Raw genomic sequence first — 230,001 nt, 5'->3', positions numbered from 1 at the left:
TTCGGATCTGCCAAGTTTCACGATAACGCGGAGCACGCAAAGATTGGCTGAGTTCGATCATTTCAGGCGGTGTTTCCAACATGCCCGTCGTGGTTGATACCACAAGAGGGAAGAAGGTGATTAAACAAGTAATCAGCACGCGAGAGGGATCGTCTGTGCCAAGCAAGACAATGATCAAAGGCGCAACCGCAACCACAGGTGTAGACTGAATCACGATCAAAGCTGGATACAACACGCGGTTCATCAGTTCAGAACGCATCATGCTAATCGACAAGGGAATCGCAATAACGATAGACAAGGCAAAACCCATTAAAGCCACACGTAGTGTCGCCCAAAGGTGGGTTAACCAGCGAGAAAATTCCACATCAAAAAAGGCGGTAAAAATCGCTGATGGCGACGGCAGAATGTAGTTTGGCACATTGCCAAAACGACAGATTAATTCCCATAACAGCACAAGGCCGATAAAGAACAAGCCAGGCGCGAAGCGATTTGCCTGCTGGCCGAGCCAGGATTTAGGCTGGTACGTTGGGTTCATAGATATAGCCTCTAATTAAATCGGTTAGCTCAGCAAAACGAGGGGAGTTGATGGTTTTCGACGAGCGCGGGCGAGGTAAATCCACCTCAATCAAATCCAGAACCGTGCCGGGGCGCTTGCTCATTACCAAAATGCGATCAGATAACAGCACGGCTTCACTAATGGAGTGGGTGATAAACAACACGGTTTTTGGATTCTTCTTCCAAATATCCAGTAGATCAAAACCGATTTGCTCACGAGTTAACGCATCCAAAGCCGAGAAAGGTTCATCCATCAAAAGAATGTCTGGGTTAAGCAACAGTGCGCGAATAATACCCACACGTTGTTGCATACCGCCTGACAGCTCGTCTGGCATCTTGTCAGCAAACTGGGTTAGCCCCGCCATTTCTAATAGCTCGTTTGCGCGCTTTTCATCGCTGGCGGAATAGCTGCCGTATTTGTGTTTGAGTGGAAACAACACATTTTTACGCACGGTTAACCAAGGTAATAAATTGGCCTTTTGAAACACTATGCCCACATCATCACGAGGTTCTGTTACGGGCAGATTGAATACCGATACTTCACCATGAGAAGGAATCAGTAGCCCTGCCACCATGCGTAACAGGGTGGATTTACCACACCCAGAAGGTCCTACTACCGCCACGAACTCGTGACGGTGGATGTCGAGATCAATACCTTGCACTACCATTGGTGTTTCTGGACGTGGATCGTATTTATGACCCACGCTTTTCATGCTAACGTAGGCCGCTTTAGCATTGTCATCTGTCGTGTTTTTGTCTTCCATTTGGCTACTCCGGTTTAAAGCTATTGTTCACGGCAGTTTTTGGATCAATAGCGTCCGCTGTTAGACCGTTGGCTTCGGCTACGTATTCCCAGGTTTTTTGAATACGTTCGTCGGTGAAATTACCGAAGCCATCTTTTGTGGTGACATCGTTGTACACCAAGTTATAAATGCTCTTTATTTGTGCGGAGACAATGTTGGCGTCTACTTCTGGCACCATTTTGTGTAGGTCTGCACCGGCTTGGTCTGGGTTGGCATAAGTAAATTCAATAGACTTCGCAAAGGCTTTTATGAAGCGTTTCGCCACATCTGGGCGTTCTTCTAAAAAGCGTTCAGAGGCTAAAACAGAGGAACTATAAAGTGACAAGCCAGAGTTTGACCAAGGCATTTCGATCAGTTCTTTGCCTGCGCCTTTTGCTTGTGCTTCATAAAGCGCTGTGTTGGTAACCCAAGCAATAATGGCGTCGGTACTACCAGTAATCATCATTGGTGCTAATGCACCCGGATCAGATTTCACTAATTTAATATCGCTTTCGCTCAAACCGTTTTGCTTCAATACCAAAGGCAAGAAAGCATTTGATGAAGTGAAAGGCGAAGTCGCGACTTTTTTACCTTTCAAATCTTTAATGGACTTAATGCCGCTGCTTTTCAGCACAAAGAACGCATGAGGAGCTTGGGTGAAGTATGGGAAGACAGCGACTACAGGTACATCTGCTTGTGCTTTTGCTGCCATCAATGCACCAATATCAGAACTACCAATATCAGATTGGCCTGTTGCCATTTTAGTCAACGCATCGGTAGAGCCGCGACCGCTGGCGATCTTGATTTCCAAGTCTTCATCAGCAAAAAAACCTTGTTGAATACCCACATAAACGGGCGCTTTATCACCGCCTGGTAGCCAATCTAATTGAAACGTCACCTGATCTGCCGCCATGGCAGAGGTGGTTGAGATGAGACTGGCTAAAAGTGTTAATCGGATTGCTGTTTTCTTTGCCGCTTTCATAAGCATACTCCATACAATTAATAGGGGTTAAAGACCCGCTTGTTTCATATTGATTATGGATAGCAACATTTGTTCCATGTTTGTGGAGAGGGCGTATTTAATTTTTTAAGTGATTGAATTTAATATTAAAAAGTAAAGTGGAAGACTTTTGGTGATAAGACAGGAAAGGATTCGAAAAGAGAAAATGAAACATAATGGTGCGATATCAACCAGCCCGAGAAGCGAGTTTCTTATACACCGCGTCTTTGTCTCGTTTGCCAATTGCCAGTATATAGATGACGATTTCATCATCAATGACTTCATAAGCTAGGCGGTAGCCTGAGGTTCTTAGTTTTATTTTATAGACAGAATCATAGCCGCGCAGCTTTGAGGCAGGGACATGTGGGTTTTCTAGTCGCTCCGCTAGCTTTTTTTTAAATTGTGTTTGAATTTGTGGTGCTAATTTGCGCCATTCTTTTAGAGCAGCAGGAAGAAATTTTAATTTATAAGTCACCTAAACTCACTTCGATTGCTTTGGATAAATCAGTACGGCGAGCCTCAACCAATTTTGCTAGTTCAATATCATCGGCCATCTCCATTAAAAGCTCATAGGACTCAGCAGGGACGAGGTAAGCCGCTGGCTTATTGTGGTTTAAAATGGCGATAGCAGAGCCACCAGATTCGTTAAGTAAAGCCGTTGGGTTTTTCTTTAATTCAGAAATACTGGCTGTGTAATTGGCTAAGACTTGTCTCATAGGAACCTCAATTAAGTACTAAATTTAAGTCTTATTTTAGACCTAAATTTTTAACAGTGCTATATCTTTATCGCTCTGGTTTTATATTTGATGCTCACCTTGGAGAGCAGACTAAGATGGCTCTATCATCATGAAGTGCGTGTCAGCTTGCGCGACAGGGCAGTGATCAACCCCTTTTGGCATGACATACATATCGCCTGCATCAAGGACTATGTCACTAGATGATTTGAGCTTTAAGGTCAGTTGGCCTTTGAATACCATGATTATTTTCTCTTCGTCTTCATGTTTGTGCCAGCCTAACTCTCCTGTCCCTTTTAGGATTCGTACCGATTGCCCATTGGACTCGGCAATGATTTTTGGTGCCCATTCTTCGTTTAGAGATACAAATTCTTCATTAATGTTAATCTTGTCCATATTGGTAACCTTATGTCCTTTATCAAACTGCATTAATGATAATAAAACTCATTTGTCTTTGTGGCTAGAGAAAACCGTGCTCTTTACATATTCAATTTATTTTTGAGTGGGATGGTGGATATTTTTGATTACAAAATTAATTGTTCAAGTGGAAAAATTCGTTTTAAACTAAAAGTTTGTACGATTGGTCAGATTTTTGCATTTAAGCTATCATTGCTTACATCATTTTAAATAAGGAGAGCGCTTTGCAATTTATACTAAACGATGAGCTCATCGACGATAACACGCTCCCTAGCGACTTTACGGCTTTGCGTTACCTAAGAGAAAAGCGTGGATTAACCGGAACGAAGGAGGGATGTGCATCGGGAGATTGTGGTGCATGCACGCTTCTTGTTGGTGCGTTAGAGAACGGCGAATTGACCTATTCAACGCTCAATTCATGTATTACGCCAGTACAATCCTTGTCGGGCAAGCATGTTGTCTCGGTTGAGTATTTGTCTAAAGTTAATGAATTGCATCCAGCTCAACAAGCCATGGTGGAATCTCATGGTTCTCAGTGTGGTTTTTGTACACCAGGTTTTGTGTTGTCTTTGGCAGGGTTATACGAAAACAAACAGAACGCTGATCAGACCATTGATCGTGAAGCGGTTTGCGATGCCATCTCTGGTAATTTGTGTCGTTGCACTGGCTATCGTCCAATCATCGAAGCTGGTTTATCTATGATTAAGGTGCAAGAAGCAAAAGAGACACCTTTTATTGAGCTGATGAGTAAAAACGAAGGCATTAAAGGTCTGCTTGAAAACCTACAAGCCGAGACGAGTGCCAAAAGCAATTATCTGCAACCAATCAATTTAGAGCAACTTGCTCAGGCATTAACCTCGAATCCAGGCGCCACCTTGATCGCTGGTGGTACGGATTTGATGCTAGAAAATACTCAGCGCTATCGTGATTTTGATACCTTAATTGACGTATCTAGCGTGGTTGAACTTAAAGCGCTGGACATTGGTGCCATCACTCTAACCATTGGCGCATCGGTGACTTACAGTGAGTTGGAAGATTTCAGTAAGTTGCTCTATCCGCAGATCCATGGCTTGCTGAGCCGAATTGCTTCTCGACAAATTCGTAATCGCGGCACGATCGGCGGCAATGTAGCGAACGCATCCCCAATTGCCGATTTACCCCCTTTGTTATTGGCGTTTGATACTGATATTCAATTGCTGAAAACAGATGGCAGTACCAGAACGGTTAACATCAATGACTTTTACCAAGGCTACAAACAAACCCAATTAGCGAAGGATGAGATGATCGCGTCTTTTGATGTACCGCTTGATAAACTGTCGCAATTTCATCGTTTCTATAAAGTCTCGAAACGCATGGAAGACGATATTTCCAGCGTCATGTTAGCGGTTCGCGTTGAAGTCGATAACGGCAAGTTAAGCGATGTACGCTTTGCATTTGGTGGCATGGCGGCCACACCGATTCGTGGTTTAAAAGCAGAAGCAGCGCTGACTGGCAAAGCCATTAACGACGAACAAGCCTTAAACCAAGCCATCGACGCATTACGCAGCGAGTTAACACCCATGAGCGACATGCGTGCCAGCGCGAAATACCGTTTGGATATGGCCTGTAACCTGATTCGTAAAGCATGGCTGGAACTAAACGGCACCGAGGTGGTGACTTTCTCTGGTCACGCTGTCAGCGATTCCATTTTATCGACCGGTTCGGAGGGCAGCACTCATGCGTAAACTTCCACAAGATTTCACTCTTGACACAAAAGCTTTTAAAAAGGGGCTTTTGCCCGTTCATGAATCGGCTATTAAGCACGTAACAGGTCAAGCTGTTTACATCGACGACATGCCAGAATGGCCAAATGAACTGCATGTGGCAACGGGATTATCGACCGAAGCCCATGCGGATATTGTGTCGATCAATTTAGACAAAGTACGTGCTTATCCAGGCGTGGTCGATGTGATTGTACAGGCCGATATTCCCGGAGAAGTGGATGTGTCGCCTGTGTTAAGTGGCGATTTACTACTCGCTGGCGATTTTGTGCATTTCATCGGCCAATCAATTTTTGCCGTCGCGGCCACCAGTTTACGTGCGGCGAAACAAGCCGTTGCCTTGGCTGAGATAGAGTACAAAGCGCGAGAAGCGACCTTGCATCCTCGCCAATCGTTAGAGCGCCAAGAGTTCGTCTTGCCAACTCACACCATCAGCTGTGGCGATGCCAAAGGGGCACTGGAAAGCGCGCCGAATAAACTCAAATCCGATTTGTACATCAAGGGCCAAGAGCACTTCTATTTGGAAGGGCAAATCAGTGTGGCAACGCCTAATGAAGGTGGCGGCGTGCAAGTATTTGCGTCCTCTCAGCATCCTGCTGAAGTGCAAAAGCTGGTGGCGCGTGTGCTGGGTTTACCTGTAGCACAAGTTCTTGTTGAAGTACGACGCATGGGCGGTGGCTTTGGCGGTAAAGAATCCCAGGCGGCCGTACTGGGTTGCATGGCGGCGGTACTCGCCGTGCGCAATCGTCGTCCGGTGAAATATCGCATGCCACGCCAAGATGACATGGTACAAACCGGTAAACGTCATGACTTCTGGAACAGCTATCAAGTTGGCTTTTCCAATGAGGGTGAAATTCTCGCAGCAGAATACGATATGGTTGGTAAATGCGGCTGTACCGCCGATTTGTCGGACGGCGTTGTCGATCGCGCCATGTTCCATGCGGACAATGCTTACTTTCTACCGAATGCTCGTATCAGTGGTTATCGCGGTAAAACCCACACGGTTTCCAATACCGCGTTTCGTGGTTTTGGTGGGCCAAAAGGCGTGATCTTAGCCGAAAACGTCATTGAAGAAATTGCCTGCGCTGTGGGCAAAGATGCTTTAGATATTCGCAAGCTGAACTGTTATCAAGCGAATAAAGACACCACGCCATATGGGCAAAAAGTAGACGACGATGTCTTGCTAACCTTGATTGAAGAACTGGAAACCAGCTCAGATTATCGAGCTCGTCGTGAAGCGATTAACGCCTTCAATAAGCAGAACCCTTTCCTTAAAAAAGGACTCGCGCTCACGCCTGTTAAGTTCGGTATTTCCTTTACCTCGAAACACCTAAACCAAGGTGGTGCCTTACTGCACATCTACACGGACGGCAGCGTGCATGTGAGCCACGGCGGAACGGAAATGGGGCAGGGGCTTTATACCAAGGTAGCGCAGATTGTCGCCAAAGCCTTTGGCATTGATTACCAACGCGTCAACGTTGGCTCTACTCGTACGGATAAAGTGCCAAACGCATCACCAACTGCAGCATCAGCAGGAACGGATTTGAACGGCATGGCGGCATTGGATGCAGCGCTGACGATCAAAAGCCGCTTGCAAGAATTCGCTATGGAACACTTCGGCATCGCCGCCGATGCCTTTGCTATTGAAGACGATCAAGTCATTCTAGGCAGCGAGACAATGAGCTTTCCTGAATTCATTAAATTGGCGTACATGAACCGCGTGTCTTTATCGTCTACCGGGTTTTATAAAACCCCGAAGATAGGTTATGACCGCAAAGCCGCCAAAGGCCGACCTTTCCTATACTTTGCCAATGGCGCGGCCGTGTCTGAAGTGATAGTCGATACTTTTACCGGCGAATACAAAGTTACCCAAGTGGATATCTTGCATGACGTAGGGGATTCGATAAACGCAGATTTGGATATAGGACAAATCGAAGGTGCGTTTGTACAGGGCATGGGCTGGCTCACCTCAGAAGAATTAAGCTGGGATGATAAAGGTCGCATCATCACCAACAGCCCTGCTAATTACAAAATTCCAACCTCGGCGGATATTCCAGAAAAATTCAATGTTAAATTGTTCGACCGTCCTAACAGTGAAGAATCTGTGTATCGTTCTAAAGCTGTGGGCGAACCGCCACTCATGCTGGGGATTTCCGTTTGGTGCGCATTAAAAGACGCCTGCGCTGCTGTGGCAGATCACAAAATCTCGCCACCACTGGCAGTACCAGCCACGCCAGAAGCGGTGTTTTACGCAATGCAAGCGGCGCAAAATCACAAAACAGGTGGGGAAGCCAGCCTATGATGTCTTCTATGAGCTGGGTTCAGGCGTTACAGGAAGTGGAAAAAGCAGGGCAAGCTTGGGTGATCGCCACCGTGATCGGCACCCAAGGTTCTGCGCCTCGGGAATCATCCAGCAAGATGATCATTACCGAGGAACACAGCTTCGACACCATCGGCGGCGGACAGCTGGAATACGCTGTCTGTCAAAAAGCCCGTGCCATGTTGCAAGATGTATCTTCGCCTTCTCATGTGTTGGAAAACTTTCCACTCGCCGCCAAAACCAACCAATGTTGCGGCGGTACGGTTAGCGTGCTGCTGGAATATTTCCCAGAGCCCGCTACAAAGGTCACTATCTTTGGAATGGGACACGTCGCAACGACCTTGGTGAATGTATTGGGGAGCATGCAGGCGAAAATCTCATGGGTCGACAGCCGCGAAAACCTTGCTCAAGACCACAACATCCAAGGCCTACCAAGCAACGTTACACCGTTTTTGTATGAATCCATGTTGGAACACATCGACCACATGAGCCATAACGAAATCGCCTTGGTCATGACTCACGACCACGCCTTGGATTACCAACTGGTGGAAGCTTTGCTGGATCGCAAAGACTGCCGATTCATCGGCTTAATCGGCTCGAAAACCAAAGCCCTGCGCTTCAAAAAACGCCTCGTCAGCGCCTCCTTCAGCCAAGCAGAAATCGACTCTGTTCACTGCCCTGTGGGGTTAAACGAAATCGCAGGTAAGAAACCCTTCGAAATCGCCATCTCCATCGCCGGGCAAATCATCCAAATCACCCAAACCAAAACAGAAGCGAAAAAGGGCAGCGGACTGACTTGGAAAGAAATCAACAACGTCCTAAGTGAAGAGAAGGCTCACATCTAGGTCGTTTGGTAGCAGGAGCAAGGCAAACACCACCGCACGACACTGTCGTTTGAGCACGCTCTTGGTGTTAGTCTTGCCCCTAGAAAATCATACAGTCCTAGGCGACTATTAACGTCATCCCTGCGAAGGCGGGGGGCCATTGTCTTAAAAAAGGGTCGAACCCTTTTTCCTCCAACGCACTATCAGAAACAACAAGCCTCCATGGAAAAGGGTTTTGACCCTGACGCCTGCGAGAATAGACGTAATTCAAATGCTAGTCCTTCGAGAATCTTATTATTGCGTTGCTATGCCCCAGTTCTCGTGGCAAATCGTCTGAGTTTTCTATGTGCCCAATACGAGTATAGGAATATGGAGTATCAAAGGTTTTATAGAAGACCACCAAAGTGCGAGAACCCCACAGCATGATATCTCCATTATGAATGATGCCAGGTTGATAGGTATTCTTCGTCAGTGCATTTGATAAATCAAATTTCTTCTCGTTACTGTTCAGATCATCCATGTCTAGGATCAGCGGTAACATAGCCGCAAATTCACGTGCCGCATCCGTGTCGGCTAAGGTCGCTGCGAAACGACGTTCACCAATGGTTATCCACATACGTGATTCCTCCGAGTTTATGGATGCTTGTTGAGTAGAAGTAGGCTTCGTTGTTGACTGCGCTGCATAGCTGTTAGCGAGCGTTAGTAAAAGCAGTAACGAAAGGAAAGTTTGCTTCAGGACTTGTGCTTTCTGATGGCCTGCTATTAAGAGTAAGGTGTTTACGTTATCTGTGTTGATATGAAAAAATTTATTCATAATAGGGACCTCATTATTTTATTTTGCATATGGATAGATACTTTACTTTGTCTGCATACGATAAGCTTGAAGCGTCAGAAAGGCACTAATGAGCAAGACTGCTGCACTAGCAATAAAGGTGCTTTGATAGCCGTCTGCATCGAAGAGTATGCCTCCTATTGTTGAGCCTAACGCTATGGATAATTGAACCACGGCAACCATCAGACCGCCGCCTGCTTCAGCATTATCTGGCATCGCTTCCGCTAACCAAGTCCACCAAGCGACAGGTGCAGCAGTTGCGACCAGTCCCCACATTGCTAGCAGTAACGCGACAGGTACTACATAGTTTCCAGCTGGTATCAGTATTAGAGCAATGGCAGCCATAAAAACTGGGATGCCAATAAGTAGGCCGTATAGCGTGCGTTTTAGAATTGAGCTAATTATTAGCGTACCGATAAATCCTGAAAAACCAATGGTGAGCAATAGAAGAGATAGTGTTGATACGCTAGTCTGCGTAACGGTTTCAAGGAAAGGGCGTAGATAGGTAAATAGGGCAAACTGGCCCATAAAGAAGGTGCCACATCCAGCCATACCATAGGCAACGGCACGGCTTTTTAGCGCCTTGAGAATATTACCTGAACCTGGTTCGTGTGCCTTTCCCTTCATAGAGGGTAGTGCGATCCACTGCCAAATTAAGGTGATTAGTGCGATAGGAATGATGGCTAAAAATGCACCTCGCCACCCTACAATAGAACCTAAATAACTTCCTAATGGCGCGGCAACTACCGTTGCTAGTGCGTTACCGCCATTAAAAATAGCCAAAGCTTTAGGCACTTTGTTAGATGGAACTAACCGAATCGCCATGGCGGCTGACATTGACCAAAATCCGCCGATAACCACACCGATGAGCGCACGGCCAAGCATATAAGCTGTGTAGTTTGGAGCCAGCGCGACAATGCTTCCAGAGATCCCCATCAAGATTGTCAGTATTAGCATTAACTTTTTACGATCCATAGTGCCAATTAGCATAGGTAATAAAAGGCTAGTGAATACGGCAAAGGCGCCAGAAATTGCAATACCTTGCCCTGCCATTCCCTCCGTAATTTGTAAGTCGCTGGCAATGGGCGTTAGCAGACTAACAGGCATAAACTCGGACGCTATCAGCGTAAATACACATAGCGACATGGCAAAAACGCCACTCCAATGAGCCGTGTTATCTGCCTTGCTTGTTGATGTTCCATCATGAGTATCAGATGTGGTGAGTGCCATAGATTTTTGTTACGCCTCGATTTCTATAAAAAAAGCACCACGCGAGCCCAAAGAGCCGCATGGTGCAGAAGTTACTTCAACAATTTCGATGTCGATTAGGCTAGGTGTTGCTTAAAGAAGCTAGTTAGCTTGTCGAATGGGATGACATCCACTTGATCATATAAATCAACATGGCTTGCGCCAGGAATAATCATCATCTCTTTTGGTTCAGCCGCATTTTCATAGGCTGTTTTACCCATATAAAGTGAGTGAGCCTTTTCACCATGAATGAACAAAACTGGACGAGGAGAAATCTCTGAAATATAAGTCAGTAAAGGCATATTCATAAAGGATAATGGTGTCGTCTGTGACCATGCGTTACCAGAATTGACCGCGCGAGGGTGATAGCCACGAGGAGTCATGTAGTAATCATGATAGTCGACCATGAATTGCGGCTCGCCGCCTTTTAATACATTGTACGGGGCTTGGTAAGCAGGAGCCGCTTTACCTGCATCTTCCCAACGTTGCTGGCTGAGCTGTTCTAGTCCCTGTGTGCGTTGCTCAAGGGTGACACTGTCGTTATAGCCTTTTGACATGACACGAGTCATATCATACATAGTGCTTGCTACTACGGCTTTGACACGTTTATCGACCGCGACAGCATTTAATGCCATACCGCCCCAACCACAAATGCCGATCATCCCGATACGTTCACGATCCACATTGGCTTGCATGCCAATACAATCTACCGCAGCGCTAAAATCTTCCGTGTTGATGTCTGGGGAAGCAATGTTGCGAGGTTCACCACCACTTTCACCTGTGTAAGATGGATCAAAAGCCAGCGTCACGAAGCCACGCTCTGCCATTATTTGAGCATACAGACCAGAAGATTGCTCTTTCACCGCACCGAAAGGACCACCAACGACAATGGCTGGTAATTTGCCAGATGCATTTTTGGGTTGGTAAAGATCAGCGGCAAGAGTAATGCCGTAGCGGTTTTTGAAGGTGACTTTTTTATGATCAACCTTGTCACTTTTGGCGAATTTTTTGTCCCAGTCATTATTTAGTTTTATGGACGATGCAAAGGCTTTGCCTGTGGTTAGCGAGGCAACGCCTAGTGCCACCATGCCTGCCCCTGTTAATTTCATCATATTGCGACGGCCTTCATCAGGAACATCTTGTTGAGTCATATTATTTGTAATTTCAGTATGTTTATCCATGGTCATTCTCCAGATAAGTAAGTTAGGCAAACCTGTTGTCGATCACAAAGCGTTATTAAGCATCGTCTTTCTGAAAGCAGTCATTAGCATCTAGTTTTACAGCTCTGGGTATTTGGGGGTTAGCAGGATTCTGCTTGATTCTTGCCTGATAGTCCTGAAGAGCAGAATTTCACGTGACCTAGGATAGTGCTACAACTATTATGAAAAGATAATTTCTCGAAGTAACTCCTTACAACTCAAAGCATTTCCATCATTAGAAGCAAAGACATGAATAGAGATATCAGCAGCATACAAAGCGATTTAGCTAAGGTGATCGAAGAAAAAACAGTAGGGCAGGAAGATTGCGCTACATTAATCGAAAACCTATCTTTTTTTCGACGAGAAGTGATAACAGAACCTTGTCCTTGCACGATTGAAGCAAGTGTTCTTTTTGTCGTTCAAGGTACTAAACAGCTGTTAGTAGGGGAGCAAGGCTTTATTTATGATACTCAGCACTTTTTATTAAACTCACTGGATTTGCCAGCGAGTTCACAAGTGCTAGACGCCAGTACAGAGAGTCCTTGTTTAGGGTTAATGCTCAAGCTCGATATGCTACTTATGGCGGATATTATCTCTCAAAATGGCATGCCTCCTCCCTATGAAGGTTCTATTAGTGGAAGCTCGGCAATAGGAACGGTTACAACATCTTTACTGGAGCCTTTTACTCGCTTGTTGGCTTTGCTTGATGAGCCAGATGCTATTGCAACGCTGTCGCCACTCATTATCAGAGAAATTCATTATCGTCTTTTGAATAGCGACCTAGCGGGTCGACTTTGGCAGATTGCTTCGACCGGGAGTCAGGCCCATAGAATTTCAAGAGCGATTGGCTGGTTGAGAAAGCATTACTCTAAACCTTTGCATATTGAAGAACTGGCTTCTTATGTGCAAATGAGTAGTACTACTCTGTACCATCACTTTCGCGAGCATACCGCGATGAGTCCGTTGCAGTATCAGAAATGGTTGCGATTAAATGAAGCACAGCGCTTGATGCTGAATGATAGTCTTGATGCTTCAAGCGCTGCATTCAAAGTCGGTTATGAAAGCCCTTCTCACTTCAGCCGCGAATATGCTCGCCTCTTTGGTCAATCGCCCAAGCGACACATTGAGGAACTAAGAAAAGGAAGCGCAGCGCTTATCTAATCAAAAAAATGTCGTTAAAAGCGACGTTTTTTATGGGTGCAAACCAAAGATCTTTGATCCTGCTTTTATTTAGCTTACTTAAACAATTTTATCTTGCTCTTGGCGTTCGTCTTGCTCCACATTAACCTTGTAAGTTATTGATTTAACAATTTTTGTAGATCGCGGTTTTAGCCCGACAACGTAATTATTCTCTTATGCTTTATAAGATTTGGTCGAGGGGGCTATTTGTTCCTGCAAAATGTTCACCGATAACATGGGTATAAATTTGTGTGGTTGATACGTCATTGTGACCTAACAACTCTTGAACCGTTCTTATGTCTCTACCAGCCATTAATAAATGCGTTGCGAAAGAATGGCGAAAAGTGTGGCAATTTACTCTTTGCTCATTAACTCTAGCGTCATTGACGGCTTTTTTTAATGACTTACGAGGCACTGACTCATGTAAATGATGCCTGCATAATTCACCCGTTAAAGGGTGCGGGCAAATTGATGTAGAGGGAAATAAAAACATCCAACTTAATTGACGAAATGCATTTGGGTACTTTCTAGATAGCGCAAATGGCAATGAAGGGCCATAACCCTTAGCGTTGTCATCATGTTGGATTTTCTGAGCAAAGGCTTTTGGTTTGTTTAAAGGTTCGGCTAACTTGCGACTTAGGATAGTAGTTCTGTCTTTATTGCCCTTGCTACAACGAACAACCAAACTACCTTGATCCAAATTAATATCTTGAATTCGAATGCGTAAGCATTCGCTAATTCTAAGGCCAGAACCATACAGCAACGAAAATATTAAGTGGTCTCGTTCATTCATACAGCCTAGTATATTTTGAATTTCATTGGCAGCTAAAACAATAGGTAAACGCCGTCCTTGTTTAGCATGCTGGAACCCTAAATCACCCAATGGTTGATTTAGCAATTTGTTATATAAAAAGGCGAGGGCATTGAGGGCCGATTTTTGTGTATTAATTGCAACATTTTTCTCAACCGCCAAAAACGATAAAAACGCTCTTACTTCTTCCGCGCCCATGTTTTGAGGATGCTGTAGCTTATGGAATCGAATAAAATATTTGATCCAATATAGATATGATTTTTCTGTTTTTAAGCTATAGCCACGAAGACGCATTTCATGGCGGATAAAATTGAGAAAAGGGCTGGAAGACATCGCACATTCCTTGTGGATAATTGATAAAAACTGTACAAATATACAGTTTATTTTTTGGATTGCCAATTTCTGGCTTGTTTTGTCTGAAAAATAATCAAAAAAGTGCGTGTTTTTACTGGTGGCTGGTTAGAAAGTCTTTTAGTATCAATGAATAAGAATCCACAGAGCAGAAATAACGCGCTGTGGATAAAAGGAATAACACGCATGCTCGTTTTTCCAGTTTTCACTTTTGTGAATAGTTTTATAAAACTTTTATTATTCAATTGTTTATAAGGTTTTTTGGACAGTTTTGAAATTGTCTAAACGAGCATGCGCACTATTAAAATGTTATAACTCAGGAGAGTCATGAGTAATTTTTCAAAATTAGATGAAAATGATTTCCTAATATCTGTTTTTAAGGATGGTGAGCTTGCTTTTTCCGACATTAACGTTGAAAGGTTAGCTATTGAGATACCTGAAGATGTTGAATTGACTGAATTTCAATATTACATCCAGAAAGTAGGGTTTTACTTAGTCAACACTATCTCTTGGTGTAAGCAGCTCGACTTAGCAATTGAATTATTATCTAACTTTGATTACTCGAGAAAAGAGACAACAAGGGCAGAGCATCTCATTTACAATATTGAGAACTATTTAATTCGTATCAAGTCAGTACATGATCGTGTACTTCAGCTTGTAAATGCTGTATTTCATTTGTGCATTAATGAAGCGAATGTAAATCATGGCGTTATTGTAAGTAACTACAAGGTTCAACACCGTCCAGAAATACTTAAGGTAATCAAAGCAGTTAGCAAGTACTTAAGCGAGCATGAACAAATCAGGCATACACTTATTCACAGGCATTCTTTACTTGATAAAGACCTGAAGAAAATTGAGCTTTTCTATATGAGTAATTTCGAGCACATAGATGATGAAGCTCAGGTTAAAGCTTACAAATATGTTAGAACTGAACATTTAAAAAGATTTCTGACTGATAAAAAGTCTGAGTTCAGGCAGATAAATAGCGAATTATACAAACTCGTTGATATTCTTTTCATAGAGTTGAAGCCAGAATACGATAGGCAAAAAAAGATTGTCAGCTAAAAGTTATAACAAATGCAGTCACAGCGATGGCTTTTCCGTTGCGGCTTCGCCTTCACTACAAAGCCACGCGTGCTGCGGGCGTTAGGTTTACAAAAGGAGTTGCCAAATGAAGATGATTTCATACTGGAAGAATCATAAAGAAATTCATATTGATGATGGCTTAGTACTTATTTTAGGCTGGTATGATCATAAAAATGAAAACAACGGTGGAGATAAATCTCTTGGCGTTCATTGGGTGGATTATCCTCAATCTAGAGGAATTTTAAGCCCATGTGTTATTCCTGAAGCAACTCGAAATGCAATGCTATCTGGATTATTGCATCAAGCCGTTACTCAGGGCAATCAAGTTCAAATAAAGTCAATTACTGAAGCAATCGAATTCTTCAATAAGTAAAGTAAACCTAACAAGCGTTTTCAAATCGGACAAATTACAGTTGGTTTTTTGTTCGTGCGTCATTTACTTTAGCCAACAGTAATTTTCCGCTTAAAACAGCGTTAAGCCTATTGGGGGCATTAATGAGTAAGTATGAATTGAAAGATGCTATTGATGAACATATGCCGCTTATTGATGAAATTCTCCAAGAGTCAAAAGTAGCTATATTTGATCGGTTTATGCGAGCTGCTTCAATTTTTGTTGATATTGCAATAACTGATTCTAGTTTTGGAAGCAAGGAAGAGCTTCTTAAAAGTGAAGCTTTTTTTAAGGGAATAATTCCATTGGTAAACGACTGGTATTGGGAGAAATATGGCGAGCTCGCGAAAAATCCAAAGGATATAATTTATTCGGGAATTGTTAATCCCTATGGGCAACCTGTACTAGTAAAAATCCCATCTACAACTAGTAGAGTTGAAGTACCAAATGAAACAGCATGGCTTACTTTTCCAGATTGCCTGCAAGAAAGCGAGTCGTTACCCGATATGATTCAAACTCCATTGATACTGGATAAGCTACCCACAAATGAAAAAGAGGTACTACTTTCTGAGTTCGATGAAGTTGTATCTATGACGCGATCGATAAACCTAAATATAATGTCTGCTAGCGAACTTGATGCAGAAACTACTCATATGGCACAGGGAATATGGAGTCATTTTGAAAAAGCTATTACGGATATCCTTTCATTTAAAAATCATCAAGCGTCTATTGGGTGTTGGGAGTTACATCTAGCAATAGAAAAAACGCTAAAAGTGTATCTAAAGCAGGCCGATGGAAAGAAATACTTTGGACACAATTTGAACACGCTCGGGGATAAAGCAAGGGACTATATTCCAGAAATTGACTTATCAATGATAAAATCGTTGCCAAGTGACAAAGATGCTATCCAACTTCGATACTCCGAATTAGTTCATAATGTTGATGAAGCTGTGGATTATTATAAAAAAGCATTGGCATTGGTTTTCTTTATAACTAGCAAATTATCCCGAAAGTATAAGTTCAATAACGCGTCTTTCTTAATAAAAATGGCACCTTGGGCAAAGTAAGGCCTAACAAGTTGCTGCACTCGGAAAAATTAATCGCTGCGCTCCATTGCCGCCGGTGAGCTTTGCGTTAAATACAACCCAAATCTGTCTATAGAAACAACAACCCTGCAACAAGGGCACTCCACCAAGCCCCCTTGCTCCTCCCCTCCAAAAAAATTCACTTCCAAACCGGTTTTCTCACTTCCTGATCCACATCCGCAGCCGTTAAACCAATGTCTTTCAATTGTGCTTCGTTTAGATGGTTCAGTCTGCTTCTAGTACGCCAGTTGTGGACTATCTTGGCGAGGCCTTGTTTCCATGTGTTTGCTTTTAGTTTAGCTAATGCGTTTTTGCAGTTAGAAGTTATGTCTAGTTGGTTGTTTTCGAGGTTGTTCATTTCTTCTGATGTGCAGTTTTTCATGGCGCTATCCTTTTCTCTGTTAATTAGTTTGTTTGCTTTATGTTCAAATAATCGGTTATTAATTACACAGTGACAAACGAGAAAATACGCCCTATAGTTAAGAAAAACTTACTTATAATTGGAGTTACCAATGTCTTCTCATCGAGCCTTGCCCCCGCTTAAATCCTTGCAGGCGTTTCGTTATGCAGCACAGACGTTGAGTTTTAAGGCGGCGGCGGAGTCGCTTTTTGTGACGCAGGCGGCGGTGAGTCAGCAGATCAAAACTTTGGAGCAGGCGTTAAGTGTGGAGTTGTTTGAACGACACACTCGCCAAGTGGTGCTGACGTCAGAAGGGCAGTATTTGTTTGACTACGTTGAGAAGGCGTTTGCTTTATTAGAAGAGGGTGTGAAGGGTATTACGGAAGATCCGAACCCCAATACTTTGGTGATTAGTTCGGTGCCGTCGTTTTCGAGTCGTTGGTTGGTGTCGCGTTTGGGTGGGTTTCAAACGCAGGAGCCGGAGATTAACCTTCGTTTGAGTCCGAGTATTGAGTTGTCGACGTTTGCGGACAGTGATTTGGATTTGTGTATTCGCTTGGGGCGAGGTGAATACGCAGGGCTAACGTCGCAATTATTATTTCAAGAGCATTTAGTATTGGTGTGTCATCCGTCGATGATTCATATGGATGAACCGATTAAAGAGCAGTTGATTAATATTCCGATTATTACTGATACTGGGCCAGACGTTCGGCATGTTTGGCCTGTGATGCAGCGATTTTTGGACCTTTACGATATGCCGATGAGGTCGCATTTGCATGTGGCGGATTCGACTTCTTTGGTGGAGGCGTTGTTGTCTTGTCAGGGGCTGGCTATGATGCGTTATGGCTTGGTGTATGAGCTGATCGAGAAAGGGCAGTTGATTTGTCCGCTGCCCATTTATATGAAGTCGCAATATGATTTTTATTTTGTCGCGCCAGCGCCGCATTTTAAGTATCAGAAAGTGATGAAGTTCAGGCGTTGGCTTGAAGACGAGGTGAAGGTGATTGATTTGTCTTGGAAGGCGTATTTAAAGAACAACCCAGATATGGATGAGGTTAGGCTTTAGTAGGTATTGAATACGACATTTGCTCTATTTTTATGGCTCTTTTTGAGTTGAAGCGATTATTTTTAAGAAAAAAATCAGTGAATTTGTTACAGTTTGACGTTAGTTAAAAATAAGGTAGCACTTCTGTATTATGCCCATTAGAAACTTATTCGGTTCACTGCCTACATTTGCAGTTGAACCTGACCAATTCCATGTTCTGCAATCTGCCCTTAGTTTTCGAGAATATTTATTAGAAGCGATCCAGAACGCCACGTCTAGGATCTATCTTGTTGCGCTTTATCTTGAAGATGATGAAGCGGGCAGGGAAGTTTTGACGGCGGCATATGAAGCCAAACAGCGTAACCCAAGTTTAGATATTGCAATTTGTGTCGATTGGCACCGTGCTCAGCGTGGTTTGATCGGTGCGGAAAAGGCCAAAGGTAATGCGGCTATGTATCAGGCGTTCGCTGAAAAATATGAGCATGCGATTCCTGTTTATGGTGTGCCTGTTCGTAATCGTGAAGTGTTTGGTGTGTTGCATTTAAAAGGGTTTGTTATTGACGATACGGTCATTTACAGCGGTGCCAGTATTAATAATGTCTATCTTCACCGACAAGATCGTTATAGGTTTGATCGTTACCATGTTATTCAGAATCAAGCATTAGCAAACAGTATGGTGGATTTTATTTGCATTAAGATGATCCAGCATTCTGCTGTGAATAATCTTGCTGAAACCAACTTGCCTTCGACGAAAGAGCTCAAGCCGGTGATTCGACAGTTTAGAATCTCTTTGGGTAAGTCATTTTATGGTGGCGAGAAACAGGCGGTAAGCGATCAGCAGGTGGCGGTAACGCCTATGGTGGGTGTTGGTAAACGTCACAATGTATTGAATCAGAAAATCGTGTCTATATTGTCTGGTGCGAAACAAGAAATTGTTCTTTGTACGCCGTATTTTAACCTTCCTAAAGTGGTCTTGAGAGAGGTTAAACGCGCTATTAAGCGTGGTGTGAAGGTGCATGTTGTTGTGGGGGATAAAACCGCCAACGATTTTTACATCGCGCCAGATCAGCCTTTTAAAGCCATTGGTGGTTTGCCGTATTTGTATGAGATGAATTTGCGTAAGTTTGCTCGTGCTAATGAAAGCCATATTGCGTCGGGCGGTTTATCGATTCATTTATGGAAGCATGACAATAATAGCTTTCATTTAAAAGGGCTTTGGGTTGATGCTCGTACCATGTTGTTAACTGGTAATAATGTGAATCCTAGGGCGTGGGCGCTTGATTTGGAAAATGGTTTGTTGATTGAAGATCCAAAGCAGAATTTGTTAGCGAAGTTTACCGCTGAGTTTGACAACATTCATCGGCATACTCAGCGAATTAGTTCGTTTGAGCAGCTGGAGGTTTTGGCGGATTATCCTTTGAAAATTCAAAGGTTACTGAAAAAAGTCATTCGCACACGAGCTGATAGGTTGTTGAAGCGAATTTTGTAGTTTTCGGTTTGATGGTTAAGGAAGGGTTGTGGCATAAGCTGCAGCCCTTTTTTATTGCTCATGATGCAGGGTAATAGATGGTGTGTTTAATGGGCAAAAAAAAGCGAATCCGAAGATTCGCTTTTGGTGTTTTTTGGTGTTTTTTTGGTTTGTGTTGCTGAGCAATCTTAAGGCTATGTTATTTCGCTTTAAGATTCTTTTGAACAGTATTTGCGTACCATTCTAAGAAATTAATTACGCCAAACTCGAAGGTCTCAGAGTAAGGTCCAGGCTGGTAACCAATAGAGTTAATGCCTAGCTGGTTGCGCTCGCCAAGTACTTTGTCTTGCTCGTTGGTAGCATCCCAAACTCTGCGAAGTTTTTCAGTGTCGTAATCAACACCTTCTACTGCGTCTTTGTGGACGAACCATTTTGTAGTGACAATAGATTCTTGTGCAGAAACAGGCAATACACGGAATACGATAAAGTGGTCGGATTGCATGTGGTTCCAAGAGTTCGGCAAATGCAAGATACGCATTGAGCCTAGTTCGCGGTTTTGAATGCGTCCTAATGGTTTTGTACAAGCGGCAGAGCCATCCATTGTCATAACCTGTGTGCCTTTCTTCAAAGGCATACGTACGATTCGGTTACGTTGTACTTCACCAAAGCTTTTACTCTTGTGCGGAATGCCTTCTGCGTCCCATTTCGCTGCTTGAGCGTTGTAATGGTCGTGGAAGTCTTGTGGTGCGCGTGGGTCTTCCGTGTCATCCCATTCTAACAATGTGTTAAGCAGCTCTGGGTGGCTGCCTGAACAGTGGTAACACTCACGGTTGTTTTCTAGCACTAGCTTCCAGTTTGCACGTTCGTACATGGTGGATTCAACAGCCAGTTTGGTGTTTTCAACATCATACGGTTCCATGTAGGCGTCTAGTGTTGCTAGGTATTCATCGAAACCATCATCAGGTGCGGTTTCTCCTAGGCAAACATAGATAAAGCCGCCACCGGTTTTGCAAAATGCCTTTTTAAGACCATGTTGCTTGGTGTCGAAATCTTTACTCATTTCCGTTCCAGCAAACAGCAAGTTGCCTTTCAGGTCGTAAGTCCACTGGTGATAAGGGCAAACTAAGTTAGCCACTTTGCCTCTGTGTTCCGTACAAAGTACTGAACCACGGTGTCTACAGGTGTTGTGAAAGGCGTTCACGTTGCCTTCACCATCACGCAGGATAAGAACGGGGTTTTGCCCAATTTCGACGGTTATATAATCGCCTTTCTTTGGGATTTCACTGGTCATACCCACAAATAACCACTCTTTCTGAAAGACCTCTTCCATGTCGATTCTGAACATGTGTGGGTCATTATAAAGCTGTGCGTCAAGTGAATAGTTGCTAGGACGTTTTTCTAGCAAATCTGACATAGTTGTTTTAGCTTCATCTAAGGAAGCATGGCGTACATTAAGTAGGTCGTGTTGATTCATCTTTCTGGGCCTTAATGACAAAAAGAGTGATGGAATGCGTCTTTTGACTACGATGCTATAGTCGCTTAATCAATGTAGAAGGAAATGACCATTAGCGACAGGTGTTGATACATAAATCGACTCGCAATCGCCTGAATCCTCTGGTGTGACTGCCATGAGCAACTTATTGTCGCGCAGAGTTAACTTGCATTGATCAACAGGATCCAAAATGGCTCGAAATGGTGTCACACAACTTTAAGCAATTGAATTTAATTAAGAGATTTCAATATGAGCAACTCTTCCTCTGTAAATGCGATGAATGCTGATTATTTAGCGCCGGTAAATACTCAGACATGGGTGAATGGACGTCATAATGTTCGTTGTGTGAAGGTGATTCATGAAACGTGGGATGTGAAGACATTCTGTTTTATGGCTCAGCAGCCAGTGATGTTCTTTTTCAAGCCAGGACAATTTGTCACTTTAGAGCTGGAAATTGAAGGCAAGCAAGTGATGCGCTCATACACGATTTCGAGCTCACCTTCTGTTCCATACAGCTTTTCTATCACGGTAAAACGTGTACCGGGCGGACAAGTGTCGAATTGGTTGCATGACAATATGGTCATGGGTTCCGAATTGGCTGTGCATGGTCCTGTTGGTCAATTTAACTGTATCGACTTCCCTAATGAGAAGGTGCTTTTGCTATCTGGCGGTGTTGGTATTACGCCGGTGATGTCTATGGCGCGTTGGTGGTTTGATACCAATGCGGAAGTAGATGTTACTTTTATACACAGTGCACGCTCTCCGCGCGATGTTATCTATACTCGTGAACTCGACCATATGGCTGCTCGCCTAGATAATTTTGGTTTGTATTTGATTGTTGAGCGCATGGAAAATGGATTGCCTTGGCAAGGATATCGAGGCTATTTAGATGCCGCAAAATTAGACATGATCTCCCCTGATTTTATGGAACGAGAGATTTTTTGTTGTGGTCCTGTGCCCTACATGAAAGCAGTGAAGAGTCTTCTTCAATCAAGAGGTTTCGACATGAGTCGTTACCACGAGGAGTCTTTTGGTGCGACACCTGCAGATGTGGTCGAAGATGCCATTGAACTTGCGGAAGTTGCGCAAGCTGAAGCGGATGCTGTTAATCAAGCGGATTTGCTAAAAGTTGAGTTTGCAAACAGTGGTAAAAGTATTCAGATTGGCGCTGGCGAAACATTGCACAATGCGGCTGCTAGACTGGATTTGATGATACCAAAAGCCTGCGGTATGGGGATTTGTGGTACTTGTAAAGTCCTTGTTAAAGAAGGCCAAACTAAGATGGAACATAACGGCGGGATCACTGATGACGACGTTGAGGCAGGGTATGTTTTATCGTGCTGTACAATTCCTCAATCTGATGTCGTTATTGAGTACTAAATTTCATGAAATAAAGTGTTCCTTCAAAGGGCTGTTATGGTCTATATTGGTGCATGACACAGTATTGATGTCAGTAAAAAACACAGGGCTATAGTTTCCATACGTTAGTCCTAGTGTGTTTACTTATACGGTGTTGGTTGAGAACTTTGTGTTTCCTTAGAAAAATAAAAAAAATATGTGTAATTGATGTTATTTAAGGTTATCTAGGCAAAGTGGTCTGGATTTTGCCTAATGATAAAGATGCACATATATGAGGACATTAATATGGCAAATCCCCCCCTAGCTTTTGATGGAAGAAGCACAACGAAAGTAGGTTTTCTATTGCTCGATCACTTTACGATGATCGCGCTGGCTTCCTCTATAGAACCTTTGCGTATGGCGAATCAGCTGTCTGCAGAAGAGCTGTATAGTTGGAGTTTGATTTCCGAAAACGGTCAGCCTGTCACAGCCAGTGACGGTTTAGTTTTGACCCCAGACTTGTCAATGGAAGACAGTGGTGAGTTTGATTTGATTATCGTCGCCGGTGGCGTTGATATAACTCGCACTTTTAGCGCTAAGCAGGTTTCTTGGCTGATGAAACAGTCACGCAAAGGCGTTCAGCTTGGCGGTATTTGTACTGGTGCTTATGTGCTTGCTTATGCAGGACTCCTAAATGGCTATCAGTGTAGTGTGCATTGGGAATGTTTAACTGCTCTTCAAGAAGCGTTTCCAAAGGTAAACTGCAATAACAAGCTTTTCTCCATTGATAAAGATCGAATGACATCATCTGGTGGCAGTGCGCCGATGGACATGTTTTTAAACATGATGACCAAGCAACATGGTCCGAAATTGTCTAATGCTATTTCCGATATGTTTATTTGTGACCGCATTCGTAATGAGTCTGATCAACAACGCATGCCAATGCGCCAATTTAACAGTGCTGGTGTCTGTACGCCAAAACTGGTAGATGTGATTGAGTTGATGGAAAACAACTTAGAAGAGCCAATCGAGCTCGATGAATTAGCGACTTTTGTTGACGTGTCTCGTCGTCAGATTGAGCGTATGTTTCATCGTCATTTAGATTGTTCTCCGTCGCGTTTTTATTTGCGATTAAGATTGGAGCGAGCGCGTAAATTGTTGAAGCAATCGAATATGTCGATTGTAGAAATTTCCATGGCGTGTGGCTTTATATCTACACCGCATTTTAGTCGCTGTTACCGTAAGCATATTGGTGTATCTCCTCGTGATGAACGTAAAATTGCTTGGAAAGGTGAAGTGCCTGATCTTGCAGTGAACCCAGAGTCTGGCGAAGCCATTGTTTACATACCTCATGCTCATGATGCATTAAATCAATCCCATACTGAACCGAGTTATGGGTCAGTGGCTATCTAAGTTTGTTAACTTAAATATATTAAAAAAAGGAGCCTTGATAGGCTCCTTTTTTATGTCTTATGCTGAAGGCACTCTTCAGTAAAAATGAAAAGTTATAGTGTGCTTTTGCAATACATTAAGTCTTCTTTTCCTGTTGTATTTCTTTTCTCGCATGACCAGTTTGGGTAATCGGTATGGTCATTCGCTGCTTGAATAATAAAAAATGCTTTGTCCTGCGCCGGTAACCAAGAGTTTACGTCGGTTGAGCGCTGCTTCGCTTTTCCAGAAGAATAGTACTGACCAGAGAATGGGCGTTTATGCAGATAGAATAAATCGCTTTGTGTGGCTTCTGGTTGCTGTTTCCAAACGGCAAGTATCTTGTCTTCTGAGCGTTTGGCTATCAAATCAAAATGCAAGGTGCTGATTAGAATGATAAGCAAAATTGGCGTGATGAATCCGGCTTTATAGAGCCAGTTTTGTAATGGTTTTTGGCTGTGAAGGTGCACCAATAATAGAGCCATGGCTGGTAGTGCTGGCATCACATAGCTGGCCAAAATATTGCCGGAAAAGCTGAATAGAATCATGGGCGATAACATCCAGAATAATAAGTAGGAGCCAAAACCATCTGAACTTTCTTCAACGTCTTTGTCGTCTTTTATCATGCGAATCCATTGCCATATGATAAGTGGGCTCCAAGGTAGCATAGAGATTAAGGCATATACCCAAATCGTGCCCCGTGTCCTTTCATGTGCGGTGCCATATAAGTCGCCTTGCCAACCACTGACTATGAAGCGTTTGATGTGTTCTCCTACGATGAAATAGTCTAAAAAGCCGGGGGTTTTATATTCGGCAATGGCATACCAAGGCACAGAAATAACTAAGAAAAGTAGCGTGCCGTATCCCCAAGGCAGAATACGCCATAGTCTTTTCCAACGGCCATTCGGAATGAGCCAAATGGTTAAACTTATACCAATCAAAACGATCGCTAACGGGCCTTTTGATAACATGCCTAGTGCCAAGCCTATGAAGAATAAATAACCCCAAATCTTGCCTTTGTTGCTCCATGCTTGCCAGAAGCTGGTCATGCTTAGAGCGATAGAAAAGGAGAGGGCTGTGTCAGTCATTACAGCGCCACTTAAGACAATGAAGGAAATTGTAGACGCCAAAATGCTCGCAGAAAAAATTCCCATTGCTGACGATTGGAAGTGGTCTTTTGCTAGCTTGTAAACCAGCCAAATAGCGCCTAAACCGACAATGAGATGTGGTACACGTGCGGCGAATTCATTGATGCCAAATAAGCTAAATCCAAGGCTGCTTAACCAGGTGAAAATGGGCGGCTTTCCCCAAAATGGCACATTGTAGTCGAACATTGGCGTGACCCAGTTGCCGGTTTCGAACATGATTCGCGCCATTTCTCCATAGCGAGCTTCTGTGGTATCCATTAATGGATAAAGTGATAAGGAAATAAAGCGTATGACCAAGCAGCTGATCAATAGGATAAGCAGGAGTTTGGCAGAGGGTAGCGAAGTGGTCGGCTTTTGCATTATTCAGAGTCCGAGTATTTGAAAGTGGGTTTTGTCATGGCGTCTTCCATGAGTACATACAAAGGTCGTTGTTTGGATTCAATGAACAATCGACCAACGTATTCGCCTAGTACTCCAATCGATAAGAGCTGGATGCCCCCTAAAAATAGTACGACGAGTATTGTCGATGGATAACCTGCAACAGGATCGCCCCAAACGATGGTCTTGGTGAAAATGACCAAGGCCATAACAAAGGCAATAGCCGATGTGGTGAGTCCTGCCATGGTGGCCCAGCGTAGTGGTTTGGTGCTGAATGAGGTGATGCCTTCTAGGGCCAAATGGATAAGCTTTGGATAGTTCCATTTGGTGTCGCCAGCCAAGCGAGGATCTCGATCAAAAGTGAGTATTTTGCGAGTAAAGCCAGGCCAGGCCAATAAGCCTTTCATAAAGCGGGTTCTTTCTGGCAGGGTGTTAATCACATCGACGACTTTTTGGTCCATTAAGCGAAAGTCTCCGACATTTTCGGTAATCGGGTGATCGCTTATTGTGGACATGAAACGATAGAAACAATGTGCCGTGGTGCGTTTTAGCCAGCTTTCACCGTGACGTTCGCGGCGTTGCATTTCGACAACTTGTGCGCCATCTTGCCATGCTTGTACCATGTCAGGAATATATTCTGGTGGATCTTGTAAATCCGCATCAAGTAGAATGACACAACGTCCTGTGGCGGCTTTCATGCCTGCGCTCATGGCGGCTTCTTTGCCAAAATTGCGGCTTAATCGTAAGCTGCGTATTTGGTGTAAAGGGTGTTTGAAATGACTGACCAACTCCCAGCTATTGTCATTGCTGCCATCGTCAATGTAGATGACTTCACAATGCTGTTTGAGCATTGATAGCGCTTCACATACACGTAGATGACAAACCGCCAATACATCGGCTTCGTTTAGGAAGGGGATGATCACGGATACTAAAGGTTGTGCCTTGGCGGTTGGTTCTTTTGCCGCGGATTCGAGGTTTGCGTATTGTCTGTATGGAATGGCGCTCATTGCTGTTCTCCTGAATACGGAAAAGGATAGGTTGTGTACATCCTAATAACAGCTCTGTCGCAAAAAGGTGATTCACTTTTTTTTCATGCATTTATGTGACAATTCATCCTAATTGACCCACTCTTTTTACAGCCCCTTTTTGATAATTGAGAAAAATATGAAATTACTCTTAGTAGAAGACCATAAAGATATTGCCGGTGTGATTTTTGATTATTTTGAGATCAAAAACTATGTGCTGGATTATGCGAGTAATGGTCTGCAAGGATATGAGTTGGCTAAAACTGAACATTACGATGCCATTATTTTAGATATTATGCTGCCTAAAATGGATGGTTTAACCGTCTGTAAATCCTTGCGAGAAGCGGGTATTGATACACCGATCCTTATGTTGACGGCTCGCGATACCAAAGACGATATTCTTACTGGGTTTGACCATTTAGCGGATGATTATTTGGTAAAGCCTTTTGATTTGGAAATTCTAGGTTCTCGATTGCAAGCGCTAGTAAGAAGACGAAAGGGCAGTGTGGCGAATCGGACGTTAACGTTCGGTAATCTATCTTTGGATATGAATACGCGAGTGCTTCAGCGTGAAGGTGGCCGTTACTCTTTAAACCCTTCTCAGTACACGATTTTAAAGTGTCTAATTCAAAAAGCACCTGATGTGGTGTCGAAAGATGAAATTTGCGATGCCTTGTGGGGCGATGAAGAGCCCGATAGCAAAGTCTTACGCAGTCATATTTATCAATTGCGCAGTTTGATTGATCGACCTTTCGAACATGCTTATTTAAGAACCGTGTCTAAGGTGGGGTACCGTCTTGTTGTTGAAGGTGATGAATGAAACAAATTAAAACAGCGAAACAGCTAACCTTCACGTATTTTTCGATTGTTGCGTTCGCGATTATTGCGTTTCATTTTTCAATGTTTACATCAATGATAGAAAACATAGAAATGATTTACGCAGAAAATCGCATGTTAAAAGATAAAGATACAGGAATAGCTTTGTTAAATGGCACACAGTTAACTCATGTTTCTGTGCCGCCATTCTCTGACGTTTATGTGGGTAAAGAAAACTTGCCGTCTGGTGTTGTCCTTGCAGAAAATGCCAAAGACGATAAGCCTTATGAATTGGACAAAGAGTCTGACACGACCCTAGAAATGTTTTCTATGCACTCTAAAGTGATGCTGAATGGTGAGTTGAAAGACATTTATGTGATTCATTACGATGAGATTTACGAGATCTCTGAAGAGCAGATGTTTGAAACGCAAAGTACGCAGTTGGTGTTGTCTTTGTTGTTATTGATCGTCAGTTTGTGGGTGGTCATGCGAATTTCTGACCGTTTAACCAAGCCTCTTGCTCAGCTTTCTAAAAGCCTTGGTGACAGAAAAACTGCCAACTTGTCTGCTATTGAACTGCCTGAAGGGGCGGCAACACGAGAAATCCGTCATCTGGTGGATCGCTTAAACAGTTATCAAAATCAAATTAGTGAGTTGATTCAGCGCGAGCGAGCCTTTAACCGCTATGCGAGCCATGAGTTACGCACGCCTCTTATGGTAATGAAGGGTTCGATAACCTTGCTAGGTAAATCGGATTCAAAAGAATTTTTACAGCGTCAACGAGTGCGTATGGTTCAGGCTTGCCAAGAAATGGAAGATTACATCACGACATTACTGTCTTTAACCAGAGATGAAGACTTGGCTGCGATTGCTTCACGTGTTGTACAAAATAGTGAGTTTGAAGATATTAGGCAAACGCATTTGGGATATTTAACGGGTAAGTCTGTTGTTGTAGATATTATAGAAAATGGTCAAATAATTACCAAGCTGCCTATCCCTACTTTTCATATTTTGGTTGGTAATTTATTGAAGAATGCCATGGCCTGTACCGAGGAAGGCTGCGTGAATATTGTCGTATCGGAAAATGAGTTGTCTATTAAGGATACGGGTTGTGGTCTTAGTGGCAAACCGGGTGGTGAGAGTTATGGTTTGGGCTTAATGATAGTGCGTGATATTTGTGCCAAGTATGAATGTTCATTTTCTTTGTATGACAACTCTTCGATAGACAGTGGTGCGCCAGGGTGTACTGCAAAAGTGGTTTTTCCGAGTTGCACATAATGTCTTTTGATCGTGTTCGTATTGAAAAAATGAATAGATTGGAACTAATAACAGCATAAAACAATCAAGTTTATAGATGTTATGATGCGCTTATCAGATACACTATTTCTTGATGGAGAAACATAATGAGCTCATCAATTTTAAAACGAATTCCCCTACAAATGTTCTGGCCGACTTTTGATCCTTTTTTGTTTTGTGCCTTTCACAACGACACCTACCCAAAAGCGAATGCTTCTATGGGACCTGATGCCCCTTTGCATAATCGTCCTTTGGGACAGGATTTTGGTGGCATTGACGGCTGGCGTATGTATCACGGTAAGAATATTCCAGGCTTTCCAGCGCACCCACATCGTGGCTTTGAGACAGTTACTATCGTAAACAAGGGCTTTGTGGATCACGCTGATTCCATCGGTGCGGCAGGTCGTTATGGTGAAGGTGATACTCAGTGGATGACTGCAGGCTCTGGCGTTCAGCATTCTGAAATGTTTCCTTTACTAAATGAGGACGGTCCAAATCCACTGGAGCTGTTTCAGATTTGGTTGAACTTACCAAGCAAAAATAAGATGGTGTCACCGCATTTTGCGATGCTTTGGGATGAAGATACACCTGTAGTAAGTGTGGCGGATGCGAACGGTTTAGACACTCAAGTCAAAGTGGTTGCTGGTACGTTTCAGAATGTCGATCCTTCGCCATGTCCTCCAAACTCATGGGCAGCGGATAGTAAAAATGATGTGGCTATTTGGTTGGTTGACTTGCCAGAAAATGGTGAATGGACGTTACCAGCGGCAGCGGCTGGTTTGAGCCGTACTTTATACTTCTTTGAAGGTGAAAAGGTGACATTGGATGAAACGAACGCCTCTATCAATGAAGCCTTTGTCCTAAAAAGCGATGCGTCACTTGTGCTGAAAAACAAGGGTAAGAAAGCGCGCTTCTTATTATTGCAAGGTCGTCCAATTGGTGAGCATGTGGAGCAACATGGTCCATTTGTGATGAATACGCGAGCAGAGCTGCAGCAGGCTTTCCATGATTATCAGCGTACGGAATTTGGTGGTTGGCCTTGGCCGCGCCATGATCAGGTGCATGATAAATCCAAAGGTCGCTTTGCTGAGCATGGTGATGAAAAGGCTTAAGTGGATTTAATCAATACGAATATAAGTCCATCAACAAAAATCTAGCGGCTTAAAGCTTGGCGGGAGAAAATACCCAAAAGCGTGAGAACACATAATTGAGTACCATGCCAATTAATATGCCGGGTACCATGGCTAAATAAGGCCATAAAAGAGCCAGTGTCATATTGGCTGGTGGTTGAGACACGAGTATTAGATAGCAGCCCCAGTTTGGTATAAAAGCCACTACAGAGCCGCCGAGAAATTGCATGAACTGCAATGCGGCGGCTTTTTTGTTGGTGTGGCTTTGCTTGGCTTCCCTAAAAGTAATACTGCGGTTCCACCACCAGTTTGAGCTCGCGGCGACCCAAAAGGCGATGCCTCTGGCAGCAAGGTGGGGTAACCAGATAGAAAGCAGCGCCATGCTGGTAAGGTCGACTAAGAAGCCAAAGCCACCCACAATAGCAAAGCGTAAAAATGTATGTTTAAAAATGCGTCTCATGATGGCATTCTAAATATAGGTACATCAAAAAAATATGAAACTCTTGTTATCATCGTTTTTTACATTCCCGAAATAGAAGGATCGAAAATGAAAATACTTGCATTTGGTGCTAGCTCAAGCCGTCAGTCAATTAACAAGGCCTTGGCTGGTTATACTGCGAATCTCGTTGAAGGTGCTGACGTAACGCTTCTTGATTTAAATGATTTCGATATGCCGCTTTTTAGTGAAGACTTTGAGAAAGAATCTGGTGTGCCTGCTCAAGCACAAGCGTTTGTAGATGCTATTGCTCAAGCTGATGCTATTGTTGCTTCATTTGCTGAACATAATGGTTCTTATTCTGCGGCCTACAAAAATATCTTCGATTGGGCATCTCGTATTGAAAAAGCGGTTTATCAGGATAAGCCAATTATTGTGCTTTCAACATCGCCTGGCCCTGGTGGTGCGAGCAGTGTGCTGGCTCAAACGGTAAACAGCATGCCGTTTTTCAAAGGTAATGTTGTTGGTAGTCTGAGTGTGCCTAACTTTTATGGTGTGATGAAAGACGGCGAGATGGTTGACGAGTCTGTTAAACAGGCGCTGTCGGGCATCGTTGCTAAATTTTAGACTTTCGTTTTAAGTTTATCGGTTAAATACAAGGAAACCAGATGAAGCAATCTCGTATATGTGAATGGTTGGGAGTAGATTATCCAATCATTCAGGCGCCTATGGCGGGCGTTCAAGACAGCGCTTTAGCGATTGCTGTATCGAAAGCCGGTGGTTTGGGCTCTTTGCCATGCGCTATGTTGAGTGTGGATGATATTGCTCATCAGGTTTCCTTAATTAAAACGGCTACGAATAAACCCTATAACCTGAATTTTTTCTGTCATCAGACAACAGAATACGACGAGAAAAAACATCAGCAGTGGCGTGGCTTGTTAAAGCCTTATTTTGATGAATTCTCTGGTCACTATGATGAGACAGTAAAAGCGGTTTCGCGAATGCCTTTTAGTCATGATGTTGCAGATGTGATAGAGGGTTTTGCTCCACCAGTTATTAGCTTTCACTTTGGCTTGCCTGAACCGGACCTGCTAGCTCGAGTTAAGCGCTGGGGAACTAAGGTGTTGTCTTCGGCGACGACGTTGGAGGAGGCTATTTGGCTGGAAGAGAATGGTGCTGATGGTATTATTGCGCAAGGTCTTGAGGCTGGCGGACATCGTGGTATGTTTCTTTCGAAAGATGTTTCTACGCAAGTTGGGTTGTTTTCGTTAGTGCCTCAGATAGTTGATCGAGTTGATATCCCTGTTATTGCGGCTGGCGGAGTTTGTGATAGCCGTAGCATTGGCGGCGCATTGTTTCTTGGGGCTGATGCAGTACAAATAGGTACGTCTTATTTGTTGTGTGATGAAGCTAAAACATCGGCGTTGCATCGCGCAGCATTAAAAAGCCAAAAAGCTAACCATACTGCTTTAACCAATGTGTTTACGGGGCGACCAGCAAGAGGAATAGCTAACCGAGTTATGAAAGACCTTGGTTATATGAATGATAATGTTCCAGAGTTTCCACATGCCTCAATGGAAATGGCGCAATTGAAAGCTTTGGCAGAGAAGCATGGCTCGGATGACTTTTCTTCTTTGTGGAGTGGTCAGAATGTGTCAGGTTGCAAAGAAATATCGGCTTTTGAATTAACCAAGCAATTTGCCGACGTTTGTCGAGTTACAACCTAAAGCATTCCTTTATGGAATCCAAAATATAAGATTTATTCCTTTTACAAATACTTCTCTTAACCTCATGCTAGCGCTTTAAATCCAATATAAGGCATTGGTATGTGGATCTTTATTACTTTGTTTGCAGCAGGTTGTCAGTCAGTTCGAACGGCGTATCAAAATACGTTGGCTCGTGAAACGGGCTTCCTGCATGCCACCATGTCTCGATCTTTGTTTGGTTTGCCATTAGTTAGTGTCTATCTTGTGGCCTGTTGGCAATTATTTGGCTGGGTATCAGTCGACAATAATCTGCGCTTTTGGGTTGCTGCTAGTATTTGCGCTATAGCCCAAATCATGGCGACGTATTTTATGTTACGTGCATTTCAGTCTGGTAGCTTTGCGCTAGGAACCTTGTTGGCGAAAACGGAAGCGGTGTTGGCTGCATTAATTGGTTTACCTCTGTTGCATTATACTTTGACGATTGGCTCGTGGATTGGGATTTTTTTAGGGGTATTAGGCGCTGTTGTTATGAGCGTGAAATGGAAGAATATTAAACAGGCTCATAAAGATATTTCTTTGTTACTTGGATTGGCGAGTGGTTTTTGTTTTGCTGTTACTTCCGTTACCGCGTCGATGGCCAGCCATTCTTTATCTGGCTCTTTGATAACCAGTGCAGGGGTTACACTTTGGTATGTTTTGGCTTTACAGTCTATTATTTTGTGCGGTGTTCAAATCTATAGAAGTAAGGATTTGTTGGCGCCATTTAAAAATGAGTTGGCGTTAAGTTGTAAAGTTGGTGTACTAAGTTCGTTAGGTTCCATTGGTTGGTTTACCGGTTTTGCTTTGGTGAATCCTGCTTTAGTGAAAACCTTAGGACAGATTGAAATCATCGGAACCTTGTATTATTCGAAAGTGCGCTTTGCTGAGAAGATGACGAAACAGCAGTGGATTGGCGGTGCGCTTATTGTGATGAGTGTTATTTTGGTCGTGACATCGACGATTAAGTGAGGGGCATATGGAGTCTAATAAAATCAATTATGTTGAATTGCCGGCGCGTGATTTAGCGTTAAATAAAGCTTTTTTTACTCAGGTGTTTGGTTGGGGCTTTAAAGATTATGGTTCTGAGTATTCAGCTTTTGAAAATGCTGGGTTAGATGGAGGCTTTTTTCAGGCAAATTTTTGCTCTAGACCACAAAATGGTGCGGCGCTGATTATTTTGTACAGCAATGAATTGGAAACCGTGTTTGAAAAAGTTCAGGCGGCTGGTGGTACGATAGAACAAGTGATTTTTGATTTTCCTGGTGGTCGTCGTTTTCACTTTCTTGATCCGTGCGGTAATGAATGGGCAGTATGGAGCGAACCTAGCGAGTAAAAAAATGGCCTTTGTACTGTCTCGTGCAAAGGCCATTAAGTATGTCGAGTATTACTGGTGGGTAAACTCACCACAATAATTTGTGTTCCATTTCTCTAGAATACCGTAATAGTTTTCCCCTGTGGCAATTAGCCAATGGAGCTTGCAGAAGGCCGCTTCTAAAGTCATATCTTTACCGCTTAATACATTCATTGACGATAGGATAGATCCCGCCGCATAGGCGCCCTGAGAGACGCCGCCGTGTAGGCATTGGGTTAAATTTATGACGTTTTTCTTGCGCAACATGGCTTCTGTTAAGAAAGACAAAAATGCAGGGTTTTGGTCGGGTACATTGCCTGCGCCATAGGTTAGCAGAACAATGGCTTTGCAATTTTCGTCATCGAGTAGACTTTGTAAAACTGCAATGGGTTGACTTGGGTGAAGAGTGATGACTCCAACAGCGCCCGTTATAAAGCAAACGATGCGGTTTTCAACCAGGGGCGCCGAGTTCTCTTTGTTACTTTTAATCATGCGATCTGGGTAAAGTTTAATATCAATTGCCAGCTCGCCAAGTAAATCATCATTGGGGGCTTGGAAGGCTTCAATACGATTGCTACTGACTTTTTGAATGCGGTTGCCACGCATTAGCTTGCCATCAAAAACTAAGCTCACATCGGGTATTTTGTGGGAGACCGCTAGCGATAATGCGGCTTGTAAATTGGAAGTCGCATCGCTTCGATTCATACCTAAAGGAATTTGCGAACCGGTTAGGATGATGTTCTTAGTGCAAGCGCCAAGCATGAAAGACAAAGCAGAGGCTGTATAAGCCATGGTGTCCGTGCCATGGAGAATGACAAAGCCAGCGTAATCTTTCCAATGGGTTGCAAGAATTGCGACTAACTTTGTCCAGTGCTTTGGAGTTATGTTGGCGCTGTCTATTAAAGGTGAAATTTCCAATACTTCAAAAGAGGGAAGCGTGTTTACGCTCATCCCTAATGCCATCTCGATGCGCTCCTGCAGGCCAGAAGCAGGGGCTAATCCCTGCTCTGTTTGAATCATGCCAATGGTGCCGCCCGTGTATAAGATGAGAACTTGTGCACTCATAATACCACCTTGCTAGGTGACAGCATGGATTGTGGGCTGAGCAAAATATTCACTTGCTCTTCTGTGAGCAGATTTTCTTCAATGACCAAAGCTTTTACGGTATTGCCAGTATGTAGTGCGGTGTTGGCAATGCGAGATGCATTGGCATAACCAATGTGCGGAACTAATGCAGTGATGATGCCGATGCTGTTTTCAACGTGGCCAGCACAAATGGCTTCGTTTGCTGTAATACCACGTATGCAGCGAGTTTCTAACATATGACAAGCCTCTTTGAGCATTTTTAACGAATTGAGTACGTTATAAATGATCATCGGCTCCATGGCATTGAGTTGTAGTTGGCCTGCTTCCGCTGCCAATGTCACCGCAAGGTCGGATGCGATGACTTGGTAGGCCGTTTGGTTCATTGCTTCAGGAATAACGGGGTTTACCTTACCCGGCATAATGGAAGATCCTGGTTGCATTGCAGGTAAGTTGATCTCACCTAAACCAGTACGAGGGCCACTTGATAATAGGCGCAAGTCATTGCTCATCTTGCTTAGTTTGATCGCAAGGCGTTTTAAAATGCCAGAGAAAAAAACGAACGCACCCATGTCAGAGGTTGCTTCCACTAGGTTGCTTGCTGGTACGAGTGGTTTGGTTGAGATGGTTGCTAGTTTTTCTACCACCAGTTTTGCGTAACCCTCGGGTGTATTGATGCCAGTGCCGATTGCGGTGCCGCCAAGGTTGACTTCACAAAGCAGTGCACAGGCTTCACTGATGCGATCAATGTCTTCGCCAAGGGTAACGGCAAAGGCATCAAATTCTTGTCCTAGTGTCATTGGTACGGCGTCTTGCAGTTGCGTACGGCCCATCTTTACGATGTGGGCGAATTCACGAGCTTTGGCTTCTAGCGCTTCTTTTAGTGAAGCAAGACTTGGAACAAAGTTATCCGCTGCAAATTGGATGCTCAAACAAGCGGCCGTTGGGTAGGCGTCGTTGGTGGATTGTGAGCGGTTAACGTCGTCATTTGGATGCAGGTATTTGTAATCGCCTTTTTCATGGCCTAGTTTCGTTAATGCTATGTTGGCGATGACTTCGTTAGCGTTCATATTTGTTGATGTGCCTGCGCCGCCTTGGATTACATCGACAATAAATTGGTCGTGATATTGACCTTGAATTAAGTCTTGGCAGGCAAATACGATGGCGTCTGCTTTTTCAGTCGTAAGTAGTTTCATTTCTTGGTTGGTTCGAGCGGCAGCGGCTTTCACCATGGCCAACGCTTTGATCAGCTCAGGAAAGTGGGAAATTGGAACGCCAGTGATGGAAAAATTCTGAGCTGCACGCAATGTTTGTATGCCGTATAACGCGTCAGCGGGAACGTTCATATTGCCAAGTAAATCGTATTCAGAGCGAGTGTTCATGATGGCTTCCTGACGCCTCACCGGATAGGGTGAGGCGTAATCTAAGTTGAATTGTTAGCGGTGAGAGTCGTTAGTTGGCCAAGATTCTTGGTCAAGTTCTAAGTCTTGAAAACGGGCGGCTTCAAATGTCGGCGTTTTCTTGCCTTCTTTGCGCTGATCGTCAAAGTCTTTCATGACGCGCTTTGCAATTTTAAATAGCAAGGCAAGAGCAAATAAGTTAACCAGAGCTAATAGCCCCATACTTAGATCCGCAAAGGCGAACACAGTGCCCAAATCAAGAATAGCGCCTGTACAGCAAAGGCAAATTATGATGACGCGGAAGGCATTCATGTAGAAACCATGATTATCAGATTTGGTTAGGTAGCTAACGCTATTTTCACCTAGGTAGTAGTTGTAGAGAATGGTACTAAAGCCAAATAGTAACAAAGCAATACTGACAAACATACGACCGTAATCACCCATGTGTGTGGCTAAAGAAGCTTGAGTCAGTGCGACGCCTTGAACTGTATCTGTGCTGCTTGGGTCGTAAGCGCTGCCAAGAAGAATGATCAGAGCAGTACAAGTACACAATACAATGGTGTCGATAAAGACAGAAAAGGCTTGAACGATACCTTGGTTTGCAGGGTGTGGAATGTGAGCTACCGCAGCCACGTTTGGTGCACTTCCAAGACCAGCCTCATTAGAGAACAGGCCACGTTTTACGCCCATTAGAATGGCTGCACCTATGCCACCACCAAATGCAGGCTCTAAACCAAAGGCGCTTTTTACAATCATCACTAGCGTGTCAGGAATGGCACTTAGGTTCATCGCAAGTACGATGAGAGCGATGAGTAAATAACCGCCTGCCATGATAGGCACTAATATTTCAGCAACTTGAGCGATACGTTTCACTCCGCCGAAAATAATCAGTCCAACAATAAGTGCCATACCAATTCCGCTGTAGTAAGGCTGAATGCCAAACGCATCTTCTAGGGATGTCGCAACTGAGTATGACTGAAGCGTCGTGAAGGCAATGCCAAATGTGGCTAATAGTAATATTGAGTAGAGAACAGATAGCCATTTCCAGTTTTTGCCTAGGCCTCGTTCAATATAAAATGCTGGGCCGCCACGATAAGAGCCGTCACTTTCTGCTGATTTATAGGTTTGCGCTAACAAGCACTCTACAAAGCTGGTTGCCATGCCCATTAGGCCAACAACCCACATCCAGAAAATTGCACCTGGACCGCCAATGGTGATGGCTACGGCTACACCGGCAATGTTGCCGCCACCGACGCGACCAGCAACCGATAATATTAGTGCTTGGAATGAGCTTAAGTGTTTGCTGTTAGCTTCATGGTGTTTGGCTGTTAGTATGCTAAACATATTACCAAAGTAGCGAAACTGTACGAAGCGGGTTGCAACGGTAAACCAAATACCAAGACCGACTAATACAGCAATAAGAACCTTGCTCCAAAGCAAGTCAGTGAGAAGGGATAGCATGGATAATAACTCCTAGTGTTTTTAGATTTATTAAGGGGGTATTGAAGCGGTTATTGGAACGAAAAATGAGTAGGAAGGGGAGTTCGTAAATAGGTGCGGTCTGATGCTAGTTGGTGCTATGGTAGCGTCAACTAGCACTATTTTATGCGTGTTTTATATTCTATGATTTATTACACTAGCGACGGGTTTATGTTGGTATGCAAAATAAGATTTAATAGGGCTTATCATGGTTCAGCATTTTGCGGATAACTTGCAATTGTTATGCAGTTACTACAAATCGGTTGCGGATGTATGTCGTCGACTTAATATTAATCGTGCGCAATTTAACCGTTACCTCAATGGTACCACCATGCCGAGTAACAGTACGCAGCGACGTATTTGTGAGTTTTTTGGTGTAGAGCCTGATGAAATGATGCTCTCCCATGAGCAGTTTGTTAAGTTGGTGCAAGTGCGTCCGATTCGTCAGAGTGAAGAAGCCAAAAGTCTGACACCTGAGCAGTTGCAATTCAATCGGCTTAATCAATCTGGTCAGTTGGGCGTAGCAAAATATAATGGCTACTATTTCGAGTATTATTACTCCATGGCGTGCCCGGGGAAAATATTGCGTACCTTGGTGCATATAGAGTCGCAAGATGGCAAGACCTATTATCAGCGTACCGAACGACTAAACCCGCGCAATGTCAAAAAGTCTTTCCATGGTGTTTATAATGGTTTCGTGCAATTGCTTTCGGATCGGTTGTTTTTGATTGATTATGAAAGTCAGACGCATGTAGAAATGACACAGACCATACTTTATCCCTCTTTTCGAAATCGCGTTGAGCGCTTGACTGGGTTGCGTCTAGGGGTGTCAGGTAGTGGCGAAAGGGCGCCATGTTGTGTGCGAGTTGTGTATGAATACTTGGGCAAAAATATAAACAAAAAGCATGCGGTTGCTCAGTGTGGTTTATATGACCCAAAGAGTGATGAGATAGATGAGGATATTCGCCAGTCAATCCATAATGATATAAATGAAGGTGACTGGCATTTTAGAGCGCGATTTTAAACGTCTGTTGTTTCGTTTGTGTCTGCTGTTTCTGTGGTGATTTCCGCGCTTGGGTTAGCTGCCGCTTCGGCTTCCATTTTTGCGCGTTCCGCTTTGGAAATGTATTTTGGCTTGGATTTTTTAGGGTTAACTTTTAAGTTAGCCTGCTTCATGCGTTTGTCGTATATATCTTTGATTTTTTTGCGGCGATTCATGTGTTGTTCCTAAAATGATGCATTTATGTAATTTCATAACCCAAGAATGACATTCAAGGAACGAAAAAAAGCCCTGATCAATGATCAGGGCTTTTTATGTTGGTACCAGTAGGCGGACTCGAACCGCCACACCCGAAGGCAACGGATTTTGAATCCGTCGTGTCTACCAATTCCACCACACTGGCCTTGAAAAAGGTGAGGCGTATTTTAGGGTATTTAGAAGATAAGTCAACGGCTATTAGTATTATTTTTTATCTTTTTCACAACTGGTGGCTAGGAAGTACCTTTTTGAGAGGTTTTTCGCTAGAATACTGGGTCGTTTTTCCTAGGTAGCTTTCTTTTCATGCTCGTTTCCGATTATCACTTTGATTTACCCGATTCATTGATCGCTAATTACCCCATGCCAGATAGAACCGCCAGTCGCTTGCTGCATCTTGATGGCCCCAGTGGTGAGGTTGTACATCGTCAATTTCCTGATGTGTTGGACTTGGTTCAACCTGGAGATTTGATGGTGTTCAATAATACTCGAGTCATTCCTGCGCGCGTCTTCGGGCAAAAGGAGTCTGGCGGAAAAGTTGAAATACTGGTTGAGCGAGTCATTAATACGAATGAAGCGCTGGCTCATGTGCGTGCGAGTAAATCGCCAAAAGAAAACAGTAAGCTGATTTTAGGGCAAGATAAGGGTGAGCAAATAGAAGCGACTATGATTGGTCGTTCCGGTGCTTTATTTCACCTTGCTTTTAATGAGCCCGTTTTGGATGTGTTAACACGTGCGGGGCATATGCCGCTGCCGCCTTATATTGAACGTCCTGATGAAGACAGTGATCAAGAGCGTTATCAAACCGTTTATAATCAAAAGCCCGGTGCTGTTGCGGCGCCGACTGCGGGTTTGCATTTTGATGATGCGTTATTGGAAAAGCTAAAAGCAAAAGGCGTAGAAACGGCATTTGTTACCTTGCACGTTGGTGCAGGAACGTTTCAGCCTATGAAGGTTGAAAATGTAAAAGACCACATTATGCACGCTGAATACGTAGAGGTTGAGCCTAGTGTTGTTGAGCAAGTAAAAGCGACCAAGGCGCGAGGTGGTCGAGTTATTGCGGTAGGTACGACAAGTGTTCGCAGTCTTGAATCGGCAAGCCAAAGTGGTGAGATAGCGCCGATGCAGGATGACACCAGTATTTTTATTTACCCAGGTTATGAATTTAAAACCGTGGATGCTTTGGTGACGAATTTTCATTTGCCAGAGTCCACGTTGATTATGCTGATTAGTGCTTTTGCGGGTTATGATCATGTTATGGCCGCCTATAAAAAAGCAGTAGAACAGAAATATCGATTTTTTAGTTATGGTGATGCCATGTTTATTACACGAAATGCGCAGGCTAAAGGCCCGCAAGGTGAGGAATAAGACGTATGTCTGATAAGCGTCCAGAATGTTTTATGGATTTTGAACTTCACACTACGTCAGGAAAAGCGCGCCGCGCTACCTTGACGTTCCCACGTGGGAAGGTTGAAACACCTGCTTTTATGCCTGTTGGTACTTACGGTACAGTGAAGGGCATGCTAACCAAAGATATCGAAGAAATTGGTGCTGATATTATTTTGGGTAATACCTTCCATCTTTGGTTACGTCCGGGAACGGATGTTGTGAAGGCGCATGGCGATTTGCATGACTTTACTCAATGGAAGAAGCCAATTTTGACTGACTCTGGTGGTTTTCAGGTGTTTTCTCTTGGGGAAATGCGCAAAATCACCGAGGAAGGTGTTAGCTTTCGCTCACCAATTAATGGCTCGAAAGTCTTCTTGAGCCCTGAAATATCCATGCAAGTTCAGCGTGATCTTGGTTCGGATATTGTGATGATTTTCGACGAGTGTACACCGTATCCGGCAACGCCAGAAGTGGCAGCGAAGTCTATGCGTATGAGTTTACGTTGGGCTAAGCGTTCAAAAGACGAGCACGGTGATAGCCCTTCAGCGTTGTTTGGTATTATCCAAGGCAGTATGTATGAAAACCTTCGAGACGAATCGTTAGAAGGCTTGGTAGATATTGGTTTTGATGGCTACGCAATTGGTGGCTTGTCAGTGGGTGAGCCAAAAGACGAAATGATGAAGGTATTGGATCACACGACACCAAAAATGCCTGCCGATAAGCCGCGCTATTTGATGGGCGTAGGCAAGCCAGAAGATTTGGTGGAAGGTGTGCGTCGCGGTGTCGACATGTTTGATTGTGTGATGCCAACACGTAATGCTCGAAACGGTCATTTGTTTACATCAGATGGTGTGGTTCGTATTCGTAACGCTCAATATCGTCATGATGTTGGCCCGTTAGACAAAGAATGTGATTGTTACACTTGTAAAAACTTTTCTCGGTCTTATTTACATCACTTAGATAAGTGTCAAGAAATGGTAGGGGCGCAATTGAATACGATTCATAACCTACGATATTACCAAACACTCATGGCGGGATTGCGTCTAGCGCTCGATGAAGGTAGATTTGACGCCTTTGTTGATGAGTTTTATGCAAAGCGAGGCTTAGAAACGCCAGCTTTGAGTGAATAATAAACAAAATCATGCGAATTTCTTTACAAAAGAGTTTGCAACAGTTTCATAAACCATTGGAGAGTTAACACCATGATCGCATTGATCTCACCAGCTTACGCTGAAGGCGGCGCAGCAGCAGATACGGGTATTTTTAATCTAGTACTTCTTGCTGGTTTCGTTGTCATTTTTTACTTCCTTATGTGGCGCCCACAAGCGAAACGTGCAAAAGAGCATAAAAACTTGATTGCATCTCTAGCAAAAGGTACTGAGGTAGTAACTGGCGGTGGTGTACTAGGTAAAGTGTCTAAAGTAGACGATAACTATGTAGTACTTGAAGTGTCTGAAGGCATTGAAATGAAATTTCAAAAATCTTCAGTTGCTGCTGTTTTGCCTAAGGGAACGTTAAAGTCAATTTAACCTTCTATGAAAAGCGCCTACCCAGGCGCTTTTCTTCTTTATCGATCCATTTAATTTTTTAGGTGTAAAGGAATTTTCATGCTTAACAAGTATCCCTTGTGGAAGTATTTGCTAATTCTTCTTGTTTTGGCTTTGGGGCTACTGTATGCCTTCCCAAACCTTTATCCGGATGATCCAGCGCTACAACTATCTACCCAAAAAGCAACGGCTGTTGTTGATGAGCAAGCTTTGCAAAAAGCGAAAAATGCGCTCTCAAAAGCGAATATAGATTTAAAACAAGCAGAGCTTACCTCTGCTGGCGGTACCTTGCGCTTTAATAGCGGTGAGGACCAACTTGCTGCTAAGCCAGTTGTGGCGGCAGCACTGGGTGATGATTATGTAACCGCACTTAACCTTGTTCCTACGACGCCAGACTGGTTGTCTTCGTTGGGGGCAGGTCCTGCTAAGTTGGGCCTTGATTTACGTGGTGGTGTGCACTTCTTGTTGGAAGTGGATACGCCAGCAGCGCTAAAGCAAAAGCTTGAGGTTAGTTCAAGTGAAATGAAAGCGGCGTTGCGAAAAGATCGTGTTCGCTACCGCAGTGTAGATATTGAAGACGGTGTGCTTTCTATTCGCTTTTTACAGCAATCAGATTTGGCTTCTGCTGAAACTTTGTTGGAGAAAGATTTTTCTGAATACCGTTACGCTACGCGTCAGGATGGAAGTGATTTCTTTTTGGATGTGAGTTTTACAGAGCCTGCTAAGAAAGAAATCGAGTCTTATGCGCTACAGCAAAACTTAACAACATTGCGAAATCGTGTAAATGAACTGGGTGTTGCTGAGCCTTTGGTGCAGCGTCAAGGTAGCAATCGTATCGTTGTGGAATTACCAGGTGTACAGGATACTGCAGCGGCTAAACGTATTATCGGTGCTACGGCCAACCTTGAGTTCCATTTGGAAGCGGGTCTGGATGATAAGGGTGCGGATATTGAAACCTTGTCTTTCCGTGATGGTAGTGGTCGTACAGCGCGTTTAGAGCGTGACCTTATTATTACGGGTGACAGTGTTTCTGATGCGAGCTCTTCTTTCGATGAAAATGGACGCCCACAGGTAAACATTAGTTTGGATTCCAAAGGCGGCAAGCAAATGAGTAAAGTTACTCGTTCTGCTGTAGGCCGTAACATGGCGGTTGTTTTCATTGAGCATAAGTCCCGCAGTCGTTTTGTTGAAAAAGACGGCAAAATGGAAGAAGTGCGCAGAAGTTACAGTGAAAAAGGCATTATTTCTTTAGCGACTATTCAAACGACACTAGGGAATTCATTCCGTATTACAGGGTTGGATAGTCCTCGTGAATCTTCTGAGTTGGCTCTGTTGCTTCGTGCTGGTGCTTTGGCTGCGCCAATTTACTTTGTGGAAGAGCGTACAATTGGACCAAGTTTGGGGGCGGAAAACATCAAGTTAGGTGTTAATTCGGCGCAAATTGGTTTGTTGGTTGTTATGTTATTCATGCTGGTTTACTACAAGGTATTTGGTATTTTTGCCAACATATCGCTGGGCTTGAATATCATACTGTTGATGGCTTGTATGTCTATTCTGGGGGCAACGCTTACGCTGCCAGGTATTGCAGGTATCGTATTGACGATGGGGATGGCGGTGGACGCCAACGTGCTGATTTTCTCGCGAATAAAAGAGGAATTGGCCAGTGGGGTGCCGAATCAGCAAGCTATCCATTCTGGCTTTAATCGCGCCTTTACAACTATTTTCGACGCTAACATTACTACTTTGCTAGTCGCTGTGATTCTGTTTGCGGTCGGTACGGGTCCTGTTAAAGGTTTTGCGGTGACATTGTCACTGGGTATTCTTACTTCTATGTTTACGGCAATTGTTGTAACTCGTGCACAAGTTAATCTTGTGTATGGTGGTCGTAAAAATAAGAAATTGTACATTTAGGAGAGCGCCATGAAAGTGACAAATATTCCGTTTATGGCAATGCGTAAAATCGTAGCTGTCTTTTCACTTGTGCTGATACTCATCTCTCTTGTTTCTTTGGCGACAAAGGGTTTGCAGTTCGGGTTGGATTTTACCGGCGGTACATTGATTGAGGTGGCTTATGAAGAAGCGCCTAATCTAGATGATGTGCGTACTTTGTTGGGTGAAAACGGCTATGAAGATATTGTTGTGCAAAACTTTGGTTCGCCGACAGATGTTGTGGTTCGTATGGCTAATGCCTACACAGCAACCCTTGGCGATGAAGTGCTAGCGACGCTTCAGAATCATGGTGAGACAGATGTGTCCCTTCAGCGCTCTGAGTTTGTTGGTGCGCAAGTGGGTGAGGAGTTGCGAGAGCAAGGTGGCTTAGGTATGTTGCTTGCCTTGGCAATTGTGATGATTTACGTCGCAGTGCGCTTCCAGTTCAAATTCTCTGTTGCGTCTGTTGTAGCTTTGGTTCACGACGTCATTATCACGTTAGGCTTCTTTTCCATATTTGAGGTAGAGTTTGATCTGACTGTGTTGGCAGCATTGCTTGCTGTGGTTGGTTACTCACTCAACGATACGATAGTGGTGTGTGATCGGATTCGTGAAAACTTCCGTATTATGCGTGACACAACGCCATATGATCTGGTTAATGAGTCGATTAATCAGACGCTTGGTCGTACTTTGATTACGTCTTTAACGACCTTGTTTGTGTTGGTTGTCTTGTTCGTTGCAGGTGGCGAAGCCATTCATAACTTCTCTATGGCATTGTTAGTAGGTATTATAATTGGTACTTATTCTTCTATTTTTGTTGCGGCAAATTTATTGCTGGCGATGAATGTAACACGCGAAGATTTGATTCCTGTGCCGAAAGAAGAGTTGGAAGACGATTTACCTTAAGTAGATTTTTCTCTTCTCGTTATTAAAAGCCTGCTTCGTGCAGGCTTTTTTTATGCGCTAGCTAGATTTTGTTCGTTAGTGCTCTTTGTGTCTGTTATGTTTTTCTCTTACTTAAAGTCGAGGTGAATCGCTGAATATGTATTTTTTATTGCTTAGCTCATTACTTTTGTTGGCTAGTGTTCAGGTAAATGCTAATGCCTTGGATTTAAGTGCAATGGATAAAACAGCGCAGAGCTTTTCTAATATCAAGACGATTCAGATCGCTTATAAGGGGGAGCTTGTATGGTCAAAGGCTTATAACAAGGCGGATATTAATGCTGTTACCAATATTAAGTCGGCTTCGAAGTCTCTCATGTCAGCTATTGTTGGTATTGCTATTGAACGTGGTGTAGTTGATGGGGTTGATCAGTCTGTTGCGTCTCTGCTGTCGGATCAACTGCCAGCTAATCCTGATCCTCGTTTAAGTGATATTACGATTGGGCATTTGCTTTCTATGCAGGCGGGCTTGGAGCGAACCTCTGGGCGTTATTATGGTCGTTGGGTGGCAAGTGATAATTGGGTTCAAGCTGTTTTGTCGCGACCTTTTGTTGATGATGTCGGTGGTGATATGCAGTATTCAACCGGCAATACGCATCTTTTGTCTGCGATCATCATGTACCAGACAGGAGAGAATACTTATCAGTTGGCGAATAAGTGGTTACAAGGAAGTGGTATTCGAATTCAGAGTTGGGAGATCGATCCGCAAGGTATTCCAATGGGTGGAAATCAAGTGGGCATGACACCAGCGTCGCTATTGGCTTTTGGTGAATTGTATCGACGTGGAGGGGTGACTGCAAAAGGTCGTCGTTTACTTTCTGAAAAATGGATAGCCGAAAGTTGGGAGCCAAAAACACAATCTCGTTTTCATCGAGGGCTGTATGGGTATGGATGGTTTATTCAAAATTTTGAAGGTGTGCAGGGTTACTATGGTTGGGGTTATGGCGGGCAAATGATTTATGTTTTTCCGGAGCTGGATTTAACTGTAGCAATCACATCGGATGAGTTTTTGCCTTCTGGAAAGACTGGCTATCGTGACTCACTTCATGAAATGGTCGGTCAAGATATTATCCCTGCCATTCAGTCAGTTATGTAGTTTGAGTATTGGTTTGTAGTAGTAAAAAGCCTGCGATGATGGGCAGGCTTTTTTTGGTATGATTTTCTGGTGATAATTACATGTTGGTGATTTTGCCGAAATGCATGCCCATTTTGGTTGGGGTTTCTGCTTGTAGAGATTCTTCCCAATTTACCGCATCTTTGCCAAAAAGAACGATGGCGGTTGATCCGAGTTTAAATCGTCCCATTTCTTCACCTTTCTTAATCTCAATGTTATTGAGCTCTTTGTAGTCCCAAGTGACAACATTTTTGTTGAATGGTGTCACTTGCCCTGCCCATACCGTTTCTATGCTAGCTACGATCATAGCGCCAACCAAAATGACTGCCATCGGACCGGCTTCTGTATCGAATAGGCAAACGGTGCGCTCGTTACGAGCGAATACGTTGGGAATTTGCTCAGCGGTTACTTTGTTTACTGAAAAGAGCTTGCCAGGGATGTGGATCATCTTGGTGAGCTTGCCTGTTAATGGCATATGGACACGGTGGTAGTCTTTAGGGGATAAATACACAGTAGCGAAAGAGCCGCCAAGGAATTGATTAGATAAAGAAGCATCGCCGCCCAATAGTGTTGTGAGGCTGTAGTGATGTCCTTTCGCTTGGAACAATGTGCCATGTTCTATTTTGCCAAGCTGGCTGACTGCTCCATCAGCAGGGCAGGCAATACCGTTTTCTTCATTGCAAATAGGGCGTAGTTCTGGGCGAATGGCGCGGGTGAAAAAATCGTTAAAGTTGCGGTATGACAATTCATCGCTGTTGATTGCTTCAGACATATCTACTTGGTATTTTTTGACGAATTGACTGATAAAGGTGTTTTTTACCCATTTATTTTCGCATTCCGCTATTTTTCCGATAGCTCTAGATAATGTTTTCTGCGGGGTGATATGTTGTGCAAAGGCAAAAAGTTGATCTTTAGTCACGTTGATTGTCCTGATATAAGTGAATTTATAGTGTGCTGTGGCTGATTAAAGACACGATCTGTTTTAGGTTCTTGTAATCTGTTTCATTAAATTCGGTACGAGTTTCTAGCCAAAATATAGCCGTTTCTTTTTCTGATATTTTTGTGGATGCCAAAATAAGGTGGCTGTTGGTGTCAATTATTTGGTCCGACGTGTGCGGAAAATCTTTCAGTAGATTATCAAGTTTTTGCCCGTATATGTGAATGGCTGAGCGTTTGTTAGATAACTTTTTAAATACGCTTGATGGGGCGCTCCATTGGATCGATTTAATGACGTCTATGTTATAGCCAAATTGAAACATGGGAGATATTTTGTCGTTCGCATGTTTAAAAATAATGCTGTGTTGTGTGTTTGGTATGGCTTGCTTGATGGTTTTTAGGGCAAGTCCTGTTTTATGCTTTGCGTCATATTCTTTGTTTTGGCTGAGCGCTTTTTTGAGTGCCGCAATAGGCGTCAAAGATACTTTAGGTTTTGAATTCCCTGTATACAGATCGGGGTCAAGCAATTGTTGTGCTAATGGAATTTTTCCTCCGGTGTTGTAGAGCTTGGCGGCTTCAGTGCTTGCGAAATGGGCAGTTTGAATGATTTCGCCAAGTCGACGATGCATGACTGTCGCAACTACGCGGTAGAAAAATGGCAGGTTTTTGGAGTCCCATCGCATTAAATTTGCTTCATGAGCGACCTTGTTGGCGCAATACGAGAAAATAAGTGGGTTGTTTACTAAGATGGTTAATCTTTTGTCTTCGGTGAAGCCCGGTAGTTCATCGGGGTGGTGTGCTAGATGAGCCAGTTCTTGTAGCTCTTTTTTATTTGGTATGTGTTTGGTCAAAAAAGATTCGATGACTTTGTTTGGCGTATTCCAATAGGTGCATAAATGAACCGTTAGTTCATCTATGCGACAGCCTAAAATATTTAATTCAGCTTGGCTGGATTTTTCGCCTTGTTGGATTTTTTGGTTGATTTCTAACATGGTTGGATAAGCGTAGAACCATAATAGCCATCTTGCGGCATCTCGAAACAAGGTTATCCAGAAAATATCATCTTCGTTGTTGGTCAGTTTTTCAATTGACCAGTGTCTGGCGATAGTGGCAGCTTCGTAGCTGGTCTGAAGTTCTCTTAAAAATGCCATTAAATGAGGTTGTTTGTGTCTGTCTTTGGTTTCATAGGCAGCAAAGTGGGAAAACAGTCTTGCGATGCCATTCATACCAACCATGGCGGCAGCGTGAAAAGGTGTTTTTATTTCACTGTTTTTATTCGGCATGATGCGATTGGCTTCGTTGAGAATAGCAAAAGCCAATAATGGGTCGGAGGCTATATTTGCTTGCATGCCATCAAGAGTGTCTTCTGTTCTTTTTATTTGAGTCTTTAGACGCGATAAATTGACTGCTCTAACAGGAAATTTTTTATTTTTCAGAAAATGTAGCCATTCATTTAGGCCAGAAGGTGACTTGTCTTTCATAGCTGGTTACATTAGTGGCTCGGTTGTTGAATTTATAAAGGCTCTTATATTTTAGATCTCATTAATCATACTGTATATTGATATGAGAGCATACTTTGTCGGTATTAAGGAAGTGAATATGTTTGCATTAGCTGGCTTGCTAGTTGTAATTGTTAGTGTTGTGTCTGGCTATTTGGCATCTCATGGGAATATGTTAGCCCTGTGGCAACCTTTTGAGGTACTCATTATTTGTGGTGCGGCTCTAGGGGCTTTTATGGTAGCAAACCCATTTGTGATACAGAAAAAAGTGCTGACTATGTTGCCTCAGGTTATTACTGGCAGTCGACACAATAAAAAATTTTATTTGCAATTGTTAGGTTTGATGTACAGCTTGTTTCAGAAAAGTCGCCAAGATGGTTTTTTGTCTATTGAAGAGGATATTGAATCGCCTTTTACCAGTGAGTTGTTTAGTCGCTTTCCGGATGTGGTGCGTGATCATGAGGTGGTGAACTTTCTGACTGATAATTATCGAATATTTACATTAACAGGTCTGCCAGCTTATGAAATAGAAGCCATTATGGATAATGAGATTGAGCAGATACAGGAAGAATTAGTTGCGCCAAGTCATGCGCTAACGCGAGTGGCCGAAGGCTTGCCAGGTTTTGGTATTGTTGCAGCGGTATTGGGCATTGTTATTACTATGGGGTCTATTGGTGGGCCACTAGAAGAGATTGGTGCGCACGTTGCGGCGGCTTTGGTTGGGACATTTTTAGGTATCTTTTTCGGTTATGGTTTTGTTGGGCCTGCCGCTTCTCATCTGGAAAGTTTGGGTACTCACGAGTTGAAAGCGTACTTATGTGTTAAGGCATGCTTGAATTCTATTGTGTCTGGCTATGCGCCACCTGTTGCCGTTGAAACGGGGCGGAAGTTGTTGCCACCAGAAATGCGTCCGAGTTTTATTGAATTGTCAGATGGTCTTAAGCAGTATCGTTAGTATGGGTGCATCGTACCAAGTTAAGGAGAGTGTTGGATGGCCCTAGGTTCTAATGGGTTAGTAATTCGCCGAGTTAAGAAAATCAAAAAAGGCGGTCATCATGGTGGGGCTTGGAAGATAGCACTTGCTGATTTTGCTTTAGCTATGATGGCGTTTTTCTTGGTTTTATGGATTATGAGTGTGGCTTCTCCAGAGGAGTTGAAAAGTATTGAAGGATACTTTCAGGACCCAATGGGGCCTTCTACAGCAGGTTATAGCGCTAATCCTATCGATTTGGGTGGAAGTCCAGCGAAAAGTACAGAAAAAAAATTAGATTTGCAGTTACCTGAAGCTGGTAGTGCTGATATTCAATCCAGAGATAAGCTTCAAGGTAATGGTCCGGATTCTGCTGAATCTAAGAGTATTAGCAATATGCTGCAGGAAGAAATGAGTAAGATGAACGTTTTGCTTTCGCAGCAAAAAAATATGCGCATTGAAATTACGCCGCTGGGTGTACGTATTACGTTATTAGATGATCCAGATAAGCCTATGTTTGAGCGCGGAAGTGCTCGGATGATGCCGGATATTGAAAATACTTTGCTGAGTATGTCGCCGATATTTAATAAAGTGACTAACCCTATTGTTATTACGGGCCATACTGATTCATCTAAATTTGGTGCTTCGGGTCGGATTGATAATTGGGATTTGTCGACTTTGCGAGCAAATGCGGCGCGCCATATCTTGGAAGAGGGTGGTGTTGAGGATAGACGTATTGCTCAGGTGATTGGTCTGTCTGATACCATTCCTTACAATCGATTTGATACGGATAGCGCAGAGAATAGGCGCATTAGTATTACATTGTTAACCGATGATGCTTATAAGAAATTGCTGGACCAGAATCGTAGTAATTTTGGTAATCCTGGTCAGCAATCTGATTTGAAAATAACGCCTCAAACGGTTTTTTAGAAGGCTTGGTTTTCTCGTATTGAGTGTTTGATTCTTAGGAAGCTTTGGAAGCGGTGCTCCGTGATTTCACCTTTTTCTAGAGCTTCTAAGATTGCGCATCCTGGTTCTTTTTCATGGGCGCAATCGCGGAATCGACAATAGCCAATATGTGGTCGAAATTCGATAAAGCCGTTTAGTAATTCGTCTTCCGAAATATGCCATAAGCCAAACTCTCGAATCCCAGGGGAGTCGATGAGATCACCGCCTTTCGGCATATGGAATAATCGAGCGGTAGTGGTGGTGTGTACACCCTTTTTGCGTTTCTGTGAAAGTTCACCCACGCTAATGTCAATATCAGGAAGCAAGGTGCCAATGAGAGAAGATTTGCCTACGCCTGATTGTCCCACAAAAACACTTGTTTTATCCTGCAAGAAATCATAAAGCGATTCCATACCAGCTTGGTTTTTGATGGAGGTTCTGATGATTTTGTAATTCAGATCTTCATAGGTTTTTAGTAGCTGATCCAAGTCTGCTTTATTGCTGTCGTCGATTAAATCGCATTTGTTTAGCAAAATAACGGGTGGTATGCCAACGGTCTCTGCAGCCACTAAATAGCGATCTATTAGGTTGGCATGCGCAACTGGCTCGGCGGCAATGACGACGATTATATGGTCGATGTTGGCGGCAACTGGCTTTATTCTGCCGTGCATGTCTGGACGAGACAGGGAGGTGTGTCTTGGTGTTGTGGCAACAACAACACCACCTTCATTTTGTTTTGGGCGCCAGACAACTTTGTCGCCAGTCACAAGTTGACCTAGGTTGGCGCGCAAATTACAGCGCGTGGAGATGCCAATAAAAGGTTCTTGAGTGCCTTCAACTTCTACTTGCGTACCGAAGTGGGAGATAATAATGCCTTCAGTTTCAGGTCCGAGATCGGATGACTGAAGGAGTTCTTCGGCGGCATCACCTCGCTTTTGAGTGCGTTCTACGCGCTCTTTGTGAATTCTTTCGATTCGCCAAGTTTGTTGTTTAGTAAGTTTTCGCTTCGACATTAGATTCGTCTGGTCATAAAGTAAGGCGCATAGAGTATAATGCCTAGCATTGATAATAAAGGACTTGGAAGATTATGAGCTTAAATGAAGAGAATTTAGTGTGGATCGATCTTGAAATGACAGGATTGGACCCAGAAACCGATACCATTATTGAAATTGCTACTGTGGTTACGGATAAGCATTTGAATGTATTGGCGAAAGGTCCAAGCCTTGCTGTCCATCAAGAAAAAGCAGTAATGGATGCGATGGATGAATGGTGTACACAGCATCATGGTGACTCTGGGTTAACGGCTAGAGTGTTGTCTTCGACTATTAGTATGGCACAAGCAGAAGAAGAGACTGTTAAGTTTTTAGCTCAGTATGTTCCGGCTGGAAAGTCGCCTATTTGTGGTAACAGTGTTGGGCAGGATCGTCGTTTTTTGTATCGCTACATGCCTAAGTTGGAAGCCTTTTTTCATTACCGTTATTTGGACGTTAGTACGGTTAAAGAGCTGGCTAAACGTTGGAAGCCAGAGGCGCTTGATGGCTTTTCTAAATCTGGTTCCCATTTGGCGATGGACGATATTCTAGAATCTATTGGTGAGTTGAAGCATTACCGTAAAACTATGTTTGGTTTGGAAGATAAGGCTTAATTAGTCGGTTCTTGTTTGTGTGAATTGGCGGGCTGCATTTCGTTTGTTGCTCGCTAGTTTCTTTATTAAGGTTCTCTTTTTAGCTCGCGAGTCCTGATACTCCGTCCCATATTAGCTTTAATCCTGTTAGGAAGAGAAAACTGTACATGATTTTGAAAAACAGCGCCGTGGACAGTTTGTAGTGTAGCCATGCGCCGAGTTGGACCCCCAAGAAAGCGACTGGCGTAAAGCACAGCGACAAAAGTACGTTGGAACTATTTAGCTGGCCCAGCATCCCGTATGGGATGAGTTTTACGTAGTTGACCGCGGTAAAAATAACGGCAGCAGTGGCCACGTATTGAGTTTTGTCTAGGTTTGCCCTTAGCAAATAGACACTCATTGGTGGTCCGCCAGCGTGGGCGATAAAGCTTGTGAAGCCGCCAAGCGTGCACCAGAGCCTTCCAGCAATCGTACTAAGCGGCTTTTGTTGATTGGTTTGGTTTTTCTTGGGCCATGAATTTAATGTAAAGCCTACCGCAATAATCCCAACCATTATTTTTAGCCATTCTGCTGAAAACCATGATGCTGTGAGTCCGCCGATGATGACGCCAATAATCGCAGCGGGTATGCATTTTATAAGTTGTTCTGTGTTCCATTTCTTCCAGAATTTTTGCACGGTAAATATGTCCATTATGCAGAGAATTGGAAGCATTATGGCGGCTGCAAGTGTTGGGGAGGTTTGTAGTGAAATCAGCGGAACCGCGAGAATGCCAAATGCGCCAGAAAAGCCGCCTTTTGATACGCCAGTGATAAAAACGGCAACGGCAATGATTGAAAGAAAAAGCCAATCCATGTGCATCCTTTATTGGGTGTTTGTTTTTGTGGGTAGTAGGTTGGTTTATTATGAGTGATTGATGCTTGTTTCAAAAGGCTTCTGTATTAGAATTGTCGGAAATAAAATGATCGTGCACTTGGTGTTTTCTCAAGATTGAGTAGTAAAAGGGTTGATTGGTAATGCGAATAGAAAAAGATGTTTATGGTGAGGAGGCGATGGAAAAGCTGGGTGAGGTTTTTTCATCGGTGCTGAAGTCTGGTGCGGTGGTGTATTTGGAAGGTGATCTAGGTATGGGTAAAACCACGCTGGTGAGAGGTGTTTTGCGTGGTTTGGGATATCAAGGGCCAGTGAAAAGTCCTACCTATACGATTGTTGAGCCTTATGAAATGTCTGGCTTTGAGGCGTTTCATTTTGATTTATATCGAGTTGCGGATGCTGAAGAGCTAGAGTTTATGGGGATTCGCGACTATTTTAATGATGGTAGTTTGTGTTTGATTGAGTGGGCAGAAATGGGGCGAGGGATTTTGCCAGAGGCGGATTTAGTTGTCTCGCTGAGTTTAATTCGTCAAGGGCGCCATGTGTGTGTAGAGGCGAACACAGATAAGGGTGGTGAGGCGTTAAGCGTCTTGAAAGGAACGATAACTTCTTGATGTATAGAAGACTTTACTATAAGTAAGATTGAGATCCATTTAATCAGCAGTTATAGTGTGTCAGATATACTAGCTAGCTGTCTGATATGCATACTAAATTTCGTAATTATCTATTTATTTTTATTTGTTCAATCCTGTCTTTGGCGACTTGTAGTGTTTTGGCTGCAGAGGTTCGAGATATTCGTGTTGCTCAGCAAGAGGGGGTGACACGTTTGGTGTTTGAGCTTTCTGAGGCTGCAGAGCACCGTATTTTTCCTCTTTCTAATCCTGATCGTATTGTTTTAGATATTAGCGGAGTGGTTTTAAGTCCCTCAGTGGTAAATGGCTTGTCTGCGCTGTCTTCAGATGTTTTGATGCGAGTAAGATATGCGCGCCGAGATTCAGGTGTTCGGTTTGTACTTGATTTGGGGCAGGCGGCTAAGGCAAAAAGCACTGTTTTGGCTGCCAATGGTACTTATGGCCCTAGGATATTGGTTGAGCTTGAGTACGGGGTAAGAAAGCCTGCGACTATTGTTAAAAGTTTAGCGAACCTCTCTAAAGAGAAGCGCGATATTGTGATTGCAATTGATCCAGGCCATGGCGGTAAAGACCCTGGTGCATTGGGGCAATATAATGTGCGAGAGAAAGATATCGTGCTTTCTATTGGTAAAGAGCTAGCGCGCCGTATCAATGCGGTTGACGGCTTTAAAGCGGTGTTAACTCGCTCAACAGACAAATACCTTCAGCTGAGAGATCGTTCCCGCGTAGCGCGTGAGGCTAACGCTGATTTGATGATATCCATTCATGCGGATGCGTTTACCAAATCCAGTGCTAGAGGGGCTTCTGTTTGGGCGTTGTCATTAAGTGGCAAAAGTTCTGAAATGGGTCGCTGGTTGGCTCAACAGGAAAACTCGGCTGATTTGGTGGGCGGAATTTCGTTGGATGATAAAGATCAGTTACTTGCTGAAGTTTTATTGGATATGTCGATGAATTCGACTATCCAAATGAGCCTTAATATCGGTAAGAGTGTTCTGGGGGAGATGAAGGGGGTTGCAGTATTGCATAAAGACAGTGTTCAGCAGGCTGGCTTTGTGGTGCTGAAGTCGCCAGATATTCCTTCTATATTGATCGAAACTGGCTTTGTGTCCAATAAAACCGAAGCCAAGAATTTATCGAGCAGAACGTATCGTGTGAAATTAGCCGATTCTATTTCAAAAGGTGTGGTTGAGTATTTCACCAAAAATGCCCCTGATGGAACCTTGGTTGCTTGGAAGCAAAAGAAACATTCTGATTATGTTTACACGGTTAGTAAGGGTGATACTCTATCCGAAATCGCGCGTCGAAATCAGGTGTCCTTGTCTGTTTTGCGTCAAGCTAACAATCTAAGTAATGACGTTATTTGGATTGGTCAGAAGCTTGTTATTCCTGCTGGTTAAAAGTCTTATTAAAGCCTCTTTATTTCTCAAAGAGGCTGTTCTCAAATTAAAGGTCGTTCATGCAAAGAATTAATCTTTTATCTCCACGTCTAGCCAACCAAATCGCCGCGGGAGAGGTGGTTGAACGTCCTGCTTCCGTTGTTAAAGAATTGCTTGAAAATAGTCTTGATGCTGGCGCATCGCAGCTTGATATTGATGTGGAGCAAGGTGGCGTAAGACGTATCAAGATTCGCGATAACGGCACAGGCATCATGAAAGATGACCTGTCGTTAGCGTTAAGTCGTCATGCTACCAGTAAAATCATTACCTTGGACGATTTAGAGGCTGTTTGTACTCTTGGTTTTCGTGGTGAGGCGTTAGCCAGTATTAGTTCTGTATCGCGAATGCACCTAACCTCTCAGGCTGAAAATGAAGTAGAAGCTTGGAGAGTTGAGGCGGAAGGCAAGGATATGGCGACGGCAATTCGTCCAGCCTCCCATCCCCAGGGTACAACTATCGACGTGCGTGATTTGTTTTTTAATACGCCTGCTCGTCGTAAGTTTCTTCGTACTGAAAAAACGGAATTCGCGCACCTTGAAGAAGTCGTTAAGCGGCTGGCGTTGAGTCGTTATGAAACTGGCTTTCGACTGAGTCATAACGGTAAACAAGTTTATGACCTTCGTCCTGTCACCGATCAGCTTCATGCTGAGCATCGGTTGGCAACTTTGCTGGGCAAAAAATTCATCGAGAATTCATTGACGCTAGATGTTGAGGCGGCTGGTTTGCGTTTGTGGGGGTGGATTGGTTTGCCGACGTTTTCTCGTTCTCAGGCGGATCTGCAGTATTTCTTTGTAAACGGCCGTGTGGTCAAAGATAAACTGGTGGCTCACGCAGTGCGTCAGGCTTATCGTGATGTTTTGTATAATGGTCGTCATCCTACTTTTGTTTTATATCTTGAGTTGGACCCCTCGACGGTTGATGTGAACGTACATCCGACAAAGCATGAAGTGCGCTTTCGTGATGGTCGTTTAGTGCATGACTTCTTGTTTAGTCGTATTCATAAGGCTATCGCGGATGTTCGCCCAGAATCAGATGCCGCCCCTACTGGGATGAATGATTCGGTGCAGACTGATGAGCAGGCAAGTTATGGTGCGAATATAACAGAGCAATCTGCTTTGCCCTTGTCTAATCGTTCTGCGTCTTCTTCGATGGACTGGATGCGCTCTACTTCAAATTCGTTGGGAGCGTCAGAGGTTCGAGGTCAACTTGATGGCATGAGTCGCCTGTCTGGTTATGCTCAGGAGTATGCTTCTAAAACAGAAGAGGTTGATCCTGAAACCGGTGAAGTTAGAGAGGTTTCTCCTACAAATGTTGTGGGGCTGGGTGAAAGTCCGTTTGTTAGATCTGAAGGTGATTACCAAGCGGTTCCACCTTTGGGTTTTGCTGTGGCTCAGTTGCACGGTGTTTATATTCTTTCTGAAAGTGAGCAGGGTCTTATTTTAGTGGATATGCATGCGGCTCATGAACGAATTGTCTATGAGCGTATGAAGACCGCGTTTTATCAAAAAAATATTTCATCTCAGCCTTTACTAGTACCGATAAATATCGCTGTGTCGCAAAGTGAAGCGGATCTTGTTGAGGAAAGTGGTGAGGTTTTTGAAGCATTTGGCTTTCGAGTAGAAAGAACTGGGCTAGAAAGTGCTATGGTTCGCGAAGTTCCCGTTATACTGATACGTGGCGATGTGGAAGGTCTTGTGCGTGATGTGATTAGTGACTTGTCTGCGAATGGTGTGTCCGATCTGATGGAGTCGCGGGCTAACGAGTTGATGGCTTCAATGGCGTGTCACGGTGCTGTGCGTGCAAATCGTAAGTTGACTATTGCCGAGATGAATAGTCTTCTTCGTGATATGGAGGTCACTGAGCGAAGTGGGCAGTGTAATCACGGCCGACCAACTTGGGCACACTTAAGTATGTCTGATTTAGATAAACTCTTTTTGAGAGGACGTTGATATGACAAAACCGCATGTTGTGTGTTTGATGGGGCCGACGGCATCAGGGAAAACAGGTTTGGCAGTTGAGCTGGCTGAGCAGCATAATTTTGAAATTATCAGTGTCGATTCTGCTCTTGTTTACAAAGGAATGGATATTGGTACGGCTAAGCCGGATGCACAGTTGCTTGCTAGAGCACCTCATAGATTGATTGATATTATCGATCCTCTTGAATCTTACTCGGCCGCTGATTTTGTTTTGGATGCGGTCGAGCATTCGCAAGAGATTATTGCCAAGGGAAAAACGCCACTTTTAGTGGGTGGTACTATGATGTATTTCAATGCTTTGCAAAAGGGGCTGGCAGAAATGCCGCAGGCGGATGCAGAGTTACGTGCATTGATTGAGGCTGAAGCGGCAGAAAAGGGCTGGGTGGCTTTGCATGAAGAGCTACAGAAGTTTGATCCGGAGGCAGCGTCTCGGATTCATCCTAATGACCCTCAGCGTTTGCAGCGTGCTATTGAAGTGTATCGGCTGACCGGCAAAACGATGAGCCATTTCTGGGCGCAGCAGGAAGCGGTGTCTTTGCCGTTTGAGATGATCAATATGGCAGTGATGCCGAAAGAGCGCAGTGTGTTGCACGAACGTATTGAGCAGCGTTTTTATGACATGATGGATCAGGGGTTCTTAGCAGAGGTTGAAGGCTTCTACAAGCGTGGTGATCTAACGATTGATATGCCTTCTATGCGTTGCGTTGGCTACCGGCAGTTATGGCAATATTTAGACGGTGTTGATTTGCTAGATGATGCTATCTTTAAAGGGGTGGTTGCTTCTCGTCAATTGGCAAAAAGGCAGCTTACTTGGTTGAGGGGATGGGAGGATCTGATGATTTTTGATAGTTTGTCGAAAGATCTTGTGCCTGAAGCCTTGAATTATATAGAAAGCAGGATTATATAGGGAAATAAATAAAGATTTGGTGTACTATCTATAGTATTGTTTTATCAATAATTAATTTAATTTTTTTGCTTGTTTAAGGAGATCACAATGTCAAAAGGGCAATCATTACAAGACCCTTATCTAAATATTCTACGTAAAGAAAGAGTGCCAGTATCCATCTTTCTTGTAAATGGAATTAAACTTCAAGGTCAAATCGAATCATTCGATCAGTTTGTGATTCTATTGAAAAATACTGTTAGTCAAATGGTTTACAAACACGCCATTTCTACAGTTGTGCCTTCCCGTACAATTCGCATCCCGTCTCCTGATCAGCCGGAAGATGACGCTGAATAGTTTGTCTGTAATAAGACAAGCAGAGGAATAATAGATTGTTTTTTGAACGTCCAGATAGTGGTGATATAGCTGTATTGGTTCATATAGATTTTCATGATCAAAATGAGTCTTATGGTCCAGAAGAGTTTGTTGAACTTGCTATTTCTGCTGGTGCCGACCCTGTGGCTGTTGTCACGGGATCTCGTCAGCGACCTGATGCTAGATATTTTATCGGTACTGGCAAACTAGCAGAAATTAAAGATATTGTTGATCGAGAGGAAGCCCAAATTGTTCTTTTTGATCATGCATTATCTCCTTCCCAAGAGCGTAACTTAGAAAGTGTCTTACAATGTCGTGTGCTTGATCGTACAGGGCTTATACTTGATATTTTTGCTCAGCGAGCACGTACCCATGAGGGTAAATTGCAAGTTGAGTTGGCTCAATTACAACACATGTCGACTCGTCTTATTCGTGGTTGGACGCATTTAGAACGCCAAAAAGGCGGTATAGGTATGCGTGGGCCCGGTGAAACCCAGCTTGAGACTGACCGTCGATTGCTTAGAGAGCGTATCAAAGCCATTCAGAAAAGACTGGCAAAAGTAGGTTCTCAGCGGGATCAGAATCGCCGATCGCGTGATCGTTCCTCTGTTCCAACGGTGTCGCTGGTGGGCTATACCAACGCAGGCAAATCTACTTTATTTAATAGAGCAACAGGTGCTGAAGTTTTTGCGGCCGACCAATTGTTTGCCACCCTAGATCCAACTTTGAGGCGTTTAGATTTAGAGCAAATAGGCTCTATAGTATTGGCTGATACGGTGGGATTTATTCGTCAATTACCTCACCGATTGATCAAGGCATTCCAGGCGACCTTAAAAGAGTCGTCTGAGGCGGATTTGTTATTGCATGTAGTGGACGCAGCGGATATTTCTCGTGATGAGAATATGAAGCATGTTGATTCTGTGCTGGAAGAAATTGGCGCTAATGAAGTGCCAACTTTGACTGTATTTAACAAAATTGATGCCTTGCCGACAGCAGAACCTAGAATTGATAGGGATGCTAACGGGAACCCTTTCCGAGTTTGGTTGTCTGCTCGTGATGGTCAAGGTGTTGACTTACTTAAGCAAGCTATTGCTGAACTGTTAGCAGAAGATGTTTTTAGTGAAACACTTTATTTGTCGAGTCAGTATGGTCGTTTAAGGGCTATGTTGTTCGAGCATGGAGCGGTGAAATCGGAGCGCTTTGATGAAGCGGGTCGTTTTGTTCTTGATGTAAAGTTGCCTAAAAAAGATTATTTGCAGATTTTGGCTCGCGCAGGCATGTCTGAGGATCAGATAGAAGCGGTGTGAGCTGTACAGGATTATCATTAAAATAAAGTGGAGACGTAGTATGGCCTGGAATGAACCGGGTAATAACGACAATGACCCATGGAATCCAGATAAAAACCGTAATAATGGTGCTGGGCGCCCAGATGGAGATCGTGAAAAAGAGACCAACAATGACCCTTGGGGTCGTAAGCCTGGAGGCAATGAACAAGGGCCTCCAGACTTGGATGAGGCTTTTCAGAAGTTAATGGGGATGCTTGGCGTTAAAAAAACGCGCAAATCCGGTGGCTCTGATGGTGGTGGCTCTGGTGGTATGTCTAGCAAATTTGGCGGTGGTTTGATTGCCATTGTGTTGATTGCTTTGCTTGCCTTGTGGGCAGCTACTGGTGTTTACCAGGTAGATCAGCAGGAGCGAGGGGTTGTGCTTCGTTTAGGTAAGTATCACTCCACGGTTATGCCAGGTCTTCATTGGAATCCACCTATGATCGACTCTGTGAGTAAAGTGAATGTAACGAAAGTTCGTTCTCATGATCATAAAGCGCTGATGTTGACGGTTGATGATGCCATTGTTGAGGTGGGTGTTTCTGTCCAATACTCTGTTCAGGATCCAAAGGATTTCTTGCTTAATGTTCGAAATCCAGAAGAATCTCTTGCTCAGGTGACAGAAAGTGCACTTCGTCATGTTGTTGGTAGTTCTGAAATGGATCAGATTTTAACGGAAGGTCGTGAGTTATTGGCGTCAGAAGTTAAGGCACGTATTCAGGATTACAGTAGTGCATACGGTACCGGTTTATTGATTTCGAAAGTCAACGTTGAAAATACTCAAGCGCCGACTCAGGTGCAAGAGGCTTTTGATGATGTTATCAAAGCGAAAGAAGATGAGTTACGTGTACGTAACGAAGCTGAATCTTATGCGAATGGTATTATTCCAGAAGCTCGTGGTCGTGCTCAGCGTATCAGAGAAGAGGCTGAGGCTTATCGATCTGAAATAGTAGCTCGAGCGAGCGGTCAAGCGGATCGTTTTGATCGATTGTATCGTGAGTATACTAAGGCGCCAGACGTTACACGTCGTCGTTTGTATATTGAGACGATGGAGTCTGTTTATAAAGACGCAAATAAAGTTGTTGTTGACACTAAAGGTGGAAATAACATGATGTATTTGCCTCTGGATCAATTGATGAAACAGCGTGCTGAGTCTTCTAAAGGTGCTGGATCTTTGAATTCAAACAACATTGGGGCGTTAACTGATCAGGTTCTTGATGAGATTCGCAAGCGCCAAAGTGCAACCATTCGTAGAGAGGGCAGAAACTAATGAGAGGCTTTTCTTTTTTCATTTTATTTATTGCCCTTCTTGGTGTGTTGGTCGCATCTCAGACGTTATTTGTTGTTAAAGAGACAGAGCGTGCTGTAGTGCTTAAGTTTGGTGAAATTGTTCAGGATGATGTTAAACCTGGTATTCACTTTAAACTTCCAATCATGAATGAGGTTAAGACATTTGACGCTCGAATTCTAACAATGGACTCACGCCCTCAGCGTTACTTGACGCTAGAGAAAAAGGCTGTTGTGGTTGATTCTTATGTTAAGTGGAAAATCGATTCTGTTGCCAAGTTTTATCAGGCTACGTCTGGTGATGAGTTTGTTGCCAATCGAGTTCTATCTTCTCGTGTAGATACTGGCCTTCGTAATAAGTTCGGTGAGCGAACTATGCATGAAGTGGTTTCTGGCGAGCGTGATCAGCTAATGACTGAGTTACGTGATGACTTGAATCAAGTTGCTCAGAATGAATTGGGTATCTCGATTGTGGATATTCGAGTTAAGCGAATCGACTTGCCGCCTGATGTTAGTGAGTCTGTTTATCAGCGTATGAGAACTGAGCGTGAGCGTGAAGCTCGTGAGCACAGATCGAAAGGTTTGGAGTTGGCTGAAGGTATTCGTGCTGATGCAGATCGTCAGCAAGTAGTATTGGAAGCTGAAGCTCAACGTGATGCTGAAATGATTCGCGGTGACGGTGACGCTAAAGCAGCGGCTATTTACTCGAAAGTTTACAAGCAAGATCCTGAGTTTTACGAATTTTATCGTAGTCTTCAGGCATACCGTGAAAGCTTTAACGGTAACAATGATTTGTTCGTTCTTGAGCCAGATAGCGAATTCTTTAAGTATCTGAATAGCTCCACTAGTCGTAGTGCTAAATAGAGTGGATATTCGTCAATAATCGTACATGAGGCCTATTTGTTAAAATGGGAAACATGGTACTATTACACAAACCGGGCCCAGCCCGGTTTTTTAATGGTCAAAATAAAGAGAATCTATGCAGGAATTGTTGCAGTCGCTGCTGGTTGGCGTCAGCCTTTTATTGATCGCCGAGGGCATTTTGCCGTTTCTCGCACCTAATGTGTGGAGAGAAATAATGGTAAAAGCTATCGCGAGCTCAGATTGGAATTTGCGTATTCTGGGCGCGGTTAGTATGTTTCTTGGATTAATGCTTCTTTTGCTGACTCGAAGCTAAGAGGATAATTTAATGACATTAGCAGATCGCTGGTTACTTCCAGAGGGCGTTGACGAGGCGTTGCCTGAACAGGCCGCTAAGATCGAGCACCTTAGAAGAACTCTGCTTAATCTCCATGAAAGTTGGGGATATCACTTAGTAATACCTCCTCTTTTAGAGTATCTAGATTCCCTTCTTACGGGTGCTGGCTCAGACCTAGAAATTGAAACATTTAAAGTAATCGACCAATTATCAGGTCGACTTTTAGGTATTCGTGCCGATTTCACATCCCAGGTGGCTCGTATTGATGCTCATTGCCTTAAAGATGATGGTGTGCAGCGTTTGAGTTATTGTGGCAGTGTTCTACGAACAATGCCGGCTGGCTTAGATGGTACTCGTAGTCCCATTCAGTTGGGCGCAGAAATTTATGGGCATGGCGGCGTAGAAAGCGATGTTGAAGTTTTGTCTTTGATGTTGCAAACCTTGTCTACGGCCGGTTTGTCTAACCTTGTTCTTGATCTTGGGCATGTTGATGTCGTGAGTGGTGTTCTTGCTGCTTGCGATTTGACTGCGGATCAAGAAGGTAAATTGATTGAGCTTTATAAGGCTAAAGATTTGCCGGAGCTTGATAGATATGTTGATGGGCTTGAATGTCTGCGTGATATTCAGAAGCAATGGTTGGTTGGTCTGCCACGTTTATGTGGCGGTAAAGAAGTATTAAAACATGCGGCAGATTTGCTTGGTGATGTAAGCGAGTCAATCCGAGATGCGATTGTTTTGCTGCAGAAAGTGAGTGAATCAATTTGCCAACGTTTCCCTGCGGTGGGTCTACATTTCGACCTGAGTGATTTGGTTTCTTATAGTTACCACACAGGTGTTGTTTTTGCGGCTTACGTGCCTGGGCATGGTAATGCAATTGCTCGTGGTGGACGATATAACAATATTGGTCAAGTGTTTGGGCGGTCCCGTCCTGCTACAGGTTTTAGTACGGATGTAAAAGCCTTGGTTGCTTTGACAGAGATTGTGGTCAATAAGCCAAAAACTGTTCTTTCGCCAATTTGCTCAAGTGATGCGCTTTGGCATAAAGCGAATTCCTTGCGGGCTGAGGGATATCGAGTGGTAGAGGTCTTGGATGATGTTTACCCTGGAGATGCTGATTTTAAGCTGGAATTTGTTGATGAAGCTTGGCAGTTGATGCCAGTTCAGAGCTAGACTTTTCTTTAAGAACTATCTAAATGAGACCTGAAATTATGGGTAAAAATGTTGTTATTCTAGGCACTCAATGGGGCGACGAAGGTAAAGGTAAGGTTGTAGACCTACTTACTGAAGATGTTGCTGCGGTTGTACGTTTTCAAGGTGGTCACAATGCTGGCCATACATTGGTTATTGATGGCAAGAAAACAGTCTTGCATTTGATTCCTTCTGGTATTTTGCGTGAAGGCGTTCAATGTATTATCGGTAACGGTGTTGTGTTGTCTCCTGCAGCATTGAAAACTGAAGTGCTTGAGTTGTTGGAGCAAGGTGTTCCAGCGGTTGAGCGCTTGAAAATCAGTGCGGCTTGTCCACTTATTCTTCCTTATCATATTGCTATTGATCAGGCTCGTGAGCTTGCTAAAGGTGAGAAAAAGATAGGTACAACGGGTCGTGGTATAGGGCCTGCTTATGAGGATAAAGTGGCACGACGTGCTATTCGTGTTGGTGATTTGCTGGATTCTGAGCGCTTTGCTGCCAAACTTAAGGAAGTCCTTGAGTATTACAATTTTGTCCTCACTCAATATCATAAAGTTGAGCCTATTTCCTTTGACGAAGTGTATGCTGCTGGTTTGGAAATGGCGGATTTCTTGCGCCCAATGGTGGCTGACACTATTACCTTGCTGCATGACTTGCGTAAAGCGGGTGCGAACATTATGTTCGAAGGTGCTCAAGGCTCATTATTAGATGTCGATCACGGTACTTACCCTTATGTGACATCTTCAAATACAACGGCAGGTGGTGCTCCAGCGGGTACTGGTTTTGGTCCTTTGTATTTAGACTACGTGCTTGGTATTACAAAAGCTTATACCACTCGTGTTGGTTCTGGTCCTTTCCCGACTGAACTTTTTGACGAGGATGGCGAGCGTTTGGGTCGTCGTGGTCATGAGTTTGGTGCAACTACGGGTCGCTCTCGTCGTTGTGGTTGGTTCGATGCTGTTGCTTTGCGTCATGCCGTTCAGATTAACTCTGTTTCTGGTATTTGTCTGACTAAATTGGACGTTCTTGACGGTTCTTCTGTCATCAAAGTTTGTGTTTCTTACGCAGACGAAAATGGTAACCCTGTCGCCGGCTCTTTGGTTGATAGTGAAGGTTATGAGAAGGCTAAGCCTGTTTATGTTGAGTTGCCTGGTTGGGCTGAATCAACAGTAGGTGCTGCAAATTTTGAAGCGCTACCAAAAAATGCTCAAGATTATATTCGCTTCCTTGAAGAGCAGGTTGGTGTGCCAATTGATATTATTTCTACTGGCCCAGATCGTAACGAGACAATTGTTATTCGCGACCCTTTTAAACAATAAGTTTTAAATAATGGGTTTGTTGTTAAAAAAAGCCGCTTAGTTGCGGCTTTTTTTGTTTTAATGGGTTGCTAAGTTCAGCATATTAGCATTCTTTGTAAATAGAGTGAAAAGAGGGGGAGGAGTTTGTCTGGGGCTAAGGTAATATTTACAATTGAATTTAAGGCAATTTAAATGCCTGCTAAATAATGAAAAAATGAGAGGGAATATTTATGGTTAAGTTATTGCTTGCTGATGATGATGCTCGTTTATCGGATTTGATTAAAGAATATTTTGATGGCGAGGGTTACGAGGTAGCGCATGCTTGGAATGGTCGTGAAGCGTTAGAGTTCATGGCTGCGGAGATGCCTGATATTGTTATTCTCGATGTTATGATGCCTGAGTTGGATGGCTTTGAAACGTTAAAGCAGATACGTAATAAGAGTTCGGTGCCTGTTATTATGCTGACGGCAAAAGGCGATGATATAGATCGTATTCTTGGCTTAGAGATGGGGGCGGATGATTATTTGTCTAAACCATTTAATCCGCGAGAGTTGTTGGCTAGAATTAAGGCTATTTTGCGTCGAGCAAGTCAGGAGCGAGAAGACGACCCAACTGCTGATATAGATCTTTCTGGTGTATTATTGCGCCGCAAAGATCGGACTGTATATTTGGAAGGTGAATTGGTCGAGTTAACAACTTCAGAATATACCTTGTTGGAATGCATGCTAATGGCACCCGGCCAGGTATTAACAAAGCAAGAGCTTTCTGAAAAAGCTTTGGGTCGTAAGTTGACTATGTATGATCGTAGCTTGGATATGCATATTAGTAACCTGCGCAAAAAAATTGGTAATTTAGAAAATGGTGATCCTCGAATCAAAACCGTCCGTGGTGTAGGCTATATTTTTGTGTCAAATGAACTAGGTGCTTAGCTTTTTATGAAAAATACTTTTCTGCGTGTGTTTCTGGTAGTGCTTCTTTCCAATATTGTTGTGGTGAGTATTGGTTTGGGGATGGTCCAGTTTATCCAGAAGCGCAATCAGGTGTCAGCTGATTTACTGGGGGATGTCGGTGTTCAGTTGGTGGCTGGGTATGAAAAGTTCGGTATTACTTCTTTGCAAGAGGAGACGGAAAAAGCTGAAAAGCGTTTGTCTGGAACGATTTATCTTTATCAGGAAAACGGTCGTCCTCTTTTAAAAGCTTTGCCTCGTAACTTTAGAGAGCAAAATACGCCAAGTGCTACAAGTAGGCCCTCGGCGGATTTTTTACATAGTCAATTTATTCAGGTTATTGGTGGGGATAATGTTCAGTATTTGCTTATTTTTAAACCAAATCCTGAAATTAGCTCTCTAGCGCCGGAAGCGGTTGTCGGGTTTTCTTTATTAGGCTTGCTCGTTTCGAGTGGTGTTTTGGCTTATTGGCTATTGGGGCCACTGCTTAAGTTGCAGCGTGTTGCTCGCTCTTTTGGTCAAGGTGATATGACGGCTAGGGTTGAAAATAAGCTGGCTCGAAGAAGCGATGCTGTTGGTAAATTAGCCCGTGAGTTCAATGAGATGGCCGTTAGAATAGACACTCTGCTGTCATCGAAAGAGCGGTTAATGCGTGATGTTTCGCATGAGTTAAGAACGCCACTTGCCAGGATAGAGGTGGCGTTAACGATTGCAGAAGACAAATATGGTACAGAGGCGCAAAGAGGCTATTTGAACCGAATTCGAACAGAGCTTCATGAGCTTGATGAGCTAATAGGTCAGGTGCTTACTTTGAGTCGTTTAGAGGCGGCCTCTCTCATAAAAGAGGAGGTGGATCTTCAAGATTTCTTGGGTGATATCGTCGAGGACGTGAGTTTTGAAAGTCAGTTGAAAGGCATTTCAGTCACTAAAATCGGTCGTGCGCCAAAAACTATATTGGGTGATCCGCTTCAGTTGCGGCATGCTATTGAAAATGTACTTCGCAATGCATGTTTCTATGCAGGTTGTAATGGTGTGATTGAGGTTGAAACTCAAGAGAAGGCGGGTACTGCTTTTATCTACGTGCGAGATAATGGCCCTGGTGTTTCTGATGACAAATTAGAGAAGATTTTCCACGCTTTCTACCGTTCGTCTGAAGCTCGGGAGGCTAACAGTGGTGGTTTTGGTGTTGGTCTTACTATCTCTCAGCGTATTATTAGTGCTCACAAAGGGCAGATAAGTGCTAAGAATCGTCAGGAGGGTGGTTTAGAGGTGTGTTTTCAACTGCCTGTTGCTTAAACTTAGATTTTAAGTTCAAGAAAAACTTCTGTTTTTGATAAAGCGCTTGTTATTGTCTTTATAGATAAGTAATATGCGCCTCGCAAGTTGGCTAGGCAGTCGCCGCTCAATTTATTGGGGGGAGGAAAGTCCGGGCTTCGCAGGGTAAAGTGCCAGGTAACGCCTGGGGGGCGTGAGCCTACGGAAAGTGCAGCAGAAAATACACCGCCTAAGCAGTTTACTGCCGGTAAGGTTGAAATGGTGCGGTAAGAGCGCACCGCGCGACTGGCAACAGTTCGTGGCAAGGTAAACCCCACTTGAAGCAAGACCAAATAGGAACTCTTTGGCGTGACCCGCGCTGAGTTCGGGTAGGTTGCTAAAGACGTGCAGTGATGTACGTATTAGATGAATGACTGTCCACGACAGAACCCGGCTTATCGGCCAACTTGCAATTTTTCTCTTCCTGCGTTATTTCCTTTTTTATTCAGCTGGCGTCATGCCTAATGTCGCATTCTATACTTTTGCTTTTCTATATCTTTTAGTTCTTCTGCTTCTCGTTTGTTTCTATTTCTTAGAATGGCTCTATTTTGTCTAAAAAGTGTCATTTTTGGGCTTTTCTTCTGTTTTTGTCTCTGTATTTCTCTCTTTTTTACGTCTTTACAAAATCATTGCATCTATTTTTGCCTATTTGGTTGGTTTTTTTTTACTCTTTTTCATAAATAGTGTTAAATTGTGGGATAAAGTGTCGATAAGTGGGATATGACAATGTTTCGTGGGATTCATCAAGTGAGTGTAGATGTGAAGGGGCGAATGTCTCTTCCGGCACGCTTACGCGACGATCTTGCCCAATATGATGAAGATGGTGTGGTTGTGACCATTGATCCTGTTTCTCGATGTTTGTTGCTTTATCCCTTATCTGAGTGGGAAGTAATTCAACAAAAATTAGATAAGTTGCCCACATTTCAGCCACAGGCAAGGCGTTTGCAGCGTCTTTTGGTGGGGCACGCAACGGATTTAGAGGTGGATAAAGCGGGGCGTATTTTATTGCCCGCGCCACTGCGTGAATTTGCTCGATTAGATAAAAAGCTAACGATTCTTGGTCAAGGCAAAAAATTAGAAATTTGGAGCCAAGAAGAGTGGGAAGCGCAACGTGAAGATTATTTATCTCAAGACGCTCTTGAGGATTTACAAACTGAAACCATGATGGATATTTCTTTATGACAAAGACGATGGCAGAACACATAAGCGTCATGCTTAATGAGTCCGTCGATATGCTTGTAACTGACGCTAATGGTCTTTATGTCGATGGGACATTTGGCCGTGGTGGGCATACTCGTTTGGTTTTAGATCGATTAGACAAAGGTCGTTTGCTTGGTTTTGATAAGGATCCAGTGGCGATAGGGTATGGCAAGGCATTGGAGCAAGAAGATTCACGCTTTTCGATTGTGCAAGATAGCTTTGCGAACATGGCTGAGCACATTAATGCTGTATTTGGTGTTGATAGAATTGATGGTGTGATGATGGATCTTGGCGTCTCTTCACCTCAGATTGATGATGCCGAACGCGGTTTTAGTTTTATGAACGATGGTCCGTTAGATATGCGGATGAACCCAGGCAAAGGTCAGAGTGCGGCAGAGTGGATTGCTACTGTTAGCGAAAAGGATATGGCGGATGTTATGTATCAGTATGGCGAAGAGCGATTTTCTCGCCGTATAGCAAAAGCAATCTGTGAATACCGTTCACATACTCCAATTCTAAGTACGCTTCAGCTTTCTAAAATTGTTGCGGAGGCAAACCCAGCTTGGGAGAAAGGTAAGAATCCTGCAACTCGTGCATTTCAGGGTATTCGAATTCACATCAACAATGAGTTAGGTGACTTGGAGGTTGGTCTGGATGCCGCAGCCGAAGCGCTAAAGGTTGGTGGTCGACTAGCGGTTATTAGTTTTCATTCCCTTGAAGATCGAATTGTTAAGCGCTTTATGAAGTTAAAAGCTAAGGGGCCTGAGCTACCAAGGCACTTGCCAATTCGAAACGCACATCTTGATATTAAGTTTAAAACAATCGGTAAGGCAATTAAGCCATCTCAATCTGAAGTGAGCGAGAATGTTCGCTCTCGTAGTGCTGTCTTGCGCGTTTTGGAGCGGGTCAGTGATTAAGGCGCGCTTTGCACCGCTAGTCTTTGTTGTCGGTGTTGTGTTTTTAGCAATGATTTCCATTGCTGTTGTTATTCAGGTTTACGATTTTAGGAAAGACTTCTCCTACCTTCAGACGTTGAAGCAGGATGAAGTGGATTATGAAGTGAAATGGGGGCAGTTGCTACTTGAACAAAGTGCGCTCACCCAGCCTAGTCGCCTAGAGCAGGCGGCTATTAAAGATTTAAATATGCACGCACCTTCTCAGGATGAATTGATAATAGTGAAACCATGAGCATTCATAATAGTGATCACACACCAGGAAAATGGCGCTTTAGATTTGTCTACGGCGTTGCATTGTTGCTGTTTCTTATTGCTGGCGGCCGACTCTTTTATTTGACTGTCGTCGATAAAGATTTTTTGCAGAATCAGGGCGAGATCCGTGCAGTGCGAACGGAGGCTATACCTGCGACTCGCGGTATGATCTTGGATCGTCGCGGCGAGCCTTTGGCTGTGAGTACGCCAACTTGGACGATAATTGCCAACCCAAAAGCTTTGTGGAAAATTCCTCGAGATCCTTCTTTAAATATTGGTCCTGAGCAAGAAATTAAGCGTTTGGCTGAGGTTATGGGGGTTGGTCGAGCGTGGTTGCAAGAGCGATTTGAAGCCAATAAAGCTCGCTCTTTCATGTATTTGCGTCGTCAAATTCCACCTAATGAAGCGGATGCTATTATGGCGGCTCATGTGGTTGGTGTTAGCAAGACGAAAGAATACAAACGCTTTTATCCTGCTGGTGAAGTGGCATCTCATGTTGTTGGCTTTACTAACATCGATGATAAAGGGCAAGAAGGTATTGAGCTTGCCTATGATCAAGCTTTAGAAGGACAGCCTGGTCGTCGTAGTTACGTGAAGGATCTTTCTGGTAATATTATTCGTGGTGTTGGTGTCGAAGAGGCTGAGCATCCGGGTGAAAATATTGAACTTAGTATTGATCTTAGGTTGCAATATTTGGCTTATCGAGAGCTTAAAGCTGCCGTTACAGAACATCGCGCAACTTCTGCGTCAGCGGTAATTTTAGATGTGAAAACAGGCGAAATCTTGGCGATGGTAAATCAGCCATCTTATAACCCAAATGATCGTTCCAAATTGGAATATGAAGAGTTGCGTAATCGTGCAGTGATTGATTTGTTTGAGCCTGGTTCGACAATGAAGCCGTTTACTATTTCGGCAGCTCTAATGTCTGGTCAATATACGACAGAAACAACCATTGATACGTCTCCAGGTTATTTGCGTTTTGGTCGTTTTACTATTCGTGACGCTGCTAATTATGGCGTAATTGATTTTGAAAAGTTATTGATTAAGTCAAGTAACGTAGGGGCGTCAAAAATTGCCTTGTCACTCCCTCAGGATGCCGTTTGGAATATGGATTATGAGCTGGGTATCGGCTCACCTGTTGGAATAGGTTTCCCTGGCGAAGCTTCTGGTGTCTTGCCTTCACATCCTAAATGGCATCCTTCAGAAATAGCTACTTTGTCATATGGCTATGGTTTGTCTGTATCAACTTTGCAATTGGCTCAAGCTTATATGACCTTGGCGAATGGCGGTTATCGAGTTCCGGTTACTATCTTTAAACAAGATGTGCCTGCGGATGGTAAACAGGTTATCCCGCCAAAAGTGGCTCATGATGTTGTGAAAATGATGGAATCTGTTGTGACGCGAGGTTCAGGTAAGGCGGCACAGATCCCAGGTTATCGCGTTGCTGGTAAAACAGGTACTGTTCATAAAGTTGGTTCGAAAGGGTACGAGTACGATCAGTACATTGCCTTGTTTGCAGGCGTTGCGCCAGCTTCGAATCCTAGGCTCGCAATGGTTGTAATGATTAATGACCCTAAAGGTCGAGAATACTATGGTGGTGAGGTCGCGGCTCCTGTGTTTTCTCGAGTAATGGAAGGTGCGTTGACGACTCTGAATATTTATCCAGACTTGCCTGAAGGGCTCAGAGAGGTTCGCTTGGAGCCTAAAAAAGTTCCTTATCAAGTTGTACAGGGTGGTTAAATGGGGCAATTAACGCATGCTCAACTTCTTAATTTGGCGGGTTACTCTTTAGAGGGTAATCCGCATTCTGCTTTATATAACCACCTAGAAACAGACAGTCGTAAAGCCGATTCTGAGTGTGTGTTTTTTGCATTGCCAGGTGTAAGCTCAAATGGTTGGGATTATTTGGATAAGGTGGTTGAATTAGGCTGCAAAGTGGCGGTTGTCCCTTCGCAGTTAAATTTGCATCGTGACGATATTGAACTGGTTTCGGTTGCCAATCCGGCAAAATTATTGGTTGATTGTCTGCATGGTTTTTTTGGACGTATGCCGCAGAATATGGTGGCGGTAACTGGGACTAATGGCAAATCTTCTATCTGCTTCTATATTGCCCAGCTTGCTAAATACCTAGGTTTTTCAAGTGGTTTGGTCGGGACTTTTGGTATTGGCCCTTTAGACTCTTTGTCTGAGGCGAAACAAACTACGCCTGATCTTCTTTCGCTACACCTTACTTTGATGCATATGGCTGAATCAGGTGTGGATTTTGTAGCTTTTGAGGCATCGTCTCATGCGCTGGATCAAGGGCGTATTGAAGGTGTTCCATTTCAAACGGCTGTATTTTCAAATCTGTCTCGTGATCATCTTGATTATCATGGTGATATGAATTCCTATGCTTTGGCAAAGCGACGTTTGTTTGCCTTTGAAAGCTTATCTCACTCTATATTATGTCTTGATGACAGTTATGCGGGTTTTATGGCGGAAGGTGCTAGTGGCTCTGCTTGTCATACCTATAGTTCGCAAAATCCGAATGCCGATTTTTATGCTAAACAGTTAGTGCTTGAGCCGACTGGTTGTCGGTTTGTTTTGTGTCATCCGGAAGGGGAGTCATCTGTCTTCTTACCTCTTTTGGGGCGTTTTAATGTGCAGAATGCTTTGGCTGCATTGGCGAGCCTTTGGTACGGAGTGGGTGATAAGGCGACTCTAGTTAGTGGGTTATCTACTTTGAGTGGTGCACCCGGTCGCATGGATAAAGTACTGTTACCCAATGCACCGCTTGTGGTGGTGGATTTTGCTCATACGTCAGATGCTTTAGAAGTGGCCTTACAGGCACTGAAAGAGCATACAAATGGTCGATTAATTTGCGTGTTTGGTTGTGGTGGCGATAGAGATAGAGGTAAGCGACCTTTAATGATGGCGGCGGCTATGAAGAATGCCGACTATGTATGGTTGACCTCTGACAATCCTCGCACCGAGTCTATAGAACAAATATTTTCCGATGTTTTAGTGCAAACGAATGATGATGAGGCGTTTAGTTTTGAGCCCGATCGTCGGGTGGCTATTCGTCAGGCTATTTTGTCTTCTGGTCCTAATGATGTGGTGTTGATTGCAGGTAAAGGGCATGAAACTTATCAGGATATTCAAGGTGTTAAGCATCATTTTAATGACAAAGAAGAGGCGCTGAGGGCGTTGGAGGCTTATGTTAATTAATCTTACTCTTTTAGATGTTGCGAATGCCTGTGGTGGTGAGCTTGTTGGTGAAAATTGCGTATTAAGTGCGGTAGTAACTGATACACGAAAAATTTTGTCAGGTTGTCTTTTTGTTGCCTTAAAAGGTGAGCGCTACGATGGGCATGATTACATTGATCAGGCTGTTCAAAATGGCGCTGTTGCTGTTTTATCAGATCGCAATATTAATGTGCCTAGTTATGTCAAAGTTACAGACACCACATTGGCCTACGGAGCCGTCGCTAGGTTGATTCGAGATGCTTTTCAAGGCGCTGTTGTATGCATTACAGGCAGTAATGGTAAAACAACCGTAAAAGATTGGTTGGCACAGTCCCTCAGTGACAAAAATGTGTTAAAAACACGCGCCAATTTAAACAATCAAATCGGTGTACCGCAGACTCTTCTTGAGTTGGGCGCAAATCATGATGTTGCTGTTATTGAGGCGGGAACCAGCTTTACTGGTGAAATTCCACGGCTGGCGAGCATTGCCTTCCCCGACATAGTTATACTGACAAATGCCAGTGGAAGTCATTTTGAAGGGTTGGGTGGCCTTGAAAGTATTGCCAAAGAAAAGGGTGCATTAATTTCTGGCTCTTCAGCTAATGCTAGTGTCGTTTTGAACGCCGATGATGAATATTTTGATTATTGGTGTGACTTGGCGGGTGATCGCAAAGTGTATTCTTTCGGCTTTAGTGAGTCTGCCGTTCTTTATGCTTCAGATATTAAGCTGGGAGCTGAGTCTAGTTCGGCAATATTTCATTTCAATGGTGATTCGTTACCGTTGAATATTGCGGGTGCTGGAAAGCATCAAATTGCGAATGGTATGGCTGTTGTTTTAGCTATGTTGATTCTAGGGATTGATTTTAAGCAAGCGACTGATAAATTAGCCACCCCAGTATTGGTTTCGGGTCGTTTAGAGCGCTTAACCGCGAAAAATGGCGCTCTATTGATTAATGATTGTTACAATGCCAGCCCGTCATCGGTTGAAGCGGCTATTGATGTTCTAGCGACGCAATCAGCAGAAGAAACATGGTTGATTCTGGGGGCTTTGGGAGAGCTTGGTGCTCAACGAGATGCAATTCATCATGGTTTAGGGATATATGCTAAAGACAAAGGGATTTCGTGTTTGATTTGTGTTGGTCCCGTAGCGGGTGTTGCTGGTGCCGCTTTTAGAAGTAAAGGTGGCAACGCTATATTTTGTAATACTCATAATGAGGCGGCGACAGTTGTTCGTCCGCTAGATAAAAAACACGCCATTTTAGTGAAAGGTTCTCGTTCCGCTAAAATGGAAAATGTCATTGAAGCATTAATTAATTAGGATATTCCTTACCAATGTTACTTCTGTTAACGGCTTATTTAAGTAAATACCATACATTTTTTACGGTATTTAATTACTTGTCTCTACGTGCCATCTTGGGTGTTCTTACTGCATTGGCTATTTCACTATTGATTGGCAACAAGGTTATTGTTTTGTTGCAGCGTCTGCAAATTGGGCAGGCGGTTCGCAGTGATGGGCCTCAAACGCATTTGTCAAAAGCGGGTACGCCTACGATGGGTGGTGCACTCATTATTTTCTCGATTTCTGTCAGTACGCTTTTATGGGGTGACTTGCGTAACCAATATGTATGGGTTGTTTTGTTGGTTATGTTGGCATTTGGTGTTGTTGGTTGGGTAGATGATTATCGAAAAGTGGTTGAGAAAAACCCTCGAGGTCTTCCTGGTCGATGGAAATATTTTTGGCAAAGTATTTTTGGTTTGGCCGCGGCGTTTTATTTGTACTATACGGCGAGTACGCCTGCTGAAACGGCCTTAATTGTGCCTCTCTTTAAAGACGTCGCTATTCCTTTAGGTGTGTTTTTTATTGTGCTGACGTATTTCGTTATTGTCGGCACAAGTAATGCGGTGAATTTAACCGATGGCTTAGACGGGTTGGCGATTCTTCCGACGGTGTTAGTGGGGGGGGCGCTTGGTGTGTTTGCCTACCTGACCGGTAACATCCGATTTGCAGATTATTTGCTCATCCCCTATGTACATGGTTCCGGGGAGTTGCTGGTGTTTTGTGCTGCTCTTGCTGGTGCGGGTTTGGGCTTTCTATGGTTTAACACTTACCCTGCGCAGATTTTTATGGGTGACGTAGGTTCTTTGGCATTAGGTGCGGCGCTGGGGACGATTGCTGTTATCGTTCGCCAAGAACTCGTGTTGTTCATCATGGGTGGTGTTTTTGTGATGGAAACAGTGTCGGTTATTTTGCAAGTCGCCTCCTATAAGTTGACCAAGCGAAGAATATTTAGGATGGCACCCATACATCACCACTTTGAACTAAAAGGCTGGGCTGAGCCTAAGGTTATTGTGCGTTTTTGGATTATCACTGTTTGTCTTGTTTTAGTGGGTTTTGCCACCTTAAAAGTACGTTAGGAGTTTTGCATGTCGTTGATCGGGTCAGATCGGGTAAGAGCCGTTGTCGGCTTGGGTGCGACAGGCTTGTCTTGCGTACGTTTTTTAGCGAGCAAGGGAATTGAGTTTTATGTGGTGGACTCTCGTGAGAATCCACCAGGCTTGGAACAGGCAAAAGAGTTTTGTTCCGAAGAGCGAATATTCACCGGTAGTCTCGATGTGCTGGAAACGCTCGGTGTGACTGAGTTGTTCGTGAGTCCCGGAATTGCATTGCGCACACCTATTTTGGCTCGTTTGGCCGAGCGTGGCGTTGTGATGCGTGGCGATATTGATTTGTTTTGTGATTATGCGGATGCTCCTTTTGTTGCCATAACTGGCTCTAATGCGAAAAGTACCGTCACGACGTTAGTGGCTTTGTTGCTCCAGGCGAGCGGGAAAAATGCCAAAGCTGGCGGTAACTTGGGATTGCCAGCGTTAGATTTATTATCTCCTGATACCGATTTCTACGTGCTTGAGTTGTCTAGTTTTCAGCTTGAAACAACGCACGCATTACAGGCTGATCTGGCTTGTCTTCTCAATGTCTCCGAAGATCATATGGACCGTTATCAGGATCTTTATGAGTATCAACGTGCTAAGCAAAAAGTCTATCGTGGCTGCAAGGCGGCTGTCTGTAATAAGCAGGATATCTTAACGGCTCCACTGTTGGCTGAAGGTGTGCCTGTTCGTGCCTTTACGACCAAAAGTCCTGATTTAAAAGAATATGGCATGCTTAAAGATGGTGATGGGGCTTGGTTGTGTAAAGGCGTTGAACGTCTTTACCATACGTCCGATATTGCGCTAAAGGGCTCTCATAATCACGCCAATGTTCTGGCTGCCTTGGCAATGCTGGAGTTGCTTGGCGTAGAGGTGATGTCTGAGGCCGTTGGGAATGTATTGAAAGAGTTTGGAGGTCTGCCGCATCGATGTGAAACGGTTCGAACTCTTAATGGTGTGACCTATATTAATGATTCAAAAGGCACCAATGTTGGAGCGACGTTGGCGGCGCTTCAAGGACTTGGTTCAGTGGCAAATAAAAATATTGTGCTGATTGCTGGAGGGGAAGGGAAAGGCGCAGACTTTAGCGCTCTTACGAAACCTGTTAAGGATCTGGTACGCACTGTGTATTTGTTTGGTAAAGATGCCAATCGTATTGCGGAAGCCTTGTCACCGGATTCAATGATTAAGCGCTTTGAAACCTTAGATGAGATAGTGGTTGATATTGGACAGAGCAGTAAAGAAGGTGAAATAGTTTTGTTTTCGCCTGCTTGTGCAAGCTTGGATATGTATAAAAACTACGAAATGCGCGGAGCGCACTTTGCTCGTTTGGTAGCTGAGTTATGACATGGTTAAAAGTATTTGACCGAGTCTCTCTTCGTGAGTTTGCTCAGATTGATGCTGTTTTTGTTGCCGCTGTTGTATCAATCTTGGCTCTAGGGATGGTGATGGTTTCTAGCGCATCCATTTCTATTTCTGAAACGATTCATGGTCACCCTTATTTCTTTATGGGAAGACAAGGTTTGTATCTTGCTATCGGTTTGGTGTTTGGTTGGGTTTTATTGTCTTTGCCCACGCATCAGCTGCAGAAGTGGGGGATTTTGATGATGGGGTTGTCTCTCATCTTACTCATTCTTGTTCTTATGCCTGGAATTGGAAAAAGCGTTAATGGCAGTCGTCGTTGGATCAATTTGGTGGTTTTTAACCTTCAAGCATCAGAAGTCGCAAAAGTGTGTATGGTGGTTTATGTCTCTGGCTATCTAGTGCGAAGAGCTGACCGGGTACGAGAAGGTTGGGTTGGCTTCGTTCTTCCGCTTTGCCTATGCAGTATTTTTCTTTTGTTTTTGCTTTTTGAGCCGGATTTCGGTGCCTCTGTCGTGTTATTGGGTACTGTAATGGTGTTGTTGTTTTTGGGTGGAGCACCCTTGTATCAGTTTTTGCTATTGATGGTTGGTGCTGTTTCCATGCTAGGCGTTGTTGCAATTTCTGAAAGTTATCGCTTAAAGCGCTTGATGAATTTTATAGATCCATGGGCGGATCCTTTTAATGAGGGCTATCAGCTTAGTCAGGCTTTAATCGCTTACGGTCGTGGTGAATGGTTTGGTTTAGGTTTGGGGAATAGCGTTCAGAAGTTGTCCTATTTACCTGAAGCTCACACGGATTTTGTATTTTCTATTTGGGTTGAAGAAACGGGCATGTTTGGTGGGTTGTTGTTGATATGCTTGTTTGCACTTATGGTCGCCCGTGCTTTTAAAATTGGTCGTCAGGCTATGACGCTATCTCGTCCGTTTGCTGCCTATATGTGTTTTGGTTTTTCAATTCTAATTTTGGCTCAAGTTATTATCAATATAGGTGTGAATACAGGCTTTTTACCAACCAAGGGGCTGACTTTGCCGTTGATTAGTTATGGCGGCAGTAGCTTGATAATTACTTTAGGTAGCTTGTTTGTTGTGGCGCGTGTTGATATTGAGAACAAACGGGCACAGAGGGATGGTGGTTCTGGTGAGTTGGCGGAAATGAAAGAGAAGACGAAATGAGCGATGTGAAAAGAGTCGTTATAATGGCTGGCGGAACCGGTGGTCATATTTATCCAGCATTGGCTTGTGCTCATAGTTTTAAGGATAAAGGTGTCGAGGTTCAATGGCTTGGTTCCAAAGGTGGGATGGAAGAGTCTCTTGTGCCTAAGCATGATATTTCTTTGCATTCTCTCTCCATTAAAGGGGTCAGAGGTAAGGGGATATTAGGTCTGTTAGTCGCTCCTTTCAGAATCTTGCATGCAATCGGTCAAGCTGTGGCTGTGTTACAAAAAGTGAAGCCCGATGTTGTATTAGGCATGGGTGGGTTTGTAGCCGGTCCGGGCGGTGTGGCAGCTAAGCTTTTAGGTATTCCATTGGCTGTGCATGAGCAAAATGCCATTGCTGGGACAACAAATACTCTTCTGTCAAAGGTGGCGAGTCTAAGATTACAGGCTTTTGATGGTGCTTTGCCAAATGCTATTAGTGTGGGTAACCCTATTCGAAGCGATATTCTGGATCAGCGTGTTCGTGTATCTAGAAATGGGGTAGCAAGACCGCTGAGACTACTTGTTGTTGGTGGCAGTTTGGGTGCTAAGGCGATTAATGACGTCATTCCACAAGTCTTAGCTAAATGGTCTTTCTCGCAGCGTTTGGATGTTTGGCATCAAACGGGTGTTCGAAATTTTGACGAAGTATCGATGCTTTACAAAGAAGCCGGTGTAGATGCCCGTGTTGAAGCCTATTTAGATAATATGGATCAGGCATATTATTGGGCTGATATTGTTTTGTGCCGTGCAGGCGCTATGACGGTAAGTGAGCTGGCAGTGGCAGGTTTACCTTCTATTTTGGTTCCTTATCCGTATGCAATAGATGATCACCAGACGGCGAATGCGCGCTATTTAGAAAACGTTGGGGCGGCTTATTTGCTACCTCAGCCGCAATTAAATTGTGACAAAATCATTTCTTTGCTTGCTAGTTTTGTAGAAGGTGAAGAGACATTATTGAAAATGGGGGAGCAGGCCAAATTGGTTGCTCATCCAAATGCAACGCAAGATGTTGTTGCACATTGTTTAAGGTTAATAAAATCATGATTGATATTAAAGCTCAGTACGATATCCCTACGATGCGTCGTATTCAGAATATTCATTTTATTGGGATTGGCGGTGTTGGTATGTGCGGCATTGCAGAGGTGTTGCATAACCAAGGTTATAGGGTTTCTGGCTCTGACCTTAAGTCATCATCAACTACTGAGCGTCTTGAAGGCCTTGGTATCAAAATTTATCTTGGACATTTAGAAGAAAATGTCTATGACGCTCACGTGATTGTGGTATCTACCGCTGTAAATGAGCAGAACCCAGAGATTATTTGGGGTAAAGAGCATCGGGTTCCTATTGTTCGTAGAGCGGAAATGTTGGCTGAGTTGATGCGTTATCGCCATGGTATTGCGGTCGCTGGGACTCATGGTAAAACGACAACCACGAGCTTGATGGCATCTGTATTGGCGGCAACTGGTGAAGCGCCGACTTTTGTTATTGGGGGGCGTTTGACCAGTGCCGGGGCGAATGCGCAATTAGGTAGCAGTGCTTACCTTGTGGCAGAGGCCGATGAGAGTGATGCGTCATTCCTGCATTTGCAGCCACAAACTGTGATCATAACCAATATTGATGAAGATCATATGGATACTTATGGCGGTGACTTTGAAAAGGTGAAGCATACCTTTATTGAGTTTGTGCATAATCTGCCTTTCTATGGTTTAGCGGTTTTGTGTGTTGATGATGAAAATGTGCGTGAAATTCTGCCATATTTAAGTCGTCCAGTTTTAACTTACGCTATTGATGAAGAGGCGGATTTTTACGCAACCGATATCGTGCAGACGGGTCGCTATTGTGAGTTTTTGGCGCATCGTCCTGAGGGAGAACCGCTGAAAATTCGCTTGCCTATGCCGGGTCGTCACAACGTACTCAATGCGCTTGCGACTATAGCTGTTGCTACGGATTTGGGTGTTGAGGCGACGGCTATTCAAGCTGGGCTAATGGGCTTTGAAGGTGTGGGGCGTCGCTTCCAAGAGCAAAAACCATTGGCGCTTCCTAATGGTTCAGATGTTATGTTTGTTGATGATTATGGCCATCATCCAAGTGAAGTGTTGGCGACGATCAAAGCCATTCGAGCGGGGTGGCCTGAGAAGCGTTTAGTAATGGTTTATCAGCCGCATCGCTATACCCGAACTCGTGATCTGTACGAGGATTTTGTTAGAGTTCTCTCTCAGGTCGATGTTTTGCTTTTGTTGGATGTTTACTCGGCTGGTGAAACCGCTATCAATGGTGCTGATAGTCGTTCTTTGTGTGGCAGTATTCGTCAGCGCGGTAATGTTGACCCTATTCATGTAGGGAGTGAGGCGGATCTGCGTTCTATCTTGAGTAATGTCTTACGTGAAGGCGATTTGTTGATTACGCAAGGTGCTGGCGACATCGGTATGGTTTCGAAGAATTTATCAGTGAGCGGTATTTAATATGTCAAAAGCACTTAAAGAATCTGTTATCGCTGTAATTTATGGTGGTCGTTCTGCAGAGCGGGATGTTTCCATGCAGAGTGGGCCTCTTGTCGCTGAAGGATTGCGTTCAAAAGGTTTTCAGGTAGTAGAGCTGGATCTCTATGGTCCAAATGCTGAGTTAGATCCTATTGTGCAGTTACAGTCTATTGAATTTGATCTTGCCTTTATTGCGTTACATGGTGGAGAAGGTGAGGATGGTCGAGTTCAGGCTTTGCTTGAAATGTTTGGCAAACCTTATACCGGTAGTTCGCCTTTGGCTTGTGGTTTGGCAATGGATAAAGTGCTAACTAAGCGCTTTTGGAATGGTATTGGGATTCCGACGCCTGCGTATTTGTCTTTTGTTGGGCATGCTGATGCAGGTTTGATTGAAGATCAAATGTCCTATCCAGTGATCGTTAAACCTTCTAGGGAAGGGTCGACCATTGGTATCAATAAAGCAATGAATCGTGCAGAGCTTGATGATGCGCTTTTACAGGCGCTTGAATATGATTCAGATGTATTGGTTGAAGAGTTTGTCGATGGTCCTGAGTTTACCATTACGGTAATCGATGATATTGCGTACCCTGCAATAGGTCTAAAGCCTGCTCCAGACCATAAGCTTTATGATTACGAGGCTAAATACATAGCGGATGATACCGAATATTTGCTGCCTTGTGGTTTAGATGAAGATGATGAGAATGAATTGCAAATGCTGGCGCTTGATGCTTATCGCTCTTTGGGTTGTACTGGATGGGGGCGCGTTGACATAATGCGCGATCAGGCTGGTGTATTTTGGGTGTTGGAAGTAAACACTGCGCCAGGTATGACCTCTCATAGCTTAGTGCCAATGGCAGCTAGCTATGTAGGTATCGATTACGCTTCACTTGTGGAGAAAATTGCGCTGAATGCTTGGGATAGAGTAGGGCGTAATTAATTTATGAGGGTAGCGGCACTAATCGGGGCGGTTTTATTGATATTGGTGGCTGTTTTTCAGGGGAATGATTCTCCTGAAACTTGGTTTGCTATTCAGAAAATAGAGATTAAAGGTGACTTGAAATACGCCACGGAAGAAGAATTGCAGTCTGATTATTCTTCTTTGCTGGGGCAGAGTCTTTTAAGTGTTTCTTTATCTGATGCTCTAGCCACGGTTTTGTCATCGGAGTGGGTTGCAAGTGCAGAGATTCGTAAAGTTTGGCCAAATACATTGCAGGTGCTTGTTCATGAGCATACGCCTCTAGCATACTGGGGGGATGGGCAATTGATATCCACCTCTGCGGTCGTTATTACCCCACCTAAGGTGCCTAATTTGCCGCTTACTAGATTATATGGCCCTGAAGACTCAAGCGATGTTGTGCTAGAGCAATTTGGTTTAGTGAGTCAGGTGTTGGCTTCAACCTCTCTTCGTGTCTCGACACTTACTTTAGAGCCAAGAGGGGCGTGGAGTATTATTTTCACCAATGGTATAGCGGTTAAGCTTGGTAGGAATGAGATTTTAGAAAGGTTGCAGCGCTTTATAGCGGTGTATAAAAGTGATTTATCGGGTAGAATAGATCAAATAACGTCAGTCGACGCTCGCTATCCCCATGGGGTAGCTGTAGGTTGGAAAAAAAATAATTGATATTGGCCTGTTTGTTGCTTTTTTGAACAGTAACGATTTGGTTTTTGTCAAAACAACACGTAATGCCGGGAAGGTGAAATGATAGTCGGTTTGGATGTAGGCACATCGAAAGTTATCTGTTTGGTTGGCGAAGTTCTAGCTGATGGTAGTTTGGAAATTGTCGGTATTGGCTCTCATAGTTCAAAGGGTATGAAGCGTGGTGTGGTAATCAACATTGAGTCAACGGTTCAGTCAATTCAGCGTGCGGTTGAAGAGGCAGAATTAATGGCGGGGTGTAATATTCATTCTGTCTTTGTCAGTGTTGCTGGTAGCCACATTCGCAGCTTAAACTCTCATGGTATTGTTGCTGTTAAAAATGGCGAAGTGCAGCAAGAAGATATTGATCGAGTTATTGATGCGGCTCAAGCGGTGCCAATTTCTTCAGATCAACGAGTGCTTCATATATTGCCGCAGGAGTATCACATAGATTCTCAAGAAGGTATTAAAGACCCTCTTGGAATGTCTGGTGTTCGGCTTGAGGCGAATGTGCATTTGATTTCGGGTGCTGTTAACGCTGTGATGAATGTTGAGAAGTGTATTAAGCGATGTGGCCTAGGTGTTGATGGTGTCATCTTGTCCCAGCTGGCTTCTAGTGAATCGTCGCTTAGTGAAGATGAAAAAGATTTAGGTGTTTGCTTGATTGATATCGGTGCGGGAACATCTGATATTGCTGTTTGGCTTGATGGTGCATTGCATCATACCGCAGTGGTTCCTGTTGCTGGTGATCAGGTAACAAATGATATTTCGATGGCTTTACGCACGCCAACTCAGCATGCGGAAGAAATCAAAGTGAAATATGCGTGTGCCATGTCTTCTATGGCATCTGCTGATCAGGTTCTTCAAGTGCCAAGTGTTGGTGATCGTCAGCCAAGATCAATCACTCGTCATGCTTTGACGGAGGTTGTAGAGGCAAGATATGAAGAAATTTATAATTTAATTCTGGATGAATTAAGACGCAGCGGATATGCCGAGCGAATCCCTGCAGGTATTGTAATTACTGGTGGTACGTCGCTTATGGAAGGTGCGGCGGAGTTGGCTGAGAAGGTTTTTCAGATGCCAATTCGATTATCTTTACCAGATTGTACTAAAGGAATGTCTGACATTGTCGATAACCCTATATATTCAACAAGTGTTGGATTATTGGCTTATGGTAGTAAAGAGGCTGAAGTAACCGAGATCTCGAAGCGGATGATGTCTAAGACGCAAACTAAACGAGAAACATCTGTTCTGGCTCCTAAAAAAGAAATCGGGCCGTCCTTCAGTGCAACGAAGGCATGGCAGAAATTAAAACACTGGTTTCAAAGTTATATTTAGTCAGAATTGATTGTGAATTTATTGAGGAGCGATAAGCCCATGAATGTCTTTGATTTAGCCGAAGATAATTTATCAGATAATGCTGTAATTAAAGTAATCGGTGTTGGCGGCGGCGGCGGTAATGCCGTGCGTCATATGCTTGAAAACCGATTGGAAGGTGTTGAGTTTATTTGTGCTAACACTGACTCTAAAGCGCTGATAGGTTTTGAAACAGGAGTTTCTTTACAGCTTGGTTCAACCATTACTAAAGGTTTGGGTGCTGGGGCAAATCCAGAAGTGGGTAGAGATTCAGCCTTAGAAGATCAAGAGAAAATTACTCAGTTGTTGACAGGCGCTGATATGGTTTTTATCACCGCGGGTATGGGTGGTGGAACCGGTACAGGTGCCGCGCCAGTTATTGCTAAAGTGGCGCGGGAATTGGGGATTTTGACGGTAGCTGTTGTTACTAAGCCTTTTCCTTTTGAAGGTCGTCGTCGTGCAAAAGTTGCCGAGGAAGGTGTGAAGGAGCTACGCGAAAATGTCGACTCTTTGATTACTGTTCCAAATGAGCGTCTTTTGCCAGTTTTAGGTAAGAACATTTCATTACTGAAAGCGTTTGGCGAAGCAAATAATGTTTTGTTTAATGCGGTTCAGGGTATTACAGATTTGATTATGCGACCTGGTTTAATCAACGTCGACTTTGCAGATGTAAGAACGGTTATGTCTGAAATGGGTATGGCGATGATGGGTACGGGGTCTGCATCTGGCGAGGATAGAGCTAGGGTGGCTGCTGAGGCTGCAATACATAATCCTCTACTGGAAGATATTAATCTCAGAGGTGCGCGTGGCGTGCTGGTAAACATTACAGCAAACGAAGAAGTTGGTTTGTCTGAGTTTACCGAGGTTGGTGGCATTATTGAAGAATATGCATCGGAAGATGCTACTGTCGTGATTGGTTGTGCAATTGATCCTAGTGTAGGTGATGAAATGCGAGTCACGGTGGTTGCAACTGGTTTAGAGGGTCGCTCCGCAGTCGAAATGAAGTCTGCTGTTGGTGAATCTGTTGTCTCTCAACCAGTTATGGCGAAGGTTGAACAAGTTGTTGATGGCGAAAGCGCAAAAGCAACTGTGGCTCAATCTGTGCCGAAGCCTGAACAGTATGTGAAGGCGGAAGTGGTAGAGAAAAACTTGGATGAGAAAAAAGAATCTACGGATTCTGGCTCTATTTCAAGTGGCGATAAATTATCGTATTTGGACATTCCGGCATTTTTGCGTCGTCAAGCTGATTAGTTTGAGCAAAAACGATGCAATATCAAGGTGTTGGATTGTATAAAAAATGTGTAATTGATACTATTTCTCAAACAATAGTATCTAGTCATAAAAATGTAGGAATATAATGGTACGCCAACACACACTTAAAAACATTATTCGAGCAACTGGGGTGGGTTTACACTCTGGCGAGAAAGTGTATTTGACACTAAAGCCTGCGCCTGTGAATACAGGTATTGTTTTTGTTCGTACAGACTTGGATCCAGTCGTAGAGATTCATGGTGATGCGCGAGCTGTAGGTTCAACAAATTTTGCTACTGCTTTATGTCGGGGTGATGTGAAGGTAAGTACTGTAGAGCATTTGTTGTCTGCAATGGCTGGTTTGGGTGTAGATAATGCTTACGTAGAAGTAAGTGCTAGTGAAATTCCTCTTATGGATGGAAGTGCTAGTCCTTTTGTGTTTCTTCTGCAATCGGCAGGGCTAGAGGCTCAAAATGCTCCAAAAAGATTTATTCGAGTGAAGAAACCCATACGAGTAGATGAAGGTGATAAATACGCATCTCTTGAACCTCACTCTGGTTTTCGCTTGTCTTTCACTATTGACTTTCAACATCCGGCTATTGGCGAAGATGTTCAAAGTACATCATTTGATTTTTCAACGACCACTTTTGTTAAAGAAATTAGTCGTGCGAGAACATTTGGTTTTATGAAAGATCTTGAATACTTTAAAAACAATAACCTTGCTCGTGGTGCAAACATGGAGAATGCCATCGTACTTGATGACTACCGTGTGCTAAATGATGAAGGTCTACGTTACCGTGATGAATTGGTTCGTCATAAAGTATTGGATGCGATTGGTGATTTATATCTTCTAGGTCATAGCTTGATTGGTGAGTATAAAGCTTACAAATCTGGCCATGCTTTGAATAATAAGTTATTGCTTGCTTTGCTTGAACATCAAGATGCTTGGGAATATGTTGTTTTCGAAGATGACGCGCAAACGACTCCAATTTCTTATGTGGAGCCTGCTTTTGTCGGTGCTTAGTAAGTGATTATTTCTTGATCGCATTTTAAAAAACCAGACTATATGTCTGGTTTTTTTGTATTTAGGTCCTTGATATTTCATGTTTTGTCACACATTACCATGATAGACTGTCCTTATTACTAATTGGCTACGATGAGTTCAAGATGTTAGGAACCGTAATTAAAAAAATTGTCGGCACAAAGAATGACCGAGAAGTTAAACGATATAGAAAAGTCGTTGCACAAATAAACCAACTTGAAGAATCTTTTCACAAATTATCAGATGATGATTTGTCGGGTAAAACTGGTGAGTTTCGTGATCGTCTCGCAAACGGTGCGTCACTAGAATCTATTCTGCCTGAGGCTTTTGCTGTTGTCCGCGAGGGTAGTAGTCGAGTGATGGGAATGCGTCATTTTGATGTGCAGCTCATTGGTGGCATGGTTCTAAATGAAGGTAAGATCGCTGAAATGCGTACAGGTGAAGGTAAAACGCTTGTAGCAACCTTAGCAGTTTACTTAAACGCTTTGTCATCTAAAGGCGTACATGTTGTGACTGTGAACGACTATCTGGCTAAGCGTGATGCTAACTGGATGCGTCCTTTATATGAATTTTTAGACATGAGTGTTGGAGTTGTTTTTTCTGGTCAAGATCGTGACGAGAAGAAAGCGGCATACTTGTGTGATATTACCTACGGTACAAATAACGAATTTGGTTTCGATTACCTCCGCGATAATATGGTATTCCGTTTGGAAGACCGTGTTCAACGTGATCTTAACTTCTCAGTCGTTGATGAAGTGGACTCCATCTTGATTGATGAGGCTAGAACGCCTCTGATTATCTCTGGTGCCGTTGAGGACAGTTCTGAGCAATACCGTAAGATCAACAATTTGGCTCCTTTGTTGGTGAAGCAAGAAGAGACTGAAGATGAAGAGCCAAGTGGTCATTATGTCTTTGATGAATCGCAACGCAGTATTGAGTTAACAGAAGAAGGCCATTCTTTTGTTGAAAATTGGCTAGTAGAGCAAGAATTGTTGGGAGAAGGTGAGAGCCTATATGCGGCTGGGAACCTTTCTTTATTGCATCATGTTCATGCTTGTTTGAAAGCACACGTCATTTTCAAAAAGAACGTTGATTATGTGGTCCAGGGCGATCAAATCGTCATTGTTGATGAGCATACAGGTCGAACGATGGCTGGTCGACGTTGGTCTGAGGGGATTCATCAGGCTGTAGAGGCTAAAGAAGGTGTCACTATTCAAGCCGAAAGTCAGACTTTGGCATCCACCACTTTCCAAAATTATTTCCGTTTGTACGACAAACTGTCTGGTATGACAGGTACGGCTGATACTGAAGCGTTTGAGTTTCAGCAGATATACGGCTTATCCGTTATTGTGATCCCTACAAACCGTCAGGTTCAGCGTAAAGACTTCAATGACTTGATTTATATGTCTACTGAAGACAAATTCGAAGCCATTGTATTGGATATTGAAGAGATCGTTAAGCAAGGCCGTCCTGTGTTGGTTGGTACGGCGTCTATTGAGTACTCTGAGCTTTTATCTAATTATCTACTTAAGAAAAATGTTAAGCATAATGTTCTTAATGCTAAGCAGCACGAGCGTGAAGCTGAAATTGTTGCCGATGCAGGTCGTCCAGGAGCAGTGACTATTGCGACTAATATGGCAGGTCGTGGTACGGATATTGTGCTCGGAGGTAACTTGCAAGTTGAGTTAGCTCAGCTAGGTGAGAGCGCTAGTCAAGAGGCTATTGATGCGCTGAAAGCGGATTGGAAATCTCGTAATGAGTCTGTGTTGGCGGCAGGTGGCTTGCATATTATTGGTACTGAGCGCCATGAATCTCGCCGTATTGATAACCAGTTGCGAGGCCGTGCTGGTCGTCAGGGTGATGTTGGTTCTTCGCGTTTCTACTTGTCTCTAGAAGATAATTTAATGCGCATCTTTATGTCTGATCGTATCAAGAAAATGATGATGGCGCTTGGAATGGAGAAGGGTGAGGCCATTGAGCATAAAATGGTTTCAAACGCGATTGAAAAGGCTCAGCGTAAAGTAGAAGGTCGTAACTTCGATATTCGTAAGCAGTTGCTAGAATACGATGATGTGGCAAATGATCAGCGCCAAGTAATTTATCGTCAGCGTTTTGACATGATGGTGTCTGAAGATCTTTCTGAAGCTATTTCCGCAATGCGAGAAGAAGTTGTTACTGGTCTGATTGATGAATTTATTCCACCGCAAAGCATCTTCGATATGTGGGACCTTGAGGGATTGGAAGAGAAGGCGCGTAATGAATTTGGTTTAGAGCTTCCAGTTGCAAAATGGGTTGAAGAAGATAAGAAATTATATGAAGAGCCTTTGCGTCAGAAGATTCTGGATGCCTTTGTAAGTGACTATAAAGCAAAAGAAGATATTGCTGGCGAGCAGCCTTTTCGGTCTTTTGAGAAGCAGGTGTTGTTGCAGGTCCTTGACACCTTATGGAAAGAGCATCTTCAGACTATGGATATGCTTAGACAAGGTATTCACTTGCGAGGTTACGCTCAGAAAAACCCTAAGCAAGAATATAAACGTGAATCGTTTGAGTTGTTCCAAGGGCTGCTAGAGCAAATTAAATACGAAGTGATTCAAATTATTACTCGTGTGAAAGTTCAGTCTGCTGAAGAAGCTGAGAAGATTGAAGAGGCTCGTAAAAAGCAAGAAGAAAAAACAACCGTTAACATGATTCACGATTCTCTGAACTCTTTAGCTGAAGGGGATTCGGGCTCTGCTGATGCTCAAGAGTATCCTAAAGTAGGTCGTAATGAGCCGTGTCCGTGTGGTTCAGGTAAAAAATACAAACAGTGTCACGGTAGTCTTATTTAATTGGAGAAAGCTTAAATGGCTGTAGGGTTGCATGATTTTCCTCATATTCCTGAAATAAAAGGAATTAGAATTGGTGTCGCAGAAGCTGGCATTAAAAAGCCCAACAAAAAAGATGTTGTGATTTTTGAGTTATGCGAAGGTGCCTCTGTTGCTGGGGTTTTTACTCAAAATGCTTTTTGCGCTGCTCCTGTGCGTATTTGTCAGAAACATTTAGGTTTGTCTGGCAGCCGCTATTTGTTAATCAATACAGGTAATGCGAACGCAGGCACGGGGAAATCAGGGCTGGATACTGCTTTAAAGACTTGTGAGGTTTTGGCCCACGAGACTAACGTGAGTGTTGAATCTATTTTGCCTTTTTCAACAGGTGTCATTGGCGAGCCATTGCCGGTAGCTAAAATTGTTGCGGCTATTCCTCAGGCACTTGCGAATTTATCTGCTGATAACTGGCGCTCTGCGGGTGTTGGTATTATGACCACCGACACTTTGCCTAAGGGTTCGGTTCGTACTTTCGAGTTTGATGGTCAAAGCTTTTCCATTGCGGGTATATCAAAAGGTGCCGGCATGATCCGTCCTAACATGGCGACCATGTTGGGTTATGTTTGCAGTGATATCGCAATGGATGTTGATGTTCTTCACGCGATATTGAAGGACGTGGTTAATAAAAGCTTTAACCGAATTACTGTTGATAGCGATACTTCTACCAATGATTCCTGTGTGGCTGTTGCAACAGGTATGGCTGGTAATGCTAAAGTCACTTCTGTAAATGAGCCATTGGCACAAGCCTTTATTGTTGCCTTTACTGAGGTTATGCAGGAGTTGGCTCATGCCATTGTTCGCGATGGAGAGGGGGCGACTAAATTCGTTACCGTAGAGGTTGTTGGTGCTGCTGTTGAGTCTGATGCGACGAAAGTTGCATTTGAAATTGCACATTCGCCTCTCGTTAAAACGGCGCTATTTGCTTCTGACCCTAATTGGGGGCGAATTTTGGCGGTAGTTGGTCGTGCTGGCGTTGATGGTTTAGATGTTGATCGTGTTCAGCTTCACATCAACGGTTTTGAAGTGGCTCGTGATGGTGGTCGATCTCCAGATTATTTGGAAGAGCATGGCAAGCAGGCAATGGCACCTGAAGAAATACATATAGTGCTCGACTTAGGTATGGGATCTGAATCTGATACTGTTTGGACGACGGATTTTTCTCACGAATATGTGACTATTAATGCAGAGTACCGCACCTAATGTTAGTTAGAGTGGCTGTTGGTGTCATCCTTCGTGCTGATACGGTTTTTATTGCTCTACGTAACTCCAGTCAACATCAAGGTGGTTTGTGGGAGTTTCCTGGAGGTAAGTGTGAGCCTTCCGAGTCGGCTGAGACTGCTTTGGTGCGAGAGTTAAAAGAGGAGTGTGGTATTGTTGTCACGGAGTGCTCTTTTTTTAAAACCATTGCCCATGATTATGGAGATAAGCAAGTTGAGCTTTGTTTCTATAAGGTCACGGCTTTTGATGGTGAGCCAGAAGGAAGAGAGGGGCAGCAAGTGAGTTGGGTGGCTATTTCTGATTTATCGGCCTACCAGTTCCCAGAAGCTAATCAGAAAATCGTATCGGATTTAATGAGCATGGTCTAACACTGATTGTCTTGATTTATCTGCAAAAAAAAGAGCTTAGGCTCTTTTTTTTGCTTTCGTGAAAGTGTTCAGGAGTACTAATTTAATATTTGGGCGAGCAGTTTTCGTACCACGCTTGGTTCAAAAGGTTTCCCGCAGATCGCGTCAACGCCCTCTTGAGCTATATTTGACAATTGGCTGTCTTCCGAGTTTGAACTTACCATTAGTATTGGTATATGAGCCAGGGCGGGATCCTTTCGAACGGCATCGGTTAGCTCTTTGCCATCCATTTCAGGCATATTGTAATCAGTGACAATAAGGTCAAATTCCATTTCGTTAAGAAGGGCGATAGCTTCTTTGCCATTCTCTGCAAATTCTATTTCTTCAATGCCCATGGTGTTGAGTGTTTTGCTGACATGTTTTCGTGCCATGCGGCTATCATCAGTAACTAATACTCTCAGGGTTTTGGGGTCAAATAGCTCAAGGTCAATTTCTTCTTCAACAATTAGGTCTAAGGTGGCGTGAATGGCTCGGGTTAGATCTCTTTGGTTGAATGGTTTAGGGAGAATGGCGAGTACCCCAGATTGTCTTAAATGTTCTAGGTGGTCTCTGTTTCTTTCACTTGAGATCAACATAAAGCACTGGTTTTCAGAGTCTTTGTTTGTTCTGATGCGGTCAATGAGGTCATTGGCTGAGCCGTCAGGAAGGTACATTGAAGATATAACTAGATCGGGAGGGAAAGAGGCTAATGATTTTATGGTTTCTTCGATGCTATTGGCATACTCTATTTGTTTGATGCCAGCGTCTTCCAGCGCTTTTGTTATTACTTTCTTTTGCATGTCTGAAGGTTCGACCAGTAAAAAAGAAAGATCGCTTATCGCCGCATAAGTACTCATATTGTAAGGCCGCCTATATTTTAATGTTTATACTGCTTTTTACCGAGAATATTTTAAGGATAATGATTGCATCTAGTTAATTCCTTTATAATAAATAGGTTAACATGTTTTATCTAGTTTATTTGAATGGTTGGGGTGTGAATGTCGACAGCGAGTGCGTGTCATATTTTGGTTAAGACGAAAGCGGAAGCTGAATCTTTAAAGTTGAAGCTGGATAAAGGGGCTGACTTTCATAAATTGGCTAAGCAGTTTTCTACCTGCCCGTCAGGAAAAAAGGGGGGTGACCTTGGCGAGTTTCGTAAGGGGGATATGGTGCCAGCGTTTGATAAGGCTGTTTTTGGTGGGCCTTTGTATAAAATACAAGGGCCAATTAAAACGCAATTTGGTTTTCACCTTATAAAAGTATTGTATCGTTCTTAAGTTGATTGAAGAGAGGAAATCATGACTAATGTTATTCAGCTTGATGAGTCTTATTTTGTGGCGCCACAATTAATTGAGGCGGATCTTGCTATGCTTAAATCACAGGGTTTTGAGCGAATTATTAATAATCGCCCTGATGCTGAGTCTGATGATCAGCCGTCTGGGCAAAGTATTCGTGCTGCAGCTGAGTTGTTAGGAATGGAGTATGTTAGTAATCCAATGGATCTATCTTCATTATCTGAAGAGCATGTAGATCTTCAGGGAGGGGCTTTGCTTGATGATAAGAAAACGCTGGCTTTTTGTCGTACGGGTACTCGATCCTCTGTGTTGTGGTTGTTGTTAGAAAATGGGAAGGGGGCTGATTCTACAGATCTGATGTCTTTTGTATCAGGTAAAGGGTTTGATCTTACTCGTTGTACCGCAGCAATGTCCCCTTTGTTAAAGGCATAGAGGCGATTTGGTTTCTTATATAAAAGTAGCATTGGTAAATTATGGTTAGTCGTCCATCACTAGAAACTGCAACTGCATCAGATCCAGATCAGTTTGTCGAGCCGTTAGAGCTTGGTAAGCGTGTGAAAGAAATTCGTTTGGCAAAAGGCTGGACGCTTGAAGAGGTTGGCAAAAGAACGGGCATTGCTCGGTCAACGTTATCGAAAATTGAGAATGATCAAGTATCGCCTAGTTTCACTATTGTGCAAAAACTGATTAATGGTCTGGAGATGGACTTGCCGCAACTTTTTGTTGAGGCGAGTGAGCATTCTATTGCAGGGCGTCGTGATGTAACCCGCAAAGGTAAAGGTGAGCCGCACCCTACGGCTACCTATGAGCATGAGCTGCTAAATTACTCCATCAGTCGAAAAAAAATGGTGCCTTTTAAAACGACGGTTAGGGCTCGATCTTTTGCAGAGTTTAAGGAGTGGGTTCGCCATGATGGAGAAGAGTTTCTATTAGTTTTACGAGGTAAAATTAATTTTTTCTCTGAGCTCTATGAACCGATTGAATTAAAAGAAGGCGACAGTGTGTATTATGATGCCACTATGGGGCATGCGGTGGTTTCCCTGTCGGAGAGAGATGCTGAGATCCTCTGGGTTGTTGCCCGTTAATATCATCAAAAAATAATGAAAGAATAAGGTTGTAGAAAATTATGTCACAATGGAACTTAACAAGTTGGAGAGGTAAAACAGCTCTTCAGCAGCCTGCTTACCCAGATGCGGAGCATTTGGCTCAGGTTGAAAATACATTGGGAAAAATGCCTCCTCTTGTTTTTGCGGGTGAGGCGCGTCAACTTAAAAAAGCCTTAGCGCAAGTGGCTAATCGTCAGTCATTTTTGCTGCAAGGTGGTGACTGTGCTGAAAGTTTTGCTGAATTTCACGCTAATAATATTCGTGATACGTTTAAAGTTATGCTGCAAATGGCAGTTGTGCTGACTTATGCAGGCAAATGTCCTGTCGTAAAAGTTGGCCGTATGGCTGGTCAGTTTGCAAAGCCGAGATCGGCTGATACTGAGACAATTGGCGGTATTGAATTGCCTAGCTATCGCGGTGACATTATTAATGGTATTGATTTCACTGAGCAGGCAAGAGTTCCAGACCCTGAGCGATTGGTTCAGGTTTATAATCAAAGTGCGTCAAGCATGAACTTGCTTCGAGCTTTTGCTCAAGGTGGCTTTGCGGATTTACATCAAGTACACCAATGGAATTTAGACTTTTTGAATGCCAGCCCAGCAGGTGGTCGTTTCCAAGGGGTGGCTGATAAAATAGATGATGCGCTTCAGTTTATGGAGGCATGTGGTATTGGTCCTGGTTTAGCTCAGTTAAAAGAAACAGAATTTTATACTTCCCATGAGGCGTTGTTGTTGCCTTATGAGCAAGCGTTAACTCGTAAAGATAGCTTGACGGGTGAATGGTACGATTGTTCTGCGCACATGTTGTGGATCGGAGATCGTACTCGTCAACTGGATGGTGCGCATGTGGAGTTTTTACGTGGTGTGCAAAACCCAATTGGTGTGAAAGCTGGTCCGTCAATGGATCCAGAAGATTTGTTAAGGCTGTGTGATGTCTTAAACCCAAATAATGAAGCGGGTCGTTTGAATATAATTGTTCGAATGGGTGCGGATAAGGTTGAAGATGGTATGCCTAAGTTGATTCAAGCTATTCAACGCGAAGGTAAAAATGTTGTATGGAGTAGCGATCCAATGCACGGTAATACTGTTAAGGCTTCTACTGGCTATAAAACACGTCGTGTAGATGATGTACTAAAAGAGGTTCAGCAATTTTTCCAAGTGCACAGTGCTGAGGGTAGTTATGCTGGCGGTGTTCACTTTGAGATGACGGGTCAGAACGTAACGGAATGTGTTGGTGGTGCTTTTGAAGTAACAGAAGCTGATTTGGCAGATCGATACCATACTCATTGCGACCCGCGTCTAAATGCGGACCAGTCTTTAGAGTTGGCGTTTATGATTTCGGAAACGCTTAAAAAGGCGAGATCTTAGCTTTCTGTTTGCTTATCTATTTGGATGGGCGGTATTTGGTTAATAAAAAAGCTCAGTTAGATTAATAACTGAGCTTTTTTTGTGTCTCATTTTTTGAGCTTAGCTTTTTCGACGGCGGAACGCTGATGTAGCAGATTTTGATGTTACATCAATTTTTGCCATGATGAGGGCCATTTCATCTGCTTCAGCTTGTTGCTGTGATTTTAGCTTTTCTTCTCGCTCTTTTTTTGAAGCTTTTTCAGCTTCGCTGAGCATTTTCTGTATGCTGGCTTTGCTTTTGGTTCGGGTTGGTGCTTTTTTCTTTTCCGATTCTTTAGCAATAGCTGCACCACTTAGTCTTTCTTCTCCGATAAGCTCTCCGAAGAAGGACTTGGCAGTTGGTGTTGGTTCAATTGTTTTTTTTGGAAGCTCGACAGTTTTTTTTGTGGCCGCTTTTCTTGTTTTTTTCGGCTGTTCTGCAGTCGATACACCATTGGCATCAAACAGAGCTTTTTTACCAAAGCTTAAGCTTGTAGCTTTTTCTGCGGATTGAGCAATTTTATAACCGCGTAAACTTTCGCCGTTATAAATAGAGATGTAGTCCGTTTCTAGCTCATAAAGCTCTTCTTTGTCGCTTGTTTCAAATAGTTCTTCAACTGTGAAAGCTTCAACGCCATTCTCCCTAATGTCGTTGTATAAAGGAAAGTCTAAACCTTCGCTAGTTGCTTCCACGTATTGTTCAAAACGCTGAAAGCCACTATTGAAAGACGTTCCAATGTAGTGTTTGCCGGAGATGTTATTTGTGATTTTAAAAACGACCAAAATCGCTGCCTCTTACGTAATATCTTTTTAATAGCACATAAACCCCATTCACCTGAGGTAACCCAAAGGTGAATGGGGTTTATAAGAAATAGGGTTAGTGTTTTACGACGATGTTAAGACCGTCACGCACGTTCAGATGAACGTTTTCAACTCGATTGTCTTGCGCGATTAGGCGGTTGACTTGGTTGACAGCGAAATCGCTGTTTTCTTTTGGGTCTAGTACTCGTCCTTGCCATAGGGAGTTATCGATAATGATAAGTCCACCTGATCTCACAAGCGGTATTACTGCTTCGTAATAATTAAGGTAGTTGCGTTTATCTGCATCGATAAAGACAAGGTCAAATTGCCCGTCAAGGGATTTGATGGTGTCGAGGGCTGGGCCAAAAATCGCTTTGATTTTCTTACCGTGTTCGCTACGATCAAAAAAAGTTTGAGCAAATTCAATCGCTCGAGGGTTCGTTTCACAGCAAATAAGCTCACCATCTGAAGGCATGCCTTCTGCGATGGATAAAGCGGAATAGCCAGTAAACATGCCAATTTCAAGAGCACGCTTTGGCTGAGCTATTTTTGTTAATAGCTTCAGTGTGCGGCCAATGGTTTTTCCTGATAACTTATTCGGGTAGCCCATATCTGAGTAGGTTTTTTCAACCAGCTCAATTAAAAGCTCAGGTTCTGATTGAGTAGTCTCAATGCAGTAGTCGTCAAGATTATTGAGATCCATAGTACCTTTTAATAAATGAAGTCTGTGTGAAACGGATGCTAATTTTACTCTGCGTGCAGAGAATGTCTATGGCTTAATGATAGAAAAAAGGCTTGATTTTTGTTGATGGCCGCTACATGCAGAAAAAAAGGGTATTTAAATTAGATTCGCATGAATAATAGAAAAATGATAATTTATGCGCTGAAATTTACATGTGCTCTTTGGTATGGAGCACCACTGACTCCGATAGGGGAATAAAATGCCTGTAATTACTTTGCCTGATGGCAGCCAACGTTCTTTCTCAAACCCAGTAACTGTTATGCAAGTCGCCGAGGATATTGGTCCTGGTTTAGCAAAAGCAACAGTGGCGGGTCGCATAGATGGTCAACTTGTTGATGCGTGCGAACTTATTTCTGATGACGCCAAGTTGAGCATCATTACGGGTAAAGACCCTGAAGGTGTAGAGATTATTCGACACTCGTTTGCTCACCTAGTTGGGCATGCGGTTAAGCAGTTGTATCCGACAGCCGAAATGGCAATCGGTCCTGTTATTGATGAAGGTTTTTATTACGACATTTCATATGAGCGTCCTTTTACACCGGATGATTTAGTGGCAATCGAGAAGCGCATGGGTGAATTGGTTAAAGCCGATTACGATGTCGTGAAAAAAATGACGCCTATTGCTGATGCTCGTCAACAGTTTGTTGATCGTGGTGAATCTTATAAAGTCGCCTTGATTGATGATATGGATGAGTCAGTCAAAGAGGTTGGGTTGTACAATCATGAAGAATACATGGATATGTGTCGTGGTCCTCACGTGCCAAACACTCGTGTATTGCGTCATTTCAAATTAATGAAGTTGGCCGGCGCTTATTGGCGTGGCGACTCCAATAATGAAATGTTGCAGCGAATTTATGGTACCGCTTGGAACGACAAGAAAGAATTGAAAGGCTACTTAACGCGAATCGAAGAGGCTGAAAAACGCGATCATCGTAAGTTGGGTAAGAAATTAGACCTTTTCCATGTGCAGGAAGAAGCGCCTGGTATGGTGTTTTGGCATCCTAAAGGTTGGAGATTGTATCAAGCTGTTGAGCAATATATGCGTCAGAAGCAGATTGATAACAACTATCAAGAGGTGAAAACACCTCAGATCGTTGACCGCGTGCTTTGGGAAAAGTCAGGGCATTGGGGTAAGTATCACGAGAATATGTTTACAACACATTCTGAGAATCGTGATTATGCTGTTAAGCCGATGAACTGCCCATGTCATATTCAGGTTTATAATCAAGGTCTGAAAAGTTACCGTGATCTGCCATTTCGCATGGCCGAATTTGGTTCCTGTCACCGTAACGAGCCTTCAGGTGCATTGCATGGCATTATGCGTGTACGTAACTTCGTTCAGGATGATGGCCATATCTTTGTAACAGAAGGTCAAATTCAGTCGGAAGTGTCTGAGTTCATCGATTTGTTGCATGAAGTTTATGCTGACTTCGGCTTCGATAATATCGTATATCGCTTATCGACTCGTCCTGAGCAACGTGTTGGTTCTGATGAAGTTTGGGATAAAGCTGAAAAAGCGCTGTCCGAAGCATTGGATTCTGCAGGGCTTGATTGGGAAGAGTTGCCAGGTGAAGGTGCCTTTTATGGGCCTAAAATAGAGTTTTCTCTGAAAGATGCCATTGGCCGAGTGTGGCAGTGTGGTACAATTCAGGTTGATTTCTCGATGCCAACTCGCTTGGGAGCGCAGTACGTATCGGAAGATGGCTCTCGTCAAACACCAGTTATGTTGCATCGTGCGATTGTTGGATCGCTTGAGCGTTTCATTGGTATTTTGATCGAAGATACAGAAGGTGCCTTTCCGGTCTGGCTTGCGCCTGAACAAGTTGTTATCATGAACATTACTGATCGCCAAGCAGACTATTGTGCTGATTTGGAAAAAAGATTGAATTCAAATGGCTTTAGAGCAAAACTTGACTTGAGAAACGAGAAGATCGGGTTTAAAATCCGCGAGCATACTCTACAACGAGTGCCGTACATGATCGTCGTCGGTGATAAAGAAGTTGAGCAACAGCAGGTTGCTGTTCGAACTCGTACCGGTGATGACCTTGGAGTGATGAGTATTTCCGATTTTGAAGACTTGCTTCAAAAAGAAGTTGCTCGCCGTAGCCGTAAACAAGAAATGGAGATAGTACTATAAAAGGTAATATGAATCGTGGACGTGCCGCTAGTAAGCAGCGTCCTCTAATCAACGAAAACATTCGAGCTACCGAAGTGCGTTTGATCGCTGCTGATGGTGAACAAGTTGGCGTTGTCTCTCTAGAAGAGGCACTAAAAGCAGCTCAAGAGGCTACTTTAGACTTAGTGCAAATTGCTGATTCAGATCCGATTGTTTGCAAAATCATGGACTACGGTAAGCATATTTTTGAAGCGAAAAAAGCGAAAGCTGCTCAAAAGAAAAATGCTAAGCAGATCCAAGTAAAAGAAATGAAATTCCGTCCAGGGACGGAGGAAGGGGATTATCAGGTAAAACTCCGCAACCTGATACGTTTCCTTGAAGGCGGGGATAAGGCCAAAGTATCACTACGATACCGCGGTCGTGAAATGGCCCATCAGGAGCTTGGCATGCAACTTATGAATCGAGTCGCAGCAGACTTAGAGGAATATGGTGCAGTTGAACAAGCCGCGAAAATGGAAGGTCGTCAATTGACGATGGTGCTAGGCCCCAAAAAGAAGAAGTAACTTTAAATAGATTGGCTTTAAGGGCTTCGGCTCTTAAAGACCGAATTATTAAGAAATTACACTAACATTAACGAATGCGAGAGTGGTTTTATCATGTCCAAAATTAAGTCACACAGTGGCGCAGCTAAGCGCTTCAAACGTACCGCGAATGGTTTTAAGCATAAGCAGTCTCATACTAGTCACATTTTGACTAAGAAATCGACTAAGCGTAAGCGTCATCTTCGTTCTATGAACCAGATTGCGCAAAGCGACAAAGCGTTAATTGTACGCATGTTGCCATACATCTAAGTCTAGATTTTTTTAGTTCATTAATTTATTAGTATAAGGTTTATATTATGCCTCGCGTAAAACGTGGTGTTCAGGCTCGTCGCCGTCACAAGAAGATTTTAAAGCAAGCTAAAGGTTACTACGGTGCACGTAGCCGTGTATTTCGTGTAGCAAAACAAGCTGTTATCAAAGCTGGTCAATACCAATACCGTGACCGTCGTCAGCGTAAACGTCAATTCCGCGCATTGTGGATTGCTCGTATTAACGCTGCTGCACGTATCAATGGTCTATCTTACAGCCGTTTCATTGCTGGCTTGAAAAAAGCGGCAATTGAAATCGACCGTAAGGTTTTGGCTGACCTAGCTGTGTACGAGAAAGAGGTTTTTGCTGCTATCGTTGAAAAAGCGAAAGCAAGCTTGGCTTAATTTCTGACGTAGCCTTAGGGTGATTCGATCTTGATAGATTTCATCTTAATAGAAAGAGTCACTCAATGCAGTCTTTGATAGGGGAAGAGCCAATGGTTCTTCCCCTATTTTATTTTTTGGAGTGTGTAAATGGAGAACCTAAAGCAGATTCTTGCTGATGCGTTAAGCGCAGTGGCTGCGTCTGAGAGTGAGTCCGCGCTGGATGATGTACGTGTGCATTATTTGGGTAAGAAGGGCGCTCTGACTGCTTTGTTGAAACAGCTTGGTAATGTTTCCGCAGAGGATCGACCAAAATTTGGTCAAATGGTCAACGAAGCAAAAGACCAAGTTCAGGAAAAGATTACTGAACGAAAAGCATCACTTGCTAAAGCAGCATTAGATGCCAAACTTGCAACAGAAACGATCGATATCTCCTTATCTGGTAAGGGTCAGGAAGTGGGTGGCTTGCATCCAGTGACTCGTACAATGGATCGTATTGAAACTTTTTTCCGTGGAATTGGCTTTGATGTGGCTGCAGGGCCTGAAATTGAAGACGATTATCACAACTTTGAAGCTCTAAACATTCCTGCGCATCACCCTGCGCGTGCAATGCAAGATACCTTCTATTTTAATCCAACAACCGTACTAAGAACGCATACATCTCCAGTTCAAGTGCGCACAATGGAAACGACTCAGCCGCCAATTCGAATTATTTGTCCTGGTCGTGTATATCGTTGCGACTCTGATCAAACTCACACACCTATGTTTCATCAGGTTGAAGGTCTATTGATCGACGAAAATATTTCGTTTGCAGATTTGAAGGGGATATTGCAGCAATTTTTGAATGTCTTCTTTGAGGATGATTTGAAAGTTCGCTTCCGTCCAAGTTACTTTCCATTTACTGAACCTTCAATAGAAGTGGATATCATGCGAACCAATAGCAAAGGCGAAGAGTCTTGGCTGGAAGTGTTAGGTTGCGGCATGGTGCACCCGAAAGTGCTTGAGATGTCAGGAATTGATTCTGAGAAATACACGGGGTTTGCTTTTGGTATGGGCGTTGAGCGTTTTGCTATGCTTCGCTACAAAGTAGATGACCTTCGTATGTTTTTCGAAAACGATTTGCGCTTCCTTAAACAATTCAAGTAACCAGTCGATCTAGGATGTTTTTATGAAAATTAGTGAGAATTGGCTAAGAGAGTGGGTCAATCCAGACATCAGTAGCGATGATTTGGTTGCTCAGATTACGTTAGCTGGCCTTGAAGTAGATGAAGTGTTGCCTGTTGCCTCTGAGTTTTCAGGCGTGGTAGTGGGTGAGATTGTCGGAGCTGAGCCTCATCCGAATGCTGATAAACTGCAAGTTTGTCAGGTGTCTGATGGTGCGGAGATCTTTCAGGTTGTTTGTGGTGCGCCAAATGCGCGTCCAGGTATCAAAATTCCTTTTGCTAAAATTGGCGCTGTTCTAGGGGCTGATTTTAAAATCAAAAAAGCCAAACTTCGCCAAGTAGAGTCTTTTGGTATGTTGTGCTCAGCCTCTGAATTGGGATTGAGTGATGATCATGATGGCATTATGGAATTACCAGCTATTGCGAAAGCAGGTGAAGACTTCCGCGCTTTTTTGAATCTTGATGATCAGATTATTGATGTAGATTTAACCCCTAACCGTAGCGACTGTTTAAGTGTTGCTGGTTTGGCTCGCGAAGTCGGAGTTTTGAATAAGACTGATGTGACGCCTGTTGAAATCACACCAACTGACGTTGTTGTTGGTGATGCTTTCCCTGTGAAAGTCGATGCAACAGACGCTTGCCCTCGTTACTTGGGCCGTGTTGTGCGTGGCGTCAATGTTGCTGCTCAGACGCCTTTGTGGATGGTTGAAAAGCTTCGTCGCAGTGGTATTCGCTCTATCGACCCAATTGTAGATATCACAAACTATGTGATGTTGGAGTTGGGGCAGCCAATGCATGCATTCGATCTAGCGAATCTATCCGGCTCGATTGTTGTGCGAATGGCTGATAAAGATGAAAAAATCGTCTTGCTTGACGGTCAGGAAGTAGCACTTCGTTCAGATACTTTGGTAATCGCTGATGAAAAATCACCTCTAGCCATTGCCGGTGTAATGGGTGGCGAAGGATCGGGTGTTAACGAAGCAACAAAAGATATTTTCCTTGAAAGTGCTTTCTTTGCGCCATTGGCTTTGGCTGGTAAGGCGCGTTCTTATGGATTGCATACTGATTCCTCTCATCGATTTGAGCGCGGTGTCGATGCAACGCTTCAGGAGCGAGCTTTAGAGCGAGCGACTGCGTTAGTTGTCGAAATTGCTGGCGGTCAAGTAGGTCCTATAACTCATGCTGTGAGTGAGTCGTCTTTACCTGAAGCCGCTGTTGTTACTTTGCGTCGCAAAAAACTTGATCAGTATTTGGCTATGTCTATCGATAAAGACTTGGTGACGGATATTTTAACTCGTCTTGGTCTAGATATGATTGAAGTGACAGATGAGGCTTGGACGACAAAAGCGCCATCACATCGTTTTGATATCGCAATAGAAGCGGATTTGATCGAAGAGGTTGCTCGTATCTACGGTTATGACAATCTTCCGTCTTCAATGCCTCAGGCGGCAGTGAATTTTACGCCTCTGTCTGAAACAAAAACTCAGATTCAAGTGATGCGTTCTATTTTAGTGTCGCAGGGTTATCAAGAAGCAGTAACTTATAGCTTTATTGATCCTGTCTTGAGTAAGCAGTTTTTGCCTAAGATCGAGCCAGTGCCTTTGGCAAACCCAATATCAGCAGATATGGGTGTAATGCGTCCAAGTTTGGTTCCAGGGTTGGTTAAAGCCTATCTTTACAATCAAAATCGTCAACAGTCCCGTGTTCGCTTGTTTGAAACAGGTCGTCGCTTTATTGGTACGGTTGATGCATTAGCGGATTTGGATCAGCAGCAGCAAGTAGCTGGCTTAATCGCAGGCACTCGTCATGCTGAAGCTTGGTATCATGGTAGCGAGAAGGTCGATTTTTATGATCTGAAGGCGCATGTAGAGGCTCTGTTTGAATTAAATGATGGTGGTAAGCCAACTTACGAGCGTTCAGCTTGCGAGTTTTTGCACCCAGGACGCTCAGCAGACATCTTTTTAGATGGTAAGTTTGTTGGTTTGATGGGGGAGTTACATCCACTGTTGTCTAAGACATTAGGTGCCAATCAGCCAGTCTATGTATTTGATATTGCGTTAGATGCTGTACTGAATGCGAGGTTGCCTGAATATGAAGCCGTCTCTCGTTTCCCTGAGGTTCGTCGTGACCTAGCGTTATTGGTTGATCGTTCTGTGCCTGTTAGTGAGTTGGAGAGGGTGATTTCTGCAACGGCGGGTGAGGCACTCAAAAATGTGTTGGTTTTTGATGTATATCAGGGCCAAGGTATTGATGAAACGAAAAAAAGTGTCGCTTTGGGCTTGACGTGGCAGCATCCTTCACACACTCTTAGTGATGAAGAAGTGAACAACTCAGTTGAACAAACTGTTGCAGCTTTGTCTGAGCAGTTGGGAGCCGTTGTAAGGGGGTAGGTTTATGGGATCGTTGACAAAAGCGGACCTTGCTGAAAATTTAGTGGATTCAATTGGCCTAAGTAAAAAAGATGCCAAAGATCTTGTTGAAGGTTTTTTTGATGTAGTTCGTAGTTCACTAATCGAAAGGCAGCAAGTTAAGTTGTCGGGCTTTGGTAATTTTGAAGTGCGTGAAAAGAGTCAGCGCCCAGGTCGAAATCCTAAGACGGGAGAAGAAATCCCAATTACCGCACGTACTGTCGTTACATTTAGACCTGGGCAGAAGCTCAAGTCTAAAGTAGAAGACTATATGCAAGAGTAGCTTGAAATGTTTCTAAAAAAGCCATCCGTTAGGGTGGCTTTTTTGTATCTGGCTGTTTGGTATGCCTATTTATTTAGTGTTGAGCCTTAATAAGACGAGACTTTGCTTTATATGCTTAATGTGAAAAGCAGAATCATATTTAGATCAATGTTTAAGCTATCAACTCTTAAAATTCTAGTTGCATGATTAAATTGAAAAAAAGTTTATAAAAGTCTTCCCTTTTCAATTCGTTATAGTAATATACGCACCCGCTGACAGGGACAGAGTTTAACTCTTCAGCTGTTAGTTTTCGGGGCGTAGCGCAGCCTGGTAGCGCACTAGCATGGGGTGCTAGTGGTCGCAGGTTCAAATCCTGCCGTCCCGACCAAAATTTGAGAAATGCCGCTATAGCTCAGTTGGTAGAGCATCTGACTTGTAATCAGAGGGTCCCGAGTTCGACTCTTGGTGGCGGCACCATAATTTGGTCAAAGTTTCTTTCTTTAGAAATAAAGTGTAGAGATAAAAAAAGATTTTGCTTTTATTAAAGCCGCTATAGCTCAGTTGGTAGAGCATCTGACTTGTAATCAGAGGGTCCCGAGTTCGACTCTTGGTGGCGGCACCACTTCTTAGGAAGTTATTTAAAAGTAAACTGCGTCATGTAATGCCGCTATAGCTCAGTTGGTAGAGCATCTGACTTGTAATCAGAGGGTCCCGAGTTCGACTCTTGGTGGCGGCACCATTTACTTGCTTATGTAAGTAAATTAAAAATTTGATTTAGCGTTAAGCCGCTATAGCTCAGTTGGTAGAGCATCTGACTTGTAATCAGAGGGTCCCGAGTTCGACTCTTGGTGGCGGCACCATTTACTTGCTTATGTAAGTAAATTAAAAATTTGATTTAGCGTTAAGCCGCTATAGCTCAGTTGGTAGAGCATCTGACTTGTAATCAGAGGGTCCCGAGTTCGACTCTTGGTGGCGGCACCACTTATTTGATAAAGTAAGTTGGAATAAAACGTTAAACAATGATTGGGTGTGTAGCTCAGTTGGGAGAGCGTCGCCCTTACAAGGCGAATGTCGGGAGTTCGAACCTCTCCACACCCACCACTTACTAAGCAGTGGTACTTATGAATAATAAGTAAAGAGCTAGATTGTGTTGGAGTGGTAGTTCAGTTGGTTAGAATACCTGCCTGTCACGCAGGGGGTCGCGGGTTCGAGTCCCGTCCATTCCGCCATTACTTATTAAAGTGTGGCAAAGAGTCAAAGATAGCTTAATAGTTATCTAGAAATGGGTGTGTAGCTCAGTTGGGAGAGCGTCGCCCTTACAAGGCGAATGTCGGGAGTTCGAACCTCTCCACACCCACCACTTACTAAGCAGTGGTACTTATGAATAATAAGTAAAGAGCTATATTGTGTTGGAGTGGTAGTTCAGTTGGTTAGAATACCTGCCTGTCACGCAGGGGGTCGCGGGTTCGAGTCCCGTCCATTCCGCCATTACTTATTAAAGTGTGGCAAAGAGTCAAAGATAGCTTAATAGTTATCTAGAAATGGGTGTGTAGCTCAGTTGGGAGAGCGTCGCCCTTACAAGGCGAATGTCGGGAGTTCGAACCTCTCCACACCCACCACTTACTAAGCAGTGGTACTTATGAATAATAAGTAAAGAGCTAGATTGTGTTGGAGTGGTAGTTCAGTTGGTTAGAATACCTGCCTGTCACGCAGGGGGTCGCGGGTTCGAGTCCCGTCCATTCCGCCATTACTTATTAAAGTGTGGCAAAGAGTCAAAGATAGCTTAATAGTTATCTAGAAATGGGTGTGTAGCTCAGTTGGGAGAGCGTCGCCCTTACAAGGCGAATGTCGGGAGTTCGAACCTCTCCACACCCACCACTTACTAAGCAGTGGTACTTATGAATAATAAGTAAAGAGCTAGATTGTGTTGGAGTGGTAGTTCAGTTGGTTAGAATACCTGCCTGTCACGCAGGGGGTCGCGGGTTCGAGTCCCGTCCATTCCGCCATTACTTATTAAAGTGTGGCAAAGAGTCAAAGATAGCTTAATAGTTATCTAGAAATGGGTGTGTAGCTCAGTTGGGAGAGCGTCGCCCTTACAAGGCGAATGTCGGGAGTTCGAACCTCTCCACACCCACCACTTACTAAGCAGTGGTACTTATGAATAATAAGTAAAGAGCTATATTGTGTTGGAGTGGTAGTTCAGTTGGTTAGAATACCTGCCTGTCACGCAGGGGGGCGCGGGTTCGAGTCCCGTCCATTCCGCCATTACTTATTAAAGTGTGGCAAAGAGTCAAAGATAGCTTAATAGTTATCTAGAAATGGGTGTGTAGCTCAGTTGGGAGAGCGTCGCCCTTACAAGGCGAATGTCGGGAGTTCGAACCTCTCCACACCCACCACTTACTAAGCAGTGGTACTTATGAATAATAAGTAAAGAGCTATATTGTGTTGGAGTGGTAGTTCAGTTGGTTAGAATACCTGCCTGTCACGCAGGGGGTCGCGGGTTCGAGTCCCGTCCATTCCGCCATTTTCCTCGGTTCTAATATATAAATCTATTAACTCAGGAAAAGGCAACTCTCAGGATTGCGAGCCTATTCACACCCACCATCATATTTTCTAAATATTTTTTTTGTAAATTCCTACCTAATTTTTCTCTTATTTTTTCACTCTATAAAATATACTTCTCAACGATTTCCTTACAAATTAAATCTCTTATAGTTATTTTTTAGAGAACTTTCATCTGTTGCGCATCACCTTTTGTCCTTTTTAGACTACTATTGTGTAAATATTGTATTGCTTAAGAAATACTTACTGGTAATATCAGGATATGTGCTTCTATACTTGAAGCGTATAAGTGACTTAATGATTAAAATAAAATTTCCAATAAAAATAACAATGGAGCTTATTTATGACTACCTCCTCAAAATTCTTGTTTAAAGCAAGTCTTGTTGCTGCTTCTGTGGCAGCGGCGTCATCTGCGTATTCAGCTGGTTTTGCTTTAAATGATCACAGTGCTACAGCCTCAGGTAAAGCCTTGGGTGGTGTAGCGGCGTCTAACGAAGATATATCAGCTAGCTTCTGGAACCCTGCGTTATTTGTAAATGCTAAAGAAACGACGGTTTATGTATCAGGCGCTTATGTCATGCCGAATATGGATGTAAAGCTTAATTCAGCCGAAGATGCTACACCAGCCTTAGCTGGGGGAGCGAAAGATTTATCTGCTGATGGCGCTACAAACGATTCTGTTGATAATACCTTAGTCCCTGCATTCTACTTTGCTAAACCTATTTCTGATAAAACCGTGGCAGGTATTTCTCTAAATGTTCCATTTGGTTTGTCTGGTGACTATGGAAAAGATTGGGCGGGTCGTTTTCATGCTACAGAGACGGCGATTCAAGATATTGCTCTGAGCTTTTCACTAGCGCATAGGGTTAATAGTTGGGCGTCAGTAGGGGCAAGTGTACAGATCCATCGTGCAGAAGTTGTATTAGAGTCGGCTGTTGGTACATCTACTGCTGCTGCGGGCGGAGAGGGGATTGGTCGTATTGAGGCAGATGATACTAGTTATGGCTATAGTCTGGGTGTGGCATTAGAGCCAAGAAAGGGGACTCGTGTAGGTTTGGGCTATCGTAGCGAAGTTAGTTTTGATTTTAAAGGTGATGTTAAATATAACAATGTTACGGGGGTTAATGCTGGGCTTTCCGGTCTTGGTGCTGGCTATCAGTTGATTAATGCTGATGTTAGCGACTCAATTGACTTTCCTTCAGTGCTGACGTTAGGTGTTGAGCAGGATTTAACACCTAAGTTGATTTTAGGTCTTAGTGCTATACGCACTGGTTGGGGCTCAATGGATGGTATTAATATTGATTTTGATAGTAATCAGCCTAATTCAGTACTCACTTTTGGGTTTGAAGATCAGTGGATGTATTCTGCAGGCTTAACGTATGCATACTCTGACAAGCTGACGTTACGTACTGGTTTTGCCATGGATGATTCCCCTGTAACAGATGAATATCGCTCTGCTCGTACGCCTGATGGCGATCGTAAGTGGATTTCTATTGGTGGGACGTATGACTTTAATGATATGGCATCAGCTACTTTTGCGTTTACCCATGTGATGATCGAAGATGTGTCTGTTAATCGTACTGGTTTGACTGAAGATGCTGCTCGTGGAACTTTGAAGGCCGATTATGAGTCTTCAGCCAATGTTATCTCTGTCGCGATGAATATGGCGTTCTAATTTATCATTGCATAAATTGTTATTGCGTTTAAAAAAGCCAGAGTTCAATTTGAACTCTGGCTTTTTAGTGTCTGGGGTCCGGTGTTCTTTGAAATGTTGATATCTTATTGGTTCGATCTTAATAGACCATCCGTAGCTCTTTGGCTTTGGCGTTATTGCTTTCTGTCCAGTCTGACATAGGGGACGGTTTGCCAAAATAATACCCTTGTAGTGTTTGGCAGCCTAAAGCGGTTAGTAGAGTGGCTTGTTCTTTCGTCTCTATGCCTTCAGCGATAACCTTCATGCCAAGAGACTCAGCGAGCTGTATGGTAGATTTAACAATATCCACATGGCGTTGGTCGCCAGGCAGTGGTGAAACAAAGCGACGATCGATTTTAAGGATGTTTGCAGGGATGTCTACAAGTTGTCCTAGAGAGGCTTGTCCTGTGCCAAAGTCATCAATGGCAATGGAGTAGCCATATTGCGATAAGCTTCTTAAACGCTTATGTATGAGCGGGTGAGTCATTACAGGGCTAGTTTCTGTGATCTCAAGCTCAAGCATGTCCCCAAGCCATGAGTTATCAGCAATTAACGTCATCAACAAAGCAAAGAAAGAATCATTCATTAGCTCTTGGCCAGCTAAATTGAATGCGATAGGCGTGTGAATGTGCTCTTTATGCCACTCAGTTAGAGTAGTGACGAGTTCCAGTACTAGGTTTTCGGCAAGAAGTGGAAGTAGCCCTAATTTCTCGGCAATTTTAATGAAGGTTGTGGGTGGAACAAACTTTCCATCACATTGCCATCTGGCGAGGGCTTCAAAGGAGCGTATCTGTCCATTTGGTGATACTTGGGGTTGTAGCCAAAGCGCGACTTTTTTATTTTTTATTGCTGTGCTGAGTTTTAAGCCAAGCTTGTGTTCTTCAATGAGTTTGTGTTCAAGATCATGGTTGTAGTACGAGAAGCGATCTGTGCTGGTCGAATATTCCAAAGCCATTTCACAGTGCTCTAACAGTTCTTCTGCTGTTCTGCCATCCGTGTGGTAATAGGCGATCCCAACTTGATAATCCATATTGAGTTTATTTCCATCAACCGTTATCTGGCTCGGCAGAACGGAGTGAATGAGAGTTGAGAGGTTTTTTTGGATTAAGTAGGTTTGTCCTAATGGAACAAAGCAAGAAAATTTCACTCCGCGTAAACGACCTATAATAGCTTGTTTTGAAAGTTTCTTTTGCATAGTCTTTGAAAAATTGAGAATAACCTTGTTGGCGCTGTCTTTGCCATATTGCTTATTGAGCAATTTGAATTGGCTAATACGGATAATAAACATCGCGCCTGTTAAATGCTTGTCTTGCTCATTTATGCGTTGATTAACCTGTCTACAAAAGTGTCTGTGGTTTGGAAGCAGAGTCAGTAAATCGAAATGTGCTAAGCGACTATTGGTTTGTTGCGTGTTTTCTAGTTCTTGCTGTATTGCCCGTAACTGCGTCGTATTTTGCAGATGAAGAACATAGTAACCGTGTTGGGTTAATGAGGCCCGACGAATTTCAATGTGTACGTTAGTTTTTTGTTTTAACGTACATTCGGCTACGTTTGATTGCCAAAAAAAGCGTCCTGTATCACCGAGAGGGGCTAGCCAGTCAGTAATAGTAGAATCAGAAATATGGGTTTTAGGGGAATCTGTTAGTAGCTCTCGAACCAATTGATTGGCCTTAAGGATTCGCCCTCGTTGATCGCATAATAGGGTTGGTGTCCCTGTGTTCTCAAAAAACTCTTCGTACATTGCGTAATTGTCATTCAGCTTTTGATAAAGCAGCTTCATGTGAGAGGCATTGTTTTCGAGTGTCTGAATGATTCTAGAGACTGCTAGCGGTAAGCCTAGATTGAGCGTTGCAAAGGTCAGTAACTGAAAGTAAAAAGACGAGGCGATATCGTTTTGGCCGTTATCTAGCCCGTTGCTTGTCATTAAGTAAAAAGGATATATATTGGCAACCATTGCTAGTAAAGAGGCTCTGAAGCTGAACAATAGGCGAGTAATGAGAGGCAGCGAATACAAAGACACTAATGCGTATTTTTCTGCATGAAATTCTTCGCTTAACGTTAGTAGAAGAAAGCTGGTTGTGATTAGGGTAATAAGAAATAGAATCGCTGTGATCTTGGTGTATTTTCTACTGAAATAAAGAAGTCCACCAAGGAGGCAAAGGTACGTACTATTGATGCCTAAAAAAGTGACGTCTTGATAAGTAATTAGATAATGAACTTCTGAAACCGAAAAAATACAGATTGTCAGCGCAAGCAAAATGCGTAGGGCACTTTGTTGAAATGCTTTTTCATCGCCCTCTATTGAGGAGTCTGAATCTACTAAAAAATAATTCTTAAGAAAATTGATAAACATTAATAAACTTCATAATGCGAAAAAATAAGCCGCAGTTATTTGCGGCTTTCAATAGACAGTACCTAAAATTCAAGAACTTGACTACGCTAGTTTATAATTTAAATTAAAAATTAGGCGTTAATTTGCCTTAAATGATTGTCCCAGTGTACGTTAGGATGTTTTTTGATCATTTTGCTGACGTTTTGGACAGGATTGCTTTTTAGCTGAGAGCCTATGCCGCTTGTTAATAAAAACTCATGGGCGTTATCTGTCGCAACAAGACCACAAACATCTCGGCAATTTTCAACGCCAAGAAAGGTTTTTGAACTCACGTGCCAGTAGGCAACTAAGCCGCCTCTTGGGGTACTGATGGCAAGTATTTCACCTGAACTATCGAAGCAAACGCTGCCGCAATATTGCTTAAAGCGGACTCGCACTTCTTCCGGAATCGGCAGATATTCAAGCTCTGCTTGATCAAGACGAGATATAGCAACCAATGGCACTTGGTCCCACATCTCACCTTGATATTGAAAACCTAAAGCAACGGTTCCTTGTTGGTTAACGTCAAGATGTCGAATGCTCAATTGATGTAAATCAGCGCTATTGGCGGACTGATTTAAAACAGTACCATCTTGCAGATTTAGATAAGTGACATTAGGTTTCATGGTATCTAGATTTAAGATTTTTCGATCTTCATCTGGGTGCGTCATTAGTCCGCCATTGGCAATAATCAGCACTTGGTCATTTAAAAGTACGGACTCGTGAGGGCCAATTCCGTTACTGCTAAAAGAATGAAGTACCTGACCGCTTGGCCAATCGCGCACAAATATTTTGCCTTGTCCTGTCGGATAATGGTTTTCTTGGGTAATTAAGCGCTTACCATCAGAAGTAAATAGGGCATGACCATAAAAATGATGGTCTTTACTTGGCTTGATGCGAGTAATTTTTTGATGAGTGGATACATCAAAGAAATCCATAAAGAAGCCAGGTCTTCGCGCAACAATACCAACAATGCTCTGGCTCGGGTGGATAACAGGAGCATGGGCTCTATCTAGCAGCTGAGTACTCCAAGCAATATCGCCATTTTCTTTGAACAGGCCAAAAAAATGTTCTTTCTTATTTACAGAATACGCAGAGGCATAGAGCTTCTTGCCGGAATGTTGTTGGGTTAATGTTGCCCATGATGGCGTACTAACGACTGCACCGCTCAAGGCACTCATCGCAAGGAAAGACCGTCTTGTCAGCATCTTAGGCTAGTCTCCGTCTCTGCTGTTAAAACCAATCTGGAAACCTAGTTGAGTGACCATGCTTGATAAATAAGATTGGCTGTTAGAGATAGATTTCACGAGTGGTTTTGCCAGTGAGATGCGTTCTTCTTGCGTATGATTTGCATGGAAGAAGTCTTTTGGCAATTGAAGCGCCAACTTTATATTCTCTGTAAGCTGTTCATCAAACTGATTTGCTAGGGTTGGGTTGGCTCGTTTTGCCAGCTCATATAAAGATGGTGAGCCTGCGTGATAAATTTCACGGTAAGACTGCAAGTTTTTTTGAATGGCTCTTAAGGAAAGGTCGCTACGATAAAACTCGGCAAGTTTTAGGTTTTCGCGACTGTTATAACCAATAGGCGTTTCGAGCTTGGCGTCTTTGACGGCCGACATATGCTCGATCCATTGCTGCAAAAATAACTCCAAGGCGACTTTTTCAGAATCAAAGCCAGTGCCTTCTTCATCGAATACCCAGTCTTGTGCCTTTCCATCTTGCCATTGTTTAGCAACCGCAGCGGCGCTTTCTAGATGATGAGTGGTCACTTTTTCAAGTAATCGGCAATGCTCAACAGAGTGTGTCGGCTCAAAATCAGGGTGATATAACAAGCTTTCAATCGCCGTTAAACCTCGTACTGCAATACTGGCTGATGTCCAAAACTTCGGTGCATCCATGGCGGCGGGATCACCTTGAGCTAAAGCTCTAAGCTGGCGTTGTGTAACGCCTTTTTTATCGGGCCAGTATTCAAAAGCGTAATAGCGCATAAAGTATGTGACGGGGCCAAAATTAAGCCATTGTACCTGTTGCCAATCCAAAGCATTGGCCCGAAAAGCCTCTTGCGCGTCATGAAGCCTTGCTTTAGATGGTGAAGCGCAGAGTTCTTCTGTGCGCATTTGTAGTGTCTTTGACGATTCTGTGTAGGTCTCGTAGCCTTGCTTGACGACATTGGTAACGATGCCATCAAGTGGGCCTTGCCACTGACCAGCAGACGCTAGTAACGGTGTGGACGCGCTAATGGCTATGGCAATTAGTTTTGGAAAATATTTCATTACAGCGACTCCAAAAAATAGATGAGTTTTTCACGTTGTTCTTTATTTAGATTTTTGTAATATTCTTTGCTCTGATTGGCTTCTCCGCCATGCCAAAGAATGGCCTCTTCGATGGTTTGAGCTCGGCCATCATGTAGAAAACTTACACGGCCAGACACTTTTTTCGATAACCCAATACCCCATAAAGGCGCGGTTCGCCACTCGCTTGGGCTTGCGGAAAAGTTCGGAAACCCTCCAGCGAGCTCAGGCCCCATATCGTGCAGCAACATGTCGGTAAAAGGATAGAAAGTGCGATTGTTTAAAACGGCAAATTCTGAGCTATTTCCTGTTTCCATCTTTGGGGTATGACAGCTTGCACAGCGGCCATCATCAAACAAGCGTTTGCCCTCTAGAAATGTTTTATTGGTTAGATTGCGCATTGCAGGAGGGGAAGATAAGGATACAAAAAGATCAACCAGTCTAGTTTGTTGTTTATCAACTTCTAAATTGTCTAAATGTGAGCTATTGCCATTTGGGCTTTGCATGCAATCGCGTTGGAATTCAGTGCAATCACCTGATGGCTTTGGATTGAGAGGGGTAGATAATCCCAAATCCGTATTAAACGCTGACTGATTTTGGGCACTAACGCTTGTGGCTGTTGCTTTGTAGCCAAAACGGCCAATAACTTTTTCTTTGTCACTCAGCACCCAGCTTACGCGGCCACTAATGCCGTCGTTGTTTTTATCATCGGGATCAGCGCCAGATATAATGAGCTCGTCAGGAATATTATCTAACAACCCCATACCAACTAAGGCGGGTGATACCAACATGGTAAAGCCAGTGCTGTCTTCGAAGTGGCCATAATTCAGCGTGTTCCAATGAAGGTTGGGCTTTCTAAGAGTAACTTCTGTTCCATCGCTTAGTGTTTCAATGTACGTGCTGTAAGTGAGGTAATAATCGCCTTCAGGCAAAATGCCAGGCGAACTTTGGCCTTGAAATTGATGTCCGTAGCGTTTGTCGCCAATAGGAGGGTAGATCTTATTCGTTTGAATGTTGGAAGTAGGGTAAGACTTTCCAAGTTTAACTAAAAAAGACGGTATGGATGCCCCGTTGACGTTTGCTTCTGGAGCATGACCACGACCACCATTTAAGTGGCAGTTGTTACAGGATCGGGTGTTGAACAGTGGGCCTAAGCCATCACTAGCAGTAGTAGAAGAGGGAGCCGGTACCCACAATTTTTGAAAAACATTTTTACCAATATGGAAGTCTAGCTTGTCTTCAACCTTAATGCCGACAAGAGGTGTGGAATAATCACTGGCAATAGCTGTGTTCTGGAAACAAAAAAAGCTGGCGTAAACGCCAGCTACAATAAAAATACCATTATTAAAATTTGCAGTCATAAATAGACAAATACCATTAACTGACTAAATGACACATCTTCCATGGCATCTCATTCGTTTATTTTATAGTGGAACAGTTAATTCTGCTCTCTATTGAAATACTGCGCTTGGGTTGTCCAAACTATCAGACCCTTCTAGTGCAATACCTTCAAGGTTTAGTTCATGAATAACGTCTTCCGTAGAGCGGGTTTCATTAACCAAGGAATCAACAAAAGTTTGTACTAACTGATTACCTTTAGTGTTGTTCATGGCAATTAAGACATCAAACGTTTGGCCTTTTGCTGCCGCATCGACCATCGCTTGAGCAGCGGCTTCTGTTTGATTAAGGTTTTGCTTCATTTCTTTATCTAGCTGTGGGTTTTGTTTAGCCACCAAGTCAGATAAAGATGCCCCTTTAACCCAGCTACCATCGACACGTTTGTATTCACCTAGGTAAGCATTCTTGATGCCTTTAGCGTCATAGTAATGTGACCAATGTGTATTGTCAGAGAAACAGTCATGCTCTTCTTCTGGATCATGCAGCATTAAACCAAGTTTAGTTCGCTCACCACCCAATTCACCGTATGCCAAACTGCCCATGCCAGTCAGAATAGTAGAAAGGCCCTGCTCTGGGGATTGCTCTAATAATGCAACGCGAGCTGCGCCGCCTTGTTTCCAGTTGTTCGCCATTTCTTCTAAATCAGAAATAAGCAAGTCGGTAGCTGCTACTAAGTAGTCACGTCGACGATCGCAGTTACCATTTGTGCAGTTGTTAAGGTCGAAATCAGTAGCAGGACGTTCGCCAGCACCAGGGTTTGTACCGTTTAGATCTTGACCCCATAGCAAAAATTCAATGGCGTGATAACCACTGGCAACGTTTGCTTCTACGCCATCCGCTTCTTGAAGGCTTTCGGCAATCAATTCAGGGGTAATATTAGTGGTATCTACCTTTACACCACCAATTGTTAAGCTTGTAGAAGCGATAACATTTGCAGCATAAAGAGGGTTTAGATCAGACTCTGTACCATAGCTGTCTACCGCTACATAATCGATCAAGCCTTCGTCTAGTGGCCAAGCGTTAACTTTACCTTCCCATTCATCCACAATTGGATTACCGAAGCGATAGACTTCGCTTTGCTGATAAGGAACGCGAGCCGCAATCCAAGCGGTTCGAGCGGCTTTCAAGTTGGCTTCTGTAGGGTTAGCTAAAAAAGTATCAATAGAGGAGCGAAGCGCTTTTGCTGTTTGTAGAGAGTCACCGTAAACGGCTTCTGCAATATCAGCATAATGAACGACAACGGAATTCGCTGTGATAGCAGTAGTTTCTTGTTTTACGTTTGCTGGTCCGCAAGCGGTAAGCATCGCACCGGTAACGCAAATGGCGATGGGGGTTAACAATCGTTTCATGTCTGAAGCTCCAATATTATTTTGTGCAAGTATAATATTGGAAATGAAAACGATTATCAATGAGTAAGTTTGCACATTTTTTACATGAATAGTGCGGAGGTGTTAATTGCCGCACTGGTATTGAAAAGTATTGCCTGCCGTTTTTTGTAGATCGTATTCACAGGCTTTGTCTCTTAAAAGGCTCTGCCCCTCCCAAGAAACACTCATGCTAATAGGTGATTTGTTCTTATAGCTAGGAATAAATCGATAAGCCGCCACCACATCAATACTACTATTTGCTCCCAACTGAACAGATTGCCCAATGAGTCGCTGACGAGTTTCTGTGTTGTACAAAGTGTAATCTGTTGTGTATTCCTGATCACCATTCTCGTGAGAGAAGTTTAACCAAATTTTACGGTAAGTTTGCGGCTCAGATGTCGGGTTAGTAAAGCGTAATTTAGTATAGATAATTTGAGAGCGAGATAAGCTCGTCTGTGCATTTTGACTTACTTTTAGATACGAAGTGTTTGATTCCTGCCAAGGCATGTTCGTACCAAAAGAAGCATCAACAATCTGAATCGTTTCTCTTGCAAAGTGCGCTTCTGCAAATTGAAGCAGATCCTTTGCTGGCGCGTACAAAGCCAAGGCAATAACACCCAGAAGTGCCACTTTATGAATTGTATGAGTAGGGCTTAATAGCTTGATCATATCCACATCCTTAAAATATCTTTACTGTTTATTTATACAGTACTGTATATCCAAACAGTAAATTTGTATAGCGTCTTTTTCAAAAATAGTTTGCAATTCTCAAAAAAAATTCTTGATTTTGATCTAGATGGGATTTTTTGAATATTTAAAAAATAATGTTTGATTTTATTTACTTGATTGAATTTAAAGGAGATTTTAATGATTCCCACAGCCTTCTTAACGGTTTCTGTGGACAAGATTTCTTTGTTCTTTTTTTGTCGGCAGATGATAGAAAACTCACCGTATTCGATGGTAATAAATGTGTCAGACACTATAATGCAGCCACAAATGAGTAATGAGGTTGGTTGTGGATAACGTTGATGTGATCGTAATTGGTGCCGGAGCGTCTGGTTTAATGTGTGCAGCAACAGCTGGCTACCGTGGGAAAAAAGTAGTGGTGTTGGATCACGCCAACAAAGCGGGCAAAAAAATTCTGATGTCCGGTGGTGGGCGTTGTAACTTCACCAACATGGATGCGGCCCCCAAGCATTTTTTATCTGACAACACACATTTTTGCATTTCTGCGCTACGTCGTTATTCATCGCAAGACTTTGTTGATCTCGTGGATCGCCATGGTCTGGACTATGTAGAGAAAACGCCAGGGCAATTATTCTGCGAGCACTCTGCAAAAGACCTGCTTGATATATTACTAACAGAGCTTGAATGGTCCGGTGCAGAACTAAAGTTAAACACCAAAATTCATAATATTGATTTTCAAGACGGACAGACCGTTGTCAAAACTAATCAAGGAGAGTTTGCTTGTGAATCTCTTGTGGTTGCCACAGGTGGTTTATCCATTCCTACAATGGGCGCGACAGGGTTTGGGTATGATATAGCTAAACAAGTTGGACACGATATTTTATCGACACGTGCTAGCTTGGTACCCATTACTATACAGCCAGATCGCAAAACACAACTGGCTGAGTTATCAGGTATTGCCTGTGAAATATCCGCAACGGCAAAGGGCGTAACTTTCCAAGAGCCAATGCTGTTTACTCATCGTGGTGTTAGCGGGCCATCCATTTTGCAAATTACCAATTTCTGGCAACCAGGTGAAGCCCTTAGCATTAATATCGCTCCGACCTTGTCGTTAGTCGACTTACTTGATGTTCGCCAAAGTACTCCGAAAAAGAGCTACGAGGGTTTCTTGTCTAATGTTTTGCCAAAGCGATTGGTAGAGCTAATAAAAGCCGAATTCCCTTGGTTGACTGAACGCAGCGCACAAACCTCGAACGAACAGGTCGACAGTTTGTTCAATTATCTCGCGAACTTTGACATCGCACCGAATGGAACAGAAGGCTATCGCACCGCGGAAGTTACCCTTGGTGGTGTTAACACCAACGAAGTGTCTTCGAAAACTTTTGAATCACAAAAACAAAAAGGTCTCTACTTTATAGGTGAAGTCCTAGACGTGACTGGCTGGCTTGGCGGCTATAATTTCCAATGGGCCTGGGCGAGTGGCTTTTGTGCTGGGCAGTATGTTTGATGGTTTACCGATATATAACTTAATTTATTGAACTTATTGTTGTGCCATTGCGTACAGTTAAGAAAGGCTGTGAGGGTGGTTATGATGCGATGGTTTATGTTGTTGATGTTATGTGTTTGGCCGTTAGTCAGCTGGGCAGATGCGACCGCTTGGCAGGCATGGCGTGATGGTAAGGCGGTTTTTATCATGCGACATGCTTTAGCTCCTGGTGGCGGTGATCCCAGTGGGTTTGCTTTAGAGGATTGCAGTACTCAACGCAACCTCAATGATATAGGACGAAAACAGTCCGTCGCTTGGGGGGAATATATTCGAAGCCAACATAGCGGCCCGGTTCAGGTTTATAGCAGTCAATGGTGTCGTTGCTTAGAAACGGCGCAGCTGATGTCGCTGGGTGAGGTGGAATCATTGCCAATACTGAACTCATTTTTTGCAGGCCAAGGAGATAGGGTTGCTCAAACAGAAGGTGTACTGCGGATGTTTTCCCATGAGTCTGTGGGTAAACCCACTATATTGGTCACGCACCAAGTGAATTTCACCGCCTTAACACAAATCTACCCAAGTTCTGGTGAAGCCGCCATTCTTGCACTGCCTCTCACGATGCCAGTGAAAATTTTGGCTCGCATTGAGCCAAGATAAATGTGATGGACGACTGTGGCAGCGGGCGCTACTTTATGATTTTATAAACCGCGGCAATGTCTTCTTCCGCAAAGCCAGCTTTTATGGCTTGTTTGAACGCTTCATTGGCAATCGTGGCGGTTGGCACAGGTTGCTCAAGTTGATCGTCTAGGGCGACAGCAAGGTGCGTGTCCTTTTGCATATGCTTAAGCTGATTGAAAACTGCTGACCACTGCAAGAAACCAACTCTGCTCGTTATATTACGATAGCTGCTTGGTCGACTTTGTTGTTTTTAATTCATCTAGTCCTGCTTGAAATGTCATCATTGGACGATAGCTTAAGTCTTGTTTAGCTTTGGTAATATCTAGGGTAACCTCTACAGCGCTTGTGGCGTATTCTTGGAAAGTAACAGGAAGTGGACTGCTTTTTGGGGCTAGACGACGGCGTAAGCTGTCTAACTTTGCAATTACGAGAGGAATAAAAGCAGGGATGTTTTTATCTGGCACAGTTAGCCCGTGCGCTTCGATTATGCCGGAAATGGTCTCTCGGAATGGTCTATCATCGCCATCGCTAATGAAATAGATTGCCTTAGGGGCGCCGTAATAGAGAGAGGCTTCAATTGCATTGCATAAGTTAGCAATGTGTGTCGTTGACGAGAGATAGTGTCCGCCGCCGATCCAGGCAAAAGTTTGATTTTCAATAGCCTTTAGTATTTGTGGCATGGCTGTTGTATCGTCGCGACCCCAGACAAAGCGAGGTCTCAGCACAATAACAGTGAAAGTGTCACAATTCGCATTCAACACTATCTTTTCTGCTAGTTGCTTGGTGTGTGAGTAGTCTCCTACACTTTTTTTGGGATATGAGGCGTCTTCCGATACATTTTTTATAGGCTTGCCTGTCAGTAGTACTGAATCAGTGCTGATATGAATGAACCGCTTCACTCCAGCTGCCTTTGCGGCTTTGAGCAGTTGGGCTGTACCATCGACATTAGTTTTAAATTGGTTTTTGGAAAGGTTCTTGTGGTCTGTATCCGCGGCTGTATGAATTACGATGTCGCAGTCTTTTAGGTCGTTCCTTAGTGTGTGACTAAGTAAATCCCCATATACGAATGTTAATTGGGTGTCTTTAAGGATTTTGGTTTTTTCTTTGTCTCGTGAAAGACCAACGATCTCATGAGACTGAGCTAAGTGCCTAGCAACATTCCGTCCAACATAACCTGTAACGCCTGATATAAAAATTTTCATAGAGAACCTATATTAACTTGTAGTTTAACATGTGAACATATTTTGTGATTTTGTTCACAAGAGGTAACTTAACAGGTTAACGCTTGATGTCAATGTGTTTTTCAGGCATGCTTTCGTGTCTACAGAAGATGGATAGAATTTAACGTAATGATTCTCAGAGAAGCGCAAAAACTCATTTTGAAATATGGGTACCCTAAAGTGACCATGACAGACATTGCCAATGCCTGTCAGATCTCTCGAACCACTCTTTATAAATCATACCCAAATAAAGAGTCGATTGTCGTAGGGCTAATTAATGAATCACTAGAGCATAATATTCGTGAGACAGAAGGGTTAGCTTTGTCTGATCTATCGTTTCGTGGAAAGCTTGAACGTTTTTTTGATGTTTGGACGCTTCAGCCAGCAGCTTCAGTGATAGAGTTGGATACAGGGCGAGATATTTTACAAAATGTATCTTCTTATGCGCCTGACGCAGTTAATAATCACTATGAAATTTTTCAGGCTATGCTTGCTGAGTTAATCAGGGGTGTTCTGCCAACGGATTCTAGTTTGGATGCTCAAGATTTAGCTTACATTTTTTCAGTTACTTCTCGTGGAATTAAGGCTGATGCACAAACTTTAGAAACATTAACAAATCAAATTGACCTATTAATCGATATTATAATTAAAACGGTCAAACCTGTTTTTTTAAATATGACTTGAAGCGAAGGTAAATGCCGAACGGCTTAATTTAATAACTCTCTTAATGGAATGTTGTTTTGTATGGTGTTGTCGATTGCTGCTGAATTTTAAGATTTCATTTTTCTCAAAAAATGCTCACGTAAGGACGCGGCTTATAGGCCAAGAAAGCTCATATTCCTATTTTATGGAGCGATGAATTTAGATAGCACACTGAGAAGAGAGAAAAGGAAAGAAGGTAGAGGAGCACTCCATTACCTTCTTAAATGTTACTGCAATCACTACTTTATCACTTTATAAACTGCGGCAATGTCTTCCTCCGAAAAGCCAGCTTTTATGGCTTGTTTAAAGGCTTCATTGGCAATAGCGGCGGTTGGCAAAGGTTGCTCAAGCTGGTCGCCTAGTGCGACGGCAAGGCGCATGTCCTTTTGCATGTGCTTAAGCGGAAAGCTGGTGGTGTAGTCTTCCTTTAGCAGCATGGCGCCTTTGCCTTTAAACATAGGGTTTGCCATGGCACCCGCATCGACAATATCTAAAATTTGCTGACCGTCTAAACCGGCTTTTTGTCCTAAAGACATGCCTTCACTGAAAATGCTTAGCATGCCGCCCATCATCATATTCACGACGAGCTTCATGTTCGCGCCTTGGCCGACTTCACCAAGGTAGGGCGACATCTTGCCCATTACCTCAAACGCACTTTTTGCGTCTTCATAAAGAGATTGATCGCCAGCGGCAAGAATGATTAACGTGCCGTCTTCAGCGGGTTTTTTCGTACCAGAAACCGGTGCTTCTAAAAATCGTCCTCCTGCTTGAGTAATTAAATCGGCAATGGCTTTTGAGGTTGTGTCATCCACGGTAGACATATCAACATAACCGCGACCTGCGCCAATTCCTGCTGCTACGCAATCTGGGCCTTGGCAAAGCGCTAATGCCGCTTCAGGATCAGACACCATAGCGAAGGTAATATCGCAACTTGCAGCTACGTCTTTTGGTGTCACGCCATGTCGAGCGCCTAGTGATACTAACTCAGCACATTTTTCTGGGTTACGATTCCAAACAGTTACTTCAAATCCCGCTTTTACTAAATTTGCAGCCATGGCTTTCCCCATGATGCCTAAACCTAAAAATCCAACACTGTTCATAAAATGCTCTCTTATTTGGTGTTATTTCCATCAGTGTAACAAATAGAAAAAGTTATCGTCTGCAAATAATGGTGATACGTAAATCACGGTATTGTTGTGATTGGCGTGAGCGAAGGCGACCGCTAGATCATTGTGGCTTGCCTATGATCCGCTACCAGTTCCATAACCCAGTCAATAAAGCATTCGGCACTGTATTGGTTGGCGTTTTTGGTTCGAGTTAAGAAGAAGGCGTTGTTTTTACATTCAATAGGAGGTGTGAGGGCGATCAAACTACCGTCAGCGATTAAATCCTCCACATGCCAATCCCAAGCAAGGGCAATGCCTAGGCCATTTTGTGCGGCATGAACGACGGCGATTTGGTCTTCCATCTGAATTTCGTTTAATGGCTCTTGATAGTCTATTGCTGAGTGAGCTGCCCATGTTTGCCAGTTTTCCCAGAAGTCGGGGGCGTCTTTGAGGCCCAGTAAGGGTTGTTTCCAGATATTTTTCAAATCGTGACACTCGGGACGCTTTTCTAGAAAACCTGGGCTGCACACTAACAGCATTCTTTCGTTAAACAGCAAAAAATTGTTTTTATAAGACGTTTTTAATGAGGAGTAATAAAACGCCACATCGTAGGTATCGCTATTCACGTCACTGATATTGCGTTCATTATTGATGCTTATGTTGAGCATGATGTCTGGGTATTTATCACGAAAATCATCTAAGTGAGGGATGAGCCAGAAATGGCTAAAACACGCACCAATTTCTAAATTGAGCGGCAGAGGTGAGACTTTATCATCCATTTTTTGCGATTCTTCTGCCAAGACCGCCAGCGTTTTTCGTACTGTTTCTAAATAATTTTGTCCCTTTTTTGTCAGTTCCAAACCAGTTTTTTTACGAATAAATAGTTTGGTATTCAGAAAACTTTCAAGCTGTTTGATTTGTTTGCTGACTGCCGTCGGAGAAACGCACAGCTCATTAGCTGCACTGGTTAGCGTGCCAAGGCGAGCCGATGCTTCAAACAAAATAAGGCTGTTTAGAGAGGGAATTGTTCGGTTATTGATCGGCATGTAACTATCTATCCTGAACTTTTAGTTCATATGAGGCTAACAAAATAGCGTTTTACTTACAATTTCAGCTTCCTAAGATAAATAGACACTACAAATAGAACGAAAGGACGTTATGCAAAACATCAAACACATTCATCACGCCATGTTGCCATTACCAGATGGTACTAAGCTCGCCTATCGCGCGTGGCTACCAAGCGATGCTGATGATAAACCGGTTCCCGCGATTTTGGAGTTCTTGCCGTATCGTAAAAATGACGGCACGATTGTCCGCGACGAAATCACTATGGCGCAAACGGCCGCACAAGGTTATGCCTGTATTCGAGTTGACCTTCGAGGTTGCGGCGAATCAGAAGGTCACACAAGCGACGAATATACCGAGCAAGAGCTACAAGACGGTTTCGATATTATCGCTTGGCTGGCAGAGCAGCCTTGGTGCAGTGGCATTGTTGGCATGGTAGGAATTTCGTGGGGTGGATTTAACTCACTGCAAGTCGCCGCACTGAATCCGCCAGCATTAAAAGCCATCATTACCCAATGTTCTACCGACGACCGTTACGCCACAGATGTGCACTACATGGGTGGCTGTTTATTGAACGATAATCTCGATTGGGCATCATTTTTTTGGGCCTACGCTCAAGGCCGCGCGCCAGATGCTAAGTTGGTTGGCGATGGTTGGAAAGAGCAATGGCTGGATCGTTTAAACCAAATGCCATTTTTAGCGAAGCCTTGGTTAACTGAACAAGTACGAAATGACTACTGGAAGCATGGTTCTGTATGTGAAAACTACAGCGATATTAAGATTCCCGTTTATGCCATGAGTGGTTGGGCAGACAATTATCGCAATACGGTTTTTAGCTTACTCGAAAACTTAGACGTACCTCGAAAAGGTTTAGTGGGTCCTTGGGCGCATAAATACCCCAATATAGCCTATCCAAATCCTAAAATGGATTACGTAAAAGAGTCTGTTCGCTGGTGGGATCGTTGGTTAAAAGGCATTAAAAATGGCATCGACGATGAGCCAGAATTAACCTACTACATGCAAGACAGTGTGCGCCCTCAATCAGATTATGAGCACCGTGCTGGGCAATGGATTTCGGAGCCTGTTTGGCCATCACCGCAAACCGAATGGAAAACCTTGTTTCCATCGAATGGGCAGTTACTCGATACAAAACACGATAATGCCGTAACTCAGCAGATTTGCTCGCCACAAACAGTGGGGTTAAATGGTGGTCGTTTGTGTGTCGGGATTCGTTTAGAAATGGAGCAACCAGCCGATCAACGTGCTGATGATGCGGGTTCATTATGTTTCGATACTTTACCTCTTGAAGAAGATTTGGCGATTGCAGGCCAAGTGATGGCGAATTTAGCGATTCGTAGTGACAAGCCAACAGCAAACCTTGCTGTACGAGTCTGTGATGTGCATCCCGATGGCGCAGTCACACGTATCAGTGTGGGCGTGTTAAACCTAACGCATCGCGATAGCCACGAGTTTGTCGAGCCGTTGAATCCAGGTGAGCTTTACCATGTCGCCATTCCGGTTAACCATGTGGCCTACAAGGTTCCAGCAGGGCACAGATTGCGTATCTCCGTTTCGACAGCCTGTTGGCCGTTAATTTGGCCATCTCCAGATCATGCCACGATTACACTTGAGTCTGCTTTAAGTCGTATTGAAGTGCCTTATAGAACGAGCTTGGTGACAGAAGTCGAGCCGCCTGCGCTGGACACGCCTGTAGCAATTGATGGTGAAACACTTCGCCCAACGAAGAGTGAGCGAGTGGTGCATCACGATTACAAAACAGGTCTGGTTACGTTAGAAACCTATGATGACTTCGGCCGCCAATATTACAACTCTTGTGAAAGCATGATTGATATGGCGATGAGTCAGTGGCAGACCATCCATCCTGACGATCCGCTCACGGCAGAATCCAAGCTGATATTTGACTTAACTATGGGGAGAGAAGGCTGGTGGACAGGCTTAAAGGGCGTCTATCACATGCGCTGTGATCATGATTATTTTTATGTCACCAGTACGTGGCAAGCCTTCCATGATGATGAGCTGATTTTCAGCAAAGAGTTTGAGGAAACCATCAAACGAACGGGTGTTTAACCGATTATTTCTGTGAGGATGTTACATGTTTAAATCATTACGACCTTTGGTCTTTTTTCCAACCTTTATCATTTTGGTCGGTGCGTTAATATTCAGTTTGGTGGACTTGGCACTTTTCACGCAATATACCAAAGTAGCCAATAACTTCGTGTTGTCGCATTTTTCTTGGCTGTTTAGCTTGGGGAGTTTCTATCTGCTGGTGTTGATCGCTATTACTTACTTTTCAAAATTGGGCAATATCAGAATTGGTGGTGAGAATGCCACACCAAAGCTCAAAAAGTCTCGTTGGTTTATGATTGTGCTCTGTACAACTCTAGCCGTAGGTGTGTTGTTTTGGACAACGGCTGAGCCTTTGTATCACTTGTATTCGCCACCAGAAAGCTGGGGTATTGAAGGCAATAGCCCGAACGCTGTGCTATTTGCTTTCTCGGCGATGTTTTTGCATTGGGGGCCAACGCCTTATGCTATTTATGCCGTTCCAGCGTTAATCTTTGCCTTGGTGTTTCACAACCTAAAACTGCCTTACTCCATAAGTAGTTCATTGCGTCCAGTATTTGGCAAATATGTGACTGGCCGTATGGGCGATGTGATTGATGCGTTGGCGCTGTATTCCTTGGTAGTAGGGATGGCGTCATCATTAGGTACCGGTGCGCTTACCTTGCTTGGCGGTGCAAGTCAGTTTTTACCTATGGAGAAAAACGCCGTTACGCTAGGCATTATTATCGCCATCATTGTTATTACCTTTGTATTGTCTGCAGCCCGTGGGTTGATCAAAGGTATTGCGCGCCTTTCTATGGTTAACTTCTGGCTGTTGATTGCGTTATTTGTGTTTACTTTGATCTTTGGGCCAACACTTTATATGTTGGGTATTGGTGTGGAAGGCTTAGGTGCATTTTTACAGAACTTCTTTCGTCTTAGCTTGTTTACTGGACAAGCAGCTAGTGACCCATGGCCACAATGGTGGAGTGTATTCTATTGGGCTGTTTGGTTTGCTTGGGCGCCAATCACCGCGATGTTCTTAGGTAAAATTGCCCGTGGCTACACAGTGCGTGAGTTTATTCAAGTAAACGTTATTTTTCCTAGCTTGTTTGTGCTGTTATGGATCTCTGTATTCTCGGGTACCGCTATATTTATGGACCAAAAAAGCGGTGGTGAACTATATGAAATCTTGAATAGCGGCGGCATTGAACTACTGCTTTACCATATTTTTGGTGAATTACCGCTGGGCACGTTGACGTCTTTGATCCTCGTCTTCATTGCTTTTATCTCTTACGTAACGGCGGCCGATTCCAGTACTGACGCCATTGGTGATTTGTGTGTGAAAAACTTCAATGCTGAATCCCAAGAAGGCACTGGCATGCCGATCAAAATTCTATGGGGAACCATAATAGGTTTGGTCGCTTGGATTATGGTCAGCACCGTCGGCGTGGCTGGTGTTAAGTCCTTATCGAACCTTGGCGGCTTACCCGCCACATTGATTATCCTATGTTGTAGTTTTACCTTGGTTAAATGGATCAAGAATCCCGCGTTATTAAAAGGTTAACTAGATAACTTCACTTCAGTAAACAAAATGGCTTAGCCCTTTCGCTAGGCCATTTTTAGTTCGCGTCTTGTTAGCTACTTAATTTGCATCATATTTAATTTTGTGTAGAGTAAAGACATGCGTTTCTTAAACGCCCCTGGATCAGCAGACAGGGCATAACTGAGCTGGCAAATTGACGATACTCAACATCAAGGAGCCTGCTATGTCTGCGACACAGCCAAATAACATTTCTCAACAAGACCTTAAAAAGCCACTTCACTCTTCATCTAAACGTATTTGGATTAAACAACCCCTTGCGTGCTTTACGGCCAATGAGCTTGATGCGCGTGGTGGTATTGTTATTGAAAATACCCAAATTAAAGAAGTGCTGGCATTGGGTCAGTTACCCGCGTATCCAGTGGATGAGGTGATCGACGCCAGTGAGCTGGTTATCTTGCCCGGGCTAATTAATACCCACCATCATTTTTATCAGACTCTCACTCGTGCTTGGGGACCGGTTGTTAGCGAACCTTTATTTCCTTGGCTCAAAACGCTTTATCCAGTATGGGCCCGACTTACGCCAGAGGCGCTGTCATTGGCATCACAAGTTGCCATGGCCGAGTTACTGTTGTCGGGTTGTACCACTGCGGCAGATCATCATTACCTTTTCCCAACGGGCATGGAAGACGCGATAGATGTGCAAGTTGATGTGGTTAAACAACTTGGCATGCGGGCCATGTTGACCCGAGGATCAATGAGCTTAGGGGAAAAAGAAGGCGGCTTACCACCGCAGCACACAGTGCAAAGCGGTGATGTCATATTGGCCGACAGCCAGCGTTTAATTAAGCAATACCATGAGCGAGGCGAGGGCGCGCAGATTCAAATCGCACTGTCACCGTGTTCTCCTTTTTCCGTTACTCGAGAGATAATGGCGGACAGCGCATTATTAGCGCAACAGGAAGACGTGCGTTTACACACTCATTTAGCCGAAACATTGGACGAAGAAGACTTTTGCCTAAAGACCTTTGGGTTACGTACCGTGGATTATTTGGACAGCGTTGGCTGGTTGACTAACAGAACTTGGTTGGCCCATGGCATTCATTTTAACGCGCAAGAGATCCAACGACTGGGAGCAGCAGGCGTAGGGATTTGTCATTGTCCGGTTTCTAATATGCGCTTGGCCTCTGGAATATGCCCTACGTTAGACCTCAGTGAAGAAGGTGCTCATATTGGCCTTGGCGTGGATGGCTCTGCGTCCAATGACGCTTCCAATATGATGTACGAAGCCAGACAAGCGCTGTATCTCCAACGTCTTAAATACGGTGCTGAAAAAATTACCCCAGAGCGAGTGCTTGGCTGGGCGACGAAAGGTTCTGCGACATTATTAGGGCGTAATGACATTGGCGAAATAGCCCCAGGAAAACAGGCGGATCTGGCATTTTATAAACTGGACGAACTAAGGTTCTCAGGGAGCCACGATCCAATCGCCGCATTACTACTATGCGGTGCCGAAAAAGCCGAGCATGTCATGATTGGTGGTCAATGGAGGGTTAAAGAGGGGCAAATCATCGGCTTAGACATCCAAGCATTAATGGAAAAACATAAAGCCTGCGCCAAACAATTGGTTGCGGGTTAACGATCTTGATCGAAATTAGCCTCCTATGACATCAAGCTGAAAGCATTGTCATTCAGCTTGATGTTATTAATACTGACCAATCCGAAATCGGTCAGTATTTTTTCTTCTGATCATGACATAGTCACGAGCTCAAACGCTGTTATCTGTCCCAGTGATCAGTTCATCCAACATTTATTAATAGGTGATAGCTTATTATGTGATCACTCGTTTTTTACGTTCCGACAGCCAGATTCCCGCCAGTACCATAGCCAAGGCGATCGCATGGTAAACATGGAATGTTTCGTGCAGCAGTAGCACGGCTAAAATGGGCGCGAAAATCGGTACAAAATTAATAAACACCCCGGCTCTGGCAGGGCCGATTAACTCTACCCCGCGCATAAAAAACACCTGAGAGATCAGCGAGGGAAAGAAGGAAATATACAGCACAATCAGCCAGCCTTTCGGGGTGGGCCAGTAGGCCGCGCCAGTGGCTATTTCATAGGCCAGGGCGGGCAGGGCCGTGATGGCACCAATACAGGACAAAACAGTAAAGAACACCATGGCGGAGACGTTTGGTTTACTGCGTAGGGCCAAGGTGTAGATGGCATAGCAAACACAGGCTATCAATATATAGCCGTCCCCCGGATTAATAGACAGTTCTAGAAGCTTATTCAAATGGCCCCGAGTGGCTACCAAAGTCACCCCCAGTAGGGTGAGGATAATGCCAATGGCCTGTAAAAGACGGACTTTTTCTCGATACAGCGACATGGCTCCAATCAGGACCAGTACTGGCACACTGCCTTGGATGATGCCGATATTAATGGCGGTGGTTTGATAAGCGGCAATATAAAACAGGGAGTTAAAACAAGTGAAGCCCAAAGTCGCCATCAGCACCATTTTTAGCAAATGGGGACGCAGCAGATGCCATTCCTGACGTACCTGGCGGCCATAAAAGAACAGCATCACGCTACTCACAATCAACCAGCGTAGAGACACCACGGATAAGGGTGAGACCTGAGCAATCGCCAGACGGCCAGCAATAGTATTGCCGCCCCAAAACAGGGTACATAAAATCAGTAAGGCATAGGCATTAGAGTGAATACGATTAGTGAAGAAGCTCAACAAAGCGTTCATTATCAATCCTTAAAGCGGTAGAGCGGATCCCAGATTATCTTGGTTTACAAGCATACTCATGCAGGCCTAGGGAAGAAAGCGGAAACTGAAAATTCAATTCTCAGCTAACTTTCCAAATACGCTCGGCTTTACACAAAACTTTCGTTATATTAGGAAGTTAAATGGAGTTGCAGCGGATAGGTGGCATGGCCTCAGGTATTAATAAAGCAAAATTATCAGAAACCGACATCATCACGAAATTTATTCTGCCCGCTGTTAAAAATGCTGGTTGGGATGATCGTACACAGATACGACAAGAGTTCCCAGTTACAGATGGTAAGGTGGTGGTGCGAGGTCAAGTGGCAGCGCGTCAAAAGGCGAGAAGAGCCGATATTGCACTTTTTTATAAAGACGGTATGCCGCTGGCGGTGATAGAAGCCAAGTCCAATCAATATTCTGTTGGTCATGGTATTCAACAATCCTTGGACTATGCCGAACGATTGGGTGTGCCTTTTGCTTTTGCCAGTAACGGTAATGGCTTTTTATTTCATGATAAAACCAATTCAAACCAAGTTGAAAGCGAGATAGCGCTGGATGATTTCCCTAGTTGCGAGCAGCTTTGGGCAAAATTTTGTGAATGGAAAGGCTATCGTAACGACCAGCTTCCCTTAGTGACACAAAGTTACCACAACGATGGCGAGGGCAAAGCGCCCCGTTATTACCAGATGCAAGCCATTAACCGTTCCATAGAGGCGGTTGCCAAAGGTCAAAATCGCCTGTTATTGGTCATGGCCACAGGAACAGGGAAAACCTACACAGCCTTTCAAATTATTTGGCGTTTATGGAAAGCCAAGCAAAAAAAACGCATCTTATTCTTGGCTGACCGTAATGCCTTAATCGATCAAACTTTTATCAACGACTTTCAGCCATTTGGTACGGCCATGACCAAAATTAAAGGCCATAAAATTGACCCTGCTTATGAAATTCACCTTGGTCTGTATCAGGGTATGACAGGCACGGAAGAGATACAAAAAGTCTATAAAAAGGTTTCTCCTGATTTTTTTGATTTGATTGTGATTGATGAGTGCCATCGAGGCAGCGCCGCAGAAGACAGCAACTGGCGTGACATTCTCGACCACTTTAGCAGCGCGACACAAATTGGTTTAACAGCCACTCCGAAAGAAACCGAAGACGTATCGAATATCGAATACTTTGGCGAGCCGATTTATACCTATTCCCTTAAACAAGGTATCGAAGATGGCTTCCTTGCACCCTATAAAGTGATGCGTGTCGACATTGATGTGGATGTACAAGGCTGGCGACCAGAGAAGGGGCGGCTAGATAAAGATGGCTATTTGGTAGATGACCGAATCTATAACCAAAAAGACTTTGACCGTAACCTTATAATCGACGAGCGCACCCAGTTGGTGGCACAAACTGTGACCAACTATTTAAAACGCACTGATCCTATGGCGAAGACCATCGTGTTTTGTAACAACATCGATCATGCCGAACGCATGCGCCGAGCTTTGGTTAACCTTAATCCTGAACAGGTGGCGAAAAATGACAAGTATGTGATGCGCATTACCGGGGACGAAAAAGAGGGCAAAGATCAGCTAAGTTATTTTACTAACCGAAAAGAATCTTATCCCGTGATTGCTACCACCTCGGAACTAATGACCACAGGTGTCGATGCTAAAACCTGTAAGTTGATCGTGCTCGATCAAGGCATACAGTCTATGACCAAGTTCAAACAAATTATTGGTCGTGGTACACGTATTGATCAGGAATACAATAAGCTTTGGTTTACCATATTGGACTTTAAAAAGGCCACTGAGCTGTTTGCTGATCCGCGCTTTGATGGAGATCCAGAGCAAATTAAAGTCAGTAAGCCAGAAGATTTTGCTGATGACGCTCTTCTTGATGAAATGATCCACGATGGTGAAGAGGTCGACCTGAGTCAAGATGACAGCATAGACCCAGATAGCATTCAAGAGCCCCAAGGTGATTACCAAAACGGTCATCGTGAAGATTACCAACTGGGTGATGCCGACTGGACTGATGATAAACCACGCAAATTTCATGTGAACGGTGTGCAAGTGAAAGCCCTCGCAGAGCGGGTACAATATTATGATACCGACGGCAAACTGGTGACCGAATCCTTCAAAGACTACACTCGCAAAACGTTAGCGAAGCGTTTTGCTTCTCTCGATGAGTTTGTCAGAACATGGCAAGCGGCAGAACGTAAACAAGCCATTATTGATGAGCTGGAAGAGTGCGGAGTGATTTGGGAATTACTCGAACAGGAAGTAGGAAAAGAAATAGATCCATTCGATATGATTTGCCATATCGTATATGATCAGCCGCCGCTGACTCGAAAAGAGCGCGCTAACCAAGTGAAAAAGCGTAACTACTTCACGCGCTATGATGGCGTGGCACAAGAAGTGCTTAGTCGTTTGCTCGATAAATACGCCGATGCCGGTGTAGCGGAAATAGAAAATATACAAGTACTTAAAGTCGCGCCGTTCGACCAGTTCGGGCGTGTGCAGGAAATTATTAAAAAAGGCTTCGATGGCAAAAAAGAAACCTATTATGACGCGGTGAAAGCATTAGAAGACGAGCTTTATCAAGATCAAAGCGCATAACACCAACCCCAATTCATATTGCACTCAAGCCAGTATTTGGCTTGAGTGCAATCATTTCGAACAAATGCAATAGAGAAAATTATGTCCATCACGACTGTCATCAAATCCATCCAAGACATTATGCGCAAAGACGCCGGTGTAGACGGCGACGCCCAACGCCTTGGTCAAATGTCATGGTTACTATTTCTAAAGATTTTTGATGCCCAAGAAGAAGAACTAGCCTTTGAACAGGACGATGCTTATCAAGCACCCATTCCAGAAAATTACCTATGGCGTAACTGGGCGACCAACCCCGAAGGCATTACTGGCGACGATCTGCTCGATTTCATCAATGATGATCTGTTCCCTGACATGAAAAACCTTGATGCCACCCGAGACCGTAATCCTCGTGGTTTTGTGGTTAAAGAAGCCTTTAGTGATGCTTACAATTACATGAAAAACGGCACCTTGCTGCGTCAGGTGATCAACAAACTTAACGAAATCGATTTTACCGATTCCCAAGAACGCCATCTGTTTGGTGATATCTACGAGCAAATTCTGCGCGATTTGCAAAGTGCGGGCAACGCAGGGGAATTTTATACACCTCGTGCCGTGACTCAATTCATCGTCAACCGCCTCGACCCCAAACTAGGGGAAAGTATCATGGACCCTGCCGCAGGCACGGGCGGCTTTCTTGCTTGCAGTTTTGATCATGTAAAAGACCGTTATGTGCAGACCACGGAAGATCATCAAACCTTACAAAAGCAGATACACGGCGTAGAAAAAAAGCAGCTGCCGCATTTATTGTGCATCACCAATATGATGTTGCATGGTATTGAAGTGCCCGTGCAAATTCGTCATGGCAATACCCTGAGCCAGCCGCTGGCGAACTGGGACAGTAATATTGATGTGATCGCCACCAATCCTCCTACTAGCTCGTTATTGATTTGTGGACTTAGCTAACACCTTGTAATTCAAGGGGGGGTGGCTTTTTTACTAGTCCGTATTTTTTATAATTTAATGGACTTTTTGAGTGAGAGTTTGTCCATATATAGTTGGCTTTTATTGTTCATCAATTTCTCGAAAAGTAGATCTATTATTAATCAACATAAATTACAAATCTTTGATATCCATATCCATTTCAGATGACTCTTTACGTTGCTCAACAATATTTTCTAGATCTAGGCTTTCTAGCTTCTCCAGTTCGGTGATTAATGCTTTCTTGGTTGTATCGTCCAAGCGGGAGATTAAGCAGGCCAGTTCTGCACTTAGGTCGTCTTCACACAAAAAGTAGTTCAGCGGGACGTTGAGTTCTTGAGCAATTTTTCTCAGCGTTTCGAGATCAGGCGAATGCCGTCCTTTCTCATAGTGATTCATACGGCCACTAGCAGAACTTGCGTCCATACCTATTTTGATCCCAAGGTCTTTTTGGGATATGCCGATGTTCTTACGAGCTTGTTTAAGCCGAAGTGGTATTGGGTTCTCTGACAAAGTAGTTTCATCTTTAAAGTCTCATGTACTTAGATTGTCTAAGTTTTACTTATTTCTGTATACTTAGCAATCCTAAGTTTTATAGTTTTTTGAGACATAAACATGATATCTAAACCATTTTCTTTGAATAAACAGTTCAAAGAACTCTTACAGCGCGTGGAAGGAACCAGCATCAGACGAAAAGAACTCATTCAATTAGCATCAAATACAACAGGCCTAGATACAGTCCAATCCACTAGACTAGTAGCAAGGAACGTTAACAGACTGACGTCTAAAAGCCTCCTAAGCGCTAGTGGAGAGCGGAATGCTCGAACCTATCACCTTACTTCTGAATTGATTTTAATGCTAAACAGAAGCCCTCGTGAGCTGTCAGACGAAGAAACTATAGATACAAGTCAAAGTTCAAATGAGGTGCATCTTCTAGATGAAGAAAAGAAAGCCAATGCTGAATTAAAACTACTGTTGGGAGAGATTGATGCTTATCAGGAATATTTAGGACTATTCCCACATAAGCGACCAGCTATTTTGAAATTGCTAGATGAGTCTAGAGAGAAAGCGACAAGGTTCTACGGTCGATTAAACGCCATCAAAAAGATTATTCAAACGACTCAACCTGAGGGGAATATGTAATGCTTAGGGCATGGCAAGAACAGTGTCTCTCTCAAGCAGTAACATCATATAAGAAGCAATCTCAATTCTTAGTATTGGCTTCCCCTGGTGCGGGTAAAACCCTGCTTGCAGCGCATATAGCAAAAGCTCTTATCAACAATGGCTATATCGACTATGTAGTATGCTTTTCCCCTTCTCGAATCGTTTCACAGAGCATTCAAGAAACATTTGAGAAAGCATTGAAGCGAAAGTTTAATGGCAGACTTGGGGCAATCGGAGCATCACGAACTTATCATTCTCTTAGCAATGCAGCTGAGTTAATCAATGATCTTGCTGCTACTAGAGTCTTGGTCATTTTTGATGAAATACACCATTGCGCCGGTAATGGTGAGTCTCCAGCAAATGCATGGGGATTACAGCTTCTCTCCACGATACAGCATTTAGCGACTTATACGTTGTCACTTACTGGCACACCCTGGCGTACTGACACTCTTCCAATTTCATTCGCTAAATACTCAGATCCAGAAGGCAACATTATTTGTGACTACTCGTACGATCTTGTTGATGCAATAAAAGACAAGGTCTGTAGGATGCCTCAAATTACTGCAATTGATATTGAAAAAGTGACAGTAAAAGGATTGGGGAAACTTGAAACCTACACCAGCTTGCAGTCATTGCTAAGCGAAGGTGAAGTAAGCTATCAAACTGTGATCAGACATCCTGAAGTTATCAAGCACTTACTTTCATTAAGCGTTCATCGGCTGAATATTTTTAGAAAGAGCTCACCTAATGCGGGCGGCTTAATAGTCGCATCTTCATACGAACATGCTTTACAGATTCAATCGATTCTATTGGACCACTTCAATAAAGAGTCTACTTTAGTATCTTGTAGGCATGATGACTCACCAGAACTCATTAACCATTTCCGCAAAGACAACAGCGAATGGATAATCAGTATTGCTATGATCAGCGAAGGGACAGACATACCAAGGCTGCAAGTTTGCTGTAGTCTTACCGATGTCACAACTGAACTTTACTTCCGTCAGATCCTTGGGCGAATCATACGAATGACTAAAGATCAGTCACCTGTCGCCAATATGTACATGTTGGCGGAACCAAATTTAGTGGAGTTCGCAGAACGGCTGAACAAAGCAATTCCAGGCACTTACAACTACCAAAAAACAGAAGAGCTGCTGAATAGTATAGAAACTCCAAGCTCAACAAATGATGGTAGTCGAGACTCTTACAAAGACGACGTGTTGACACCAGAAACTAACCTTGGTGAATTTATCTTGAGTAACGATCATGATCTATTGAAGTTGACAGTTCTAAACGAGCTTACGATGACCTCATTCAAATCGAAAATCATTTCTTACTATTTATAGGAGTCCGCCACTCTTAAAATTCCGCCTCATTTTTAGTCGAACAACCGAAAGTCCTTCTTCTTACAAAAATTCACTTGGTCATTCGCACCGCCTAAAACTATACTGTATATCCATACAGTATTTTGGTGTTGATCATGCGTGTGACTTATCTTGGTGTGTCTGAGTCGGCGGCGTTTATCGCGGCCAATAGTGTGCGAATCCCTTTGTATGTGGATTCGGTATCGGCGGGTTTTCCTTCGCCCGCTCAGGACTTTGTTGAAAAATCCTTGGACTTAAATGAGTTTTGTGTCGCTCACCCTAATGCGACGTTTTACGTGCGTGCTCAGGGGGATTCGATGATCGATGTGGGTATTTATTCGGGTGATGTGTTGGTGGTGGATCGGTCGTTAACCGCGCGTCATGGGGATATCATCATTGCCTGTATTCATGGGGAAATGACGGTGAAGACGTTGGAACTGAAGCCAAATGTGTTGCTTCGCCCAAAGAATAAAGCCTATAAGGCGATCCAGATTACGGAAGAGTCTGAATTGGAAATCTTCGGCGTAGTGACGGGTGTGGTTCGCAAGTACGAGCGCGGTTGATGAAGACGGTCTTTGCCTTGGTCGATTGCAATAACTTTTATGCCAGTTGCGAGAAACTGTTCCGTCCAGATTTAAAGCACACGCCTGTTGCGGTGTTGTCGAATAATGATGGCTGTATTGTCGCGCGCTCTAAAGAAGTGAAGGCGCTGGGCATTAAAATGGGCGTGCCGATGTTTCAGGTTCAGGACGAGATAAGAAAGCACGGCATTGTGTGCTTTTCCTCGAACTATGCACTGTATGCGGATCTGTCAAATCGGGTGATGACCATCTTGGAAGAGGAAGCGCCACGGCTGGAAGTCTATTCCATCGATGAGGCGTTTATGGACTTAACTGGTGTTGATCATGTGACGGATTTGCTAGCGTTTGGCAAACGAGTTAAGGCCAAGGTCGATCAATGGACAGGCATTACGGTAGGCGTGGGCATCGCGCCAACCAAGACGCTGGCGAAGTTGGCCAACCACGCGGCGAAGAAATACCCAGCAACCGGTTCGGTGGTGGATTTGATGGACCCAGACAGACAAAAGCGTTTATTGGCAATTGTTGAAGTAAGTGATGTGTGGGGCGTTGGTCGTCGCACCACAGCAAAGCTAAAGGCGAGGGGAATTCATACCGCGTTGGATCTGGCGAATGCCGACCCTAAATCGATTCGAAGTGAGTTTTCTGTGGTGTTGGAGCGAACCATTCGAGAGTTGAATGGGGTGTCTTGTTTGGATTTGGAATTGGTCAGGCCAACAAAGCAGCAAATCATTTGCAGTCGGTCATTTGGTCATAAAGTCACAGATAATCGCGAACTACGGGAAGCGATCGCCAAGTACACTACCAGAGCCGCCGAGAAACTACGCGGAGAAAAACGCCTTTGTCGTGTGGTGAGCGTGTTTATTCGTACCAGTCCATTTATTCCAAACGAACCGCAGTACTCAAAAACTCTGTCAGCAGAACTCCCCAACCCAACTGACGACACGCGAGACTTATTAGAAGTCGCCGACGTGTTGTTTCGTCGCATCTATCGTGCAGGTTATCGCTACGCCAAAGGCGGCGTAATGCTCGCCGACTTCTACGAACATGGTTCCTTTCAACAAGATTTATTTCGAGCAGACAACACGAAAATCAACTCAAAAGCCTTAATGAACGTCGTGGACAAAATCAACCACAGCGGCCTCGGCAACGTCTTCTTCGCATCGCAAGGTGTGTCGCCTCAGTGGGCAATGAAACGAGAGCATCTGTCGCCAGCCTACACTACTAGATGGGATGAGTTACCAAAGGTTTTTTGAACCAAAATGTAGAAAAGAGAAATGGGCTATTAGTTAAAAAATTCAAACTATAATAATTGATTGGGAGGTGTTCCATGAACAATAAAAGTACTAAAGAAAATGCCAGTAATCTGCCAGCAGACAAGATAATAGCAACAGTTGTCATATGGCTAGAGGAACAATGTCCACAGGAGCGTTGGGACTTATCTGATGAACAGATATGTGTTCTTCTAGGTGGTATTACGGTTTCAACTTGGAATCAATGGAAAGAGACCGCACGGATTAATGACAGTCTTCAAGTAGACCAAGAAACTATTGATACACTGGCGATACTGGTAAGTATATACAAGATGATTCACCTAAGTTCACCAACTGGATTTAAGTATGATTTTTTCAAAAAGCCAATAAATCATCCGACATTTAATGGCAAATCAGCTAGAGAGTTTATGTTAGAGAACCCTTCACTTGACGATTTCCTCAAGGTAAGAAATTATTTTCAAAGTAGAGTGTTGTTATAAAAATCACCTTAGCCTCATTTGGCTTTAAATTGTTGATCATCATTGTACTTATCAGTCATGTTAGGGGAGAGATATGAGCACTAAACAAAAAAATTATGCCGAAAAATGCATTGATATTCATGATATTGAGAGCAGTCTTGATCTTGTTATGAATGAATCAAAAGGCAGCCCAGTTGCTGTAATGAAGGACGGTAGCCCCGTATTTTACTGTGTTCCCGCTGACACCTATGCCGTTATTTTAGAAGCAGTTGAAGCATCTGAAATGAGAGCGCTGAATGAAAGGGTTCATCAATTGGGTCTAGAGCTGTTTGGTGACGAAGACAAATGGAAATCATGGATTAAAACACCTGCACTGGCATTAGGTGGTAAGTTACCAGAGTCGATTATGGTTACTAAAGAAGGAATAAATAGAGTAAGAGATCTTTTAGGGCAGATTAGCCACGGGGTTGTTGTTTAAATGGGCGGTTTAGCGATCTTGGTTCTTACCTAACCAATATTTTTTAGCGTGCGCTCTTAACCCCCCTTATCTCCCAAAGAGCCTCAATAGTAGTATTTCCTTACAGCAGCAATGGTGCTGCTCAGTAAGCAAAGGAAAAATACTATGTCTCAATTCGAAAGTGACTACGAGCAAACACAAGATGATATTGATAATCGCGCTGGCCAATTAAACCCAAACAATGATTCATATTGGCAGTCTCGTGGAGAAGAAGAAAGACCTGAAGACTGGGAGGATCAGTAATGGCTGCAAACAACTCGAACTGGCCGACTAAAAAATGGTAGTGGCAACCCTTCAGGCAAAGGGCGAGGAAATAACCCACCTAAGAAATAGACTGATATACGGCCGCTTAAGCGGCCGTCTCTTTTTCTCTCAAATAGTAGGTCAGGTAGTTATCTGCTGAGTAAATTTCTTTAAGCATCCTCTGCTCATCAGTTTTATATTTGACGAGCAGACGGTCTATTGCTTGGCAAATCAAGCAATAAATAAATAAAAGAAGTTGGTCTTCAAAAGCAAAATTTTCCAGCGTTGCAAAGCTAGGTTTAGTTTTTCCTTTACGCCATTCTTTTAGGCGTTCAACTTGTACTTCTAACAAAGTCCGACCTGTTTCCGTACTTTCTTGCTGAATGGGTACATACTGAGCTAATGTTCGAAATGAAACGCCAGTGTCTTCTTTGATAAACGACATGAGTTTACCAAAGTAGCATTTACCATCTGATGCTAGAATTTTAACCAGAAAACTATTGTGTTGTTTTATACCTTCTTGATGACGATGCTTCCAATTAATAGCAACTAGATCAAAGGCAGCGAATAAAGACAAATTGAAGTCTTGCGTAAAAAGTCCCATAGCTTCTATTTCGTCTTGGTTCGCTTGAATATTCTGTTCTAAAGGAAGCCTCTCCAATAATTGGATGACTATATTTTGTTGTTCTGAATTCAAAGCAGTTTTATCGATAACTGGATGATAAAATTCGGCAATTAGAGTAAGAAGCTTTTGCTCATCTACACCTTGATGGTTAGAGCCCCATTCACGCTGAGCTTCATACTAAGTACATCGCCTTCGATAAAAGCAATGAGAGGCTGAAGAAAACTCGTGTCCTGAGCAGCTGACTCAAGCCCCGCTGCAAAGCTTTTAATAGCTGCACGCCATAATGTCTTAAGATCGTCTGTGCTAGTCCCTATCGGAATGAAGTTATCAAGATTGAGGTTGAGCTGATCTAACAGTGTAAGCATAGGAGCGAGTGCCTCATCTGCTTTTTGTTCAGACACTCCCTTTCCCGACAAGTTATCAAGGCTACGATCACTAACTTTCACCTCTTGACCAAATTTGGCAGCAATAAACTTTATCTGGCTTCGAATAGAGGTAGGAAAGCCAAATAATTCTGCGACCTCATCAGGGGTCTTTATAAAAGGGTTTTTCTTTATGATTGGTTTGATAACTACTTTTTCACTACTCATTAGCTTAATCACAAGATGGTATTTGAAAAGGGTGGACTACCAGAGCCTTACTGGATACTTCATGATATTAAAATCTGGTAATACAATAAGCGTTTATGAGGTCATGCCTCAGGTTCTAAAAATTGCTCAGCGTAATTAAAATATTCTTCTTTCGGTGTACGAGCTACATTCCATATATTGTTATGGCCTGCGGGCCTTTCTCTTTCATCAGCATAGGTAAGAACAAGCCTACTCTTAGCTCGAGAGACTCCCACAAAAAAAGCGCATCGATTAGCATCTTGATCACCAAAGAATATTTCGTTCTCTACTGCCATGATTATTACTGAGTCAAACTCCAATCCTTTGCTCTTATGGATAGTCAAAATACGTACAGCTTGGTCATCAGAAAAACGAGTCAGAGCTTGCGGCAAATCAGAAACAAGTCCAAGCAGTTCGTCAATGCGAGCTTTTGTATCACTCAAGACTTCACCTAACCTAACATGAGACTCATAGTCAGGTGATAGAGCTACAAGGGTCTCTATGCCAATTTTTTTTAAAAAGCGCCGCACAGCATCCCACCATCCCGAAAACGGTTCATCCAAACCGGCCATAATGACTATTTTTCGCTGTTGTTTGAAGAAGCTTTGAAAGTTTTGCCTAGCACTAGACTGAACCTCATCATCAGCGAAGGGTGTCAATTGATTCATAAGTCGAATCCAGGCTTTGGGCTCTCGCTGGCCATAGAGGCAGGACAAATAGTCAACAACGAGTCTTGCAACTGGCTCGACAGTAATATCCTGCATCTGATGTTCGTTTCTGTATTGTATTCCCCTAACTTCCAAAGCCGCCATGAGGTGGTTGCAGTAAAGCTCGGGTTGCTTAGACACTAATACAGCAATTTCGGATAATGGCACTTGTTCGTTTATCCAGTCAGCAATCAAATCAGCCAAGTAGTTAGCCTCTTCCTGAGCATCCTCGAATTGCCATGCGAAGACCTCTCCGTCTTCACCAGCAAGTTGGCCTTCTGGCATTACAGAAGTGGGATCGAGTACACGAATTATTTCATTCTGCATCCGAAGCAAGCGTGGTTTTGAGCGAAAGTTTCGATACATATTGAGTGGAACAGCAGCAAAGTCATCTGCGAATGTTTGAAAAATACCATCCAGAGCTCCCGCCCAACTCATGATTTTTTGTTTGGTATCACCCACAGCCGTGAGGCGAATACTAGTACCTTGGAAGGCAACCCTCACAAGTTTATACTGTTGATCAGTGCAGTCTTGGAACTCATCCAAAAAAACATCGCTGTAAGTTTGTCGTACGGCATTTCTTGCGACGTTAGAGTTCTGAAGAATTTGAATTGCTAACGGAACAAGATCTTGAAATGTAATTTGCGTTCTTGCAATTTTTTTGCCGCCAATTTTGAAATCCACATCAAGAGCATCATCACCAGTAAGCACAACTCGGAAACGATCAATAATACGCTTTGCAAAAGCATGAAATGTGTAGCTATCAAAACGAGAAGCTGATTCTTGACCACTACGACGACGAATTCTTTCTTTTAAATTTTTACTTGCGTCTACCTTGAAAGAAATAGCTAGTATCCTCTTCGGATAACGGCAGGTTCCAGTCCGTAATAGGAAATCAGCTCGCTGCGCGAGCATTTCTGTCTTACCTGCACCTGGGCCGGCCGTAAGAGCAAGACAAGCTTCTTGCTCTTTAACAGCCCTTAGCGCATTTGGCTCAAGCGTCAGTCCATCGGCAGGCAGCCAAGCTTCTCTTGATATCACTCTTGCAACTCCTCAAGCTTAGAAATTACAGCATCCGCGAGTCGTTTGAATGATTTAGGCATGTTCGCTAATAAATCCTTGTCACTAATTTGAGCCAAGGCATCTATATGTGCAGCGGGCTTACTGCCCAATTTGAATCGTTTATGATAAGTGTTAAAGAACTTTCTTTCTTTTAGAGAATACTGCTTTGAATTATGATAAGAGTTTCCAAGAACCGCTCTCACAGTTGAAATCGTAGGAGCTTTGTAGTTTAGCTTAGAGTACTGCTCAGGAAAGGCTAAGAGCATTGAAAAGTCTAAATCTAATGGCGCTGAAAAATATATATTTTTCTTTTCAAGTTCTTTAAATAGATCACTTTGTTCTTTTCCGTTTTCAAAAAAGTGCTGAGTTCGGATAGGTGTAGCGTCATCATTCCAAACTGAAATTATCCAATCAGCAGGTAAAGCTTGATCAGGTATCAATTTTTTCAGTTGGTCGTTTACATATTTAATTCGACCCCAACCACCGCTATGTCTTGATACATCGAGGTCAAGAAGCGTTAGATAGGGAATTTCCAATCCAGATAACAAACGCCAAAAATGGTTAACATGCCGACCGCCTAAAGGAGCAATCGTGACCGCAAACTCATCTACAGCCACACCTTTTGCACTGAGAATACGTGGAAGCACTAGCTCTTCGCTATCTCCTTCACCTAAAACAACCAAACGAGAGAAGAAAACCTCTGGGAACGCCTGAACGGCTTCACGAACAAATTTGTGCGCTTCATCAGATTTTTCGGGTAATTGGATATTCTTAACTATTGTTTGTCGAACTTCGGTTAGTCGAAGGTAGCGAATTTTTTCCGGATCGACACGTCGCAACATTGAAGGTGCATGGGTAGCAATTAAAGCTTGAGCGTCTTCATTGCAAGTCATGGAATTCAGAGCAGTAACAATCCGGCCCAGGTAATGAGGTGACAGGCTGTTCTCAGGTTCCTCAAGAGCAATTAAAGTAAAGACAGGTGGGCGTAACTTCTCTAGATCAAATGAGTCGTCTTCACCAGAAAGAACGGCACGTCCAATTGCTTGAGAAGAAAGTACTAATGACAAGTAGAGCATCGACTTCTGGCCGTCACTCAGTCGTGAAAAATCAACAACTTTCTCATTATGACCAGGTGAAAAAGACACAGATAGATGACGAAGTAGCATCTCTATTTCTGATGCCACAAAAGTAATCTTTGGATCCGTGAAATAACTACCTTTATGAAGAGTCCCCCATACTTTTTTTAATCGGGAACTAAAAGCATTAACTGATGGATTGGCCGCCAAACTTTCACTAATCTGATCAGTTAACCCTTTGACCTCTTCACGCTCCTGTTCCCAATTTACAGCCCGCAGCAGGCGACCAAGCAAGGCGTTTGTTCCATATTTAATATGGTCTGTGGGATCTCTACGGGCTGGCAGATAGTGAACCTGTATGTGATTTCTCTCAGGCCTAGGTACAGTTTGAGGGTTTAAAGGGATACCATCCGAATCTACCTCAAGAACATATACAAAAGTCTCTTCAATATCCCCGTCCAACCCCATAGTAGCTGTTAAACGATATCGAACTCTAGGAACACCATCAGGATGATCAAGGCGCATGTGGTTAAAATGAGGAGCTACAGTCGAGTTATCACCTTCGTCATCTAACTCGGGGAACTCGAAGTCTGCCTCAATCCACAGCAGCCTTTCTTCTGGTAATTCCTGTTCATTATGCGGAACATTAAAATCTGATCGCTGAATACGGCGCAATGATGGATCAAAAGCAAATAGTCTGCACAAAGCTTGAAGTACAGCTGTTTTTCCTGAGCCATTGGGGCCAATCAAATAAGTAATATCTTCCAATGTAAGCTGTGTGGGCTTTGAACCAAAACTTTGAAAGTTTGAAATCCGAATGCTGTGCAGGTTCATCCATCTACCCCGAAGAATTAAATTTAATTAATATAACTTTAATTCAGAGGGAGCTTTATATCTACAAAACCTATTAACTTAGGTCATTAATTAATTATAAAATTTACTTTGTGCGCAAAAGCTCGAACTGATTTCTCTCAGTGTTAGCAATTGAAGGTCCTGCTGTCGTAAAGTGCTATCATTTTTAAGTAACGTAAGTGTGCATTTTTTGTGCTGTTTTAGTTCATTAAATTCACCCTATTATTTTAGCGGCCTACAAGAATAAGCCGTAGAAGGAGCTAATGCATGGCGATAAGTCAGGCACGTATTATTGAGTCATTGGAGCAATTTTGTTCAAATATCAATCTAAAAGAGTTTATTTTTTCTTTTTTAGACGCCTATGGCTTTCCTAAAAGTACCATTACTCGGTTAAGAAATAGTGGCGATACTCGTAATGTCGGTGAAGGTAGCGACATAGGATTGAAGAAGAAGCTTTATTTTCGAGCTACATCAGAAAACACTGATTTAGACCGCGAGGCGGAATTACTTAAAAACAGTAATGCAATTAGAAAAAATGACATTCGTTTTGTCATGGTGACTGATTTTAAACGCCTAGTAGCTTTGGACCTATCTGCTGAAGAGCGCCTTGATATCTCCCTAAGCGAGCTAGATAAGAATTATGCGTTCTTTCTTCCGCTTGCCGGTTATGAAAAAGCAGTCATGTATTCAGAGCACCCAGCAGACGTCAAAGCCTCCGAGAAAATGGGACAGCTGTTCGACCTTATACGTGAACGTAATGACCTTTCTAAAGCTGAAGATATTCATGCATTAAATGTCTTTCTAACCCGCTTGCTTTTTTGTTTTTATGCCGAAGACACCGGTATCTTTGAAAAAAACCAGCTAACAACTGCCATACAATCTGCTACTAAAGATGACGGCTCTGACGTTGATCAGTTTTTTACTGATTTATTTACTGTTTTGAACTTAAATGACAAAGATCCAGAACGTCTAAAGTTACCGATTCACCTTAAAGCATTTCCTTACGTAAATGGTGGGCTATTTCGTGATGATGAGCCTATTCCTGAATTTGGACGTAAGGCTCGTCGCCTGTTGATTGATTGTGGCTCTTTAAATTGGTCTGAGATTAACCCTGATATTTTCGGATCGATGTTTCAAGCAGTTATTGACGAAGAGCAACGTGGGAATTTAGGACAGCATTACACTTCTGTTTCCAACATCATGAAAGTCATACAGCCTCTATTTCTCGACAAACTTTATGCCGAGCTGGAAAGGTCACGTAAAAGTGAGAACAAACTAAAAGAATTACTTCTTCGTCTCCAAAATTTTCGAATTTTTGATCCTGCGTGTGGCTCAGGCAACTTCTTAATCATTGCATATAAAGAGTTACGAAAATTTGAGATGGCAGTGATGAATTCACTAAATGAAGCATCAAAACAAGTGGTGATGTATTCTTCAGAAATTCGACTATCTCAGTTTTACGGCATAGAAATTGATGACTTTGCTCATGAAGTTGCAGTTTTGTCTTTATGGCTTGCCGAGCATCAAATGAATATGGAGTTCAAAGACATATTTGGATATGCAGAGCCCACTTTGCCACTTCGTGATTCAGGTAATATTATCTGTGGGAATGCGCTGCGACTGGATTGGGAGAGCGTATGCCCTCCAGAAGAGCAAAATGGAAGCTTATATGAGGTCTATATTTGTGGTAACCCACCATTTTTAGGGAGTGGTGGGCGTAGTGATGCACAAAATGAAGATATGGCTTATGTCTTTTCTGATTTTAAATCATTTGGCATGCTTGACTTAGTGGCTTGTTGGTTTTGGAAAAGTGCTCAATACATATCAGGTGTTAATGCTGAATTTGCATTGGTTTCGACGAATTCAATCTGCCAAGGAGATCAAGTATCTACTTTATGGAAACCTATTTTAGACAAAGAACTAAAAATCCGATTTGCTCATCAGACTTTTACTTGGAAAAATCACGCTAAACAAAATGCTGCAGTCCATGTTGTGGTAATTGGGGTTGCTAATACTTTAGAGATAAATAACAAAACTATATTTAAGGCGGTTGAAGAGGATTCTGTTCATAAGGTCGCTGTAAAAAACATAAATCCGTATCTAGTGGATGCAAAGGATATTATTGTTTCTAGCAGAACTAAGCCGATATCAGAAATCCCATTAATGATTTATGGAAATAAGCCCGTAGATGGCGGTCACCTTTTACTTACAACTGACGAAAAGAACCATCTATTGACATCAGAGCCAGAAGCTGGGATGTGGATAAAAAAACTTTTAGGTGCTCAAGAATTCATCCAATCCAAAGAGCGTTGGTGTTTATGGTTTATTGGAGCAACTACTGAAGATATAAACAAACTACCTTTGACGAACGCAAGAATACAGCTAGTGCAAGAAATGCGCGAAAATAGTAGAAAAGCCGCCACAAAAAAAATAGCAAGAACACCTCATTTGTTTGGCGAAGTACGGCACCCCAAAGAAGGTTCGTATATATTAGTACCTCGTGTATCGTCCGAGCGTAGGCCATATATACCTATAGGCTTTTTTGATGCATCAGTAATTTCAACTGATTCAAATCAAATGATCCCAAACGCAACTCTTTATGAGTTCGGCGTCCTTACATCTGAAATGCATAATGATTGGATGCGAACAGTCGCTGGTCGTTTAAAAAGTGATTATCGTTATTCTGCCACATTAGTCTATAACACCTTCCCTTGGCCTAAAATCAACGAAAAACAACGTGCTGAGATTGAGACTTTAGCAGAAGAGATCCTACTAATCCGTGAAGACTTCCCTGATAAATCATTGGCTGATCTCTACGACCCCATTAAAATACCTGAGCCTTTGCTTAATGCTCATAGAGCCTTGGATAAAGCTATTGAGGTGCTTTACCGTGATAAGCCGTTCAGAGATGCCTCAGAGCGCCTAGAGCATCTTTTTAACCGTTATGATGCACTCATAGCTGAAGAAAAAGTAAAAAAACCCGTAAAAAAGAAAACCACACGGAGTAAGTGATAATGGCAGATTTATTAACAGTCCAGTACAAGCAAACAGGCAAGAGCTCTAATTTAAACTCGATGGGAATGCGTGAAATGCAGGCCCGTGCATTCGAAGCGCGTGATGCTCAATATCTACTATTAAAAGCGCCACCGGCATCTGGTAAGTCTCGTGCTTTAATGTTTTTAGGGCTGGATAAGCTAAACAAGCAAGGATTGAAAAAAGTTATTGTGGCTGTGCCAGAAATGTCAATTGGCGGCTCTTTTAAAGATACCGATTTGATGAGCTATGGATTCTTTGCTGATTGGAAAGTACAAGCGAGCTATAACCTCTGTATACCAGGCGGCGAAGACAATAAGGTTAAAGCGTTCATTCGGTTCATGAGTGATCCTGATGCCGGTATTATGGTTTGTACGCATGCTACGCTACGCTTTGCTTATCAAGAAATGAGCCCCATAGACTTCTCTGACACGGTCGTTGCCATTGACGAGTTTCATCACACTTCAGTAGATGGAGAAAACCGTTTGGGTGGATTAATTGATGGCATAATGAACCACTCAAACGCACATATCATTGCAATGACAGGGTCATATTTTCGTGGTGATGCAGTCCCTATTTTACTTCCTGAAGATGAAGAAAAATTCACTCAGGTCACTTATTCTTACTACGAGCAATTAAATGGCTATCGGTATCTTAAATCGCTAGGTATTGGTTATCACTTCTATAAGGGTCGCTACACAGAAGCTCTATCCGGTGTTCTAGATACCTCCAAAAAGACTATCGTTCATATCCCTAATGTCAATGCAGTAGAGTCCACCAAAGATAAATTGGCTGAAGTTGATTACATTCTTCAAGCGATTGGTACAGTCATTGAAAAAGACCCGATGACTGGCATTATCACCGTGAAAGATGACGCAGGCCGCTTGTTTAAAGTCGCGGACTTAGTTGATGATGGACCAACACGCATTGAAGTACAAAACTATCTCCGAAATGTAACAAAAGCTGATGATGTTGATATTATTATTGCTTTAGGCATGGCAAAAGAAGGCTTTGATTGGCCTTGGTGCGAGCATGTTTTAACTATAGGATACCGATCATCTTTAACAGAAATAATTCAGATTATTGGGCGATCAACAAGGGACTGCGAAGGTAAATCACATGCTCAATTTACGAATTTAATTTCTCAGCCAGATGCGGAAGATGATGATGTTAGAGTGTCTGTTAACAACATGCTCAAAGCCATCACGGTATCTTTGTTGATGGAGCAAGTTTTAGCTCCCTCGGTTACATTCAAGCCACGGTCAAAGCTTTTACTTGATGAAGATGTCGCACCTGGCACAGTAATCATTGAGGATACTACGTCACCCGTTTCAGATAAGGTGATTAAAGCATTGGAGAACATGGATAACATCAAGGCAGCCATCCTTCACAAACCTGAAATTATAGCTCCTGTTGTAACTGGCGACGCGGATCTAGAAGTATTCGAACAAGTCGAAATACCTAAGGTTATAGAAAAACTGTACCCAGATATGGATGCTGATGAGATTCAAACGTTAGCTGAGGCCGCTTACACTTCTATGGTTATTCAATCTACCGGTGGCCTTTTTGATGAGTCTGATTTGCCAGAAGGTGCCATAATCATGACACCTGAGGGTGTAGAGGCTGATAAAGCATCATATTCCGTGGATTCGGAGGCAGTGTTGAAGCCTAATCAGACTCAACCTACTCCAGATGCAAAGCCTAATCGTAAGTTTGTCATGATAGGTAACAAGTTCATTAATATCGAAAATCTAAACATTGACCTCATTAAGCAAGTAAATCCATTCCAGGGAGCCTACGAAGTCCTTTCGAAAACAGTGACATCCTCTGTGTTGAAAACTATCCAAGATACCGTGGTAGGAATGCGCTCTAACATGTCTGAAGAAGAAGTTGTTATTTTATGGCCACGTATTCAGGAATTTAGAAAAGAAAATGGGAAAGAGCCTTCGATAACAGCCAGCGACCCATATGAACGTCGTTTAGCGGACGCCTTAGCTTATTTAAAGCGTAAGGCACAAGAACGTAAAGCATCACAACCAAAAAGCGCTTAGGGAGCTGCAGGATGCCACCAATCGATCATGATAAGAGGAAGAGGACATTACGCCCTTCTTTGGATGATATTTTTGAAGGGTTAGATGAATTTGGACTTTTAGATGTTCAAGCCAAACGATCCAGTGTTAGTGCACCACTGGAGGTATCCAAGTTTGAAAATATTAACGAGTTCATAGATCAACATGGAAGACCCCCATCCAACGAAGGAGATCTAGCTGAAAAGCTATTGGCTCGTAGTTTAAAGGGATACTTGGAGAACCATGACTTCCGCGTAAGTTTAAAATCATACGATCGGCATGGCCTGCTTGCAGAAGTAAATAATATTAAAGGTATCGATGATACTTCATGTCCAGGTTTGGTCGACGAAACCATCATAGAGCAGCCTAAAAAAGCCATGATGGCGGACAAAACCTCGTTAGCTGAAGAGGTAACCTCATTAGACGATATTTTTGCTAGTGCGGAATTTGCAGATATTGATTTAGGTGACTCCTCTCTCTTTGATCCTGTCCATATTCAGTTTGATTCAAATAGAGAAGCTCCTGATGAGATTGCTCAACGCCGTACTTGCGAAGACTTCTATCAATTTGAAAATATTTTCAATGGTATACATGACGGGTTGAGAGCAGAAAGAATCAAAACTGCCCGCTTTACTCAAGCAACCAAAATCAATGAAGGTGATTCCTTTATTCTTAAAGGGGTAGTTTGCCTAATAGACAGTATTGGTGAATATAGAACAAATAATGAAGGCCGGTATGATCCAAGATTAAGAGTCATTTTTGAGAACGGAACAGAATCCAACCTTCTACTACACTCTCTTAGTAAAAGACTTTATGAAGATGAAAGTGGCAGAAGAATTGTTCGAGAAGCTGAATCTGTGGAGGATGCCTTTAACAATATATCCCACAAAGACAAACGAGCAGGCCAGATTTATTTCGTCACCACAAAAAGTGAAAAAACTGAACTAAAAGGAATCCCTAATCTAGTCAAAATAGGCTATACAGAACTTACCGTTGAAGAGAGAACAAAAAATGCTGAACGGGACACTGCCTTTTTAGAAGGCCCTATAAGGATATTGGCTTCGATGGAATGTTATAATCTGAACCCTCACAAGTTTGAAAGCCTGATTCATGGCTTTCTCCATGCTCAACGTCTAAAAATGACTCTGGTTGGTAAAGACGGAAAAGCTTATCACCCTAAAGAATGGTTTTCTGTCCCTTTAGACACTGCTAGAGAGGTCGTTAGACGGATCATCGATGGAAGCATCACTCAGTATCGAATAAACAACACTACGGGAAGGCTTATAAAGAAACATGAATAGTCAGCTTAACCACGTTCTGCAATCTTTGGTGCTTTGAGCTGATGTTAAATATTCAATCGCTGAATTCCATAGTTCGTAGTTAAAGAATCCAATATAACTACAAACTATGGTTTCTACCGATTGGTTAGTCAGGTCATTTGGATATTCCGCTTTTAAATGTAAGCGTCGGCTCTAAAGCCCGCATAGCACTCTTTCCTAAAAAACATATAGTCTTTTGTTTTCTTTTGCAGGAACAAGAGGTTTATGTTTGCAGCGTCATCTCAACTTTATGTCACTCTTATTTTCGGCCCAGCATTTATGTAGAAAACAATTAATGGGGAATGCAATATTGTCTCTTTTAATTTTGGAGCTAAGTAAAGAGAGTGCTAACCAATGGTCAGGTATTATTTAACGACCCTAATATTAAACTTCTTCATTTCTGAGAGTTCTGTTCGCAATATGTCAATTTGACGAAGCATTGAAAGCTCTCTGCCCAGGCTTTCTTCGTAAAGCTTTTTGTATCTATTTTTCTCCGTTTTAACTTTTTCAAGTTGGGCTTGGTTGGTGTTTGTTTTAGTTTTTTTTTCTTGCGTGGCTGTTGTGATATCCGTTATCAAGTGAGAAAAAATTGCTCTCGAATTCTTGATAGAGCCTCTTTTTCGTCCAGCCTCTAAAGCCACCGAATCTTTTGAAATCTTTGTACCTGTGGGTACTCTAATAGTCTTGTTCGTCTTCAGCCGATCCAGAGCTTCGTAGTATTCATTTAAAACGTTCGACATATTTTACACCTCTAGGTTTTTCATTTTGATTCGTTCCCTAACGACTATCAGTTTGTCCAGATCATCTTTTTCCGTCCTGTAGACAATAGAATCATGCTGTAATGAACTTACAACAGACTCTTGTGAGCTGATTACCTTATCTAGCTTAGAAGAAACAATTATACCTCCTGCACACTCAACACATGCGACAATAGACCTAGTAGCTCTTTCAATACATTGGCTAGTTCCTGTACATCCACCAATAACAGTTTCTTGATAATGAAGCTGTCCGTTCTCAAATTTCTTTTTGGTTTCGTCTCGGTCCTGGAAAAAAATGCTGCTACTTTTATCTTTATTGACTGACAGCCAGGCTCCGTGTGCACCAAATAACTTCTCATCAGATAAAAGAATATTCTTGATATATGACAAAGCCTCTGATTCTGGAATGGTTTTTTGATATTCACTAACAAAATCAGAATCGCATCCAAGGATATCTTTTGCAAAGCTGCTTCCCTTGGAATAGTAGGCGCTCATTTCGTTGGTAATGTGTTGTAGTTGTCTTCTTAGCGAAGGCAGCGAGACAAGGCCACTATTTGTTGCATATAAGGCTAAAGATCTTCGGAATTGGTGTGCTGTAATTGTCCATTCTTTCCCAATCACAAACTTCTTTTCAGAGCGCCAATCCCTATGTGCATCAATTTGTTCAAGCTCTCTAATATCCTCTTCGGTTATGTAAGAAATTAGATTAGCAAGAATAGGGGAACTAGGAGAATCCTTTATTACTGAGCTTAACGCCATTGGTTTGGAAATATATTTCACGTTTTCAGGCTTAAGAGAGGTAATAATATCGCGTGCGTTGAGTGCTCTAAGGCCTGGAAACAACAACAGGTTATTGATTGATTCCTCGGTACCATTATACAGCTTTAGCTTTTTATATGTGAATTTGGCTATTTTCTTGGCAATCTTGATAGCGCTTACAGCTTCGGTTGAGATCACCCATTTCGCTTGTTTAACGATTCCGTGATTTAGCTTGGTAGTTTCTCCTCTAACCAAATAATGTTCTTTATTGTGTTGGAAAAATATTTCTAGACAATCGTATTTTACGTTTGCAGCCTCCATATGCCGCATACCGCTATACGCTAATACATTGATCTTTGCCAGGAATAGTATGTCTCCTAGATGTTTCAACAACTGTTTTTTTGAGTTAATGTTATTTTTTAATAGATACTCACTAATAGATGTTTCACTGATGATATCTTTAAATATTGGACGGTAATGTTTGTGAAACTCTTTTTTAATACCCTCTTTTTTAAAAATCTCGGATTGAGAGCTTCTGTTTATACCCAGTTGGTTGTTGTCTAAAATACGACCAGTAAGATTGAGATATTCTTCTGAATATTTATCAAATTCAGTAAGCGCTATATCTATTTGACCAAGCAATCTAGTGAGTATTTTTGTCGGAATTGGAGGGTGCTGATTGTGGCTGGTATAATACTTTTGTGATCTTATGCTGATTGCGTTTAGTGATTTCGAGGGAAGGCTTCTAATACTAGTCACCGACTCTGTTTCAGTTTTAATGATATTGAGCAGTGAATATAGTGTGGTTGAGTAAAAATCGCCGTATTTATCTAGAAACTTTGATGCCATTTTTGGCTCTTGAAGGATTGTGGCGACTTTTACATTTTCGCTTGTTGCGTATACAGCTAGTTTATTAAATAGTCTCATGTAAATATAAATAGTTGATGCCGCTTTACTTCTGCCATTGGATATCCAAAAGACTATAAACATTAACCATTTCAGTTCATTTACGATTTCAAAAGCGTGTTGAGTAAGATTCCCACCATGCCAGGTAGTGAAATCTAAAATGAAATTATTTGAATAAGGATGATAGGCTGTCCAATCCCATTTGTTGTCTTTGTACACAGAAATTGGCTTTTGATTTGAGTCCCTTGCTACCACGAAATTGGGATGAGGTCTTTCATTTTGGTGAAAGAATGAATCTGGAAGTACAGCATTGTTTTCGACTTCAGAATTCAGTCTAAATTGATATGTAATGCCCTTCAATGTGTTGTTTTTCATACTCACTAAATCACTCCTAAATTAAGCAGTTGTTCATATTTGGTTTCCCAGTAAGGATCCAAATCACCATCGTTATAGACTTCATTCTCTACCCGCACAACAAGCTCATTATGGTTGTCCGACAGGCCTTTAAATGATTTTAGCAAGGCGTCAATTCGCTCAAGTACTGCCCCAAATACTTTAAGGTAGTAATCAACTGACTCGCTGAGGTGGGAAGTTGATTCTATGCAAAACTTGAAGCTATATAGTTTCCTAATATCAATCTCATCAGCATGAACACCATAGTGACTGCAAAATAGGCAACCTTCTCCTTTTTTGCAGTCCGGAATGATTGGGGGGGCATTTTCCGGTGACGGATTACCAGGGTTGTCGCATTTTCCAAGGGCTGCTTCTACTGCTATTAAATTATCTTTATTTTGTTGTTTGACTTTAGAAACTACGCGCTCCAGAAAATTGCTTATCTCACTAATTCCCTTAGTCCTAGACCCTTTTGTATAATGATCTAGGACTGTTCTTTCATCAGACTGCAATAGAACAGACGCAGTTTGCAGGTCTGTATTTCTTACAAGATAGTCACTCTTTGTGGCGCGCCACTCTTTTGCTGAAATGATCGGCAGGGATGGATCAAATAATTGGAAAGACTTACATATGCTTGTCAGCCTAGTTTCAGCAAGCTTGTGGGGTTTAAATGCTGATTTTTTATTTAAAGTAAAAAATAATAAATCGATTTTTCCTGTATGGCGTTGAGCGTAATCTCTTAGCTTCAAATATTTTTTAAAATGGGGAAGGAAAGACGAGGTTATTATAAAAGTAACAGTTCTATCAAAAGCTCTATATTTTATCTCCCGAAACCCTTGGGATTCTACGTCGACTTCATATGAGTCCCGCCATGTTAATTTACAAACTTCAGACCAATTCATACCAGTATTTGCAACAAACAAAATCAGAAAAGCATTCATCGCGATTGAGGCATGCGATAATCTATTTGACGTTCCTTCTGTTTCATTTTTTTCTAAAATTTGTTGAGCAATCCTAATAGAATTTACGGCTAACTGTTTCGATGCGAAGTGGTGTTGTATCTCATTCACAGAATTAAGGCGGCCCTCTTTATAATTATATGCCTTATATTTTTTTTCCAAAGGATCCCTTCGAGAAGGGTGCTGGGCGTAGCTAATGATAGGAAAGACCCATGCTTGATTGTTTTCAAATCCGGTGTCTTTTGGCAATGAGATTAAAAAAGGATACTTTCCATTATTTAATATTTCTTTACAAAAACCGTTGAAAAGTGAAAGTGATATTGCCAGGACTTTACCTTGGTCTCTTTCGTCAGGTGAGGCCGTATTGGTTGTTGCTCTGTTAGATTTTTTAAGAAGGTTTAAGCCTTGTTCAAGACTCTCATAGCCAAAGCAATCCCGAAAAACAATTATTACATCGTATTGATAACGTGCAGCCGTGTTGTTATGAAGTTTTTGTGTTTTTACTAGCTCTAGAAGATAACTGATAAAACTAGCTAGAGCATCTCTGGCTTCTTCAAAAGATTTTAGGGCATTGTGTCGTGAATTTTTATCGCACCAATCTACAAAAAAAGCAAAGTTATTGAATCTCAATTTTATGCTTACAATACTCATACTTGTTTCAGAAAGATCGCTAATGAAATGAATCAATTTCCTAACATCACTGAATCTTTCTTTTGAAATTGATGACTCATTTACTATATAACCAGTATTGTTTTTTTGTCGCTTAAGATAACAAAGAGCGCCTATATTAATATGTTTTCCGTGTACCTTAAGGACGCACTGACTAGGATTGATAATGGTTACATTGACGTCAATTGGTGCCGTTAAAAAAGTTTTCTGTTTGTTAATCATGTATCTGTTTGAACCCTCTGTGAGCAACCGTTGTCAGTTCGGCTAAATGTTGTTGATATTGCTCTTGAGTAAGCTTTGCTGTTTTGGTTTTATCTCGATAACCAAGATATTCATCTGTCGTAGTAAATGATGAGTGCCCCATTAATTCTCTGACTCTATTCCTAGCTTTTGTTAGAGTCATTTCCCCTTTTGCGACAGATGAATCGCCACTAGTTCAGTAGACACTTCTCAGTCATCTTTTCGAACAGTTTCTCATACTCAACAGGTGACAACATATCATTAGCGCTATGGCGTCTGACAGGGTTATAAAACATTTCTATATAATTAAAAATGTCTTGTTTGGCTTCGCCCCTTGTCGAGTAAATCTTTCGCTTCACTCGCTCTCTCTTTAAAAGCTGGAAAAAGCTTTCAGCAACAGCATTATCATGACAGTTCCCACGTCGACTCATGCTGGCTTGTAAATTGTGATCGTCCAAAAATCTATGCCACTCATAGCTCGTAAACTGACTGCCTTGGTCTGAATGGATTATTACCCTTTGCTTTGATTTTCTTCTCCACACAGCCATCATCAGTGCATCAAGAACAAGTTCCTTCACCATTCTTGGTCCCATGCTCCAGCCTATTATTCGACGGGAATAGAGATCAAGCACGACAGATAAATATAGCCAGCCTTCGTGAGTTCGGATATAGGTGATATCTGTAACCCACGCTGTATTCGGGCTTTCTGGATTAAACTGTCTTTCAAGCACATTGTTGGCTATTGTATGTGTTTCTCCTGACCGAGCTCTAGGCTTTCGGTAACCCACCTGAGCCTTAAGGCCTGCTCTTCGCATCAGATAATGCACTCGATTAATACCACAAGATTCATTCAAGGATCTCAGGTCTTGATAGATCTTTCGATAACCGTAGACACAACCCGATTCCAGCCAAAGTTGTTTAACAAGACCTGTTAGCCGTTCATTTTCCTTAGCAAGTTTTGATTTTGGCTCTTTCAACCAAACGTAATAGCCACTGGGATGAACATCGAAGAGATTACACAGTCGCCTTACTGAAAAATCGGCACAGTGGTCCCTGATAAAGGCGTATCTTAGTCTGGGTGGCTTGCGAAGTACGCCGCGGCTTTTTTTAACAGGTCGCGCTCTTCCGTCACTCGCTTGAGTTCTTTCCGAAGACGAAGGATCTCGCTCGACTCAGCAGAAGCCTCTGCAAACGATTCTGCCTCAGGGCCATATCGTTTAATCCAAGCGTATAAACTGTGAGTGGTGGTGCCTAAGCGATTAGCGACTTCAGCAACACTAAAGCCTGCTTCAGTCACTTGCTTAACCGCTTCAATTTTGAATTGTTCTGGGTAACGTGTTTTGCTCATAAATACCTCTCAATTAGATCATTTTATCTAACTAAAAGGTGTCTAGCTAATTAGTGGCGATTCAAGACTCAGTGAAAGAATCACTTAAATTCATTCCAAATGATGCTCTAAGGTCATGAAATTGGTAGCTGAAATTATTTCCATACGTCCTTTTTAGTTCAGGTAATACTCGTTCCGCAATAAATGTCCGAACAGTTCCTGCAGATGCTCTATACTTTTTCGTTTGGTAGGGGTCAAATGTATTGCGATCTATTGAGTCTTCATAGAAAGGTGATCCTCTATTGCTTAGGAAGACGTAGTTTGCATCAGTGTCACCCCGATCAGATTTTAGGCGGCGTTTTACTGCTCTTTCGCTGTTAACATAGATAGACAAACGGTCATGTAGCCATCTAGGAATGAAAATAGTTAACTTTTTATCATGTTTGGTATCTATTCCAGTTCCTGGCCCACAAGGCAAGCGGATTTCAGGTAGGTCATCAGGTAACTCAACTCTAAAATGTCTTACTTTAAGCGTTAGAACTGTTTGAATCCTCGCCCCAGTAAACAGAGCTAATAGATGAATCATCGTCATCTCAAAGTTACCTAACTTGAAGAGAGCTTTGGTCAAGTCTAACTGTTCATCCATGGTTAATGGTTTTAGTTTACCACCATCGTTGATTGTAAAATCATCAGGTGCTGTTTCTCTATACGAAGGTATGGAAAGGTTTGTAGACTTCACATGCTTTACTTTGGAAAAGCCATAACTGTCTTTGAAGTCAATATATTTATCCTGTTCTTTCCACATCTGATTTTCTGGAGAAAAGCCTCTTTCTGTTGAAAGCCACTTATAAAAGCTAATAACAGATTGCATAAATCTTTGTCCGGTCGACTTAGCAATTTGACCTGATCGAATAAGGTCCTTTAAATAGCTTCTATATCGATATGTTGGTCTTTGTTGTTTATTGCGAGGGAACTTTAAATAATCAACACCGTAATCAATTAAAAACTGTCTGAACACTGTTAGGCCTGAAGCAATATTACTAGCCGAAATCACTCCTTTGTAATCATATGAATCTTCTACTCTGCTTAATATGTATAAGCATGCTTCAGCCCAAGGGGAGCCATCAGGGTCTAAGACCATCTCCATTTGATTGACACTAAAACTTTCTGTTTTCGATAGTTTTAATGTTCGAAAGTAGTACTCGGTGTTAGAGGCGCTTTTAATAGGAATTAGTCGTTTAACTGCATTTTGATCATCTCTGTTGCAAATTTCGGTTAAAGTGTAAACCGGAATAACTTGTCTAGTTATCTTTTGCTCTCTCATATAATGCCTCTGATTTTTGATTATTTGCTTGAGGTTTTGTCCATATTATCGAAACTAACTAATACTATCTACAATCATAAAACTAGCGCATATCCACCGTTTGGCGGCACCGAAGAAGACGGCATTGAAAAGAATTTTCCTGCGGACATGCAAACCCGTGAAACCGCCGACTTATTCTTGCAATTGATCATAGAAGTACTGAGCAACCAAGGCCGAGCTGGGGTGGTATTGCCTGATGGCACCTTGTTTGGCGAAGGTGTGAAAACCAAGATCAAAAAAATGCTCACGGAAAAATGCAACCTGCACACCATTGTGCGTTTACCGAACGGTGTGTTTAACCCTTACACTGGCATTAAAACCAATATCCTGTTTTTCACCAAAGGCCAGCCGACAAAAGACGTGTGGTTCTACGAGCATCCGTATCCAGAAGGTGTGAAAAGCTACAACAAAACCAAGCCAATGAAGTTTGAAGAATTTCAGACGGAAATCGACTGGTGGGGCGACGAAGCGGACGGCTTTGCCAGCCGAGTCGAAACCAACAACGCTTGGAAAGTCTCTATTGATGACATCATCGCGCGGAACTTTAACTTAGACATTAAAAACCCCTACCAAGAAGCGGTAGAAAACCACGATCCAGAAGAGCTACTGGCAACTTACCAAGCACAACAGGACGACATTGCCGCTTTGCGCAACCAGCTAAAAGACATACTGGGCGCGGCGTTAAGTTCGTCTGGCTCTACTGCGGCTGGAGATAAGTAATGTCGGTGGACTCTCAAACAACAAATTCTAGCCCGATAGAAAACCTGATCACCGAGCACATCAATATCTGGAGCAGCGCCATCAAGCGCAAATCCAGCTCTGGTCGTGGCTCAAGTAAAAAAATAGAACTGTACGGCATCAAAAAACTGCGCGAACTGATTCTAGAGCTAGCCGTGCGTGGCAAGCTGGTTCCTCAAGATCCCAATGATGAACCTGCGTCGGTTTTGCTAGAGCGTATTGCCCATGAAAAAGCCCAGCTAGTCAAAGATGGTAAAATCAAAAAGCCGAAAAAACTGCCAGACATTACCGAAGATGAAAAAACGTTTGAATTGCCGAAGGGTTGGGAGTGGGCTCGTTTGGGTGATGTTTGTAGCTTTATAAATGGGTTCGCATTCAAAAGTAATACTTTTCAAGATAGTGGTGTAGGAATTGTAAAAATTGGCGATATTTCCTTTTCAGGTGAGATAACACCAGAAACAATGTCTAGAGTGAGTAACACCGTCGTTGCAGATTTAGATGATTCTTTTAAAGTTGAAATCGATGATTTAGTTATCGCAATGTCTGGAGCAACTACAGGTAAGTTAGGATTTAATCGGACTAATGAAGTTTTCTATTTGAATCAGCGTGTCGGTAAGTTTATTCCTTATCAAATTGATTTAAATTATCTTTACTTGCCATTGACTACAAAAATATCAGAGAACCTCGCTAAGTCAATTGGTAGTGCAATACCAAATTTGAGTACTGTACAGATCAATGAAATTATATTTGCTTTACCACCAACTGAAGAACAACGCCGCATTGTCGCGAAAGTTGACGAGTTGACGGCGCTTTACGACCAGCTCGAAGCGCAAACCGAATCCAGTCTTGATGCGCACCAAACCTTAGTGACTGTCTTGTTAGACACCTTAGTGAATAGCCAGAATGCCGAAGAGTTAGCAGAAAACTGGACGCGAATCAGCGGCAACTTTGACACCTTATTCACTACAGAACAAAGCATTGACCAGTTTAAACAAACCATCTTGCAATTAGCGGTCATGGGCAAACTTGTCCCCCAAGACCCTAACGACGAACCTGCCTCGGCTCTACTTGAACGCATCGCCGCCGAGAAAGCCGAGCTAATTAAACAAGGTAAAATCAAAAAACAAAAGCCACTGCCACCGATTTCAGAGGATGAAAAACCGTTTGAACTGCCGGAAGGATGGGAGTGTGAAAGAGTTGGTACATTTTGTTTAGTTGGGACAGGTGCAACACCTTCAAGATCAAATAGTGCTTATTGGTCTTCTGCTCAATATAACTGGGTATCAAGTGGAGAAACCTCTAAGTTATATATTTCTGATACAAATGAAAAAATTTCAGAGCTAGCGGTGAAAGAAACAAACGTGACCGTTTACCCTACTGGAACATTAATCGTTGCTATGTATGGACAAGGTAAAACTCGTGGACAAGTTTCTGAATTGCTCCATCCAGCGGGTACAAATCAAGCTTGTGCAGCAATCCAATTAGTTGAAAAAGATATTTTTCATAAAGACTATGTGAAACTGTTTTTCTTGAAATCCTATAATGAATTACGGGAATTTGCAGCTGGTGGAGCTCAACCTAACCTTAATGTTGCAAAAGTAGCTAATACAATTGTTCCAATTCCACCTTTACCAGAACAACATCGTATCGTTGCCAAAGTTGATCAAATAATGGCTATCTGCGACCAGCTGAAAGCCCAACTCAGTGAAGCGCAAACCACGCAATTGAACCTTGCTGATGCGTTAGTCGAGCAAGCGTTGTAGTGTTTTAATGGTAGCATGAGGACAAAAAAGAGCTCAGGTCTCTTTTTTGTATTAACTAAGGAAAGAATGAATATTACTGGATATAGTTACCATTATGGTAAATAATGCATCAAATATTAGCGCTTATGATGGGGTGCCGCCTAAGGAGGTTGGCAATGGAAGATCTCGAATAAGAAGTGGTCCTCTTTATGAGGTTGCTGATGTTCTTGCGCTTCTAGCTCAGGGCGACAATAAAACCAACTTATGGACTCGCAAGTGCGTACAAGACGTTGGGCGATTGGCCTTTGATATTGCCGATGTGCGTGAGCTGTTGAAGCAGGCATTAACCAAAGGCGAATACATCAATTCTGAATGGTGTGTACAAAAACCAACAGGTCCTTGGGCAGCGTGTGATAGTTACCGCTTGTTACGTGATGAGTGGAATGACAATGCTTATAAGCATCTGCGTTACGAATATTATGTGAAATTTGCGATTGCTAAGACAGGGAAGTTATTGCTACTTGTCTCTTGTCATTTATCGCAGTAGGGGAGTGTTATGAAACAAAGAATGTGTCCGATTTGTGAAGCTGGGCAATTACATACTCATACTGAATGGATTGATGTTGAGTATTTAGGTCAACAAGGCCGAGTTGAAAGTCATTATGCAGAGTGTGATGCCTGTGGCAGCGAGCAAGCTGGTGCAACTGAAGCGCGTTTTAATAAGCGTGCCATGGTGGCTTTTAAAAAACAGGTGCAAGGTTTATTAACGGGTAAGCAGGTGCGAGACCTTCGTAAGGCTTGGGGTTTGAGCCAAGACGAAGCGGCAAAGGTTTTTGGTGGCGGTCCTGTTGCTTTTTCTAAATATGAAGCCGACGATGTCATGCAATCTGACGCAATGGATAGATTGCTACGAATGGCCGATGAAGTGCCTACGGTATTGGATAAGTTAATGACCAATGCGGGTGTTCATATTAAGCGAGATGTTCTGTGGAATGATGTCACCGTTGTTAATCTTGCAAACTATAGGGCTAAAGCAAAGGCTGTGATGATTACTTCCCATTCCACTGGATATGAGGCGTGTTATGGCAGCTAAAGTTAGTAAGAAATTACAGCAAGCCATCGAGAACCTTAAGATTCAGGATGTTTACTTAAAATCAACACAAGCGCAATGCGAAGACGATTTTGATCCTAAATCAACTGAGTTAGATGAGTTGCTTGTTCAGCAAATGCATACAGTACGAAAAAGTGAAGTGCTTAAAGTGAATGATGCTGAATTGCTGGTAAGGATTTATGTTCGTTTAGGAACTCGCTGGTTGTCCTCAAGTGAGAGTGAAGGCGGCAATATTAAAGCGTTTATTGAGGCGGACTTTATCGCTGAATATCAAATGGCAGAGTTATTAGAGCAAGACGTTATCGATGAATTCGCACTGCAAAATGCCAGCTTTCATGTTTGGCCTTATTGGCGTGAATTTTTAAGTGCTCAGTGTGAACGTTTGCGCTTACCCCGCGTTGTGTTACCTACTGTACAGTTTAGTAAATAAGCGCATTTGTATCTGGTATGAGCAAGAAAGGGATTTAGTTGTGCTAGATGAGGTGCGCGAGTCCTAGTTATTTGCAAGTAATTCGTTTTAAGCAGATTAAGCTTTGTTTCTAAAAGCCTAGACCTAATGCTCTTTTACCAGGGAATGTGAGATGTACAACAAGCAATACGCTAAAACGATCAAGCTTTTTTTGATGGATGCCGATCCAGAAGGGCGCATGATGTGCGAGCTATCCAATTGGAATGGTAAGGCTTATCGTATTCCACGGGGCAAGGTGAAAGATTGCGCCGACAGAGCGGATTTACAAAGCACCTCTGTGTATTTGTTGTTTGGCAAAACGGAATCTTCTACCTCAAAACCCAAGGTCTATATTGGTGAAGCGGAAAACGCGTTTAAGCGCCTTGCTCAGCATGTGTCTAAAAAAGATTTCTGGAATGAGGCGGTGGTCTTTATTAGTAAAGACGACAATCTAAATAAAGCTCATATCAAATACCTTGAGTCCAGATTGTTTGAAATCGCCAATCAAGCAGGGCGCTATGATTTGGTAAACGATAATACGCCTACACGTAGTGCTATTTCTGAGTCCGACCAAGCGGAAATGGAAGAGTTTATCGAGTACGTTCAGATTCTTGTGAATACCATGGGCTTTCGTGTGTTTGAGCCGTTGGTTCGGCACACGGATGACATTTTTCATGCCGACGATGGTTTGTATATCAAAGGTGCTCGTGGTGCCAATGGTCGAGGCAAACGAGTAGCGGATGGTTTTGTGGTGTTTACAGGCTCTGAAGTGACGAAAGATACCGTGCCGTCTTTCCCCAAATGGGCGCAATTGATTCGCGATGAATTGATCGAAGGTGGTGTTATTGTTGCTAAAGGCGAGTCCTTGGTTTTCCAGCAGGATTATTTATTTAGCAGTCCATCCAGTGCCGCTGCGGTGATTATGGGGCGCAGTGCCAATGGTTTAAAGGAATGGAAAGACAGTACTGGAAGAGACTTAGCGTCGGTCGAAGAGGTTGAGATAAAAGAAGATTAAAAAAACTAATTGATGACTCCTACCTCCAAACCAAAAAAAGCCAGTCATTTATCATGACTGGCTTAGAGGGGATTCTGTTTACTAAATACTTAGTTTCTGTTGTTTAGCGCGGTGCTGCTGTTTTCGTCTACGCTGTAGATTGTCCAGCGGTCGTTGGCAAACTGTTCCTTAGCAAAGACTTCCGCTACGACTCGACGGTTTAGCTTTCGGCCATCATCTGTATTGTTGTCTGCGATAGGACGATTTTCACCGTAGCCAATGGCTTTCATTCTAGCCTGTTGGATTCTGAAGTTGTCGACTAATACATTGATAATCGCGGACGCTCTGCGTTGGGATAGATCTAGGTTCATTTCAGCAGAGCCAACGCTATCCGTATGGCCTTCAATAACGACTGTGCTCGCAGGGTGTTTTTGTAAGAAGTCGGCAAGATCTTTTAGCTCAGGATAGAAGCGCGACTTAATGTCAGCTTTACCAGTGTCGAACAAAACATTTAGTTCTATAGACAGTAATTTAGTTGTTTGATCGGGACAGCCATAGGTGTCTACAGCAGCATCTTTTGAGGTGTTTGGGCAAAAGTCACGGGCATCGATTACACCATCACGATCAGAATCGGCAAGTCGCGACAGTACATTTGAAGTGTACAGGTTTTCCGCAACAGCTGCTTGGCTAAAAAAAAGTAGAGCGCCAAGGGTTAGGCCTATGGTTGTCTTGAAGATTGTCATTTCTATTCTACCTAGTTAGTTTGACTACAGGGTTAGATTAAGAGATGAAAGCCAATATGGATATTGGCTTTTTGTATCTTTGTTTAATTTATTCGAGTTTTTGTAAACTTATGTAACTACCAGCTGCCTGTGTTTTCCATAGAAGCCCATGGTTCCGCGCTTTCAAGGGCCCCATCTTTCTGTAATAGTTCGATTGAAATACCGTTTGGATCTTTAATAAAAGCCATATGACCATCGCGCGGTGGTCGTAAAATAGTCACGCCCAAGGATTGTAGCTTTTCACACACTTGGTAAATATTGTCGACTTCAAAGGCTAGGTGGCCGAATTGGTCGCCGCCAGTGTAAGCGCGATCGCTCCAGTTATGGGTCAGTTCAACTTCTGGTGCGCCTTTTTCTGTGGCGTAGTAGATAAGTGAGAATTGTCCTTTCTCACTGTCCATACGTCTGGTCTGGATTAGTCCTAGACCTTCTGTGTAGAAGGCATGACTTTCTTCTGGCTTATCTGTTCTTATCATGGCGTGTAGGTATTTAATGGACATGATAACTCCCTAATTTTGTTAAAAATGTGGGAGCATTATTGCAGCATCAGCTTAGTAATTCAAAGCCATAGAGAGAAGACTCTTTTTATCTTCTTATTCTTCCCAAACCCAACGAAGGGGGTCACCAAAGTCATCGTAGATGATTTTTTTCTTAGGTCGCTTCTTAGGAGGTGTTACTGGTGGGGATTTGCTGTGTTTTCGTTGTTGAATAGCAGCAACAACGTGATTTAATGGCGTGCGATCTTGTTTTGGCTCGTTAAAGCCTATGTGGCTCGTGTTATACTTGCCATCAACTAAACCGGATTCACCCATGTCGACTTGCTGGATCGTTCCGTTTTTCTTGATAAATTGATCTACCAGAGACTCAAGTTCTTCGCGTGTGTCTCTTTTGGTGGTTTTGGGTTTTATCATGGCGTTTTGGTTTCGGGATGTCCTTTAGTGAGTCGATGGGTTAAAAAATGATCGTAATCATCCATATTAAACGTAAGAGGTAGCTGGTGTCTATTAGCAACTTAATTGTGCATGAGATTCAAAAGCATGAAGGCGAGCGTAAGGCGATACTTATTGCACGTCCCAATGAAAACCCTGTTGATGGGCAAGCCGAAGCATTGTCTGCTCAGGTGACGAATCTATTTAATCGTTCTGGTATGAATACTGGACGTTTTGTAAATCCTCAGGGAAGTGAAGAGGGCGCACAATTACCCGCTTTGCTGTTTAAGCATTTTAAGAACGATACTTTTGTCGATTTTGCAGGATTTACCAAAGATTGTGCGGCAGAATACTTAAAGTATTTAGAGCCTGTTGAAGAAGCGGAAGGTGGCTTGTTGTGGTTTAACCATTACGAACTTCACGATACGCATTTCTTGTACATAGTGATGCTGAAACGCAAAAAAGGCATTGGCCTTGGTGCGGATCTGAGTTTGTCGCAAATCGAACAAATTGAGATGGAAAAACTTCATATGTCGCTGCGTATCAATTTGACCGCGTGGCAAGCGGGCGATGAAGGTCGCTATATTTCTTTCCGTTTTGGTCGAGCGCCTAAATTTGAGAGTGAATACTTTACTCAGTTTATTGGTTGTGATGAACCGAAAGTCGCGGCAAAAGAAACGCGCAAGCTGGTGGATTTGACTGCGGCGTTTTGTCAGTCTGAAGGTTTGCCTTCTAAGCAGGCGAATGAATTTAAGAAAGTGGTTTCTGAGCATTGTCAGGCGAAAGCGCAAGACCGCGAGCCGTTGGCGATTAAAGAGATTGCTTCTCAGGTTGAATCTCGATTCTCTGTTGAGCAGGCAAATAAGTTCTTAGAAATTGCCGATTCTGATAGCTTCAAGATGGAGAAGGAAATTTTCGTTGAAAAAGCCGCGCTGAAAAAATTGACTCGCTTATCAGGTAGTTCTCGTGCATTGACCATTAGTTTTGATAGTGAGCTGTTGGCTGAGTCTGTTGTGTTTGATGCAGACTCCGGCACATTGACGATTAAAGACTTGCCGAAGAGCCTGCTGAAACAGTTGCAGTCTATGTCTAACTAAGTTGGTTGGATAAAGCGGCCTGTTTGATATGAATGGGTAGAAGGTTTGTTATAGACCTAACAGACCTTCTAGTTCTTTCATTGATTTAAAACACTCAGTCGCGCCTGCGGCTGTTTGCATTTTCTCATCAAGCGTTTCACTGAAGGCGAGTACTCGCATTCCGGCAGCTCGTCCTGCGGTGATTCCTGCGACTGAATCTTCTATTACCAAGCAATCTTCTGGTTCCACATTGAGTGCTTGCGCGGCTTTTAAGTAAAGATCTGGTGCTGGTTTGCCGTTTTCCACGTCTTCGACACAGAAACGGGTAGAAAAGCGTTCAGATAATTGAATTTTGTCTAGTTTGAAGTTCATTTCTTTGCGGCGTGCATTGGTTGCCATGGCAATTGGTGTGGTGATCTTACTAAGTAAGTCACGTACGCCTTTAATAGGTTCTAGATCAGCTTCGATGATGGCATGAAAGCGCTGTCTGTAATCGTCGTCAAAATTTGCTGGTAGTGGCTTGCCCAGTAGTTTTTCAGCATTGATTAGGTTTTCTTGGTTGGTGAATCCTGTGAATTTTGCGTGTAAGGTCTCGTCATCGAGTTCTAGGCCGCACTCGCTTAACATGGATTTTAAGATGGTATTGGATATGTTTTCTGTGTCGACAATGACGCCATCGCAATCAAAGATTATTGCTTTGTAAGAGTAAGTCATAAAGAAAAAATTTTGTTGTGAATGAGTATTGATGATAACGAATTTGGAGGGGAATTAGGAAGGGAGGGGGTTTTATTATTTTTCTCCCCTTAAAAAGATCTATTTACGATACACTAACACCCAATTATTATGGGCTTATTCTTGTGAAGCTTAGTTGCTTGCTTGACCAAGTTGCTGAGGACGAGCGCTTACTTTTTTGATTGCTTTAAAAGTGTTCTTGAAAAAAGTAACAACAGCTTTAACGCGGCGAGCGCGTCTTTGACGTCGAGCGTGGCCTTCAACTGTAGTGTCTGCGTAGCCCCATTTTGCTAAAAGTGCTTCGTATTGTTGTTGAGAGTCCATAGTATTCTCCTGTTCTGCTAATTAAGAAATGTTGTTTTATTACAACAATGCTAATACTAGTTAAGCTTGACCGATTGAACAAACGATCCTTTTTCACTTGTTAGGTTAGTTTTTTTCATCATACTAAAGTCTACTAAACCAGAACACATTTAAGGAAATCTCCTTGTACCAATCGTTAGAACAGTTTTCAAAGAGTTGGATTTTTAAACGTAATGATCCAAAAGTCGAAACGGAAGATCTACAAGACATTCGCTTGTTGAGTGAGTTGCGTGCCAGTCAAATTTGGCGAGACTATATTAGTGATGAGCAAATACACCCAGATCACTTTACTGATCGTGATTGGTTGAAGAAAATCAGCGCTCAAGCCCCTGACGGTAAGCTACAATGGGAAAAAGCATGGGATAGCGAACAGCCATCATTGCCAGATGATGTGTTAGCGCATTTTTCTGCTTGGGGAGAAGATACGACGGTGTTTTTCTGCTGCCATAATGAGCTGGTTTTTGAACTTAGCTGGGGTGTGTTTAAGCGCACTTGGAAAGCGTTTTTGTTTTTAGATAATGGACCTGTTCTAGTGGGAAAGAAGAAAAAACAAGCGGCGCAGTTTCATTCCAACGGTTGGGTGAATTTGTTGTTTAGAGAGTCTTAATAGACGAAGTAATGGTATTTCGTTGTTTTAGTTAGCTTTCTATTTTTGTAACTTTCTTTCACAAGGTGTCGTTGTTACCGCGCTTTCGGCTTATCAAGCAATGTTTGTTGAACGCTTGGTAATAGCTTAGCAACTCTTGGCTTTGTTCGGGGTAACCAAGCGTCTCTAGTAGCATGGCGGTCACTTCAGCAGTGGCGAACTGCATTTGATGGCTTGAATGTCTAACAAGAAAAGAGCGCTGGGCTTCACTGTTAATTTCAAAGTGAGGGATATCTTTAAGCCACTCACTTTGGTGAAACATTTTACTTGCCTGTTTCCATGTCCCATCTAAGATAATAAAGGTGTGTTTTTCATTGCCTTTATCGCTTGGTGGGGCGGCCATTCTTAGTTGTCTATTCTTGGCTTGTGCGGTTTCTGTGTTTGGGAACAATATCGTGCAGTTTCCTTGTCTGCTATTTATATGATCCAGTAAGGATTTATGTGGTTCGGTTCTGCTCCATAGGTAGGCTTGGGTGTCGTTTGGGAATAAGTCAGCGATGAGTCGGCCGCTATTGGTTGGTTTATGAATTTCATCGCGATGAAAAAGCAGAATAAACTCGATTGGCGAGGCAATATTCTTTCTTAGATGGCAAAAGCAGGCGAATTCAGCCATTAGGCAACTTGCGCATCGAACAGCATTAGATCCCCTTGCTATGAAGGGCCTCATTGAGTTTGTTTTGCATTGCTCTCGTAATATATCGACACAATGTCTGTTCGGTATCGCCTTCATTATATTTGTGCTCTATTTATAATCGCGCAATTATCGACTTTTTGTTTTAAATGTCTAGAAGTGAAAAGGTTTTTGTAATGGGGGGGATAACTTTTTGAATTTTGATGGGGTTACTATTTGCCAGCTTGAGTTATGTGGTAATGATATAAATAAGATTGTCAGTCGTATTAAATGTCGACATAGTTTCTATTCAAGCCCATCAAAAGGATGGGCCTTTTTTTAATTTCCTTTACACTGTAGGGCGTTCTTCATATTGTGGAATCTCGTCGCAGATGTCATGCCATTCCGCTTTGGATCCGACAAATATATGTGAAGACGGCTTTCCTTCAATTTTAGTGTCGAGTGTGCCGATACGAAGTCGAAGCAGTTCAGGCATGCTTGGGCGTCTGCTATAAAGTGGCGAGGCGCATTGCTTGCAAAATACACGAAAAACACCCGGAGTTGATTCGTACTCTGCCAGTAGCTCTTCACCTTTTAGTAGAGAAAAAGCGGTTGTCGGAATGGCCGCATTAGCGGCAAACGCCGAGCCGTTAGCCTTGCGACATTTTTGGCAATGACACTGCATGATGTCTCCGAGGTCGTCTTTAATTTCGTATTGAACACCATTGCATAAACAACTCCCAAATAACATGTCCTTCTCCTCAATCTTAGTCAATGTCGTCCGTTAATTTACAGTTATTTCAGGTTAATCCTTTTGTCGTAGGCAAACAACTTTTCTGACTTAAGAGGCGAGCTTACTTGGCAGCAGCTGAGTACTGTTTAATTTTCGTTTTTATTTCTTGCGCTTCCTCCTCTAGTGCGGCAAGGAAGTCATCTAAAAAAGGGTTAAAAGGACGATGTAAAGGCAAAAGTATATTGATGGTAAAGGGGTATGAAACACTTAAAGGGCGAATATGTAAGCCATGTCCAATAAAGTCTAAAGCGGTTAACGGGTTGATGATGGCAATACCTGCGCCCTTGCTAACCAACTGGCAGACTGACGCAGCGGTTGGCGTTTCTATGTGGTTTTTACGATTAATCCCAAGCCGATACAGTTCTTCGTCTAGCTTTATTCGATAGGGATCGGTAGGTGATAAGTTCACAAAAGGCTGACCTTCAAAGTCGCGTATATCAATAGTGTCTTTTGCTAATAACGGATGGCCGCTTGGCAATATGCAGACTTCATCAATGCTTAGTAATGGCCTGAGTGTTGTTCCAGATGGCGTGTTATTGTTTTCTGTCAGACCAAGGTCATATTGTTGGTAAGTTAAGCTTTGCTCTAAAAATGGTGACTCTTGTACAGAAATTGATATACCAACGTTTTGTCGAGAGCCTAAAAATTTAAGGCAGGCTCCTGGGAGCAACGACTGTGAAAAAGCCGGTAATGTTAGCAATGATAGTCTGCCTACTTGATCGGTACGTAAATCCTCAACGGTTGACCAAATTCGTTCTAAGCCAATGTATGAGCGTTTTACTTCTTCAAACAATGTGAAGGCAGCGTTGCTGGGCTTGAGTCGGCCGCGTATGCGTTCAAATAAGCTAAACCCTAGTACTTGTTCAAGTCTTGCCAATTCACGGCTAATTGTCGGCTGTGATGTGTGCAGCATGTCCGCGGCGCTGGTCACGCTCTCTGCGGTCATTAGGGCATTAAATATTTCTACCTGTCGGAATGTCAGTTTCATAAGCCATATCAAAAATGAATAGAATTCGAATAAATAGATATTATTTGTATTTTTTCCTTAGCGCTATGATTTCTTTCACATGATTAGAATAATCGCTAGGAGTATAGCTAAATGAGTATTTTTAATTCCAATACATTAAGAGAGGTAGCGCAGCAGTTTGGTACGCCTGCATGGGTTTATGATGCGGCCACTATTCGGCATCAGATTAGACAGCTACGCGACTTTGACGTTATTCGTTTTGCACAAAAAGCCTGCTCGAATACACACATTCTACGATTGATGCGTGAGGAAGGTGTCATGGTTGACGCTGTTTCTGCGGGAGAAATCGAACGCAGTTTGGCGGCGGGTTACAGCAATATAGAGCAGTCAGAAAGCATTGTTTTCACCGCCGATATCATTGATCGAGAAACGGTTGAATTGGTTGTTCAGCATCATATCCCTGTCAATATTGGCTCTATAGATATGTTGCATCGAATTGCAGAAAAGGCGCCGAGGCATCCAATTTGGATTCGAGTGAATCCAGGATTTGGTCATGGTCATAGTGAAAAAACCAATACAGGTGGAGCCAATAGTAAGCATGGCATTACTTTAGATGATCTGCCGCAGGCCATTACTTTGATTCAACAATATGGTTTGGATCTAATTGGTATTCACATGCACATAGGCTCTGGATCAGATTTGGAGCATTTATCGCAAGCCTGTAACGCTATGGTTGAGATTGTTAAATTCGCCAATGTGGACATTCGAGCTATTTCTACTGGCGGTGGATTGCCTGCGCCTTATTTGATTAACGATGAAAAGCTAGATACCAGTATATTCTTTCGTTTATGGGATGAGGCACGCAGGGATATTGAAAATCATTTAGGGCATGCCATTAAGCTTGAAGTAGAACCAGGGCGCTTTTTAGTCGCAAACGCGGGTGTGTTGCTATCGGAAATTCACTGTTTGAAATCAACGCAGCAGCATCATTTTGTCTTGGTTGATGCTGGCTTTAATGATTTGTTGCGACCCAGTATGTATGGAAGCTACCACAAAATTGAGGTGATTCATCAAGACGTTAATTATAAGCCAGTAAGGTCAATGGCAGCCCCCCTTAACTATGCTGTGGCTGGCCCTTTGTGTGAGTCCGGTGATGTGTTCACGCAAGACGCTAATGGCGTGATTTGCCATCAAACACTGGATAACCCAAGAGTCGGTGATTTATTGGTGTTTAATGACGCTGGTGGATACGGTGCTTCTATGTCTTCAAATTATAACAGTCGACCGCTTGCTCCCGAGATTTTGATGGATGATGGACATTATCGTCTTATCAGGAAAAGACAACAAATAAGCGATCTCTTGGCGTTGGAGGTACTATAAGGAAGGTGCGAAAGGTTGAATCAACTAGGAATCTGTCGGGCCGTAGATTGATTTTATTCTATTTTGCTGGTTACACTGAATGAACGTTACTAATAATTCTTTAAGGGGTTGCCAGTGAGCCAAACATTTGAGTCGATATTTAAAGACAAGGTCAAACGCATGCATTACCAAGTTGATGGTTTGAGCTCGGAAAAAAGTCATATTCAGGTGGTTATTTGGCCAACTTTTTCTGGATTGACAGATTTTGAAAAAAGCATTGCAGACCATATTGCTTCATTGGGTTTTTCAGCAACGGCGCTTGATTTGTATGGTATTGACCAAAATCCAGTCGAATTAGATGCGAAAATGGCCAAGATGGGTGCTCTGCTTGCTGAATCAGACCCTTTACATGATTTGCAGAACGAGCTGACACAATCGGCTTGTGATGTTATTCACGGTAAAACCATTGTTCATGTTGGTTTTTGTTTAGGTGGTCGTTTGGCTTTAGAAGCAGGTTTGCATCTTGCTGATAGTGCCGGTGCTGTGAGTTTTCATGGCCTGATGAGTTTTTTCCGTGCTCAATCGGAAGAGAAGGCCAACACCAAGACAAAAATCTTGGTATTAAATGGTCATCAGGACGCTATGGTAACGGAAGAAGATGCTCAAGATGCTAAGCGTTATTGGACAGGTTTAGGGATAGATTTTCAGTTTGTTGATTTTAGCCATGCTGTCCACTCTTTTATGCTGCCAACGGCCAATAATCCAGAGCATAACAGCCAATACAATCCACTTGTAGCCAAGCGAGCATATGGCTATTTAGCGAATTTTTTAGAGGAATTCATTTAAAAAAGGTATTTGAATGAACGGTTGTAAATAGGCTTCCGTTCATTCTTTGTACTATCTTATTGTGATGGAGTCATCATCAGCGTTCACCCGCCAGAAATACTATTCGTGATATAGCCCCCTTATTTTTTTTAGCGTTTTAAATTGATCAGTACAGCAATAAATATCTTTAGAAACTGTGTGTTTTTTCTAATTTGCAATAGGATGTATTCGTCAATATGTCGATGTTTGCACAATTTCTAGGTAAATAATAAGGAAAATTCATATCTCATTCTTTGTCCTGTATATAGGATGATAAGTCCCATTTTTTGATATTGTTCTTGTTATTCTATCGTCTTATTCTTGCCCGATTAAAATCCCAATCAGATTGTTTTTTGAGAGTATAGGTAAGTGATGACAGAGATAGATAAGCATTCCCTGAAGAAGAAAAAAACCATTATTCTGTTGGCACTAGGCGTCATTGTTGTTTTTGTCTGTTTTTACATTTGGTGGTTAAAAATAGGACAATTCAACGAAACAACAGAAGACGCTTATGTATCCGGCAACATTGTTAATGTGATGTCTCAGGTGTCTGGAACTGTGACAGATATTATGGTCGACAATACTAGCTTGGTTGGTGAATCGGACATCTTGGTAAAAATAAACCCTGTGGATGCTCAGTTAGCTTTGCAGGAAGCGGAGGCGAGTTTTGCGAGCACTATTCGATCCGTGCGCAACAGTTTTGCGTCACTGGAAGAGCAAAAAGCCAATGTGGATTTGGCTAAAGTTTCATTAGATAAAGCAGAGGCAGACTATAAGCGTCGAGTGAATTTGAAGAAAAATAACCTTATTTCAAATGAAGACCTAAGTCACTATGAAAGCACATTAACCAGCGCTCAAGCCTCTTATAATCTGGCACTAAAATCGTACGATACCAATAAAACCAAGGTGGACAACACCACGGTCTTGACTCATCCGGATGTATTGAAAGCGCAGTCTGCTTTGAAGGCGGCCTGGCTGACACTAAATCGCACCACGATTCTTTCTCCTGCAAGTGGTTATATCGCCCAGCGTAGCGTTCAAGTTGGGCAGCATGTCTCAGCAGGTAGCACTTTGATGTCTGTTATTCCATTAAAAGGTGTTTGGGTGACGGCCAACTTTAAAGAAACACAGCTTGGCGATATTCGAGCTGGGCAGCAAGTGAGCTTGATTTCAGACGTCTATGGTTCGAGTGTTACTTATCATGGCAAGGTCAAAGGTATTGAGCCTGGAACGGGCAGTGCGTTTTCTTTACTACCTGCTTCCAATGCCACAGGCAACTGGATTAAAACGGTTCAACGGGTGCCAGTACGTATTTTGTTGAACCCAACAGAGTTGGAAGAACATCCTTTGCGTCCAGGTTTGTCTATGAGCGTTAGTGTCGACACCTCTAATGCTGGTGCGCCAGTATTGACCTCTCTTGCAGAAAGCCAACCCCCTTGGAGGACGAATGTTTTTGATCATAATGACGATGGTGTCAATGTGATTATCCAAAAGATCATTAAAGAAAGTATGTAAGTGATGATAAGTCGAATTAGTCGTCACAAATATGTTCCCGCGCCTTCCCATGAATGGTTGATGCTGGCGACCATTTTTTTTCTCATGTTGCTGAACTTTTTGCAGACCGGCATGATTGTATTTGCAGCCGCGCCTTTGATGGGGGAGCTTGGTGTTTCTCCACAAGAGTACAGTTTGGCAACGGCTGCGTATGCTTGTGTTGCTGTGGTGACTATTTCTAAACAGCGTTGGTTGGTTGAACGAATGGGCTGGAAGTACTACATACTTGCGTCTTTATTTATCTTCTTTATCGGCTGTGTTGTTGGGTTTAATTGCCGCAGTTTTGATGGTTTTTTGACCGGCTATGTCATCATGGGGTTTGGCGGAGCCGCATTTATGACAGGTGCTCGCGTCATTATTAACTTATTTCCCCCAGGACTGATTCGTTTAACGGGCATCAAATCGTACGCTTATGGGCTGACAATAGGATCGGCGCTTGCGCCTTTTTTAGCGGCACATTTGTTCATGACCGCTTCTTGGCACTATCTGTTTGTTATATTAATGGTTGTGAGTTTGTTGAGTGCGATTACGGCTTCATTTTGTTTGCCGGGTATACCTGCTAAAGAGGAAGTGCGTAGCCAAAGTCATCCCTATATATTAATGGCTTTGGCGGCGGGTTCTTTTTTAATCTTGTATGGTTTTCAGTATGGTAACTATGCTTTTTTCAGTAACACGGTTTTGGTTTGCGTATTCTTATTATTAGGTCTAAGTAGTCTTTACTATTTTTTACGTAGCATGGTTCGTCACCATGAAAACCGGCCTTTACTCTCGATGAGGTCTCTGTTTAGCAGCAAGTTGTATCGTAATGGCGTGACTGTATTTTTTGTCTGTTATTTGATCATGGGATCAAACAGTTATTTGATACCGCAGATTTTGCAGAAAGGCCTTGGTTATGGCTGGAGCACGATTGGTAACTGGTATGCTTTTGGACAAGTAGGGGGTGTGGTTGGCCTGTTCGTTAGTATGCTTATTATGCCGAAAAAGCCACACGGAAAAAAATTCTATGTGACGGGTTTTTTGTGCTTGATGGCATACGGTTTCTTTATGATGAGATTAACGCCTACGACAAATTTACAAACCTATATAGTGCCAGCGTTATTTCTTTTTGTGTTTTTTACGGTGTGCGTACAAGGTACGGTGGCTGCGAAAGCGTTTACCGAACTGCAGCATGATGAAACGGTCTTTTCTCACGCCCAGCAAGTGAAAAACATGGTGTCACAAATGAGTGTGGCGTTAGGGATATCTTTAGCTAGCATTGGGCTGCAGTGGCGTACGACAGTGCATTATGGGGTGCTAAATCAGCATGTTGCAACGAACGATCCTATATTTGTAAAAGTGCTGAGTCAGATTACCAGTGTGTATGGCACTCACATGAGTTCCGATATGGCAAATAAGGCAGGTTTTGCGTGGATTGCGGATCAAGTGCATCGTAATGCCGTTATATTGGCGGGAATTGATTATTTCTCTTTGTTGTTTGCGGTCGGGATTATTGGTGTGATTGTTATGGGTTGTCAAAAACGCCTAAACTAGCGTTTTATAATGTCATTTTTTGGTCTTTTTTGCAGGGTAATAAAGCGATTGATGGATTTTAACGATATCTACTATTTTTACCTGACCGCCGAAAATGGTGGTTTCACCGCTGCCGAGCGTGTGTCAGGGATCACAAAGTCTTTATTGAGTCGCCGAGTTGCTCAGCTAGAAGACAAGCTGGGAATCCAATTGATTCAGCGTAATAGCCGAAAATTCACCTTAACCGATGCAGGGCTGCAGTTGTACGAAGGCGCTGCAAATATGGTGGCGGAAGGGCAATCTGCTTACGAGTCTGTTGCATTATTACAGTCAGTGCCTTCGGGTGTGGTTCGAGTGAGTTGCCCTGTGCTATTGGCACAGCATCACTTTTCTGTTTTCCTGCCTGAATTCATGAAAAAGTATCCCAAGGTATCTGTTTATCTGGATGCAACAGATAGGGATGTTCAGGTACTAGAGGAGCGGATTGATATTGCCTTACGAACACGCGGCGCAATTGTAAACGAAGCCGGTGTTGTCGCTAAAAAACTGGCCACAAGTAAGATGATTTTGGTGGCCAGCCCTCAGTTTATTAATGAATTTGGCATGCCTAATCATCCAAGTCAGCTGTCTAAAATGCCGACATTGACAGAGACTTTTGGTAAGCAGGAGTCTTTACATCAGTGGGATTTACTTGGCCCAGATAGCTCTATCTGTTTGGTTCAGCATCACCCAAGGCTGGTGTGTCTGAATCGAGGCTTGTTACTTAGTTCTGCTTTACAGGGCGTTGGGGTTGGCTTGGTTCCGGAGATCGTGGCGAGTGAGGATTTAGAATCGGGGGATTTAGTGCGCGTTCTACCTGACTGGACGACAAAGGTAAGTATTGTTCAGGCCGTGTATTCCAGCAGAAAGAGCATGACACCTGCGGTTAGAGTATTTTTAGACAGCTTGATGCACTACTTTTCAGAGGTCGTAAAAGTCAGTCGTTTTCATTGATTTTTATTGCTGAGCCTTTTTTCTTTGCTTTTAATTTGGACAAAAAAATAGCCCTTGCATGGGCTATTTTTTTGTCTGTAATACAGACGCTATCTAGCTGGTACAGGGCGATCAACCAGTGCGTCACCATCACGGTTAAATAAATAACAGTCTTCTTTTTTGATACCTACGGTGACTTTCTCGCCATTGCGGGTAAGGTTAGAGCCGCTCACTTCAATGGTAAGTTTGCTGCCTTCAAATTGGCCGTAAAGATAGGTTAAGCCGCCAAGATGTTCTGCCACATCAATGTCTAGACTAATAGTAATATCGGCGTCTTGGGTGTTTTCTTTGACATGTTCTGGGCGGATGCCAAGCTTGACGGTTTCGTTGACAGAAATCTTGGTGCCATCGACTTCAAGCTCTATTTTCTGACCTGCTAGATCAATGACTGCGACATCTTTATTGTCAATGCTCACCACTTTGCCTTCGAGGAAGTTCATTCTTGGCGAACCGATAAAACCGGCGACAAATTCATTGGCAGGGTTGTGGTAAAGTTCAAGCGGTGAGCCAACTTGCTCTACGTTGCCTGCGCGCAACACGACGATTTTATCCGCCAATGTCATGGCTTCGACCTGATCGTGTGTTACATAAATCATGGTCGCTTGAAGACGATTGTGTAATTGGGCAATCTGAATGCGCATGTCGACACGTAGTTCTGCGTCTAGATTAGAAAGTGGCTCATCAAATAGGAATACTTCTGGTTGACGAACAATGGCACGACCAATAGCCACACGCTGGCGTTGACCACCGGAAAGTTGTTTAGGTTTGCGATCCAGTAGTTCGTTGAGTTGCAGAATGTTGGCGGCATTACTGACTTGCGCTTTGATTTTTTCGGGTGCTACGCCATTCATACGTAAGCCAAAGCTCATGTTTTCTTCTACTGTCATGTGCGGATATAAGGCATAGGATTGGAATACCATGGCAACACCGCGGTCGGCTGGCGCCACGTTATTCATATTGGTGCCGTTGATCTCTAGTTTGCCATCGGTAATGTCTTCTAGTCCCGCGATTAAGCGCAATAGTGTGGACTTACCACAACCAGATGGACCTACAAAGACCACAAATTCACCGTCTTCTAGATCTAAATTGACGCCATGAATAGTTTCAATGTCGTGAAACCGTTTGATGACGTTTGTTAGTTTTATCGTCGCCATAATGGACTTTCCTATGCTAGTTAGAGGCCATAGCCCCCATTCGGGTGGATACTTTCTTACAGGCGTCTTTGACCAATGTTTGAAAGTGTTGGAAACGCGCATCGTCTACACGAAATTTGGGTGCGGTAATACTGAGCGCGGCAATGGGTTCGTTTCTATGGTTTAAAATCACCGAAGCGGCACATTGAATGCCTTCTTCATGCTCTTCTAAATCCAAGGAAATTTTACTTTCACGAATCTTGCGAAGATCTTCTCTTAACATGTCTTCGTTAATTAACGTGGAATCTGTGTGCTTAATAAAGCTTTGTTCTTTGATGGCGGCAGCCAATTGATCTTCACTGAGAAAGGCCATCATGGCTTTACCTACACCGGTGCAATAGGCTGGGCCTTTTTTGCCGACGGCTGAAAATAAACGCAAGCTTTTCTGGCTTTCCAGTTTGTCTATATAAATGACGTCGCCACGGTCTAAAACCGCAAGGTGAATGGTCTCGCCCGTTTCATCCCAAATGTGTTTCATCTGGTCCGCAGCGATATCGCGCACATCAATTTTTGACCACGCTTGGTGTGCTAATTCTAGTAATCCATAACCAGGATGATAAAGCTGGGTTACTTCGTCAAAGCGAATTAAGCCTTTGTCAGTTAATGACGTTAAGGTGCGATGCGCGGTGGCTTTTGGTAAATCAGTTTTTTCAACCAGTTCGGCAAAGCGAAGTGGTACAGGTGTCATGCAGACTTCCTGCAGTAAGCTAAGCGCTTTATCTAACGATGAGCCTCCGCTCTTAGTGTCTTGTTCCGACATGGTTAGGTTTCCTTAATCTCTGTTTTTATAATTTTTTAAGGTCAATTTGGTCTCAAAAAAGAGACCTGAAAAAATGTTCTAAATTCAGTATTGCAAAAAATGGAACTTTATTCCATTATTTTGTTAGGCAAGTTATTCGTTGATTGAAAACGGGTAGCAAGTGGGACAATTTATAAACTAATAAAAATAAGAGGTATGTGCGCCATGCAAAAGTTGCATAGCAAGCAACAGCAATGGATGCCGGTTTTATTCTTAGCGCCAGCAGTCATTTTGTTTGTGGTCTACGTTATCTTTCCTATTCTGCAGAGTATCTGGTTGAGTTTTTATGAATGGGATGGAATTGGTGAAAAGACCTTCGTAGGCTTTAGTAATTATTTAGAACTGTTTGATGATTATCAGTTCTGGGTGGCGTTAAAAAACAACCTATATTGGATGGTTTTTTTCATGCTAGCCCCGCCAATCGGTTTGGGGATTGCGTTATTTCTTAATCAAAAAATCATGGGCATACGTTTAGTTAAGTCTATGTTTTTCTTTCCTTTTGTTATTTCTCAGGTGGTTGTCGGTTTAGTCTTCTCTTGGTTTTACGACCCTTCATTCGGTCTGTTTAATAAGGCGATTGGCTTATTTGGCATAGAGCCCGTTGCTATCTTATCTGATGAGAACTGGGTGACTTTCGGTATTATCGTTGCTGGACTTTGGCCGCAAATTGCTTACTGCATGATCTTGTACCTCACAGGCTTAAATAATCTTAATCCAGATCAAATAGAGGCGGCGCGTTTAGATGGTGCTCACGGCTGGAAAATGTTGCGTCATGTCATTTTACCTCAACTACGTCCTGCTACATTCATTGCGGTTGTGGTGACAGTGATCGGTGCATTACGCAGTTTCGACCTTATTGCCACCATGACCAGTGGCGGGCCATTTGGGTCTTCTAGTGTTCTAGCTTACTTCATGTATGAACAATCCATCTTTAACTATCGTGCTGGTTACGGTGCAGCGATTGCGACTGTGTTGTTCTTGATTATGGATATTTATATCGCCTACTTCTTGTGGCGTATGCTGAAGAGTGAGAAAGCCTAATGTTTCCAACTCCTATAGAAAAAAGATCGTTACCTTTTAATTTAAGCTATCGCGTTGCGGTTTGGATTGCTTTGTTGCTTTGGCTGTTGCCTCTAATCGCCGTTATGATGACATCGGCTCGCTCCATGGCTGATATTAATAGCGGTAACTATTGGGGCATTCCAAGTGAGTGGATGCTTTTTGAAAACTACACCATGGTGTTTACTCAAACGCCCATGCTGCGCTATCTAATCAATTCCCTTGTTATTACCTTGCCTGCGGTGTTTGGTGCTGTTGCCCTGTCTACGCTGGCGGGTTATGCCTTAGCAAAATACAAGTTTCGTGGCAATGTGGCGCTTTTTGCGGCGTTTATTGCAGGTAACTTCGTGCCCTTTCAAATCCTCATGATTCCAGTGCGCGATTTAACTATCAGCATGGGATTGTATGATACAGCATCGGGGTTGATCCTTTTCCATATCGCTTTCCAAACCGGTTTTTGTACCCTGTTTATGCGTAACTTTATTGTCGGTTTGCCTGATGAATTGATTGAGGCAGCACGTGTAGAAGGGGTGAGTGAGTGGCAAATCTTCTGGCATGTTGTCTTGCCTTTGGTTCGTCCTGCTTTAGCTGCTTTGTCCGTGCTGGTTTTTACCTTTATTTGGAATGACTATTTCTGGGCTCTGGTGTTGGTACAAAGCGATGAAGTGCGTCCGATTACGGCTGGTATTAGTGCATTGAAAGGTCAGTGGATGGCATCTTGGCAGTTAATTGCTGCAGGTTCCGTCATTGCCGCATTACCTCCTGTCATTTTGTTTTTCGCTATGCAGAAGCACTTTATTGCAGGCTTAACTTTGGGCGCAACAAAAGGGTAATGGATTATGTCAGAAATGAAGAAAGTGTCCTTTTATCGCCAAGACGTATCAGGAAATCAACAGCAAGGTAAAACCTTGGTGCTGGCTTGTCCAGCGCAAGGTGCTCCAGAATTGTTGTATTTTGGCGATGCTTTGCCCGAAGCGACAGATTTAGCCAGTGTATATTTGTCGCAGCAAGCGGCGATACCGCAAGGCATGATGGATAAGCCAACACCAATGTCGCTCATTCCGGAAGCCGGGCGCGGCTGGCTACAAACGCCAGCGGTGGAAGCCAGTGCGCAAGATCGCCCCACGTGGGCGGCATGCTGGAGCTTGGTTGATGTGAAAGAACTAGAAAGCGGTTTTGTGATTCGTTTGGAAGACCAAGTGGCTCAATTATCAGTTTCATTAGCGATGGGTTTGTTGCCATCAGGTGTGTTACGTCAACAGTTGACTCTGACTAACCAAGGTCAAGCGGATGTGCTGGTGCAGCGTCTGGCTTGCACCTTGCCCGTTGTTACACAGTTTACTGAACGAATGGGATTTTATGGTCGCTGGTGTCAAGAGTTTCAGCAAGAGCGCAGTGATTGGCAAGCGACTTGGTTGCAAGAAAATCGCAATGGTCGCAATTCTCAGGCGAACTTTCCTGCAGTGATTGTTGGCGAACAGGGTTTTGGTGAGCAGCAAGGTGAGCTGGTCGGTGCGCATTTGGCGTGGAGCGGTAATCACAGATTAAAAGCCGATTACACAGCGGAAGGTCACCGTTATTTACAAGCTGAAGTCTTGTATTTGCCGGGTGAAATCATCTTGGCTGCTAATGAATCCATCACAACACCAGAATTTTTAGCTGCACACAGTGTTTCTGGTTTGAACGCCATGAGCCAACAATTTCACCAAGAAGCGCGTCACCGCTTGAGATTAACCAAGCCGCGTCCTGTGCATCTCAATACATGGGAGGCGTTTTATTTTGATCATGATATGACCAAACTCAAGGCGCTGGCGAAAGCCGCCGCCGATGTGGGCGTTGAACGTTATATCCTCGATGATGGTTGGTTTCGGGGTCGTGATAATGATAAAGCCGCGCTGGGTGACTGGTTCGTTGATGAAAGCAAATACCCTGATGGTTTAATGCCATTAATCCGTTATGTGAAAGACGATTTAGGCATGGAGTTTGGTTTGTGGTTTGAGCCTGAAATGGTCAACCCAGATTCTGATTTATTTCGCGCTCACCCTGATTGGGCATTGCAATTACCCCAGTACGAGCCTGCTTTGGCGCGCAATCAGTTAGTGTTGAACTTGGCTAAGCCAGAAGCTTACCAATACATCCGCGAGCGTTTGTTTGCTCTGTTTACCGAATATCCTATTGATTATGTGAAATGGGATATGAACCGAGATTACACTCAGCCAAGTGGTGATATTGCGCCACAAGCCCACGCCCAAGTAGACGCTTTGTACCGATTATTGAGCGAGCTCAATCAAGTATTTCCAGCTATGGAGATCGAAAGCTGTTCTTCTGGCGGTGCGCGCGTGGACTTCGGTATCTTGAATTTTACTAAGCGTTTTTGGGCATCTGATTGTAACGATGCTTTAGAGCGACAAGCTATTCAGTGTGGTTTTAGCTATTTCTTGCCGCCTGAAGTGATGGGTTCTCACATTGGCCCAGATAAAAGCCATACCACGAGCCGTATTCATGATGTGGCGTTCCGCGCGGGAACCGCCATGCTTGGGCATTTAGGTATTGAATGGAACTTGTTGGACGCCAATGCAGAGCAGAAAGCCACCATTGCTAATTGGCTTTCTCATTACAAACAGTATCGAAGCGTTTTGCATGAAGGTAATAACTGGCGCTTGCCAAGTGCCGATGGACGAGCGCAAACCCAATGGGCATTGAGCCAAGACCAAATGCAAGGGTTGGCGATTTACAGTCAATTAGCAATGCCCAAGCAAGCTCAAACCTTGCCGATTCGTTTACCAAACTTATTGCCAGATCAGCTCTATCAAATAAACGTTCTGGAACACAGCCCACTGCCTGGACATCTTATGAAAGCCTTACCTGTGTGGTGGAAAAAAGACCTTATATTAAACGGTGCGAGCTTGAGTCAAATTGGGCTGACATTGCCTATTTTTGACCCTGAATCTCTAGTGTTGATAGCAATTAAAGCCGTACCTGAAACGGAGAAATATTGAATGAGTGACAACAATAACAAAGATAAAAAACCATTACGTAGTCAACAATGGTACGGCAAATTAGACAAAGACGGTTTTATTCACCGTAGCTGGATGAAAAACCAAGGTTTGCCAGATCACAGTTTTGATGGTCGTCCAATTATTGGTATTTGTAACTCATGGAGCGAATTAACGCCTTGTAATTCGCATCTTCGTGAATTAGCTGAATACGTGAAGCGTGGTGTATGGGAAGCGGGCGGCGTGCCGCTAGAGTTTCCTGTTATGTCGTTGGGTGAGACCCAAATGAAGCCGACCGCGATGTTGTTCCGTAATTTGATGAGCATGGATGTAGAAGAATCCATGCGTGCTTACGGAATGGACGGTGTTGTGTTATTGGGCGGTTGTGACAAAACCACGCCAGCCCAATTGATGGGCGCGTGTTCGGTGGATTTACCGACGATTGTTGTGTCATCTGGTCCAATGCTAAACGGTAAATATCGTGGTAAAGATATAGGTTCAGGTACAGACGTTTGGAAATTTAGTGAAGCGGTACGCGGCGGTAAAATGAGCCTTGATGCTTTTATGCGTGCAGAGTCTGGTATGTCTCGTTCCCGTGGAACTTGTATGACCATGGGCACAGCATCGACCATGTCTTGTTTGGTGGAAGCTTTGGGTATGTCTTTACCAGAAAACGGCACCTTGCCAGCGGTCGATGCTCGACGTCAGGCGTTGGCTCATATGACGGGCGCTCGTATTGTTGAGATGGTGAAAGAAGATCTAAAACCGTCTGATATTTTGACCAAGACAGCTTTTGAAAATGCCATTCGTGCCAATGCCGCCATTGGTGGATCAACCAATGCGGTCGTGCATTTATTGGCAATTGCGGGTCGAGTGGGTGTGGATTTAACCCTAGAGGATTGGGACCGCATTGGTGCGGAAATTCCTTGTCTTGTCGACTTGATGCCTTCCGGTCGATTCTTGATGGAAGACTTCCATTACGCGGGCGGTTTCCCAGCGTTAATTCAGCGTTTGAGTCATCTCTTTGATATGACTGCCAATACGGTTTGTGGTGCAAGCTTGGGTGAGATTACCGAAGGCGCTGAGTGTTTCAATGAAGAGGTTATACGTCCTATTGATAAACCTTTGCGTGCGAAAGCGGGCATTGCTGTGTTACGCGGTAATTTGTCGCCACTAGGTGCGATTATTAAACCAAGCGCGGCCACACCGGCGTTGCTGCAACACACAGGTAAAGCTGTGGTGTTTGAAAACATTGAAGACTACAAAGCTCGTATTGATACGCCGGAACTTGAAGTAGACAAAGACTCTATTTTGGTACTGAAAGGCTGCGGTCCAAAAGGTTATCCAGGCATGCCAGAAGTCGGCAACATGGCGTTGCCAAGTAAGTTATTAGAGCAAGGCATTACCGACATGGTTCGCATTAGTGATGCACGCATGAGCGGTACGGCATTTGGTACGGTTGTATTGCATGTGGCGCCAGAATCGACAGTCGGAGGGCCGTTAGCCTTAGTGCAAAATGGTGATGAAATCGCCCTTGATGTAGAAGGGCGTGGTTTGCATTTGCATATTTCTGATGAAGAAATGGCAACTCGTAAAGCCGCATGGCAGCCAGAAGAAAGTGATTATCATCGTGGTTATGCCAAGTTATATATTGATCATGTAATGCAAGCAGATCAAGGGGCTGACTTGGATTTCCTTGTTGGTAACAGTGGATCAAAAGTGAGTAGGGAGTCTCATTAATGACAAATAATAAAAATAAAACTGTCTTTTCTAGTTTAAATGGACGTCATGCTCTGGTGAGTGGTGGTGCATCTGGAATTGGTGAAGCCTTGGTACGAGCCTTGGCTCAGCAAGGTTGTTTGGTTAGTTTTTTCGATATCGATCAAGCGGCCGGAGATGCACTTGCAAAGGCGTTAAACGAGCAAGGCTTGAAAGCGCACTTTAATTTAGTTGATTTAACCGAAATAGACATGCTTCAAAAAGTTATTACTGAGCGCATGGCCGAATGGGGCGCGATTCGTATTCTGGTGAATAACGCGGCCAACGATCATCGCCATACGTTACAAGATATGACGTCAGAGGCGTTTGATCAATGCATGTCGGTCAATTTAAAACATCATTTCTTTGCCGCTCAAACCGTCGCACCCGCGATGGCCGCAGCGGGTGGCGGAAGCATTATTAATATGAGTTCCAACTCATGGATGTTGGGGCTTGCCGGTTATCCGGGTTATGTAACGGCAAAAGCGGGAATTTCAGGCTTAACAAAAGGCTTGGCACGTGAGCTTGGTGGACAAAAAATTCGTGTTAATACTGTATTACCCGGTTGGGTGATGACGGAAAAACAAAAACGTTTGTGGTTAACGCCAGAAGCAGAAGCTGAATTAATGACTCAGCAAGCCCTGAAAGAAAAAATTGAGCCAGAAGATGTGGCGGATTTGGTGCTGTTTTTAAGCGCTGATGACAGTCGTATGATTTCTGGGCAAAGCTTGGTTGTGGACGGAGGGCGCTTGTAATGACCTCATTAAATCCTGTTTCACAACCTGCTGGTGGCCAAGCGAGCTTTATTGCTATTGATTGGGGAACCACCAATTTACGCGCCTTTTTGATGAATCAGGACGGTCATATTCAAGCTCAACGCGACAGTGATCGAGGCATGTTAAAACTCAGCTCGGCTGAATTCGAAAGTGTCTTGTCTGAGTTGTTGGGCGATTGGTTGACGCCTGATTTACCCATTTATATGGCGGGTATGGTCGGTAGTCGCGGTGGTTGGCAAGAAGTGCCTTATCAGTATTGTCCTATCAAGTTAGACGATTTATCTGACAATCTTTTTTGGTTGAGCACGTCGTTGCCAAACAAGGTGGCGATTGTGCCAGGTTTACGTGGTGAAGGTGTTTCTGGGCTTACTGATGTAATGCGCGGAGAAGAAACACAATTACTGGGTGCGCTTGATTGGCTAGAAGAGCAAGGGCGTACCGATGAATCTCCCGTGTTTTGCTTGCCGGGTACGCATTGTAAGTGGGCACAAATCACCGAAGGTAAAGTAACGCATTTTTCTACGTCTATTACGGGGGAGCTGTTTGCGCGTTTGAATGACGAATCCAGTTTGGTAAAAGGCTTACCTAAATCCGATCAGCTAAATGAAGAGGCCTTTAAAAAAGGCGTCTTGGCGAGCCAACAAACAGGCGGTATTTTGCATCATTTGTTTAGTGCACGTAGTCGTTTTGTGTGTGGCGAGTTAGCCGCTGACGAAGTGCGGGATTATTTGTCTGGTGTGGTGGTTGGTCATGATGTGAACGATATTTTATCGGCATTGACTATGCCAACGAGCCCTGTGTTGATTATTGGCAGTCATGGGCTAAGCGCACGTTATGCCTTGGCTTTGTCCCTGATAAATCTCACCTCTGAATTTTTAGCGGCTAATGAAGCCAGTATTCGAGGTTTAAAACGCTTGGCGAATCGTCAGGCTAGGTCGGAACATAATCCGACAACAGGAGCGTAATGATATGAAACATTCTTTTGATGCATTGATGCACGAGTTCCCCATGGTCGCGATCCTTCGTGGCATAACGCCAGACGAAGTGGTTGAACATGCTCAAGTTTTGATTGACGCTGGTTTTCGCCTGATCGAAGTGCCGCTCAATTCCCCTGATGCTTTTACCAGTATTCATACATTGCAAGAAAAATTTGGTGATCAGGTGTTGATTGGTGCGGGAACAGTTTTGACCATGTCACAATTGACAGAGCTGGTCGACACGGGGGCAAAACTAATGGTTTGTCCGCATACCGATGTGGAGTTAATTAAGGCTGCGAAAGTCGCCGGTTTATACGCTATGCCAGGCTTTTTTACAGCAAGTGAGGCTTTTGCGGCACTGCATGCTGGCGCTGATGCGGTGAAGCTTTTCCCTGCGGAAGCCTTGCCTACAATCAATGTAGTGAAAGCCTTGGGCGCGGTGATTCCTGCCGAGACTTGGTTGTGTCCGGTGGGCGGTGTCACACCGACGAATGTTGCTGACTATTTGAATGTTGGTGCTCGTGGTTTTGGTCTAGGTTCGGCTTTGTATAAAAAAGGTCAATCGGTCGAGATCACAAAAGACAATGCAGAAGCCTTTATGACGGCTTGGAAGACCTATCAGCAATAGCTTTCTTTAAAGCAGACAAGACAAGTTGGAGAATAAAAACAATGAAGCAAATTAGTACGCAGCGTAATCAATTAGCTGAAGGACCATTTTGGAGTCAGTCAGAACAGGCTTTGTATTGGGTTGATATTCCCGCTTGCCAAGTGTGGCGCTGGCATCAAGAGTCTAATGAATACCAACATTGGACTTTGCCTAAAAAAGTATCCGCCGTTTTTACGACACAAAGTGATCGCTTATTAGTGGCTTTGTCGGATGCAGTTGCCTATTTGGATAAAGCGACAGGTGAATTAGAACACCTATGTGATTTGGATACCGATATTGCAGGCAATCGCAGTAACGATGCTAAATGTGACCCAAACGGTGTGTTGTGGCTTGGTACCATGGACGATGCTGAAGAAAGCGCATCGGGTCGTTTGTGGAAAGTTACCGCAGAAGGCAAAAAGACGCTCATGCTGGAGGGGGTTGGCATTTCCAATACATTGGCATGGGATGAATCTCGTGGACGTTTCTATTTTGGTGATTCTATGACACGTAAAGTTCACGCCTTTCCTTATCCGGAATTTTATGATGTGCGAAGCCAAAAGCCATTTTTTGAAGTGAAAGAAGGCATAGGTGCGGATGGCTCTTGTATTGATGCAGAAGGCTGTATTTGGAATGCCAATTGGGATGGTGGCCGTGTTGTGCGATACAACTCAGAAGGTGAAGTACTGCAGACGATAGAATTACCTTTCTCCAAGCCAACAAGCTGTGTGTTTGGTGGTGCGGACGGGAATACATTGTTTATCACGTCGGCGAGTGTTGCCACAAGTGAAAGTGAATTAGCAGAAAAGCCGTTGTCCGGTCATGTTGTGGCGATCGATTTAAAAGCCACCTTGGGTCTTGATGTCATTGGTGAGCCAAGTCAGCCATTTTCTGGAGCGTAGAATATGAAGTTAGGTGTTTGTTATTACCCTGAACATTGGCCAAAAAGCCGTTGGCGAGAAGATGCTCAGCATATGCAGCGTATTGGGATTGAATACGTTCGGATAGGTGAATTCAGTTGGAGCACAATTGAACCTACGCCGGGGGAGTTGCATTGGGAGTGGTTGGATGAGTCCTTAGATATTCTCCATTCACATGGTTTAAAAGTGATTTTGGGAACGCCAACCGCAACGCCTCCTAAGTGGTTGGTGGATCGTCATCCGTCTATGTTGGCAAAAGATGAGCAGGGCCGTGTGCGTCATTTTGGTTCTCGCCGTCATTACACTTTTGCCAGTCTTGAATATCGTGAAGAGTGCCGCCGTATGGTGACCATGATGGCTGAGCGCTATGGTCAGCATCCAGCAGTGGCTTCTTGGCAAACTGATAACGAGTTCGGTTGCCATGACACGATTCTAAGTTATGCCGACGCTGACCTTGCGGCTTTTCGTATTTGGTTAGCAGAAAAATACCGCACGATTGACGCGTTAAATACAGCATGGGGTAACGTGTTTTGGAGCATGGATTATCGCTCTTTCGATGAAATTGAATTGCCAAACCTAACAGTAACCGAAGCCAATCCATCCCATCGTTTGGATTTTCAACGTTGTTGTTCAGACCAAGTAGTGGCGTTTAATAAGTTGCAAGTGGATATTCTGCGTGAGCATTCTGCTGGGCGTGACTTGGTTCATAACTACATGGGCTTTTTTACAGCGTTTGATCATCATAAGGTGGGGCAAGACCTTGATGTGGCAAGTTGGGATACCTATCCATTGGGCTTTTTGGATCAAGAGGCCATTTATACCCAAGAAGAAAAACACAAGTATCTACGTGTTGGTCATCCTGATTTTGGTGCTTTTCATCATGATTTATACCGTGGTTGCGGCAAGGGCCGTTTATGGATCATGGAGCAGCAGCCAGGCCCGGTGAACTGGGCACCACATAACCCAACGCCTGCCGATGGCGCTGTGCGCTTATGGACGTGGGAAGCGTTTTCCCATGGCGCCGAGTTGGTGTCGTATTTCCGCTGGCGTCAGGCGCCATTTGGTCAAGAGCAAATGCACGCGGGCTTGTTACGTCCGGATGCACAAGAGGCCGAAGCGGCAAAAGAGGCAACCTTAGTCGCGGCTGAAGTTAAAGAATTAGCTCAATCGCTTGGTTTGGATGCAGAAGAATTAATGTCTTTACCTAGTGCAGGAAAAGTCGCCCTGATGTTTGATTACGACGCTTGTTGGTCATTGGATATTCAGCCGCAGTCCCGCGCTTATCGTTATTTATTCTGGTGCTATCGTGTTTATGAAGCCATGCGTGAGCTTGGTTTGTCTGTAGACATTATTCCAAGTGATGCTTCTTTGGATATGTATGAGTTATTGGTGCTTCCAGCTCAGGCGCATATCACGCCTCAATTACAAGAAAGATTGAGTGTTTATAAAGGCGTTTTGTTGGCGGGCCCAAGAACAGGCAGCAAAACAGAAACGTATCAGATGCCAGAAAACCTTGCACCGGGCCCATTGGCGAGTTTATTGCCATTAACTGTAGAGCGTGTTGATGCTTTGCCAGAGCATACACAGCCAGCTGTTTCAGGGCGCTGGGGCGCAGGTCACTTGAAACACTGGCATGAACAAATTAAAACGGCACTGCCTTGTTTGTTAAAAGATGATGGTGGTAATCCTGTGTTGATGGGGGCTGGTCGACACTTTTATCTTGGTTCCTGCTTAGATAATAACTTGTTGAAAGCAAGCTTAGCGAAGTTAGCCGATATGGCTTCTTTGTCTACTTGTTATTTACCCGTGGGCGTACGAGTTCGCGAGCGTGGTAATGTGATATTCGTCTTTAACTATGCTTCACAATCCGTGGTTTTTGAACCTGAGAATGCAACGTTGATCCTAGGCAGTAAAGCTCTAGAAAGTGCTGGTGTGGCGATCTGGAAGAGAAATTAAATAAAAGCGATAAAAAATAAAGTGGAACTTGGTTTCGTTTGTTGATTTTTTGCTTTTATTGATCAATACTGAAACTAGGTTCCAATTAATAAAAAGAAAAAGAGGGCTTTGATAAATGAAAAAAATACAATCTTTATTGGTAGGGGCAATGGCACTGGGTGCTGTCTCTATGGCTAACGCTGGCACCTTGGTGATTAACTCCGATCAGGCAGATCCTGCTCCAAAGCAGGCATTTAGTGAAATCGTACAGAAGTTTGAAAAAGAAAACCCTGACGTGACAGTGAAGTACAACCTGTACGACAAAGAAGGTTATAAAACCGCTATCCGTAACTGGTTGTCGACTACACCGCCAGATATCGTATTCTGGTACGCGGGTAACAGAATGAAAGCATTTGTTGATCGTGGCTTGTTTGAAGACGTGAGTGACATTTGGAAGAAAGAAGATCTTAAAGCCAACATGCCATCGGCAACCTCTGCGATGACGATCAATGGTAAGCAATGGGGTGTTCCTTATACCTATTATCAATGGGGTATTTATTACCGCAAAGATATCTTTGATAAGTTAGGTTTGACTGAACCCAAAACATGGGATGAGTTTTTAGCGGTAAATGCTACGCTAAAAGCCAATGATATCGCCCCCATTACCATAGGCACGAAATACCTTTGGACCGCCGCGGGTTGGTTTGATTATTTGAACATGCGTACGAATGGCTTGGACTTCCATATTGACTTAATGGACGGCAAGATTCCTTACACTGATCCTCGTGTTCGTAAAACCTTCGAACATTGGAAAGAGCTGGTTGATAAAGGCTATTTCCTAGAGAATCACGCTTCTTATTCATGGCAAGAAGCTCAGCCGTTTATGTACAACGGTAAAGCGGCGATGTATTTGATTGGTAACTTTATAGCACCCAATTTTCCAAAAGAGCTAGAGGGAAAAATTGACTTCTTCCAGTTCCCGCAAATTAACAGTGAAGTGGGTATGGCAGAAGATGCGCCGATGGATACTATTCATATTCCAGCAAAAGCAGCGAATAAAAAAGATGCGCGCAGATTTCTAGAGTTCATGGCTCGTCCTGATAATCAAACTTTGGTTAATGCGGCTCTATTGCAAATCCCACCTCATAAAAAAGCGCATGCTCCTGATGATTTCTTCCTAAATAAAGGGGTCGAAATGTTAAACAATGCGTCTGGAACAGCTCAATTCTATGACCGTGATACGGATCCAAGTATGGCGCAAGAAGGCATGAAAGGTTTCCAAGAGTTTATGGTGAAACCAGAGCGTCTTGATGCCATCCTGAAACGATTAGAAGGTGTGCGAAAACGCGTTTTTAAGTAAGCATTTGATCCTTTTTTAAAAGCGTAAAAACTTTCTTTAACGCAAAGAAAAGCCAGTTCAGCATAAGTTGAACTGGCTTTTTTATTGCTCGTTTAGTGTTTAGAAATTTAGATTATTGTTTCAGTGCAGAGACAATTTTTTGAGTATTGTAATTCATCAGTTGCAGGTAGCTTGTGGCAGGGCCATTGGCATCGGAAAGTGATTCAGGATATAACTCGCCACCCGGTTTTGCGCCTGTTGCGTTAGCAATTTGTTTGACTAGGCGTGCATCATTTGAATTTTCAATGAAGTAGGTTTTGATCTGTTCTTGTTTGATCTGGTCGATAAGGCTGGCGACATCCGCGGCGGTTGCTTCTGTTTCAGTCGACAAGCCAAGCGGCGCTAGGAATTTAACCTTGTATTCTTTTGCATAATAACCAAAGGCATCATGGCTGGTAAGTACTTGGCGTTTACTAACAGGAATGGTGTCAATTTCAGCGTGAATTTTTTTGTTTAACTGGCTAAGTTGTTGAATGTATTTTCGAGCATTGGCTTGGTATGTCGTGGCGTATTCTGGGTCAACTTTCTCCAGTGTTTTCTCGATATTGTTTACCCATACAATGACGTTTGGAATGTTATTCCACACGTGTGGATCAGTCACTTCTTCACCATCTTCAACAAAGGTATGAGTATTAATGCCTTTAGATACAACGGTTGCAGGTTCGCTAGAACCAGATGCTTTCACCATTTTAGAGAACCAAGATTCTAAGCCTTCACCGCTGATGAAGGTGGCAGAAGCATTTTTGATGGCTTTTGCATCTTTTGGAGAGGGTGAGAACTCATGTGGGTCGCCATTTGCAGGTATTAGGCTAGTGACATCAACAAGATTACCGCCAACTTGTTGTACCACATCGGCAAGAATGCTAAAGCTAGCCACAACGGGAACAGGCTTTTCAGCCGATGCATGTGCCAGTGTCGTTCCTAATGTCAAAGTAGACAGTAATGTTAACGTGAAAGGTATTTTTTTCATTGTTGATTCTCCATAGGAGTTGAGTGAGTTTTTTGACGTAAATGCTTGTAGAAAATACCAGCAGGGGCGAACAGCAAGGACAAGACGTAAAGGCTTGTTGCTGTCAGTATGATGGCCGGTCCAGAAGCAAAATTAAGATGAAAGGAAATGATCAAGCCCAAATAGCCTGATGTCGCTGCAGATAAGGTGGCAATGACGATCATTTTCGGTAGGGTTTTTGCCCATAGTTGGGAGATAACCGCAGGCAGCATCATCATGCCGACGGCCATTAAGGTGCCAAGGGTTTGAAATCCCGCGACTAAGTTGAGCACAACCATCAGTAAGAAAATTCCATGGTAGAGGACGCCTTTACCGCCAACGGAACGTAAAAATCTTGGATCAAAGCATTCGACCACTAAGGGGCGATAGATTAAGGTCAGCAGAATTAATGAGAAGCTGGCGATGCCACCGATGAGGTACAGCGCCTCGGCGTCGATGGCCAAAATAGAGCCAAACAGTACATGCAATAAATCAATGTTGGAGCCTTTAATGGAAATCAGTAAAACGCCTAATGCTAAGGAAGCAAGGTAGAAGCTGGCAAATGAAGCGTCTTCTTTTAGGTTGGTGTTGCGACTGACGATGCCAGACAATATCGCCACTGTGAGCCCTGCAACCAAGGCGCCTAAGCCCATAATGGGTAAAGAAAGCGTTCCTGCGATCATAAATCCAATGGCGGCACCGGGCAGTACTGCATGACTCATCGCGTCACCAATCAGGCTCATGCGTCGTAACATGAGCAAGACGCCAATCGGTCCAGAGCTTAAACCCAGTGCCACGGATGCAATCAAAGCGCGGCGCATAAAGCCATAATCGTTAAAAGGGGCAATGGCGAGTTCGTAAAGGGTCATGCTGACTCCTTAAGTTGAGACGGAATTTGGCGCTGAGGATTATCCCAATAGTGAATTAAGCTTTTTGCCCGTTGTTTGTTTTGTGCTGATAGGGCTTGTTGAGTGTCTCCCCAATAAACGGCTTCGCGTGCCAGTAATAAGGTATTTGGAAAGTGTTGTTCAATTTGTTCTAAGTCATGAAGAATGGCGAGAACGGTACGACCTTCTTTGTTCCACTGGAGAATTAAAGTGAGTAGATCGCTAGTTGTTTGCTCGTCTACCGCATTGAAAGGTTCATCTAAAATGACCACTCGGGCATCTTGTAAAAGCAGTCTTGCGAATAAGGCGCGCTGGAATTGTCCTGAGGAAAGGGAGCCTATTTGACGCTTTTCCATACCAGCCAAGCCTACTTGTCGTAAGGCGTCTTTTGCTTCTTCTAAGCAAGCGTTTGATAAACCTCGAAATGCACCATTTTTTCTCCATGAACCTAAGCTCACTAAGTCTTCAAGGTTTAAGGGGAAGTGGCGGTCTATCTCGGCGGTTTGCGGCAGGTAGGCAATATCTTGTGGTGTTAACTCTCCTCTATTGATGCTGCCATTGGTTAAGGGTAACTCTCCCATGATGGCTTTCACTAAGGTGGATTTTCCAGCTCCATTGGCGCCTGCAATAGCGGTTAGGCTGCCAGTTTCAAATTGCCCCGTTAAATGGCAAACGGCATGTACTCTGCCATAGGAAATACACACGTCATCCAGAATTAATGTGCTCATGGTAAAGCTACCGCCCAGATAATAAGCATCCAAAGGGCGAAAACTAAAAAACTGGTTAATACAAGTCTATGTAAGGCCGATTGGCTTAATGCGCTTTTTTTAAGTCCCATGTTTTTAAATCTCATGTTTTGGCTTTACTCGCGGTAGGAAAAACCACGTAAGTTGTTGTTTATAGAAGAGTTGAGGCTTGCCTACAAAACTAATTATGTTATATCATAACAATATTATTTCGAGTAGTGTTTCTTGTCTTGTGGACGTCACCTTGCCGTGAACGTCCTCATTGTTTAAAAATTAAGGATCGAGTTTTATGAAAACCTTTTTCCAACCTCTACGTAGAGTGACGCAGTTATTGCTTCTGTCAGCAGTCGTTTCTACTAATGTGGCGGTTGCACAACCAACACAAACCAACACCTTATCAGTCAGTGCTGCATTTGAGTTCACGAGTTTAGACCCATCTAAAAATGGTTTTGTTTATAGCCGTATGCAGATTTTAGAAACCTTGGTCGATGTAGATGAAAACGGTTTATTGCTTCCAGCCTTGGCGAAAAATTGGCAGGTGAGTGATGATGCTAAAACTTGGACATTTGAGCTACGTGGTAACGTACATTTTCACGACGGCAGCTTAATGGATGCCGATGCGGTGGTGAACAGTTTGACGATTGCACAATCTAAACATGGCGCTTTAAAGAAGGCGCCAATTGATAGTATTCGTGCAGAGGGTAGTAATAAGGTGAAAATTACCTTGTCTAGCCCCTATACCTTACTGGGAGCTGTGTTGGCGAATTATGCGAATGGTATTTTGTCTCCTGATGCTTATGGCAAAGACGGTGATGTGTTGGCGTTGTCGGCGACTGGTCCTTATCAGTTGTATCAATTTTCGCCTCCGCATAAGTTGGTGGTAGAGAAGTTTGAGGATTACTGGGGAAAGAAAGCCAGTATTCCTTACGCAAGTTATTTAACGGGGCACCGTGCAGAAAGTCGTGTTTTGCAGGCCAGAAGTGGTCAAGCTGATATTGTGTTTGGTTTGGCTCCTGCTAGCTTGCCATCTTTAAAGCGACTACCAAATTTGGATATTCACTCTAATCCTATTCCAAGAACCATCGTTCTGAAGTTAAACAGCGGTCATCCTTTTATGAAGGATGTTAACGCACGTAAAGCCTTGAGTTTAGCGATTAATCGTCAAGGTATTGCGAAAGGGATTTTGCGTGTCCCAGGTTCTGAAGCGGACCAGCTTTTACCTGCTTCTATGTCTAATTGGCACTTAGCCAATGTGACTAGCAAAACGGAAGCGGAGGCGGGTACACCTGAATCTCTGTTGGCGTCTTTGGGATGGAAGAAGAATTCAAATGGTATGCTTGAAAGAGATGGTGAACAATTTCATTTGACCATTATAACTTATGCGGATAGGCCAGAACTGACTACGGTAGCGACGGCGATTCAGGCTCAGTGGCAAGCGATTGGTATCGATACAAAGGTTGAGGTGACCAATTCCAGCGCCATTCCAATGGGTCATCAAGATGGTTCGTTAGAAGTTGCCTTGATCGCGCGTAACTATGGCTTTATCGCCGACCCGCTTGGTGTGATGTTGTCGGATTTTGGCTCTAATGGCGGCGGTGATTGGGGCGCGATGAACTGGAATAACAAGGCGTTAAGTGCGGATTTGATGGCGCTAGAAGAAACGTCTGATCCTGCGACCTACAAAAACATTGCACAGCGTAGTGCACAGATTATTTTTGATGAGCGTCCAATGATTCCGGTGTCATCTTATGTTCAGCAAACGTCAGTGAACAAGCGTGTGAAAGGTTTTCATTTTGATCCTTTCGAACGCAGCTACTTTCTGAATGACATGGAGTTCGTAAAATAATGAAAGCCATGCTTTTAAAAAGGGCGCTTCAATTGATCACTGTGGTTTGGGGTGTGGGAACCCTAACCTTTATTTTGATGCGCTCTCTACCCGGTGACATGGCATATCGAATTGCCGCCAGTCGCTATGGACAAGACAATGTCGATTCTAACGCGGCGGCTTTGGTGCGCGAAGAGTTGAAATTAGATCAAAGTCCATTAGCGGCTTATTTTCATTGGTTAACGGATCTGTTGCAGTTCAAGTTAGGCGATTCATTGGTGAGTGGTTTGCCTGTCAGGGATGCTGTCGAGCATATGCTTGGTCACTCCTTGGTATTGGCTCTCGCAGGCTTGATGGTGTCCGTTGTGATCGCTGTGCCATTCGGTTTATTAAGTGCGTGGCGGGGTAATCCGTTTGACGCGATTATTATGAGCTTATCCAGTGTCATTCGCGCTATGCCAGTGTTTGTACTAGGTGTGCTGTTTATTTTGCTTTTCGCATTACATTGGAATTGGTTTCCTGTAGCGGGATTTGGTACGCCAGCGCATTTGGTTTTGCCTGCGGTGACTTTGGCTTTGAGTTTGGCGGCGGTATCCAATCGTGTGGTTCGAGATTCTGCCAAACGAACCTTTGCTGCGGCGTTTTATCAGTTTTCAAAAGTGAAAGGTTTGTCTAATTGGCAGACCTTCAGACAGCATGGTGTGCGCAATATTGCGGTGCCAGTGGTGGCGTTTTTTGGCATCCAGTTAGTGAGCATGATTGAAGGGATTGTGATGATTGAGTCATTGTTTTCATGGCCAGGAATTGGGCATGGTTTGGCTCATGCGATTTTTGCCCGTGATATTCCAGTTATACAAGGCGCGGCTTTGGTGATGGGGGTTCTGTTCGTTTTGTTAAATACCTTGGTGGATGTTATCTGTTTATGGATTGATCCAAGAGGGGCGAAAACATTATGAAAATGAATAAATCCCAATGGGTTGGCCTGTTTATTTTATTGGCCTTATTGGCGTTCTCGTTGTTGGGGATTGTATTTTCGCCTTATAGCATCTCTCAGCAAGATTTAAATGCCATTATGGAGCCGCCTTCTGCGGCACATTGGCTCGGTACAGATCATTTTGGTCGCAGTATGATGACACGTATGGCGCATGCGATTGGTTTATCTTTTGCCTTGAGTGTGTTGTGTGTACTGACGTCTTCTTTGGTCGGTACTGCGTTTGGTGTGTGGGCTGTTTGGGGTGGCAAAAAGATCGATCATGCCATGGGTGTGGTCGTTAATATTTTGCTCGCCTTGCCAGGCTTGGTGGTTGTGTTGTTGTTTGCTGCTATTGCGCCGGGGTCTTTTTTGGTCTTGTATTTGGCGATTTCTTTAGTGCAATGGGTCGAATATTTCCGCGTGGTTCGAGCTGTGACTCAGGGCGTCATTCAAAGTCCTGCAAGACAGTCTTCCCAGATGATGGGCTTTGGCCGATGGTATCAATTTAAACGCCATATTTGGCCTGCTATTTCACCTTCTGTGTTCACTTTGGCGGCCTTTGGTGGCGCGAATGCGATTTTAACCATGGCGTCGCTTGGTTTTGTCTATGTAGGCATTCAGCCACCGTTGGCCGAATTGGGGCTAATGACAGTTGAACTATTTCCGTATTACAGCGAAGCGCCCTGGTTATTGGCGCAGCCTTTGGTTGTTGTCGCTTTGATGGTGTTTTCATTTCATTTATTGGCAGGGAAGCGAACATGAGTGTATTGCTGAAATTAACCAATGTAGCGGTTTATGTGGGCGACTCTTGTTTGTTAGAGCCAATTTCTTTGGAGTTAAAGCAAGGTCAACCGTTAACGATACTGGGTCAAACGGGTTCGGGTAAAAGCTTGTTGGCGCAAGCCATTATGGGACTATTGCCTACTGATTTGAGTGTGGCTGGAGACATAGAGGTATTTGGTAAGGCGATGACGATTGAAGAGCGTCAAGCCTTGTGGGGGCGTGAAATGGTCATGTTACCGCAAGAGCCTTGGCATTCTCTTGATCCGTTAATGAAGGGCATTGATCAAGTCAAAGAGGTATATCAATTCGTGCGTGAGAAAGACCCGCAGGAAGCGCTAGCGATGGCCGAAGAGGATTTACGTCATGTTGGTTTGGCGGATAATGGCCATAAACGCGCGGATGAATTGTCTGGCGGTATGGCGCAACGTCTTGCTATTACAGCGGCTACTGCGGGTGGTGCGCATGTGATTTTGGCGGATGAGCCAACCAAAGGGCTGGATATATCTCGTCGTGATGGCATTGTGCAGCTGCTGCAGGCTCGTTCGAATCTAGGCAGTTTGCTGACTATTACTCACGATGTGTCGGTAGCCCGTCAGTTGGGTGGTTTGCTACTGGTAATGAAAGAGGGTCGTTTAGTCGAGCAAGGCGAAGCTACTCAAGTGCTTGATTATCCAAAAGACGATTACACACGAGAGTTGATCGCTGCCGAGCCCAATGCTTGGTCAGATATGGCGCCAACGATTCGTAAGAGTGACGCTGACGATATTTTAGTGGCTGACAGCTTGCGATTAGAGCGAGGTGGTAGGACTTTGTTTGACGGCTTGTCTTTCTGTATCAAGCAGGGCGAAGTGGTTGGTATTGTTGGTGACAGTGGTTGTGGTAAATCGTCTCTTGGTGACGCCTTGCTTAACTTGCTGCCTATTTCTTCGGGCAAGCTGACTCGTTCTAATAAAACCGCTAAGCCACATCAGTGGCTGAAACTCTATCAAGATCCACCCTCGGCGTTTTCAGCTAGCGTTACACTGGGTCAGCTGCTTGATGATGTGGTCGATTTACATGGTATTGATAAAGCCCGGATTGCCCCTTTGATGGCTCGGTTGAATTTACCTGAAGGCATTCTAGAGCGTAATTGTCTGGCGGTGTCTGGTGGTGAATTGCAGCGTTTTGCGATTCTGCGAGCTTTGTTATTGGATCCTGTGTTTTTGTTTGCTGATGAGCCAACGTCTCGCCTTGATCCGATTACAGCAAAAGAGGTGACTGCTTTATTGGTGGAATTGGCCAGTGAGGCAAATTGTGCGGTGTTATTGGTTAGCCATGATGCGGCATTGGTGCAGAAAACCTGTCATCAGGTGATTCGTATTTAACAGTCTATATACCTTGTTACTGCATTGAACTGATCGCTATATAATACGGTGCTTTCCGTTCAATGTTCGTAACAGGGTGTTTTCATACTGCGGCTTCATGATTTAAACATGTAAATGCTTAGTTAGAAGACTGCTTTAGGTTTCACTTTGACTCAGTCTATGGTCTAATTTTTTAATTAAATAGCCTGTTCAGGAAAGTTATATGTTGTTCAAGACCTCACTTCCCCTTGCTTTAGTTAGCACAGTGGCACTTTTTGCTTCTACTAGCGCCTTGGCATTTGATGATTATTGCACACCTAAGTTAAATGCTTATTTAGGTAATGTTCAAAAAACAGTCGATTCCAAATATATTTCAGATCGTCAAAAAGAGGTCGCGCAAAAGATTTTAGACAAAGTAAAAGCAAGTCGTAATGACACCAAAGACTGTGTTTTGATTGACAAATTACTTCCATAATTCACAGAAAAATTTTGTCTAGTAGATTTTTCATTTGCTGTTATGTTTTATAAGACAGGGTAATACATTTATCAGTGTTGCCTATGGCTTTTATAATATGGCGAACCAAGGGGAAATGAATGAGTCAATTTGAGGCGGCCTTAAAAGTAGCCAGGTCTCTTTTGGGGATGCCTTGTGCAGGATTGCTTTTTAGTGATGGAAGAGTGGTGTTATCTGGCGAGCTTGGTACTCTTTCTCATGTTGACCTGATTGATGGCATTTCTCGCTTTAGTGAATTACCTTCCTCTCGATATCTTGATATAAAAAAAACGCCTTCGTTATCTTTGTTATTCTCTGATTTTCCATGCCTGTCTAGCTGCATCATAGAGACAGTGTCTACTGATGAGGTTCGATTGTGTTTGTTAAGTGACGCTCCTTGTGTAATGGAAGAACGTTTGCGTGAAGAACATGTGACTACTCTAGTCGATTTATTTTCAACGTTAGTGATTTCGTCTGAAGACCAGTTATCCTCTTCGTTACTTTCTAAAAGCAAATCTATGTCAATGGGTGATGAAGCGATCGCACAAAAACGAATGTTGCAGACGTTGAAGCATTTGCATGACGTGACGGCTAATTCTGATTTGTCCTTGGATGATAAGCTACAAAGAATTCTGCAAGTTGGTGTCGAACACTTTGCTTTACCTATAGGGCTTATTAGTTCGATTAAGGGCGATGTTTATCAAGTTGAGTACAGCCATACTCCAAACGGAGAGGTGTTGCCTGGGGCCGTGTTTGAGTTAGGTAACACCTATTGTGTACATACTCTTAACAGTGATTTACCAACTTCCTATTTTCATACGGCGCTTAGCGATATTAAAGAACACCCTTGTTATAAGGGGTTTGGATTAGAGGCTTATATTGGTGTTGTGCTTTATGTTAATGGAGAGCGTTGGGGGACACTAAATTTTTCGAGTCCAGAACCTAAAAGTCAGCCTTTTGGCGAAGACGATTATGAGGTAATGAAGTTGCTTGCCCAATGGGTTGGTAATGAGATGACGCTTTCCTACGATAGAAATGTACAAGTTCAATATGAGAGTGAGCTGCGTGAGCAAAAAATATTCTTTGAGTCCCTTTTTGAACATGCGCCAGAAGCAATCGTCCTAGTTGGTCGAGATCGCGATATCAAAATGCTTAACCCTGCATTCACTGATCTTTTTGGCTATAGCCTTGATGATCTAAAAGGGAAGTCGACTCAAGTTCTGTACGCTGATGAAAGTGATTTTATTCTGCAAGCTAGAGCCTACAAGGATAATGTCGAAGATGTTTTGAACCGCTATCGCGTTAGCTACAAAAGCAAACAGGGTAAAATTTTTCATACCGAAACGATTGGCAGCATGATTCGTAACCCTGATGGCAGTCTAGGTGGGTATATTGCACATATTCGTGATGTAACAGAGCGTTTGGAAGTTGAGCAAAAAATGATAGACACCAACTTACGTTTGTCTATCGCGGCCGATGCGGCTGGCATTGGGGTCTGGGAATTTAATTTGCGAGAAAATACCCTGCATTGGGATGACTGGATGTATCGACTTTATGGCTTTGTAGCTGGTTCGCGAGAGCCGCCGCAGCAGGTTTGGGACGATTGCGTTTACTCAGAAGATAAAGCCAGATTAAGAAGTGTGTTTGCTGGATTAGAAGACAGTGGTGCGTATTTTACGAGCAAAGAAAATGCATCGCATATTTCTGAGGAGTTAGACTTTGATTTCAAAATCATGCGCAATGATGGTCAAGTGCGTTATTTAAAGTCCAATGGAGCCATAGTATTCGATAAAAAAGGCCATGCATCACATCTTGTGGGTGTGAATATGGACATTACTTCTCGAAAAGAAACAGAAGTGGTTCTACGCAAGGCAAGTGATCAAGCTGTTGCCGCGAGTAAAGCAAAAAGTGATTTCCTTGCGACTATGAGTCATGAAATTAGAACACCTTTGAATGGTGTGCTAGGTATGGCTGAGCTGCTTTCTGGTAGCAGCTTGAATTCGGAGCAAAAAACGCAGTTAGGCATACTCAAAGAGTCTGGCGAAGGGCTTATGGGCCTAATTAATGATTTGCTGGATTTTTCTAAAATAGAGGCAGGTCACCTTTCTATTGAGCGGGTTGATTTCGATTTAGAAAAAGTTATTTATAGCGTGGTGCGTTTACTGCTGCCTAAGGCGGAAGAGAAAAGTATTGATTTATTGGTAGAGTACGATGAATCGTGCCCACGTTTTCTTGTGGGGGATGCGTATCGAGTTAAGCAGATTTTGATTAATTTGATTAGTAACGCGATCAAGTTTACTGGTTCTGGCCATGTATTGGTATCCGTTAAAGGTGAGGTTGATCAGCAGGGTGTGGCTAGCATTACTATTGGTGTAGCGGATACTGGTGTTGGCATTGCAAAGCATATTCAACCACAGTTGTTTAGTGCGTTTGTTCAAGCAGATAGTTCAACAACGCGTAAGTTTGGTGGCACTGGGTTAGGGCTTGCTATTACGAAACAATTAATTGGATTGATGAATGGTAGTATTTCTTTGTCAAGCGAGTTGGGCGTAGGGTCTGTTTTTGAAGTAGCGCTTTCATTACCCGAAAGTCATGCCATGTCGCATATTGAGACTATAGTTGATGAGCGCTTATTACTTGGAAAGAAAACCCTAGTTATCGATGACAATTCGACCAACTTAGCTATACTCAAAAATCAGCTGAAATCTTGTGATATTTATGCGGACACTGAACTCAGTCCTATTGAAGGCTTAGGACTGATTAAGCAATCGATTGATCAAGGTGAGCCTTATCAATTGGTTATTATCGATTACATGATGCCAGAAATAGATGGCTTGATGCTTTCGAAAGCGATTCGGGAAATGAGCGGTTCTTTATACCAGCCTATCATTCTTATGATGTCATCAGCTGGTTCGCTAACACAGCACGAGTTATCTGTTGCAGGTATCAATATATGCATTGCTAAACCCGTGGATGCTTTGGCATTGAAGCAAGGCTTAGTAGCTGCGTTGTCAGAAAATATGTTAGGGCATCAGGTTACTTATTCAGAGAGCCATGATGACGAAACTCGAGATGTTACTGATAAAAATAAAAAAGGTCTTATCTTAGTTGTTGAGGATATGAAGGCCAACATGGCTGTTGCGCAAGGTATTCTCAATAGAATGGGGTATGATGTGATTGGTGCCGAAAATGGCGCTATTGGCATAGAAATGAATGACTTGCATAAGCCTGATTTTATTTTTATGGACTTACATATGCCGGTTATGGATGGATTGTCAGCCATGCGGCGAATTAGGCAAGGTGAAAAAAGTGGTTGTAACAGTCGGGTGCCAATTATCGCATTAACCGCGGATGTTATGGCGGAAACCTTTTCAGAAGTGCTACGTGCTGGTGGTGATGGCTTAGTCCCAAAGCCTTTTAAGCAGAAGGAGATTATCGATATGCTGAATGAATGGATGCCGAACAATAGTCAATCACAAGATAGTTCTTCCGATAAAAATGAGTTGCCGAACGGCTCTGTTTTCGCTGTTCAGCCATCTAATGACATTATTGATGAATCGGTACTGAACGAATTAAAGACATTGCTTGGTGAAGATTTTGTATTATTGATTGATGCTTTTTACGAAGATGCAGATAGTATTACTAATTCTTTTGATGAAATCATTAATCATGAAGGTGAAGTAGATTACGAGTCCATTGAGCGATTAGCCCATAGCTTAAAGTCGGTTAGTCAAAATGTTGGCGCCATGACTATGTCTTCGATGGCGGCTCAACTTGAGCAGGAAGGTCGTCAGGGCAATGTGCCTGAATTGGAAGCAAAATTAAGAGAAATACTGGTCATGTATCAAAGTGTGAAGGGTAAGCTGCAGGGTATGTTGTAATGGCAATGAGAGTACTCATCGTAGATGATACCAAGACTGACCGATTGTTGCTGAAATTACACCTATCAAAGCTAGGCTATGGAACAATAGAAGCCAATAATGGTCAGGAAGCTATAGATCTGTTTGTGGAAAACTCTCAGGATTTGGACTTGATTCTGATGGATGTCCAAATGCCTTGTCTCAATGGTTTTGACGCGGTCAGAGCGATTCGTAAAATTCAAGAGCAGGAAAAACAAGAGTGGTTGCCAGTCATTTTTTTAAGCGCCAGCGCTGAAGACGATGACATAGAAGGGGCTATTTTAGCTGGTGGCGATGATTATCTAATGAAGCCTATTAGCCAAAAAGTGTTGTCGGCAAAAATGTTAGCGATGCAGCGTATTGCCGATATGAGGCGTCGACTTGTTGAAACTAATCTCGCTCTTGAGCATTTAGCATCAACAGATCACTTAACAGATGTTGCCAATCGCCGCGCTTTTGAGTTTGTCCTAGACCGAGAAATGTCTTTCACTCGTCGTTATGGTGTGCATATGGCATTGGCTATGTTTGATCTTGATAAATTTAAAGTCGTCAATGATACCTATGGACATGAGGCTGGTGATGCTGTTTTAGTTGAGGTGTCAAAGCGAATCAAAATTGCACTAAGAGACAGTGATATTATCGGTCGATTGGGTGGAGAGGAGTTCGGTATTATCCTGCATAATGTGAAAGAAGATGATGTTTTCAAAGTCTTTGATCGTTATAGGAAGATCATTGCAGAGCAGCCAGTAAGCTATGAAGACATTGAAATCCCCATCACGACGAGCGTTGGTGTAGTTATGTATACAGGAGAAAAAGTAGAGGATAAAGCCGCATTATTAAAGCGTGCAGACGCATCCTTGTATGAGGCAAAAGAGACGGGACGAAACAAAGTGGTTTATCATCCCTAGAGGCATGTTTGTCACCTACTAAATGTATTCATAAAAAAGGCCGAAAAATCTAACGATTTTCGGCCTTTTTCTATCTGGGGACTATTTAAGCAACCGCAGAATCTTCTGTCTGAGTGACCTTCTGGTTTATTGTTGCCAACAAAGCTTGAATTGAGGCCGACACAATATCGTTATCAATCGCAACACCATTAAAGCGATCACCATCAATATTGGCTTGAACATAGGCAATGGCTTGAGAGTTACTGCCAACAGTCAATGCATGTTCTTGGTATTGGATAATATCCACACGCATATTGAAGTGTTTGCCTAACGCTTCGCTAAAAGCAGACAAAGCTCCGTTGCCATCACCAGTGATTTTAACGCTGGTGTTATTACCAATAAGGTCGGCGTGAACGGTGTCTACATCATCTTTTGCAAGATCATATTTACCCAATTTATAAGGCGTTGATCCTGTCATGAAGTGGCTTTCAAATAGCTCTTTCATGGATTCTGCGTTGACAACTCCGCCGTCTTTTTCGGCAAATTGCTGGACAATAGGACTAAACTCTACTTGTAACCAGCGAGGCAAAGCCAAACCGTATTCTTGCTCAAGAGTATAAGCGACGCCACCTTTACCGGATTGGCTGTTAACACGAATGACTTCTTGGTAACTACGACCGACGTCACGAGGATCAATTGGCAAGTACGCCACATCCCAAGGTTTGTCGTCAGTTTGGTTGGCCAAACATTTCTTAATCGCATCTTGATGAGAGCCAGAGAAAGCAGTGAACACCAATTCACCTGCGTATGGGTGACGCGGATGAACTTGTAACAAGGTGCAAGCTTGGACCACACTTATGATGCGATCCATATCGCCTAACACCAACTCTGGATCAATGCCTTGGCTGTAAATGTTCATCGCCATAGTGACGATGTCCATGTTGCCGGTACGCTCGCCGTTACCTAGTAATGTGCCTTCGATACGGTCTGCGCCAGCCATTACGCCTAATTCTGCTGCAGCTACACCACAACCACGATCGTTGTGTGTATGTAAGCTTATAATCATGCTGTCACGTTGTTTGACATTACGACAGAAATATTCAATTTGGTCTGCGTAGCGGTTAGGGGTAGATACTTCTACTGTCGCAGGCAAGTTGATAATAATTTTGTTTTCTGGAGTCGGTTGCCAAACATCGGCCACAGCGTCACATACTTCAATGGCGTAATCAATTTCTGTGCCGGTGAAGCTTTCAGGCGAGTATTGAAATACCCATTCTGTTTCTGGGTGTTTAGCTGCGTGTTCTTTTACGCATTTTGCGCCATTAACAGCGATTTGCTTAATGCCTTCCATGTCCATGCGAAACACTTGCTCACGCTGTGTTGTAGAGGTTGAGTTGTAAACGTGGACAATGGCTTTCTTCGCACCTTTTAGGGACTCATAAGTGCGCTCAATCAATTCTGGACGCGCTTGAGTCAAAACTTGGATGTAAACATCGTCTGGCACTTGGTCTTCTTCGATCAACCAGCGGACAAAGTCAAAATCCAATTGCGAGGCCGCAGGAAAGCCAACTTCTATTTCTTTAAAGCCAACATCAACAAGTAGAGCAAAAAATTGTTTCTTTTGTTCCACAGTCATTGGCTCTACCAATGCTTGGTTGCCATCACGCAGGTCGACACTAGACCAAATAGGGGCTTTAGTGATTGTGTTGTCAGGCCAGGTACGATTTGTAATGGCGACGGGTTTGAATGGCGAGTATTTCGTATGGTCAAAAGACGACATGATTTTGTCCTTATTAATAAGGGGTCGGTAAACCCCGTTGTTATTAGAGCGTTTCGAGTAGACGCTTAGTTTTTAAATGTTTCTTTGTTTCTTCAGTTTTTATAGTGTAACCAAAAAATATGAGTAAAAGATTGCGTTTTTTATGTAAAATTCAATTTGTGTGGCATTATATTGCGTGATGGCTGATTAAATTAGTGATTTGGAGCTGGTGATATGGGGTTTGATAAAATCGACTTGAATATTTTGCGTGAGTTACAGCAAGATTCTAGCTTAACCAACCAGGAGTTGGCGGATCGGGTTGGCCTTTCTGCATCACCTTGTTTGCGTCGAGTGAAAGCGCTTGAAGAAATCGGAGTGATAGATCGTAAAGTCACTATTCTGAAAAAGTCGAGTTTGGGGTTAAAATTAACGGCATTTTTGCAGATCAGTATGGACCGACACACGCCAGATCGTTTTAGTGTGTTTGAAGATGAGATAGACGATTTCCCTGAAGTAAGAAATTGTAATTTAGTGACCGGACAAAACTGTGATTACTTACTAGAAGTCGTGGTAGAAGACATGGAAAAATACCATGATTTCTTATTAGGTAAGTTAACGCGTATACCTGGTGTGACTGGTGTGCAATCAAGCTTTTTGTTGCGCAGTGTGAAAGAGAGTACTTCTTTACCCCTAGATCATTTGATTTAAAGCGTTATTTCCTTATTTAACATTGATATTTTTGCTTTTGACCAAATTAATGCGCGTTATACTTACATAAATACGTAAAGTTAAGAAAATCCCTAGTAGAGAAGTAGTATGAGTGATTTGACAATTAAACGTCGAGTGATGATTCCCGTCAGGGCGGGCGACGTAATGGCTGAATTCATTTCCTTTAATGGCGATGACTCGGGCAAAGAACATATAGGGATATTTTTCGAGGGTACACAGGAAAAGGGCGACGACAGCATTCCATTGGTTCGCCTGCATTCAGAGTGTTTAACTGGCGATGTATTTGGTTCTGGTCGTTGTGATTGCGGCGAGCAGCTTGATGAAGCGATAGATCGTATAAATGAAGAAGGTGGTTATATTCTTTATTTGCGTCAAGAAGGTCGTGGCATTGGTTTGTATGCAAAATTAGAAGCCTACGCTTTGCAGGATCAAGGCTATGATACTTATCAAGCCAATGAAATGTTGCATTTGCCTGATGATGGTCGTGATTTTGGTGTTGCTGCGAAGATGTTGCAAGCTCTTGGTGTCTCTAGGGTGCGCTTGTTAACAAACAACCCAGATAAAGCCCAACAGCTTATAGAGCACGGTATTGATGTTGCCGAGTTGGTTCCGACTAAGGTGCATGTGAATCAACATAACCGTTCTTATCTTGAAACCAAAGCGAAGCGCAAGTTACACACTTTGAAATTTGACTAAGGATCAGTGTAGGGTCAAATTTTACTCTTGTGCTTGCTAGTGATGAAAACAACAAAGGCGCTTAAATTAGCGCCTTTGTTGTTTCTAAACTCTATAAGCCAGTTTTCGGCATTATTTTTTGCTAGGAGCTGGTTTCTTCTTTTTCTTCTTATTGCTTGGAGAGCGAGCTTTTGTTTTTGCTTCTAGCCCTTCAATTCGGCCGAATTTAATGTTGGCTTGCATGAAACGTTGAATTTTTTCAATCATCGGCAAGTCGTTGATGTCGATTAATGAAATGCAGTCGCCTGGTGCGCCTTCTCGTGAAGCGCGTCCCGCTCGGTGAATATAGGAATCGGCTTTGCGAGGCAAGCGAAGGTTAATGACGGTGTTGATTTCAGGAAGGTCGATACCGCGAGAGGCCACATCGGTTGCGACTAACACTTGTAGGCGGCCGCGTTTCATCTGTTTCATATGCTCACTACGATCACCTTGCTTCATTTCGCCGTGCAAGCCGTCACACATTAAGCCCATTTTACGGATGCGTTGAACCCATACGTCAACATGCTCTCGATTGGAAACAAACAAAACCGCTTGTTGAACGCGCTCTTGTGTTAACAAATGCTTTAGTACGGCTTCTTTGTGTTCTTCGCTATCGACGCGGTAGGCAATTTGGCGAATTTGGCTTGGCACTGTGCGAGAAGATTCACCAAGGCGAATCTGTTGAGTTTCGCTGTTTAATAGTGCGCTGGCAAAACGGCCCATTTTCTCGCCTTCTAACGTGGCGGAGAACATCAATGTTTGGTGTTCTTTTGGCAGTTCTTTGGCAATGCGGTTAATCGCGTTAACAAAACCCATATCCAGCATGCGATCAGCTTCGTCAATAACAAAGTAAGAGACATCTGTTAGGTCTAGCCATTGTTTATCGTCTAATTCGACAAGGCGACCGGGTGTGGCAACCAAAATATCGCAAGGCTCACTTAGTTGCTGCTGCTGCATACCGTAAGGCGTGCCACCAATAATAAGATGAGATTGAATGCGTGTATGTTGCGTTAATTGCTCTACAACATTAAAAATCTGGCGTGCTAGCTCGCGACTAGGTGCTAAAATTAGCACCTTTGGAGCGGTAGTAGATTGTTCATCACGGTCAAGTATATGCTGAATAGCTGGCGCACAAAAAGCGATGGTTTTGCCCGTACCAGTCGGGGCAGTTGCAAGTAGGTCAGAACCCTCTAAGGCGATTGGTATAGCTTGTTCTTGGATTTCTGTCGGGGTTTCAAAGCCAATATCACTAATGGCTTGTTCTATGGTGAAATCCAAATCTAATTCAGCAAATGACATGTAAACTCTCTGTAGCGGGATAAGTGGCACGGCCAACTATGAATGTCATAAATTAACTATGATAATCATAATGAATTTGGGCGTATGACCACTATAATGGACTGTAATATGAGCCATGATACCTTGTTTTCTGAGGATTCGAAATCTAAACCTCAGATGATAATTGGATAAGTTAGACCCTTTGTACGCTTTGCTCTAAAATACCATCAAATATTTATAAGAAGACACGTTATGCTGCTATCAGATGAGTTAGTCACCACCCAAACAATGACATGGGTAAAAGAGTTTATTGTGGCGTTAAATGTTTGTCCTTTTGCTAAACGTGAAGTGGAAAGTGACAGTGTGCGCTGCGTGGTGTTGCGATCAAAAAAAATAGATGTGGCGTTAGAAGAGTTAATGGCGGAAATTCAGTGGTTGGACGAACATCCTGAGACAGAAACAACGTTGCTAATTTTTCCGACCTTGTTTAAAGACTTTCATCGATATTTAGACTTTGTTGAAACATCGGAAAATCTTATGTTTGATCAAGGTTGTGAAGGGGTTTATCAGTTGGCAACTTTTCACCCTGATTATTGTTTTTCAGGCACAGAGCCTGATGATGTTTCTAATTACACTAATCGCTCACCTTATCCTATGTTGCATCTTTTAAGAGAGGCGAGTGTTGATAAGGCGATTGAGTTCTACGGAGATACTGCCGAGATACCAAATCAAAATATTGAAAAAATGGAAGAGCTTGGAAAGTCTAAATTAGACGGTATATTTGCTGGTTGTATGAAAGCAGATAATGACTAACTTATAACATTCAAAATGAACTGTATTGCGCTTACGAATGAAGTGCGTATAGTGCGAAAAAAATTGCTTGCCGGAGAACTCATGGCTACACAAATTGGGCGCTTAAATACATTAAGAGTCGTTAAAGAGAAAGATTTTGGTGTGTATTTAGACGCCGATCAATTGGGTGAAATTTTATTACCTAAGCGTTATGTACCAAAAGGTGTAACGGTCGATGACGAAGTGGAAGTATTCGTCTACTTGGATTCAGATGATAAATTAATTTCCACCACTGAGTTTCCTAAGGCTCAAGTTGGGGAGTTTGCTGCATTAACGTCAATAGCGGTAAATCAAGTAGGTGCGTTCTTTGATTGGGGATTGCCAAAGGATTTATTGGTGCCTTTTAGTCAACAGAAGAACCGCGTAGAAGAAGGCGAAACGCATTTGTTGTTTATCTACCTTGATCAAACGACAAACCGAATTGTCGCGACGACCAAAGTGGATGCGTTGCTGAACCGTGAAGAGGCGCCTTATCGTGTAGGCGATAAAGTGTCTATTATTATCGGCGACAAAACGAATATTGGTTTTAAGTGTGTTATCGATAACCGTTTTTGGGGTGTTTTGTTTTTCGAAGATGCGTTTAGGCAGCTCCGCAAAGGTGAAAAGACTGTCGGCTTCATTAAGCAAATGCGTGAAGACGGCAAGATCGATTTAAGCTTGCAAGAAGTGGGCTACAAAAAAGTACGTAACATTTTAGATGATATTTTAGATTATCTGGATGCTCATGGTGGTGAGTCCCCGTTGACGGATAAAGCGTCTCCAGAAGCTATCTATGCTGTTTTTAAAGTCAGTAAGGCAACGTACAAGAAAGCGTTGGGTGCACTTTATAAAGAGAAGAAAATTCTGCTCACGAAAGAAAAGATCTCTAAAATCTAGATTTTATGGCTCAATAAAAAAGCTGCTAAGGAAGACTTAGCAGCTTTTTTTTGACCTCTTCACGCTGTTCCGCATGGGCTACACCCTCGAAAAGCAAGCGCTGGACAGGCAGTTCTATCGGGCTATGATTAAGTAGAAAGCCGGAAATAAAGCTGTTTTCGGTTTGACGTTGTAGTCGAATATCTTCATGCATCGAAGATCGGTTCAAACGAGTAAGTTGAGCAATGGTGTGTACTCGGTTTTTGAGATTTTCTTGGGTTAGGTGTTGGCTTTCTTGTGAGTAGCTGAATTTTGGGTGGGTGAAAATACTTGATAATTCAGATAGTGTCGCGTCAATTAATGACTTGTACTCATCATTTAAAATGTCGCCATTATGAATGTTAAAAATGGCGGTTATGGGGTTAATTACGGCGTTGACTGCCAGTTTCTCAATCATGCGCTGATGGATGTTGGCAACCGTGAGAGACTCAATGGGGAAGTACTTTGCGGGTGTTGATTGTCGCCATTCGCCAAAGTAGGTATCTCCTAAGCCAGTATGCTTTATGTGGTTGGCTTCAATTTTTAAAACGCCTTCACTGGTGGTTCCTGCCCATAGTGTTTGTGTTTCCATCAGTGTTTTCTGAAGCGCTTCTTGTGCACCAATTCCATTACATAGACAAGCTATATCGGCATTGTCACTAACATGTGCCGCAACTTGAGAATAAGCATCTTTAAGATCGAAAGATTTGGTACAAATTAGTACCTTGTCATATTGCTCGGTAAGATCTTCTGCTTTGAAGCTTTTGATTTTATGCTTCGTTACAGAAACTTGTTGTTGACCGTCTTCATCGGCAAGTGATTCCAGTGTGATTTTCTTCCCTGGACTTTCTGATCGGTACACTAGATGGACTTTATTGCCGAGTTTTTCTAGCTTACAGGCCCAAAAGAGGCCGATAGCGCCAGCGCCGATGACTAACCAAGGCGTGTTCTTCATAATAGGTTTCCATTAGGTGTTTTATTTCAATCCCTGTTATTATCGCCCCAAAATACATTATTGAAAATGCAAAGGAGCAGAAAATGCCATCATTTGACGTAGTATCTGAGTTAGATTGGCACGAAGTCACTAACGCAGTCGATCAGGCAAACAGAGAGATTACAACGCGTTATGACTTTAAAGGCGTGAAAGCGCACTACGAAGTTAAAGACAAAAAAAGCGTCGTCATGGAAGCTGAGGCAGAACCTCAACTTCGTCAGATGTCTGATATTTTAAACCAAAAATTGGTTAGCCGTGGGATTGATTTAAAAAGTTTAGAAAAAGAAGATGTCGTAAAAGGGAATATGCGTGCCTCTCAAGCTGTAAAAATGAAAGAAGGTCTTGAAACTGACGAAGCGAAAAAGATCGTGAAGATGATCAAAGATAGCAAGGCGAAAGTTCAAGCGCAGATTCAAGGTGATCAGCTTCGTGTTACTGGTAAAAAACGAGATGACCTTCAGCAAGTCATGGCTTTATTGCGCGGTGCTGAGTTGGCTCAGCCAGTTCAATTTACCAACTTTAGAGATTAATTTTATTTAAAAAGCTGCCGCGTATTGTTGTACGGTGGCTTTTTTATTTCTTTGTTGGGTTTTTATTGAGACTTAGTTTGTTCCCTACAATAACCCAGCCTTCTTGCTCCAATCTTTCCTTTTGCCTTAAGTAGGCGTCTGTGTTTTCTGGAAAACTAATTCTTTTTTGTGCGTTTATTACTCTGTGCCAAGGCAGTTTGGTGTCTTTGGGAAGTTTTTTCATTAAACTGCCAACTTGCCTTGCATAACCTGGAAAACCCGCTAGTTTTGCAAGTTCTCCGTAAGCAATGCATTCACCCTTGGGTATTTCACTTAAAATATGCAACACCTGAGATTTAAATCTATCTATCGGTTGATTCATTGTATTTTGCCCTTAGATAAATAAATACATTTAAAACAAAGAAGGTAAATATGAGATTTGCACTTTTGCTTTTCATACTCATTCCCGTTATTGAGCTATCAGTCTTAATAAAAGTTGGCAGTCAAATTGGTGCCCTGGCGACAGTTGGTTTGGTATTTCTAACCGCTATTCTAGGCGTGACTTTAATTCGTAAGCAAGGTTTAGAAACATCTCTTAAAGCGCAAGAGAAAATGCGCCGCGGCGAGTTGCCAGCCTCTGAGGTTGCAGAAGGGGTTATGCTGATTTTTGCAGGCTTGTGCTTATTAATGCCAGGTTTTGTGACAGATATTATTGGTGGGTTGTTGCTGGTTCCGCCGCTACGTAAACTGTTTGCGGCTGGGCTCTTGGTTAATTTTGTTGCATCTATGGTGAAAAAAGGGTCTAAATGGGCGCCTTATGGAAGTTATGATGCTCAGTCCAGTGGTGAAACAATTGATGGCGAGTATTCAAAAGAACCTAAAGATGACAATGACTTAATAGATAAAAAATAATTCATTTTCGGGGTTGAAATTGGCTTGTGTAGCCGTATATAGATTCTTGTTAAAGCTTCCTACTATGTATGCAGTAGGATTATCCAGCCAGGGGAGTCCTGGTATCGTTTTTAATTGGAGAGATTGATCAATGAATATTCGTCCTTTGCACGATCGTGTCGTTGTTCGACGTAAAGAAGAAGAAACAACAACTGCATCTGGTATCGTTCTGCCCGGATCTGCTAAAGAAAAGCCTACTCAAGGCGAGGTTTTGGCTGTTGGCACTGGCCGTATTCAATCAAATGGCGATGTGCAAGCTTTAGCCGTTAAAGTTGGTGATACTGTGTTGTTTGGCCAATACTCTGGTCAAACCGTTAAAATCGAAGGTGATGAGCTACTTATCATGAAGGAAGATGAAATTTACGGCATTGTTGAAGCCTAATTCTCCCTGTAGCTCTATTACGATTCATAGCATTTACAACAGTTAAGGTATAAGAAAATGGCAGCTAAAGAAGTTAAATTTGGAGATAGCGCTCGTCAGCAAATGCTGAAGGGTGTGAATGTTCTTGCAGACGCAGTAAAAGTAACTCTGGGGCCAAAAGGTCGTAACGTTATTATTGAAAAATCTTTTGGTGCACCGCTTGTTACTAAAGATGGTGTAACAGTAGCGAAAGAAATCGAACTTGAAAATAAGTTCGAAAACATGGGCGCGCAAATGGTAAAAGAAGTTGCTTCTCAAGCCAATGATGTCGCTGGTGATGGCACAACTACGGCAACTGTTTTAGCGCAAGCTATTGTGGCTGAAGGTTTGAAAGCCGTTGCTGCGGGCCGTAACCCAATGGATCTTAAGCGTGGTATTGATCAAGCGGCGGCTGCCGTTGTTAAAGAGATTGCTGCGCAATCTACCCCTTGTACGGACACTCGTGCTATTGAGCAGGTAGGTACAATTTCTGCTAACTCTGATTCTTCAGTAGGTAAAATTATTGCTGAAGCAATGGAGCGTGTTGGTAAAGAAGGTGTTATCACAGTTGAAGAAGGCTCTGGTTTTGAAGATGAGCTAGCTGTCGTTGAAGGTATGCAGTTTGATCGCGGCTACCTATCTCCTTACTTCATCAATAATCAAGAAACAATGAGCGCGGAACTTGAAAACCCATTCATTCTTCTTGTTGATAAGAAAATTTCAAACATTCGCGACTTGCTACCAGTATTGGAGGGTGTTGCCAAAGCGTCTCGTCCTTTATTGATTATTGCTGAAGACGTTGAAGGCGAAGCGTTGGCAACTTTGGTTGTAAACACTATGCGTGGCATCGTAAAAGTGGCGGCTGCAAAAGCACCTGGTTTTGGTGATCGTCGTAAAGCAATGCTTGAAGATATTGCTGTTCTTTCTGGTGCAACGGTTATTTCTGAAGAAGTTGGTTTGAGTCTTGAAACAGCTACTCTTGAGCAGCTTGGTACGGCAAAGCGCGTTACTTTGACAAAAGAAAGCACAACAATTGTTGATGGCGCTGGCAATGCAGCAAATATCACTACTCGTGTAGAACAAATTCGTGCGGAAATGGCTAACTCTTCTTCTGATTATGACAAAGAGAAGCTTCAAGAGCGTGTTGCTAAATTGGCTGGCGGCGTTGCTGTCATCAAAATTGGCGCAGCGACTGAGTTGGCAATGAAAGAGAAAAAAGCTCGTGTAGATGATGCTCTTCATGCAACTCGCGCAGCAGTTGAAGAAGGCGTTGTTGCTGGTGGTGGTGTTGCTCTAGTTCGCGCGCTGACTAAAATTGTTGATCTTAAAGGTGAAAACGAAGATCAGAGCGTTGGTATTACTCTTGCTCTACGTGCAATGGAAGCGCCAATGCGTCAAATCGTCATCAACGCAGGTGCTGAAGCCTCCGTTGTTGTAGATAAAGTTAAGCAAGGTGAAGGAAATTACGGTTACAACGCGGCGACTGGTGAGTACGGCGACATGTTGGAAATGGGTATCCTAGATCCAGCTAAAGTAACTCGTTCTGCGCTTCAAGCAGCCGCTTCTGTAGCAGGTCTTATGATCACGACTGAAGCTATGATTGCTGATGTGGCTAAAGATGACGCTGGTGGCATGCCTGATATGGGTGGCATGGGCGGAATGGGTGGCATGGGCGGGATGATGTAATCCCTCTCTAACTCATTGAAATAAAAGAAAACCTCGCTATTTAGCGAGGTTTTTTTTTATAATGAATCTTTATGTTAATGAGTGTCGTTCTCGTTTTATTTGGGGTTTTTGAAATGGATTTTGTAACACAAAAAATGCTGTTGGAGTTGGTTGAGTCTAGACGGTTTGGAGTTGAGTATCAGCCAATTGTGGAGATGAAAACGAGAGAAATATTCGCATATGAGGCCCTTTCTAGGTTTAGGTCTGCGGTGGGGGAATTTATAAGGCCTGATTATGTTTATGCAGCGCTGCATGATAATCCGTTGCTATTGTTTCAAGTTGAGTTGGCTCAAAAAAAGATTCAGCTAGATCGTCTGTGTAATTCGGAGAAGGTGTTTGTCAATTTAGATCAGGATGCATTTTACGCTTGCGGGCAGGATGTGGGAAATAATCCTTTTGTTGAACTTATTCAATTAGCTGGGCGTGATCGGGTGGTGGTTGAGTTGATAGAAAACTCTGAGATAAGCGATGCGTTAATGAGTTTGTCTATGATTGAGCTGTTTAATGGGTTAGGTGTTCGTACCGCATTAGATGATTTGTGTAACCCGAAATCGATGTTATCTGTTGCTGTATTACAATTGGTAGAATGGATAAAATTGGATAAATGTGTGCTAGATAATAGATTAGATGCTAATTTTATGGTGTTTGTTTCAAAGATAATTGATTTTGCTCATGTTACAGGTAAACAGGTTATTCTTGAGGGTGTGGAGAGAGAAGAAGACTTAGTTTTTGCTCGACAGATCGGTGTAGACTTTGTTCAAGGGTTTTATTTTAGGCGTCATTTTTTAAGTTATTAGGTGTAAAAAACTCTTGTTTTTGTATTTTTTATCTCTCTCTAGTATTAAGTGCAAACCATTGATTCTAAAGCTATTGATAAATGGTCACCTGTGTAAGATACTTGTTCTGATATTTATGTCCATAATTTGTAAATAAAGGGAAGCTTATGCTCAGAAAAACCCTCGTTAGTATTGCTGTGTCAGGTGCGCTGTATGTGTCCAGCAGTTACGCATTGGAACTGGGTGAGCTAACCTCTCAATCAAATTTGGGCGAACCCTATCGTGGAAAGATCGAGCTGTCTGATGTTGGTGCTCTGACTGATAACGATATATTGATTCGTCTCGGTAGTGAAAGTGAATTCCGACAAGCAGGATTTGCACCAACGAGAGTTCTTTCTCAGTTAAAATTTGACGTTGTTCGCGACAACGGTGACCTTGTGGTTGCTGTGTCTTCAGATCAGCCGCTTCGTGTCGATGAGTTGCATTTTATATTAGCTGCTCGCTGGCCGAGTGGGCAGATTGTTAGAGAATATCAAACGCCTTTAAATCAATCCGCGTTAGTTAATAAAACGCAAAAGGAAGTGGTTCAGTCGGCTCCTGTTACTTCTTCGTCTGATGATTCAAATCAAACCGTTTTTCGACAAGCGACTCTTTCTGCAGAGAAAATGACTGTGAAAGGTCAAATGAATGTAGTGAAAGGGAATACGCTTTGGTCTATTGCGGGTCAAAATCGCCCTACGAATCAGCTAACCATCTATCAAACAATGATGGCAATTCAGGCGCTTAATAAAGATGCTTTTTATTCTGATAATATTAACCTTCTTAAAGAAGGTGCTATTTTACGCTTACCAACACAGGATCAAATTGCTCTCTTTAATCGATCTACTTCACAAGAAGAGTTTCAGCGTCAGCATGATGCTTGGATGGCTTTAAAAGGGTCAAGAGATAGTTCGGCAGTAGAGCAGGCTCAACTAAATACTCAAGCGAAGGCAAAGGCTGCTTCCAACGAGTCTTCGGTTGGAGGCGATAAACTAACCTTGGCGTCTGGACAAAGTCTATTGCCTGAGAATGCAGCCAGTTCGAATGCTGGTGATGATGATAATGCCAAGCTAAGTGCTTTGCGGGGGGAGTTGTCTGCTTCTCAAGAGCTGCTGGATAAAGAGCAGCGTGAAAAAAGTGAGCTATCTAGTCAATTGGGTGATTTAAATAAGCAGCTTGAAACCTTGGAGCAGCTCATTAGCTTAAAAGATAAGCAAATGGCGGAGTTACAGCAACAATTTGCCAGTGCTCAGCAGGCGCTTCAGGAGCAGAAAAATACGGTTGATCAGCTATTAGAGGCTGATCAGATTCGTCGTGAAAAAGAGCAGGCTGAAGCCGATTCAATTGTTAATAAAATATTTGGCAACCCAATTGTTGTGGCGATCGGTGCGGTAGTATTGCTCTTGCTTGGCTTCTTGATTGGTTTGGTTATGCGTCGAGCTGGAAAAAAACAAGAGGAGCAAGACACATCAAAAAAGGATGAGTTTGATCTCTCATCTGCTGCGGTTGTAGCCCCTGTGGCGGCGGTTGCTGCAGCGGATTACGCTTTAGATGATGAAAAAGTTGAAGAAAAGGTAGAGCTAAAAGAGGAAGACCCTTTCGCTTTTGATTTCGACACTCCTGATGACGATGATGGTCTAGATGACTTTGGTTCTTTTGGGGAAGAGGTTGCTACTACAGACCTTGAAGATTCAGCAGTAACAGATGATATGGATTTTTCTGAAGATCCGGAAGATGAATTTGAAAGTGCGCTAGAGGATGATGCATTTGCGTCATTTGATGAAACGGATGACCTGCCTGAATCGGTAATGGATCTTGATGGCGAAGACGAGTTAGATGAGCTTGAGTCTTTTGTTGAAGAAGACATTCCTACTATGACGCCAGAATCGGTTGAATCAAACCTTGAGACTGAAACTGAAACTGAAACTGAAACTGAAACGACTGTTGATCCAAGCGTAGATGATGAAACTGAAAGTGAAGAAGAGTCTTTTGTTTCTAGTTTGCTAAACGACGTGGATCAGGATGATGTTGATGAGGCTTCTATTTTTAGTGGTGCCCCAAATGATTCCTTAGCCAATTCAATTGAAGAAACATTAGCAGAAGCACAGCAAGAAGAAGATGAGATTGAAGTACCTTCATTTGGTGAAGCTGAAGCAGCGGAAGATGAAGATGTTAGTGATGAGGAAGAAGAATTTGACTTCTTCGACGCTAGCGGTGATGAAGTGGCGACCAAGCTTGATTTAGCAAGAGCTTATATGGATATGGGGGATGAAGAGGGGGCGCGCGTCATTCTAGATGATGTAATTGAGTCAGGTAATGAGCAGCAAATAGCTGAAGCACAGAATATGATGGAGCGAATGTTCCCAAGTGACTAATAAAGTAGTACTAGTTGTTGAATATAATGGCTCTGAATACAAGGGCTGGCAAGCACAGAAATTTGGTGTTCCAAGTGTTCAGGAGAATTTAGAAAAAGCATTGTCTGTTATTGCAAATCACCCAGTTAAGGTGGTTTGTGCAGGTCGAACTGATTCCGGTGTCCATGCAAGCGCCCAAGTGGTTCACTTTGAAACAGAAGTAGAGCGTAACGAGCGTGCGTGGACAATAGGTGTTAATACCTATCTTCCTACGGATATTACCGTAGTAGCGGCACGCTCTGTTACAGATGACTTTCATGCTCGCTTTAGTGCATTAAGTCGTCGCTACCGTTATGTTATCTATTCGTCGGATTTTTGTCCGGCAATATTGGCTAAAGGAGTGACTTGGACATATAAGACGCTTGATGTTAATGCCATGAAGGAAGCTGCTAAAGTGTTTCTGGGTACACATGATTTCTCTTCTTTCCGAGCAATTGGCTGCCAAGCCAATACGCCTATCCGTACAATTCTAAACTTTGATGTGCAGAAGCTGGGTCAATACATTGTTATAGATGTCCGCGCTAATGCTTTTTTGCATCATATGATTCGAAATTTTGCTGGTGTTTTGATGTCTATAGGGGCTGGTGAGAAACCCGTTTCCTGGGCGAAAAAAACGTTAGAAGCAAAGGATCGTACCAAGGGCGGTATAACTGCGCCACCAACTGGTCTGTATTTTGTGGATGCTCAATACCCTGATGTCTTTAATGTGCCAAAGCGACATTTAGGTCCTCATTTTTTACCTTATGTAGACGAGCCTAACTATGAATTGCCGAGTTAAAATCTGCGGAATAACCAATTTAGAAGACGCGCTTATGGCGTGTCGTCATGGTGCTGATGCGGTTGGTTTTGTTTTTTACGCAAAAAGCCCAAGATATGTTTCGCCTGATATGGCGAATTCTATTGTTGATAAACTGCCTCCTTTTGTAACGCCTGTTGCTTTATTTGTTGATGCTGACGCGGCACTCATCAATTCTGTTATAAATGGCAGCTCTCGTTGGATTATACAATTTCACGGTGGTGAGTCTGAGGCTGAATGCCTTTCATATCAGCGTCCTTATATGAAGGCATTAAGAGTTAAGCGCGGTGATGATGTAACCGCTTTGGTTGATCAATATCCAAGTGCAATTGCTATGTTATTAGATGCTTATAAAGCTGGCGTCCCTGGCGGAACGGGCGAAGTGTTTGATTGGGCATTAATACCAGATGGCTTGTCTAAACCAATTGTTCTGGCGGGCGGTTTAACGCCGAGCAATATTCAGCAAGCGATAACGCAGGTTAGACCTTATGCCGTAGATGTTAGTGGTGGCGTTGAGTTGTCAAAAGGCATTAAGAGTGAGTCTAAAGTTCAAGAATTCATTAGTGGAGCGAAATGTGGATAGCAAAGATTTTAACTTAGATTTACCGGATTCTCATGGTCGTTTTGGGCCTTATGGTGGCACATTTGTTTCTGAGACGCTGATGTCTGCTTTGGATGATTTGGCGAAAATGTATGAGCGCTTATCGAAAGACAGTGCTTTTCAGGCTGCTTTTGATCATGATTTAGCTCATTACGTTGGCCGCCCATCTCCACTTTATTTTGCTGAACGTCTGACCAAAAAAGCGGGCGGAGCTAAGATTTACTTAAAGCGCGAAGATTTAAATCATACTGGTGCTCATAAAATAAATAATACTATTGGTCAGGCTTTGCTTGCCAAGCACATGGGGAAACCAAATATTATTGCAGAAACTGGGGCTGGGCAGCATGGTGTTGCTTCTGCCACCGTTGCCGCTCGTTTGGGTCTGAAGTGTAAGGTTTTTATGGGGGCGGAGGATATTCGTCGCCAGTCACTTAACGTATACCGTATGAAGTTGTTAGGTGCTGAGGTCATTTCTGTTGAATCTGGTACTAAGACCTTAAAAGATGCGCTGAATGAAGCGATGCGTTACTGGGTAGGAAATGTAGACGATACCTTTTATATTATTGGTACGGCTGCGGGTCCTCATCCTTACCCTAAATTGGTTCGCGATTTTCAATCTGTCATCGGTCGTGAGACGAAAGCCCAATGTTTAGCTCAAGAAGGTCGTTTGCCTGATGCGTTAGTCGCATGTGTTGGTGGCGGATCTAATGCTATTGGTATGTTTCACCCATTTATTAAAGATGAAAATGTTGCTATGTATGGTGTTGAAGCGGGTGGCGATGGAATTGAAACGGGTCGTCATGCTGCACCTCTGAGTGCTGGTCGCCCTGGTGTGCTTCATGGTAATCGTACTTATGTCATGGCTGATGATGATGGTCAGATTATCGGCACTCACTCTATCTCGGCGGGTTTGGATTACCCAGGTGTTGGTCCTGAGCATGCTTGGCTTAAAGATATTGGACGCGCTAATTATGTGGCGATTAATGATGATGAGGCGATGGATGGCTTTAGAGATTTGACTCGTTTAGAAGGTATTATGCCAGCACTTGAATCAAGCCATGCTGTTGCCTACGGGATGAAGCTAGCCGCCACGATGGAAAAAGATAAGATTGTAGTAATAAATCTTTCTGGTCGTGGTGATAAAGATATTCTTACCGTTGCAGAATTAGATGGGATAGAAGTATGAGTCGCATTAAACAATGTTTTGAAAATTTAGAAAAATCTGGTAAAAAGGCGCTCATTCCGTATATCACCGCTGGAGACCCTAGCCCAGATTACACAGTGACACTGATGAATGCTCTAGTAGATGCTGGAGCTGATGTGATTGAGATCGGCATGCCTTTTTCAGATCCTATGGCTGATGGTCCAGTGATTCAATTGGCTTGTGAACGAAGCTTAGCCGCAGGAACCAGTGTCAAAAAAGTACTGCAAATCATCGCTGAATTTAGGCTAGGCAATACGACAACGCCTGTCGTTTTGATGGGGTATTTGAATCCAATCGAGTTTTTTGGGTATCAAGCTTTTTCAAATGCAGCAAAAGAAGCGGGTGTTGATGGCATTTTATTAGTGGATCTGACTCCAGAAGAGGCGACAGATGTAGTAGAATACTTCCGTGAGAACGATTTGGATCTGATTTATTTGCTGTCACCAACGACAACACCTGAGCGAGCAAAGAAAATTTGTGATTTGGCTTCAGGTTATGTGTATTACGTTTCTGTAAAAGGCGTGACAGGTTCTGCTGAACTAGATGTTGAAAGTGTTAAAAAACATGTGGATGCATTGCGTGCAATTACCGCCTTACCAATTGGTGTTGGTTTTGGTATACGTGATTCAAAAACGGCAGCGGCAGTAAGCAAATGTGCTGATGGTGTCATTGTTGGTAGTGTATTAGTTAACGCTATTGCTGAAAATCAAGATCATCAAAAAGAATATATAGCTGACGCTTTAGGGGCTATTTTATCGCCCATGCGCAATGAAATGGATGCTTAAGCGGCAGCAAACGAGAAATTTGGAGAAGTAAATGAGTAGCTGGTTAGATAAATTTGTACCTTCCATTGTGCGCAGTGAATCAAAGCGTGCGACTGCTGGTAGTGTACCTGAAGGTCTTTGGAAAAAATGCCCAAAATGTGAAAACGTTTTGTATCGTCCAGAGTTGGAAAAAAACCTAGATGTATGTCCAAAATGTAATCATCACCTTCGTGTAGGTGCTCGTCGTCGCTTAGATATTTTCTTGGATAAAGAAGGGCGTCATGAGATTGGTGCCCATCTTGAACCTGAAGACAAATTAAAATTCAAAGACTCAAAGCGTTATAAAGACCGTATTGCAGATGCTCAAAAAGCAACTGGTGAGAAAGATGCTTTGGTTGCGATGCAAGGTGTTTTAAATGGCATGCCCGTGGTCGCTGTTGCATTTGAATTTAGTTTCTTGGGCGGTTCCATGGGCGCAATCGTAGGTGAGCGTTTTATTCAAGCCGTTAATGTTTGTTTAGAAAAACGCATTCCGCTTGTATGTTTCTCTGCCAGTGGTGGTGCACGTATGCAAGAAGCGCTTATTTCCTTGATGCAGATGGCAAAAACAAGTGCCGGTTTGGAGCGCTTGAAGCAAGAGGGCATTCCTTATATTTCTGTCATGACTGATCCAGTTTTCGGTGGTGTATCTGCTTCTCTTGCCATGTTAGGTGATTTAAACGTTGCTGAGCCAAACGCTTTGATTGGTTTTGCTGGTCCACGCGTTATTGAGCAAACGGTTCGTGAAAAATTGCCTGAAGGTTTCCAACGTAGTGAGTTTTTATTGGATAAAGGCGCGTTGGATATGATTATCAAACGTGATGAAATGCGTAATCGCTTATTCAATATACTTTCTTTGCTTACTGAAAATAAGGTTGCTTAATTAAATGGCGCAAACGTCATTAGCTAGCTGGCTCTCATATATTGAGGGCCAGCATCCTTCTGAAATAGAGTTAGGTCTTAACAGAGGGAGTGCCGTATTAGCTCGGTTAAACTTATCTAGACCTAAGTGCAAAGTGATCACTGTTGCTGGAACTAATGGTAAAGGGTCAACTTGTGCCATGCTGACGCAGTATCTGAGTTCACAAGGTTATTCTGTTGGAACTTATACTTCCCCTCATTTTCTTGCTTTCAACGAGCGTATAGCATTAAACGATTCTCCTTGTGATGACGATGTTATATGTCGAGCTTTCGAGGCCGTAGAAGCTGCACGTGAAGGAATTAGCTTAACGTATTTCGAATTCAGTACACTTGCCGCTTTATGGGTTTTTGACCAATCTAAGTTAGATTATTGGGTGCTGGAAGTTGGATTAGGTGGGCGTTTAGATTCAGTTAATATGATCGATACAGATGTCGCTGTAGTGAGCTCTATTTCTTTAGATCATTTTGATTGGCTAGGCGATAACATAGATGTTATTGCTCAAGAAAAAACAGGTATTGCAAGAAAAGGTAAGTTACTCATCAGTGGCGTTGTTAACCCTCCTAGTACTATTGCTAGTACCGCTTTAGAAATAGGGGCAAACTTACGTCAGAAAGGGCAAGATTTCAATTTTGAATTGGATCAGAATTCCTGGTCTTGGTCCGGTAATGATGTGTATTTTGAGAACTTACCGGTTCCGTCTCTGCCGCTACAAAACGCCGCCACAGTGATTGCAGTATTGGTTTATATGGGGCTTTCTCCTGCGCATGCAGATTTAGTTGATTTATTTAGTAAAGCTCAACTAATGGGCCGATTCCAAAAAGTTGCCACTTCTCCTGATGTGTATATTGATGTCGCTCATAACCCTGAAGCCGCCATTGAGCTTGCTAACCGCATTAGTACCTTGCCACGTAAGCCTGTCGCCGTTTGCGGTATGTTGAAAGACAAAGATGTTGCAAGTGTGATGGTGCATCTAGCGGACAGTTTTTCTGACTGGTTCTGTAGTGATTTAGCGGGTCCAAGAGGCGCGAAGGCCGATGAACTGATCAGGCATATTGCGCACAGCTCACCAAGTCTTGGTTTAAGTGCTATGGCGTTTAATTCTGTCAGTGATGCGTTAAGTGCGGCCTTAGTCAAGGCTGAAGCCGATCAGCGTTCGGTGATTGTTTTTGGTTCGTTTGTAACTGTGTCAGATTATTTGGCGCTTAATCAATCAAAAGAGTGATTTATGATAGATAGAACAGTTACATATAGACTGATTGGTGCCGGTATTATGGTGTTATCGGCAGCGATTGTATTGCCATTGATTTTAGATGGCGAGCGTCCTGCAGAATTAGATGTTCAGGTTCAAGTCACGACACCTCCCGCGTTTCCTGTTGTCGAAATCGCTCCTGTTCAGTCTGTCGATAGCTTGCCAATTGAAAAGTCAGTTGGTGAAGACAAAGCCGCATCAGATATTCGTTTGATTCCTGTTCCTCAATCTGCGAAAGATGTTTCAGAAATTAGCAAAGCGGAATCAACCGTTTCTGCTAAGTCAGATGCTAAACCTGAACCCAAGCCTGTTGCGAAAGAGCCCGCTGAAAAAACAACGCCTGCTCCAGTAGCTGAGCGTTGGACCCTTCAGATTGCCACGTTTAAAAGTAAAGACAATTCAGTTCGTTTAGTCGATAAGCTTAAAGGTGCTAATTACGATGCATACAGTTTGACGACTAATTCACTTTATAAAGTCTATGTTGGTCCTGAGTTCAAACGAGAGACCTCTGAAAAAATGCGTGACGAGATCAAGAAGAAATTTAGCTTAAACGGCATTGTCGTTAAATATTCAGTGAATTAGCTTGAGGTTTGATGTCTCTGTATTTGGAAAATTACAGGTGTCTGTTAAACTTTGCGGCGATTTTTAGAGGTGTACATGGAGCAAGTAAATTCAATGTCGACCATTGACTGGTTGATCATTGCAGTAGTGGTACTTTCTACTCTTTTGAGTTTGAAGAGAGGCTTTGTAAAAGAAGTCTTATCACTTTTGACTTGGGTTGTTGCTTTTGTCGTATCAGTTAAGTTCTCTGATCAGATGCAAGCGCTGCTAGTTGATCAGGTTCAAAATGATCAGATTCGCTATATCGTTTCTTTTGTATCTCTATTTATAGCTACTTTGGTAGTGGGGGTCTTGGTTAGCTTTTTATTGGGATCACTTATCCAAGTAACGGGTTTGACAAGTACGGATAGAGTGCTGGGCATGCTATTTGGTTTTGCTCGTGGCAGCTTGATTGTTGTGGCTTTTGTTTCTTTATTGAGCTTGAGTCCAGCGATAGAAAAAACAGAGTTTTGGAAAACTTCACAATTGATCCCTCAATTGGGTCAATTGAATGACTGGACGCGTGATATGTTAGGCAAGAGCTCGGATCTTATGGATTCGACTCTCATTGACCGCGCCCTTGGAAATTAGTTGCTTATTTATATAGCAGCCAAATAGATAAAGAACCTTTGCGGCGTTTGTCGCAATTCCCCAACACGAGGATCTAGAACATGTGTGGTATCGTTGGTGTCGTAGGCACGTCTGTGGTTAACCAAGCAATTTTTGATGCGTTAACCCTTCTTCAGCATCGTGGGCAAGATGCTGCGGGTATGGTTACAAGCCATAACGGACGTTTATGCTTACGCAAAGACAATGGTCCGGTGAGTGAGGTCTTTCGCACTCGTCATATGAAAAAACTACACGGTAACATAGGTATAGGTCATGTCCGTTATCCAACGGCAGGTACTTCTAGCTCAGCTGAAGCTCAACCTTTCTATGTTAACTCTCCCTATGGCATTTCACTTGCGCACAATGGCAACCTAACAAATACCGCCAAATTAAAGCGTGAAGTATTTGAATCTGATTTGCGCCACATCAATACCACTTCTGATTCTGAAGTCTTGGTAAACGTATTGGCTCATGAGCTTCATGAAGAAGGAAAACTGGTACCAACACCAGAAGATATCTTTAATGCGCTTGAGCGTGTTTATAAGCGTATTGAAGGTGGTTATGCAGTTGTTACCTTGATAACAGGCTACGGTATTTTGGCTTTTCGTGATCCTGATGGTATTCGTCCATTGATTTATGGTTCACGTCAAACCGATTCTGGTATTGAATACATGGTTGCATCTGAAAGTGTTGCATTGGATGCGGCAGGTTTCAAAATTGAGCGTGATATCCAACCAGGCGAAGCGATCTTTTTTGACTTAAACCACAATGTTCATGTGCGTCAGTGCACACCGAAAAAAGTAGCGCGTCCTTGTTTGTTTGAATACGTCTATTTTGCACGTCCTGATACTGTTATTGACAGTATTTCAGTTTATAAAGCGCGTATTAACATGGGCGATCGTCTTGCTGAGAAAATCCAGCGTGAATGGAAAGATCATGATATCGATGTGGTTATTCCGATTCCAGATACAAGCCGTACCGCTGCGTTACAAATCGCACAGGCATTAAATATACCGTTCCGTGAAGGTTTGGTTAAAAACCGTTATATCGGTCGTACATTTATCATGCCGGGTCAGGCTATTCGTAAGAAGTCTGTGCGTCAAAAGCTTAATCCTGTGCCTTTTGAATTTAAAGATAAAACCGTTTTGCTAGTTGATGACTCTATTGTTCGTGGTACCACGAGTAAAGAAATTATCGAGATGGCGAGAGAAGCCGGTGCGAAGAAAGTCTATATCGCATCAGCCGCCCCAGAAGTTCGTTATCCGAACGTCTACGGTATCGATATGCCAGCGGCGAAAGAACTTATTGCGCATAATCGCAATGTTGATGAAATCTGCGAATTAATTGGAGCGGACAAATTAATATTCCAAGATTTGCAAGATTTGATCGATGCATGTATCGATGAAAAGCATTCTGATGTTCGTGAATTTGATACCTCTGTGTTTGATGCAAAATACATTACGGGCAATATTGATGCTGCCTATTTGGAAGGCATTGAAGGTGCGCGTAATGATTTAAATAAGGCTTCGGTTGAAGACCAAGAAGCTAGCGATATGATGCACCCTATGTAATATTTGCATGATCTCGTGACGGATAAAGCTAAGCCAGGTCACGCCTGGCTTAGTTGTTTTTGGGAAATGATTTTGAAAAGTGGCTTGGAGTGAAGTAATGGCAGATTATAAAGATGCAACGAATGCGATTCGTGCAGGTATTCGTCAAACGCAAGAACAAGAAAACAGCGAAGCCATTTTCATGACCTCGAGCTTTGCTTATGCGAGTGCTGAAGAGGCGGCAGGAAAGTTTTCTGGTGATCAGGACGGTAATGTTTACTCTCGTTTTACTAACCCGACGGTTGAGCTGTTTGAGAAGCGCCTAGCGACGCTTGAAAAGGGTGAGGCAGCGATTGCGACAAGTTCTGGTATGGCGGCGTTAATGACGTTGGCATATAGCTTATTGCAGGCTGGTGATCGTGTGGTGTGTTCACGTAATATTTTTGGTTCAACGGTTAAGTTTTTTAATACCTACACCACCAAGTTTGGTGTCGAAGTTATTTATGTCGATGCGACTGACTATGCCGCATGGGAAGAAGCAATTAACGAAAATACACGGTTTTGTTATTTTGAAACGCCTTCCAATCCGCTTTATGAAGTGGTTGATGTTGCTCGTGTAGCGGCATTGGCGCATGCGAAAGGTGCATTGTTGTGTGTTGATACCGTTTTAGCGACACCAGCGCTGCAGAATCCTTTGACGCAAGGTGCTGATATCGTCATGCAATCAGCCACTAAGTTTATTGATGGCCAGGGTCGTTGTCTGGGCGGTGCTTTAATTGCTAGTCAAGAGATCATCAATGTTTTCACTGCCTTTATGCGCAGTGCTGGTCCATGCATGAGCCCCTTCAATGCTTGGGTGCTATTAAATGGCCTCGAAACCTTGTCATTGCGTATGACTGCTCATTCTGCAAACGCGATGAAGTTGGCGGAATATTTAGAAGCGCACCCTAAAGTACTTAAAGTCAATTATGGCGGATTGCCGAGCCACAAGTACCATGAACTTGCTAAACAGCAACAGAAAGATTTTGGTGGTTTGTTGTCCTTTGAAGTAGAAGGTGGCCGTAAAGCAGCTTGGTCTGTTATTAATGCCACTAAATTGATGTCGATTACAGGAAATTTGGGTGATACCAAAACCTTGGTGACACATCCTGCGACAACCACTCATGGTCGTTTGACGGATGAAGAAAAAGCCAAAGCTGGAATTGCTGAAGGCTTGATTCGTGTGTCCGTTGGTTTAGAAGACATTGATGACATCATTGCCGATGTTAAAGTGGCGCTGGATCAGTTGGCCTAGTATATTTCGTTATAAATATTGGCTTATAAAAAAGCGGACTGAGAGTAATTTCTGAGTCCGCTTTTTTGTTTGCTGAGGCTTTGTGTTTGCCCTGTTAAATTTCGCTGTCTTGGCTTCCTTCCTTCAGGGGCGTATTTTTAGACGGCTGGGGCTCTACCGTTTGTCCTTCCAAGGCTTGCAGTCGCTTTTGTTCTTTTCTACGATAGCCCAGAACTAATAAACAAGGCGTTAAAATAAGCGTTAATGGCGTTGCAAAGGTGAGGCCTCCGGCGATGGCAGTGGATAATTGCGTCCACCATTGGGCCGATGGCGCGCCAATACTGAAGGATTGATGAATTAGGTCGATATTGAGCTGAAACACCATGGGGACAAGCCCAAGAATAGTGGTAATGGTGGTTAACATAACCGGTCTTAATCGTTGAACGCCTGTTCTGATGGCCGCTTCGCGAACCATCATGCCTTGCTTGCGCAAACCGTTGAAAGTATCGATTAGAACGATATTGTTGTTAACAACAATCCCTGCCAAAGCGATAACACCGACACCACTCATTACAATGCCGAACGGTTGCCCTTTGACCATAAGTCCAATGAATACACCCATGGTCGAAAAGATTACCGCGCTCAGGATTAATAAACATTGGAAAAAGTTATTAAACTGAGTCACCAAAATGATCGCCATGATGAAAAACGCAACACCAAATGCCTTGATCAAAAAAGCCATGGATTTTTGCTGGTCTTCAGTGTTGCCCCGAAACTCATAGCTGACGGATTTATCTATACCGGCGGCATCTAGTTTTACTTTGATGGCTTTAATTACTTCATCAACCACTAAGCCGTCTTTCACGTCGGCATCGATTTTAATGGTTTTCTTTCCATCGGTTCTATTTATCACACCTTGCTTAGGTGCGGCATATCGATGAATGAAGTTGCTGGCTGGAATACTGCCTTGATTCGTTGGAATCTGTAGCTGATCCAGTTGATCTAGACTACGTTGATTCACTGGATAGCGTAAAACGATATCAATTTTGTCATCAGCCCCTTCTGGTAAAAAGTCACTTAAAGTTATACCTGTGGTAACCAGTTTGATAACATTACCAAGGCTGTTGACGTCGACGCCGTACCGGCTTGCTTCTTCGCGATTAATATCAATACGCCATTCAATGCCAGCGAGAGACCTGTCATCACTGACCGTAATGATTTCATCTCTTAATAAAAGCTGTTTACTAATTTCATCAGCAGCAAGGTTGAGGGCTTCAGAATAGTTTGAATTAAGCTGTAGCTGAATGTCTGCACCTGATTGGGGGCCGCCTTGTTCTTTTTCTGCGCTGATTTCGATGCCAGGGATTTGTTTCGTTCTTTCCCTTATTTGGTCCAATATGACGCCAGCGGATTCTCGTTTGTACCAATCAGTAAATTCCATGGTAATAGAGCCGATGCTATCAGGTGCAGCATTGTTGCCTGGTGTGGCATATGTTGTTGCAACAACACTTTTTAGTGCTGGTGTACCAATAACTTGCTCTTCTACCTGTCTCACTAATGCGTCTTTTTCTTCTAAAGATAGATCGCCGCGGGCACGTATATCTAGGTTAGCTGATTCAGGTTCGATATTAGGAAAAAATTCAACGCCTTTACCAAACTTGCCATAGCTGGCAAAAATAGTGAAGAGTAACACTATTGTGAACAATAGCACCCAAACTGGGTACTCCACTAAACGAGTCAGCATTCTGCCATAGAAGCCTGTTGGACCAGTAAGTTCGGACAAATCACCTGTTTCTGTGATGCGCAGTGCGCGCATGGTTTTTTCTGTATAGGCACCTTTTTTACCAATGATAGAGCCGATGGTCGGTAATACTATTAGCGCCATGACTAAAGACGAAGCCAGTGTCGCTATGATGGTAATAGGCATGAAGCGCATAAATTCTCCGACTATGTCGGGCCAGAAAAGTAATGGCATGAATACCGCTAATGTGGTCGCTGTAGAGGCTGTGATAGGCCATGCCATACGTTTTGCGGCCTCACTATAGGCTTGTCGCTTGGATGCGCCTTCAGCTAGTTTTCGATCGGCATACTCAGTCACAACAATGGCCCCGTCAACGAGCATGCCAACACTGAGAATTAAGGCAAAAAGCACAACCATGTTGATGGTGTAACCTTGCAAATCGAGTATTAAAATACCAGATAGAAAGGCCCCGGGAATGGCTAGGCCGACTAAAAAAGCACTTCGCACTCCAAGAGCCCATACAATAACGATCATTACTAGCAGGGTGGCCGCGAGAACGTTATTAAATAAGTCGTTTAGAGAGGTCTCGATGTCTGTGGATTTATCACCAGTTAAGTTGTATTCGATGCCATCTGGCCATTGTTCGCTTTCACTCTTAACCGCTGCTTTTACCGCTTCAATGGTGTTAATGATATTGACGCCAACACGCTTAGAGACTGCAAGCGTAATGCTACGTTTGCCTTCGACTCTGGCGTAACTTGTTGGGTCTTCAAAAGTCAGTTCGCCAGTAGCTATGTCTCCTAATAAGACAACTTGATCTCCGTCAACTTTGATTGGAAGGTTAAGAATATCTTCCTTGGTTTTCAGTAGACCGGGAACCTTCAGTGAAAAACGTCCAGCCCCAGTGTCTAAATTCCCAGCGGCCACCAATCTATTGTTGCCAGAAACGAAGTTGGCGACATCTGATAAGGACAAATTATAGGATTCAAGCTGTTCGGGACGAATAATAATCTGAGCTTCTTGGTCACGGTCACCACTGATCTTAGCTTCTAGTACACCATCAATTGCTTCAATAGAATCTTGTAAGTTTTTTGCCGTACGACTCAGTGTCGCGAAACTGACATTACCCGATAAATTGACACGTAATACTGGGAAGGTGGAAAGGTTGATTTCTGTGACAGTCGGTTCATCGGCATCATCAGGTAATTCGCTTTTGGCTCTATCTACCTTATCTTTAGCATCGCTAATGGCTTGGTCAATATCGACGCCAGACTCAAACTCCAGCATGATTGATGCATGGCCTTCTGAGGCTGTAGATTTGAGTTCTTTTAACCCTTCTAAGCCTTTTAATTCTTTTTCCAGAGGGTGAACTAATAAACTGTCTGCGTCTTCAGGCGAGATGCCTTCCAGCGATACTGATACATAGGCCATCGGTATGGTGATATCAGGATCACTTTCCTTGGCAATTTCGATGTAAGAAACCGTACCCATAATAAGTATGAGGACGAAAAACATCATTACAGTACGAGAGCGAGCTAAGGCCGCCTCAATCAATGTTTGCATATTGGGCCTCCTTAGTTTTGGTAATGGGCTTCGACTTTATCGCCCGCAGACACAAAGCCCTGTCCGACGGTGATAATGTTCACGTTGTCGGGGAGGCCGCGAACCCAAACTTGGTCGCGTTCTGATTTAATGATTTCGACAGTTGATACAACAACCGTATTGTCTATACTGATGGTTTTTATGGCTGTTCTGCCTGAGTCATCTAAGGTAAGAAGCGCTGGAGAGAAGGCATGAGCTCTTTGTTCATCTAAAACGAAATCTACAGCAGCCGTTAAACCTGCAGGAATAGCATTATCTGGATTGTCTACTTGCATCTCGACACTGATGGTGCGGCTGGATTCGTTAGCCGTGGTACTGATATAGGAAACAAAACCTTGTGCTTCATAGCCAGATTCGAGACGGATATTACCTTGGGTGCCTAGCTTTATAAACTGGATTTTATTTTGTGGAATATTCACGCTAACTTTAATTGGATTCACAGAAACTAAGGTGCCGATAGCCGCGCCAGCCGCTAATACTTGACCTTCTTGTACGTTCAATGTGTTCAATATGCCAGAAAAGGGCGCTGTTACATTCGCATTTTCTAAATCAATCAATAGGGCTTCTTTGGTCGCTTTTGCCGAGGCTAGATCCGTTTCGGCTTGGGCTAAATTGACTTTCGATGTGAAATTGCCTGCATTTAGTTTTCTGATGCCATCAAGTTCAAGTTGTTTCTGCTTTATTAGTAGCCCAGCTTGTTCTATTTGTGCTTTTAAGGTTCGAGTATCAACTTGCAGGATTGAGCTGCCTTTTTTTATAAAGCGACCTTTTTCGACGGGGAGCTTCGTAATTCGGCCTGGGTATGTGTTTATAAGTTGAAGTGTTTCATCAGCCAAGGTTTTTCCACTTAACGGCAAATGCATTTCAATCGTTTTGGTGATAAGGGTTTTGGCTTGAACTGGGTAAGCTAGCTTACTTTCTGTTGACTGTGAAGAAACAGTATTCTCATTTGGGGTTTTTCCTGTTGGGCTAACCGTAACTCCATTGCCTCCTGCAATCATCCAAGTTACGGTTGCGACGGCAACGACCACTGCTGTTATTGGCCCTACCTTGCTTTTAAGCTCCATTTGACACTCCGTGAAATATAAAAATTATCATTATGTGGGGTTAGTATATGCGTAAATAATAAGGAAGAAAGCGTTTTAGATTAAATCTTGCGCAGACAATAGCAATATTACACCCTCATTTTATGATCAAAGTTGCTAAAAATATTTTTAACCAACAAAAAACTGTTTCTTTTTAATCGCTAGTCTCGTCTATTTGCTGAACCTTCGGTTAGAAGGATGATACTATACCGCCACAAAATTTTTACTTTATATGGATAGATATGAGTCTATTGTCGTTAGAACAGATCAGTGTTGCTTTTGGGCATAATCCACTGCTGTCAAAAATCAGTTTTTCAGCCGAAGCTGGAGAGCGTGTTGCAATTATCGGTCGCAATGGTGCGGGTAAATCGACACTGTTAAAAGTCATTTCAGGCGAACAAGTTGCCGATGAAGGCGTTGTTCGCTTAGAAGGAGGCATGACTATTGGTCAGCTTCCACAAGAATTGCCTGATGCGAATGAAAAAACCGTTCGTGAAGTGGTCAGTGAGGGCGCCGGTGAAGCGCATTCGTTAATGATTCGCTACTTCAAGTTATTAGAAGATTTCGAGAATGATCACGCCAATGAATTAAGTGATATTCAGACTGAATTAGATCGAATTCAAGGCTGGGATTTAGAGCAACGTGTGAATCACATGATTCAGCGTTTGGCCTTGCCTGCTGATAAGCTGATGTCTGAATTGTCTGGTGGTTGGCGTCGTCGCGTTATCTTAGCGCAGGCACTAATTTCTAACCCAGATGTCTTGCTACTAGACGAGCCGACTAACCATTTGGATGTACCAACAATCGAATGGATGGAGCAACAGCTTCAGCAATTCCGCGGTTTGATCTTATTTATTACCCATGATCGTCGTTTCCTAGAGAAATTGGCTAACCGTATCATTGAACTAGATCGCGGTAATCTTATTTCCTTCAGCGGCAACATCACCGCTTTCCTTGCTTTTAAAGAGAAGATGCTCGAAGAAGAAGAGCGTGCAAACGCCTTGTTCGATAAGCGCCTTGCAGAAGAAGAAGTCTGGATCCGCCAAGGTATTAAAGCACGTCGTACCCGTAATGAAGGTCGAGTTCGTGCTTTGAAAGCCTTACGTGAAGAACGTTCTGAACGTATTAATCGCCAAGGCAATGCCAAAATGGCGATTGAGACCAAAGATAAGTCTGGCAAGCTGGTAGCTGAATTCACCCAAGTTGGTCATTCATTTGAAGACAAAGTGATTCTGCAACCAATGGACTTCGTGGTAAACCGTGGAGACAGAATCGGTCTGATTGGGCCAAATGGTTGCGGTAAAAGTACCTTCCTTAAAATTCTATTAGGGGATCTTGAGCCTGAAACCGGATTGGTGCGTCAAGGTACGAAACTTAACGTAGCGTATTTCGATCAGCTGCGTGAGCAACTAGATCCAGAACAAACGGTTGCGGAAAACGTTGGTGAAGGTAAAGACGTTATTGAAATCAACGGTCAGAACAAACATGTTATTGGCTATCTTGGTGATTTCCTTTTCCCGCCTGAGCGCGCCCGTACTCCAGTAAAAGCATTGTCTGGTGGTGAGCGAAATCGTGTATTGCTAGCGAAGTTATTCACTCGCCCAGCCAATCTATTAATCATGGATGAGCCAACCAACGACCTTGATGTGGAAACCTTAGAGCTGCTTGAAGAGCTTCTAATGAGCTACGATGGCACCTTGTTATTGGTAAGCCATGACCGTGCTTTTCTAGATAACGTGGTCACCAGCGTAATTGCTTTTGAAGGTGAAGGCCGAGTGAAAGAATACGTTGGTGGATATCAAGACTGGATTCGTCAAGGTGGTAAATTCCCAACAGAATCTACATCGCAAACTGACGACATACCAACTAAAAAAGAAAAAGCCAAAGCAGACGCAAAAAAAGTCGAAGAGGATAAAAAAACCTCTATGCAGGCGAAACCAAAAGCGAAGCTAAGCTATAAAATGCAGCGCGAATTTGACAATATGCCTGCGACCATCGCGAAGTTGGAAGAAGAGATCGCCGCGTTGCATGTCACCACTAGCGCGCCAGAGTTTTATACCGAGGATGCGGATAAGGTTCAGAAAACTTTAGCAAAACTAGCGCATAAAGAAGAAGAGCTTGAAACAACCATGGAGCGTTGGTTAGAGCTTGAAGAAATGCAAAACGGTTAAATTGCGCAAAACGGGTAGATTATGACGAATAAAATTAAACCAGTTTCATTTATACCGCGCT

The 230,001-nt window shown here is 43.2% G+C and carries 209 protein-coding genes, 19 tRNA genes and 1 other RNA gene (2 of these 229 cut by a window edge); 161 read left to right on the top strand and 68 right to left on the bottom strand.

Annotated elements, in window-relative coordinates; genetic code table 11:
* From KDW99_RS12345 to KDW99_RS12320, 6 genes are all read right to left on the bottom strand, one after another.
* Positions 1 to 535, bottom strand: partial view of an ABC transporter permease gene (locus KDW99_RS12345; protein ID WP_212915633.1) — the 5' portion only. The gene continues 260 nt to the left of window position 1, outside the view; only the first 535 of its 795 coding nucleotides appear in the window; its start codon is at positions 533 to 535; its stop codon lies beyond the left edge, outside the window.
* The gene (locus KDW99_RS12340; protein ID WP_212915632.1) at positions 513 to 1,319 is read right to left on the bottom strand and encodes an ABC transporter ATP-binding protein; all 807 of its coding nucleotides are present in this window, start codon (positions 1,317 to 1,319) and stop codon (positions 513 to 515) included. The genes KDW99_RS12345 and KDW99_RS12340 overlap by 23 nt, the downstream gene beginning before the upstream one ends.
* A 4-nt stretch (positions 1,320 to 1,323) precedes the next feature.
* Positions 1,324 to 2,319, bottom strand: a complete 996-nt coding sequence (locus tag KDW99_RS12335) for an ABC transporter substrate-binding protein (protein WP_255825115.1) — start codon at positions 2,317 to 2,319, stop codon at positions 1,324 to 1,326.
* 205 nt (positions 2,320 to 2,524) lie between these two features.
* On the bottom strand, positions 2,525 to 2,812 hold the full coding sequence (locus KDW99_RS12330; protein ID WP_255825113.1) for a type II toxin-antitoxin system RelE family toxin: 288 nt from the start codon (positions 2,810 to 2,812) through the stop codon (positions 2,525 to 2,527).
* Complete coding sequence (locus KDW99_RS12325) at positions 2,802 to 3,053, bottom strand: type II toxin-antitoxin system Phd/YefM family antitoxin (RefSeq protein ID WP_255825111.1); 252 nt, start codon at positions 3,051 to 3,053, stop codon at positions 2,802 to 2,804. The genes KDW99_RS12330 and KDW99_RS12325 overlap by 11 nt, the downstream gene beginning before the upstream one ends.
* A gap of 111 nt (positions 3,054 to 3,164) precedes the next feature.
* Positions 3,165 to 3,467: a cupin domain-containing protein gene (locus tag KDW99_RS12320; protein WP_255825109.1), complete on the bottom strand. Its 303-nt coding sequence runs from the start codon at positions 3,465 to 3,467 to the stop codon at positions 3,165 to 3,167.
* Positions 3,468 to 3,712: 245 nt separating this feature from the next.
* Here KDW99_RS12320 and xdhA point away from each other — a divergent pair, with 245 nt between their 5' ends.
* The 3 genes from xdhA to xdhC are packed head-to-tail and all read left to right on the top strand — an operon-like array spanning position 3,713 to position 8,413.
* On the top strand, positions 3,713 to 5,212 hold the full coding sequence (gene xdhA / locus KDW99_RS12315; protein ID WP_255825107.1) for a xanthine dehydrogenase small subunit: 1,500 nt from the start codon (positions 3,713 to 3,715) through the stop codon (positions 5,210 to 5,212).
* The gene (gene xdhB, locus KDW99_RS12310) at positions 5,205 to 7,550 is read left to right on the top strand and encodes a xanthine dehydrogenase molybdopterin binding subunit (protein WP_255825105.1); all 2,346 of its coding nucleotides are present in this window, start codon (positions 5,205 to 5,207) and stop codon (positions 7,548 to 7,550) included. The genes xdhA and xdhB overlap by 8 nt, the downstream gene beginning before the upstream one ends.
* Positions 7,547 to 8,413, top strand: coding sequence for a xanthine dehydrogenase accessory protein XdhC (gene xdhC, locus KDW99_RS12305; protein WP_255825103.1), 867 nt, complete (start codon positions 7,547 to 7,549; stop codon positions 8,411 to 8,413). The genes xdhB and xdhC overlap by 4 nt, the downstream gene beginning before the upstream one ends.
* A gap of 253 nt (positions 8,414 to 8,666) precedes the next feature.
* Here xdhC and KDW99_RS12300 read toward each other — a convergent pair whose 3' ends face one another.
* From KDW99_RS12300 to KDW99_RS12290, 3 genes are all read right to left on the bottom strand, one after another.
* Positions 8,667 to 9,206 (bottom strand): cyclophilin-like fold protein, encoded by a 540-nt coding sequence (locus tag KDW99_RS12300; protein ID WP_255825101.1) that lies wholly within the window; start codon positions 9,204 to 9,206, stop codon positions 8,667 to 8,669.
* 42 nt (positions 9,207 to 9,248) lie between these two features.
* Positions 9,249 to 10,454 (bottom strand): MFS transporter, encoded by a 1,206-nt coding sequence (locus tag KDW99_RS12295; RefSeq protein WP_255825099.1) that lies wholly within the window; start codon positions 10,452 to 10,454, stop codon positions 9,249 to 9,251.
* A 95-nt stretch (positions 10,455 to 10,549) separates the two neighbouring features.
* Positions 10,550 to 11,653 (bottom strand): alpha/beta hydrolase, encoded by a 1,104-nt coding sequence (locus KDW99_RS12290; RefSeq protein ID WP_255825097.1) that lies wholly within the window; start codon positions 11,651 to 11,653, stop codon positions 10,550 to 10,552.
* 267 nt (positions 11,654 to 11,920) lie between these two features.
* Here KDW99_RS12290 and KDW99_RS12285 point away from each other — a divergent pair, with 267 nt between their 5' ends.
* The gene (locus KDW99_RS12285; RefSeq protein ID WP_255825095.1) at positions 11,921 to 12,832 is read left to right on the top strand and encodes an AraC family transcriptional regulator; all 912 of its coding nucleotides are present in this window, start codon (positions 11,921 to 11,923) and stop codon (positions 12,830 to 12,832) included.
* A gap of 199 nt (positions 12,833 to 13,031) precedes the next feature.
* On the opposite strand, the gene KDW99_RS12280 is transcribed toward KDW99_RS12285, so the two are convergent.
* Complete coding sequence (locus KDW99_RS12280; RefSeq protein WP_255825094.1) at positions 13,032 to 13,994, bottom strand: integron integrase; 963 nt, start codon at positions 13,992 to 13,994, stop codon at positions 13,032 to 13,034.
* Positions 13,995 to 14,339: 345 nt separating this feature from the next.
* On the opposite strand from KDW99_RS12280, the gene KDW99_RS12275 reads away from it, so the two are divergent.
* The 3 genes from KDW99_RS12275 (at position 14,340) to KDW99_RS12265 (ending at position 16,556) form a co-directional block, all read left to right on the top strand.
* Entirely contained in the window at positions 14,340 to 15,077 is a 738-nt protein-coding gene (locus tag KDW99_RS12275; protein WP_255825093.1) for a Cthe_2314 family HEPN domain-containing protein, read from the top strand.
* Positions 15,078 to 15,183: 106 nt separating this feature from the next.
* Positions 15,184 to 15,471, top strand: a complete 288-nt coding sequence (locus tag KDW99_RS12270; protein WP_255825091.1) for a hypothetical protein — start codon at positions 15,184 to 15,186, stop codon at positions 15,469 to 15,471.
* A gap of 122 nt (positions 15,472 to 15,593) precedes the next feature.
* The gene (locus KDW99_RS12265; protein WP_255825089.1) at positions 15,594 to 16,556 is read left to right on the top strand and encodes a hypothetical protein; all 963 of its coding nucleotides are present in this window, start codon (positions 15,594 to 15,596) and stop codon (positions 16,554 to 16,556) included.
* Positions 16,557 to 16,713: 157 nt separating this feature from the next.
* Here the strand turns inward: KDW99_RS12265 and KDW99_RS12260 are convergent, their stop codons facing one another.
* Complete coding sequence (locus KDW99_RS12260; RefSeq protein WP_255825087.1) at positions 16,714 to 16,956, bottom strand: DUF1127 domain-containing protein; 243 nt, start codon at positions 16,954 to 16,956, stop codon at positions 16,714 to 16,716.
* Between the two features lie 130 nt (positions 16,957 to 17,086).
* Here KDW99_RS12260 and KDW99_RS12255 point away from each other — a divergent pair, with 130 nt between their 5' ends.
* The gene (locus KDW99_RS12255; protein ID WP_255825085.1) at positions 17,087 to 18,040 is read left to right on the top strand and encodes a LysR substrate-binding domain-containing protein; all 954 of its coding nucleotides are present in this window, start codon (positions 17,087 to 17,089) and stop codon (positions 18,038 to 18,040) included.
* 130 nt (positions 18,041 to 18,170) lie between these two features.
* Positions 18,171 to 19,508 (top strand): CDP-diacylglycerol--serine O-phosphatidyltransferase, encoded by a 1,338-nt coding sequence (pssA, locus tag KDW99_RS12250; protein WP_255825083.1) that lies wholly within the window; start codon positions 18,171 to 18,173, stop codon positions 19,506 to 19,508.
* 178 nt (positions 19,509 to 19,686) lie between these two features.
* Here pssA and KDW99_RS12245 read toward each other — a convergent pair whose 3' ends face one another.
* A complete protein-coding gene (locus tag KDW99_RS12245) occupies positions 19,687 to 20,961 on the bottom strand; it encodes an aromatic ring-hydroxylating oxygenase subunit alpha (protein ID WP_255825081.1) in 1,275 nt (424 codons plus the stop codon).
* A gap of 267 nt (positions 20,962 to 21,228) precedes the next feature.
* On the opposite strand from KDW99_RS12245, the gene KDW99_RS12240 reads away from it, so the two are divergent.
* Complete coding sequence (locus KDW99_RS12240) at positions 21,229 to 22,359, top strand: hybrid-cluster NAD(P)-dependent oxidoreductase (protein ID WP_304941360.1); 1,131 nt, start codon at positions 21,229 to 21,231, stop codon at positions 22,357 to 22,359.
* 264 nt (positions 22,360 to 22,623) lie between these two features.
* Positions 22,624 to 23,730, top strand: coding sequence for a GlxA family transcriptional regulator (locus tag KDW99_RS12235; RefSeq protein ID WP_255825079.1), 1,107 nt, complete (start codon positions 22,624 to 22,626; stop codon positions 23,728 to 23,730).
* A gap of 92 nt (positions 23,731 to 23,822) precedes the next feature.
* On the opposite strand, the gene KDW99_RS12230 is transcribed toward KDW99_RS12235, so the two are convergent.
* Positions 23,823 to 25,253, bottom strand: a complete 1,431-nt coding sequence (locus tag KDW99_RS12230) for an ArnT family glycosyltransferase (protein ID WP_255825077.1) — start codon at positions 25,251 to 25,253, stop codon at positions 23,823 to 23,825.
* Positions 25,253 to 26,278: a glycosyltransferase family 2 protein gene (locus KDW99_RS12225; protein WP_255825075.1), complete on the bottom strand. Its 1,026-nt coding sequence runs from the start codon at positions 26,276 to 26,278 to the stop codon at positions 25,253 to 25,255. Before KDW99_RS12225 ends, KDW99_RS12230 begins: the two co-directional genes overlap by 1 nt.
* A gap of 157 nt (positions 26,279 to 26,435) precedes the next feature.
* Between KDW99_RS12225 and KDW99_RS12220 the strand changes: the two genes are divergently transcribed.
* The 3 genes from KDW99_RS12220 to KDW99_RS12210 all read left to right on the top strand — a co-directional run bounded on the left by KDW99_RS12220 (position 26,436) and on the right by KDW99_RS12210 (position 29,520).
* On the top strand, positions 26,436 to 27,116 hold the full coding sequence (locus tag KDW99_RS12220; protein ID WP_255825073.1) for a response regulator transcription factor: 681 nt from the start codon (positions 26,436 to 26,438) through the stop codon (positions 27,114 to 27,116).
* On the top strand, positions 27,113 to 28,390 hold the full coding sequence (locus KDW99_RS12215) for a sensor histidine kinase (protein WP_255825071.1): 1,278 nt from the start codon (positions 27,113 to 27,115) through the stop codon (positions 28,388 to 28,390). Before KDW99_RS12220 ends, KDW99_RS12215 begins: the two co-directional genes overlap by 4 nt.
* A gap of 125 nt (positions 28,391 to 28,515) precedes the next feature.
* Positions 28,516 to 29,520 (top strand): pirin family protein, encoded by a 1,005-nt coding sequence (locus KDW99_RS12210; RefSeq protein WP_255825068.1) that lies wholly within the window; start codon positions 28,516 to 28,518, stop codon positions 29,518 to 29,520.
* A gap of 49 nt (positions 29,521 to 29,569) precedes the next feature.
* On the opposite strand, the gene KDW99_RS12205 is transcribed toward KDW99_RS12210, so the two are convergent.
* A complete protein-coding gene (locus KDW99_RS12205) occupies positions 29,570 to 29,998 on the bottom strand; it encodes a GtrA family protein (protein WP_255825066.1) in 429 nt (142 codons plus the stop codon).
* A gap of 87 nt (positions 29,999 to 30,085) precedes the next feature.
* On the opposite strand from KDW99_RS12205, the gene KDW99_RS12200 reads away from it, so the two are divergent.
* From KDW99_RS12200 to KDW99_RS12185, 4 genes are all read left to right on the top strand, one after another.
* The gene (locus KDW99_RS12200) at positions 30,086 to 30,601 is read left to right on the top strand and encodes an NADPH-dependent FMN reductase (RefSeq protein WP_255825064.1); all 516 of its coding nucleotides are present in this window, start codon (positions 30,086 to 30,088) and stop codon (positions 30,599 to 30,601) included.
* Positions 30,602 to 30,642: 41 nt separating this feature from the next.
* Positions 30,643 to 31,701, top strand: a complete 1,059-nt coding sequence (locus KDW99_RS12195) for an NAD(P)H-dependent flavin oxidoreductase (protein ID WP_255825062.1) — start codon at positions 30,643 to 30,645, stop codon at positions 31,699 to 31,701.
* Positions 31,702 to 31,800: 99 nt separating this feature from the next.
* Positions 31,801 to 32,688 carry a DMT family transporter gene (locus KDW99_RS12190; protein ID WP_255825060.1) on the top strand — a complete coding sequence of 296 codons (888 nt, stop codon included), beginning with the start codon at positions 31,801 to 31,803 and terminating at the stop codon, positions 32,686 to 32,688.
* 7 nt (positions 32,689 to 32,695) lie between these two features.
* Positions 32,696 to 33,052, top strand: a complete 357-nt coding sequence (locus tag KDW99_RS12185) for a VOC family protein (protein ID WP_255825058.1) — start codon at positions 32,696 to 32,698, stop codon at positions 33,050 to 33,052.
* A 51-nt stretch (positions 33,053 to 33,103) separates the two neighbouring features.
* On the opposite strand, the gene KDW99_RS12180 is transcribed toward KDW99_RS12185, so the two are convergent.
* From KDW99_RS12180 to KDW99_RS12170, 3 genes are read right to left on the bottom strand one after another with little or no spacing between them, the layout of a single operon-like run.
* The gene (locus tag KDW99_RS12180; protein WP_255825056.1) at positions 33,104 to 34,135 is read right to left on the bottom strand and encodes an asparaginase; all 1,032 of its coding nucleotides are present in this window, start codon (positions 34,133 to 34,135) and stop codon (positions 33,104 to 33,106) included.
* A complete protein-coding gene (locus KDW99_RS12175) occupies positions 34,132 to 35,535 on the bottom strand; it encodes an aspartate ammonia-lyase (RefSeq protein WP_255825054.1) in 1,404 nt (467 codons plus the stop codon). The genes KDW99_RS12180 and KDW99_RS12175 overlap by 4 nt, the downstream gene beginning before the upstream one ends.
* Before the next feature lie 54 nt (positions 35,536 to 35,589).
* The gene (locus tag KDW99_RS12170; RefSeq protein ID WP_255825053.1) at positions 35,590 to 37,014 is read right to left on the bottom strand and encodes an alanine/glycine:cation symporter family protein; all 1,425 of its coding nucleotides are present in this window, start codon (positions 37,012 to 37,014) and stop codon (positions 35,590 to 35,592) included.
* A gap of 226 nt (positions 37,015 to 37,240) precedes the next feature.
* Here KDW99_RS12170 and KDW99_RS12165 point away from each other — a divergent pair, with 226 nt between their 5' ends.
* On the top strand, positions 37,241 to 38,056 hold the full coding sequence (locus tag KDW99_RS12165) for a helix-turn-helix domain-containing protein (RefSeq protein ID WP_255825051.1): 816 nt from the start codon (positions 37,241 to 37,243) through the stop codon (positions 38,054 to 38,056).
* On the opposite strand, the gene KDW99_RS12160 is transcribed toward KDW99_RS12165, so the two are convergent.
* Positions 38,053 to 38,250 carry a DUF2986 domain-containing protein gene (locus tag KDW99_RS12160; RefSeq protein ID WP_255825049.1) on the bottom strand — a complete coding sequence of 66 codons (198 nt, stop codon included), beginning with the start codon at positions 38,248 to 38,250 and terminating at the stop codon, positions 38,053 to 38,055. The genes KDW99_RS12165 and KDW99_RS12160 overlap by 4 nt on opposite strands.
* Before the next feature lie 100 nt (positions 38,251 to 38,350).
* Positions 38,351 to 38,435: transfer RNA gene (locus KDW99_RS12155), tRNA-Leu, on the bottom strand.
* A gap of 158 nt (positions 38,436 to 38,593) precedes the next feature.
* Here KDW99_RS12155 and queA point away from each other — a divergent pair.
* The 6 genes from queA (at position 38,594) to KDW99_RS12125 (ending at position 45,190) form a co-directional block, all read left to right on the top strand.
* Entirely contained in the window at positions 38,594 to 39,655 is a 1,062-nt protein-coding gene (queA, locus tag KDW99_RS12150; RefSeq protein WP_255825047.1) for a tRNA preQ1(34) S-adenosylmethionine ribosyltransferase-isomerase QueA, read from the top strand.
* 32 nt (positions 39,656 to 39,687) lie between these two features.
* Positions 39,688 to 40,806, top strand: a complete 1,119-nt coding sequence (gene tgt, locus KDW99_RS12145; RefSeq protein WP_205116925.1) for a tRNA guanosine(34) transglycosylase Tgt — start codon at positions 39,688 to 39,690, stop codon at positions 40,804 to 40,806.
* A gap of 72 nt (positions 40,807 to 40,878) precedes the next feature.
* Positions 40,879 to 41,205, top strand: coding sequence for a preprotein translocase subunit YajC (yajC, locus tag KDW99_RS12140; protein WP_072840549.1), 327 nt, complete (start codon positions 40,879 to 40,881; stop codon positions 41,203 to 41,205).
* Between the two features lie 78 nt (positions 41,206 to 41,283).
* A complete protein-coding gene (secD, locus tag KDW99_RS12135) occupies positions 41,284 to 43,134 on the top strand; it encodes a protein translocase subunit SecD (protein ID WP_255825044.1) in 1,851 nt (616 codons plus the stop codon).
* A gap of 9 nt (positions 43,135 to 43,143) precedes the next feature.
* Positions 43,144 to 44,058, top strand: a complete 915-nt coding sequence (gene secF, locus KDW99_RS12130; protein WP_255825042.1) for a protein translocase subunit SecF — start codon at positions 43,144 to 43,146, stop codon at positions 44,056 to 44,058.
* A gap of 136 nt (positions 44,059 to 44,194) precedes the next feature.
* Positions 44,195 to 45,190, top strand: coding sequence for a serine hydrolase domain-containing protein (locus tag KDW99_RS12125; RefSeq protein WP_255825040.1), 996 nt, complete (start codon positions 44,195 to 44,197; stop codon positions 45,188 to 45,190).
* A gap of 76 nt (positions 45,191 to 45,266) precedes the next feature.
* Here the strand turns inward: KDW99_RS12125 and asd are convergent, their stop codons facing one another.
* Positions 45,267 to 46,127, bottom strand: coding sequence for an archaetidylserine decarboxylase (gene asd / locus KDW99_RS12120; RefSeq protein ID WP_255825038.1), 861 nt, complete (start codon positions 46,125 to 46,127; stop codon positions 45,267 to 45,269).
* Between the two features lie 25 nt (positions 46,128 to 46,152).
* A complete protein-coding gene (locus KDW99_RS12115) occupies positions 46,153 to 47,625 on the bottom strand; it encodes an HDOD domain-containing protein (protein ID WP_255825035.1) in 1,473 nt (490 codons plus the stop codon).
* Between the two features lie 118 nt (positions 47,626 to 47,743).
* On the opposite strand from KDW99_RS12115, the gene motA reads away from it, so the two are divergent.
* Positions 47,744 to 48,598, top strand: a complete 855-nt coding sequence (gene motA, locus KDW99_RS12110) for a flagellar motor stator protein MotA (RefSeq protein WP_255825033.1) — start codon at positions 47,744 to 47,746, stop codon at positions 48,596 to 48,598.
* A gap of 36 nt (positions 48,599 to 48,634) precedes the next feature.
* On the top strand, positions 48,635 to 49,543 hold the full coding sequence (locus tag KDW99_RS12105; protein ID WP_255825032.1) for a flagellar motor protein MotB: 909 nt from the start codon (positions 48,635 to 48,637) through the stop codon (positions 49,541 to 49,543).
* Here the strand turns inward: KDW99_RS12105 and rsgA are convergent.
* Positions 49,540 to 50,574: a small ribosomal subunit biogenesis GTPase RsgA gene (gene rsgA / locus KDW99_RS12100; RefSeq protein ID WP_255825030.1), complete on the bottom strand. Its 1,035-nt coding sequence runs from the start codon at positions 50,572 to 50,574 to the stop codon at positions 49,540 to 49,542. The genes KDW99_RS12105 and rsgA overlap by 4 nt on opposite strands.
* 74 nt (positions 50,575 to 50,648) lie before the next feature.
* On the opposite strand from rsgA, the gene orn reads away from it, so the two are divergent.
* Complete coding sequence (orn, locus tag KDW99_RS12095) at positions 50,649 to 51,206, top strand: oligoribonuclease (protein WP_255825029.1); 558 nt, start codon at positions 50,649 to 50,651, stop codon at positions 51,204 to 51,206.
* Positions 51,207 to 51,285: 79 nt separating this feature from the next.
* Here the strand turns inward: orn and KDW99_RS12090 are convergent, their stop codons facing one another.
* Complete coding sequence (locus KDW99_RS12090; RefSeq protein WP_255825028.1) at positions 51,286 to 52,038, bottom strand: sulfite exporter TauE/SafE family protein; 753 nt, start codon at positions 52,036 to 52,038, stop codon at positions 51,286 to 51,288.
* A 161-nt stretch (positions 52,039 to 52,199) separates the two neighbouring features.
* On the opposite strand from KDW99_RS12090, the gene tsaE reads away from it, so the two are divergent.
* The 33 genes from tsaE to mutT all read left to right on the top strand — a co-directional run bounded on the left by tsaE (position 52,200) and on the right by mutT (position 88,753).
* Positions 52,200 to 52,670 carry a tRNA (adenosine(37)-N6)-threonylcarbamoyltransferase complex ATPase subunit type 1 TsaE gene (gene tsaE / locus KDW99_RS12085; RefSeq protein ID WP_255825027.1) on the top strand — a complete coding sequence of 157 codons (471 nt, stop codon included), beginning with the start codon at positions 52,200 to 52,202 and terminating at the stop codon, positions 52,668 to 52,670.
* A gap of 86 nt (positions 52,671 to 52,756) precedes the next feature.
* Entirely contained in the window at positions 52,757 to 54,085 is a 1,329-nt protein-coding gene (locus KDW99_RS12080) for an N-acetylmuramoyl-L-alanine amidase (protein WP_255825026.1), read from the top strand.
* Positions 54,086 to 54,144: 59 nt separating this feature from the next.
* A complete protein-coding gene (gene mutL / locus KDW99_RS12075) occupies positions 54,145 to 56,073 on the top strand; it encodes a DNA mismatch repair endonuclease MutL (protein WP_255825025.1) in 1,929 nt (642 codons plus the stop codon).
* Between the two features lies 1 nt (position 56,074).
* Entirely contained in the window at positions 56,075 to 57,007 is a 933-nt protein-coding gene (gene miaA / locus KDW99_RS12070; RefSeq protein WP_255825024.1) for a tRNA (adenosine(37)-N6)-dimethylallyltransferase MiaA, read from the top strand.
* An 87-nt stretch (positions 57,008 to 57,094) separates the two neighbouring features.
* The gene (gene hfq / locus KDW99_RS12065) at positions 57,095 to 57,340 is read left to right on the top strand and encodes an RNA chaperone Hfq (RefSeq protein WP_012070321.1); all 246 of its coding nucleotides are present in this window, start codon (positions 57,095 to 57,097) and stop codon (positions 57,338 to 57,340) included.
* A gap of 35 nt (positions 57,341 to 57,375) precedes the next feature.
* Positions 57,376 to 58,665, top strand: a complete 1,290-nt coding sequence (gene hflX, locus KDW99_RS12060; protein ID WP_255825023.1) for a ribosome rescue GTPase HflX — start codon at positions 57,376 to 57,378, stop codon at positions 58,663 to 58,665.
* A 40-nt stretch (positions 58,666 to 58,705) separates the two neighbouring features.
* A complete protein-coding gene (gene hflK / locus KDW99_RS12055; RefSeq protein ID WP_255825022.1) occupies positions 58,706 to 59,953 on the top strand; it encodes an FtsH protease activity modulator HflK in 1,248 nt (415 codons plus the stop codon).
* Positions 59,953 to 60,834 (top strand): protease modulator HflC, encoded by an 882-nt coding sequence (gene hflC / locus KDW99_RS12050; RefSeq protein WP_255825021.1) that lies wholly within the window; start codon positions 59,953 to 59,955, stop codon positions 60,832 to 60,834. The genes hflK and hflC overlap by 1 nt, the downstream gene beginning before the upstream one ends.
* Positions 60,835 to 60,949: 115 nt before the next feature.
* Positions 60,950 to 61,147, top strand: a complete 198-nt coding sequence (locus KDW99_RS12045; RefSeq protein ID WP_255825020.1) for a DUF2065 domain-containing protein — start codon at positions 60,950 to 60,952, stop codon at positions 61,145 to 61,147.
* Between the two features lie 12 nt (positions 61,148 to 61,159).
* Entirely contained in the window at positions 61,160 to 62,338 is a 1,179-nt protein-coding gene (locus KDW99_RS12040; RefSeq protein WP_255825019.1) for an ATP phosphoribosyltransferase regulatory subunit, read from the top strand.
* Positions 62,339 to 62,376: 38 nt separating this feature from the next.
* Positions 62,377 to 63,675, top strand: coding sequence for an adenylosuccinate synthase (locus KDW99_RS12035; protein ID WP_255829282.1), 1,299 nt, complete (start codon positions 62,377 to 62,379; stop codon positions 63,673 to 63,675).
* 209 nt (positions 63,676 to 63,884) lie between these two features.
* Positions 63,885 to 64,583, top strand: coding sequence for a response regulator transcription factor (locus KDW99_RS12030; RefSeq protein ID WP_255825018.1), 699 nt, complete (start codon positions 63,885 to 63,887; stop codon positions 64,581 to 64,583).
* A 6-nt stretch (positions 64,584 to 64,589) separates the two neighbouring features.
* Positions 64,590 to 65,897, top strand: a complete 1,308-nt coding sequence (locus KDW99_RS12025; protein WP_255825017.1) for a sensor histidine kinase — start codon at positions 64,590 to 64,592, stop codon at positions 65,895 to 65,897.
* Positions 65,898 to 65,980: 83 nt separating this feature from the next.
* An RNA gene (rnpB, locus tag KDW99_RS12020) (RNase P RNA component class A) lies at positions 65,981 to 66,329 on the top strand.
* A gap of 312 nt (positions 66,330 to 66,641) precedes the next feature.
* The gene (mraZ, locus tag KDW99_RS12015; RefSeq protein ID WP_255829281.1) at positions 66,642 to 67,097 is read left to right on the top strand and encodes a division/cell wall cluster transcriptional repressor MraZ; all 456 of its coding nucleotides are present in this window, start codon (positions 66,642 to 66,644) and stop codon (positions 67,095 to 67,097) included.
* Entirely contained in the window at positions 67,094 to 68,032 is a 939-nt protein-coding gene (gene rsmH, locus KDW99_RS12010; protein ID WP_255825016.1) for a 16S rRNA (cytosine(1402)-N(4))-methyltransferase RsmH, read from the top strand. Before mraZ ends, rsmH begins: the two co-directional genes overlap by 4 nt.
* Positions 68,025 to 68,303: a cell division protein FtsL gene (gene ftsL / locus KDW99_RS12005; RefSeq protein ID WP_255825015.1), complete on the top strand. Its 279-nt coding sequence runs from the start codon at positions 68,025 to 68,027 to the stop codon at positions 68,301 to 68,303. Before rsmH ends, ftsL begins: the two co-directional genes overlap by 8 nt.
* Positions 68,300 to 70,063: a peptidoglycan D,D-transpeptidase FtsI family protein gene (locus KDW99_RS12000; protein ID WP_255825014.1), complete on the top strand. Its 1,764-nt coding sequence runs from the start codon at positions 68,300 to 68,302 to the stop codon at positions 70,061 to 70,063. Before ftsL ends, KDW99_RS12000 begins: the two co-directional genes overlap by 4 nt.
* Complete coding sequence (locus KDW99_RS11995) at positions 70,064 to 71,530, top strand: UDP-N-acetylmuramoyl-L-alanyl-D-glutamate--2,6-diaminopimelate ligase (protein ID WP_255825013.1); 1,467 nt, start codon at positions 70,064 to 70,066, stop codon at positions 71,528 to 71,530.
* Positions 71,520 to 72,866 carry a UDP-N-acetylmuramoyl-tripeptide--D-alanyl-D-alanine ligase gene (locus KDW99_RS11990; RefSeq protein WP_255825012.1) on the top strand — a complete coding sequence of 449 codons (1,347 nt, stop codon included), beginning with the start codon at positions 71,520 to 71,522 and terminating at the stop codon, positions 72,864 to 72,866. Before KDW99_RS11995 ends, KDW99_RS11990 begins: the two co-directional genes overlap by 11 nt.
* A 14-nt stretch (positions 72,867 to 72,880) precedes the next feature.
* Positions 72,881 to 73,963 (top strand): phospho-N-acetylmuramoyl-pentapeptide-transferase, encoded by a 1,083-nt coding sequence (gene mraY / locus KDW99_RS11985; RefSeq protein ID WP_255825011.1) that lies wholly within the window; start codon positions 72,881 to 72,883, stop codon positions 73,961 to 73,963.
* A 9-nt stretch (positions 73,964 to 73,972) separates the two neighbouring features.
* Complete coding sequence (gene murD / locus KDW99_RS11980) at positions 73,973 to 75,322, top strand: UDP-N-acetylmuramoyl-L-alanine--D-glutamate ligase (protein ID WP_255825010.1); 1,350 nt, start codon at positions 73,973 to 73,975, stop codon at positions 75,320 to 75,322.
* Positions 75,319 to 76,512: a putative lipid II flippase FtsW gene (ftsW, locus tag KDW99_RS11975; protein WP_255825009.1), complete on the top strand. Its 1,194-nt coding sequence runs from the start codon at positions 75,319 to 75,321 to the stop codon at positions 76,510 to 76,512. The genes murD and ftsW overlap by 4 nt, the downstream gene beginning before the upstream one ends.
* Positions 76,509 to 77,582 (top strand): undecaprenyldiphospho-muramoylpentapeptide beta-N-acetylglucosaminyltransferase, encoded by a 1,074-nt coding sequence (gene murG, locus KDW99_RS11970; RefSeq protein WP_255825008.1) that lies wholly within the window; start codon positions 76,509 to 76,511, stop codon positions 77,580 to 77,582. The genes ftsW and murG overlap by 4 nt, the downstream gene beginning before the upstream one ends.
* Positions 77,579 to 79,000, top strand: a complete 1,422-nt coding sequence (gene murC, locus KDW99_RS11965; RefSeq protein ID WP_255825007.1) for a UDP-N-acetylmuramate--L-alanine ligase — start codon at positions 77,579 to 77,581, stop codon at positions 78,998 to 79,000. Before murG ends, murC begins: the two co-directional genes overlap by 4 nt.
* A gap of 1 nt (position 79,001) precedes the next feature.
* Complete coding sequence (locus KDW99_RS11960; protein WP_255825006.1) at positions 79,002 to 79,955, top strand: D-alanine--D-alanine ligase; 954 nt, start codon at positions 79,002 to 79,004, stop codon at positions 79,953 to 79,955.
* Between the two features lie 3 nt (positions 79,956 to 79,958).
* Complete coding sequence (locus tag KDW99_RS11955; protein WP_255825005.1) at positions 79,959 to 80,639, top strand: cell division protein FtsQ/DivIB; 681 nt, start codon at positions 79,959 to 79,961, stop codon at positions 80,637 to 80,639.
* A 78-nt stretch (positions 80,640 to 80,717) separates the two neighbouring features.
* On the top strand, positions 80,718 to 81,992 hold the full coding sequence (gene ftsA / locus KDW99_RS11950; RefSeq protein ID WP_255825004.1) for a cell division protein FtsA: 1,275 nt from the start codon (positions 80,718 to 80,720) through the stop codon (positions 81,990 to 81,992).
* Between the two features lie 39 nt (positions 81,993 to 82,031).
* A complete protein-coding gene (gene ftsZ / locus KDW99_RS11945) occupies positions 82,032 to 83,261 on the top strand; it encodes a cell division protein FtsZ (RefSeq protein ID WP_255825002.1) in 1,230 nt (409 codons plus the stop codon).
* Positions 83,262 to 83,367: 106 nt separating this feature from the next.
* Complete coding sequence (lpxC, locus tag KDW99_RS11940; RefSeq protein ID WP_255825001.1) at positions 83,368 to 84,285, top strand: UDP-3-O-acyl-N-acetylglucosamine deacetylase; 918 nt, start codon at positions 83,368 to 83,370, stop codon at positions 84,283 to 84,285.
* A gap of 143 nt (positions 84,286 to 84,428) precedes the next feature.
* Positions 84,429 to 87,131, top strand: a complete 2,703-nt coding sequence (gene secA, locus KDW99_RS11935) for a preprotein translocase subunit SecA (protein ID WP_255825000.1) — start codon at positions 84,429 to 84,431, stop codon at positions 87,129 to 87,131.
* A 15-nt stretch (positions 87,132 to 87,146) separates the two neighbouring features.
* Positions 87,147 to 88,367 (top strand): bifunctional glutamate N-acetyltransferase/amino-acid acetyltransferase ArgJ, encoded by a 1,221-nt coding sequence (argJ, locus tag KDW99_RS11930; protein ID WP_255824998.1) that lies wholly within the window; start codon positions 87,147 to 87,149, stop codon positions 88,365 to 88,367.
* Positions 88,367 to 88,753 (top strand): 8-oxo-dGTP diphosphatase MutT, encoded by a 387-nt coding sequence (gene mutT, locus KDW99_RS11925; RefSeq protein WP_255824996.1) that lies wholly within the window; start codon positions 88,367 to 88,369, stop codon positions 88,751 to 88,753. The genes argJ and mutT overlap by 1 nt, the downstream gene beginning before the upstream one ends.
* A 77-nt stretch (positions 88,754 to 88,830) precedes the next feature.
* Here mutT and KDW99_RS11920 read toward each other — a convergent pair whose 3' ends face one another.
* Positions 88,831 to 89,628: a response regulator transcription factor gene (locus KDW99_RS11920; protein ID WP_255824995.1), complete on the bottom strand. Its 798-nt coding sequence runs from the start codon at positions 89,626 to 89,628 to the stop codon at positions 88,831 to 88,833.
* Positions 89,629 to 89,769: 141 nt separating this feature from the next.
* Here KDW99_RS11920 and ppiC point away from each other — a divergent pair, with 141 nt between their 5' ends.
* From ppiC to KDW99_RS11900, 4 genes are read left to right on the top strand one after another with little or no spacing between them, the layout of a single operon-like run.
* On the top strand, positions 89,770 to 90,048 hold the full coding sequence (gene ppiC / locus KDW99_RS11915; protein WP_072840589.1) for a peptidylprolyl isomerase PpiC: 279 nt from the start codon (positions 89,770 to 89,772) through the stop codon (positions 90,046 to 90,048).
* Positions 90,049 to 90,069: 21 nt separating this feature from the next.
* The gene (locus KDW99_RS11910; protein WP_255824994.1) at positions 90,070 to 90,498 is read left to right on the top strand and encodes a TIGR01244 family sulfur transferase; all 429 of its coding nucleotides are present in this window, start codon (positions 90,070 to 90,072) and stop codon (positions 90,496 to 90,498) included.
* Between the two features lie 41 nt (positions 90,499 to 90,539).
* Positions 90,540 to 91,151, top strand: coding sequence for a helix-turn-helix domain-containing protein (locus tag KDW99_RS11905; RefSeq protein WP_255824993.1), 612 nt, complete (start codon positions 90,540 to 90,542; stop codon positions 91,149 to 91,151).
* Positions 91,152 to 91,192: 41 nt separating this feature from the next.
* On the top strand, positions 91,193 to 92,539 hold the full coding sequence (locus KDW99_RS11900) for a class II 3-deoxy-7-phosphoheptulonate synthase (protein WP_255824992.1): 1,347 nt from the start codon (positions 91,193 to 91,195) through the stop codon (positions 92,537 to 92,539).
* Positions 92,540 to 92,638: 99 nt separating this feature from the next.
* Here the strand turns inward: KDW99_RS11900 and KDW99_RS11895 are convergent, their stop codons facing one another.
* Together KDW99_RS11895 and KDW99_RS11890 are read right to left on the bottom strand one after the other, a co-directional pair.
* Positions 92,639 to 93,340 carry a GIY-YIG nuclease family protein gene (locus KDW99_RS11895; protein ID WP_255824991.1) on the bottom strand — a complete coding sequence of 234 codons (702 nt, stop codon included), beginning with the start codon at positions 93,338 to 93,340 and terminating at the stop codon, positions 92,639 to 92,641.
* A gap of 94 nt (positions 93,341 to 93,434) precedes the next feature.
* Complete coding sequence (locus KDW99_RS11890) at positions 93,435 to 94,061, bottom strand: O-methyltransferase (RefSeq protein WP_255824990.1); 627 nt, start codon at positions 94,059 to 94,061, stop codon at positions 93,435 to 93,437.
* Positions 94,062 to 94,299: 238 nt separating this feature from the next.
* On the opposite strand from KDW99_RS11890, the gene thrS reads away from it, so the two are divergent.
* From thrS to KDW99_RS11760, 26 genes are all read left to right on the top strand, one after another.
* The gene (gene thrS, locus KDW99_RS11885; RefSeq protein ID WP_255824988.1) at positions 94,300 to 96,237 is read left to right on the top strand and encodes a threonine--tRNA ligase; all 1,938 of its coding nucleotides are present in this window, start codon (positions 94,300 to 94,302) and stop codon (positions 96,235 to 96,237) included.
* 8 nt (positions 96,238 to 96,245) lie between these two features.
* Positions 96,246 to 96,779 (top strand): translation initiation factor IF-3, encoded by a 534-nt coding sequence (gene infC / locus KDW99_RS11880; protein WP_113916037.1) that lies wholly within the window; start codon positions 96,246 to 96,248, stop codon positions 96,777 to 96,779.
* Between the two features lie 93 nt (positions 96,780 to 96,872).
* Positions 96,873 to 97,067 (top strand): 50S ribosomal protein L35, encoded by a 195-nt coding sequence (gene rpmI / locus KDW99_RS11875; protein WP_012070284.1) that lies wholly within the window; start codon positions 96,873 to 96,875, stop codon positions 97,065 to 97,067.
* A gap of 47 nt (positions 97,068 to 97,114) precedes the next feature.
* Entirely contained in the window at positions 97,115 to 97,471 is a 357-nt protein-coding gene (gene rplT, locus KDW99_RS11870) for a 50S ribosomal protein L20 (protein WP_024023333.1), read from the top strand.
* A gap of 129 nt (positions 97,472 to 97,600) precedes the next feature.
* Positions 97,601 to 98,596 carry a phenylalanine--tRNA ligase subunit alpha gene (gene pheS / locus KDW99_RS11865; protein ID WP_255824984.1) on the top strand — a complete coding sequence of 332 codons (996 nt, stop codon included), beginning with the start codon at positions 97,601 to 97,603 and terminating at the stop codon, positions 98,594 to 98,596.
* Positions 98,597 to 98,618: 22 nt separating this feature from the next.
* A complete protein-coding gene (gene pheT / locus KDW99_RS11860; RefSeq protein ID WP_255824983.1) occupies positions 98,619 to 101,003 on the top strand; it encodes a phenylalanine--tRNA ligase subunit beta in 2,385 nt (794 codons plus the stop codon).
* A gap of 4 nt (positions 101,004 to 101,007) precedes the next feature.
* Complete coding sequence (locus KDW99_RS11855) at positions 101,008 to 101,304, top strand: integration host factor subunit alpha (protein ID WP_012070280.1); 297 nt, start codon at positions 101,008 to 101,010, stop codon at positions 101,302 to 101,304.
* 290 nt (positions 101,305 to 101,594) lie between these two features.
* Positions 101,595 to 101,671, top strand: a tRNA-Pro gene (locus KDW99_RS11850).
* A 13-nt stretch (positions 101,672 to 101,684) separates the two neighbouring features.
* Positions 101,685 to 101,760 (top strand) — tRNA-Thr (locus tag KDW99_RS11845).
* Positions 101,761 to 101,829: 69 nt separating this feature from the next.
* A tRNA-Thr gene (locus tag KDW99_RS11840) sits at positions 101,830 to 101,905 on the top strand.
* A gap of 41 nt (positions 101,906 to 101,946) precedes the next feature.
* A tRNA-Thr gene (locus KDW99_RS11835) sits at positions 101,947 to 102,022 on the top strand.
* 45 nt (positions 102,023 to 102,067) lie between these two features.
* A tRNA-Thr gene (locus KDW99_RS11830) sits at positions 102,068 to 102,143 on the top strand.
* Between the two features lie 45 nt (positions 102,144 to 102,188).
* Positions 102,189 to 102,264: transfer RNA gene (locus KDW99_RS11825), tRNA-Thr, on the top strand.
* 44 nt (positions 102,265 to 102,308) lie between these two features.
* A tRNA-Val gene (locus KDW99_RS11820) sits at positions 102,309 to 102,384 on the top strand.
* Positions 102,385 to 102,435: 51 nt separating this feature from the next.
* Positions 102,436 to 102,512 (top strand) — tRNA-Asp (locus KDW99_RS11815).
* A 55-nt stretch (positions 102,513 to 102,567) separates the two neighbouring features.
* A tRNA-Val gene (locus KDW99_RS11810) sits at positions 102,568 to 102,643 on the top strand.
* Positions 102,644 to 102,694: 51 nt separating this feature from the next.
* A tRNA-Asp gene (locus KDW99_RS11805) sits at positions 102,695 to 102,771 on the top strand.
* Positions 102,772 to 102,826: 55 nt separating this feature from the next.
* A tRNA-Val gene (locus tag KDW99_RS11800) sits at positions 102,827 to 102,902 on the top strand.
* Between the two features lie 51 nt (positions 102,903 to 102,953).
* Positions 102,954 to 103,030 (top strand) — tRNA-Asp (locus tag KDW99_RS11795).
* Positions 103,031 to 103,085: 55 nt separating this feature from the next.
* A tRNA-Val gene (locus KDW99_RS11790) sits at positions 103,086 to 103,161 on the top strand.
* A gap of 51 nt (positions 103,162 to 103,212) precedes the next feature.
* Positions 103,213 to 103,289: transfer RNA gene (locus KDW99_RS11785), tRNA-Asp, on the top strand.
* Between the two features lie 55 nt (positions 103,290 to 103,344).
* Positions 103,345 to 103,420 (top strand) — tRNA-Val (locus tag KDW99_RS11780).
* Positions 103,421 to 103,471: 51 nt separating this feature from the next.
* Positions 103,472 to 103,548, top strand: a tRNA-Asp gene (locus KDW99_RS11775).
* Positions 103,549 to 103,603: 55 nt separating this feature from the next.
* Positions 103,604 to 103,679, top strand: a tRNA-Val gene (locus KDW99_RS11770).
* Between the two features lie 51 nt (positions 103,680 to 103,730).
* Positions 103,731 to 103,807 (top strand) — tRNA-Asp (locus tag KDW99_RS11765).
* A 381-nt stretch (positions 103,808 to 104,188) separates the two neighbouring features.
* Positions 104,189 to 105,520 carry an OmpP1/FadL family transporter gene (locus KDW99_RS11760; RefSeq protein WP_255824981.1) on the top strand — a complete coding sequence of 444 codons (1,332 nt, stop codon included), beginning with the start codon at positions 104,189 to 104,191 and terminating at the stop codon, positions 105,518 to 105,520.
* Between the two features lie 118 nt (positions 105,521 to 105,638).
* On the opposite strand, the gene KDW99_RS11755 is transcribed toward KDW99_RS11760, so the two are convergent.
* The 6 genes from KDW99_RS11755 to KDW99_RS11730 form a co-directional block, all read right to left on the bottom strand.
* Entirely contained in the window at positions 105,639 to 107,891 is a 2,253-nt protein-coding gene (locus KDW99_RS11755; protein WP_255824980.1) for a GGDEF domain-containing phosphodiesterase, read from the bottom strand.
* A gap of 110 nt (positions 107,892 to 108,001) precedes the next feature.
* Positions 108,002 to 109,117, bottom strand: coding sequence for a DUF1513 domain-containing protein (locus tag KDW99_RS11750; protein WP_255824979.1), 1,116 nt, complete (start codon positions 109,115 to 109,117; stop codon positions 108,002 to 108,004).
* 6 nt (positions 109,118 to 109,123) lie between these two features.
* On the bottom strand, positions 109,124 to 110,182 hold the full coding sequence (locus KDW99_RS11745) for an imelysin family protein (RefSeq protein ID WP_255824978.1): 1,059 nt from the start codon (positions 110,180 to 110,182) through the stop codon (positions 109,124 to 109,126).
* On the bottom strand, positions 110,182 to 111,561 hold the full coding sequence (locus KDW99_RS11740) for a di-heme oxidoreductase family protein (RefSeq protein ID WP_255824976.1): 1,380 nt from the start codon (positions 111,559 to 111,561) through the stop codon (positions 110,182 to 110,184). The genes KDW99_RS11745 and KDW99_RS11740 overlap by 1 nt, the downstream gene beginning before the upstream one ends.
* 90 nt (positions 111,562 to 111,651) lie before the next feature.
* Complete coding sequence (locus KDW99_RS11735) at positions 111,652 to 112,902, bottom strand: imelysin family protein (RefSeq protein WP_370646789.1); 1,251 nt, start codon at positions 112,900 to 112,902, stop codon at positions 111,652 to 111,654.
* A 147-nt stretch (positions 112,903 to 113,049) separates the two neighbouring features.
* Positions 113,050 to 113,634, bottom strand: coding sequence for a hypothetical protein (locus KDW99_RS11730; RefSeq protein ID WP_255824974.1), 585 nt, complete (start codon positions 113,632 to 113,634; stop codon positions 113,050 to 113,052).
* 334 nt (positions 113,635 to 113,968) lie between these two features.
* Here KDW99_RS11730 and KDW99_RS11725 point away from each other — a divergent pair, with 334 nt between their 5' ends.
* The gene (locus tag KDW99_RS11725; protein WP_255824972.1) at positions 113,969 to 115,159 is read left to right on the top strand and encodes an NAD(P)/FAD-dependent oxidoreductase; all 1,191 of its coding nucleotides are present in this window, start codon (positions 113,969 to 113,971) and stop codon (positions 115,157 to 115,159) included.
* A gap of 81 nt (positions 115,160 to 115,240) precedes the next feature.
* Positions 115,241 to 115,795, top strand: coding sequence for a histidine phosphatase family protein (locus KDW99_RS11720; protein WP_255824970.1), 555 nt, complete (start codon positions 115,241 to 115,243; stop codon positions 115,793 to 115,795).
* Between the two features lie 28 nt (positions 115,796 to 115,823).
* On the opposite strand, the gene KDW99_RS11715 is transcribed toward KDW99_RS11720, so the two are convergent.
* Together KDW99_RS11715 and KDW99_RS11710 are read right to left on the bottom strand one after the other, a co-directional pair.
* Complete coding sequence (locus KDW99_RS11715; RefSeq protein ID WP_255824969.1) at positions 115,824 to 115,976, bottom strand: hypothetical protein; 153 nt, start codon at positions 115,974 to 115,976, stop codon at positions 115,824 to 115,826.
* Positions 115,977 to 116,034: 58 nt separating this feature from the next.
* On the bottom strand, positions 116,035 to 117,018 hold the full coding sequence (locus tag KDW99_RS11710; RefSeq protein ID WP_255824968.1) for an NAD-dependent epimerase/dehydratase family protein: 984 nt from the start codon (positions 117,016 to 117,018) through the stop codon (positions 116,035 to 116,037).
* A gap of 147 nt (positions 117,019 to 117,165) precedes the next feature.
* On the opposite strand from KDW99_RS11710, the gene KDW99_RS11705 reads away from it, so the two are divergent.
* Positions 117,166 to 117,720, top strand: coding sequence for a TetR/AcrR family transcriptional regulator (locus tag KDW99_RS11705; RefSeq protein ID WP_255824966.1), 555 nt, complete (start codon positions 117,166 to 117,168; stop codon positions 117,718 to 117,720).
* A 257-nt stretch (positions 117,721 to 117,977) separates the two neighbouring features.
* On the opposite strand, the gene KDW99_RS11700 is transcribed toward KDW99_RS11705, so the two are convergent.
* On the bottom strand, positions 117,978 to 118,838 hold the full coding sequence (locus KDW99_RS11700; RefSeq protein WP_255824965.1) for an NAD(P)-dependent oxidoreductase: 861 nt from the start codon (positions 118,836 to 118,838) through the stop codon (positions 117,978 to 117,980).
* A gap of 122 nt (positions 118,839 to 118,960) precedes the next feature.
* Positions 118,961 to 119,890 (bottom strand): LysR substrate-binding domain-containing protein, encoded by a 930-nt coding sequence (locus tag KDW99_RS11695; RefSeq protein WP_255824964.1) that lies wholly within the window; start codon positions 119,888 to 119,890, stop codon positions 118,961 to 118,963.
* Between the two features lie 112 nt (positions 119,891 to 120,002).
* Between KDW99_RS11695 and KDW99_RS11690 the strand changes: the two genes are divergently transcribed.
* The 3 genes from KDW99_RS11690 (at position 120,003) to KDW99_RS11680 (ending at position 125,155) form a co-directional block, all read left to right on the top strand.
* Positions 120,003 to 121,997, top strand: a complete 1,995-nt coding sequence (locus tag KDW99_RS11690) for a CocE/NonD family hydrolase (protein WP_255824963.1) — start codon at positions 120,003 to 120,005, stop codon at positions 121,995 to 121,997.
* Positions 121,998 to 122,022: 25 nt separating this feature from the next.
* Positions 122,023 to 123,540, top strand: a complete 1,518-nt coding sequence (locus KDW99_RS11685) for a BCCT family transporter (RefSeq protein WP_255824962.1) — start codon at positions 122,023 to 122,025, stop codon at positions 123,538 to 123,540.
* Between the two features lie 202 nt (positions 123,541 to 123,742).
* Positions 123,743 to 125,155 (top strand): 8-oxoguanine deaminase, encoded by a 1,413-nt coding sequence (locus KDW99_RS11680; RefSeq protein ID WP_255824961.1) that lies wholly within the window; start codon positions 123,743 to 123,745, stop codon positions 125,153 to 125,155.
* 192 nt (positions 125,156 to 125,347) lie between these two features.
* Here KDW99_RS11680 and KDW99_RS11675 read toward each other — a convergent pair whose 3' ends face one another.
* Positions 125,348 to 126,268: a DMT family transporter gene (locus KDW99_RS11675; protein ID WP_255824960.1), complete on the bottom strand. Its 921-nt coding sequence runs from the start codon at positions 126,266 to 126,268 to the stop codon at positions 125,348 to 125,350.
* Between the two features lie 185 nt (positions 126,269 to 126,453).
* Between KDW99_RS11675 and hsdR the strand changes: the two genes are divergently transcribed.
* Together hsdR and KDW99_RS11665 are read left to right on the top strand one after the other, a co-directional pair.
* Positions 126,454 to 128,892, top strand: a complete 2,439-nt coding sequence (hsdR, locus tag KDW99_RS11670) for an EcoAI/FtnUII family type I restriction enzme subunit R (protein WP_370646901.1) — start codon at positions 126,454 to 126,456, stop codon at positions 128,890 to 128,892.
* A gap of 81 nt (positions 128,893 to 128,973) precedes the next feature.
* Positions 128,974 to 129,834, top strand: a complete 861-nt coding sequence (locus KDW99_RS11665) for an HsdM family class I SAM-dependent methyltransferase (RefSeq protein ID WP_255824958.1) — start codon at positions 128,974 to 128,976, stop codon at positions 129,832 to 129,834.
* Positions 129,835 to 129,984: 150 nt separating this feature from the next.
* Here the strand turns inward: KDW99_RS11665 and KDW99_RS11660 are convergent, their stop codons facing one another.
* The gene (locus KDW99_RS11660) at positions 129,985 to 130,362 is read right to left on the bottom strand and encodes a helix-turn-helix domain-containing protein (protein WP_255824957.1); all 378 of its coding nucleotides are present in this window, start codon (positions 130,360 to 130,362) and stop codon (positions 129,985 to 129,987) included.
* 102 nt (positions 130,363 to 130,464) lie between these two features.
* On the opposite strand from KDW99_RS11660, the gene KDW99_RS11655 reads away from it, so the two are divergent.
* The 7 genes from KDW99_RS11655 to KDW99_RS11625 all read left to right on the top strand — a co-directional run bounded on the left by KDW99_RS11655 (position 130,465) and on the right by KDW99_RS11625 (position 135,444).
* Positions 130,465 to 130,992 (top strand): hypothetical protein, encoded by a 528-nt coding sequence (locus KDW99_RS11655; protein ID WP_255824956.1) that lies wholly within the window; start codon positions 130,465 to 130,467, stop codon positions 130,990 to 130,992.
* Entirely contained in the window at positions 130,992 to 132,356 is a 1,365-nt protein-coding gene (locus KDW99_RS11650) for a DEAD/DEAH box helicase (protein WP_255824955.1), read from the top strand. The genes KDW99_RS11655 and KDW99_RS11650 overlap by 1 nt, the downstream gene beginning before the upstream one ends.
* A 134-nt stretch (positions 132,357 to 132,490) precedes the next feature.
* Positions 132,491 to 132,937 carry a translesion error-prone DNA polymerase V autoproteolytic subunit gene (gene umuD / locus KDW99_RS11645; RefSeq protein ID WP_255824954.1) on the top strand — a complete coding sequence of 149 codons (447 nt, stop codon included), beginning with the start codon at positions 132,491 to 132,493 and terminating at the stop codon, positions 132,935 to 132,937.
* Positions 132,937 to 134,208 (top strand): translesion error-prone DNA polymerase V subunit UmuC, encoded by a 1,272-nt coding sequence (umuC, locus tag KDW99_RS11640; RefSeq protein WP_255824953.1) that lies wholly within the window; start codon positions 132,937 to 132,939, stop codon positions 134,206 to 134,208. The genes umuD and umuC overlap by 1 nt, the downstream gene beginning before the upstream one ends.
* Before the next feature lie 74 nt (positions 134,209 to 134,282).
* Complete coding sequence (locus KDW99_RS11635) at positions 134,283 to 134,705, top strand: hypothetical protein (protein ID WP_255824952.1); 423 nt, start codon at positions 134,283 to 134,285, stop codon at positions 134,703 to 134,705.
* Between the two features lie 73 nt (positions 134,706 to 134,778).
* Positions 134,779 to 135,162, top strand: a complete 384-nt coding sequence (locus tag KDW99_RS11630; RefSeq protein WP_255824951.1) for an MbcA/ParS/Xre antitoxin family protein — start codon at positions 134,779 to 134,781, stop codon at positions 135,160 to 135,162.
* Positions 135,163 to 135,306: 144 nt separating this feature from the next.
* On the top strand, positions 135,307 to 135,444 hold the full coding sequence (locus KDW99_RS11625) for a hypothetical protein (RefSeq protein ID WP_255824950.1): 138 nt from the start codon (positions 135,307 to 135,309) through the stop codon (positions 135,442 to 135,444).
* 106 nt (positions 135,445 to 135,550) lie between these two features.
* On the opposite strand, the gene KDW99_RS11620 is transcribed toward KDW99_RS11625, so the two are convergent.
* From KDW99_RS11620 to KDW99_RS11605, 4 genes are all read right to left on the bottom strand, one after another.
* Complete coding sequence (locus KDW99_RS11620) at positions 135,551 to 136,141, bottom strand: hypothetical protein (protein WP_255824949.1); 591 nt, start codon at positions 136,139 to 136,141, stop codon at positions 135,551 to 135,553.
* Positions 136,142 to 136,203: 62 nt separating this feature from the next.
* Positions 136,204 to 136,659 (bottom strand): hypothetical protein, encoded by a 456-nt coding sequence (locus KDW99_RS11615; RefSeq protein ID WP_255824948.1) that lies wholly within the window; start codon positions 136,657 to 136,659, stop codon positions 136,204 to 136,206.
* A 101-nt stretch (positions 136,660 to 136,760) separates the two neighbouring features.
* The gene (locus KDW99_RS11610; protein ID WP_255824947.1) at positions 136,761 to 138,425 is read right to left on the bottom strand and encodes a UvrD-helicase domain-containing protein; all 1,665 of its coding nucleotides are present in this window, start codon (positions 138,423 to 138,425) and stop codon (positions 136,761 to 136,763) included.
* The gene (locus KDW99_RS11605; protein WP_255824946.1) at positions 138,422 to 140,356 is read right to left on the bottom strand and encodes an ATP-dependent nuclease; all 1,935 of its coding nucleotides are present in this window, start codon (positions 140,354 to 140,356) and stop codon (positions 138,422 to 138,424) included. Before KDW99_RS11605 ends, KDW99_RS11610 begins: the two co-directional genes overlap by 4 nt.
* A 285-nt stretch (positions 140,357 to 140,641) precedes the next feature.
* Between KDW99_RS11605 and KDW99_RS11600 the strand changes: the two genes are divergently transcribed.
* From KDW99_RS11600 to KDW99_RS11590, 3 genes are read left to right on the top strand one after another with little or no spacing between them, the layout of a single operon-like run.
* Positions 140,642 to 143,386 (top strand): class I SAM-dependent DNA methyltransferase, encoded by a 2,745-nt coding sequence (locus KDW99_RS11600; protein WP_255824945.1) that lies wholly within the window; start codon positions 140,642 to 140,644, stop codon positions 143,384 to 143,386.
* Between the two features lie 2 nt (positions 143,387 to 143,388).
* The gene (locus tag KDW99_RS11595) at positions 143,389 to 145,458 is read left to right on the top strand and encodes a DEAD/DEAH box helicase (RefSeq protein ID WP_255824944.1); all 2,070 of its coding nucleotides are present in this window, start codon (positions 143,389 to 143,391) and stop codon (positions 145,456 to 145,458) included.
* Between the two features lie 11 nt (positions 145,459 to 145,469).
* Positions 145,470 to 146,777: a GIY-YIG nuclease family protein gene (locus KDW99_RS11590; RefSeq protein ID WP_255824943.1), complete on the top strand. Its 1,308-nt coding sequence runs from the start codon at positions 145,470 to 145,472 to the stop codon at positions 146,775 to 146,777.
* Between the two features lie 383 nt (positions 146,778 to 147,160).
* Here KDW99_RS11590 and KDW99_RS11585 read toward each other — a convergent pair whose 3' ends face one another.
* The 6 genes from KDW99_RS11585 to KDW99_RS11560 all read right to left on the bottom strand — a co-directional run bounded on the left by KDW99_RS11585 (position 147,161) and on the right by KDW99_RS11560 (position 154,130).
* Positions 147,161 to 147,535, bottom strand: coding sequence for a hypothetical protein (locus KDW99_RS11585; RefSeq protein ID WP_255824942.1), 375 nt, complete (start codon positions 147,533 to 147,535; stop codon positions 147,161 to 147,163).
* Positions 147,536 to 147,538: 3 nt separating this feature from the next.
* Positions 147,539 to 149,599, bottom strand: coding sequence for a hypothetical protein (locus KDW99_RS11580; RefSeq protein ID WP_255824941.1), 2,061 nt, complete (start codon positions 149,597 to 149,599; stop codon positions 147,539 to 147,541).
* On the bottom strand, positions 149,599 to 151,461 hold the full coding sequence (locus KDW99_RS11575; protein ID WP_255824940.1) for a site-specific integrase: 1,863 nt from the start codon (positions 151,459 to 151,461) through the stop codon (positions 149,599 to 149,601). The genes KDW99_RS11580 and KDW99_RS11575 overlap by 1 nt, the downstream gene beginning before the upstream one ends.
* Complete coding sequence (locus KDW99_RS11570) at positions 151,454 to 151,603, bottom strand: hypothetical protein (RefSeq protein ID WP_255824939.1); 150 nt, start codon at positions 151,601 to 151,603, stop codon at positions 151,454 to 151,456. Before KDW99_RS11570 ends, KDW99_RS11575 begins: the two co-directional genes overlap by 8 nt.
* Before the next feature lie 67 nt (positions 151,604 to 151,670).
* Positions 151,671 to 152,827, bottom strand: a protein-coding gene (locus KDW99_RS11565) for an IS3 family transposase (RefSeq protein WP_370646783.1) whose coding sequence is annotated in 2 segments (ribosomal slippage) — positions 151,671 to 152,579 and positions 152,582 to 152,827 — 1,155 coding nt in all. Because the reading frame shifts where the segments join, the coding sequence is not laid out codon by codon here.
* A gap of 61 nt (positions 152,828 to 152,888) precedes the next feature.
* Complete coding sequence (locus KDW99_RS11560) at positions 152,889 to 154,130, bottom strand: hypothetical protein (protein WP_255824938.1); 1,242 nt, start codon at positions 154,128 to 154,130, stop codon at positions 152,889 to 152,891.
* Positions 154,131 to 154,133: 3 nt separating this feature from the next.
* Here KDW99_RS11560 and KDW99_RS11555 point away from each other — a divergent pair, with 3 nt between their 5' ends.
* The 6 genes from KDW99_RS11555 to KDW99_RS11530 all read left to right on the top strand — a co-directional run bounded on the left by KDW99_RS11555 (position 154,134) and on the right by KDW99_RS11530 (position 159,223).
* Positions 154,134 to 154,889: an N-6 DNA methylase gene (locus tag KDW99_RS11555; protein WP_255824937.1), complete on the top strand. Its 756-nt coding sequence runs from the start codon at positions 154,134 to 154,136 to the stop codon at positions 154,887 to 154,889.
* Positions 154,889 to 156,670: a restriction endonuclease subunit S gene (locus KDW99_RS11550; protein WP_255824936.1), complete on the top strand. Its 1,782-nt coding sequence runs from the start codon at positions 154,889 to 154,891 to the stop codon at positions 156,668 to 156,670. Before KDW99_RS11555 ends, KDW99_RS11550 begins: the two co-directional genes overlap by 1 nt.
* Before the next feature lie 94 nt (positions 156,671 to 156,764).
* The gene (locus KDW99_RS11545) at positions 156,765 to 157,196 is read left to right on the top strand and encodes a hypothetical protein (RefSeq protein ID WP_255824935.1); all 432 of its coding nucleotides are present in this window, start codon (positions 156,765 to 156,767) and stop codon (positions 157,194 to 157,196) included.
* Between the two features lie 9 nt (positions 157,197 to 157,205).
* Positions 157,206 to 157,742 carry a type II toxin-antitoxin system MqsA family antitoxin gene (locus KDW99_RS11540; protein WP_255824934.1) on the top strand — a complete coding sequence of 179 codons (537 nt, stop codon included), beginning with the start codon at positions 157,206 to 157,208 and terminating at the stop codon, positions 157,740 to 157,742.
* Positions 157,732 to 158,190, top strand: coding sequence for a hypothetical protein (locus KDW99_RS11535; RefSeq protein ID WP_255824933.1), 459 nt, complete (start codon positions 157,732 to 157,734; stop codon positions 158,188 to 158,190). Before KDW99_RS11540 ends, KDW99_RS11535 begins: the two co-directional genes overlap by 11 nt.
* Positions 158,191 to 158,341: 151 nt before the next feature.
* Positions 158,342 to 159,223 carry a GIY-YIG nuclease family protein gene (locus KDW99_RS11530; protein ID WP_255824932.1) on the top strand — a complete coding sequence of 294 codons (882 nt, stop codon included), beginning with the start codon at positions 158,342 to 158,344 and terminating at the stop codon, positions 159,221 to 159,223.
* An 89-nt stretch (positions 159,224 to 159,312) separates the two neighbouring features.
* On the opposite strand, the gene KDW99_RS11525 is transcribed toward KDW99_RS11530, so the two are convergent.
* The 3 genes from KDW99_RS11525 to KDW99_RS11515 form a co-directional block, all read right to left on the bottom strand.
* A complete protein-coding gene (locus tag KDW99_RS11525; protein ID WP_255824931.1) occupies positions 159,313 to 159,945 on the bottom strand; it encodes an OmpA family protein in 633 nt (210 codons plus the stop codon).
* Positions 159,946 to 160,061: 116 nt separating this feature from the next.
* Entirely contained in the window at positions 160,062 to 160,484 is a 423-nt protein-coding gene (locus KDW99_RS11520) for a VOC family protein (RefSeq protein ID WP_255824930.1), read from the bottom strand.
* A 93-nt stretch (positions 160,485 to 160,577) separates the two neighbouring features.
* Positions 160,578 to 160,895 (bottom strand): hypothetical protein, encoded by a 318-nt coding sequence (locus tag KDW99_RS11515; protein WP_255824929.1) that lies wholly within the window; start codon positions 160,893 to 160,895, stop codon positions 160,578 to 160,580.
* Between the two features lie 86 nt (positions 160,896 to 160,981).
* On the opposite strand from KDW99_RS11515, the gene KDW99_RS11510 reads away from it, so the two are divergent.
* Complete coding sequence (locus tag KDW99_RS11510) at positions 160,982 to 162,010, top strand: nucleoid-associated protein (RefSeq protein ID WP_255824928.1); 1,029 nt, start codon at positions 160,982 to 160,984, stop codon at positions 162,008 to 162,010.
* A 48-nt stretch (positions 162,011 to 162,058) separates the two neighbouring features.
* On the opposite strand, the gene KDW99_RS11505 is transcribed toward KDW99_RS11510, so the two are convergent.
* Together KDW99_RS11505 and KDW99_RS11500 are read right to left on the bottom strand one after the other, a co-directional pair.
* Complete coding sequence (locus tag KDW99_RS11505; RefSeq protein ID WP_255824927.1) at positions 162,059 to 162,703, bottom strand: HAD family hydrolase; 645 nt, start codon at positions 162,701 to 162,703, stop codon at positions 162,059 to 162,061.
* A gap of 150 nt (positions 162,704 to 162,853) precedes the next feature.
* Positions 162,854 to 163,045, bottom strand: a complete 192-nt coding sequence (locus tag KDW99_RS11500) for a hypothetical protein (protein WP_255824926.1) — start codon at positions 163,043 to 163,045, stop codon at positions 162,854 to 162,856.
* Between the two features lie 163 nt (positions 163,046 to 163,208).
* Between KDW99_RS11500 and KDW99_RS11495 the strand changes: the two genes are divergently transcribed.
* A complete protein-coding gene (locus tag KDW99_RS11495) occupies positions 163,209 to 163,691 on the top strand; it encodes a DUF2947 family protein (protein WP_255824925.1) in 483 nt (160 codons plus the stop codon).
* Positions 163,692 to 163,749: 58 nt separating this feature from the next.
* Here KDW99_RS11495 and KDW99_RS11490 read toward each other — a convergent pair whose 3' ends face one another.
* From KDW99_RS11490 to KDW99_RS11480, 3 genes are all read right to left on the bottom strand, one after another.
* A complete protein-coding gene (locus tag KDW99_RS11490) occupies positions 163,750 to 164,397 on the bottom strand; it encodes a tRNA-uridine aminocarboxypropyltransferase (RefSeq protein WP_370646786.1) in 648 nt (215 codons plus the stop codon).
* A 292-nt stretch (positions 164,398 to 164,689) separates the two neighbouring features.
* Positions 164,690 to 165,091: a GFA family protein gene (locus KDW99_RS11485; protein ID WP_255824923.1), complete on the bottom strand. Its 402-nt coding sequence runs from the start codon at positions 165,089 to 165,091 to the stop codon at positions 164,690 to 164,692.
* A gap of 103 nt (positions 165,092 to 165,194) precedes the next feature.
* On the bottom strand, positions 165,195 to 166,121 hold the full coding sequence (locus KDW99_RS11480; RefSeq protein WP_255824922.1) for a LysR family transcriptional regulator: 927 nt from the start codon (positions 166,119 to 166,121) through the stop codon (positions 165,195 to 165,197).
* Between the two features lie 111 nt (positions 166,122 to 166,232).
* On the opposite strand from KDW99_RS11480, the gene lysA reads away from it, so the two are divergent.
* The 5 genes from lysA to KDW99_RS11455 all read left to right on the top strand — a co-directional run bounded on the left by lysA (position 166,233) and on the right by KDW99_RS11455 (position 172,379).
* The gene (lysA, locus tag KDW99_RS11475; protein ID WP_255824921.1) at positions 166,233 to 167,480 is read left to right on the top strand and encodes a diaminopimelate decarboxylase; all 1,248 of its coding nucleotides are present in this window, start codon (positions 166,233 to 166,235) and stop codon (positions 167,478 to 167,480) included.
* A gap of 114 nt (positions 167,481 to 167,594) precedes the next feature.
* The gene (locus KDW99_RS11470; RefSeq protein WP_255824920.1) at positions 167,595 to 168,305 is read left to right on the top strand and encodes a dienelactone hydrolase family protein; all 711 of its coding nucleotides are present in this window, start codon (positions 167,595 to 167,597) and stop codon (positions 168,303 to 168,305) included.
* A gap of 390 nt (positions 168,306 to 168,695) precedes the next feature.
* Positions 168,696 to 169,838, top strand: coding sequence for an HlyD family secretion protein (locus KDW99_RS11465; protein WP_255824919.1), 1,143 nt, complete (start codon positions 168,696 to 168,698; stop codon positions 169,836 to 169,838).
* Between the two features lie 3 nt (positions 169,839 to 169,841).
* Entirely contained in the window at positions 169,842 to 171,407 is a 1,566-nt protein-coding gene (locus KDW99_RS11460; RefSeq protein ID WP_255829280.1) for an MFS transporter, read from the top strand.
* A 51-nt stretch (positions 171,408 to 171,458) separates the two neighbouring features.
* Complete coding sequence (locus KDW99_RS11455; RefSeq protein ID WP_255824918.1) at positions 171,459 to 172,379, top strand: LysR family transcriptional regulator; 921 nt, start codon at positions 171,459 to 171,461, stop codon at positions 172,377 to 172,379.
* Between the two features lie 89 nt (positions 172,380 to 172,468).
* Here the strand turns inward: KDW99_RS11455 and KDW99_RS11450 are convergent, their stop codons facing one another.
* Both KDW99_RS11450 and KDW99_RS11445 read right to left on the bottom strand, forming a co-directional pair.
* Positions 172,469 to 173,572 (bottom strand): ABC transporter ATP-binding protein, encoded by a 1,104-nt coding sequence (locus KDW99_RS11450; protein WP_255824917.1) that lies wholly within the window; start codon positions 173,570 to 173,572, stop codon positions 172,469 to 172,471.
* 16 nt (positions 173,573 to 173,588) lie between these two features.
* Entirely contained in the window at positions 173,589 to 174,371 is a 783-nt protein-coding gene (locus tag KDW99_RS11445; RefSeq protein WP_255824916.1) for an IclR family transcriptional regulator, read from the bottom strand.
* Between the two features lie 204 nt (positions 174,372 to 174,575).
* Between KDW99_RS11445 and KDW99_RS11440 the strand changes: the two genes are divergently transcribed.
* From KDW99_RS11440 to KDW99_RS11395, 10 genes are all read left to right on the top strand, one after another.
* The gene (locus tag KDW99_RS11440) at positions 174,576 to 175,451 is read left to right on the top strand and encodes a carbohydrate ABC transporter permease (protein WP_255824915.1); all 876 of its coding nucleotides are present in this window, start codon (positions 174,576 to 174,578) and stop codon (positions 175,449 to 175,451) included.
* Positions 175,451 to 176,302 carry a carbohydrate ABC transporter permease gene (locus KDW99_RS11435; protein WP_255824914.1) on the top strand — a complete coding sequence of 284 codons (852 nt, stop codon included), beginning with the start codon at positions 175,451 to 175,453 and terminating at the stop codon, positions 176,300 to 176,302. The genes KDW99_RS11440 and KDW99_RS11435 overlap by 1 nt, the downstream gene beginning before the upstream one ends.
* A gap of 6 nt (positions 176,303 to 176,308) precedes the next feature.
* Positions 176,309 to 178,468 (top strand): alpha-galactosidase, encoded by a 2,160-nt coding sequence (locus KDW99_RS11430; protein ID WP_255824913.1) that lies wholly within the window; start codon positions 176,309 to 176,311, stop codon positions 178,466 to 178,468.
* On the top strand, positions 178,469 to 180,205 hold the full coding sequence (locus KDW99_RS11425; protein WP_255824912.1) for an IlvD/Edd family dehydratase: 1,737 nt from the start codon (positions 178,469 to 178,471) through the stop codon (positions 180,203 to 180,205).
* A complete protein-coding gene (locus tag KDW99_RS11420; RefSeq protein WP_255824911.1) occupies positions 180,205 to 180,978 on the top strand; it encodes an SDR family NAD(P)-dependent oxidoreductase in 774 nt (257 codons plus the stop codon). The genes KDW99_RS11425 and KDW99_RS11420 overlap by 1 nt, the downstream gene beginning before the upstream one ends.
* Positions 180,978 to 181,964, top strand: a complete 987-nt coding sequence (locus KDW99_RS11415) for a 2-dehydro-3-deoxygalactonokinase (RefSeq protein WP_255824910.1) — start codon at positions 180,978 to 180,980, stop codon at positions 181,962 to 181,964. Before KDW99_RS11420 ends, KDW99_RS11415 begins: the two co-directional genes overlap by 1 nt.
* 4 nt (positions 181,965 to 181,968) lie before the next feature.
* The gene (locus KDW99_RS11410) at positions 181,969 to 182,604 is read left to right on the top strand and encodes a 2-dehydro-3-deoxy-6-phosphogalactonate aldolase (RefSeq protein WP_255824909.1); all 636 of its coding nucleotides are present in this window, start codon (positions 181,969 to 181,971) and stop codon (positions 182,602 to 182,604) included.
* 41 nt (positions 182,605 to 182,645) lie between these two features.
* On the top strand, positions 182,646 to 183,524 hold the full coding sequence (locus KDW99_RS11405; protein ID WP_255824908.1) for an SMP-30/gluconolactonase/LRE family protein: 879 nt from the start codon (positions 182,646 to 182,648) through the stop codon (positions 183,522 to 183,524).
* A 3-nt stretch (positions 183,525 to 183,527) separates the two neighbouring features.
* Positions 183,528 to 185,498 (top strand): beta-galactosidase, encoded by a 1,971-nt coding sequence (locus KDW99_RS11400; RefSeq protein WP_255824907.1) that lies wholly within the window; start codon positions 183,528 to 183,530, stop codon positions 185,496 to 185,498.
* Positions 185,499 to 185,613: 115 nt separating this feature from the next.
* Entirely contained in the window at positions 185,614 to 186,837 is a 1,224-nt protein-coding gene (locus KDW99_RS11395) for an ABC transporter substrate-binding protein (RefSeq protein WP_255824906.1), read from the top strand.
* Between the two features lie 112 nt (positions 186,838 to 186,949).
* Here KDW99_RS11395 and KDW99_RS11390 read toward each other — a convergent pair whose 3' ends face one another.
* Genes KDW99_RS11390 through KDW99_RS11380 form a run of 3 tightly spaced genes read right to left on the bottom strand, consistent with a single transcriptional unit; the run spans position 186,950 to position 189,479 of the window.
* The gene (locus KDW99_RS11390; RefSeq protein ID WP_255824905.1) at positions 186,950 to 187,846 is read right to left on the bottom strand and encodes a metal ABC transporter solute-binding protein, Zn/Mn family; all 897 of its coding nucleotides are present in this window, start codon (positions 187,844 to 187,846) and stop codon (positions 186,950 to 186,952) included.
* Positions 187,843 to 188,733 carry a metal ABC transporter permease gene (locus KDW99_RS11385; protein ID WP_255824904.1) on the bottom strand — a complete coding sequence of 297 codons (891 nt, stop codon included), beginning with the start codon at positions 188,731 to 188,733 and terminating at the stop codon, positions 187,843 to 187,845. Before KDW99_RS11385 ends, KDW99_RS11390 begins: the two co-directional genes overlap by 4 nt.
* Entirely contained in the window at positions 188,730 to 189,479 is a 750-nt protein-coding gene (locus KDW99_RS11380) for a metal ABC transporter ATP-binding protein (RefSeq protein ID WP_255824903.1), read from the bottom strand. Before KDW99_RS11380 ends, KDW99_RS11385 begins: the two co-directional genes overlap by 4 nt.
* 307 nt (positions 189,480 to 189,786) lie before the next feature.
* Here KDW99_RS11380 and KDW99_RS11375 point away from each other — a divergent pair, with 307 nt between their 5' ends.
* From KDW99_RS11375 to KDW99_RS11345, 7 genes are all read left to right on the top strand, one after another.
* Entirely contained in the window at positions 189,787 to 191,343 is a 1,557-nt protein-coding gene (locus tag KDW99_RS11375) for an ABC transporter substrate-binding protein (protein ID WP_255824902.1), read from the top strand.
* Complete coding sequence (locus KDW99_RS11370) at positions 191,343 to 192,278, top strand: ABC transporter permease (RefSeq protein WP_255824901.1); 936 nt, start codon at positions 191,343 to 191,345, stop codon at positions 192,276 to 192,278. Before KDW99_RS11375 ends, KDW99_RS11370 begins: the two co-directional genes overlap by 1 nt.
* On the top strand, positions 192,275 to 193,057 hold the full coding sequence (locus tag KDW99_RS11365; RefSeq protein WP_255824900.1) for an ABC transporter permease: 783 nt from the start codon (positions 192,275 to 192,277) through the stop codon (positions 193,055 to 193,057). Before KDW99_RS11370 ends, KDW99_RS11365 begins: the two co-directional genes overlap by 4 nt.
* Positions 193,054 to 194,442, top strand: coding sequence for an ABC transporter ATP-binding protein (locus KDW99_RS11360; RefSeq protein WP_255824899.1), 1,389 nt, complete (start codon positions 193,054 to 193,056; stop codon positions 194,440 to 194,442). Before KDW99_RS11365 ends, KDW99_RS11360 begins: the two co-directional genes overlap by 4 nt.
* 202 nt (positions 194,443 to 194,644) lie before the next feature.
* Positions 194,645 to 194,896: a hypothetical protein gene (locus KDW99_RS11355; RefSeq protein WP_255824898.1), complete on the top strand. Its 252-nt coding sequence runs from the start codon at positions 194,645 to 194,647 to the stop codon at positions 194,894 to 194,896.
* Between the two features lie 119 nt (positions 194,897 to 195,015).
* Positions 195,016 to 198,795, top strand: coding sequence for a response regulator (locus tag KDW99_RS11350; protein ID WP_255824897.1), 3,780 nt, complete (start codon positions 195,016 to 195,018; stop codon positions 198,793 to 198,795).
* A complete protein-coding gene (locus KDW99_RS11345; protein ID WP_255824895.1) occupies positions 198,795 to 199,721 on the top strand; it encodes a GGDEF domain-containing response regulator in 927 nt (308 codons plus the stop codon). Before KDW99_RS11350 ends, KDW99_RS11345 begins: the two co-directional genes overlap by 1 nt.
* Positions 199,722 to 199,806: 85 nt before the next feature.
* Here KDW99_RS11345 and leuA read toward each other — a convergent pair whose 3' ends face one another.
* Complete coding sequence (gene leuA, locus KDW99_RS11340; RefSeq protein ID WP_255824894.1) at positions 199,807 to 201,480, bottom strand: 2-isopropylmalate synthase; 1,674 nt, start codon at positions 201,478 to 201,480, stop codon at positions 199,807 to 199,809.
* Between the two features lie 213 nt (positions 201,481 to 201,693).
* Here leuA and KDW99_RS11335 point away from each other — a divergent pair, with 213 nt between their 5' ends.
* Together KDW99_RS11335 and ribA are read left to right on the top strand one after the other, a co-directional pair.
* Positions 201,694 to 202,167: an Lrp/AsnC family transcriptional regulator gene (locus KDW99_RS11335; protein ID WP_255824893.1), complete on the top strand. Its 474-nt coding sequence runs from the start codon at positions 201,694 to 201,696 to the stop codon at positions 202,165 to 202,167.
* 108 nt (positions 202,168 to 202,275) lie between these two features.
* On the top strand, positions 202,276 to 202,884 hold the full coding sequence (ribA, locus tag KDW99_RS11330) for a GTP cyclohydrolase II (protein ID WP_255824892.1): 609 nt from the start codon (positions 202,276 to 202,278) through the stop codon (positions 202,882 to 202,884).
* Between the two features lie 111 nt (positions 202,885 to 202,995).
* Here ribA and KDW99_RS11325 read toward each other — a convergent pair whose 3' ends face one another.
* Positions 202,996 to 204,201 (bottom strand): DEAD/DEAH box helicase, encoded by a 1,206-nt coding sequence (locus KDW99_RS11325; protein ID WP_255824891.1) that lies wholly within the window; start codon positions 204,199 to 204,201, stop codon positions 202,996 to 202,998.
* Positions 204,202 to 204,432: 231 nt separating this feature from the next.
* Here KDW99_RS11325 and KDW99_RS11320 point away from each other — a divergent pair, with 231 nt between their 5' ends.
* Together KDW99_RS11320 and KDW99_RS11315 are read left to right on the top strand one after the other, a co-directional pair.
* On the top strand, positions 204,433 to 204,993 hold the full coding sequence (locus tag KDW99_RS11320) for a DUF1415 domain-containing protein (protein ID WP_255824890.1): 561 nt from the start codon (positions 204,433 to 204,435) through the stop codon (positions 204,991 to 204,993).
* A gap of 81 nt (positions 204,994 to 205,074) precedes the next feature.
* On the top strand, positions 205,075 to 205,908 hold the full coding sequence (locus tag KDW99_RS11315; RefSeq protein WP_114412186.1) for a CvfB family protein: 834 nt from the start codon (positions 205,075 to 205,077) through the stop codon (positions 205,906 to 205,908).
* Positions 205,909 to 205,933: 25 nt separating this feature from the next.
* Here KDW99_RS11315 and KDW99_RS11310 read toward each other — a convergent pair whose 3' ends face one another.
* The gene (locus tag KDW99_RS11310) at positions 205,934 to 206,881 is read right to left on the bottom strand and encodes a ketopantoate reductase family protein (protein WP_255824889.1); all 948 of its coding nucleotides are present in this window, start codon (positions 206,879 to 206,881) and stop codon (positions 205,934 to 205,936) included.
* Positions 206,882 to 206,964: 83 nt separating this feature from the next.
* Between KDW99_RS11310 and KDW99_RS11305 the strand changes: the two genes are divergently transcribed.
* Positions 206,965 to 207,450, top strand: a complete 486-nt coding sequence (locus KDW99_RS11305; RefSeq protein WP_255824888.1) for a YajQ family cyclic di-GMP-binding protein — start codon at positions 206,965 to 206,967, stop codon at positions 207,448 to 207,450.
* A gap of 43 nt (positions 207,451 to 207,493) precedes the next feature.
* Here the strand turns inward: KDW99_RS11305 and KDW99_RS11300 are convergent, their stop codons facing one another.
* A complete protein-coding gene (locus KDW99_RS11300) occupies positions 207,494 to 207,811 on the bottom strand; it encodes an MGMT family protein (RefSeq protein ID WP_304941359.1) in 318 nt (105 codons plus the stop codon).
* 50 nt (positions 207,812 to 207,861) lie between these two features.
* Between KDW99_RS11300 and KDW99_RS11295 the strand changes: the two genes are divergently transcribed.
* The 15 genes from KDW99_RS11295 (at position 207,862) to KDW99_RS11225 (ending at position 223,362) form a co-directional block, all read left to right on the top strand.
* Positions 207,862 to 208,341, top strand: coding sequence for an FxsA family protein (locus KDW99_RS11295; RefSeq protein WP_255824887.1), 480 nt, complete (start codon positions 207,862 to 207,864; stop codon positions 208,339 to 208,341).
* Positions 208,342 to 208,471: 130 nt separating this feature from the next.
* Positions 208,472 to 208,762, top strand: a complete 291-nt coding sequence (locus KDW99_RS11290; RefSeq protein WP_012069737.1) for a co-chaperone GroES — start codon at positions 208,472 to 208,474, stop codon at positions 208,760 to 208,762.
* Between the two features lie 57 nt (positions 208,763 to 208,819).
* Positions 208,820 to 210,466, top strand: a complete 1,647-nt coding sequence (gene groL, locus KDW99_RS11285) for a chaperonin GroEL (RefSeq protein ID WP_255824884.1) — start codon at positions 208,820 to 208,822, stop codon at positions 210,464 to 210,466.
* Positions 210,467 to 210,579: 113 nt separating this feature from the next.
* On the top strand, positions 210,580 to 211,302 hold the full coding sequence (locus KDW99_RS11280) for an EAL domain-containing protein (RefSeq protein ID WP_255824883.1): 723 nt from the start codon (positions 210,580 to 210,582) through the stop codon (positions 211,300 to 211,302).
* Positions 211,303 to 211,448: 146 nt separating this feature from the next.
* Complete coding sequence (locus KDW99_RS11275) at positions 211,449 to 213,695, top strand: FimV/HubP family polar landmark protein (protein ID WP_255824882.1); 2,247 nt, start codon at positions 211,449 to 211,451, stop codon at positions 213,693 to 213,695.
* Positions 213,688 to 214,512, top strand: coding sequence for a tRNA pseudouridine(38-40) synthase TruA (gene truA / locus KDW99_RS11270; RefSeq protein WP_255824881.1), 825 nt, complete (start codon positions 213,688 to 213,690; stop codon positions 214,510 to 214,512). Before KDW99_RS11275 ends, truA begins: the two co-directional genes overlap by 8 nt.
* Positions 214,496 to 215,113, top strand: coding sequence for a phosphoribosylanthranilate isomerase (locus KDW99_RS11265; protein ID WP_255824880.1), 618 nt, complete (start codon positions 214,496 to 214,498; stop codon positions 215,111 to 215,113). The genes truA and KDW99_RS11265 overlap by 17 nt, the downstream gene beginning before the upstream one ends.
* On the top strand, positions 215,106 to 216,317 hold the full coding sequence (gene trpB, locus KDW99_RS11260; protein ID WP_255824879.1) for a tryptophan synthase subunit beta: 1,212 nt from the start codon (positions 215,106 to 215,108) through the stop codon (positions 216,315 to 216,317). The genes KDW99_RS11265 and trpB overlap by 8 nt, the downstream gene beginning before the upstream one ends.
* Positions 216,314 to 217,120 carry a tryptophan synthase subunit alpha gene (gene trpA, locus KDW99_RS11255; RefSeq protein WP_255824878.1) on the top strand — a complete coding sequence of 269 codons (807 nt, stop codon included), beginning with the start codon at positions 216,314 to 216,316 and terminating at the stop codon, positions 217,118 to 217,120. The genes trpB and trpA overlap by 4 nt, the downstream gene beginning before the upstream one ends.
* Before the next feature lie 31 nt (positions 217,121 to 217,151).
* Positions 217,152 to 218,021, top strand: coding sequence for an acetyl-CoA carboxylase, carboxyltransferase subunit beta (gene accD, locus KDW99_RS11250; protein ID WP_255824877.1), 870 nt, complete (start codon positions 217,152 to 217,154; stop codon positions 218,019 to 218,021).
* A gap of 4 nt (positions 218,022 to 218,025) precedes the next feature.
* The gene (folC, locus tag KDW99_RS11245) at positions 218,026 to 219,282 is read left to right on the top strand and encodes a bifunctional tetrahydrofolate synthase/dihydrofolate synthase (protein ID WP_255824876.1); all 1,257 of its coding nucleotides are present in this window, start codon (positions 218,026 to 218,028) and stop codon (positions 219,280 to 219,282) included.
* Positions 219,283 to 219,285: 3 nt separating this feature from the next.
* Entirely contained in the window at positions 219,286 to 219,891 is a 606-nt protein-coding gene (locus KDW99_RS11240) for an SPOR domain-containing protein (RefSeq protein ID WP_255824875.1), read from the top strand.
* A 75-nt stretch (positions 219,892 to 219,966) separates the two neighbouring features.
* Positions 219,967 to 220,500 (top strand): CvpA family protein, encoded by a 534-nt coding sequence (locus tag KDW99_RS11235; protein ID WP_255824874.1) that lies wholly within the window; start codon positions 219,967 to 219,969, stop codon positions 220,498 to 220,500.
* Positions 220,501 to 220,580: 80 nt separating this feature from the next.
* Entirely contained in the window at positions 220,581 to 222,089 is a 1,509-nt protein-coding gene (gene purF, locus KDW99_RS11230; RefSeq protein ID WP_255824873.1) for an amidophosphoribosyltransferase, read from the top strand.
* Between the two features lie 97 nt (positions 222,090 to 222,186).
* Positions 222,187 to 223,362, top strand: coding sequence for an O-succinylhomoserine sulfhydrylase (locus KDW99_RS11225; protein WP_255824872.1), 1,176 nt, complete (start codon positions 222,187 to 222,189; stop codon positions 223,360 to 223,362).
* 94 nt (positions 223,363 to 223,456) lie between these two features.
* Here KDW99_RS11225 and KDW99_RS11220 read toward each other — a convergent pair whose 3' ends face one another.
* Together KDW99_RS11220 and KDW99_RS11215 are read right to left on the bottom strand one after the other, a co-directional pair.
* Positions 223,457 to 226,645 (bottom strand): efflux RND transporter permease subunit, encoded by a 3,189-nt coding sequence (locus tag KDW99_RS11220; protein ID WP_255824871.1) that lies wholly within the window; start codon positions 226,643 to 226,645, stop codon positions 223,457 to 223,459.
* Positions 226,646 to 226,656: 11 nt separating this feature from the next.
* Positions 226,657 to 227,751: an efflux RND transporter periplasmic adaptor subunit gene (locus KDW99_RS11215; protein WP_255824870.1), complete on the bottom strand. Its 1,095-nt coding sequence runs from the start codon at positions 227,749 to 227,751 to the stop codon at positions 226,657 to 226,659.
* Positions 227,752 to 228,011: 260 nt separating this feature from the next.
* On the opposite strand from KDW99_RS11215, the gene KDW99_RS11210 reads away from it, so the two are divergent.
* On the top strand, positions 228,012 to 229,940 hold the full coding sequence (locus KDW99_RS11210; protein ID WP_255824869.1) for an ATP-binding cassette domain-containing protein: 1,929 nt from the start codon (positions 228,012 to 228,014) through the stop codon (positions 229,938 to 229,940).
* A gap of 21 nt (positions 229,941 to 229,961) precedes the next feature.
* A protein-coding gene (locus KDW99_RS11205; protein ID WP_113915722.1) for a DUF2760 domain-containing protein crosses the window boundary here: on the top strand, positions 229,962 to 230,001 show its 5' end (the start). Its footprint extends 569 nt past the window's final position; the window shows 40 of its 609 coding nt (coding positions 1-40); the start codon lies at positions 229,962 to 229,964; the stop codon falls past the right edge of the window.

The sequence above is a fragment of the Marinomonas rhizomae genome (assembly GCF_024397855.1).
Lineage (GTDB): Bacteria > Pseudomonadota > Gammaproteobacteria > Pseudomonadales > Marinomonadaceae > Marinomonas > Marinomonas rhizomae_A.
This window is presented reverse-complemented; position numbering and strand designations above follow the sequence as displayed.

What these genes read in the sequence shown, in the direction of transcription:
- KDW99_RS12340 (WP_212915632.1), bottom strand. Translation starts at nt 1,319, where the DNA reads ATGGAAGACAAAAACACGACAGATGACAATGCTAAAGCGGCCTACGTT.
- KDW99_RS12335 (WP_255825115.1), bottom strand. Translation starts at nt 2,319, where the DNA reads ATGAAAGCGGCAAAGAAAACAGCAATCCGATTAACACTTTTAGCCAGT.
- KDW99_RS12325 (WP_255825111.1), bottom strand. Translation starts at nt 3,053, where the DNA reads ATGAGACAAGTCTTAGCCAATTACACAGCCAGTATTTCTGAATTAAAG.
- KDW99_RS12320 (WP_255825109.1), bottom strand. Translation starts at nt 3,467, where the DNA reads ATGGACAAGATTAACATTAATGAAGAATTTGTATCTCTAAACGAAGAA.
- xdhB (WP_255825105.1), top strand. Translation starts at nt 5,205, where the DNA reads ATGCGTAAACTTCCACAAGATTTCACTCTTGACACAAAAGCTTTTAAA.
- xdhC (WP_255825103.1), top strand. Translation starts at nt 7,547, where the DNA reads ATGATGTCTTCTATGAGCTGGGTTCAGGCGTTACAGGAAGTGGAAAAA.
- KDW99_RS12300 (WP_255825101.1), bottom strand. Translation starts at nt 9,206, where the DNA reads ATGAATAAATTTTTTCATATCAACACAGATAACGTAAACACCTTACTC.
- KDW99_RS12295 (WP_255825099.1), bottom strand. Translation starts at nt 10,454, where the DNA reads ATGGCACTCACCACATCTGATACTCATGATGGAACATCAACAAGCAAG.
- KDW99_RS12290 (WP_255825097.1), bottom strand. Translation starts at nt 11,653, where the DNA reads ATGGATAAACATACTGAAATTACAAATAATATGACTCAACAAGATGTT.
- KDW99_RS12285 (WP_255825095.1), top strand. Translation starts at nt 11,921, where the DNA reads ATGAATAGAGATATCAGCAGCATACAAAGCGATTTAGCTAAGGTGATC.
- KDW99_RS12280 (WP_255825094.1), bottom strand. Translation starts at nt 13,994, where the DNA reads ATGTCTTCCAGCCCTTTTCTCAATTTTATCCGCCATGAAATGCGTCTT.
- KDW99_RS12275 (WP_255825093.1), top strand. Translation starts at nt 14,340, where the DNA reads ATGAGTAATTTTTCAAAATTAGATGAAAATGATTTCCTAATATCTGTT.
- KDW99_RS12270 (WP_255825091.1), top strand. Translation starts at nt 15,184, where the DNA reads ATGAAGATGATTTCATACTGGAAGAATCATAAAGAAATTCATATTGAT.
- KDW99_RS12265 (WP_255825089.1), top strand. Translation starts at nt 15,594, where the DNA reads ATGAGTAAGTATGAATTGAAAGATGCTATTGATGAACATATGCCGCTT.
- KDW99_RS12260 (WP_255825087.1), bottom strand. Translation starts at nt 16,956, where the DNA reads ATGAAAAACTGCACATCAGAAGAAATGAACAACCTCGAAAACAACCAA.
- KDW99_RS12255 (WP_255825085.1), top strand. Translation starts at nt 17,087, where the DNA reads ATGTCTTCTCATCGAGCCTTGCCCCCGCTTAAATCCTTGCAGGCGTTT.
- pssA (WP_255825083.1), top strand. Translation starts at nt 18,171, where the DNA reads ATGCCCATTAGAAACTTATTCGGTTCACTGCCTACATTTGCAGTTGAA.
- KDW99_RS12245 (WP_255825081.1), bottom strand. Translation starts at nt 20,961, where the DNA reads ATGAATCAACACGACCTACTTAATGTACGCCATGCTTCCTTAGATGAA.
- KDW99_RS12240 (WP_304941360.1), top strand. Translation starts at nt 21,229, where the DNA reads ATGAGCAACTCTTCCTCTGTAAATGCGATGAATGCTGATTATTTAGCG.
- KDW99_RS12235 (WP_255825079.1), top strand. Translation starts at nt 22,624, where the DNA reads ATGGCAAATCCCCCCCTAGCTTTTGATGGAAGAAGCACAACGAAAGTA.
- KDW99_RS12230 (WP_255825077.1), bottom strand. Translation starts at nt 25,253, where the DNA reads ATGCAAAAGCCGACCACTTCGCTACCCTCTGCCAAACTCCTGCTTATC.
- KDW99_RS12225 (WP_255825075.1), bottom strand. Translation starts at nt 26,278, where the DNA reads ATGAGCGCCATTCCATACAGACAATACGCAAACCTCGAATCCGCGGCA.
- KDW99_RS12220 (WP_255825073.1), top strand. Translation starts at nt 26,436, where the DNA reads ATGAAATTACTCTTAGTAGAAGACCATAAAGATATTGCCGGTGTGATT.
- KDW99_RS12215 (WP_255825071.1), top strand. Translation starts at nt 27,113, where the DNA reads ATGAAACAAATTAAAACAGCGAAACAGCTAACCTTCACGTATTTTTCG.
- KDW99_RS12210 (WP_255825068.1), top strand. Translation starts at nt 28,516, where the DNA reads ATGAGCTCATCAATTTTAAAACGAATTCCCCTACAAATGTTCTGGCCG.
- KDW99_RS12205 (WP_255825066.1), bottom strand. Translation starts at nt 29,998, where the DNA reads ATGAGACGCATTTTTAAACATACATTTTTACGCTTTGCTATTGTGGGT.
- KDW99_RS12200 (WP_255825064.1), top strand. Translation starts at nt 30,086, where the DNA reads ATGAAAATACTTGCATTTGGTGCTAGCTCAAGCCGTCAGTCAATTAAC.
- KDW99_RS12195 (WP_255825062.1), top strand. Translation starts at nt 30,643, where the DNA reads ATGAAGCAATCTCGTATATGTGAATGGTTGGGAGTAGATTATCCAATC.
- KDW99_RS12190 (WP_255825060.1), top strand. Translation starts at nt 31,801, where the DNA reads ATGTGGATCTTTATTACTTTGTTTGCAGCAGGTTGTCAGTCAGTTCGA.
- KDW99_RS12185 (WP_255825058.1), top strand. Translation starts at nt 32,696, where the DNA reads ATGGAGTCTAATAAAATCAATTATGTTGAATTGCCGGCGCGTGATTTA.
- KDW99_RS12180 (WP_255825056.1), bottom strand. Translation starts at nt 34,135, where the DNA reads ATGAGTGCACAAGTTCTCATCTTATACACGGGCGGCACCATTGGCATG.
- KDW99_RS12175 (WP_255825054.1), bottom strand. Translation starts at nt 35,535, where the DNA reads ATGAACACTCGCTCTGAATACGATTTACTTGGCAATATGAACGTTCCC.
- KDW99_RS12170 (WP_255825053.1), bottom strand. Translation starts at nt 37,014, where the DNA reads ATGCTATCCCTTCTCACTGACTTGCTTTGGAGCAAGGTTCTTATTGCT.
- KDW99_RS12165 (WP_255825051.1), top strand. Translation starts at nt 37,241, where the DNA reads ATGGTTCAGCATTTTGCGGATAACTTGCAATTGTTATGCAGTTACTAC.
- KDW99_RS12160 (WP_255825049.1), bottom strand. Translation starts at nt 38,250, where the DNA reads ATGAATCGCCGCAAAAAAATCAAAGATATATACGACAAACGCATGAAG.
- queA (WP_255825047.1), top strand. Translation starts at nt 38,594, where the DNA reads ATGCTCGTTTCCGATTATCACTTTGATTTACCCGATTCATTGATCGCT.
- tgt (WP_205116925.1), top strand. Translation starts at nt 39,688, where the DNA reads ATGGATTTTGAACTTCACACTACGTCAGGAAAAGCGCGCCGCGCTACC.
- yajC (WP_072840549.1), top strand. Translation starts at nt 40,879, where the DNA reads ATGATCGCATTGATCTCACCAGCTTACGCTGAAGGCGGCGCAGCAGCA.
- secD (WP_255825044.1), top strand. Translation starts at nt 41,284, where the DNA reads ATGCTTAACAAGTATCCCTTGTGGAAGTATTTGCTAATTCTTCTTGTT.
- secF (WP_255825042.1), top strand. Translation starts at nt 43,144, where the DNA reads ATGAAAGTGACAAATATTCCGTTTATGGCAATGCGTAAAATCGTAGCT.
- KDW99_RS12125 (WP_255825040.1), top strand. Translation starts at nt 44,195, where the DNA reads ATGTATTTTTTATTGCTTAGCTCATTACTTTTGTTGGCTAGTGTTCAG.
- KDW99_RS12115 (WP_255825035.1), bottom strand. Translation starts at nt 47,625, where the DNA reads ATGAAAGACAAGTCACCTTCTGGCCTAAATGAATGGCTACATTTTCTG.
- motA (WP_255825033.1), top strand. Translation starts at nt 47,744, where the DNA reads ATGTTTGCATTAGCTGGCTTGCTAGTTGTAATTGTTAGTGTTGTGTCT.
- KDW99_RS12105 (WP_255825032.1), top strand. Translation starts at nt 48,635, where the DNA reads ATGGCCCTAGGTTCTAATGGGTTAGTAATTCGCCGAGTTAAGAAAATC.
- rsgA (WP_255825030.1), bottom strand. Translation starts at nt 50,574, where the DNA reads ATGTCGAAGCGAAAACTTACTAAACAACAAACTTGGCGAATCGAAAGA.
- orn (WP_255825029.1), top strand. Translation starts at nt 50,649, where the DNA reads ATGAGCTTAAATGAAGAGAATTTAGTGTGGATCGATCTTGAAATGACA.
- KDW99_RS12090 (WP_255825028.1), bottom strand. Translation starts at nt 52,038, where the DNA reads ATGGATTGGCTTTTTCTTTCAATCATTGCCGTTGCCGTTTTTATCACT.
- tsaE (WP_255825027.1), top strand. Translation starts at nt 52,200, where the DNA reads ATGCGAATAGAAAAAGATGTTTATGGTGAGGAGGCGATGGAAAAGCTG.
- KDW99_RS12080 (WP_255825026.1), top strand. Translation starts at nt 52,757, where the DNA reads ATGCATACTAAATTTCGTAATTATCTATTTATTTTTATTTGTTCAATC.
- mutL (WP_255825025.1), top strand. Translation starts at nt 54,145, where the DNA reads ATGCAAAGAATTAATCTTTTATCTCCACGTCTAGCCAACCAAATCGCC.
- miaA (WP_255825024.1), top strand. Translation starts at nt 56,075, where the DNA reads ATGACAAAACCGCATGTTGTGTGTTTGATGGGGCCGACGGCATCAGGG.
- hfq (WP_012070321.1), top strand. Translation starts at nt 57,095, where the DNA reads ATGTCAAAAGGGCAATCATTACAAGACCCTTATCTAAATATTCTACGT.
- hflK (WP_255825022.1), top strand. Translation starts at nt 58,706, where the DNA reads ATGGCCTGGAATGAACCGGGTAATAACGACAATGACCCATGGAATCCA.
- hflC (WP_255825021.1), top strand. Translation starts at nt 59,953, where the DNA reads ATGAGAGGCTTTTCTTTTTTCATTTTATTTATTGCCCTTCTTGGTGTG.
- KDW99_RS12045 (WP_255825020.1), top strand. Translation starts at nt 60,950, where the DNA reads ATGCAGGAATTGTTGCAGTCGCTGCTGGTTGGCGTCAGCCTTTTATTG.
- KDW99_RS12040 (WP_255825019.1), top strand. Translation starts at nt 61,160, where the DNA reads ATGACATTAGCAGATCGCTGGTTACTTCCAGAGGGCGTTGACGAGGCG.
- KDW99_RS12035 (WP_255829282.1), top strand. Translation starts at nt 62,377, where the DNA reads ATGGGTAAAAATGTTGTTATTCTAGGCACTCAATGGGGCGACGAAGGT.
- KDW99_RS12030 (WP_255825018.1), top strand. Translation starts at nt 63,885, where the DNA reads ATGGTTAAGTTATTGCTTGCTGATGATGATGCTCGTTTATCGGATTTG.
- KDW99_RS12025 (WP_255825017.1), top strand. Translation starts at nt 64,590, where the DNA reads ATGAAAAATACTTTTCTGCGTGTGTTTCTGGTAGTGCTTCTTTCCAAT.
- mraZ (WP_255829281.1), top strand. Translation starts at nt 66,642, where the DNA reads ATGTTTCGTGGGATTCATCAAGTGAGTGTAGATGTGAAGGGGCGAATG.
- rsmH (WP_255825016.1), top strand. Translation starts at nt 67,094, where the DNA reads ATGACAAAGACGATGGCAGAACACATAAGCGTCATGCTTAATGAGTCC.
- KDW99_RS12000 (WP_255825014.1), top strand. Translation starts at nt 68,300, where the DNA reads ATGAGCATTCATAATAGTGATCACACACCAGGAAAATGGCGCTTTAGA.
- KDW99_RS11995 (WP_255825013.1), top strand. Translation starts at nt 70,064, where the DNA reads ATGGGGCAATTAACGCATGCTCAACTTCTTAATTTGGCGGGTTACTCT.
- KDW99_RS11990 (WP_255825012.1), top strand. Translation starts at nt 71,520, where the DNA reads ATGTTAATTAATCTTACTCTTTTAGATGTTGCGAATGCCTGTGGTGGT.
- mraY (WP_255825011.1), top strand. Translation starts at nt 72,881, where the DNA reads ATGTTACTTCTGTTAACGGCTTATTTAAGTAAATACCATACATTTTTT.
- murD (WP_255825010.1), top strand. Translation starts at nt 73,973, where the DNA reads ATGTCGTTGATCGGGTCAGATCGGGTAAGAGCCGTTGTCGGCTTGGGT.
- ftsW (WP_255825009.1), top strand. Translation starts at nt 75,319, where the DNA reads ATGACATGGTTAAAAGTATTTGACCGAGTCTCTCTTCGTGAGTTTGCT.
- murG (WP_255825008.1), top strand. Translation starts at nt 76,509, where the DNA reads ATGAGCGATGTGAAAAGAGTCGTTATAATGGCTGGCGGAACCGGTGGT.
- murC (WP_255825007.1), top strand. Translation starts at nt 77,579, where the DNA reads ATGATTGATATTAAAGCTCAGTACGATATCCCTACGATGCGTCGTATT.
- KDW99_RS11960 (WP_255825006.1), top strand. Translation starts at nt 79,002, where the DNA reads ATGTCAAAAGCACTTAAAGAATCTGTTATCGCTGTAATTTATGGTGGT.
- KDW99_RS11955 (WP_255825005.1), top strand. Translation starts at nt 79,959, where the DNA reads ATGAGGGTAGCGGCACTAATCGGGGCGGTTTTATTGATATTGGTGGCT.
- ftsA (WP_255825004.1), top strand. Translation starts at nt 80,718, where the DNA reads ATGATAGTCGGTTTGGATGTAGGCACATCGAAAGTTATCTGTTTGGTT.
- ftsZ (WP_255825002.1), top strand. Translation starts at nt 82,032, where the DNA reads ATGAATGTCTTTGATTTAGCCGAAGATAATTTATCAGATAATGCTGTA.
- lpxC (WP_255825001.1), top strand. Translation starts at nt 83,368, where the DNA reads ATGGTACGCCAACACACACTTAAAAACATTATTCGAGCAACTGGGGTG.
- secA (WP_255825000.1), top strand. Translation starts at nt 84,429, where the DNA reads ATGTTAGGAACCGTAATTAAAAAAATTGTCGGCACAAAGAATGACCGA.
- argJ (WP_255824998.1), top strand. Translation starts at nt 87,147, where the DNA reads ATGGCTGTAGGGTTGCATGATTTTCCTCATATTCCTGAAATAAAAGGA.
- mutT (WP_255824996.1), top strand. Translation starts at nt 88,367, where the DNA reads ATGTTAGTTAGAGTGGCTGTTGGTGTCATCCTTCGTGCTGATACGGTT.
- KDW99_RS11920 (WP_255824995.1), bottom strand. Translation starts at nt 89,628, where the DNA reads ATGAGTACTTATGCGGCGATAAGCGATCTTTCTTTTTTACTGGTCGAA.
- ppiC (WP_072840589.1), top strand. Translation starts at nt 89,770, where the DNA reads ATGTCGACAGCGAGTGCGTGTCATATTTTGGTTAAGACGAAAGCGGAA.
- KDW99_RS11910 (WP_255824994.1), top strand. Translation starts at nt 90,070, where the DNA reads ATGACTAATGTTATTCAGCTTGATGAGTCTTATTTTGTGGCGCCACAA.
- KDW99_RS11905 (WP_255824993.1), top strand. Translation starts at nt 90,540, where the DNA reads ATGGTTAGTCGTCCATCACTAGAAACTGCAACTGCATCAGATCCAGAT.
- KDW99_RS11900 (WP_255824992.1), top strand. Translation starts at nt 91,193, where the DNA reads ATGTCACAATGGAACTTAACAAGTTGGAGAGGTAAAACAGCTCTTCAG.
- KDW99_RS11890 (WP_255824990.1), bottom strand. Translation starts at nt 94,061, where the DNA reads ATGGATCTCAATAATCTTGACGACTACTGCATTGAGACTACTCAATCA.
- thrS (WP_255824988.1), top strand. Translation starts at nt 94,300, where the DNA reads ATGCCTGTAATTACTTTGCCTGATGGCAGCCAACGTTCTTTCTCAAAC.
- infC (WP_113916037.1), top strand. Translation starts at nt 96,246, where the DNA reads ATGAATCGTGGACGTGCCGCTAGTAAGCAGCGTCCTCTAATCAACGAA.
- rpmI (WP_012070284.1), top strand. Translation starts at nt 96,873, where the DNA reads ATGTCCAAAATTAAGTCACACAGTGGCGCAGCTAAGCGCTTCAAACGT.
- rplT (WP_024023333.1), top strand. Translation starts at nt 97,115, where the DNA reads ATGCCTCGCGTAAAACGTGGTGTTCAGGCTCGTCGCCGTCACAAGAAG.
- pheS (WP_255824984.1), top strand. Translation starts at nt 97,601, where the DNA reads ATGGAGAACCTAAAGCAGATTCTTGCTGATGCGTTAAGCGCAGTGGCT.
- pheT (WP_255824983.1), top strand. Translation starts at nt 98,619, where the DNA reads ATGAAAATTAGTGAGAATTGGCTAAGAGAGTGGGTCAATCCAGACATC.
- KDW99_RS11855 (WP_012070280.1), top strand. Translation starts at nt 101,008, where the DNA reads ATGGGATCGTTGACAAAAGCGGACCTTGCTGAAAATTTAGTGGATTCA.
- KDW99_RS11760 (WP_255824981.1), top strand. Translation starts at nt 104,189, where the DNA reads ATGACTACCTCCTCAAAATTCTTGTTTAAAGCAAGTCTTGTTGCTGCT.
- KDW99_RS11755 (WP_255824980.1), bottom strand. Translation starts at nt 107,891, where the DNA reads ATGTTTATCAATTTTCTTAAGAATTATTTTTTAGTAGATTCAGACTCC.
- KDW99_RS11750 (WP_255824979.1), bottom strand. Translation starts at nt 109,117, where the DNA reads ATGCTGACAAGACGGTCTTTCCTTGCGATGAGTGCCTTGAGCGGTGCA.
- KDW99_RS11745 (WP_255824978.1), bottom strand. Translation starts at nt 110,182, where the DNA reads ATGAAATATTTTCCAAAACTAATTGCCATAGCCATTAGCGCGTCCACA.
- KDW99_RS11740 (WP_255824976.1), bottom strand. Translation starts at nt 111,561, where the DNA reads ATGACTGCAAATTTTAATAATGGTATTTTTATTGTAGCTGGCGTTTAC.
- KDW99_RS11735 (WP_370646789.1), bottom strand. Translation starts at nt 112,902, where the DNA reads ATGCTTACCGCTTGCGGACCAGCAAACGTAAAACAAGAAACTACTGCT.
- KDW99_RS11730 (WP_255824974.1), bottom strand. Translation starts at nt 113,634, where the DNA reads ATGATCAAGCTATTAAGCCCTACTCATACAATTCATAAAGTGGCACTT.
- KDW99_RS11725 (WP_255824972.1), top strand. Translation starts at nt 113,969, where the DNA reads ATGAGGTTGGTTGTGGATAACGTTGATGTGATCGTAATTGGTGCCGGA.
- KDW99_RS11720 (WP_255824970.1), top strand. Translation starts at nt 115,241, where the DNA reads ATGATGCGATGGTTTATGTTGTTGATGTTATGTGTTTGGCCGTTAGTC.
- KDW99_RS11715 (WP_255824969.1), bottom strand. Translation starts at nt 115,976, where the DNA reads ATGCAAAAGGACACGCACCTTGCTGTCGCCCTAGACGATCAACTTGAG.
- KDW99_RS11710 (WP_255824968.1), bottom strand. Translation starts at nt 117,018, where the DNA reads ATGAAAATTTTTATATCAGGCGTTACAGGTTATGTTGGACGGAATGTT.
- KDW99_RS11705 (WP_255824966.1), top strand. Translation starts at nt 117,166, where the DNA reads ATGATTCTCAGAGAAGCGCAAAAACTCATTTTGAAATATGGGTACCCT.
- KDW99_RS11700 (WP_255824965.1), bottom strand. Translation starts at nt 118,838, where the DNA reads ATGAACAGTGTTGGATTTTTAGGTTTAGGCATCATGGGGAAAGCCATG.
- KDW99_RS11695 (WP_255824964.1), bottom strand. Translation starts at nt 119,890, where the DNA reads ATGCCGATCAATAACCGAACAATTCCCTCTCTAAACAGCCTTATTTTG.
- KDW99_RS11690 (WP_255824963.1), top strand. Translation starts at nt 120,003, where the DNA reads ATGCAAAACATCAAACACATTCATCACGCCATGTTGCCATTACCAGAT.
- KDW99_RS11685 (WP_255824962.1), top strand. Translation starts at nt 122,023, where the DNA reads ATGTTTAAATCATTACGACCTTTGGTCTTTTTTCCAACCTTTATCATT.
- KDW99_RS11680 (WP_255824961.1), top strand. Translation starts at nt 123,743, where the DNA reads ATGTCTGCGACACAGCCAAATAACATTTCTCAACAAGACCTTAAAAAG.
- KDW99_RS11675 (WP_255824960.1), bottom strand. Translation starts at nt 126,268, where the DNA reads ATGAACGCTTTGTTGAGCTTCTTCACTAATCGTATTCACTCTAATGCC.
- hsdR (WP_370646901.1), top strand. Translation starts at nt 126,454, where the DNA reads ATGGCCTCAGGTATTAATAAAGCAAAATTATCAGAAACCGACATCATC.
- KDW99_RS11665 (WP_255824958.1), top strand. Translation starts at nt 128,974, where the DNA reads ATGTCCATCACGACTGTCATCAAATCCATCCAAGACATTATGCGCAAA.
- KDW99_RS11655 (WP_255824956.1), top strand. Translation starts at nt 130,465, where the DNA reads ATGATATCTAAACCATTTTCTTTGAATAAACAGTTCAAAGAACTCTTA.
- KDW99_RS11650 (WP_255824955.1), top strand. Translation starts at nt 130,992, where the DNA reads ATGCTTAGGGCATGGCAAGAACAGTGTCTCTCTCAAGCAGTAACATCA.
- umuD (WP_255824954.1), top strand. Translation starts at nt 132,491, where the DNA reads ATGCGTGTGACTTATCTTGGTGTGTCTGAGTCGGCGGCGTTTATCGCG.
- umuC (WP_255824953.1), top strand. Translation starts at nt 132,937, where the DNA reads ATGAAGACGGTCTTTGCCTTGGTCGATTGCAATAACTTTTATGCCAGT.
- KDW99_RS11635 (WP_255824952.1), top strand. Translation starts at nt 134,283, where the DNA reads ATGAACAATAAAAGTACTAAAGAAAATGCCAGTAATCTGCCAGCAGAC.
- KDW99_RS11630 (WP_255824951.1), top strand. Translation starts at nt 134,779, where the DNA reads ATGAGCACTAAACAAAAAAATTATGCCGAAAAATGCATTGATATTCAT.
- KDW99_RS11625 (WP_255824950.1), top strand. Translation starts at nt 135,307, where the DNA reads ATGTCTCAATTCGAAAGTGACTACGAGCAAACACAAGATGATATTGAT.
- KDW99_RS11615 (WP_255824948.1), bottom strand. Translation starts at nt 136,659, where the DNA reads ATGAGTAGTGAAAAAGTAGTTATCAAACCAATCATAAAGAAAAACCCT.
- KDW99_RS11605 (WP_255824946.1), bottom strand. Translation starts at nt 140,356, where the DNA reads ATGAACCTGCACAGCATTCGGATTTCAAACTTTCAAAGTTTTGGTTCA.
- KDW99_RS11600 (WP_255824945.1), top strand. Translation starts at nt 140,642, where the DNA reads ATGGCGATAAGTCAGGCACGTATTATTGAGTCATTGGAGCAATTTTGT.
- KDW99_RS11595 (WP_255824944.1), top strand. Translation starts at nt 143,389, where the DNA reads ATGGCAGATTTATTAACAGTCCAGTACAAGCAAACAGGCAAGAGCTCT.
- KDW99_RS11590 (WP_255824943.1), top strand. Translation starts at nt 145,470, where the DNA reads ATGCCACCAATCGATCATGATAAGAGGAAGAGGACATTACGCCCTTCT.
- KDW99_RS11585 (WP_255824942.1), bottom strand. Translation starts at nt 147,535, where the DNA reads ATGTCGAACGTTTTAAATGAATACTACGAAGCTCTGGATCGGCTGAAG.
- KDW99_RS11575 (WP_255824940.1), bottom strand. Translation starts at nt 151,461, where the DNA reads ATGATTAACAAACAGAAAACTTTTTTAACGGCACCAATTGACGTCAAT.
- KDW99_RS11570 (WP_255824939.1), bottom strand. Translation starts at nt 151,603, where the DNA reads ATGGGGCACTCATCATTTACTACGACAGATGAATATCTTGGTTATCGA.
- KDW99_RS11560 (WP_255824938.1), bottom strand. Translation starts at nt 154,130, where the DNA reads ATGAGAGAGCAAAAGATAACTAGACAAGTTATTCCGGTTTACACTTTA.
- KDW99_RS11555 (WP_255824937.1), top strand. Translation starts at nt 154,134, where the DNA reads ATGCCTCTGATTTTTGATTATTTGCTTGAGGTTTTGTCCATATTATCG.
- KDW99_RS11550 (WP_255824936.1), top strand. Translation starts at nt 154,889, where the DNA reads ATGTCGGTGGACTCTCAAACAACAAATTCTAGCCCGATAGAAAACCTG.
- KDW99_RS11545 (WP_255824935.1), top strand. Translation starts at nt 156,765, where the DNA reads ATGGTAAATAATGCATCAAATATTAGCGCTTATGATGGGGTGCCGCCT.
- KDW99_RS11540 (WP_255824934.1), top strand. Translation starts at nt 157,206, where the DNA reads ATGAAACAAAGAATGTGTCCGATTTGTGAAGCTGGGCAATTACATACT.
- KDW99_RS11535 (WP_255824933.1), top strand. Translation starts at nt 157,732, where the DNA reads ATGGCAGCTAAAGTTAGTAAGAAATTACAGCAAGCCATCGAGAACCTT.
- KDW99_RS11530 (WP_255824932.1), top strand. Translation starts at nt 158,342, where the DNA reads ATGTACAACAAGCAATACGCTAAAACGATCAAGCTTTTTTTGATGGAT.
- KDW99_RS11525 (WP_255824931.1), bottom strand. Translation starts at nt 159,945, where the DNA reads ATGACAATCTTCAAGACAACCATAGGCCTAACCCTTGGCGCTCTACTT.
- KDW99_RS11520 (WP_255824930.1), bottom strand. Translation starts at nt 160,484, where the DNA reads ATGTCCATTAAATACCTACACGCCATGATAAGAACAGATAAGCCAGAA.
- KDW99_RS11515 (WP_255824929.1), bottom strand. Translation starts at nt 160,895, where the DNA reads ATGATAAAACCCAAAACCACCAAAAGAGACACACGCGAAGAACTTGAG.
- KDW99_RS11505 (WP_255824927.1), bottom strand. Translation starts at nt 162,703, where the DNA reads ATGACTTACTCTTACAAAGCAATAATCTTTGATTGCGATGGCGTCATT.
- KDW99_RS11500 (WP_255824926.1), bottom strand. Translation starts at nt 163,045, where the DNA reads ATGGACTCTCAACAACAATACGAAGCACTTTTAGCAAAATGGGGCTAC.
- KDW99_RS11490 (WP_370646786.1), bottom strand. Translation starts at nt 164,397, where the DNA reads ATGAGGCCCTTCATAGCAAGGGGATCTAATGCTGTTCGATGCGCAAGT.
- KDW99_RS11485 (WP_255824923.1), bottom strand. Translation starts at nt 165,091, where the DNA reads ATGTTATTTGGGAGTTGTTTATGCAATGGTGTTCAATACGAAATTAAA.
- KDW99_RS11480 (WP_255824922.1), bottom strand. Translation starts at nt 166,121, where the DNA reads ATGAAACTGACATTCCGACAGGTAGAAATATTTAATGCCCTAATGACC.
- lysA (WP_255824921.1), top strand. Translation starts at nt 166,233, where the DNA reads ATGAGTATTTTTAATTCCAATACATTAAGAGAGGTAGCGCAGCAGTTT.
- KDW99_RS11465 (WP_255824919.1), top strand. Translation starts at nt 168,696, where the DNA reads ATGACAGAGATAGATAAGCATTCCCTGAAGAAGAAAAAAACCATTATT.
- KDW99_RS11460 (WP_255829280.1), top strand. Translation starts at nt 169,842, where the DNA reads ATGATAAGTCGAATTAGTCGTCACAAATATGTTCCCGCGCCTTCCCAT.
- KDW99_RS11455 (WP_255824918.1), top strand. Translation starts at nt 171,459, where the DNA reads ATGGATTTTAACGATATCTACTATTTTTACCTGACCGCCGAAAATGGT.
- KDW99_RS11450 (WP_255824917.1), bottom strand. Translation starts at nt 173,572, where the DNA reads ATGGCGACGATAAAACTAACAAACGTCATCAAACGGTTTCACGACATT.
- KDW99_RS11445 (WP_255824916.1), bottom strand. Translation starts at nt 174,371, where the DNA reads ATGTCGGAACAAGACACTAAGAGCGGAGGCTCATCGTTAGATAAAGCG.
- KDW99_RS11440 (WP_255824915.1), top strand. Translation starts at nt 174,576, where the DNA reads ATGCAAAAGTTGCATAGCAAGCAACAGCAATGGATGCCGGTTTTATTC.
- KDW99_RS11435 (WP_255824914.1), top strand. Translation starts at nt 175,451, where the DNA reads ATGTTTCCAACTCCTATAGAAAAAAGATCGTTACCTTTTAATTTAAGC.
- KDW99_RS11430 (WP_255824913.1), top strand. Translation starts at nt 176,309, where the DNA reads ATGTCAGAAATGAAGAAAGTGTCCTTTTATCGCCAAGACGTATCAGGA.
- KDW99_RS11425 (WP_255824912.1), top strand. Translation starts at nt 178,469, where the DNA reads ATGAGTGACAACAATAACAAAGATAAAAAACCATTACGTAGTCAACAA.
- KDW99_RS11420 (WP_255824911.1), top strand. Translation starts at nt 180,205, where the DNA reads ATGACAAATAATAAAAATAAAACTGTCTTTTCTAGTTTAAATGGACGT.
- KDW99_RS11415 (WP_255824910.1), top strand. Translation starts at nt 180,978, where the DNA reads ATGACCTCATTAAATCCTGTTTCACAACCTGCTGGTGGCCAAGCGAGC.
- KDW99_RS11410 (WP_255824909.1), top strand. Translation starts at nt 181,969, where the DNA reads ATGAAACATTCTTTTGATGCATTGATGCACGAGTTCCCCATGGTCGCG.
- KDW99_RS11405 (WP_255824908.1), top strand. Translation starts at nt 182,646, where the DNA reads ATGAAGCAAATTAGTACGCAGCGTAATCAATTAGCTGAAGGACCATTT.
- KDW99_RS11400 (WP_255824907.1), top strand. Translation starts at nt 183,528, where the DNA reads ATGAAGTTAGGTGTTTGTTATTACCCTGAACATTGGCCAAAAAGCCGT.
- KDW99_RS11395 (WP_255824906.1), top strand. Translation starts at nt 185,614, where the DNA reads ATGAAAAAAATACAATCTTTATTGGTAGGGGCAATGGCACTGGGTGCT.
- KDW99_RS11390 (WP_255824905.1), bottom strand. Translation starts at nt 187,846, where the DNA reads ATGAAAAAAATACCTTTCACGTTAACATTACTGTCTACTTTGACATTA.
- KDW99_RS11385 (WP_255824904.1), bottom strand. Translation starts at nt 188,733, where the DNA reads ATGACCCTTTACGAACTCGCCATTGCCCCTTTTAACGATTATGGCTTT.
- KDW99_RS11380 (WP_255824903.1), bottom strand. Translation starts at nt 189,479, where the DNA reads ATGAGCACATTAATTCTGGATGACGTGTGTATTTCCTATGGCAGAGTA.
- KDW99_RS11375 (WP_255824902.1), top strand. Translation starts at nt 189,787, where the DNA reads ATGAAAACCTTTTTCCAACCTCTACGTAGAGTGACGCAGTTATTGCTT.
- KDW99_RS11370 (WP_255824901.1), top strand. Translation starts at nt 191,343, where the DNA reads ATGAAAGCCATGCTTTTAAAAAGGGCGCTTCAATTGATCACTGTGGTT.
- KDW99_RS11365 (WP_255824900.1), top strand. Translation starts at nt 192,275, where the DNA reads ATGAAAATGAATAAATCCCAATGGGTTGGCCTGTTTATTTTATTGGCC.
- KDW99_RS11360 (WP_255824899.1), top strand. Translation starts at nt 193,054, where the DNA reads ATGAGTGTATTGCTGAAATTAACCAATGTAGCGGTTTATGTGGGCGAC.
- KDW99_RS11355 (WP_255824898.1), top strand. Translation starts at nt 194,645, where the DNA reads ATGTTGTTCAAGACCTCACTTCCCCTTGCTTTAGTTAGCACAGTGGCA.
- KDW99_RS11350 (WP_255824897.1), top strand. Translation starts at nt 195,016, where the DNA reads ATGAGTCAATTTGAGGCGGCCTTAAAAGTAGCCAGGTCTCTTTTGGGG.
- KDW99_RS11345 (WP_255824895.1), top strand. Translation starts at nt 198,795, where the DNA reads ATGGCAATGAGAGTACTCATCGTAGATGATACCAAGACTGACCGATTG.
- leuA (WP_255824894.1), bottom strand. Translation starts at nt 201,480, where the DNA reads ATGTCGTCTTTTGACCATACGAAATACTCGCCATTCAAACCCGTCGCC.
- KDW99_RS11335 (WP_255824893.1), top strand. Translation starts at nt 201,694, where the DNA reads ATGGGGTTTGATAAAATCGACTTGAATATTTTGCGTGAGTTACAGCAA.
- ribA (WP_255824892.1), top strand. Translation starts at nt 202,276, where the DNA reads ATGAGTGATTTGACAATTAAACGTCGAGTGATGATTCCCGTCAGGGCG.
- KDW99_RS11325 (WP_255824891.1), bottom strand. Translation starts at nt 204,201, where the DNA reads ATGTCATTTGCTGAATTAGATTTGGATTTCACCATAGAACAAGCCATT.
- KDW99_RS11320 (WP_255824890.1), top strand. Translation starts at nt 204,433, where the DNA reads ATGCTGCTATCAGATGAGTTAGTCACCACCCAAACAATGACATGGGTA.
- KDW99_RS11315 (WP_114412186.1), top strand. Translation starts at nt 205,075, where the DNA reads ATGGCTACACAAATTGGGCGCTTAAATACATTAAGAGTCGTTAAAGAG.
- KDW99_RS11310 (WP_255824889.1), bottom strand. Translation starts at nt 206,881, where the DNA reads ATGAAGAACACGCCTTGGTTAGTCATCGGCGCTGGCGCTATCGGCCTC.
- KDW99_RS11305 (WP_255824888.1), top strand. Translation starts at nt 206,965, where the DNA reads ATGCCATCATTTGACGTAGTATCTGAGTTAGATTGGCACGAAGTCACT.
- KDW99_RS11300 (WP_304941359.1), bottom strand. Translation starts at nt 207,811, where the DNA reads ATGAATCAACCGATAGATAGATTTAAATCTCAGGTGTTGCATATTTTA.
- KDW99_RS11295 (WP_255824887.1), top strand. Translation starts at nt 207,862, where the DNA reads ATGAGATTTGCACTTTTGCTTTTCATACTCATTCCCGTTATTGAGCTA.
- KDW99_RS11290 (WP_012069737.1), top strand. Translation starts at nt 208,472, where the DNA reads ATGAATATTCGTCCTTTGCACGATCGTGTCGTTGTTCGACGTAAAGAA.
- groL (WP_255824884.1), top strand. Translation starts at nt 208,820, where the DNA reads ATGGCAGCTAAAGAAGTTAAATTTGGAGATAGCGCTCGTCAGCAAATG.
- KDW99_RS11280 (WP_255824883.1), top strand. Translation starts at nt 210,580, where the DNA reads ATGGATTTTGTAACACAAAAAATGCTGTTGGAGTTGGTTGAGTCTAGA.
- KDW99_RS11275 (WP_255824882.1), top strand. Translation starts at nt 211,449, where the DNA reads ATGCTCAGAAAAACCCTCGTTAGTATTGCTGTGTCAGGTGCGCTGTAT.
- KDW99_RS11265 (WP_255824880.1), top strand. Translation starts at nt 214,496, where the DNA reads ATGAATTGCCGAGTTAAAATCTGCGGAATAACCAATTTAGAAGACGCG.
- trpA (WP_255824878.1), top strand. Translation starts at nt 216,314, where the DNA reads ATGAGTCGCATTAAACAATGTTTTGAAAATTTAGAAAAATCTGGTAAA.
- accD (WP_255824877.1), top strand. Translation starts at nt 217,152, where the DNA reads ATGAGTAGCTGGTTAGATAAATTTGTACCTTCCATTGTGCGCAGTGAA.
- folC (WP_255824876.1), top strand. Translation starts at nt 218,026, where the DNA reads ATGGCGCAAACGTCATTAGCTAGCTGGCTCTCATATATTGAGGGCCAG.
- KDW99_RS11240 (WP_255824875.1), top strand. Translation starts at nt 219,286, where the DNA reads ATGATAGATAGAACAGTTACATATAGACTGATTGGTGCCGGTATTATG.
- KDW99_RS11235 (WP_255824874.1), top strand. Translation starts at nt 219,967, where the DNA reads ATGGAGCAAGTAAATTCAATGTCGACCATTGACTGGTTGATCATTGCA.
- purF (WP_255824873.1), top strand. Translation starts at nt 220,581, where the DNA reads ATGTGTGGTATCGTTGGTGTCGTAGGCACGTCTGTGGTTAACCAAGCA.
- KDW99_RS11225 (WP_255824872.1), top strand. Translation starts at nt 222,187, where the DNA reads ATGGCAGATTATAAAGATGCAACGAATGCGATTCGTGCAGGTATTCGT.
- KDW99_RS11220 (WP_255824871.1), bottom strand. Translation starts at nt 226,645, where the DNA reads ATGCAAACATTGATTGAGGCGGCCTTAGCTCGCTCTCGTACTGTAATG.
- KDW99_RS11215 (WP_255824870.1), bottom strand. Translation starts at nt 227,751, where the DNA reads ATGGAGCTTAAAAGCAAGGTAGGGCCAATAACAGCAGTGGTCGTTGCC.
- KDW99_RS11210 (WP_255824869.1), top strand. Translation starts at nt 228,012, where the DNA reads ATGAGTCTATTGTCGTTAGAACAGATCAGTGTTGCTTTTGGGCATAAT.